General features: G+C 71.8%; 196 protein-coding genes, 2 tRNA genes and 7 pseudogenes. 68 read left to right on the top strand and 137 right to left on the bottom strand.

Features of this window, described 5'->3' with window-relative positions; genetic code table 11:
- The first annotated feature begins 590 nt into the window (after positions 1–590).
- Positions 591–1,625 carry a tryptophan--tRNA ligase gene (trpS, locus tag ACZ44S_RS19710; protein WP_466930680.1) on the top strand — a complete coding sequence of 345 codons (1,035 nt, stop codon included), beginning with the start codon at positions 591–593 and terminating at the stop codon, positions 1,623–1,625.
- Here trpS and ACZ44S_RS19705 read toward each other — a convergent pair.
- Positions 1,556–1,800, bottom strand: a pseudogene (locus tag ACZ44S_RS19705) (helix-turn-helix domain-containing protein); the annotation flags it as partial. The gene trpS and the pseudogene ACZ44S_RS19705 sit on opposite strands and share 70 nt — an antisense overlap.
- Here ACZ44S_RS19705 and ACZ44S_RS19700 point away from each other — a divergent pair.
- Positions 1,801–1,896 (top strand): annotated as a pseudogene (locus ACZ44S_RS19700) (cysteine hydrolase family protein); the annotation flags it as partial.
- 28 nt (positions 1,897–1,924) lie between these two features.
- Here ACZ44S_RS19700 and proC read toward each other — a convergent pair.
- From proC to ACZ44S_RS19670, 6 genes and pseudogenes are all read right to left on the bottom strand, one after another.
- Entirely contained in the window at positions 1,925–2,737 is an 813-nt protein-coding gene (gene proC, locus ACZ44S_RS19695; protein WP_466930678.1) for a pyrroline-5-carboxylate reductase, read from the bottom strand.
- 91 nt (positions 2,738–2,828) lie between these two features.
- The gene (locus ACZ44S_RS19690) at positions 2,829–3,614 is read right to left on the bottom strand and encodes an ABC transporter permease (RefSeq protein ID WP_466930675.1); all 786 of its coding nucleotides are present in this window, start codon (positions 3,612–3,614) and stop codon (positions 2,829–2,831) included.
- Positions 3,611–4,414, bottom strand: coding sequence for an ABC transporter ATP-binding protein (locus tag ACZ44S_RS19685; RefSeq protein ID WP_466930673.1), 804 nt, complete (start codon positions 4,412–4,414; stop codon positions 3,611–3,613). Before ACZ44S_RS19685 ends, ACZ44S_RS19690 begins: the two co-directional genes overlap by 4 nt.
- A 90-nt stretch (positions 4,415–4,504) precedes the next feature.
- Positions 4,505–4,870, bottom strand: a pseudogene (locus ACZ44S_RS19680) (class I SAM-dependent methyltransferase); the annotation flags it as partial.
- Positions 4,871–4,940: 70 nt separating this feature from the next.
- Entirely contained in the window at positions 4,941–5,441 is a 501-nt protein-coding gene (locus tag ACZ44S_RS19675; protein WP_466930670.1) for an EamA/RhaT family transporter, read from the bottom strand.
- Positions 5,442–5,526: 85 nt separating this feature from the next.
- Positions 5,527–5,832: an SH3 domain-containing protein gene (locus ACZ44S_RS19670; protein ID WP_466930668.1), complete on the bottom strand. Its 306-nt coding sequence runs from the start codon at positions 5,830–5,832 to the stop codon at positions 5,527–5,529.
- 178 nt (positions 5,833–6,010) lie between these two features.
- Here ACZ44S_RS19670 and ACZ44S_RS19665 point away from each other — a divergent pair, with 178 nt between their 5' ends.
- Positions 6,011–8,161: a serine/threonine-protein kinase gene (locus ACZ44S_RS19665; protein WP_466930665.1), complete on the top strand. Its 2,151-nt coding sequence runs from the start codon at positions 6,011–6,013 to the stop codon at positions 8,159–8,161.
- Between the two features lie 28 nt (positions 8,162–8,189).
- On the opposite strand, the gene ilvD is transcribed toward ACZ44S_RS19665, so the two are convergent.
- From ilvD to ACZ44S_RS19645, 4 genes are all read right to left on the bottom strand, one after another.
- On the bottom strand, positions 8,190–10,043 hold the full coding sequence (gene ilvD, locus ACZ44S_RS19660; protein ID WP_466930662.1) for a dihydroxy-acid dehydratase: 1,854 nt from the start codon (positions 10,041–10,043) through the stop codon (positions 8,190–8,192).
- A 148-nt stretch (positions 10,044–10,191) separates the two neighbouring features.
- Positions 10,192–10,839, bottom strand: a complete 648-nt coding sequence (locus ACZ44S_RS19655; protein WP_466930659.1) for a TetR/AcrR family transcriptional regulator — start codon at positions 10,837–10,839, stop codon at positions 10,192–10,194.
- A complete protein-coding gene (locus ACZ44S_RS19650; protein WP_466930657.1) occupies positions 10,836–11,675 on the bottom strand; it encodes a sugar phosphate isomerase/epimerase family protein in 840 nt (279 codons plus the stop codon). The genes ACZ44S_RS19655 and ACZ44S_RS19650 overlap by 4 nt, the downstream gene beginning before the upstream one ends.
- 82 nt (positions 11,676–11,757) lie before the next feature.
- Entirely contained in the window at positions 11,758–12,690 is a 933-nt protein-coding gene (locus ACZ44S_RS19645) for a Ppx/GppA family phosphatase (protein WP_466930655.1), read from the bottom strand.
- Between the two features lie 95 nt (positions 12,691–12,785).
- On the opposite strand from ACZ44S_RS19645, the gene ACZ44S_RS19640 reads away from it, so the two are divergent.
- The gene (locus tag ACZ44S_RS19640) at positions 12,786–13,673 is read left to right on the top strand and encodes a DUF3109 family protein (RefSeq protein WP_466930652.1); all 888 of its coding nucleotides are present in this window, start codon (positions 12,786–12,788) and stop codon (positions 13,671–13,673) included.
- A 211-nt stretch (positions 13,674–13,884) separates the two neighbouring features.
- Here the strand turns inward: ACZ44S_RS19640 and ACZ44S_RS19635 are convergent, their stop codons facing one another.
- Positions 13,885–15,675 carry a BACON domain-containing protein gene (locus ACZ44S_RS19635; RefSeq protein ID WP_466930650.1) on the bottom strand — a complete coding sequence of 597 codons (1,791 nt, stop codon included), beginning with the start codon at positions 15,673–15,675 and terminating at the stop codon, positions 13,885–13,887.
- Between the two features lie 182 nt (positions 15,676–15,857).
- Between ACZ44S_RS19635 and radA the strand changes: the two genes are divergently transcribed.
- Entirely contained in the window at positions 15,858–17,267 is a 1,410-nt protein-coding gene (radA, locus tag ACZ44S_RS19630) for a DNA repair protein RadA (RefSeq protein WP_466930649.1), read from the top strand.
- 80 nt (positions 17,268–17,347) lie between these two features.
- Entirely contained in the window at positions 17,348–18,472 is a 1,125-nt protein-coding gene (gene disA / locus ACZ44S_RS19625) for a DNA integrity scanning diadenylate cyclase DisA (RefSeq protein ID WP_190167431.1), read from the top strand.
- 57 nt (positions 18,473–18,529) lie between these two features.
- Here the strand turns inward: disA and ACZ44S_RS19620 are convergent, their stop codons facing one another.
- Positions 18,530–19,381, bottom strand: a complete 852-nt coding sequence (locus tag ACZ44S_RS19620) for a hypothetical protein (protein WP_466930646.1) — start codon at positions 19,379–19,381, stop codon at positions 18,530–18,532.
- Positions 19,382–19,556: 175 nt separating this feature from the next.
- On the opposite strand from ACZ44S_RS19620, the gene ACZ44S_RS19615 reads away from it, so the two are divergent.
- On the top strand, positions 19,557–20,210 hold the full coding sequence (locus ACZ44S_RS19615) for a phosphatase PAP2 family protein (protein ID WP_466930645.1): 654 nt from the start codon (positions 19,557–19,559) through the stop codon (positions 20,208–20,210).
- A gap of 6 nt (positions 20,211–20,216) precedes the next feature.
- On the opposite strand, the gene ACZ44S_RS19610 is transcribed toward ACZ44S_RS19615, so the two are convergent.
- A complete protein-coding gene (locus ACZ44S_RS19610; protein WP_466930643.1) occupies positions 20,217–20,882 on the bottom strand; it encodes a response regulator transcription factor in 666 nt (221 codons plus the stop codon).
- A complete protein-coding gene (locus tag ACZ44S_RS19605; RefSeq protein ID WP_466930642.1) occupies positions 20,879–22,462 on the bottom strand; it encodes a sensor histidine kinase in 1,584 nt (527 codons plus the stop codon). The genes ACZ44S_RS19610 and ACZ44S_RS19605 overlap by 4 nt, the downstream gene beginning before the upstream one ends.
- 215 nt (positions 22,463–22,677) lie before the next feature.
- Between ACZ44S_RS19605 and ACZ44S_RS19600 the strand changes: the two genes are divergently transcribed.
- The 5 genes from ACZ44S_RS19600 to cseC all read left to right on the top strand — a co-directional run bounded on the left by ACZ44S_RS19600 (position 22,678) and on the right by cseC (position 27,352).
- A complete protein-coding gene (locus ACZ44S_RS19600; RefSeq protein ID WP_466930640.1) occupies positions 22,678–23,613 on the top strand; it encodes an HhH-GPD family protein in 936 nt (311 codons plus the stop codon).
- Between the two features lie 347 nt (positions 23,614–23,960).
- Positions 23,961–24,500 (top strand): SigE family RNA polymerase sigma factor, encoded by a 540-nt coding sequence (locus ACZ44S_RS19595; RefSeq protein ID WP_190167425.1) that lies wholly within the window; start codon positions 23,961–23,963, stop codon positions 24,498–24,500.
- A complete protein-coding gene (locus tag ACZ44S_RS19590; RefSeq protein WP_466930638.1) occupies positions 24,488–25,138 on the top strand; it encodes a hypothetical protein in 651 nt (216 codons plus the stop codon). Before ACZ44S_RS19595 ends, ACZ44S_RS19590 begins: the two co-directional genes overlap by 13 nt.
- 166 nt (positions 25,139–25,304) lie before the next feature.
- Complete coding sequence (gene cseB, locus ACZ44S_RS19585) at positions 25,305–26,000, top strand: two-component system response regulator CseB (RefSeq protein ID WP_190167423.1); 696 nt, start codon at positions 25,305–25,307, stop codon at positions 25,998–26,000.
- A gap of 8 nt (positions 26,001–26,008) precedes the next feature.
- Positions 26,009–27,352: a two-component system sensor histidine kinase CseC gene (gene cseC, locus ACZ44S_RS19580; RefSeq protein WP_190167422.1), complete on the top strand. Its 1,344-nt coding sequence runs from the start codon at positions 26,009–26,011 to the stop codon at positions 27,350–27,352.
- A gap of 22 nt (positions 27,353–27,374) precedes the next feature.
- On the opposite strand, the gene ACZ44S_RS19575 is transcribed toward cseC, so the two are convergent.
- The 3 genes from ACZ44S_RS19575 to ACZ44S_RS19565 all read right to left on the bottom strand — a co-directional run bounded on the left by ACZ44S_RS19575 (position 27,375) and on the right by ACZ44S_RS19565 (position 29,998).
- Positions 27,375–27,818, bottom strand: a complete 444-nt coding sequence (locus ACZ44S_RS19575; RefSeq protein WP_466930634.1) for a VOC family protein — start codon at positions 27,816–27,818, stop codon at positions 27,375–27,377.
- A gap of 60 nt (positions 27,819–27,878) precedes the next feature.
- A complete protein-coding gene (locus ACZ44S_RS19570) occupies positions 27,879–28,316 on the bottom strand; it encodes a helix-turn-helix transcriptional regulator (protein WP_466930632.1) in 438 nt (145 codons plus the stop codon).
- A 95-nt stretch (positions 28,317–28,411) separates the two neighbouring features.
- Positions 28,412–29,998: an MDR family MFS transporter gene (locus tag ACZ44S_RS19565; protein WP_466930629.1), complete on the bottom strand. Its 1,587-nt coding sequence runs from the start codon at positions 29,996–29,998 to the stop codon at positions 28,412–28,414.
- Between the two features lie 137 nt (positions 29,999–30,135).
- On the opposite strand from ACZ44S_RS19565, the gene ACZ44S_RS19560 reads away from it, so the two are divergent.
- Entirely contained in the window at positions 30,136–30,732 is a 597-nt protein-coding gene (locus ACZ44S_RS19560; RefSeq protein ID WP_466930699.1) for a TetR/AcrR family transcriptional regulator, read from the top strand.
- A gap of 29 nt (positions 30,733–30,761) precedes the next feature.
- On the opposite strand, the gene ACZ44S_RS19555 is transcribed toward ACZ44S_RS19560, so the two are convergent.
- A complete protein-coding gene (locus ACZ44S_RS19555; protein ID WP_466930626.1) occupies positions 30,762–31,511 on the bottom strand; it encodes a M23 family metallopeptidase in 750 nt (249 codons plus the stop codon).
- 441 nt (positions 31,512–31,952) lie between these two features.
- Between ACZ44S_RS19555 and ACZ44S_RS19550 the strand changes: the two genes are divergently transcribed.
- On the top strand, positions 31,953–32,594 hold the full coding sequence (locus ACZ44S_RS19550) for an HAD family acid phosphatase (RefSeq protein WP_466930623.1): 642 nt from the start codon (positions 31,953–31,955) through the stop codon (positions 32,592–32,594).
- Positions 32,595–32,676: 82 nt separating this feature from the next.
- Here the strand turns inward: ACZ44S_RS19550 and ACZ44S_RS19545 are convergent, their stop codons facing one another.
- On the bottom strand, positions 32,677–35,202 hold the full coding sequence (locus tag ACZ44S_RS19545; RefSeq protein ID WP_190166719.1) for an ATP-dependent Clp protease ATP-binding subunit: 2,526 nt from the start codon (positions 35,200–35,202) through the stop codon (positions 32,677–32,679).
- A gap of 432 nt (positions 35,203–35,634) precedes the next feature.
- Between ACZ44S_RS19545 and ACZ44S_RS19540 the strand changes: the two genes are divergently transcribed.
- Positions 35,635–36,291, top strand: coding sequence for an SCO3374 family protein (locus ACZ44S_RS19540; RefSeq protein ID WP_466930620.1), 657 nt, complete (start codon positions 35,635–35,637; stop codon positions 36,289–36,291).
- Here ACZ44S_RS19540 and ACZ44S_RS19535 read toward each other — a convergent pair.
- The 10 genes from ACZ44S_RS19535 to ACZ44S_RS19490 all read right to left on the bottom strand — a co-directional run bounded on the left by ACZ44S_RS19535 (position 36,270) and on the right by ACZ44S_RS19490 (position 44,726).
- Entirely contained in the window at positions 36,270–36,605 is a 336-nt protein-coding gene (locus ACZ44S_RS19535; RefSeq protein WP_037939819.1) for a histone-like nucleoid-structuring protein Lsr2, read from the bottom strand. The genes ACZ44S_RS19540 and ACZ44S_RS19535 overlap by 22 nt on opposite strands.
- A 199-nt stretch (positions 36,606–36,804) precedes the next feature.
- On the bottom strand, positions 36,805–37,338 hold the full coding sequence (locus ACZ44S_RS19530; RefSeq protein ID WP_190166717.1) for an amino-acid N-acetyltransferase: 534 nt from the start codon (positions 37,336–37,338) through the stop codon (positions 36,805–36,807).
- Between the two features lie 9 nt (positions 37,339–37,347).
- The gene (locus ACZ44S_RS19525; RefSeq protein ID WP_466930696.1) at positions 37,348–37,746 is read right to left on the bottom strand and encodes a BlaI/MecI/CopY family transcriptional regulator; all 399 of its coding nucleotides are present in this window, start codon (positions 37,744–37,746) and stop codon (positions 37,348–37,350) included.
- A 205-nt stretch (positions 37,747–37,951) separates the two neighbouring features.
- Positions 37,952–38,119, bottom strand: a complete 168-nt coding sequence (locus ACZ44S_RS19520) for a hypothetical protein (protein WP_466930617.1) — start codon at positions 38,117–38,119, stop codon at positions 37,952–37,954.
- 26 nt (positions 38,120–38,145) lie between these two features.
- A complete protein-coding gene (locus tag ACZ44S_RS19515; protein ID WP_466930614.1) occupies positions 38,146–38,760 on the bottom strand; it encodes a hypothetical protein in 615 nt (204 codons plus the stop codon).
- 484 nt (positions 38,761–39,244) lie between these two features.
- Positions 39,245–40,042 (bottom strand): type III pantothenate kinase, encoded by a 798-nt coding sequence (locus tag ACZ44S_RS19510; RefSeq protein ID WP_190166713.1) that lies wholly within the window; start codon positions 40,040–40,042, stop codon positions 39,245–39,247.
- A gap of 2 nt (positions 40,043–40,044) precedes the next feature.
- On the bottom strand, positions 40,045–41,019 hold the full coding sequence (nadC, locus tag ACZ44S_RS19505; RefSeq protein WP_466930611.1) for a carboxylating nicotinate-nucleotide diphosphorylase: 975 nt from the start codon (positions 41,017–41,019) through the stop codon (positions 40,045–40,047).
- Between the two features lie 5 nt (positions 41,020–41,024).
- Positions 41,025–42,734, bottom strand: a complete 1,710-nt coding sequence (locus ACZ44S_RS19500; RefSeq protein WP_466930608.1) for an L-aspartate oxidase — start codon at positions 42,732–42,734, stop codon at positions 41,025–41,027.
- Positions 42,731–43,729, bottom strand: coding sequence for a pantoate--beta-alanine ligase (gene panC, locus ACZ44S_RS19495; protein WP_466930606.1), 999 nt, complete (start codon positions 43,727–43,729; stop codon positions 42,731–42,733). Before panC ends, ACZ44S_RS19500 begins: the two co-directional genes overlap by 4 nt.
- A 70-nt stretch (positions 43,730–43,799) precedes the next feature.
- Positions 43,800–44,726 carry a Rossmann-like and DUF2520 domain-containing protein gene (locus ACZ44S_RS19490; protein ID WP_466930603.1) on the bottom strand — a complete coding sequence of 309 codons (927 nt, stop codon included), beginning with the start codon at positions 44,724–44,726 and terminating at the stop codon, positions 43,800–43,802.
- Positions 44,727–44,945: 219 nt separating this feature from the next.
- On the opposite strand from ACZ44S_RS19490, the gene ACZ44S_RS19485 reads away from it, so the two are divergent.
- Together ACZ44S_RS19485 and ACZ44S_RS19480 are read left to right on the top strand one after the other, a co-directional pair.
- Positions 44,946–46,166, top strand: coding sequence for a threonine aldolase family protein (locus tag ACZ44S_RS19485; protein ID WP_466930600.1), 1,221 nt, complete (start codon positions 44,946–44,948; stop codon positions 46,164–46,166).
- Positions 46,167–46,235: 69 nt separating this feature from the next.
- On the top strand, positions 46,236–47,342 hold the full coding sequence (locus ACZ44S_RS19480; RefSeq protein ID WP_466930597.1) for a DUF5937 family protein: 1,107 nt from the start codon (positions 46,236–46,238) through the stop codon (positions 47,340–47,342).
- Between the two features lie 27 nt (positions 47,343–47,369).
- Here the strand turns inward: ACZ44S_RS19480 and ACZ44S_RS19475 are convergent, their stop codons facing one another.
- The 3 genes from ACZ44S_RS19475 to ACZ44S_RS19465 all read right to left on the bottom strand — a co-directional run bounded on the left by ACZ44S_RS19475 (position 47,370) and on the right by ACZ44S_RS19465 (position 49,984).
- Positions 47,370–47,999: an AAA family ATPase gene (locus ACZ44S_RS19475; protein WP_466930594.1), complete on the bottom strand. Its 630-nt coding sequence runs from the start codon at positions 47,997–47,999 to the stop codon at positions 47,370–47,372.
- Positions 48,000–48,030: 31 nt separating this feature from the next.
- Positions 48,031–48,702: a response regulator gene (locus ACZ44S_RS19470; RefSeq protein WP_466930591.1), complete on the bottom strand. Its 672-nt coding sequence runs from the start codon at positions 48,700–48,702 to the stop codon at positions 48,031–48,033.
- 79 nt (positions 48,703–48,781) lie between these two features.
- Positions 48,782–49,984 carry a sensor histidine kinase gene (locus ACZ44S_RS19465; protein ID WP_466930589.1) on the bottom strand — a complete coding sequence of 401 codons (1,203 nt, stop codon included), beginning with the start codon at positions 49,982–49,984 and terminating at the stop codon, positions 48,782–48,784.
- A 147-nt stretch (positions 49,985–50,131) separates the two neighbouring features.
- Here ACZ44S_RS19465 and ACZ44S_RS19460 point away from each other — a divergent pair, with 147 nt between their 5' ends.
- On the top strand, positions 50,132–51,142 hold the full coding sequence (locus tag ACZ44S_RS19460; RefSeq protein ID WP_466930587.1) for an SAM-dependent methyltransferase: 1,011 nt from the start codon (positions 50,132–50,134) through the stop codon (positions 51,140–51,142).
- Positions 51,143–51,164: 22 nt separating this feature from the next.
- On the opposite strand, the gene ACZ44S_RS19455 is transcribed toward ACZ44S_RS19460, so the two are convergent.
- On the bottom strand, positions 51,165–52,316 hold the full coding sequence (locus tag ACZ44S_RS19455) for an NADH-quinone oxidoreductase subunit D (RefSeq protein WP_466930584.1): 1,152 nt from the start codon (positions 52,314–52,316) through the stop codon (positions 51,165–51,167).
- Between the two features lie 31 nt (positions 52,317–52,347).
- Between ACZ44S_RS19455 and ACZ44S_RS19450 the strand changes: the two genes are divergently transcribed.
- The gene (locus ACZ44S_RS19450) at positions 52,348–52,893 is read left to right on the top strand and encodes a PH domain-containing protein (RefSeq protein WP_466930582.1); all 546 of its coding nucleotides are present in this window, start codon (positions 52,348–52,350) and stop codon (positions 52,891–52,893) included.
- The gene (locus tag ACZ44S_RS19445; protein WP_466930581.1) at positions 52,890–54,224 is read left to right on the top strand and encodes a PH domain-containing protein; all 1,335 of its coding nucleotides are present in this window, start codon (positions 52,890–52,892) and stop codon (positions 54,222–54,224) included. The genes ACZ44S_RS19450 and ACZ44S_RS19445 overlap by 4 nt, the downstream gene beginning before the upstream one ends.
- 63 nt (positions 54,225–54,287) lie before the next feature.
- Here ACZ44S_RS19445 and ACZ44S_RS19440 read toward each other — a convergent pair whose 3' ends face one another.
- On the bottom strand, positions 54,288–55,586 hold the full coding sequence (locus ACZ44S_RS19440; RefSeq protein WP_466930694.1) for a hypothetical protein: 1,299 nt from the start codon (positions 55,584–55,586) through the stop codon (positions 54,288–54,290).
- 398 nt (positions 55,587–55,984) lie between these two features.
- Here ACZ44S_RS19440 and ACZ44S_RS19435 point away from each other — a divergent pair, with 398 nt between their 5' ends.
- The 6 genes from ACZ44S_RS19435 (at position 55,985) to ACZ44S_RS19410 (ending at position 61,189) form a co-directional block, all read left to right on the top strand.
- Entirely contained in the window at positions 55,985–57,865 is a 1,881-nt protein-coding gene (locus tag ACZ44S_RS19435) for a phosphatidylglycerol lysyltransferase domain-containing protein (RefSeq protein ID WP_466930578.1), read from the top strand.
- 110 nt (positions 57,866–57,975) lie between these two features.
- Positions 57,976–58,899: a dihydropteroate synthase gene (gene folP / locus ACZ44S_RS19430; RefSeq protein ID WP_466930575.1), complete on the top strand. Its 924-nt coding sequence runs from the start codon at positions 57,976–57,978 to the stop codon at positions 58,897–58,899.
- Complete coding sequence (locus tag ACZ44S_RS19425; RefSeq protein WP_466930572.1) at positions 58,896–59,408, top strand: nuclear transport factor 2 family protein; 513 nt, start codon at positions 58,896–58,898, stop codon at positions 59,406–59,408. The genes folP and ACZ44S_RS19425 overlap by 4 nt, the downstream gene beginning before the upstream one ends.
- A 263-nt stretch (positions 59,409–59,671) precedes the next feature.
- Complete coding sequence (gene folB, locus ACZ44S_RS19420; protein ID WP_466930569.1) at positions 59,672–60,031, top strand: dihydroneopterin aldolase; 360 nt, start codon at positions 59,672–59,674, stop codon at positions 60,029–60,031.
- Entirely contained in the window at positions 60,028–60,639 is a 612-nt protein-coding gene (gene folK / locus ACZ44S_RS19415) for a 2-amino-4-hydroxy-6-hydroxymethyldihydropteridine diphosphokinase (protein ID WP_466930567.1), read from the top strand. Before folB ends, folK begins: the two co-directional genes overlap by 4 nt.
- A gap of 61 nt (positions 60,640–60,700) precedes the next feature.
- Positions 60,701–61,189: a DUF3180 domain-containing protein gene (locus ACZ44S_RS19410; RefSeq protein WP_466930565.1), complete on the top strand. Its 489-nt coding sequence runs from the start codon at positions 60,701–60,703 to the stop codon at positions 61,187–61,189.
- Between the two features lie 36 nt (positions 61,190–61,225).
- Here the strand turns inward: ACZ44S_RS19410 and folE are convergent, their stop codons facing one another.
- The 6 genes from folE to dacB form a co-directional block, all read right to left on the bottom strand.
- A complete protein-coding gene (gene folE, locus ACZ44S_RS19405) occupies positions 61,226–61,831 on the bottom strand; it encodes a GTP cyclohydrolase I FolE (protein WP_466930564.1) in 606 nt (201 codons plus the stop codon).
- A 140-nt stretch (positions 61,832–61,971) separates the two neighbouring features.
- Complete coding sequence (gene ftsH, locus ACZ44S_RS19400; RefSeq protein ID WP_466930562.1) at positions 61,972–64,014, bottom strand: ATP-dependent zinc metalloprotease FtsH; 2,043 nt, start codon at positions 64,012–64,014, stop codon at positions 61,972–61,974.
- Positions 64,015–64,202: 188 nt separating this feature from the next.
- Positions 64,203–64,763, bottom strand: coding sequence for a hypoxanthine phosphoribosyltransferase (gene hpt / locus ACZ44S_RS19395; protein WP_141366386.1), 561 nt, complete (start codon positions 64,761–64,763; stop codon positions 64,203–64,205).
- 68 nt (positions 64,764–64,831) lie between these two features.
- A complete protein-coding gene (tilS, locus tag ACZ44S_RS19390; protein ID WP_466930560.1) occupies positions 64,832–65,857 on the bottom strand; it encodes a tRNA lysidine(34) synthetase TilS in 1,026 nt (341 codons plus the stop codon).
- A gap of 193 nt (positions 65,858–66,050) precedes the next feature.
- Positions 66,051–67,184: a zinc-dependent metalloprotease gene (locus tag ACZ44S_RS19385; protein WP_190166691.1), complete on the bottom strand. Its 1,134-nt coding sequence runs from the start codon at positions 67,182–67,184 to the stop codon at positions 66,051–66,053.
- Positions 67,185–67,386: 202 nt separating this feature from the next.
- Positions 67,387–69,012: a D-alanyl-D-alanine carboxypeptidase/D-alanyl-D-alanine endopeptidase gene (dacB, locus tag ACZ44S_RS19380; protein WP_466930556.1), complete on the bottom strand. Its 1,626-nt coding sequence runs from the start codon at positions 69,010–69,012 to the stop codon at positions 67,387–67,389.
- Between the two features lie 79 nt (positions 69,013–69,091).
- Between dacB and ACZ44S_RS19375 the strand changes: the two genes are divergently transcribed.
- Together ACZ44S_RS19375 and ACZ44S_RS19370 are read left to right on the top strand one after the other, a co-directional pair.
- Positions 69,092–69,583 (top strand): inorganic diphosphatase, encoded by a 492-nt coding sequence (locus ACZ44S_RS19375; protein ID WP_030828087.1) that lies wholly within the window; start codon positions 69,092–69,094, stop codon positions 69,581–69,583.
- Between the two features lie 141 nt (positions 69,584–69,724).
- On the top strand, positions 69,725–71,422 hold the full coding sequence (locus ACZ44S_RS19370) for a threonine/serine exporter family protein (RefSeq protein ID WP_466930553.1): 1,698 nt from the start codon (positions 69,725–69,727) through the stop codon (positions 71,420–71,422).
- A 41-nt stretch (positions 71,423–71,463) separates the two neighbouring features.
- On the opposite strand, the gene ACZ44S_RS19365 is transcribed toward ACZ44S_RS19370, so the two are convergent.
- Together ACZ44S_RS19365 and ACZ44S_RS19360 are read right to left on the bottom strand one after the other, a co-directional pair.
- Entirely contained in the window at positions 71,464–72,324 is an 861-nt protein-coding gene (locus tag ACZ44S_RS19365) for a DedA family protein (RefSeq protein ID WP_466930552.1), read from the bottom strand.
- A gap of 191 nt (positions 72,325–72,515) precedes the next feature.
- Positions 72,516–73,277, bottom strand: coding sequence for a MerR family transcriptional regulator (locus ACZ44S_RS19360; protein WP_466930549.1), 762 nt, complete (start codon positions 73,275–73,277; stop codon positions 72,516–72,518).
- A gap of 100 nt (positions 73,278–73,377) precedes the next feature.
- Here ACZ44S_RS19360 and ACZ44S_RS19355 point away from each other — a divergent pair, with 100 nt between their 5' ends.
- Both ACZ44S_RS19355 and ACZ44S_RS19350 read left to right on the top strand, forming a co-directional pair.
- Positions 73,378–74,664 carry an ion channel protein gene (locus ACZ44S_RS19355; RefSeq protein ID WP_466930547.1) on the top strand — a complete coding sequence of 429 codons (1,287 nt, stop codon included), beginning with the start codon at positions 73,378–73,380 and terminating at the stop codon, positions 74,662–74,664.
- 63 nt (positions 74,665–74,727) lie between these two features.
- The gene (locus ACZ44S_RS19350; RefSeq protein ID WP_466930545.1) at positions 74,728–76,125 is read left to right on the top strand and encodes a glutamate decarboxylase; all 1,398 of its coding nucleotides are present in this window, start codon (positions 74,728–74,730) and stop codon (positions 76,123–76,125) included.
- A gap of 116 nt (positions 76,126–76,241) precedes the next feature.
- Here the strand turns inward: ACZ44S_RS19350 and ACZ44S_RS19345 are convergent, their stop codons facing one another.
- The 7 genes from ACZ44S_RS19345 to ACZ44S_RS19315 form a co-directional block, all read right to left on the bottom strand.
- The gene (locus ACZ44S_RS19345; RefSeq protein ID WP_466930542.1) at positions 76,242–77,003 is read right to left on the bottom strand and encodes an ABC transporter permease; all 762 of its coding nucleotides are present in this window, start codon (positions 77,001–77,003) and stop codon (positions 76,242–76,244) included.
- Positions 77,000–77,992: an ATP-binding cassette domain-containing protein gene (locus tag ACZ44S_RS19340; protein ID WP_466930540.1), complete on the bottom strand. Its 993-nt coding sequence runs from the start codon at positions 77,990–77,992 to the stop codon at positions 77,000–77,002. Before ACZ44S_RS19340 ends, ACZ44S_RS19345 begins: the two co-directional genes overlap by 4 nt.
- Positions 77,993–78,066: 74 nt before the next feature.
- Positions 78,067–78,714: a PadR family transcriptional regulator gene (locus ACZ44S_RS19335; RefSeq protein WP_466930537.1), complete on the bottom strand. Its 648-nt coding sequence runs from the start codon at positions 78,712–78,714 to the stop codon at positions 78,067–78,069.
- Positions 78,715–78,795: 81 nt separating this feature from the next.
- Positions 78,796–78,972: a type II toxin-antitoxin system RelE family toxin gene (locus ACZ44S_RS19330; RefSeq protein WP_466930692.1), complete on the bottom strand. Its 177-nt coding sequence runs from the start codon at positions 78,970–78,972 to the stop codon at positions 78,796–78,798.
- Between the two features lie 71 nt (positions 78,973–79,043).
- Positions 79,044–79,223 (bottom strand): hypothetical protein, encoded by a 180-nt coding sequence (locus tag ACZ44S_RS19325; protein WP_466930535.1) that lies wholly within the window; start codon positions 79,221–79,223, stop codon positions 79,044–79,046.
- 11 nt (positions 79,224–79,234) lie between these two features.
- Positions 79,235–80,695, bottom strand: a complete 1,461-nt coding sequence (locus ACZ44S_RS19320; RefSeq protein WP_466930533.1) for an aldehyde dehydrogenase family protein — start codon at positions 80,693–80,695, stop codon at positions 79,235–79,237.
- A 100-nt stretch (positions 80,696–80,795) separates the two neighbouring features.
- A complete protein-coding gene (locus ACZ44S_RS19315) occupies positions 80,796–81,620 on the bottom strand; it encodes a helix-turn-helix domain-containing protein (RefSeq protein WP_466930690.1) in 825 nt (274 codons plus the stop codon).
- A gap of 387 nt (positions 81,621–82,007) precedes the next feature.
- On the opposite strand from ACZ44S_RS19315, the gene ACZ44S_RS19310 reads away from it, so the two are divergent.
- Positions 82,008–82,511: an ATP-binding protein gene (locus ACZ44S_RS19310; RefSeq protein WP_466930532.1), complete on the top strand. Its 504-nt coding sequence runs from the start codon at positions 82,008–82,010 to the stop codon at positions 82,509–82,511.
- A gap of 122 nt (positions 82,512–82,633) precedes the next feature.
- Here ACZ44S_RS19310 and ACZ44S_RS19305 read toward each other — a convergent pair whose 3' ends face one another.
- A complete protein-coding gene (locus tag ACZ44S_RS19305; protein ID WP_190166676.1) occupies positions 82,634–82,918 on the bottom strand; it encodes a DUF397 domain-containing protein in 285 nt (94 codons plus the stop codon).
- 401 nt (positions 82,919–83,319) lie between these two features.
- Between ACZ44S_RS19305 and ACZ44S_RS19300 the strand changes: the two genes are divergently transcribed.
- The gene (locus ACZ44S_RS19300) at positions 83,320–83,874 is read left to right on the top strand and encodes a hypothetical protein (RefSeq protein WP_466930689.1); all 555 of its coding nucleotides are present in this window, start codon (positions 83,320–83,322) and stop codon (positions 83,872–83,874) included.
- Between the two features lie 30 nt (positions 83,875–83,904).
- On the opposite strand, the gene ACZ44S_RS19295 is transcribed toward ACZ44S_RS19300, so the two are convergent.
- Positions 83,905–85,038 (bottom strand): DUF2786 domain-containing protein, encoded by a 1,134-nt coding sequence (locus tag ACZ44S_RS19295; RefSeq protein WP_466930530.1) that lies wholly within the window; start codon positions 85,036–85,038, stop codon positions 83,905–83,907.
- Positions 85,039–85,125: 87 nt separating this feature from the next.
- On the opposite strand from ACZ44S_RS19295, the gene ACZ44S_RS19290 reads away from it, so the two are divergent.
- Entirely contained in the window at positions 85,126–85,875 is a 750-nt protein-coding gene (locus ACZ44S_RS19290) for a Clp protease N-terminal domain-containing protein (protein WP_466930529.1), read from the top strand.
- 187 nt (positions 85,876–86,062) lie between these two features.
- Positions 86,063–87,754 carry a bifunctional 3'-5' exonuclease/DNA polymerase gene (locus ACZ44S_RS19285; RefSeq protein WP_466930527.1) on the top strand — a complete coding sequence of 564 codons (1,692 nt, stop codon included), beginning with the start codon at positions 86,063–86,065 and terminating at the stop codon, positions 87,752–87,754.
- Here the strand turns inward: ACZ44S_RS19285 and ACZ44S_RS19280 are convergent, their stop codons facing one another.
- The 4 genes from ACZ44S_RS19280 to ACZ44S_RS19265 form a co-directional block, all read right to left on the bottom strand.
- Entirely contained in the window at positions 87,755–90,835 is a 3,081-nt protein-coding gene (locus ACZ44S_RS19280; protein WP_466930524.1) for an AfsR/SARP family transcriptional regulator, read from the bottom strand.
- Positions 90,836–91,057: 222 nt separating this feature from the next.
- The gene (locus ACZ44S_RS19275) at positions 91,058–91,954 is read right to left on the bottom strand and encodes a glycosyltransferase family 2 protein (RefSeq protein ID WP_466930521.1); all 897 of its coding nucleotides are present in this window, start codon (positions 91,952–91,954) and stop codon (positions 91,058–91,060) included.
- 546 nt (positions 91,955–92,500) lie between these two features.
- Positions 92,501–93,454 (bottom strand): hypothetical protein, encoded by a 954-nt coding sequence (locus ACZ44S_RS19270; protein WP_466930519.1) that lies wholly within the window; start codon positions 93,452–93,454, stop codon positions 92,501–92,503.
- Positions 93,455–93,461: 7 nt separating this feature from the next.
- Positions 93,462–93,890, bottom strand: coding sequence for a hypothetical protein (locus tag ACZ44S_RS19265; RefSeq protein ID WP_466930517.1), 429 nt, complete (start codon positions 93,888–93,890; stop codon positions 93,462–93,464).
- Positions 93,891–94,009: 119 nt separating this feature from the next.
- On the opposite strand from ACZ44S_RS19265, the gene ACZ44S_RS19260 reads away from it, so the two are divergent.
- Positions 94,010–98,440, top strand: a complete 4,431-nt coding sequence (locus ACZ44S_RS19260; protein ID WP_466930515.1) for a CHAT domain-containing tetratricopeptide repeat protein — start codon at positions 94,010–94,012, stop codon at positions 98,438–98,440.
- A gap of 107 nt (positions 98,441–98,547) precedes the next feature.
- Here ACZ44S_RS19260 and ACZ44S_RS19255 read toward each other — a convergent pair.
- The 11 genes from ACZ44S_RS19255 to bldG all read right to left on the bottom strand — a co-directional run bounded on the left by ACZ44S_RS19255 (position 98,548) and on the right by bldG (position 114,669).
- Positions 98,548–98,621, bottom strand: a tRNA-Thr gene (locus ACZ44S_RS19255).
- Positions 98,622–98,739: 118 nt separating this feature from the next.
- A complete protein-coding gene (locus ACZ44S_RS19250) occupies positions 98,740–100,329 on the bottom strand; it encodes an alpha/beta hydrolase (RefSeq protein ID WP_466930513.1) in 1,590 nt (529 codons plus the stop codon).
- 127 nt (positions 100,330–100,456) lie between these two features.
- Positions 100,457–101,662, bottom strand: a complete 1,206-nt coding sequence (locus ACZ44S_RS19245; protein ID WP_466930511.1) for a DNA polymerase III subunit delta' — start codon at positions 101,660–101,662, stop codon at positions 100,457–100,459.
- 140 nt (positions 101,663–101,802) lie between these two features.
- The gene (gene tmk / locus ACZ44S_RS19240; protein ID WP_466930508.1) at positions 101,803–105,000 is read right to left on the bottom strand and encodes a dTMP kinase; all 3,198 of its coding nucleotides are present in this window, start codon (positions 104,998–105,000) and stop codon (positions 101,803–101,805) included.
- A gap of 135 nt (positions 105,001–105,135) precedes the next feature.
- Positions 105,136–107,961 carry a type I DNA topoisomerase gene (topA, locus tag ACZ44S_RS19235; RefSeq protein WP_466930506.1) on the bottom strand — a complete coding sequence of 942 codons (2,826 nt, stop codon included), beginning with the start codon at positions 107,959–107,961 and terminating at the stop codon, positions 105,136–105,138.
- A 245-nt stretch (positions 107,962–108,206) separates the two neighbouring features.
- Positions 108,207–108,404 carry a hypothetical protein gene (locus ACZ44S_RS19230; protein ID WP_190166665.1) on the bottom strand — a complete coding sequence of 66 codons (198 nt, stop codon included), beginning with the start codon at positions 108,402–108,404 and terminating at the stop codon, positions 108,207–108,209.
- 258 nt (positions 108,405–108,662) lie between these two features.
- Entirely contained in the window at positions 108,663–110,192 is a 1,530-nt protein-coding gene (locus tag ACZ44S_RS19225; protein WP_466930504.1) for a DUF7059 domain-containing protein, read from the bottom strand.
- A 71-nt stretch (positions 110,193–110,263) separates the two neighbouring features.
- Positions 110,264–110,854 carry a small secreted protein gene (locus ACZ44S_RS19220; RefSeq protein WP_190166663.1) on the bottom strand — a complete coding sequence of 197 codons (591 nt, stop codon included), beginning with the start codon at positions 110,852–110,854 and terminating at the stop codon, positions 110,264–110,266.
- A gap of 195 nt (positions 110,855–111,049) precedes the next feature.
- Positions 111,050–113,455, bottom strand: a complete 2,406-nt coding sequence (locus ACZ44S_RS19215; protein ID WP_466930501.1) for a sodium-translocating pyrophosphatase — start codon at positions 113,453–113,455, stop codon at positions 111,050–111,052.
- Between the two features lie 320 nt (positions 113,456–113,775).
- On the bottom strand, positions 113,776–114,213 hold the full coding sequence (locus ACZ44S_RS19210; protein WP_190166661.1) for an ATP-binding protein: 438 nt from the start codon (positions 114,211–114,213) through the stop codon (positions 113,776–113,778).
- Positions 114,214–114,327: 114 nt separating this feature from the next.
- Positions 114,328–114,669, bottom strand: a complete 342-nt coding sequence (gene bldG / locus ACZ44S_RS19205; RefSeq protein ID WP_003991900.1) for an anti-sigma factor antagonist BldG — start codon at positions 114,667–114,669, stop codon at positions 114,328–114,330.
- A gap of 79 nt (positions 114,670–114,748) precedes the next feature.
- Between bldG and ACZ44S_RS19200 the strand changes: the two genes are divergently transcribed.
- A complete protein-coding gene (locus ACZ44S_RS19200; protein WP_466930498.1) occupies positions 114,749–117,295 on the top strand; it encodes a DEAD/DEAH box helicase in 2,547 nt (848 codons plus the stop codon).
- Here the strand turns inward: ACZ44S_RS19200 and ACZ44S_RS19195 are convergent.
- The 7 genes from ACZ44S_RS19195 to ssd form a co-directional block, all read right to left on the bottom strand.
- Positions 117,276–117,758 carry an Rv3654c family TadE-like protein gene (locus tag ACZ44S_RS19195; protein WP_466930495.1) on the bottom strand — a complete coding sequence of 161 codons (483 nt, stop codon included), beginning with the start codon at positions 117,756–117,758 and terminating at the stop codon, positions 117,276–117,278. The genes ACZ44S_RS19200 and ACZ44S_RS19195 overlap by 20 nt on opposite strands.
- Positions 117,755–118,120: a TadE family type IV pilus minor pilin gene (locus ACZ44S_RS19190; RefSeq protein ID WP_466930493.1), complete on the bottom strand. Its 366-nt coding sequence runs from the start codon at positions 118,118–118,120 to the stop codon at positions 117,755–117,757. Before ACZ44S_RS19190 ends, ACZ44S_RS19195 begins: the two co-directional genes overlap by 4 nt.
- Positions 118,107–118,316, bottom strand: coding sequence for a DUF4244 domain-containing protein (locus ACZ44S_RS19185; protein ID WP_190166658.1), 210 nt, complete (start codon positions 118,314–118,316; stop codon positions 118,107–118,109). The genes ACZ44S_RS19190 and ACZ44S_RS19185 overlap by 14 nt, the downstream gene beginning before the upstream one ends.
- 104 nt (positions 118,317–118,420) lie before the next feature.
- A complete protein-coding gene (locus ACZ44S_RS19180) occupies positions 118,421–119,206 on the bottom strand; it encodes a type II secretion system F family protein (protein WP_466930491.1) in 786 nt (261 codons plus the stop codon).
- Complete coding sequence (locus ACZ44S_RS19175) at positions 119,203–120,078, bottom strand: type II secretion system F family protein (protein WP_466930489.1); 876 nt, start codon at positions 120,076–120,078, stop codon at positions 119,203–119,205. The genes ACZ44S_RS19180 and ACZ44S_RS19175 overlap by 4 nt, the downstream gene beginning before the upstream one ends.
- Positions 120,075–121,286, bottom strand: coding sequence for a TadA family conjugal transfer-associated ATPase (locus tag ACZ44S_RS19170; protein ID WP_466930486.1), 1,212 nt, complete (start codon positions 121,284–121,286; stop codon positions 120,075–120,077). The genes ACZ44S_RS19175 and ACZ44S_RS19170 overlap by 4 nt, the downstream gene beginning before the upstream one ends.
- Positions 121,283–122,389: a septum site-determining protein Ssd gene (gene ssd / locus ACZ44S_RS19165; RefSeq protein ID WP_466930484.1), complete on the bottom strand. Its 1,107-nt coding sequence runs from the start codon at positions 122,387–122,389 to the stop codon at positions 121,283–121,285. The genes ACZ44S_RS19170 and ssd overlap by 4 nt, the downstream gene beginning before the upstream one ends.
- A gap of 583 nt (positions 122,390–122,972) precedes the next feature.
- Here ssd and ACZ44S_RS19160 point away from each other — a divergent pair.
- The gene (locus ACZ44S_RS19160) at positions 122,973–123,806 is read left to right on the top strand and encodes an HAD family hydrolase (protein WP_466930482.1); all 834 of its coding nucleotides are present in this window, start codon (positions 122,973–122,975) and stop codon (positions 123,804–123,806) included.
- Between the two features lie 404 nt (positions 123,807–124,210).
- Here ACZ44S_RS19160 and ACZ44S_RS19155 read toward each other — a convergent pair whose 3' ends face one another.
- Positions 124,211–125,035, bottom strand: coding sequence for a Fic family protein (locus ACZ44S_RS19155; RefSeq protein ID WP_466930480.1), 825 nt, complete (start codon positions 125,033–125,035; stop codon positions 124,211–124,213).
- A gap of 101 nt (positions 125,036–125,136) precedes the next feature.
- Between ACZ44S_RS19155 and ACZ44S_RS19150 the strand changes: the two genes are divergently transcribed.
- Entirely contained in the window at positions 125,137–126,117 is a 981-nt protein-coding gene (locus tag ACZ44S_RS19150) for an ATP-binding protein (RefSeq protein ID WP_466930478.1), read from the top strand.
- A 3-nt stretch (positions 126,118–126,120) separates the two neighbouring features.
- Here ACZ44S_RS19150 and ACZ44S_RS19145 read toward each other — a convergent pair whose 3' ends face one another.
- Positions 126,121–127,380 (bottom strand): polysaccharide deacetylase family protein, encoded by a 1,260-nt coding sequence (locus ACZ44S_RS19145; protein WP_466930475.1) that lies wholly within the window; start codon positions 127,378–127,380, stop codon positions 126,121–126,123.
- A gap of 332 nt (positions 127,381–127,712) precedes the next feature.
- On the opposite strand from ACZ44S_RS19145, the gene ACZ44S_RS19140 reads away from it, so the two are divergent.
- The 6 genes from ACZ44S_RS19140 (at position 127,713) to ACZ44S_RS19115 (ending at position 135,775) form a co-directional block, all read left to right on the top strand.
- The gene (locus ACZ44S_RS19140) at positions 127,713–130,169 is read left to right on the top strand and encodes a SulP family inorganic anion transporter (protein ID WP_466930472.1); all 2,457 of its coding nucleotides are present in this window, start codon (positions 127,713–127,715) and stop codon (positions 130,167–130,169) included.
- 198 nt (positions 130,170–130,367) lie between these two features.
- The gene (gene acs / locus ACZ44S_RS19135; protein ID WP_466930470.1) at positions 130,368–132,323 is read left to right on the top strand and encodes an acetate--CoA ligase; all 1,956 of its coding nucleotides are present in this window, start codon (positions 130,368–130,370) and stop codon (positions 132,321–132,323) included.
- 172 nt (positions 132,324–132,495) lie between these two features.
- Positions 132,496–133,932 carry a Na+/H+ antiporter NhaA gene (nhaA, locus tag ACZ44S_RS19130; RefSeq protein ID WP_466930468.1) on the top strand — a complete coding sequence of 479 codons (1,437 nt, stop codon included), beginning with the start codon at positions 132,496–132,498 and terminating at the stop codon, positions 133,930–133,932.
- A gap of 85 nt (positions 133,933–134,017) precedes the next feature.
- Entirely contained in the window at positions 134,018–134,506 is a 489-nt protein-coding gene (locus tag ACZ44S_RS19125; protein WP_190166646.1) for a phage holin family protein, read from the top strand.
- Entirely contained in the window at positions 134,503–135,453 is a 951-nt protein-coding gene (locus ACZ44S_RS19120) for an alpha/beta fold hydrolase (protein ID WP_190166645.1), read from the top strand. Before ACZ44S_RS19125 ends, ACZ44S_RS19120 begins: the two co-directional genes overlap by 4 nt.
- Positions 135,454–135,592: 139 nt before the next feature.
- Positions 135,593–135,775: a hypothetical protein gene (locus tag ACZ44S_RS19115; RefSeq protein WP_229853786.1), complete on the top strand. Its 183-nt coding sequence runs from the start codon at positions 135,593–135,595 to the stop codon at positions 135,773–135,775.
- A gap of 25 nt (positions 135,776–135,800) precedes the next feature.
- On the opposite strand, the gene ACZ44S_RS19110 is transcribed toward ACZ44S_RS19115, so the two are convergent.
- From ACZ44S_RS19110 to nth, 3 genes are all read right to left on the bottom strand, one after another.
- Positions 135,801–137,000, bottom strand: a complete 1,200-nt coding sequence (locus ACZ44S_RS19110; protein ID WP_190166644.1) for a MarP family serine protease — start codon at positions 136,998–137,000, stop codon at positions 135,801–135,803.
- A 45-nt stretch (positions 137,001–137,045) separates the two neighbouring features.
- Complete coding sequence (locus ACZ44S_RS19105; RefSeq protein ID WP_466930465.1) at positions 137,046–137,741, bottom strand: NUDIX hydrolase; 696 nt, start codon at positions 137,739–137,741, stop codon at positions 137,046–137,048.
- 91 nt (positions 137,742–137,832) lie between these two features.
- The gene (gene nth / locus ACZ44S_RS19100) at positions 137,833–139,182 is read right to left on the bottom strand and encodes an endonuclease III (RefSeq protein ID WP_466930463.1); all 1,350 of its coding nucleotides are present in this window, start codon (positions 139,180–139,182) and stop codon (positions 137,833–137,835) included.
- 250 nt (positions 139,183–139,432) lie between these two features.
- On the opposite strand from nth, the gene ACZ44S_RS19095 reads away from it, so the two are divergent.
- Positions 139,433–140,107 (top strand): Crp/Fnr family transcriptional regulator, encoded by a 675-nt coding sequence (locus tag ACZ44S_RS19095; protein ID WP_004928297.1) that lies wholly within the window; start codon positions 139,433–139,435, stop codon positions 140,105–140,107.
- Between the two features lie 63 nt (positions 140,108–140,170).
- A pseudogene (locus tag ACZ44S_RS19090) lies at positions 140,171–140,281 on the top strand (nucleotidyltransferase); the annotation flags it as partial.
- 22 nt (positions 140,282–140,303) lie between these two features.
- Here ACZ44S_RS19090 and ACZ44S_RS19085 read toward each other — a convergent pair.
- From ACZ44S_RS19085 to ACZ44S_RS19070, 4 genes are all read right to left on the bottom strand, one after another.
- Positions 140,304–141,134 (bottom strand): MBL fold metallo-hydrolase, encoded by an 831-nt coding sequence (locus tag ACZ44S_RS19085; RefSeq protein WP_466930461.1) that lies wholly within the window; start codon positions 141,132–141,134, stop codon positions 140,304–140,306.
- On the bottom strand, positions 141,131–142,012 hold the full coding sequence (locus ACZ44S_RS19080; protein WP_466930460.1) for an NUDIX hydrolase: 882 nt from the start codon (positions 142,010–142,012) through the stop codon (positions 141,131–141,133). Before ACZ44S_RS19080 ends, ACZ44S_RS19085 begins: the two co-directional genes overlap by 4 nt.
- A 643-nt stretch (positions 142,013–142,655) precedes the next feature.
- Positions 142,656–143,123 carry a RidA family protein gene (locus ACZ44S_RS19075; RefSeq protein ID WP_466930457.1) on the bottom strand — a complete coding sequence of 156 codons (468 nt, stop codon included), beginning with the start codon at positions 143,121–143,123 and terminating at the stop codon, positions 142,656–142,658.
- On the bottom strand, positions 143,120–143,281 hold the full coding sequence (locus ACZ44S_RS19070) for a DUF4177 domain-containing protein (protein WP_010986011.1): 162 nt from the start codon (positions 143,279–143,281) through the stop codon (positions 143,120–143,122). The genes ACZ44S_RS19075 and ACZ44S_RS19070 overlap by 4 nt, the downstream gene beginning before the upstream one ends.
- Before the next feature lie 173 nt (positions 143,282–143,454).
- On the opposite strand from ACZ44S_RS19070, the gene bagA reads away from it, so the two are divergent.
- Both bagA and bagB read left to right on the top strand, forming a co-directional pair.
- Positions 143,455–144,432 (top strand): ATPase BagA, encoded by a 978-nt coding sequence (gene bagA, locus ACZ44S_RS19065; RefSeq protein ID WP_466930455.1) that lies wholly within the window; start codon positions 143,455–143,457, stop codon positions 144,430–144,432.
- A gap of 118 nt (positions 144,433–144,550) precedes the next feature.
- Positions 144,551–145,927, top strand: a complete 1,377-nt coding sequence (bagB, locus tag ACZ44S_RS19060; protein ID WP_466930453.1) for an ATPase BagB — start codon at positions 144,551–144,553, stop codon at positions 145,925–145,927.
- Between the two features lie 37 nt (positions 145,928–145,964).
- Here bagB and wblA read toward each other — a convergent pair whose 3' ends face one another.
- Positions 145,965–146,303, bottom strand: coding sequence for a transcriptional regulator WblA (wblA, locus tag ACZ44S_RS19055; protein ID WP_190166637.1), 339 nt, complete (start codon positions 146,301–146,303; stop codon positions 145,965–145,967).
- 429 nt (positions 146,304–146,732) lie between these two features.
- Here wblA and ACZ44S_RS19050 point away from each other — a divergent pair, with 429 nt between their 5' ends.
- A complete protein-coding gene (locus ACZ44S_RS19050; protein ID WP_466930450.1) occupies positions 146,733–149,018 on the top strand; it encodes a transglycosylase domain-containing protein in 2,286 nt (761 codons plus the stop codon).
- A gap of 142 nt (positions 149,019–149,160) precedes the next feature.
- Here the strand turns inward: ACZ44S_RS19050 and ACZ44S_RS19045 are convergent, their stop codons facing one another.
- Complete coding sequence (locus ACZ44S_RS19045; protein WP_466930448.1) at positions 149,161–149,625, bottom strand: GatB/YqeY domain-containing protein; 465 nt, start codon at positions 149,623–149,625, stop codon at positions 149,161–149,163.
- A 103-nt stretch (positions 149,626–149,728) separates the two neighbouring features.
- On the opposite strand from ACZ44S_RS19045, the gene ACZ44S_RS19040 reads away from it, so the two are divergent.
- The 3 genes from ACZ44S_RS19040 (at position 149,729) to ACZ44S_RS19030 (ending at position 151,621) form a co-directional block, all read left to right on the top strand.
- Entirely contained in the window at positions 149,729–150,670 is a 942-nt protein-coding gene (locus ACZ44S_RS19040) for a metallophosphoesterase (protein ID WP_466930447.1), read from the top strand.
- Positions 150,671–150,725: 55 nt separating this feature from the next.
- A complete protein-coding gene (locus ACZ44S_RS19035) occupies positions 150,726–151,499 on the top strand; it encodes a Pr6Pr family membrane protein (protein WP_466930445.1) in 774 nt (257 codons plus the stop codon).
- A gap of 48 nt (positions 151,500–151,547) precedes the next feature.
- A tRNA-Pro gene (locus ACZ44S_RS19030) sits at positions 151,548–151,621 on the top strand.
- A gap of 777 nt (positions 151,622–152,398) precedes the next feature.
- On the opposite strand, the gene ACZ44S_RS19025 is transcribed toward ACZ44S_RS19030, so the two are convergent.
- On the bottom strand, positions 152,399–155,029 hold the full coding sequence (locus ACZ44S_RS19025) for a DUF6185 family protein (protein ID WP_466930443.1): 2,631 nt from the start codon (positions 155,027–155,029) through the stop codon (positions 152,399–152,401).
- A 151-nt stretch (positions 155,030–155,180) separates the two neighbouring features.
- A complete protein-coding gene (locus ACZ44S_RS19020; protein ID WP_466930441.1) occupies positions 155,181–155,666 on the bottom strand; it encodes a hypothetical protein in 486 nt (161 codons plus the stop codon).
- Between the two features lie 162 nt (positions 155,667–155,828).
- On the opposite strand from ACZ44S_RS19020, the gene ACZ44S_RS19015 reads away from it, so the two are divergent.
- Positions 155,829–156,296, top strand: a complete 468-nt coding sequence (locus tag ACZ44S_RS19015; protein ID WP_466930439.1) for a cation:proton antiporter regulatory subunit — start codon at positions 155,829–155,831, stop codon at positions 156,294–156,296.
- Positions 156,297–156,626: 330 nt separating this feature from the next.
- Here ACZ44S_RS19015 and ACZ44S_RS19010 read toward each other — a convergent pair whose 3' ends face one another.
- The 8 genes from ACZ44S_RS19010 to ACZ44S_RS18975 form a co-directional block, all read right to left on the bottom strand.
- Complete coding sequence (locus ACZ44S_RS19010; protein ID WP_466930437.1) at positions 156,627–157,832, bottom strand: cation:proton antiporter; 1,206 nt, start codon at positions 157,830–157,832, stop codon at positions 156,627–156,629.
- Positions 157,833–158,315: 483 nt separating this feature from the next.
- On the bottom strand, positions 158,316–159,827 hold the full coding sequence (locus ACZ44S_RS19005; RefSeq protein ID WP_466930434.1) for a potassium/proton antiporter: 1,512 nt from the start codon (positions 159,825–159,827) through the stop codon (positions 158,316–158,318).
- Between the two features lie 33 nt (positions 159,828–159,860).
- Positions 159,861–160,154 (bottom strand): DUF3040 domain-containing protein, encoded by a 294-nt coding sequence (locus ACZ44S_RS19000; RefSeq protein ID WP_466930433.1) that lies wholly within the window; start codon positions 160,152–160,154, stop codon positions 159,861–159,863.
- A 105-nt stretch (positions 160,155–160,259) separates the two neighbouring features.
- A complete protein-coding gene (locus ACZ44S_RS18995) occupies positions 160,260–160,496 on the bottom strand; it encodes a hypothetical protein (RefSeq protein WP_466930431.1) in 237 nt (78 codons plus the stop codon).
- A 375-nt stretch (positions 160,497–160,871) separates the two neighbouring features.
- The gene (locus tag ACZ44S_RS18990; protein WP_466930428.1) at positions 160,872–161,861 is read right to left on the bottom strand and encodes an NAD(P)-dependent alcohol dehydrogenase; all 990 of its coding nucleotides are present in this window, start codon (positions 161,859–161,861) and stop codon (positions 160,872–160,874) included.
- Positions 161,862–161,969: 108 nt separating this feature from the next.
- Positions 161,970–162,668 carry a TetR family transcriptional regulator gene (locus ACZ44S_RS18985; RefSeq protein WP_466930426.1) on the bottom strand — a complete coding sequence of 233 codons (699 nt, stop codon included), beginning with the start codon at positions 162,666–162,668 and terminating at the stop codon, positions 161,970–161,972.
- A gap of 92 nt (positions 162,669–162,760) precedes the next feature.
- Positions 162,761–163,159, bottom strand: a complete 399-nt coding sequence (locus tag ACZ44S_RS18980; RefSeq protein ID WP_466930425.1) for a VOC family protein — start codon at positions 163,157–163,159, stop codon at positions 162,761–162,763.
- Between the two features lie 56 nt (positions 163,160–163,215).
- Positions 163,216–164,826 carry a PH domain-containing protein gene (locus ACZ44S_RS18975; protein WP_466930423.1) on the bottom strand — a complete coding sequence of 537 codons (1,611 nt, stop codon included), beginning with the start codon at positions 164,824–164,826 and terminating at the stop codon, positions 163,216–163,218.
- Positions 164,827–164,961: 135 nt separating this feature from the next.
- Here ACZ44S_RS18975 and ACZ44S_RS18970 point away from each other — a divergent pair, with 135 nt between their 5' ends.
- Positions 164,962–165,258 (top strand): zinc-ribbon domain-containing protein, encoded by a 297-nt coding sequence (locus ACZ44S_RS18970; RefSeq protein WP_466930421.1) that lies wholly within the window; start codon positions 164,962–164,964, stop codon positions 165,256–165,258.
- Between the two features lie 24 nt (positions 165,259–165,282).
- Here ACZ44S_RS18970 and ACZ44S_RS18965 read toward each other — a convergent pair whose 3' ends face one another.
- Positions 165,283–166,002 (bottom strand): TIGR03943 family putative permease subunit, encoded by a 720-nt coding sequence (locus tag ACZ44S_RS18965; RefSeq protein WP_466930419.1) that lies wholly within the window; start codon positions 166,000–166,002, stop codon positions 165,283–165,285.
- Entirely contained in the window at positions 165,999–167,084 is a 1,086-nt protein-coding gene (locus tag ACZ44S_RS18960; protein ID WP_466930418.1) for a permease, read from the bottom strand. The genes ACZ44S_RS18965 and ACZ44S_RS18960 overlap by 4 nt, the downstream gene beginning before the upstream one ends.
- A gap of 188 nt (positions 167,085–167,272) precedes the next feature.
- Between ACZ44S_RS18960 and ACZ44S_RS18955 the strand changes: the two genes are divergently transcribed.
- The gene (locus ACZ44S_RS18955; RefSeq protein ID WP_466930687.1) at positions 167,273–169,198 is read left to right on the top strand and encodes an NAD-binding protein; all 1,926 of its coding nucleotides are present in this window, start codon (positions 167,273–167,275) and stop codon (positions 169,196–169,198) included.
- Positions 169,199–169,408: 210 nt separating this feature from the next.
- On the opposite strand, the gene ACZ44S_RS18950 is transcribed toward ACZ44S_RS18955, so the two are convergent.
- The gene (locus tag ACZ44S_RS18950; protein ID WP_466930415.1) at positions 169,409–171,259 is read right to left on the bottom strand and encodes a S9 family peptidase; all 1,851 of its coding nucleotides are present in this window, start codon (positions 171,257–171,259) and stop codon (positions 169,409–169,411) included.
- Positions 171,260–171,438: 179 nt separating this feature from the next.
- On the opposite strand from ACZ44S_RS18950, the gene ACZ44S_RS18945 reads away from it, so the two are divergent.
- Positions 171,439–172,302, top strand: a complete 864-nt coding sequence (locus ACZ44S_RS18945) for an SURF1 family protein (RefSeq protein WP_466930412.1) — start codon at positions 171,439–171,441, stop codon at positions 172,300–172,302.
- Here ACZ44S_RS18945 and ACZ44S_RS18940 read toward each other — a convergent pair.
- From ACZ44S_RS18940 to ACZ44S_RS18925, 4 genes are all read right to left on the bottom strand, one after another.
- On the bottom strand, positions 172,269–173,570 hold the full coding sequence (locus ACZ44S_RS18940; RefSeq protein ID WP_466930409.1) for a hypothetical protein: 1,302 nt from the start codon (positions 173,568–173,570) through the stop codon (positions 172,269–172,271). The two genes, ACZ44S_RS18945 and ACZ44S_RS18940, sit on opposite strands and share 34 nt — an antisense overlap.
- The gene (locus tag ACZ44S_RS18935; protein WP_466930685.1) at positions 173,567–174,142 is read right to left on the bottom strand and encodes a SigE family RNA polymerase sigma factor; all 576 of its coding nucleotides are present in this window, start codon (positions 174,140–174,142) and stop codon (positions 173,567–173,569) included. Before ACZ44S_RS18935 ends, ACZ44S_RS18940 begins: the two co-directional genes overlap by 4 nt.
- A 497-nt stretch (positions 174,143–174,639) precedes the next feature.
- The gene (locus ACZ44S_RS18930; protein ID WP_466930405.1) at positions 174,640–175,713 is read right to left on the bottom strand and encodes an aspartate-semialdehyde dehydrogenase; all 1,074 of its coding nucleotides are present in this window, start codon (positions 175,711–175,713) and stop codon (positions 174,640–174,642) included.
- Positions 175,713–176,990, bottom strand: a complete 1,278-nt coding sequence (locus ACZ44S_RS18925) for an aspartate kinase (RefSeq protein ID WP_190164805.1) — start codon at positions 176,988–176,990, stop codon at positions 175,713–175,715. Before ACZ44S_RS18925 ends, ACZ44S_RS18930 begins: the two co-directional genes overlap by 1 nt.
- Before the next feature lie 247 nt (positions 176,991–177,237).
- On the opposite strand from ACZ44S_RS18925, the gene ACZ44S_RS18920 reads away from it, so the two are divergent.
- Positions 177,238–177,849 carry an ankyrin repeat domain-containing protein gene (locus tag ACZ44S_RS18920; RefSeq protein WP_466930399.1) on the top strand — a complete coding sequence of 204 codons (612 nt, stop codon included), beginning with the start codon at positions 177,238–177,240 and terminating at the stop codon, positions 177,847–177,849.
- A 7-nt stretch (positions 177,850–177,856) separates the two neighbouring features.
- On the opposite strand, the gene ACZ44S_RS18915 is transcribed toward ACZ44S_RS18920, so the two are convergent.
- The 3 genes from ACZ44S_RS18915 to ACZ44S_RS18905 all read right to left on the bottom strand — a co-directional run bounded on the left by ACZ44S_RS18915 (position 177,857) and on the right by ACZ44S_RS18905 (position 179,518).
- Positions 177,857–178,516 (bottom strand): DUF5063 domain-containing protein, encoded by a 660-nt coding sequence (locus tag ACZ44S_RS18915; RefSeq protein ID WP_190164803.1) that lies wholly within the window; start codon positions 178,514–178,516, stop codon positions 177,857–177,859.
- A complete protein-coding gene (recR, locus tag ACZ44S_RS18910) occupies positions 178,509–179,108 on the bottom strand; it encodes a recombination mediator RecR (protein ID WP_030863096.1) in 600 nt (199 codons plus the stop codon). Before recR ends, ACZ44S_RS18915 begins: the two co-directional genes overlap by 8 nt.
- A gap of 68 nt (positions 179,109–179,176) precedes the next feature.
- Positions 179,177–179,518, bottom strand: coding sequence for a YbaB/EbfC family nucleoid-associated protein (locus tag ACZ44S_RS18905; RefSeq protein WP_078903235.1), 342 nt, complete (start codon positions 179,516–179,518; stop codon positions 179,177–179,179).
- 307 nt (positions 179,519–179,825) lie between these two features.
- Here ACZ44S_RS18905 and ACZ44S_RS18900 point away from each other — a divergent pair, with 307 nt between their 5' ends.
- Positions 179,826–180,572 carry an SLATT domain-containing protein gene (locus ACZ44S_RS18900; protein WP_466930395.1) on the top strand — a complete coding sequence of 249 codons (747 nt, stop codon included), beginning with the start codon at positions 179,826–179,828 and terminating at the stop codon, positions 180,570–180,572.
- 22 nt (positions 180,573–180,594) lie between these two features.
- On the opposite strand, the gene ACZ44S_RS18895 is transcribed toward ACZ44S_RS18900, so the two are convergent.
- From ACZ44S_RS18895 to ACZ44S_RS18885, 3 genes are all read right to left on the bottom strand, one after another.
- A complete protein-coding gene (locus tag ACZ44S_RS18895; RefSeq protein WP_466930683.1) occupies positions 180,595–182,958 on the bottom strand; it encodes a serine/threonine-protein kinase in 2,364 nt (787 codons plus the stop codon).
- A 77-nt stretch (positions 182,959–183,035) separates the two neighbouring features.
- Positions 183,036–183,506: a MarR family winged helix-turn-helix transcriptional regulator gene (locus ACZ44S_RS18890; RefSeq protein WP_466930392.1), complete on the bottom strand. Its 471-nt coding sequence runs from the start codon at positions 183,504–183,506 to the stop codon at positions 183,036–183,038.
- On the bottom strand, positions 183,503–184,108 hold the full coding sequence (locus ACZ44S_RS18885) for a DJ-1/PfpI family protein (protein ID WP_466930389.1): 606 nt from the start codon (positions 184,106–184,108) through the stop codon (positions 183,503–183,505). Before ACZ44S_RS18885 ends, ACZ44S_RS18890 begins: the two co-directional genes overlap by 4 nt.
- A 177-nt stretch (positions 184,109–184,285) precedes the next feature.
- Between ACZ44S_RS18885 and ACZ44S_RS18880 the strand changes: the two genes are divergently transcribed.
- From ACZ44S_RS18880 to ACZ44S_RS18870, 3 genes are all read left to right on the top strand, one after another.
- Positions 184,286–185,641 carry an aminotransferase class III-fold pyridoxal phosphate-dependent enzyme gene (locus ACZ44S_RS18880; RefSeq protein WP_466930387.1) on the top strand — a complete coding sequence of 452 codons (1,356 nt, stop codon included), beginning with the start codon at positions 184,286–184,288 and terminating at the stop codon, positions 185,639–185,641.
- A 162-nt stretch (positions 185,642–185,803) separates the two neighbouring features.
- Positions 185,804–186,577, top strand: coding sequence for a GntR family transcriptional regulator (locus ACZ44S_RS18875; RefSeq protein ID WP_466930384.1), 774 nt, complete (start codon positions 185,804–185,806; stop codon positions 186,575–186,577).
- 45 nt (positions 186,578–186,622) lie between these two features.
- Positions 186,623–187,282 (top strand): hypothetical protein, encoded by a 660-nt coding sequence (locus tag ACZ44S_RS18870; RefSeq protein WP_466930382.1) that lies wholly within the window; start codon positions 186,623–186,625, stop codon positions 187,280–187,282.
- A gap of 3 nt (positions 187,283–187,285) precedes the next feature.
- On the opposite strand, the gene ACZ44S_RS18865 is transcribed toward ACZ44S_RS18870, so the two are convergent.
- Positions 187,286–187,450 carry a hypothetical protein gene (locus ACZ44S_RS18865; RefSeq protein WP_466930381.1) on the bottom strand — a complete coding sequence of 55 codons (165 nt, stop codon included), beginning with the start codon at positions 187,448–187,450 and terminating at the stop codon, positions 187,286–187,288.
- A gap of 68 nt (positions 187,451–187,518) precedes the next feature.
- Positions 187,519–188,802 (bottom strand): adenylosuccinate synthase, encoded by a 1,284-nt coding sequence (locus ACZ44S_RS18860; protein WP_190164794.1) that lies wholly within the window; start codon positions 188,800–188,802, stop codon positions 187,519–187,521.
- A gap of 185 nt (positions 188,803–188,987) precedes the next feature.
- On the opposite strand from ACZ44S_RS18860, the gene ACZ44S_RS18855 reads away from it, so the two are divergent.
- Entirely contained in the window at positions 188,988–189,860 is an 873-nt protein-coding gene (locus ACZ44S_RS18855) for a diacylglycerol kinase family protein (RefSeq protein WP_466930378.1), read from the top strand.
- Between the two features lie 12 nt (positions 189,861–189,872).
- On the opposite strand, the gene ACZ44S_RS18850 is transcribed toward ACZ44S_RS18855, so the two are convergent.
- Together ACZ44S_RS18850 and ACZ44S_RS18845 are read right to left on the bottom strand one after the other, a co-directional pair.
- Complete coding sequence (locus tag ACZ44S_RS18850) at positions 189,873–190,454, bottom strand: Uma2 family endonuclease (protein ID WP_466930376.1); 582 nt, start codon at positions 190,452–190,454, stop codon at positions 189,873–189,875.
- Positions 190,455–190,549: 95 nt separating this feature from the next.
- Positions 190,550–191,047: a GbsR/MarR family transcriptional regulator gene (locus ACZ44S_RS18845; RefSeq protein WP_466930374.1), complete on the bottom strand. Its 498-nt coding sequence runs from the start codon at positions 191,045–191,047 to the stop codon at positions 190,550–190,552.
- A gap of 114 nt (positions 191,048–191,161) precedes the next feature.
- Between ACZ44S_RS18845 and ACZ44S_RS18840 the strand changes: the two genes are divergently transcribed.
- Complete coding sequence (locus ACZ44S_RS18840) at positions 191,162–192,058, top strand: ABC transporter ATP-binding protein (protein WP_466930373.1); 897 nt, start codon at positions 191,162–191,164, stop codon at positions 192,056–192,058.
- The gene (locus ACZ44S_RS18835; RefSeq protein WP_466930371.1) at positions 192,055–193,659 is read left to right on the top strand and encodes an ABC transporter permease; all 1,605 of its coding nucleotides are present in this window, start codon (positions 192,055–192,057) and stop codon (positions 193,657–193,659) included. The genes ACZ44S_RS18840 and ACZ44S_RS18835 overlap by 4 nt, the downstream gene beginning before the upstream one ends.
- Before the next feature lie 18 nt (positions 193,660–193,677).
- Here ACZ44S_RS18835 and ACZ44S_RS18830 read toward each other — a convergent pair whose 3' ends face one another.
- The 12 genes and pseudogenes from ACZ44S_RS18830 to ACZ44S_RS18775 all read right to left on the bottom strand — a co-directional run.
- Positions 193,678–194,271: a Uma2 family endonuclease gene (locus ACZ44S_RS18830; protein ID WP_466930369.1), complete on the bottom strand. Its 594-nt coding sequence runs from the start codon at positions 194,269–194,271 to the stop codon at positions 193,678–193,680.
- 87 nt (positions 194,272–194,358) lie between these two features.
- Entirely contained in the window at positions 194,359–195,582 is a 1,224-nt protein-coding gene (locus ACZ44S_RS18825) for a cytochrome P450 (protein ID WP_466930368.1), read from the bottom strand.
- 39 nt (positions 195,583–195,621) lie between these two features.
- Positions 195,622–196,287: a response regulator gene (locus ACZ44S_RS18820; protein ID WP_466930366.1), complete on the bottom strand. Its 666-nt coding sequence runs from the start codon at positions 196,285–196,287 to the stop codon at positions 195,622–195,624.
- Positions 196,284–197,642 carry a sensor histidine kinase gene (locus ACZ44S_RS18815; protein ID WP_466930364.1) on the bottom strand — a complete coding sequence of 453 codons (1,359 nt, stop codon included), beginning with the start codon at positions 197,640–197,642 and terminating at the stop codon, positions 196,284–196,286. Before ACZ44S_RS18815 ends, ACZ44S_RS18820 begins: the two co-directional genes overlap by 4 nt.
- 94 nt (positions 197,643–197,736) lie before the next feature.
- Positions 197,737–198,420: a response regulator gene (locus ACZ44S_RS18810; protein ID WP_466930361.1), complete on the bottom strand. Its 684-nt coding sequence runs from the start codon at positions 198,418–198,420 to the stop codon at positions 197,737–197,739.
- On the bottom strand, positions 198,417–199,760 hold the full coding sequence (locus tag ACZ44S_RS18805; protein WP_466930358.1) for a sensor histidine kinase: 1,344 nt from the start codon (positions 199,758–199,760) through the stop codon (positions 198,417–198,419). The genes ACZ44S_RS18810 and ACZ44S_RS18805 overlap by 4 nt, the downstream gene beginning before the upstream one ends.
- The gene (locus tag ACZ44S_RS18800; protein ID WP_466930356.1) at positions 199,753–200,937 is read right to left on the bottom strand and encodes an acyltransferase family protein; all 1,185 of its coding nucleotides are present in this window, start codon (positions 200,935–200,937) and stop codon (positions 199,753–199,755) included. The genes ACZ44S_RS18805 and ACZ44S_RS18800 overlap by 8 nt, the downstream gene beginning before the upstream one ends.
- On the bottom strand, positions 200,934–201,869 hold the full coding sequence (locus tag ACZ44S_RS18795; protein WP_466930354.1) for an alpha/beta hydrolase: 936 nt from the start codon (positions 201,867–201,869) through the stop codon (positions 200,934–200,936). Before ACZ44S_RS18795 ends, ACZ44S_RS18800 begins: the two co-directional genes overlap by 4 nt.
- A gap of 362 nt (positions 201,870–202,231) precedes the next feature.
- On the bottom strand, positions 202,232–203,098 hold the full coding sequence (locus tag ACZ44S_RS18790) for an alpha/beta hydrolase (RefSeq protein ID WP_466930353.1): 867 nt from the start codon (positions 203,096–203,098) through the stop codon (positions 202,232–202,234).
- Between the two features lie 159 nt (positions 203,099–203,257).
- The gene (gene kynU, locus ACZ44S_RS18785) at positions 203,258–204,451 is read right to left on the bottom strand and encodes a kynureninase (RefSeq protein WP_466930351.1); all 1,194 of its coding nucleotides are present in this window, start codon (positions 204,449–204,451) and stop codon (positions 203,258–203,260) included.
- The gene (locus ACZ44S_RS18780) at positions 204,444–205,274 is read right to left on the bottom strand and encodes a tryptophan 2,3-dioxygenase family protein (protein WP_466930349.1); all 831 of its coding nucleotides are present in this window, start codon (positions 205,272–205,274) and stop codon (positions 204,444–204,446) included. The genes kynU and ACZ44S_RS18780 overlap by 8 nt, the downstream gene beginning before the upstream one ends.
- A 148-nt stretch (positions 205,275–205,422) precedes the next feature.
- Positions 205,423–205,578, bottom strand: a pseudogene (locus ACZ44S_RS18775) (DUF3151 family protein); the annotation flags it as partial.
- Positions 205,579–205,613: 35 nt separating this feature from the next.
- Here ACZ44S_RS18775 and ACZ44S_RS18770 point away from each other — a divergent pair.
- Positions 205,614–205,844, top strand: a complete 231-nt coding sequence (locus ACZ44S_RS18770) for a hypothetical protein (RefSeq protein ID WP_466930347.1) — start codon at positions 205,614–205,616, stop codon at positions 205,842–205,844.
- Positions 205,845–206,417: 573 nt separating this feature from the next.
- Here the strand turns inward: ACZ44S_RS18770 and ACZ44S_RS18765 are convergent.
- Together ACZ44S_RS18765 and ACZ44S_RS18760 are read right to left on the bottom strand one after the other, a co-directional pair.
- Positions 206,418–207,371 (bottom strand): annotated as a pseudogene (locus tag ACZ44S_RS18765) (RHS repeat-associated core domain-containing protein); the annotation flags it as partial.
- Positions 207,372–207,438: 67 nt separating this feature from the next.
- Positions 207,439–208,887, bottom strand: coding sequence for a recombinase family protein (locus tag ACZ44S_RS18760; RefSeq protein ID WP_466930346.1), 1,449 nt, complete (start codon positions 208,885–208,887; stop codon positions 207,439–207,441).
- Between the two features lie 122 nt (positions 208,888–209,009).
- On the opposite strand from ACZ44S_RS18760, the gene ACZ44S_RS18755 reads away from it, so the two are divergent.
- Positions 209,010–209,429, top strand: coding sequence for a DUF3151 domain-containing protein (locus tag ACZ44S_RS18755; RefSeq protein WP_466930344.1), 420 nt, complete (start codon positions 209,010–209,012; stop codon positions 209,427–209,429).
- A gap of 87 nt (positions 209,430–209,516) precedes the next feature.
- On the opposite strand, the pseudogene ACZ44S_RS18750 reads toward ACZ44S_RS18755, so the two are convergent.
- From ACZ44S_RS18750 to ACZ44S_RS18715, 8 genes and pseudogenes are all read right to left on the bottom strand, one after another.
- Positions 209,517–209,792 (bottom strand): annotated as a pseudogene (locus ACZ44S_RS18750) (DUF3151 domain-containing protein); the annotation flags it as partial.
- A gap of 17 nt (positions 209,793–209,809) precedes the next feature.
- Entirely contained in the window at positions 209,810–211,279 is a 1,470-nt protein-coding gene (locus tag ACZ44S_RS18745; protein WP_466930341.1) for an MFS transporter, read from the bottom strand.
- Positions 211,280–211,341: 62 nt separating this feature from the next.
- Positions 211,342–212,373, bottom strand: a complete 1,032-nt coding sequence (fbaA, locus tag ACZ44S_RS18740; protein WP_466930338.1) for a class II fructose-bisphosphate aldolase — start codon at positions 212,371–212,373, stop codon at positions 211,342–211,344.
- Positions 212,374–212,555: 182 nt separating this feature from the next.
- Complete coding sequence (gene pyrE, locus ACZ44S_RS18735; RefSeq protein ID WP_190164774.1) at positions 212,556–213,104, bottom strand: orotate phosphoribosyltransferase; 549 nt, start codon at positions 213,102–213,104, stop codon at positions 212,556–212,558.
- A gap of 10 nt (positions 213,105–213,114) precedes the next feature.
- Positions 213,115–213,903 (bottom strand): aldose epimerase family protein, encoded by a 789-nt coding sequence (locus ACZ44S_RS18730; protein WP_466930337.1) that lies wholly within the window; start codon positions 213,901–213,903, stop codon positions 213,115–213,117.
- Between the two features lie 424 nt (positions 213,904–214,327).
- Positions 214,328–215,266 (bottom strand): SRPBCC domain-containing protein, encoded by a 939-nt coding sequence (locus ACZ44S_RS18725; RefSeq protein ID WP_466930334.1) that lies wholly within the window; start codon positions 215,264–215,266, stop codon positions 214,328–214,330.
- Positions 215,267–215,351: 85 nt separating this feature from the next.
- Positions 215,352–217,016, bottom strand: a complete 1,665-nt coding sequence (locus ACZ44S_RS18720) for a polyamine aminopropyltransferase (protein ID WP_466930332.1) — start codon at positions 217,014–217,016, stop codon at positions 215,352–215,354.
- A gap of 59 nt (positions 217,017–217,075) precedes the next feature.
- Positions 217,076–217,609, bottom strand: coding sequence for a DUF2617 family protein (locus ACZ44S_RS18715; RefSeq protein WP_466930330.1), 534 nt, complete (start codon positions 217,607–217,609; stop codon positions 217,076–217,078).
- Between the two features lie 816 nt (positions 217,610–218,425).
- On the opposite strand from ACZ44S_RS18715, the gene ACZ44S_RS18710 reads away from it, so the two are divergent.
- Positions 218,426–219,619, top strand: coding sequence for a pyridoxal phosphate-dependent aminotransferase (locus ACZ44S_RS18710; RefSeq protein ID WP_466930328.1), 1,194 nt, complete (start codon positions 218,426–218,428; stop codon positions 219,617–219,619).
- A gap of 55 nt (positions 219,620–219,674) precedes the next feature.
- On the opposite strand, the gene ACZ44S_RS18705 is transcribed toward ACZ44S_RS18710, so the two are convergent.
- The 3 genes from ACZ44S_RS18705 to clpB all read right to left on the bottom strand — a co-directional run bounded on the left by ACZ44S_RS18705 (position 219,675) and on the right by clpB (position 223,579).
- Entirely contained in the window at positions 219,675–219,800 is a 126-nt protein-coding gene (locus ACZ44S_RS18705; protein WP_466930325.1) for a hypothetical protein, read from the bottom strand.
- 436 nt (positions 219,801–220,236) lie between these two features.
- The gene (locus ACZ44S_RS18700) at positions 220,237–220,770 is read right to left on the bottom strand and encodes a YbjN domain-containing protein (protein ID WP_466930323.1); all 534 of its coding nucleotides are present in this window, start codon (positions 220,768–220,770) and stop codon (positions 220,237–220,239) included.
- A gap of 211 nt (positions 220,771–220,981) precedes the next feature.
- Positions 220,982–223,579: an ATP-dependent chaperone ClpB gene (gene clpB / locus ACZ44S_RS18695; RefSeq protein ID WP_466930320.1), complete on the bottom strand. Its 2,598-nt coding sequence runs from the start codon at positions 223,577–223,579 to the stop codon at positions 220,982–220,984.
- 149 nt (positions 223,580–223,728) lie between these two features.
- Between clpB and ACZ44S_RS18690 the strand changes: the two genes are divergently transcribed.
- A complete protein-coding gene (locus ACZ44S_RS18690; RefSeq protein WP_466930318.1) occupies positions 223,729–224,145 on the top strand; it encodes a pyridoxamine 5'-phosphate oxidase family protein in 417 nt (138 codons plus the stop codon).
- Positions 224,146–224,332 lie beyond the last annotated feature (187 nt).

The raw sequence follows: 224,332 nt of genomic DNA, 5'->3' as shown, positions 1-224,332 counted from the left end.
GAGTTCTCAAGGAACGGACGCTTCCTTCGTACTCACCCTCTCGGGCTTTCCTCCGGGCGCTTCCCTTCGGTGTTTCCGACTCTATCAGATCCTTTTTCTCGACCTGACCCCCAGTCAGCGGGGTTTGCCTTCCCGGCCGTTGGGCCGTTCCGACGAGTGAGACTTTAGCGGATTCCCGGCTCCCGACCTAATCGGGGTCCTGCGCCCTTTCGGGTGCGGATTCCTCATTACGCGAATACGCACGCCAATGACGCGTCGGCAGACAGACTGCTGACGTCGATCAGTAGTGGTACTTGCGGAATGGCCGCCCGGGGACCGACCGGAGTCGGCGCTCACGTCGGGCAACCCGCAGAACAGTACGGATACCGCCGGGGCGTGTCAACTCGCTGCCGGGACCTACCCCCGCGGCGTAGTCTGCTCCGTATGACGACGCGTACGTACAGCCAGTTCTGGTGGGCCGCCTGACGGCGGCCGACGCTACGTATGCACTCGACGGCCGCCGCCTCGGCGGCCGTTTTGCTTTCTCCCCAGGACTCCGAGGGGCGGCCGGCCGGGACGGCGGCCCTGGCCAGGAGCAGGGAGAGGAAGAGATGACACGGGTCTTCAGTGGGATCAAGCCGACCGGGCATCTGACGCTGGGGAACTACCTGGGGGCCATGCGGCAGTGGGCCGCGGTCGACCAGCACCGGTCGGATGCGCTGTTCTGCGTGGTCGACCTGCATGCGCTGACCGTGGACCACGATCCGGCGCGGGTCCGCAGACTGAGCCGGCAGGCGGCGACGTTGCTGCTGGCGTCCGGGCTGGATCCGGAGCGCTGCACGGTGTTCGTGCAGAGCCATGTGGACGAGCACGCGCGGCTGTCGTATCTGCTGGAGTGCGTGGCCACGGACGGCGAGATGCGCCGGATGGCCCAGTACAAGGAGAAGGCGGCCCGCGAGCAGCGGCGGGGTGGGAGCGTGCGGCTGTCGCTGCTGACGTATCCCGTGCTGATGGCGGCGGACATCCTGGCGTACGGGGCCGACGAGGTGCCGGTCGGGGACGACCAGGCGCAGCACGTGGAGCTGACCCGGGATCTCGCCGTGCGGTTCAACCAGCGGTACGGGCACGCCTTCGTGGTGCCGCGGGCCACACATCCGACGGTGGCGGCGCGGGTGATGAACCTGCAGGACCCCCTGTCGAAGATGGGCAAGAGCGACGACACGGGGCCGGGGATCGTCTATCTGCTGGACGAGCCGGACGTGGTGCGGAAGAAGGTCATGCGGGCGGTGACCGACAGCGGGCGGGACGTCGTGTACGACAGGGAGGCCCGGCCGGGGGTGGCGAATCTGCTGGAGATCCTCGCGGCGTGCTCGGGTGGGAACCCCGCGGCGTTGGGCGGTGTATATGAGTCGTACGGCGCTTTGAAGAGGGACACGGCGGAGGCCGTGGTCGAGGTTCTGAGGCCCGTGCAGGAGAGGCACAAGGAGTTGTGCGCGGATCCTGGCTATGTGGAGGGGGTGCTCCGGGATGGTGCGGAGCGGGCGCGGGACATGGCTCGGCCGACCGTGGATGCCGCTTACCGGGCGATCGGTTTGTTGCCTGCGGGCTCGAATACCGGGGCGCCCGTGCTGAACGCGGCTCGGTAGGCGCGGGGGCTGGTGGCGAGGCACGATGCGAAGTGCTGGCGCATCGCGCTCTCGCTGCCGAAGCCGGCGCGGCGTCGGCCTCGGGCATGGGGAGGTCGGTGCGTTCGAGGAGGCGCTGGGCCCCGGCGCTGCGCTGGTCGAGGAGCCAGCGCAGCGGAGTCGTGCCGGTGGCCGCGCGGATGAGCTGGCCCGGGCGACGGCGGTGACCCTGCACGGGGGTGGTTTCGCGCGGGTCGTGACGACCAAGGAGGTCGTGGCGGCCGCGACGTGACCGTGCCGTGCAGGGGTGGTGACGTCCGTCAGTCCTTTTTGCCGCTCGCGAGTTCGCGGCTGCGGTCACGGGCGGCTTCGAGGGCGGCGATGAGGGCGGCTCGTACGCCGTGGTTCTCGAGTTCGCGGATGGCGTTGATGGTGGTGCCGGCGGGGGATGTCACGTTCTCGCGCAGCTTGACCGGATGTTCGCCGCTGTCGCGGAGCATCGTCGCGGCGCCGATCGCGGACTGGACGATCAGGTCGTGGGCCTTGTCGCGGGGCAGGCCGAGCAGGATGCCGGCGTCGGTCATGGCTTCGACCAGGTAGAAGAAGTACGCCGGGCCGGAGCCGGAGAGGGCGGTGCAGGCGTCCTGCTGGGACTCGGGTACGCGGAGTGTCTTGCCGACGGCGCCGAAGATCTCCTCGGCGTGGGCCAGGTGGTCGGCGGTGGCGTGGCTCCCGGCGGAGATGACCGACATGGCCTCGTCGACGAGGGCGGGTGTGTTGGTCATGACGCGGACGACCGGGGTGCCGGTGGTGAGGCGTTCCTCGAAGAAGGAGGTCGGGATGCCCGCGGCGCCGCTGATGACGAGGCGGTCGGCGGGGACGTGCGGGGCGAGTTCGTCGAGGAGGGCACCCATGTCCTGGGGTTTGACCGTGAGGATCAGGGTGTCGGCGGTCTTGGCGGCTTCCTGGTTGGAGACCGGGGTGACTCCGTAGCGGCTGCGGAGTTCTTCGGCTCGTTCCTGGCGGCGGGCGGTGACCAGGAGGTCGGTGGGGTCCCAGCCGGCGCGGAGCATTCCGCTGAGCAGGGCTTCGCCGATCTTGCCGGTGCCGAGGACTGCGACTTTCTGGGTCATGGTTGCTGGTGCCCTCCGGGGGGTGGGTCGTCCCTCGTCATCCTCGCATCCCGGAGGTGTGGTGGGGGTGGGCGTCCAGTGGGCGGGACGTCTATGCCGTTCGGCGTTTCAGGGTGGCGGCGCCCAGGGTCAGGACCAGGAGGGCGCAGCCGGCGACGATCAGGATGTCGCGTACGAAGGCTGCCGTGATGTCGGTGTGCTTGAGGACCTCGTTCATGCCGTCGACGGCGTAGGACATGGGGAGTGCGTCGGAGACGGTCTCCAGGACGGGGTGCATGTCCTCGCGTGGGGTGAAGAGGCCGCAGAGGAGGAGCTGGGGGAAGATCACCGCCGGCATGAACTGCACTGCCTGGAATTCCGAGGCCGCGAAGGCCGAGACGAAGAGGCCGAGGGCGGTGCCGAGGAGGGCGTCGAGCAGGGCCACGAGGAGGAGCAGCCAGGGGCTGCCCGTGACGTCGAGGCCGAGGAACCAGACGGCGAGGCCGGTGGCGAGGGCGGACTGGATGATCGCCAGGGCGCCGAAGGCGAGGGCGTAGCCGGCGATGAGGTCGCCCTTGCCGAGGGGCATGGCGAGGAGGCGTTCCAGGGTGCCGGAGGTGCGTTCGCGCAGGGTGGCGATCGAGGTGACCAGGAACATCGTGATGAGCGGGAAGATCCCGAGGAGTGAGGCGCCGATGTTGTCGAAGACGCGTGCGCTGGCGTCGAAGACGTAGCGGAGCAGGAACAGCATCACGCAGGGGACGAGGAGCATCAGCGCGATGGTGCGCGGGTCGTGGTGGAGCTGGCGCAGGACTCGGGTGGCGGTGGCCGTGGTGCGGGAGAGGTTCAGGGCATGGGGCGGGGTGGGTGCGGCCGTCGCCGGGTGGGGGGTGCTCATCGGGTGGTCTCCTTCGTCGTCTCCTTGGTGCGGCCTGTCGCGATCGCCTCGTCGACCAGGCGGAGGAAGGCGTCCTCCACGGTGTCGGAGCCGGTACGGGTGCGGAGGGCTTCGGGGGTGTCGTCGGCGAGGATCTCGCCGGCACGCATGAGCAGGAGGCGGTGGCAGCGTTCGGCCTCGTCCATGGCGTGGGAGGAGACCAGCAGGGTGGCGCCGCGTTCGGCGGCGATGGTGTGGAAGAGCTGCCAGAGGTCGCGGCGCAGGACGGGGTCGAGGCCGACGGTGGGTTCGTCGAGGACGAGCAGTTCCGGGGTGCCGAGGAGGGCCACGGCGAGGGAGACGCGGCTGCGTTGTCCGCCGGAGAGGTTGCCGGCGAGGGCGTCGGCGTGGGTGGTGAGGTCGACGTCGGCGATGGTCCGGGTGACGGTCTCGTGGCGGCGGTCGGCGGCGGCCCGGCCGGGGTCGAGGACGGCGGCGAAGTAGTTCAGGTTCTGGCGGACGGTGAGGTCGTCGTAGACGGAGGGGGCTTGGGTGACGTAGCCGATGCGGGTGCGCAGGGCGGGGTGGCCGGCGGGGCTGCCGAGGACGTCGAGGGTGCCGGTGACCTTGGCCTGGGTGCCGACGACGGCCCGCATCAGGGTCGACTTGCCGCAGCCGGAGGGGCCGAGGAGGCCGGTGATCCGACCGCGCGGGACGGTGAAGTCGAGGCCCCGCAGGACGGTGCGGGAGCCTCGGACGACGGTGAGGTCCTGGGCGTGGACGGCCGGTTCCTCCGGTGGACGGGAGGAGTAATTCATCATGTGATGAATACTCCTCCCGCGCCCGGCGAGGCGTCAAGCCGTCGGCGCCGAGGGCGTGGTCGCGAGGAGGAGGACGACGTCGTAGGTCTCCCACGGCACGTCGAGCGCGTCGGTGTTCCACCACAGGGCGAGTACGCCTCCGGGGCGGCACGACCGGGGTCGGTCCCGTGCCGGGCCTGGGCGTAGGTGAGCAGGTCGACGCAGTGGTCGGCGAGGGGGGAGAGCGTTGCCGTTGCCCCGGACGACCGGCACATCGGGGAGGGCGCGGCGGAACTCGGCCGCCATGCCGTCACCGGGCTCGACAGCGATGACGTCGGCGCCGCGTGCGTGCAGACGGGCGGTCGCCATGCCCGTACCGGCGCCGACGTCCACGACCCGGGAGCCGGCGAGGGGGCGTGCGGTCGGCTCCGGCGGCTTCGTTGAAGGAGTGGGCTCGCGCGGTGTGGGCGGCCTGGTCTGCGCTCGATGTCGTCATACGGCCGTGCTGGCCGTGGGAGGGGTGCGGGCCGGGGGGTGTCCGGTGAGGTCAGGAGCGGCGGCGGCGCTTCCTCGACGGGTTCCCCGAACGGCGGGTGGCGCGCTTGTCGTACTCCTCGCGCGCCTTGGCGTACTCCGCGCGGTGCAGCTTCTCACCCGGGGCTTCGGTGAGCGAGCGGAAGAAGTAGGCGAGGAGGGAGCCGATGAAGCCGATGGACAGCAGGCCGCGCAGGGACGCCTGGCGGTCGGGGTCGGGGCGGGTGCTGAAGCCCGACCAGGTGTGGCGGAAGGCGAGCGAGCTGCAGATCGCGAACATCACGACCATGAGGAGCGAGACGAAGCTGCCGACGTCGGCGATCCGGAGCCCGTCGTAGGCGATGCGCAGCACGAAGCAGCCGGCGGCCGCGGCGGCGAGGGAGCCGACGGCGACACCGATGCGGCGGCCGGTGTAGCCGCCGGAGTGGTCGACCCAGGTGGTGCCGAAGAAGCGGATGGGCTCGGGCCGAGGGCCGGCAGGGGTCCCGGCGGTGTCGTTCTCTGCTGCGCTCACCCGACGATTGTGACTCCTCCCCGGGCGAACGGGCCCCCCTCCCCTGCCGGGGCCCGCGGCCCCGGCAGGATCCGAACGGCAGTCCCTAACAGCGCGGGGCGACGTATCCGTCGCTGCCGGTGCGGATGTACGCGTCGGAGACGTACTGACCGCTGCCGATGTTGTCCCAGATGTTCGAGGTGCCGTACGGGCCCGACACCCAGGTGCCCGGCGTCTGGCAGTTGATCCGGACCCGGGCGCCCTCGGCGAGGACCCGCACGATGGGGTAGCCGGTGCCGGGACCGCTGCGGACGTTGAGCCGGTAGCCCGGTGCCACCGGGTAGGAAGCCGCGGCGGCGGCCGTGGTCGCCTTCTCGTCCCCGCCCGTCATCTGCTGAGTCTGTTCGGACATGAAAAAACCTCCCCCGTTGCGCCCCACGAATGTCGCGGGGCCACAGTGATTCCCCTGCAACACGTCATGAAACACCAGTTCTTGGCTCGTACGCACAGGCGGGCAAGCCGCCTCGGTCCCGTACACGGCATCGACTAGGCTCCGAGCGCGCGCGAACGAACAGCACGGGGGTGGTGCCATGGCGCCGCAGACGAACGCCGGAGCGGGCGCGGAAGCGGAGCTTCCGGAGTACGCCGGTCACTACCGTCTGGAGTCCTGCCTGGGCTCGGGTGGCATGGGCGTGGTGCATCTGGCCCGGAGCACGTCCGGGATGCGGGTCGCGGTGAAGGTCGTGCACGCCCGGTACGCGAGGGACCCCGAGTTCAGGGGGCGGTTCCGGCAGGAAGTGGCTGCGGCGCGACGGGTGAGCGGGGCGTTCACGGCGCCGGTGGTCGACGCCGATCCGGAGGGCGGGCGGCCCTGGATGGCCACCCTGTACATCCCCGGCCCCACGCTCTCCGAGCAGGTGAAGCGGAACGGCCCCATGGACCCGGACCAGTCGCGCCGGCTGATGGCCGGGATGGCGGAGGCACTGCGCGACATCCACCGGGTGGGGGTCGTGCACCGGGACCTGAAGCCGAGCAACGTCCTGCTCGCCGAGGACGGGCCGAAGGTCATCGACTTCGGCATCTCCCGGCCGAGGGACAGCGAACTGCGCACGGAGACCGGGAAGTTGATCGGGACGCCGCCGTTCATGGCGCCCGAGCAGTTCCGGCGGCCCCGCGAGGTGGGCCCCGCGGCCGACGTGTTCGCCCTCGGCTCGCTCATGGTGCACGCGACGACGGGACGCGGTCCGTTCGACTCCGACAGCCCCTACATCGTCGCCTACCAGGTCGTGCACGACGAGCCCGATCTGACCGGCGTACCGGAGTCGCTCGCACCGCTGGTGCTGCGGTGCCTCGCCAAGGAGCCCGAGGACCGGCCGACGCCGGACGAGCTGATGCGGGAGCTGCGGTCGGTGTCCGCGGCGTACGACACGCAGGTCTTCGTGCCGGCGCCGCGGACGCCCGAAGCACCGAAGTCGCCGGAGCAGGCGGACGCGCCGGGGTCGCCGACGGACGCGCCCGGGGAGCGGCCCGCGCGGCGTCTCGGTCGGCGGACGGCTCTGGTGGCCGGGGCGCTCTGTCTCGCCGTGCTCGGCGGGCTCACGGCGGTTCAGGTGCTCGGCGGCACGGATTCCGCGCGGAAGGCCCCCGCGGCGCAGAGCTCGGCGGGCGGCTTCGGCGGGTGGGAGGCGGCGCCCGCCCAGGACGGCGGCGGCATGCCGCAGTGCACCCACGGGACACGGGGGCTGCTGTGTGCGCTGCCCGGCCTGGTCGTCGCCCTCGATCCGGCCGACGGCCGCACCCTGTGGCGGCACGACGTGGCGGGGACGACCCGGAGCGAGCCGCCGGTCGTGGCGGGCGGCCTCGTCCAGCCCTCCCTCGACCGGATCGGCGACCTGGAAGCACTCGACCCCGCCACAGGCAGGCAGGTGTGGCGGAAGGACGCCCCCGAGTACCAGGGCGTGCGGGCGGTCGGCGGCATGCTCCTGCTGACCCGCGCCGACGGGACGGTCACGGGCCTGGACGCCGCCTCGGGCGAGACCAGGTGGTCCCATCGGATCCCGGGCCAGGCGGTGCCGTACTTCTCCTCGTTCGCCGGGGAGACGGGCAGGCGGGGGAAGCCGGGGAAGGCCGGGAAGCCGTCGGCGTACGCGACGAGTCCGTCCCGGGACGGGAGCCGGACCCGGGTCACCGCGGTGGATCCCGCGACCGGTGAGGTGCGGTGGGACGCGGAGCTGAAGGGGTCGCTGACGCCCGTGGGAGCCGCGGACGGGGCCGTGTACCTCGTGGCCGGCGGCGACGTCCACGGCGACGTGAACGCCGTGCTCCGCTACACGCCCGCCACCGGGGACACGCGCCGGGTGAAGCTGCCGGTGCCGGTCGCGCAGGCGGAGGCCGGTGTGCACGGCGACACCGTGCATCTCATGGGCGCCGGCGGTTCGCTGGTGGCCGTCGACATGGCCGCCGGGAAGCAGAAGTGGCGGCTGGAGACGGGCGTGAGCCGGGGCTCGGTGCCCGTCTCCGACGGACGGCATGTGTACGTCACCGCTCCCGACGGGCGGCTGCTGGGCGTCGACGCACGTGAGGGGAAGCTCCTCGGGCAGACCCGGCCGCGTCTCGGCGCCGCGTCCGACCGCGTCCCCGCCGCGCTGCCGGCGCCCGTGCTCGCGGGCGGCCACGTCTACGCCGGGGCACCCGACGGAACCGTGTTCGGCGTGGCGGGGCGCGACCCGGCCGACTGGTGACCCGGCGGGGGCGGCACCGGCCGGGCGGTCAGCCCAGCTTGCTCACGTCCCGCACGGCGCCCTTGTCCGCGCTGGTCGCCATCGCCGCGTACGCCCGCAGGGCCGCCGAGACCTTGCGGTCGCGGTTCCTCGGCACGTACCGGCCGCCCAGCGCCTGCTCGCGGCGGGTGAGCTCGGCCTCGTCGACCAGCAGCTCGATCGAGCGGTTCGGGATGTCGATGCGGATGCGGTCGCCGTCCTCGACCAGGGCGATGGTGCCGCCCGAGGCCGCCTCCGGGGAGGCGTGGCCGATGGACAGGCCGGAGGTGCCGCCGGAGAAACGGCCGTCGGTGATCAGGGCGCAGGCCTTTCCGAGGCCGCGGCTCTTCAGGTACGACGTCGGGTACAGCATCTCCTGCATGCCGGGGCCGCCCTTGGGGCCCTCGTAGCGGATGACGACGACGTCGCCCTCCTTGACCTGCTTGGTGAGGATCTTCTCGACGGCCTCCTCCTGCGACTCGCAGACGACCGCCGGGCCCTCGAAGGTCCAGATGGACTCGTCGACACCGGCCGTCTTGACGACGCAGCCGTCGACCGCCAGGTTGCCGCGCAGGACCGCGAGGCCGCCGTCCTTGGAGTAGGCGTGCTCGGCGGAGCGGATGCAGCCGTCCTCGGCGTCCTCGTCCAGGGAGTCCCAGCGCTCGGACTGGGAGAAGGCCTCCGCCGACCGCACGCATCCCGGGGCGGCGTGCCAGAGCTCCACCGCCTCCTGGGAGGGCGACCCGCCGCGGACGTCCCAGGTCTTCAGCCAGTCGTCGAGGGACGGGCTGTGGACGGAGTGGACGTCCTCGTTGAGCAGGCCCGCGCGGTGCAGCTCTCCCAGCAGGGCGGGGATGCCTCCCGCGCGGTGCACGTCCTCCATGTAGTACGTGCGGTTCCTGGCGACGTTCGGGGCGACCTTGGCCAGGCAGGGGACGCGGCGCGAGAGGGCGTCCATCTCGGTGAGGCCGAAGGGGACACCGGCCTCCTGGGCGGCGGCCAGCAGGTGCAGGATCGTGTTGGTGGAGCCGCCCATCGCGATGTCGAGTGCCATGGCGTTCTCGAAGGCCGAGGCGGTGGCGATGTTGCGGGGCAGGACCGAGTCGTCGTCCTGCTCGTAGTAGCGGCGGGTCAGGTCGAGCACCGTGCGCGCGGCGTTCTCGTAGAGCGCCTTGCGGGCGGTGTGGGTGGCCAGGACCGAGCCGTTGCCCGGGAGGGAGAGGCCGATGGCCTCGGTGAGGCAGTTCATCGAGTTGGCGGTGAACATGCCGGAACAGGAGCCGCAGGTCGGACAGGCGTTCTCCTCGATGCGGAGCACGTCCGCGTCGGAGACCTTGTCGTTGGCCGCCTCGACCATGGCGTCGACCAGGTCCAGCGTGCGGACCGTGCCGTCGACCAGGGTGGCGCGGCCGGACTCCATCGGGCCGCCGGAGACGAAGACCGTGGGGATGTTCAGGCGCAGGGCCGCGTTGAGCATGCCCGGCGTGATCTTGTCGCAGTTGGAGATGCAGATCAGGGCGTCCGCGCAGTGCGCCTCGACCATGTACTCCACGCTGTCCGCGATCAGGTCGCGGGAGGGCAGGGAGTACAGCATGCCGCCGTGGCCCATCGCGATGCCGTCGTCGACGGCGATGGTGTTGAACTCGCGCGGGATGCCGCCGGCCGCCGTCACCGCCTCGCTGACGATCCGGCCGACCGGGGCGAGGTGGGTGTGGCCGGGCACGAACTCCGTGAAACTGTTGGCGACCGCGATGATCGGCTTGCGGCCGATGTCCGCGCCCGGTACACCGGAGGCGCGCATAAGGGCGCGGGCGCCCGCCATGTTGCGGCCGTGGGTGACTGTGCGGGACCTCAGCTCGGGCATCGTCGCTCGCTCCTTCGGAGAGTTCTGACGGGATCGAGCGTACGCCGGTCATCCAGAGGGCGGGACGAGGTGTCCGGAATGCGGGACGAATGTCTCAGTGGCGCCCGTGTGCGTCCCGGCACGCGGGCGGGTCTCCGCCCGGCCGGCGTCAGCGGCCGGTGAGGTGCCCCTGCACCACCGGCGCCACCCGTCGGATGATCTGCTCGGGGTCGGCCGACGCCAGCGGCTCCACCTTGATCACGTATCGGATCATCGCGATCCCGACCAGCTGGGCGGCGGCCAGCTCGGCGCGCAGTTCCGCGTCCGGCGCGTCGAGCCGCCCCGCGATCCGGCGCAGCAGCTGGCCGGCGATCAGGCGGCGGAAGACGCCGGCCGCCGTCTCGTTGTTCACGGCGGAGCGGACGATCGCGAGCAACGGCGACCGCGTGACGGGGTTCTCCCAGAGACCGATGATCGTGCGGGTCATCCGCTCGCCCGCCTCCTCGATGGGACCGTCGAAGATCGTGTCCCGCACGGCGAACGCCGGAGCGAAGGCGACCTCGACGGCGGCCTCGAACACCTGCTCCTTGGTGCCGAAGTAGTGGTGCACCAGCGCGGAGTCGACCCCGGCCGACTTGGCGATCCCCCGGACGGACGTCTTCTCGTACCCCCGCGCGGAGAACTCCTCGCGGGCCGCGTCGAGGATGCGGTCCCTGGTGCCGGCCGATTCCGTACGGGGAGGGCGGCCGCGGCGCCGGGTGGTCCCGTTGCCCCGCGCGGAGGCGCCCGGACCGTCGCTCGCGGTGATGCCGGTCACCGGCGGGGCACCCGGATCGAGGAGGAATCGGAGGCCAGATGGAGGCGCGTGAAGGCCAGGGCCTCGGCCAGATCGGCCTCCCGCTCCGCGCTCGACATGGCCCGGCGCGTGTTGACCTCGATGACGACATGGCCGTCGAAGCCGTTCGACGCGAGGCTCTCCAGCACCTCGGCGCAGGGCTGGTCACCGCGGCCGGGGACCAGGTGCTCGTCCTTGGCGGAGCCCTTGCCGTCGGCCAGGTGCACATGGCCGAGGCGGTCGCCCATGCGGTCGATCATCTGGAGGGTGTCGGTGCGGGCGGTCGAGGCGTGACTGAGGTCGATCGTGAAGTGGCGGTAGTCCTCTTTGGTGACGTCCCAGTCGGGGGCGTAGGCGAGCATCTCGCGGTCGCGGTAGCGCCAGGGGTACATGTTCTCCACGGCGAAGCGCACGTCCGTCTCGTTCGCCATCCGCCAGATGCCGTCCACGAAGTCGCGGGCGTACTGCCGCTGCCAGCGGAACGGAGGATGGACGACGACCGTGCCGGCCCCGAGCTTCTCGGCGGCGGCCTGGGCCCGCTGGAGCTTGGTCCAGGGGTCGGTGGACCACACCCGCTGCGTGATGAGCAGGCAGGGCGCGTGGATGGCCAGGATGGGGATGCGGTGGTAGTCGCTGAGTCTGCGCAGTGCCTCGATGTCCTGGCTGACCGGATCGGTCCACACCATGACCTCGACGCCGTCGTACCCGAGGCGCGCGGCGATCTCGAAGGCCGTCGCCGTCGACTCCGGGTAGACGGAGGCCGTCGACAGGGCGACCTTCGCATCCGGGATGCGGACTACGTCCCTTGGTTCTGCCACGAGCCTCAGGTTACGGGGTGGGGTCGGGTGGGTGCGGGGTGCCTCTTCGCCGTTGTGGTGATTGCCATAGGCGCATGCGCCGCTAGACCTGGTCCATGTGGTCCAGGCGGCGGAGTATGACGCCCTCCCTGAGCGCCCAGGGGCAGATCTCCAGGCGTTCGACGCCGAACAGGTCCATCGCACCCTCCGCGACCAGGGCCCCGGCGAGCAACTGTCCCGCGCGGGCCTCGGAGACGCCGGGGAGTTCGGCGCGCTCGGCCGCGGTCATGGCGGCGAGCCTCGGCACCCAGGCCTCCAGGGACTCGCGTTTCAGCTCGCGCTGGACGTAGAGGCCCTCGGCGGAGCGGGCCGCGCCGGCGAGGCGGGCGAGCTGCTTGAAGGTCTTGGACGTGGCCACCACGTGGTCGGGGGCGCCGAGGCGGCTGAAGTCACCCACCGTGCGGGCGATCTCGGTGCGCACGTGGCGGCGCAGCGCGCGGACGTCGTCCGGCTCGGGCGGGTCGCCGGGCAGCCGGCCGGCGGTGAGGCGGCCGGCGCCGAGCGGCAGCGACACCGCGGCGTCGGGCTCCTCGTCGAGGCCGTAGGCGATCTCCAGGGAGCCGCCGCCGATGTCGATGACGAGCAGTTTCCCGGCCGACCAGCCGTACCAGCGGCGGGCGGCGAGGAAGGTGAGCCGGGCCTCCTCCTCGCCGCTGAGCACCTGGAGCTCGACCCCGGTCTCCTCGCGCACCCGCGCGAGGACGTCGTCGGCGTTGCCGGCCTCGCGCACCGCGGAGGTCGCGAACGGCAGCAGTTCCTCGACGCCCTTGTCCTCGGCGGCCTGGAGCGCCTCGTGGACGACCGCGATCAGCCGGTCCACGCCGTCGGGGCCGATGGCTCCGCCGTCGTCGAGGAGCTGGGCGAGGCGCAGTTCCGTCTTGTGCGAGTGCGCGGGCAGCGGGCGTGCGCCGGGGTGCGCGTCCACCACCAGCAGGTGCACGGTGTTCGACCCCACGTCGAGGACTCCGAGTCTCATGTACGGAACGCTACTGCCCGCAGCGCGGCGTGTTGCCCCCTCTGCGGTGGCCGAGCCGGTCCCGGTCGCGGGTGCGGGCGACTTACCCTGGACGGGTGCCAAAGACGAAAAAGGCGAAGGACGAGAAGACGGACAAGAAGGCCAAGAAGGACAAGAGGGCCGGACTGGCCGCGGATTCTTCGCGGGTGACAGCACCGCAGATGCCGGGGAAAGCGCCGGTGGACGACGAGAAGGGTCTCGATTTCGCTCGCGCATGGGTGGAATTCCCTGATCCGGCGGACGACGAGCAGGTCTTCCGCTGCGATCTGACATGGCTGACCTCTCGCTGGAACTGCATCTTCGGCAGTGGCTGCCAGGGCATCCAGGCCGGCCGCGCGGACGACGGGTGCTGCACCCTGGGTGCCCACTTCTCGGACGAGGACGACGAGAAGCGCGTCGCCGAGCATGTGGCGAGGCTCACGCCCGACATCTGGCAGCACCACGACGAGGGCCGGCGGGGCGGCTGGGTCTCGGAGGACGAGGACGGCGACCGTCAGACCCGGCCGTTCCAGGGCTCGTGCATCTTCCAGAACCGGCCGGGGTTCGCGGGCGGCATGGGCTGCTCGCTGCACATCCTCGCCCTGAGGGAGGGCCGCGAGCCGCTGGAGACCAAACCGGACGTGTGCTGGCAGCTGCCCGTGCGGCGGACCTACGACTGGATCGACCGGCCGGACGACACCCGCGTGCTGCAGGTGTCGATCGGCGAGTACGACCGTCGCGGGTGGGGCCCGGGCGGTCACGACCTGCACTGGTGGTGCACCTCGGCCACCTCGGCGCACGGCGCCGGGGACCCGGTGTACGTCTCCTACCGCGCGGAGCTGACCGAGCTGATGGGCAAGCCGGGCTACGACCGATTGGTCGAGCTGTGCGAGGAACGCCTGGCCTCCCAACTGCCACTGCTCGCTCCCCACCCGGCGGATCCGACGGGGGAACGGGGCGCCTGACGCGGGGACGGCGGGCGCGGGGGGCGCATCGCGCGGAACGCGCCCGACGCCGGTCGATGACACGAGGGGGCCCGACGCCGTGCCCGGCATAAGGGCGCCCGACGCCGGGACAGCCGTGCGGAGGCGCTCCGCGCGGGTGTGCCGGCGTTCACGGCCCGGCGCCGGGGAGGGCGGGGTGTCCGGCGTCCGTGCGTTGCGCAGCAAGTGGGGTCTATGGGGTGGCCTGGTTCGGAGTGCCGGTGTCGGGCGGTGGCGACGGGTTCTCCGGGGCGGCCGTGCCCGGGTCGGTGGGCACCGGCTCGCTCGGGGTCGGGCCGGTGGGCGTGGGCCCGCCGGTCGTGGGCTCCGGGCCGGGCGAGGCCGGCGGCTCGCTCGGCGCGGGCTCCGACGGCGGCGGTGTCGTGGGCGTCGGGTCCGGGTCGGGCGACGACGCGGGAGGGTCGCTCGGGGTGCCCGGATGCACGGTGCCCGGGCCGCCGGGGTGGCCGGAGGGCGTGCCGGGGGCGGAGGGGGCGGTGCCGTAGCCGTCGATGGTCACGACCGAACCCGCGGGGGCGATCGCCACGGTCGCGCGCCAGTGGCCGGACGGCTCGCGCAGCTGGTCGACGTACACCCTGACGGTCACCGACTCGCCGGGGGCGAGGGTTCCCGACGACTCGCTCAGATAGAGCCAGGACGCGTCCGTCGCGGCCGACCAGTGGACCGGTCGGGCGCCCGTCGCGGTGAGGGTGATCAGCGTCGTGTCACCGCTGTGGCCGGCCGTGACGTCCATCGCCGCCGCACCCTTGTGTCCTGCCCCGGGAACGCCGACGACCTCCACGGACACGTCCGCCTCGCCGTCCTCGTCGAAGCGGCCACCCGGGCGGGTGCCGGCGTTGCCGGTGTTCTCGAAGCCGGCGCCCGCTTCCTCGCCGTCGAGCTCGACGGTGCCGCCGTCCTCCCGCGCGGAGGCCGAACGGCCGTCCTGGGCCTCCCCGACCGGAGTGCCGCGGTAGGCGGCCCACAGCGCGAGCACGGGCGCGGCGACGACCGTGGCGACGACGGTCGTCGTCATGACCCGTGCGCGCAGCCGGTCCCGGCGCGCCACCCGGTCCTTGGGATCCATGGGGAAGCCCCGCCGGTCGAAACGGGGCGCGGCGCCCCGCGCGCGCGGGTGGTGCGCCAGGGCGGCGCGCAGGGCCGCGCCGGGCACCGGCAGGACGGGCAGGGCGTCCGGGGTGACGCTGGTGCCGGGCCAATGGCCCGGGACGGCCCGCTCGGCGGTGCGGCGGCAGCGCGGGCAGTCGTCGACGTGCCGGACGAGTTCGCGGCGCAGCGTCGTGCTGAGCACGAGCTGCCGGTCGCCGGTGAGATGCGCCACGCCCGGACAGGTTCCGGTCTCCACGACGGCAAGCGCCGCGCGGGTGCGTTCCACCTCGCAGGCCGCGGTGGCGAGCAGCTCACGCGCGGCGGCCGGCTCCATGCCGAGCACGGAGGCGACCTCATGGGCGGCGAGACGGTGGCGCACGGCGAGTTCCAGCGCCTCGCGCTGCTCCGGGGTGGTGCCGGCGGCCTCCGGCCAGGCCAGCTCGGCCAGTTCCCGGCGGCGCAGCTCCCGCACCTCTTCGGAGACGGCCGGGGCGGTGGGCGTCCTGACCGCACGCCGACGGCCGGCGCGGCCGCCGGCGTGTGTGGCCTGGTTCCTCTCCCTGGCCTCCGCCAGCCGGCGCAGACACGCCCAGCGGGCCAGCGCGTACAGCCAGGCCCGGCGGCTTCCGAGCTCGTCCGGGACGTGCCGGCCGCGGCGCTCCGCGAGCGCGAGGACGTCGGCCAGGGCGGCGGTCGCCGCGTCGTGGTCGCACAGCACGGACAGGCAGTAGGTGAACAGGCCGTCCAGATGGGGCTCGTAGCGGGTGGCAGGCCGCTCGGCGAGGGTGCGTGCGGCGCCGCGGTCGCGCACTTCCCGGTGCGTCCGGCGGGTTCCGGTCGTGCGGGTCGAGGTCTGCGGGCCACTGCTTGTCATCCGGCGACCGTAGGCGGCCCGGGGCGGCCCCTTCCGGAGCCCTGAGCACTTTTAATCCGTACGGGTGAAACGATCCCTCAATCGGGGACAGGAACCTTTCCTCACCCGTGCGCCGCGCCGCCCGGCGCTGCCGGCGAGGCAGCGGGCGCCGTGTTGTCAGAGCCTGCCGCTACCTTTTCCGCATGGCTGCTCGTACGAAGACCACCAAGGACCGTCCGTCCTACCGCTGCACCGAATGCGGCTGGCAGACGGCCAAGTGGCTCGGCCGCTGCCCCGAGTGCCAGGCCTGGGGGACGGTCGAGGAGTACGGCGCGCCCGCGGTCCGTACGACGACACCCGGGCGGGTCACCACCTCCGCCGTGCCCATCGGCCAGGTCGACGGCCGTCAGGCCACCGCCCGGTCCACCGGTGTGCCCGAGCTGGACCGGGTGCTCGGCGGCGGGCTGGTGCCCGGTGCCGTGGTGCTCGTGGCGGGTGAGCCGGGCGTGGGCAAGTCCACGCTGCTGCTGGACGTCGCGGCCAAGTCGGCGAGCGACGAGCACCGCACGCTCTATGTCACGGGCGAGGAGTCGGCGAGCCAGGTCCGGCTGCGCGCCGACCGCATCCACGCCATCGACGACCACCTGTATCTGGCCGCCGAGACGGATCTGGCCGCCGTGCTCGGCCACTTGGACGCGGTGAAGCCGTCCCTGCTGATCCTGGACTCGGTACAGACGGTGGCGTCCCCGGAGATCGACGGCACCCCGGGCGGCATGGCCCAGGTCCGCGAGGTGGCGGGCGCGCTGATCCGGGCCTCCAAGGAGCGCGGGATGTCCACGCTCCTTGTGGGACACGTCACCAAGGACGGCGCGATCGCCGGACCGCGCCTGCTGGAGCACCTGGTGGACGTCGTCCTGCACTTCGAGGGCGACCGCCATGCGCGGCTGCGTCTGGTGCGCGGCGTCAAGAACCGCTACGGCACCACGGACGAGGTCGGCTGCTTCGAGCTGCACGACGAGGGCATCACGGGCCTTGCGGACCCCAGCGGACTTTTCCTGACGCGTCGTGCCGAACCGGTACCGGGCACCTGCCTGACCGTCACCCTGGAGGGCCGCCGCCCCCTGGTCGCCGAAGTGCAGGCGCTCACGGTCGACTCGCAGATCCCCTCCCCCCGGCGCACCACGTCCGGTCTGGAGACCTCCCGGGTGTCGATGATGCTGGCGGTGCTGGAACAGCGCGGCCGGATCAGCGCCTTGGGCAAACGGGACATCTACTCCGCGACGGTCGGCGGGGTGAAGCTCTCCGAACCGGCCGCCGACCTGGCCGTCGCGCTGGCCCTGGCGTCGGCGGCGAGCGACACCCCGCTGCCGAAGAACCTGGTCGCGATCGGGGAGGTCGGCCTCGCGGGCGAGGTGAGACGCGTCACGGGTGTCCAGCGCAGGCTCTCCGAGGCCCACCGTCTGGGCTTCACGCACGCTCTCGTTCCGGGCGATCCGGGCAAGGTTCCGGCGGGCATGAAGGTGCTGGAGGTAGCGGACATAGGGGACGCCCTGCGCGTCCTTCCGCGCTCGCGTCGCCGAGAGGCCCCACGGGAGACGGAGGACCGCCGGTAGACTTTGCCCAGGTCTCGCCCGTCCGTACGAACCGAGTGCGCGAAACGGGGGCGCCCAGAACCTGCGACCGGAGGAGTGCAGTGGCAGCCAACGACCGGGCAGCAGCTCCCGGAAAGTCCGGTGGGAGTGCCGGTTCCGATGGCCTGATGCGCGCCTCACTGAGCGCCGTGGCACCCGGCACCAGCCTGCGTGACGGCCTGGAGCGCGTGCTCCGCGGCAACACCGGCGGGCTCATCGTGCTCGGCTCCGACAAGACCGTCGAAACGCTGTGCAGCGGCGGCTTCGTCCTGGACGTCGAGTTCACCGCGACCCGGCTGCGCGAGCTGTGCAAGCTGGACGGCGGCATCGTCCTGTCGTCCGACCTGTCGAAGATCCTCCGGGCGGGCGTCCAGCTGGTGCCGGACCCGACGATCCCCACCGAGGAGACCGGCACCCGGCACCGCACCGCCGACCGCGTCTCCAAGCAGGTCGGCTTCCCCGTCGTCTCGGTGTCCCAGTCGATGCGCCTGATCGCGCTGTACGTCGACGGCCACCGCCGGGTCCTGGAGGACTCGGCGGCGATCCTGTCCCGCGCCAACCAGGCGCTGGCCACCCTCGAGCGCTACAAGCTCCGCCTCGACGAGGTCGCCGGCACGCTGTCGGCGCTGGAGATCGAGGACCTGGTGACCGTCCGGGACGTGTCGGCGGTCGCGCAGCGACTGGAGATGGTGCGCCGCATCGCCACCGAAATCGCCGAATACGTGGTCGAACTGGGCACCGACGGGCGTCTCCTCGCCCTCCAGCTCGACGAGTTGATCGCGGGCGTGGAGCCGGAGCGCGAACTGGTCGTCCGGGACTATGTGCCCGAGCCCACCGCCAAGCGCTCCCGCACGGTCGACGAGGCGCTGCACGAGCTCAACGTGCTCACTCACGCGGAGCTGCTGGAGCTGTCGACGGTGGCCCGTGCCCTCGGCTACACCGGTTCGCCGGAAACCCTGGACTCGGCGGTGTCGCCGCGCGGTTTCCGTCTGCTGGCCAAGGTGCCGAGGCTGCCCGGCGCGATCATCGACCGGCTGGTGGAGCACTTCGGCGGTCTGCAGAAGCTGCTCGCCGCCAGCGTGGACGATCTGCAGACGGTGGACGGCGTCGGCGAGGCCCGGGCGCGCAGCGTGCGCGAAGGGCTGTCGCGGCTGGCGGAGAGCTCGATCCTCGAGCGGTACGTCTAGGGCACGTTCAGGCACCGCTGGGTGCCCGTCGCCGTTGTGGCGCCGGGCGCGGCCGCGTCAGTCCGCCTTCAACACGAAGGACGTCCGCACCTTCTCGAATCCCGGCGCCTTCGCCTCCACCAGGTACGTCCCCGGCTTCGCCGTCCCCGCCTCCGGCGTCGCGCACTTGGGCGCACTCGCCTTGCGGTCCCACTTCACGGTGTAGGTGATGCTGTCCTCCGCCGGCACCCGGAACACCAGGCTCCGCGCCCCCTTCGGACAGTCGTCCGACGCCCAGTAGGTGTCGTCCTCGCTCGCCTGAGCCACCGTCAACACGGCGTTCTCCGGCCCGAGATCGATCTTGCAGTCACTGCCGGAGGTGTTGCGCGCGGTCAGCAGGAACGTGGGCGTCTGCCCGGGTTCGTAGGCGTTGCGGGCGCTGCGCAGACTGAACGTGACCGCGTTCGCAGTGCAGTTGGGCAGACCCGAGCCCGATCCGGCCGGCAACGCGTCCCCCGCGCCCACCCCGGCCGACGTACCGCCGTCGGAACCGCCTCCGGCGCTGCCCCCGGCTCCGCCGCCTCCGCCGGAGTCCGCGGGGTCGCCGTTGGTGTCGTCGTCGCCGGTACCGGACGACGAACCACCGGAACCGCCGGAACCGCCGCCGTCGGACCCGCCGTCGCCCGACTCGTCCCGTCCGCCCGGCGCCTGACTGATCGCCGGCCCCGAACTCGACGGGCCCGGAGTGATGGACGGCGCGGGATTCTTGCCGTTGGCCCCGTTGTCACGGTCGCCACCACCCCCGCCGCCGGAGACGACGACCCAGGTGGCCAACAACGCCAACAGGGCCAGCACGGACAGCAGTACGGCCCTCCGTCGCCAGTAGATGGAGGAGGGAAGCGGCCCGACCGGATTGCGCAGAGATCCCACGGCGCAAACCTTACGAGAGATCGGTGCGTTCGCTTGCCCCACCCGCCGCTCCGAGCCACAACTTTTCAGGATCATCATCCCGGAAACCGCTGCGTCACCCCTGACTTTCGTCAGGTACGGCACACGACGATCGCTGGGTGTGACCATTCCGGCTTCTCACCTACCGTCCGTGACCATGGACTTCGTGGACAGCGGGCTCTACCGCGACATCACCGACCACGCACACGACACCCCGGGGTGGGTGCAGCACACGGCCGAGATCGGGACGGAGGCCGGACTGCTGGTCTTCGTCGCGCTGTTCGTGGCCGGCTGGTGGCGGGCCCGGCACGCGGGCACCCGCACGTTCGCGATCGCGGCCCTCGCACCTGTGGCCACGGCTGTGGCGTACGTGTGCAGTGAAGTACTCAAGTCCGGTGTGACGGAGGAGCGTCCGTGCCGCGCGGTCGCCGGCGCCGCCCCCTCCCTCGCGGAGTGCCCGCCGCACGGCGACTGGTCGTTCCCGAGCAACCACGCGACCATCGCGGGCGCCTCGGCCCTCACCCTGATGCTGGTCCGGCGCGCGCTCGTCCGGCTGACCGCGCCCCTGGCACTGCTCATGGCGTTCTCACGGGTGTTCGTCGGCGTGCACTACCCGCACGACGTGGTGGCCGGGCTGCTGCTCGGCACCGTCGTCGCGCTGACCGCCGTACGGCTCGCCACGCGTCCGGCACTCCGGCTCACCGAGGCGATGCGGGCCTCCTCGGTGCCCGCCGCGCGGTGGCTCGCCGGGCCGGGACCCCGAATGGCCGCCCGCGCGGTGCCGCCCCGTGCCACGCACCGGCGCCGCTGAGCGGGCTCAGTCCGCCACCAGACCCGCCTCGTAGGCGACGATCGCCGCCTGTACGCGATTGCGCACACCGAGCCGGTCGAGGACCGCGCTGACGTACGCCTTCACCGTGCCCTCCACGAGATGCAGCCGGGCGGCGATCTCCGGGTTGGACAGCCCCGCCCCGACCAGGCCCAGCACCTCGCGCTCGCGCGGGCTCAGCGCCGCCACGCGCGCGTGCGCCTCGGCTTCCCGCGCGAGACGTCCGCCGCCGTCGGCACCTCCGAGGCCCTCGATGACGTACCGGGCCACCTTGGGCGACAGGAAGGCCGCGCCGCCGCCCACCGCCCTGACGCCCGCGATCAGTTCGTACGGGTCCCCGGACTTCAGCAGGAAGCCGGTGGCGCCGCCGCCGAGGGCGCGGGCCACGTGGGCGCGCTCGGAGAACGTCGTGAGCATCGCGACGGCCGTGCCGGGAACGGTGCGGACGATCTCCTCGGCCGCCGCGAGTCCGTCCAGGCGGGGCATACGGATGTCGAGCAGCGCCACGTCGGGGCGGCGCGCCCGGGTCAACTCGACGGCCTCGCGCCCGTCGCCCGCCTCGGCGACGACCTCCGTCTCCCCGCTGCTCCCCAGGATGGCGCGCACCCCCGCGCGGACCATCGCCTCGTCGTCGGCCAGCAGGACCCGGATCATCGTGCGAACTCCTCGTCTTCCCTGTGCACTTCGCCGGACAGACCGACGCGCGGGATCACGTTCTTGGCGGCCAGGCGGCCCTCGTCGTCGAAGCACAGCCGGAAGTGGTCGACGGAGACGAAGAGCTCGCCGCTCGCGCGGTAGTAGCGGCACCGCGTGCGCTCGGGCGGCGCGGGCGCGCGTTCCGTCGGCGGGTCCTGGATCTGCCGGTCCGGCAGCATCGGGGCGATGTCGTCGAACGGTGTCCCCAGGCGCAGTCCGGCGTACGCGGCGGGTTCCAGCACCGAGTGGGTCTCGGTGTACGCGTACCAGCCGACGCCCGAACCCACCAGCACGACCCCCGCGCAGGCCGCGGCACCCAGACCGGCGGCGACACGGCGCCGGGCGCGGGTGAAGGGCGCGGAGGGCGGACGCGGCGGCCCGGCGGACGGTGCCGCCTGCGCCGGGACGTACGCCCTGACCCGGTACCCGTCGGCATACGGGCCCGCCTCGAAGGTGCCGCCGACCGCGGCGACGGCGGCACGCAGCCCGATCAGGCCCGAACCTCCCCCGGACGCCGGGGAATCCTCCCGTTCCGGCCGGCCGTTGGTGACGGTGACGGTCGCTCCCCCGCTGTCGTCCCCCGCCACCGCCACGGCGACGGACGCACCCGGTGCGTGCCGTGCCGCGTTGGTCAGCGCCTCCCTGGTCACCCGGTGCAGCATCCGCTCGGCGACCCCGCCGGCTGCCACGTCCGCGCCCCGGGGGCCGTGCTCCCAGCGCACCGGCAGCCCGGACTCGGCGGCGCGGGCCACGAGCTGCTCGACGTTCTCACCGGCCGGGGAGAGAGGAACGGGCTCGTCGTCCTCCTCCCGCAGGATGCCGATGATGCCGTGGAGCCGGTCCGTGGCATCCGCGGCCGCCGCGCGCAGGTCGGCCACGGCGGTGCGGTGGTGGCCGGGGAGGTCGGGAGCGACCTGGAGCACGCCCGCGCGCAAGGCGATCAGGCTCAGTTCGTGGCCCAGGGAGTCGTGCATGTCCTGGGCGATCCTGGCCCGTTCGCGCAGGCGGGCGCGTTCCTCGGTGAGGCGCTGCTCCTCCTCCAGCCGGGCCGCCCGCAGCCAGCCCGCGGCGGTGAGCTCACGGCTCTGCCGCCAGTAGCGCCCGCCGAGCCAGGGGAAGACACAGCCGAAGAGGAGGGTGCCGGTCAGGACCAGCCACCCGGGGACGGGATCGGGCCCCGCGAACACGATCTTCAGGGTGCCGGCGCAGCCGACGGCGGCGAAGCAGAGTGCCGCGGGGGCGGTACGGGCCGCCCGCAGGCCGAGCAGCAGGGCGAACACGCCGAGCGCCGGGCCGTAGGAGAGGCTGAACAGGGCGGGGGCCAAGGCGAGGCTCAACGCGGCCGTCAGGCCGCACGCGATCAGGGGCCGGCACCGGGCCAAGGCGGTGGCGGCGGCCAGCACGGCCAGTCCGGCGAGCTGCTGCGCGATCGGGCGGGGCTCGTTCAGCCCGAGCCGGTCGGCGGAGATCGCCGGCAGGGCGAGGGCTGCCCAGAGCAGACACCCCCGGCCGGTCGCGGCGAGACGAGCGCGTTCCATCCCTCGACGCTACTGGCGGACGCCACCCCGCCACTGCTGCCGATCGTCAGGTGCTCCGTCACCTTTTCGGTCGCCCTTGGCGGCCTCGGGGCGGGACGGCGCTTCGCACAGCGGACGGTGCTCCGCGGCGAACGGCGCTCTTGCGGGTGTCTCGCGGTCGCGGGCCGTGGCGCTCACCCCGGAGGCGGGGCCCGGCGTGGCAGGATCGGTGGGTCATGACTGCTCCCACGAAGCCCCCGTACGGCAACGCAGCCGATTCCGCGTCCGAGCGCGCTCCCGGTGAGCCGCTGCACTCCCCCGTCATCGACTGGTTCGACGAGCACGCCCGGGATCTGCCGTGGCGGCGCCCGGAGGCCGGTGCGTGGGGAGTGATGGTCAGTGAGTTCATGCTCCAGCAGACCCCGGTGAACCGGGTCCTGCCCGTCTACGAGCAGTGGCTGGCCCGCTGGCCGCGCCCCGCCGACCTCGCCGCGGAGGCGCCCGGCGAGGCTGTCCGCGCCTGGGGCCGGCTCGGCTACCCGCGCCGCGCGCTCCGCCTGCACGGCGCCGCCGTCGCCATAACGGAACGGCACGGCGGCGACGTACCGGCGGACCACGCCCAGCTGCTGGCGCTGCCCGGCATCGGCGAGTACACGGCCGCGGCCGTGGCGTCGTTCGCGTACGGGCAGCGGCACGCGGTGCTGGACACCAATGTGCGCCGGGTGTTCGCCCGCGCGGTCACCGGTACGCAGTACCCGCCGAACGCCACCACCGCCGCCGAGCGCCGGCTGGCCCGGACCCTGCTTCCGGAGGACGCCCCGACCGCCGCGCGGTGGGCCGCCGCCTCCATGGAACTGGGCGCGCTGGTGTGCACGGCGAAGAACGAGTCCTGTCAGCGCTGCCCGATCGCCGCCCTCTGCGCCTGGCGGCTGGCGGGCAAGCCGGCCCACGACGGTCCGCCGCGGCGGGGTCAGACGTACGCGGGCACGGACCGTCAGGTCCGCGGGCGGCTGCTGGCCGTGCTGCGGGAGGCGCCGGGGCCCGTTCCGCAGGCCGCGCTGGACCGCGTGTGGCACGAACCGGTGCAGCGCGCCCGCGCGCTGGACGGTCTGGTCGCCGACGGGCTGGTGGAGCCCCTGCAGGGGGGTCTGTACCGGCTGCCGCTGACCTGACCCGGGCCGCACACCGGAGCCACTGGGGTGCGCTCCGGTTCACCCCGCTTCACTCCGGTTCACTCCGGTGCGCTCCGGTTCACTCCGGTTCACTCCCGCCACAGCCGCGCAATCGGCCATAACGGCCCGATACCGCCCTTGTCGGGCGACCGCTTTACCCCCTTCCTCCTTCCGTTACACAACCGACGGACAGCCGAGGGCTGCCCGCAAGCTGCCTCGGACAGTGCCGTGACAACGCCTCCGTACCTTCGGTCGCGTGCTCGACAAGGGCACGACGAGCAAGGAACACAAGCAGTGCGACCGGTCCGCGCGGGCGGCCCGGAACGGGGAGCGGAAGGCGGTTCACCATGGCGCAGGGCGAGGTGCTCGAGTTCGAGGAGTACGTCCGCACCCGGCAGGACGCGCTGCTGCGCAGCGCCCGCCGCCTGGTTCCGGACCCCGTGGACGCGCAGGACCTGCTGCAGACCGCGCTGGCCCGGACGTACGGCCGCTGGGAGACCATCGAGGACAAGCGGCTGGCCGACGCCTATCTGCGCCGCGTGATGATCAACACGCGGACCGAGTGGTGGCGGGCCCGCAAGCTCGAGGAGGTGCCCACCGAGCAGCTTCCGGAGTCCTGTGTGGACGACGCCACCGAGCAGCACGCGGACCGGGCCCTGCTGATGGACGTCATGAAGGTGCTCGCCCCGAAGCAGCGCAGTGTCGTGGTGCTGCGACACTGGGAGCAGATGTCCACGGACGAGACGGCCGCCGCCCTCGGCATGTCGGCCGGAACGGTCAAGAGCACGCTGCACCGGGCGCTCGCCCGGCTCCGTGAGGAGCTGGAGGCGCGCGATCTGGACGCGCGTGCGCTGGAGCGTGAGGAGCGGGAGCGTTGCGCGGCCTGACCGGCCCGAGGTCCACACGGATCCGGTCCACCGCCCGGGCGGCGACCACGGCGACGGCCGTGCTCGCCGCCGTCGTGCTGTTCGCCGGCGGTTGCGGCACGGGCGGGACCGGGGCCCGGGACGAAGGCCCGGCGCACGCGGACTCGGTGGCGAGCGCGGCCGCGCCGTCGGCTCCGCCCTCGGGAACTCCCGACCGGATCGACGCGGTGCGCCTGGTCAAGGCGGATCCCGCGGTCTCCGCGGAGGTCAAGCGGGAGCTCAAGCCGTGCGTGGCCGACGAGTACCCGGTCGACGTGAGCTACGGCAATCTCACCGGCGGGGCCGTCGACGACGTCGTCGTCAATGTGCTGACCTGCGGGGACGCCGTGGGCGTCGGCTCGTATGTGTACCGCGACCAGGGCGGCGCGTATGTGAACGTGTTCACCGCCGAGGACACCCCGGTGTACGCGGAGATCGACCGCGGGGACCTGGTGGTGACCAAGCAGGTGTACGACCGCGGCGACCCGTTGTCGAGCCCGTCCGGCGAGAACGTGATCACGTACCGCTGGGCCACGGACCGGTTCGACGAGGAGTACCGCACGCACAACGACTACGGGCAGGTGGCCGGTGCGCAGCCGTCGCCGATGCCCGAGGGCTGAGACATGGCTCACGGTGTGAACCGGCGGGACCGCCCCGGCCGATGAGGGGGTGAACCCTTCGCGCGGCTCACGCGTCCGTTGGGTGGGCCGGTAAAGGCCCGCTGCGCGGACCTGAGGGGCCGCGTGCACACCGACCCGAGATCACACGAGGACTGAGAGCACCGGGATGGCAGACCAGACCCACGTCCTGTTCGTCGAGGACGACGACGTCATCCGCGAGGCCACCACGCTCGCCCTGGAGCGGGACGGCTTCGTGGTGACCGCGATGCCCGACGGGCTGTCCGGCCTGGAGGCGTTCCGCTCCGACCGGCCGGACATCGCGCTGCTCGACGTGATGGTGCCGGGGCTCGACGGGGTCAGCCTGTGCCGGCGCATCCGGGACGAGTCGATGGTGCCGGTCATCATGCTGTCCGCGCGGGCCGACGCCATCGACGTGGTGCTGGGTCTGGAGGCGGGCGCCGACGACTATGTGACCAAACCGTTCGACGGGGCCGTTCTGGTGGCCCGCATCCGCGCGGTGCTGCGTCGCTTCGAGCGGGCGGGCAGCGGCCGGGAGGAGGCCGCCCCGGACGGCGGGGGTGTGCTGGCCTTCGGCGAGCTGGAGATCGACACGGAGGGCATGGAGGTGCGCAGGGCCGGGCAGCAGGTGGCGCTGACGCCGACCGAGATGCGGCTGCTGCTGGAGTTCTCCGCGGCGCCGGGCACCGTGCTCTCCCGGGACAAGCTGCTCGAACGGGTGTGGGAGTACGGCTGGGGCGGTGACACCCGGGTGGTGGACGTCCATGTGCAGCGGCTGCGTACGAAGATCGGCCAGGACCGTATCGAGACGGTCCGTGGCTTCGGCTACAAGTTGAAGGCCTGAGTGAGCGGATGCCGGGGAGTTTGCGAGGCCTGGTGGCGGCGGGCGTGCACCGGGCGGGCATCGGGGCGGGTCTGAGGTGGAAGCTCAGTGCGGCCATCGCCCTGGTCGGGGCGCTGGTGGCCGTGGTGCTGAGCCTGGTGGTGCACAACGCGGCGCGGGTGTCGATGCTGGACAACGCCCGCGATCTGGCCGACGAGCGCATCATGATCGCCCAGCGCAACTACGAGATGTCGGGCCGGCTGAATTTCCCCAACACCAAGATCGACGATCCTCAGCTGCCGAAGGAGCTGCGGGAGAAGGTCGAGGCGGGGCGGCGGGCGACCTATGTGGCCGACCGGAGCGGGGCGCCGGACATCTGGGCGGCCGTGCCGCTGAAGAACGGTCATGTGATGTCGCTGCACTCCGGCTTCACCGACCGCAGCTCGGACATCCTCAAGGACCTCGACCAGGCCCTGGTGATCGGTTCGATCGCGGTGGTGCTGGGCGGGAGCGCGCTCGGGGTGCTCGTCGGCGGGCATCTGTCGCGGCGGCTGCGCAAGGCGGCCAGCGCCGCCAACCGGGTCGCCAAGGGCGAGACGGACGTGCGGGTGCGGGAGGCCATCGGCGGGGTGGTGCGGGACGAGACCGACGACCTGGCCAGCGCGGTGGACGCCATGGCGGACGCGCTGCGGCAGCGTCTGGAGGCCGAGCGCCGGGTCACCGCCGACATCGCGCACGAGCTGCGCACACCGGTGACCGGTCTGCTCACCGCGGCCGAGCTGCTTCCGCCGGGCCGGCCGACGGAGCTGGTGCTGGACCGGGCCAAGGCGATGCGCACCCTCGTGGAGGACGTCCTGGAAGTGGCCCGGCTGGACAGCGCCTCGGAACGGGCCGAGCTGCAGGACATCCTGCTCGGGGAGTTCGTCACCCGGCGGATCGCGGCGAAGGACCCGGACGTCACGGTGCACGTGGTGCACGAGTCGGAGGTGACCACCGACCCGCGGCGTCTGGAGCGGGTGCTGTTCAACCTGCTCGCCAACGCCGCCCGGCACGGCAGGCCGCCCCTCGAGGTGACTGTCGAGGGGCGGGTCATCCGGGTCCGGGACCACGGGCCCGGCTTCCCGGAGGAACTGCTCGCCGAGGGGCCGAGCCGGTTCCGCACCGGGAGCGCGGACCGGGCCGGCCGCGGTCACGGTCTGGGGCTGACCATCGCGGCCGGACAGGCCCGGGTGCTGGGCGCGCGGCTGACCTTCCGCAACGTACGGCCGGCGGGGGCGCCGGACGGTGTGCCGGCCGAGGGCGCGGTCGCCGTGCTGTGGCTGCCGGAGCACGCGCCGACCAACACCGGGAGCTATCCCGTGCTGGCGCCCTAGAACCAGTTCTGGCGGGGGTGGCTCAGCGGGACCAGTCCTTGTCCATGTCGAGGCCGCCCTCGCGGGGCTGGGTGAAGGAGAACCAGTTGCCGGAGTCGTCGCGGAACAGCGCCTCGGTGCCGTAAGGGCGCTCCTGCGGCTCCTGGATGAACTCCACGCCGCGTGCCTTGAGCTCGGCGTAGTCGCCGTGGATGTCGTCGGTGGTCAGGACTCCGGGGCCGAGTGCTCCCTTGGCGACCAGCTTCTTGATCATCTCGGCGGACTCGGGGTCCATGCCGGTGCCGGGCACCATCAGGGTCAGCTCGACGTCGGGCTGCTTCGGCGAGCCGACGGTGAGCCAGCGCATGCCGCCCTCGCCCAGGGTCATGTCGGTGCGGACCTCCAGGCCGAGCTTCTCGGTGTAGAACTCCTTCGCCCGGTCCTGGTCGAGGACCCAGACGGTGGTGATGGCGAGACCCTTGATCATGGCGTACTCCTGCTCCGCGGCCGTTCCTTCAGTGCCCTGTCACCGTAGGCAACGCCGCCGTCAGTCCGCTTCTCCGGAATTGCGCTGTGCCGCCGCCCTGCCCGGTCCGGCCCTGTGGCCGCCGAGCCAGTGCATGGCGTAGCAGCCCGGGATCAGGGCGGCGCCGCGGCCCACGTGCCGGCTGCGGTACTCGCTGGGGGTGAGGCCGGTCCAGGCCTTGAACCGCGTCGAGAAGGTGCCCAGGCTGCTGAAGCCGACCAGGTGGCAGATCTCCGTGACCGTCAGGTTGGCGGTGCGCAGCAGGTCCTCGGCGCGCTCGATGCGGCGGTGTGTGAGGTACTGGCCCGGGGTCTCGCCGTAGGTCTCCCTGAAGGCGCGTATGAAGTGGTAGCGCGAGTAGCCCGCGTGGGCCGCGACCGCTTCCAGGTCCAGGTCCGGGTCCGCCCAGTCCCGGTCCATCGCGTCCTTGGCCAGCCTCATCCGCCGCGCCTTGTCCATGCCCCGATGGTGGCACGGAGGTCCGACATCGGTCCGGGCCCGCAGGTGCGGAAGGCCCTCCAAGGAGTTGCTCCGAGGGCCTTCCGCCGCGGTCGTCAGACGGGCTCGGTCACCGCCGCGGCCGCCGGGGCGCCGTCGTCGGTGTCCTTGCCACCGGGCCCCTCGCCCTTCAGCGGGACCTCCTTCACGAACACGGCCGCCGCCAGCGAGAGCACCGCGATCACGGCCCCGAGGAGGAACGCCGAGTGCGTGCCCGAGGACACCGCGTACTGATAGGCCTCGCGGGCCGCGTCCGGCAGCTTGGCCAGGCTCTCCGCGTCCAGCTGGGCGGACTGGTCGGTCACCTTGGAGCCCAGCGTGCCCGCCCTCTCGCTCATGACGTCCTGGACGCGGCTGTTGAACAGCGCGCCCATGATCGCGACACCGAAGGACGAGCCGAGGGTGCGGAACAGGGTGGTGGACGAGGACGCCACTCCCATGTCCTTCATCTCCACGCTGTTCTGGGCGACCAGCATGGTGATCTGCATCAGGCAGCCCATGCCGAGGCCGACCACGGCCATGAAGACCCCGGAGGTGAGGCGAGAGGTCCCGGTGTCCATCGTGGACAGCAGATACAGGCCGACGATCATCAACGCGCTGCCGAGAACGGGAAAGACCTTGTACCGGCCGGTGTTGGTGGTCACCCGGCCCGCGACCATCGAGGTGACCAGCATCGCGGCCAGCATCGGCAACAGCAGCAGACCGGAGTTGGTGGCCGAGGCGCCCTGCACGGCCTGCTGGTACAGCGGCAGGAAGAGGGTGGCGCCGAACATCACGAAGCCGGTGATGAAGCCGATGAGGGACATCAGCGTGAAGTTGCGGCTGCGGAAGATGTGCAGCGGTACGACCGGCTCGGCGGCCCTCGTCTGCCAGAACACGAAGCCCACGAGCGAGGCGACACCGAGGCCGGTCAGCTCCATGATCCGGGCGGAGGTCCACGCGTACTCCGTGCCGCCCCAGGTGGTGACCAGCACGACGGCGGTGATGCCGACGGTCAGCAGCGCGACTCCGAGGTAGTCGATGCCGGCCTTGGCACGCTTCTTCGGCAGGTGCAGTACGACCCCCACGGCGGCCAGCGCGACCGCGCCGAGCGGCAGGTTGATGTAAAAGGCCCAGCGCCAGCCCCAGTTGTCGGTGATGGTGCCGCCGACCAGGGGTCCGCCGATCATGGCCAGCGCCATGACGGCGGCCATCATGCCCTGGTACTTGCCGCGCTCCCGGGGCGGGATGAGGTCGCCGATGATCGCCATGACGCCGACCATCAGACCGCCGGCGCCCAGGCCCTGCACCGCGCGGAAGCCGATCAGCTCGCCCATGTTCTGCGCCATGCCGCTGAGCGCGGAGCCGATCAGGAAGATCACGATGGACGTCATGAACGTGGCCTTGCGCCCGTACATGTCGCCGAGCTTGCCCCAGACCGGGGTGGAGGCCGCGGTCGCGAGGGTGTAGGCGGTGACGACCCAGGACAGGTGCTCCAGGCCGCCGAGTTCGCCCACGATCGTCGGCATCGCGGTGCCGATGATCATGTTGTCGAGCATCGCGAGCATCATCGCGATCATGAGTGCGAGGAGGACCACCCGCACGCTGCGCGGCTGTTTGCCGCCGTCCGTCCCGGCGGCCCCCGCCGCCCCTGTCTCCGCCATGGGTTCCACTCCCCCGACCACGGTTGCGTGGCCACCGCTACTTACTTGCCGCCCGGCTAGTACCTACACTGGGAAGCTAGTCGCGCAACTAGCCGGGCGTCAAGTAAGTTTTCGTCAAGGGCGTGTCGAGTAGGAGGATGGGCGGCACCATGGACGGCACCACACATCGGCGCCGCGGGAACACCCGCCAGCGCATCCAGGACGTAGCGCTCGAACTCTTCGCGGAGCAGGGCTACGAGAAGACCTCGCTGCGCGAGATCGCCGAGCACCTGGACGTCACCAAGGCGGCCCTCTACTACCACTTCAAGACGAAGGAAGAGATCCTCGTCAGCATCTTCGAGGACCTCTCGCGGCCGATCGAGGATCTGATCGAGTGGGGCCGGCAGCAGCCGCACTCGCTGGAGACGAAGCAGGAGATCATCCGCCGGTACAGCGACGCGCTGGCGGGTGCGGCCCCGCTCTTCCGCTTCATGCAGGAGAACCAGGCCACGATCCGCGAGCTGAGCATCGGCGAGATGTTCAAGACCCGCATGCTCGGGCTCCGGGACATCCTCATGGACCCGGACGCCGACCTGGTGGACCAGGTGCGCTGTGTCAGCGCCCTGTTCACCATGCACGCGGGGATGCACGTCCTCGCGGACGTGGAAAGCGACCCCGAGGAGAAGCGCAAGGCCGTCCTCGAGGTCGCCATCGATCTGATCACCCAGGCCCACCGGGCCTCCCCGCAGGCCTAGGCGCTGTCACGCGCCCGGGGTTCTCCGGGTCAGAGGCTGACGCCGTTGGCGCGCAGGAACTTCGCCGGGTCCACGGCGGTGCCGTAGTTCGGGGTGGTGCGGATCTCGAAGTGCAGGTGGGGACCGCTGGAGTTGCCGGTGTTGCCGGACAGGGCGATCTTCTGGCCGGTCTTGACGACCTGGCCGACCTTCACGTTGACCGAGGACAGGTGGGCGTACTGGGAGTACGTCTTGTTGCCGTGCTTGATGACGACGGCGTTGCCGTAGGCGGGGCCGTCGCCGGCGCCGTTGCCGCCGGCCTTGACGACGGTGCCGCCGTGGGTGGCGACGACCGGGGTGCCGGTCGGGACGGCGTAGTCCTGGCCGGAGTGCTTGGAGGCCCACATGCCGCCGTTCTGGGCGAAGCTCGCGGACAGCTTGTAGCTCTTCACCGGGGAGACCCAGGACGCCTGCTTCTTCGCGGCGGCGGCCTTGGCCGCCTTCTTCGCCTGGGCCGCCTTCGCCGCCGCGGCCTTCTTCGCCTGGGCCGCCTTCGCCGCCGCGGCCTTCTTCGCCACGGCCGCCTTCTCGGCCTGGGCGGCCTGGGCCTTCGCGGCCTTGGCCTGGGCGGCGGCCTGCGCCTGAACGGCACTGGCGGCGCCGGACGCGGCCGTGGTGTCGGCAGCGGCCGCGACCCCGGCTCCCAGTGCGACCGAGGCCCCCAGGCCGGCGGCCAGCACGGCCGCACGGGTGCGGATCAGGGACGTACGGGAGGAACGGGACGTGACGCGCTCGAACATCGAAACCTCGTAAGGGAGGGGACAGAGGAAAACCACCAGGCGGATGGTCCGCACCTCGGTGGTGAGTCATTGGTAGCCCCTCCGGACATAACAGCGCAAAGGTGTGATCTACGACGGTAAGTCGTACTTCTGCACTGAGATGCATGTCTCTTGACAGAGCATTCCTATAGGGCGATACCCCCCATTTAGAGCTGATCGATCAGAATGCCGGGGGAAATGTCCGTTTTGATGCTGAGGCTTTGCCACTATTCCGACTAGTACCGGACAAGCCGCCTGTGCCCCATGTCACCGGCGAGCGGCTTCGGCCATTCCATAAATGTGGCGCAGGCCTCTAGGCGCCTACCGCCCGGTAACCCTACGGTTCACCTCGCGTCACCCTCGCAGACGAGCATGCACACGCCATGTTGGCAGCGTTACGGACGTGAGAGGACCCCCACGACTATGAGAAGCCGACACCCCTGGCTCCGCCGCGTATCGGTCACCGCCGTCTCCGCGGCCGCCCTCGTGGCCCTGGCCGCACCCGCCGAGGCCGCGGCCCCCACAGCCGCAGCACCCGCCGCTCTCCCGGTGGCGGCCTCCACGGCGGCGGACGTGGACTACGACACCTGGCAGCGGGACTGCCGGGCGGTCATGGACCAGGCCCTGCCCTATCTGAAGGAGCGGATCGGGGACACCGCGCCCGGCGAGAAGCCGGCGATCGTGCTCGACATCGACAACACGGCGCTGGAGACCGACTTCGGGTTCAGCTTCCCGCAGCCCGCGAACCGGCCGGTCCTGGAGGCCGCGGAGTACGCCCAGGAGCACGGGGTCGCCGTGTTCTTCGTGACCGCCCGCCCGAGCATCATCCACTGGCCCACCGAGTACAACCTCGACCACGCCGGCTACGAGTCCGCGGGCCTCTACGTGCGCGGCTTCGTCGACCTGTTCCGGGACGTGGCCGAGTACAAGACGGCCCAGCGGGCGCACATCGAGTCGAAGGGCTACACGATCGTCGCCAACATCGGCAACAGCGCCTCCGACCTGTCGGGAGGCCACGCGGAGAAGACGTTCAAGCTGCCGGACTACGACGGTCAGCTGTCCTGAAACAGCCGCGAACGCCGAGAAGGGGCTGCCCCGGGACAGGTGTCCCGGGGCAGCCCCTTCTCGTGCCGGCTGAACGCGGTGGCTACGCGTCCTTGCTCAGGTTCGGTCCGGCTCCGCCGGCCGCCTGCTCGATCGGCGGGACGTCGGGCAGCGCCGACTTCTCCTCACCGCGGAAGGTGAAGGTCGCGGAGTCGCCCTCGCCCTCGGTGTCCACGACCACGATGTGACCGGGACGCAGCTCGCCGAAGAGGATCTTCTCCGACAGCGAGTCCTCGATCTCCCGCTGGATGGTCCGGCGCAGCGGCCGGGCGCCCAGCACGGGGTCGTAGCCCCTCTTGGACAGCAGCTCCTTGGCGGACTGGGAGAGCTCGATGCCCATGTCCCGGTCCTTCAGGCGCTCGTCCACCTTGTCGATCATCAGGTCGACGATCCGCAGGATGTCGTCCTGGCTGAGCTGCGGGAAGACGACCACGTCGTCGACACGGTTGAGGAACTCGGGCCGGAAGTGCTGCTTGAGCTCGTCCTGGACCTTGTTCTTCATCCGCTCGTAGTTGGTCTTCGTGTCACCGGCGGCGGCGAAGCCCAGGTTGAAGCCCTTGGAGATGTCCCGGGTGCCGAGGTTGGTCGTCATGATGATGACCGTGTTCTTGAAGTCCACGACCCGGCCCTGGGAGTCGGTCAGACGACCGTCCTCCAGGATCTGCAGCAGCGAGTTGAAGATGTCCGGGTGGGCCTTCTCGACCTCGTCGAAGAGGACGACCGAGAACGGCTTGCGGCGCACCTTCTCCGTCAGCTGACCGCCCTCCTCGTAGCCCACGTAGCCGGGGGGCGAACCGAAGAGACGCGAGACCGTGTGCTTCTCGCTGAACTCCGACATGTCGAGGGAGATCAGCGCGTCCTCGTCGCCGAAGAGGAACTCCGCCAGGGCCTTCGACAGCTCGGTCTTACCGACACCGGACGGACCGGCGAAGATGAACGAGCCACCCGGACGCTTCGGGTCCTTCAGACCCGCACGGGTACGGCGGATCGCCTTCGACAGCGCCTTGACGGCGTCGTTCTGGCCGATGACCCGCTTGTGCAGCTCGTCCTCCATGCGGAGCAGACGGCTGGACTCCTCTTCCGTGAGCTTGAAGACCGGGATGCCGGTGGCGGTCGCGAGGACCTCGGCGATCAGCTCGCCGTCGACCTCCGCGACGACGTCCATGTCGCCGGCCTTCCACTCCTTCTCCCGCTTCGCCTTGGCGGCCAGCAGCTGCTTCTCCTTGTCGCGCAGGGAGGCGGCCTTCTCGAAGTCCTGCGAGTCGATCGCGGACTCCTTGTCGCGGCGGACGCCGGCGATCTTCTCGTCGAACTCGCGCAGGTCCGGCGGCGCGGTCATCCGGCGGATGCGCATCCGGGAACCGGCCTCGTCGATCAGGTCGATCGCCTTGTCCGGCAGGAAGCGGTCCGAGATGTAGCGGTCGGCGAGCGTCGCCGCCTGGACCAGGGCCTCGTCCGTGATGGAGACGCGGTGGTGCGCCTCGTAACGGTCACGGAGACCCTTGAGGATCTCGATCGTGTGCGGCAGGGACGGCTCGGCGACCTGGATCGGCTGGAAGCGGCGCTCGAGGGCCGCGTCCTTCTCCAGGTGCTTGCGGTACTCGTCCAGCGTGGTCGCACCGATGGTCTGCAGCTCACCACGGGCCAGCATCGGCTTGAGGATGCTCGCCGCGTCGATGGCGCCCTCGGCGGCGCCCGCGCCGACCAGCGTGTGCAGCTCGTCGATGAACAGGATGATGTCGCCGCGGGTGCGGATCTCCTTGAGCACCTTCTTCAGGCGCTCCTCGAAGTCACCGCGGTAGCGGGAGCCGGCGACCAGCGCGCCGAGGTCCAGGGTGTAGAGGTGCTTGTCCTTGAGGGTCTCGGGCACCTCACCCTTGACGATGGCCTGCGCGAGGCCCTCGACGACGGCGGTCTTGCCGACGCCCGGCTCACCGATCAGCACCGGGTTGTTCTTGGTACGGCGGGACAGCACCTGCATGACCCGCTCGATCTCCTTCTCGCGCCCGATGACCGGGTCGAGCTTGGACTCACGAGCGGCCTGGGTGAGATTCCGGCCGAACTGGTCGAGGACCAGGGACGTGGAGGGGGTGCCCTCGGCAGGACCGCCGGCGGTGGCGGTCTCCTTGCCCTGGTAACCGGAGAGCAGCTGGATCACCTGCTGCCGCACGCGGTTGAGATCAGCGCCCAGCTTGACCAGGACCTGGGCGGCGACGCCCTCGCCCTCACGGATCAGGCCGAGCAGGATGTGCTCCGTGCCGATGTAGTTGTGGCCCAGCTGAAGGGCCTCGCGGAGCGACAGCTCCAGGACCTTCTTGGCACGGGGGGTGAAGGGAATGTGGCCGGACGGGGCCTGCTGGCCCTGGCCGATGATCTCCTCCACCTGCTGGCGGACCGCCTCGAGCGAAATCCCGAGGCTCTCAAGGGCCTTGGCGGCGACACCCTCACCCTCGTGGATCAGGCCCAGGAGGATGTGCTCGGTGCCGATGTAGTTGTGGTTGAGCATCCGGGCTTCTTCCTGAGCCAGGACGACAACCCGCCGCGCGCGGTCGGTGAACCTCTCGAACATCGTTAATCGCTCCTCAGAGCGGTCAGGCAGTGGGGGGAACTTCCCCTCCCTGTCCTTCCGCAGCTTAGTCCCGCAAGCGGGGACCGCTCATTCCAACTGCCGACACCGTCGATGGCCTCCTGACCCCGCTAACGCCGACATCTGCTCCAACCCGATGGTGCGAGACGATGTTCCCGCAGGCCAGGCAGTTACCCCCATCGCCAGTACGCCCATGGCGAACGGGAGACGTGCCGCCCTGCGTGTCGCCCCCTCCCACTAGGGATGTCTTACCCGCTGCTACGGACAGTCCATGCCGAGTGCACGGGTTCCCTCCGCTACGGGCGAACAACCTTGCGCCTCCCCACACCCCCACGCGCCCCCTTGTTCGACACTCTGTGCTCACACAGGGAGACCCAGCGTAACTTGCCGGTGCTTCGGATGGTTGCGCGGGTCATGGTTGGCACCTCCTCCGCCGGCGTACCGCGCCCCCGTCGACCGCTCACGCCGAGTGACGACGAGGTGAGGCTCTGGTACGAGAACGTGCTGGGCTGGCCCACGGTGCCCGGGGATCCGGTGCGGCTCGTGGTGGGAGTGCGGTTCGACGTACTCGACGTGCCGGTGGAGGCGGGGGTCGCCGCGCTGGAGCGGCTGGAGGCGTCGCGGTGCGCAGGGTTTCCTGTGGCGCTCTGCGGTGGGCGGATGCGACTGCTGGTGGCCGCGGGCAGCGCGGCGGAGCTGCCGGGGCTGCTGGAGTGGCTGGAGTGGGGGACGCCGCTGGAGCTTGACCTGACGGCGGTGGGGGCCGGCGGGGTCATGGAGGCTCCCGCTCCCGCTGCCCCGTCCGTCGGCTTCGGCGCCTGCGCCCGGGACATCTCGCAGGGGGCCGCCGTGTGGCTGCGGCCCCCCGGGCCGGAACGCGGGGCCGAGGCCACGCTGCCGACGCTGTCGGCGATGGGCACGAGGAGTGCACTGGGGGACTGTGACAGCCCCCCGGACCTCGTGCGGCTGGTGAACACGGTGGCCACGCAGATCCACCGTGTTCGGCTGCGGCGCGCTGGTGCGGCCGCCGCCGCCGTGAGGACCGACAGTCAGCCGTTGGCCTTCTCGTAGGCCTCGCGGATGGACGCCGGAACACGGCCGCGGTCGTTGACCTCGTATCCGTTCTCCTTCGCCCAGGCGCGGATGGCCGCGGTGTCCTGACTGCCGCCGGAAGAAGCACGCGCCTTTCCACGCCCACCCGAAGCACGGCCCCCGGTGCGACGGCCGCCCTTCACGTAAGGCTCGAGAAGGCCACGGAGCTTGTCCGCATTGGCGGTGGTGAGATCGATCTCGTACGTCTTGCCGTCCAACGCGAACGTCACGGTCTCGTCCGCCTCGCCGCCGTCGAGGTCGTCGACAAGAAGGACCTGAACCTTCTGTGCCACCGGATTTCCTTTCATCGATAACTTGAGGGCCGGGGTGTGCCGGCGTCCGCCGTATCGCCGTCCCTTGTTATATGCAGTACTGCAGTACCCCGGAAAGCAAACCGCTTTTGCCGTAAAAACACAAACCCCTGGCAGAGACCTGCTCCCCGCACCCGGTACGGAAACGTGCGCGTTTCGGACATAGGGAACCCCGCACAGATCACAGATGCAGAAGCATGCGACTGTTGCCCAAGGTGTTCGGTTTCACGCGTTCGAGACCGAGGAACTCCGCGACGCCCTCGTCATAGGAGCGCAGCAACTCGGCGTACACATCCGTGTCGACGGGCGTCTCGCCGATCTCCACGAAGCCGTGCTTGCCGAAGAAGTCCACTTCGAAGGTCAGGCAGAATACGCGCCGAACACCGAGCCAGCGGGCCGTCTCCAACAACTTCTCCAGCACCCGGTGTCCGACACCGGCGCCCTTCAGTCCGGGCTTCACGGCGAGGGTGCGGACTTCCGCGAGGTCTTCCCACATCACGTGCAGGGCGCCGCAGCCGACCACCTCGGCGTTGTCGTCCCGTTCCGCGACCCAGAACTCCTGGATGTCCTCGTAAAGGGTCACCGTCGCTTTGTCGAGCAGGATGCCCCCGCGGACGTAGGCGTCGAGGAGACGGCGCACGGCCGGCACATCGCTGGTGCGGGCCCGCCGGACCGTGACGGCATTTGCGGTGACTTCGGGGCTGTCTGCTGACATGAGCGGACGCTATCGTCCGGTGCGGTCCTCGGTGGAGCCGGGGTTCTCGTCGGAGGTTTCCGGGAGCTGGACGATCCGTACCGCGTCCGTGAGGGCCTGGCGCTGTTCCTCGCTCATCATGCCGAAGAAGGCCACGAGAGCGGCGGCGGCGTTGTCGCTCTGCGACCACGCCTCGTTCATCAGGGCGGCGGCGTAGGCGGCGCGAGTGGAGACGGCCTCATATCGATAGGCCCGGCCTTCGGCTTCTCGGCGCACCCAGCCCTTCTGATGGAGATTGTCCAGAACGGTCATCACCGTGGTGTAGGCGATGGACCGTTCCTTCTGCAGATCTTCCAGGACTTCCCGAACGGTCACCGGACGGTTCCACTTCCACACCCGCGTCATGACCGCGTCTTCGAGTTCTCCCAATGGGCGAGGCACAACTTCGACGATAGTGCGGGATCTTGGTAATGGCGTGCCGGACGGGCACCGGTGCGGCAAACGTGCACAAAAGGGGCGTACGACGGTGTGTCGTACGCCCCTGAGGTGCGTGTCGGGCTGCCGTGCAACGCGGGGTGTGCGTGCCACGCGGGGTGTGCGTGCCGCGCGGGGTGTGCGTGCCGCGCGGTGCTTGTCAGGCCTCGGTCTTGGGGGAGGCCTCGGCCCTTGCGAGGGCCGCGTCGACGGCGGCGTCCTCCTTGGTCTTGTTGGCGCCGCCCTGGGTCTTCACGATCACCCGGATCACGGCGATGAAGAGGACGGCCATGACGGCCGGGGGGAGGAGCGCGGAGACGTAGTCCATGGATCCAGGGTAGCCAGGGTGTGCCGTCAGCCCGCGGCCAGGTGCTGGTCGGGTGGCGGCGGTGTGGGCTTGCGGCGGGGGAAGACCTCGCCGGGGGTGGGGACGGGGCGGCGGGTGGGTTTGGGAGTGCCGGGGGCAGGGTGGGGGGTGGGTGCGGGGGCCGGGCTGGGGTTCGGGGCGGGGTGGGGGGTGGAGGGGTTCTCCGCGGGCTTCTTCTTCTCCTCCTGCCGGCCCTCGGCGGTGGCTCCCCGGCCGCCGGGGAGGGCCGTGAGGCGGGTGCGTTCGCAGTGGCGGAGGAGGGCTACGGCGGTGGGGTTGCCGCGCAGGGCGCGGAGGGCAGCCAGATCGTCGGGGTGGGGGCGGTATCCGGCGCCCAGCGCCTCCTCCAGGAGCGTGAGGTAGCCGGCGGCGGTGCCGGGGAGGGCGGCGCGGTAGCGGCCGAGGTCGGCCAGGAGGAAGGCGCGCAGCCTGGCAGTCTCCCGCGTTGCCTCGTCGAGGGAGTCGGCGAGGTGGAGGCAGTCCTGGACGTCGTCGGCCGAAGCGGGGGTGGGGTGCAGGGCGAGGGCGAGAGCGCGGCGGAGCACGCGCAGTTCCTCTGCGCCGAACGCCATGCCGCCGCGGGATCCGTAGGGCGTGGGCATGCTGAGACGATACGCGCTAATCAGACAAACACCGCGTATGGGACTCAGGTGTGGCGTGCGGCGCCACCCGGGTGGGTGGGATGCCTGCGGCGCAGCTGTCCCTCAGGTGGGGGTGCGCGTAGCGCCGACGGTGGGTGGGTGGTGCGGGGCCGGGACGGGGGTGTCCGTCCTCGGACTGGCGCGATGGGGCTTGTTGGTGGGGGGCGGGGTGCGGACGCGCCAGCCACTGCGGGCGGACACCCCCGCCCCGTCCCCTCCCCGCCGCAGGCGGCATACCTGCGCCCACCATGGTCCGCGCTGCGCGTCATGCGCGACCGCGGTCCGTCGCTCCCGCGGGCAGTCGTGCCTCCCCCAGGGCGATGGGGTCCCCCGCTCGAGCGGAGTCGAGAGTGGGGGAGGCACCCCGCATGCGCCGGGCTGCGCAAACCCACGCCGGGTACCTGCAGGTACCGGGGCACGCCCCACCCCGGACGCCGCGCATGCGCTACATGCGTGACACGTTGCGTTCGTACACCAGGCGGAGGCCGATCAGCGTCAGCCACGGCTCGTGCTCGTCGATGACCGAGCTCTCCCCCAGCACCATCGGCGCCAGCCCACCCGTCGCGATGACCGTCACGTCGTCGGGATCGTCCGCCAGCTCCCGCGCCATCCGGTTCACCACACCGTCGACCTGGCCGGCGAATCCGTAGATGATGCCGGACTGCATCGCCTCGACCGTGTTCTTGCCGATCACACTGCGCGGACGCGCCACCTCGATCTTGCGGAGCTGGGCGCCGCGGACGCCGAGCGCCTCGACGGAGATCTCGATGCCGGGCGCGATGACGCCGCCGACGTACTCCCCGCGCGCGCTGACCGCGTCGAACGTCGTCGCCGTGCCGAAGTCGACGACGATCGCCGGACCGCCGTAGAGGTCGACCGCCGCGACCGCGTTGATGATGCGGTCCGCGCCGACCTCCTTGGGGTGGTCGGTGAGGATCGGCACGCCCGTCTTCACGCCCGGTTCCACGAGCACGGCGGGGACGTCGCCGTAGTAGCGGCGCGTGACCTCGCGCAGTTCGTGCAGCACGGACGGGACCGTCGCGCAGATCGCGATGCCGTCGATGCCGTCGCCCAGCTCGTCGCCCAGGAGCGGGTGCATGCCCATGAGGCCCTGGAGGAGCACCGCCAGCTCGTCGGCCGTGCGGCGGGCGTCCGTGGAGATGCGCCAGTGTTCGACGATGTCGTCACCGTCGAAGAGCCCCAGGACGGTGTGCGTGTTTCCCACGTCGATGGTCAGCAGCATGGCTACTCCGCCGCTCGCAGGTCGAGGCCGATGTCCAGGATGGGAGCGGAGTGGGTCAGGGCACCTACGGCCAGGTAGTCCACGCCCGTGTCCGCGTACGCCTTCGCACGGGTGAGGGTGAGGCGGCCGGAGGCCTCCAGGGCGGCGCGGCCGTTCACGAGGGCCACCGCCTCCCCGCACTCGCCGGGCGTGAAGTTGTCCAGCAGGATCAGGTCGGCGCCGGCGTCCAGGACCTCGCGGAGCTGGTGCAGCGTGTCGACCTCGACCTCGATCGGGACGTCGGGGAAGCGCTCGCGGACCGCGCGGAACGCCTCGGCGACGCCGCCGGCCGCCACCACGTGGTTGTCCTTGACCAGGGCCGCGTCCGAGAGGGACATGCGGTGGTTGACGCCGCCCCCGCAGCGCACGGCGAACTTCTCCAGGCTGCGCAGACCCGGAGTGGTCTTGCGGGTGTCGCGGACCTTCGCCTTGGTGCCGTCCAGGGCGTCCGCCCACGCGCGGGTGGCCGTCGCGATGCCCGACAGGCGGCACAGCAGGTTCAGGGCGCTGCGTTCCGCCGTGAGGATGTCGCGCGTGCGCGTGGTGATCGACAGGAGCTTCTGGCCGGCCTCCACGCGGTCGCCGTCCTCCACGTGGCGCTCGACCTCGAACTCCTCCGTGCAGACGATCGACATCACCGCCTCGGCGACCCGGAGGCCCGCCACCGTGCCCGTCTCCCGCGCGGTGAAGTCGGCGGTGGCGACGGCGTCCTCCGGGATGGTCGCGACCGTCGTGACGTCCACTCCGTGGGCCAGGTCCTCCTGGAGGGCCACATTGGCGATGTCCTCGACCTCCACGGGGTCGAGGCCCGCGTCGGCCAGGAGCTGGGCGAGTGCGGGGTCGAGGCCGCACTCGAAATAGGTCTCCTCGTCGGCGCCGCAGGCACAGCCGTCGCCACAGCCGCCGGAGGAAACGAGGGGAAGGTCGGGGGTGGTCACTGCTGTCACTGCTCCTGGGGCTGAGGGAGGGTCGGGGGGAAGTCTGTGGTGTCGGTGGTGTGCGCCGCCAGCGTCCGGTCCGGATTCAGCCGTACGACGATGTGGCGGCGCCAGTTCGTGTCGTCCCGCTCCGGGCGGTCCTCGCGCCAGTGGCAGCCGCGGGTCTCCTCGCGCCGCTGCGCGGCGGCCACCAGGACCCGGGCCACGCACAGGAGGTTGGTGGCCTCCCAGGTGTCGACGCCGGGCTCGGCGGTCTTGCCGTTCTCGTCGAGGGCGTCGCGCGCGTCGGCGTGCAGTCGGTGCAGGCGCTGGGCGGCCTCGGAGAGGGACGCCTCGGAGCGCAGGACTCCCGCTCCCCGGGTCATGATCCGCTGGATGGTGAAGCGTGCCTCCGGGGGGAGGAGGGGGTGCGCGGGGCGCTCCGCAGCGGGCAGCGGCTGCGGCACGCGGGCGTGGCGCGTGTTTCCGGCGTCCGCGATGTCCTTGGCGATGCGTTCGGCGTAGACCAGGCCTTCGAGGAGGGAGTTGGAGGCCAGGCGGTTGGCGCCGTGCACACCGGTGCAGGCGACCTCGCCGCACGCGTACAGGCCGGGCACGGTGGTGCGGCCGTGCGAGTCCGTGCGGACCCCGCCGGACGCGTAGTGGGCGGCCGGGGCGACCGGGACGGGCTCGGTGACCGGGTCGATGCCGTGCGCGCGGCAGGCCGCGAGGATCGTGGGGAAGCGGCGCTCCCACATCTCGGCGCCGAAGTGGCGGGCGTCGAGGTACATGTGCTCGGTGTCCTGCTCCCGCATGCGGCGCATGATGCCCTTGGCCACGATGTCCCGCGGGGCGAGCTCGCCCAGTTCGTGCTGTCCCTGCATGAAGCGCACGCCGTCGGCGTCCACCAGGTGGGCGCCCTCGCCGCGTACCGCCTCGGAGACCAGGGGCTGCTGGCCCTCCGCCTCGGGTCCGAGGAAGAGGACCGTGGGGTGGAACTGCACGAACTCGAGGTCGCTGACCTCGGCGCCCGCGCGCAGGGCCAGCGCCACGCCGTCGCCCGTGGAGACGGCGGGGTTCGTCGTCGCCGAGAAGACCTGGCCCATGCCGCCGGTGGCCAGGACCACGGCGGGGGCGTGCACGGCCCCCACGCCGTCGTGCTGGCCCTCGCCCATAACGTGCAGGGTGACACCGGCCGTGCGGCCGTCGGCGTCGGTGAGGAGGTCCAGGACGAGGGCGTTCTCGATGGTGCGCAGCCCGCGCGCACGGACCGCCTCGACGAGGGCGCGGGAGATCTCCGCGCCGGTGGCGTCGCCGCCCGCGTGGGCGATGCGGCGGCGGTGGTGGCCGCCCTCGCGGGTGAGGGCGAGGCCGCCCTCACTGGACTCGTCGAAGTGCGCGCCCGTCGCGATGAGGCGGCGTACGGCGTCGGGGCCTTCGGTGACCAGGATGCGGACGGCTTCCTCGTCGCACAGGCCGGCGCCGGCGACCAGGGTGTCGTCCAGGTGCTGCTCGGGGGTGTCGCCCTCGCCCAGGGCCGCGGCGATACCGCCCTGCGCCCAGCGGGTGGAGCCGTCGTCGAGGCGTGCCTTGGTGACGACCACCGTGGTCAGGCCGGCGGCCTCGCAGCGCAGCGCAGCGGTGAGACCGGCGACGCCGGAGCCGACGACCACGACGTCCGCGTCGATGGACCACCCGGGCGCGGGCGCGTGCAGTCTTATGCCTGTGCTGGTCACGAGGCGGCTCCGAAACTTCCGAACGTCAGGGGGATGTTGTCGATCAGGCGGGTGGTGCCCACACGGGCGGCCACGGCGAGGACGGCCTCTCCGGTGAAGTCGTCGCCGATATCGGTGAAGTCGGACGGGTCGACCAGGGCCAGGTAGTCCAGGGCGAGCGGCGGGTCGAGGCGGACCGCCTCGTCGAGGACCAGGCGGGCGGCGGCGAGGATGGCCGCCGGGCCGCCGGCGGTGGTGGCGACGGCGTGCGCGTCGGCCGCGGCGCGGGACTCGCCGATGGCGCTGAGCGCCTCGGCACGCGCGCGGGTGGCCGGCACTTCGCGGGCACGCGCGCGCAGCGCCTGCTGGGCCGCGTGCCGGTCGCGGCCGGCGAACAGGGCCTGGGACAACGCGAGCGCGGTGCGCCGCTCGGGGGGCGAGAGGTAGCGGTTGCGGCTGGACAGGGCGAGCCCGTCCTCCTCGCGGACGGTGGGGACCCCGACGATGTCGACGCCGAAGTTCAGGTCCCGCACCATGCGGCGGATCAGGGCGAGCTGCTGGGCGTCCTTCTGGCCGTACAGGGCGATGTCGGGCCGGGTGAGGTGGAGCAGCTTGGCGACGACGGTGAGCATGCCGTCGAAGTGGCCGGGCCGGGCGGCGCCCTCCAGGCGTTCGCCCATGGGGCCGGCGCTGATCCGCACCTGGGGTTCGCCGCCCGGGTAGACCTCGTCCACGGCGGGGGCGAACACCGCGTCCGCGCCGGACCGCTCGGCGATCTTGACGTCGGCGTCCAGGGTGCGGGGGTAGCGGTCCAGGTCCTCGCCCGCGCCGAACTGCAGCGGGTTGACGAAGACGGTGACCACGACCTCGCCCTCGGGGCCCGCGATCCCGCGTGCCGTGCGGATCAGCGTGGCGTGGCCTTCGTGCAGCGCGCCCATGGTCATCACGACGGCGCGGCGGCCGGTACGCGCGCGTGCGCTCAGTTCGGCGGCGGTGCGCAGCACAGTGGCGGTCATCGGGCGACTCCGTTCCGGGACGCGCGGGTCGTGGTGCGGGCGGGACACGGGGCGGTGCGGCCGGTGGTCCTCATCGGCCCTCCCCCGGGCCTTCGGCTCCGTCGGCGAGCACCCCGAGGAGGTCCTCGGCGAGTTCCGGCTTCAGCAGGCCGTGGGCGAGGGCGCGGTCGGCCGTCGCGCGGGCCATCGCCAGATAGCCGGCCACGGCCCCCGGGGAGTGCCGGCGCAGCTCGGTGACGTGCGCCGCGACCGTGCGGGCGTCGCCGCGCGCGACCGGGCCGGTGAGCGCCGCGTCGCCGGAGCGCAGGGCGTTGTCCAGGGCGGCGCCGAGCAGCGGCCCGAGCATCCGGTCCGGGGCCCCGACGCCGGCGGTGCGCAGCAGTTCGAGGGACTGGGCGACCAGGGTGACCAGGTGGTTGGCGCCCAGGGCGAGGGCGGCGTGGTAGAGCGGGCGGTTCTCCTCGGCGATCCACTCGGGCTCGCCGCCCATCTCGATGACGAGGGCCTCGGCGGCCAGCCGCAGCTCCTCGGGCGCGGTGACGCCGAAGGGGCATCCGGCGAGCCGCTGCACGTCGACGGGGGTGCCGGTGAACGTCATCGCGGGGTGCAGGGCGAGCGGCAGGGCGCCCGCGCGCAGGGCCGGGTCGAGGACCTTCGCGCCGTACCGGCCGGAGGTGTGCACCAGCAGTTGTCCCGGCCGCACCGCGCCGGTGTCGGCGAGTCCGGAGACCAGCTCCGGCAGCGCGTCGTCCGGGACGGTGAGCAGGACCAGCTCGGACTGTCGGAGGACCTCGGCGGGCGGCACCACCGGCACGTCCGGGAGCATCTGCTCGGCGCGCCTGCGGGAGGCGTCGGAGACGGCGGAGACGGCCACCGGACGGTGCCCGGCGAGCTGGAGGGACGCGGCCAGGGCGGGGCCCACGCGTCCGGCGCCTACGACGCCGACGGTGAGCCGCGCGGGGCGGTCCCTGGGATCGGGTTGTGGGGTTGTGTTCACGCGACGGCGGCCTTCCCGTTCCAGTCCGCTCGGGGTACCGGACGATTTCTCGTCATGTTAACGCGATCGGTTGCGGGGGCGGTCGGTTGTCCACAGGCTGTGGGTTTCCGTGCGGCGTCGCGGCACACGCGCGTGCGGAAATGTGCGGCGGGCGCGCGTGCCCGTCTTCGGCGGGCGCGCATGCCGAAAGGGGAGTGCCCGCGCGGGCCGGGGCGCGGCATGATCGCGGGCATGAGTGATACGGCGGACGGCACCAACGACACGACGGCCGGGGACGAGCGGCGGCCCGGATCCGACGCGGACGGCGCACAGCGGCCGACACAGCGCGAACGGCGGATCGCCGCCTGGCGCAAGGCGCCGCGTGTGCTCGCGCGCCTCGGTTTCCTCGCCCCGCTCTCGGAGCGGCTGGCCGTGCTGGAGGCGGCGGGGAGCGTGTACGACCTCGACGAGGACTCCGACGTCTACGGCAACGGGGTCGTGGAGGCCCTGGAGAAGCGGGTCGCCGATCTGCTCGGCACGGAGGCCGCCGCGTTCTTCCCGACCGGCACGATGGCGCAGCAGGTCGCGCTGCGCTGCTGGGCCGGCCGTACCGGCGACCCGGCGGTCGCCCTGCATCCGCTCAGCCACCCGGAGGTGCATGAGCGGAACGCGTTCAGCCAGGTCAGCGGGTTGCGCCCGGTACGGATGACGAGCGAGCCCCGGCTGCCCACGGCCGACGAGGCGCGCGACTTCGAGGAGCCCTTCGGGGCGCTGATGCTGGAGCTGCCGCTCAGGGACGCCGGTTTCGTGCTGCCCACCTGGGAGGAGCTGACGGAGGTGGTGGACGCCGCGCGGGAGCGCGAGGCGGTCGTGCACTTCGACGGCGCCCGGTTGTGGGAGTGCACCGAGCACTTCGGGCGCCCGCTGGAGGAGATCGCGGGCCTCGCGGACAGCGTCTACGTGTCGTTCTACAAGTCCCTCGACGCCTTCGGCGGTGCCGCTCTCGCGGGTCCCGCGACGCTGGTGGAGGAGGCGAAGGTCTGGCGGCACCGGTACGGGGGCGCCGTGTTCCAGCAGTTCCCGACCGCGTTGTCCGCGCTGATCGGGCTGGAGCGGGAGCTGCCCCGGCTGCCGGAGTACGTACGGCACGCGCGCGTGGTCGCCGCCGCGCTGCGCGAGGGACTGGAGGCCGGCGGGCTGCCCTGGTTCCGGGTGCATCCCGAGGTGCCGCACACCCACGACTTCCAGGTGTGGGTGCCGTACGAGCCGGAAGTGGCCGCCGAGGCGGCGATCGGGGCGGCGGAGGAGACGGGGGCGGTGCTGTTCGCCAACTCGTGGGCCCCCAAGGGCCCGGGGCTGTCCTTCACCGAGGTGAATGTGCGGGCCGCGGCGCTGGAGTGGACGGGCGACGAGGTGCGGGCGGCGGCGGTGGATTTCGCCGAGCGGCTGCTCCGGGTCTGACCGCACGCCGGAGGGGCCGGCATCCGCCCCTCCGGGGGCGACACGGCGTCGTCGGTGCACCATGTGGGCATGGGTGTGCACATCGACATCGCGGGGCTGCGCCCGGAGAGGGTCGCCGTCGTGCCGTCCCCTCTGGCCGAGCTCGGTATGGCCCTGCACGCGCTGTCCGAGCCGTCGCACCACCCGGGGCTCCAGGCCTGGGTGGCGGGCGTGACCGCGCGTCTGGACCAGCACCTCGCGGACCGGATGTGCGAGGCGGACTTCCTGTGGCGGACCACGTTCTCGGACCTGTTCCTTGCGAGCGCCGGCGTTCCGGGCCGCGCGACGCTCCCGGGCGGGACCCTCGCCGAGGAGCTGGACCTGCTGGACAAGCTGTCCGACGAACAGTTCGTGGACGCCGCCCTGGAGTTCACCTGCGCCCTCCCCTACAGCCTGCCGGGTCCCGGTCCGCTGGCCGACGAGGGACTGCGGCGTCGTTCGCTGGAGCTGGCCGCCGCGCGGGGGCCGCGGCAGGTGCTGTTCACCGAGCGGCTGCTGGCCGATCCGCCGCGGATCAGGGACTGGCTGCGGCAGTTCCTCGAGGACTGCGACGTCGCGTTCTTCGCCGAGACGTGGGCCCGGCTGCGGCATCAGCTGGCCGCGGACACCCGCCTCAAGACCGACCTGCTCCGCCGCAAGGGGCTGTCCGAGGCGCTGGCCGCGGTGTCCCCCGCGGTGACACTCGACCAGGCGGCCGGCCGGATCACCGTGGACAAGCTGGGCGACGGCCGTACGGCCACCGGCGACGGCGGACTGCTGCTGATCCCGACCAGCCTCGGCTGGCCGCACCTCATGGTGCTGCACCGGCACGGCTGGCAGCCGGTGCTCCACTACCCGGTCGGCGCCCCCGAGCCGGCCGCCCCGCCGACGGTCGAGCAGCTGGCGCTGAGGATGACCGCGCTGTCCCATCCGGTCCGTATGCGCATGTGCCGCCACCTCGCCCGCAGCGCGTACACCACGAGCGAACTGGCCCAGGTGCACGGGATGACGGCGCCGGAGATCTCGCGGCACCTGGGCGTGCTGAAGAAGGCCGGACTGATCAGCACCCGGCGCCGTGGGCGGTATGTGCTGCACCAGCTGGACGTGACGGTCGTGGCCCGGCTCGGCAGCGACTTCCTGGAGGGGATCCTGCGCTGACGCCCGGACCCGCTCCCCGCGCGTTCGTCAGTCGAAGCGGATGTGCCGGATGCCCACGGCCGCCTGCCGCAGCCGCGTCCGCAACCGGCCCTCGTGGTTGGGGCGCAGGGTCAGCCCGGCCAGCACGGCGATGCGGTCGGCGGTCTTCGGCACCGTGGTGTGGTCCGTCCACAGGTGCTCGGCGAACTCCGGCTCGGCGAGGCGCTCCAGGCAGTGGTCGAGCCGCCGCACCGCCCAGCTCTCCCGCCGCAGGGCGGCCTGGCCCATGACGGTCCCGAGGACGTGGCCGAAGGTGCGCTCGCGCAGGCGCCGCAGCACGGTGTCGCGCTCGGCGAGAAGGGTGAAGTGACGGACGTCGTGGCCCATGTCGCGCAGCCGGCCCACGGTCTCCGCGAAGTACCCGGGGTCGGTGACGGTCATGGGGGCGATCACCACGCCGTCGTGCTGCGTCAGGGTGAGGTCGAGGACCTCGACGACGCCCTGCCGCCAGGCCGTCAGATCCTGGAAGTCGCCCCGCAGTCCGGGCGGCAGCATGCGGTGCAGGCCGAACCCGGGGTACTCCGGGTCGCAGACGACGCTCCCCGGCAGGCGGCGCCGTATCTCGTGTGCGGTCTGTGTCTTGCCGCCCCCGAAGGGCCCGTTGATCCACAGCAGCATGCGCAGACCCTACCGGCGCGCGGCCGTCCGTTCAGCCGTGTCCGCCGGCCCGTACCAGTCCCGTCTCGTAGGCGAGGACGACCACCTGCACCCGGTCCCGCAGGCCCAGTTTGGTGAGGATGCGGCCCACGTGGGTCTTCACGGTCGCCTCGGAGAGCACCAGCCGGGCCGCGATCTCGCCGTTGGACATGCCCTGGGCGACCAGCACCATGACCTCGCGCTCGCGCTCGGTGAGCCGTTCCAGCGCCTTGTGCTCGGGCTGCTTGCCGGCGCTCGGCAGCATCGGCGCGAAGCGGTCCAGGAGCCGGCGGGTGGTGGAGGGGGCGACCACTGCGTCGCCGCTGTGCACCGCGCGGATCGCGGCGAGCAGCTCGCCGGGCGGCACGTCCTTGAGCATGAAGCCGGACGCGCCCGCCTTCAGCCCGGAGAAGGCGTACTCGTCGAGGTCGAAGGTGGTGAGGATCAGCACCTTGGGCGGGTCGGTGTCCGCGCAGATCCGGCGGGTGGTCTCCACGCCGTCGAGCTTGGGCATGCGGACGTCCATCAGCACCACGTCGACGGCGGTGGAGCGCAGCACCTGGAGGGCCTCGACGCCGTCGCCCGCCTCCGCCACGACCTCCATGTCCGGCTGGGCGGCGAGCACCATCCGGAACCCGGTGCGCAGCAGCACCTGGTCGTCGACGAGCATCACGCGGATCGTCATCGGGGCCTCTTCCGTTCGGTTCGGTCGTCGGTTCGTCACAGGGGTTGTGACAGGTGTCAACAGGGAGCGTGCGACATCGTCAGTGCGCGGGTTTGAGCGGCAGCAGCACGCTGATGCGGAATCCTCCGCCCGGGCGCGGTCCCGCGTCCAGGGTGCCGCCGACCATGCCGACCCGTTCGCGCATGCCGATCAGTCCGTGCCCCTGGCCGTCGAAGCCGCCCTCCTCGTACAGCTCGTGCGGGGCGCCCTTGCCGTCGTCCTCCACGAGCAGGCCCAGCCCGTCGTCGAAGTACACCAGGCGCACGCTGGCCCCCGCGTTGGGGCCACCGTGCTTGCGGGTGTTGGTGAGCGCCTCCTGCACGATGCGGTACGCGGTGAGCTCGACCCCGCTGGGCAGCGGGCGCGGCGTGCCCTCGACCTTGAAGTCCACGGGCAGTCCGGATCCCCGGCACTGCTCGACGAGGTCCTCGATCTGCCGCACGTCGGGCTGCGGCACGTACTCGCCGGCCTCCTGGTGCTCGCCGGTGCGCAGCACGCCCAGCAGGCGGCGCATCTCGGCGAGGGCCTGGCGGCCCGTGGAGGAGATGGTCTCCAGGGCCTTCTTCGCCTGGTCGGGCGCGGCGTCGAGGACGTAGGCGGCGCCGTCGGCCTGCACCACCATCACCGACACGTTGTGCGCGACGACGTCGTGCAGCTCGCGGGCTATCCGGGCGCGCTCGGCGGCGACCGCGACCTTGGCCTGCGCGGCACGCTCCTTCTCCAGACGGGCGGCCCGCTCCTCCAGCTGCGCGAAGTAGGCGCGGCGGGTGCGGATGGAGTCGCCGAGCACCCAGGCGAGGGCGAACGGCACGGTCTGGAAGATCATCACGGCGATGTTCTCCGCCGCGCTCGCGTCGGGGTTGGGCCAGCGCAGCTGCGCCAGCGGCGCCGCGCACAGGGCGGCGGTCAGCGCGAAGCGGGACGCCCAGCGGGCGCCGATCGCCGCGACCGTGTAGACGATCACCAGCAGCGCGAAGTCGGCGGGCAGCGTCGCCACGTCCGCCAGCAGCTGTCCCGCACCCACCACGACGGCGAGGACCAGCATCCGCTCGGGCATCCGCCGGCGCAGCGCGACGACCAGCGACAACAGCAGCATGACCGGCACGGTGAGGAACGGCAGATCCGTGCCCCGCGCCTCCTCCATGGCCGCTCCGCCGAGCACCGAAATCCCGAACAGGACCACGGCCCAGAAGCCGTCGACCCATGTCGGGTGTCTGCGGAGGAAGTCATAGAGGCGCTGCACGTAACCCAGCGTAGGGAGGTGAAATGCGTGCAGGGTCAACCGGAGGGTCGATCCCCGGTCGGTACGTGTACTCCGCAAGGTGGAGGCCCGGCATATCCGCGCGCTTAACCTGGGCGGTGACGACGGCCAGGGACGGAGAACGAACCGGTGACGGCAGGGGCGGGGGCGGACGGCCCGCGGGGCTGGCGGGCGGCGGCCCAGGAGGCCCTGTACGGGCCGGACGGCTTCTACCGACGGGCCGGGGCGGGTCCGGCCGGGCACTTCCGTACGTCGGTGCACGCCTCGCCGCTGTTCGCCGGCGCCGTGGCGCGGCTGCTGTGCCGGGTCGACGAGGCGCTGGGGCGCCCGGCGGAGCTCGGGTTCGTGGACATGGCGGCCGGACGGGGCGAACTGGCCACCGGCGTCCTCGCCGCGCTGCCCGCCGACGTGGCGGCACGCACGCGTGCGTACGCCGTGGAGCTCGCCGGCCGGCCCGCCGGGCTCGATCACCGGATCGAGTGGCGGACGGAGCCCCCGGCGGGGACCACGGGGCTGCTCTTCGCCAACGAGTGGCTGGACAACGTGCCCGTGGACGTCGTCGAGGTGGACCCGGCGGGCGTACCGCGGACGGTGCTGGTGCGGGAGGACGGCACGGAGCGGCTCGGTGAGCCGGTCGCCGGTGCGCAGGCCGCGTGGCTGGCGCGGTGGTGGCCCCTGGGGGACGAGGAGGGGCTCCGCGCGGAGGTGGGACTGCCCCGGGACCGGGCCTGGGCGGCGGCGGCCGGGACGGTCGCGCGGGGGCTCGCCGTCGCCGTGGACTACGCGCACACGGCCGCCGCGCGGCCACCGTTCGGGACGCTCACCGCCTTCCGGGAGGGCCGGGAGACGACGCCCGTGCCGGACGGGTCGTGCGACATCACCGCCCATGTCGCGCTGGACGCGTGCGCCGAGGCCTGCGCGCTTCCCGGCACCCGCCTGCTGGCGCAGCGGGAGGCCCTGTACGCCCTGGGGGTGAGCGGCGCACGCCCCCCGCTCGCCCTGGCGTCCACCGACCCCGCCGGGTACGTGCGCGCCCTCGCGGGCGCCGGGGAGGCCGCCGAACTCACCGCGCCGGGCGGGCTCGGGGACTTCGGGTGGCTGGTGCAGCCGGTGGGGATCGGGGACGTGCTCGGCGGCTGAGCGCCGGCGGTGCGGGCCGGGGCTACTTGTCGATGTCGCCCACCACGAAGAACATCGACCCCAGGATCGCCACCATGTCCGCCACCAGCGTCCCCGGCAGCAGCTCGGTGAGCGCCTGGATGTTGTTGTACGACGCCGAGCGCAGCTTCAGCCGGTACGGGGTCTTCTCGCCCTTGCTGACCAGGTAGTAGCCGTTGATGCCGAGCGGGTTCTCGGTCCACGCGTACGTGTGTCCCTCGGGTGCCTTGAGGACCTTCGGGAGGCGCTGGTTGACCGGGCCCGGGGGCAGGTCGGCGAGGCGGTCGAGGCAGGCGTCGGCGAGGTCGAGGGCGTTGTGGGTCTGCGCCAGCAGGCACTCGAAGCGGGCCAGGCAGTCGCCCTCCTCGCGGGTCACCACCTGCAGCACGTCACCCAGCTCCCCGTAGGCGAGGTACGGCTCGTCACGGCGCAGGTCGAAGTCGACACCCGAGGCCCGCCCGATCGGCCCGCTCACCCCGTACGCGTGCACGGCCTCCGGGGACAGCACGCCCACGCCGCGCGTGCGGCCCCGGAAGATCTCGTTGCCGAGCACCAGGTCGTCGAAGCGGTCCATGCGGGAGCGGACGTCGGAGACGGCGGCACGCGCGCGCGTGGTCCATCCGGCGGGGAGGTCCTCCTTGAGGCCGCCCACGCGGTTGAACATGTAGTGCATGCGCCCGCCGGAGACCTCCTCCATGACGTGCTGGAGTTCCTCGCGCTCGGTGAAGGCGTAGAAGATCGGGGTGATGCCGCCGAGTTCCAGCGGATAGGAGCCGAGGAACATCAGGTGGTTGAGCACCCGGTTCAGCTCCGCGAGCAGGGTGCGCAGCCACACCGCGCGCTCGGGGACTTCCATGCCGAGCATCCGCTCCACGGCGAGGACCACGCCCAGCTCGTTGGAGAACGCCGACAGCCAGTCGTGGCGGTTGGCCAGCATGATGATCTGGCGGTAGTCGCGGGCCTCGAACAGTTTCTCCGCGCCCCGGTGCATATAGCCGATCACGGGCTCCGCGCGGGTGATGCGCTCGCCGTCCAGGACGAGCTTCAGCCGCAGCACGCCGTGCGTGGAGGGGTGCTGGGGTCCGATGTTGAGCACCATGTCGGTGCTCTCCGCCGCGCCGCCGATGCCGACCATGGTCTCCGTCGTGGGAGTCATGAACACAGTCTCTCCTACGTACGCTGGCTCCATGGAGACGGGGAGCCCGCACGACGTGGGGCCGGCGGGAACGGGCAGGACGGCGCGAGCGGCGGAGCCGGTGGGCGCGGGGGACGAACCGGTGTGGATCGCGCTGCCCCCGGGGCTGCTGAAGATGCGGCGGTTGTTGCTGGTGGTGTGGCTGGGGCTGCTGACGCTGGCCACCGGTCTGGTGCCGGGGCTGCTCGCGGGACCCGGCTGGGCCGCCTTCGCGGTGCTGCCGCTGGCCCTGCTGTTCTGGGGCTGGGTGATGCTGGAGCGCAACTGGCGCTCCTGGCGGTACGCGGAGCGCGCCGACGACCTGCTCATCAGCCGGGGCGTCCTGTGGCGCGAGGAGACGGTCGTACCGTACGGGCGGATGCAGCTGGTCGAGGTCACCTCCGGGCCGGTGGAGCGGCACTTCGGGCTGTCCAGCGTGCAGCTGCACACGGCGGCCGCGGCGACCGACGCGACCATCCCCGGCCTCGATCCGGCCGAGGCGGAACGGCTGCGCGACCGGCTCACGGAGCTCGGCGAGGCCCGATCGGCGGGGCTGTGACGACCCCGGACGTCCATGAGGACGTACGCGGCCGACCGCCCGTGACCGAGAGGCGGCTGCACCCCGTCACGCCCTTCAGGCGGGCCTGGGCGCCCGTGGCGGTCCTGATCGGCTGGGCGCTGCACGATCCCGACCAGGCGCAGCGCCAGCTGACCCGGCTGACGAGTACGACCCTGCTGATCGCGCTCGCCGTGCTCGTCCCGGCGGCCGCCCTCTACGGCTTCCTGAGCTGGTGGTTCACCCACTTCGCGGTCACCGACAGCGAGTTGCGCATCCGTACCGGGCTGGTGTTCCGGCGCACCGCGCACATCCGGCTGGAGCGGATCCAGGCCGTCGACGTCACCCAGCCGCTGCTCGCGCGGGTCGCGGGCGTGGCGAAACTCAAGCTCGACGTCATAGGCACCGACAGCAAGGACGAACTCGCGTTCCTCGGCGCCGACGAGGCGCGCGCGCTGCGCGCCGAACTGCTCGCGCGGGCGGCGGGATTCGCGCCGGAGACCGCGCACGAGGTCGGGGAGGCGCCGTCCCGGCAGATGCTGCGGGTGCCGCCGGGAGTCCTCGCCGTCTCCCTGCTGCTGACCGGGGCGACCTGGGGCTGGCTCATCGTCGCCTGCGTCGCGGTGCCCTTGTTGTGGACGGCCACCCACAGCCTGTGGACGGTGCTCGCCGCGGCCGTGCCGATGCTCGGCGCGGCGGGCGCGAGCAGCGTGGGGCGGTTCGTCACCGAGTACGACTGGACCCTCGGCGAGTCGCCCGACGGGCTGCGCATCGACCACGGGCTGCTGGACCGGGCGCACGAGACGGTGCCCCCGGGACGCGTGCAGACCGTACGGCTCGTCGAACCGCTGCTGTGGCGGCGGCGCGGCTGGGTGCGTGTGGAGCTCGACGTGGCGGGGTCGTCGAACTCCCTGCTGCTGCCGGTCGCGCCCCGCGAACTCGCCGAGTCGGTCGTCGCGCGGGTGCTGCCCGGGGTGAGCGTGCCCCCGCGCGAGGCGCTCGTCCCGCCGCCGCGCCGCGCGCGGTGGTGCGTGCCGGTGTGGTGGCGCGGTTACGGGCTCACCGTGACCGACGCCGTGTTCGCCGCGCGCCACGGGCTGCTGCGCCGCAGCCTGGCCCTGGTGCCGCACGCAAAGGTGCAGAGCGTGCGGCTCGTCCAGGGCCCCTGGCGGCGGGCCCGGGGGGTCGCCGACGTCGTGGTCGACACCGGCGCCAACAAGTCGGTCACGGCCCACCTCAGGGACGCCGCGGAGGCGGCGGCCCTGCTGCACGCCCAGGCCGAACGCTCCCGTACGGGCCGCAGGGACGCCCGCCCGGACCGCTGGATGGCCTGACGGGGAACGACGACGGGGCCCCGCACGTGCCGTGTGCGGGGCCCCGTCGGTGTGGCCGGTGGTTCAGGACACCGCGCTGCGCAGGCCCTGGACGTCGATGTGCTCCGTCTCGTCGTGCTCCGTCAGGTCGATGACCTGACCGGCCCCGCGGGCCTCCTCGCCGGCGGGCTTGTACCGCGCCTCCGCCTCGGCCTTGTGCAGCGCGAGCGCCTCCTGGCCGACGACGTCGGCGAGGTCCTCGTTCTGGACGGTGTCCAGGTCGGACCCGTCCGTGTCCTTCTTCGTCCCGAAGAAGTCGAACCCGCCCCCGGAAGCGGGACGCCGTACGGGTGCCGTCGGCGGTACGACCGCGACCGCGGTCGGCACGGTGAAGTGTCCGGAGGGCTGTCGCACGGGCTGGGCCACAGGCGCGGCCGATGCGGTGGAGGCGGCCGCGCGTTCGTGATCGCCGGCCGCCTCGGGCTGCCCCTCGGCCTCGTCCTCCTGCGCCGGCTCGGGCCTGGACTTCCTGGTGGGCTCCGGGCCGTCGTCCTCGGGGGTGCCGTCGCCCTGCGGGGCGTCGTTCCGCTGCGGGGCGGTGTCGTCCTTCGGCGCGTCGGCTGCGGCCCTGTCGGCCGCGCCGTCCTTCCCGTCCGTGCCGGCGGCACCGGAGGCCTCGGCACGGTCGTCGCCGGGCTCCCCGGTCTCCTCCCGCGCCGGCCCGTCCGCCTGTCCGACGGTCGCCTCGCCGGCTTTCTCGTCCGCGTCCCCGGCGAACCGCGACAGCGCCGCGTCGGCCCGCAGGAACAGCTTCGACCCTTCCGGCGAGAAGACCGCGGGAACCGTGTCCTCCGGCTCCCCGGCGTCGGTCGCGTCCTTTGCCGTCACGTCCTCGGCCTCCGCGGACGCTTCCGCGGGCTCCGGCTCCTCGGACGCCGAGGGCCCCGCCGGCAGCGCGCGGGCCGGCACCGTGGCCTCTATCTCGAGCACCCGGCGCTCCTCCAGGACGCTCGCCCGGTCGACCTCCGCCGCGGCGTACCTGCGCAGCAGGGACGCGTGCTCGTTGCGCAGCCCGGCCAGTTCCGCGCGCTTGGCGCGCAGCCGCTGCTCCAGCTTCATCCGCAGCTCGCGCGACTCCTCGAGGTCGGACTCGAGTTCGGCGACCCGTTCCTCGAAACGCCACTCGTCGCTCGCACGCGCGCGCGTGAGATCGGCGACGCGTTTGCCCGCCTGGGCATCCCAGTGCCGCATGACGACGGCGCCGACGATCGCGGTGACCGCGGCGGCCGCGGCCAGGACACGAAGCACCATCGGTTGCGTGAACACCCAGGGCCCCAGGGCGCAGACGGCGGAGACGCCTGCGATCGCCGACGGGGGCAGCATCCTGTGCAAGGGCGGGGAATGACGGTGACGTCCACGTGGCATGGCCAGAAACTTACCGCGCGTAGGCGAATCGTGGTGCCCCGGCCCGTAAAAACAAAGCCATCCCCAGGGTTTCACAGGGCATCAGGGAACTCGGAACGATCGTGAATAGACACAAGACCCGATTTCATCAAGATCACTTCGTCACCGGTGGACGGTGAAGTCCCTTCCCGCGCATTCCACTTCCCGTTTGCCGGCACCCCGGGATCCCCTCGCCAACATCCGCCCGCGCGGAGTGAACCTCTCCCCCGAAGGCACCGTCCTAGAGGGCGCAATGTCGCCGGATGCCCGAATCGGCACCGGAACCACGGTCTCTCGCAGAACTACGGGACGCGATGTCTGTCAGGACAGGTGAGGAAATGTCGGGCGGGTTGCCGAAGCCCACGGCCGGGCGGCGGCCCGGGGACGGGCCACGGAACGACGCGGCCGCACGGGGCGTACGCCGACTGCTGCGCGGCCCGCGCCCCGAGGCGGTCCCCGTCCTCGCTGGACGCGCGTGCACCCTGGTGGGCCTCCTGGACATCGCCGCGGGCGTCTTCCCCCGCTTCCGGCACAGCCGTATGCACGCCCTCGCCGAGATGCTGCCCGGCGCGCTCGGCCCGTTCGCGGCCGCCCTCTCCCTCAGCGCCGGTGTGCTGTTGCTGCTGCTCGCGCACGGACTCAAGCGCGGCAAGCGCAGGGCCTGGCGGGCGGCCGTCGCCCTGCTGCCGGCCGGCGCGGTCGCCCAGTTCACCTACCGCCACTCCCTGCTGGGCGTCCTGCTCACACTCGCGCTGCTCGCGCCCCTGCTGCGCCACCGCGACCAGTTCACCGCGCTGCCCGACCCGCGCAGCAGATGGCGGGCACTGGCCAACTTCGTCCTGATGGGCGCCGGTTCGCTGCTCCTCGGCCTGGTCGTCGTCAGCGCCCACCCCGGACCGCTGATCGACGATCCGAGCCTGGCCGACCGGCTCACCCACGTCCTGTACGGCCTCTTCGGCCTCGAAGGCCCGGTCGACTACCGGGGCGACACCTCCTGGACGGTCGCCTTCTCCCTCGGCGCCCTCGGCCTGCTCACCGCCGTCACCACCATCTACCTCGCCCTCCGGCCCGAACACCCGGCAGCACGGCTCACCGAGGACGACGAGGCACGGCTGCGCGCCCTGCTCGACCGGCACGGCGACCGGGACTCCCTCGGACACTTCGCGCTGCGCCGCGACAAGGCCGTCGTCTTCTCCCCCAGCGGCAAGGCCGCGGTGACCTACCGCGTGGTCTCCGGCGTGATGCTGGCCAGCGGGGACCCGATCGGCGACGTCGAGGCCTGGCCCGGCGCCATCGAACGCTTCATGGACGAGGCCAGAGCCCACTCCTGGACCCCCGCCGTGATGGGCTGCTCGGAGACCGGCGGCGAGGTCTGGACCCGCGAGACCGGGCTCGACGCCCTCGAACTGGGGGACGAGGCGGTGGTGGACGTCGCGGATTTCTCGCTCGCCGGCCGCCCGATGCGCAACGTGCGCCAGATGGTGAAGCGCATCGAGCGGGCCGGTTACCAGACCCGGGTACGACGTGTCCGTGACCTCGGCGAGGCCGAGCTGGACCGGATCCGCCGCGCCGCCGACGACTGGCGCGGCACCGACACCGAACGCGGCTTCTCCATGGCTCTGGGCCGCGTCGGCGACCCCGCCGACGGCGACTGCCTCGTCGCCACCGCGCACCGGGCCGACGCCGCGACGGCCGCATACGGCGACCTCAAGGCGGTCCTGCACTTCGTCCCGTGGGGCACCGACGGCGCCTCACTGGATCTGATGCGCCGCGACCGCGCGGCCGACCCGGGAATGAACGAACTGCTCATCGTGGCGGCGCTCCAGGCCGCACCGGGATTCGGCATCGCACGCGTCTCGCTCAACTTCGCCATGTTCCGCTCGGCACTGGCCCGCGGCGAGAAGCTCGGCGCGGGACCGGTGCTGCGGGCCTGGCGCGGGCTGCTGGTCTTTCTCTCCCGCTGGTTCCAGATCGAATCCCTGTACAAGTTCAACGCCAAGTTCCGGCCGCGCTGGGAACCGCGTTTCGTCGTCTATCGCGCCTCGGCCGAACTGCCGCGCATCGGCTTCGCCGCAATGCAGGCAGAAGGTTTCCTCAATCTCGCCCCGTCCTTGCCCCGGTTCCTTCGGCGCCGCGCACCCGCCCGGCGGCCCTGCGCCCACCGGACCACGGCGGAACGCGCCCCCGCGCGGGCGGAAGGCACCGCCCGCGCGGCGTGATCCACCCCCGCGCGGACCGTCGCCGACGAGGAGCCGCACCACCCCGCGGACGCCCCGCCCCACCCGGGCCGGGACACACTCCGGGCGCCCCCTGGGCCTACGCTGAACATATGAGCAACCACAGCGGACGCCGCCAGGTCGCGGGCCTTCCTCACTGGGACCGCTGCGCGGTCATGGGAGTCGTGAACGTCACCCCCGACTCCTTCTCCGACGGCGGCCGCTGGTTCGACACGACGACCGCCGTCAAGCACGGCCTCGACCTCGTCGCCCAGGGCGCCGACCTGGTCGACGTCGGCGGCGAGTCCACCCGGCCCGGCGCCACCCGCGTCGACGAGGCCGAGGAGCTCAAGCGCGTCATCCCCGTGGTGCGCGGCCTCGCCGCCGAAGGCGTCACCGTCTCCGTCGACACCATGCGCGCCTCCGTCGCCGAGCGGTCCCTCGCGGCCGGCGCCGCACTCGTCAACGACGTCAGCGGCGGCCTCGCCGACCCCGCCATGATCCCCGTCGTGGCCGCCGCCGGAGCACCGTTCGTCGTCATGCACTGGCGCGGCTTCCTGGAGGGCGGCAACGTCAAAGGCGTGTACGCCGACGTGGTCACCGAGGTCGTCGACGAACTGCACGCGCGCGTGGAGGCCGTCCTGGAGGGCGGTGTCGCCGCCGACCGCGTGATCGTCGACCCCGGTCTCGGCTTCTCCAAGGACGCCGGCCACGACCTGACCCTGCTCGCCCACCTCGACCGCCTCCTGGGCCTCGGCCACCCCGTGCTGGTCGCCGCCTCCCGCAAACGATTCCTCGGCCGCGTCCTGGCCGGCCCCGACGCCCCGCCCCCGCCCGCCCGGGAACGCGACGCGGCCACCGCCGCCGTCTCCGCCCTCGCCGCGCAGGCCGGAGCCTGGGCGGTCCGCGTCCACGAGATCCGTGCGACCGCGGACGCCGTCCGGGTCACCCGCGCGATAGAACAGGCGCGCACGGCGCCCCCCACACCCTCCGAACCCGGCGCACACGGCGCACACGGCGCAGAAGGAGCCCGGTGACCGCACCCCACACCGACGTCGAGCAGGTCGAAGCCGCCAACACCGCCTTCTACGAGGCACTGGAAAGGGGCGACTTCGAAGAGGTCGCCTCGCTCTGGCTCACCCCGGCCGACCTCGGCGTCGACGAGACCTACCACGACCCCGCCGACAGCGGAGTCGTCTCCTGCGTACACCCCGGCTGGCCCGTGCTCACCGGACGCGGCGAGGTCCTCAGGTCGTACGCCCTGATCATGGCGAACACCGACTACATCCAGTTCTTCCTCACCGACGTGCATGTCTCCGTCACCGGCGACACCGCCCTGGTGACCTGCACCGAGAACATCCTCAGCGGCGGCCCCGCACCGGAGGCCGGAGAGGAGCTCGGGCCGCTGGTCGGCCAGCTCGTGGTCGCCACCAACGTGTTCCGGCGCACCCCGGTCGGCTGGAAGCTCTGGTCCCACCACGCCTCCCCGGTCCTCGCCGAGGAGGACGAGACCGAGGACGACGACACCCCGGGCACCCCGGACTGAACACCCCGGACCGGGCACCCGGACAGCGGTCCCGCCCCGCCACGTGGCCGGAATCACGGCGGCCGGGGCCGAAGCCGCCACCGGACGGTGCGCTCCCGCCCTCCCCGGGGCAAACGGACGGTGAAGGCTTCGGACACCGGCTCGCGGCGACACCCCCGGGGGCACCGGCACTGTCGGCGGCCGCAGGTAGATTCGAGGGCAGGCCGGTGTGCCTCCGCACAGAGCACCGACCGGCCGGACCGACGACTGCAGGAGTGATTCGCGTGGATCGTGTCGCGCTGCGCGGCCTGAAGGCCCGCGGGCACCACGGTGTGTTCCCGAAGGAACGCGAGGAGGGCCAGACCTTCATCGTGGACCTCGTCCTCGGCCTGGACACCAGGCCGGCCGCGGCCGACGACGACCTGACGAAGACGGTGCACTACGGCATCGTGGCCGAGGAGATCGTCGCCGTCGTCCAGGGCGAGCCCGTCAACCTCATCGAGACGCTCGCCGAGCACATCGCCCAGGTCTGTCTGAAGCATGACGTGGTGCAGGAGGTCGAGGTGTGCGTCCACAAGCCGGACGCGCCGATCACCGTGCCCTTCGACGACGTGACCGTCACCATCACCCGGAGCCGCGTATGACCAGGCCGTCCACCGCGGGCCACACCGACCCGACCGTCCAGCCCGTCCCCGCCTCCGTGGTCGAGCAGGTCGACGCCGCCGACACCACCCTGCAGAACCCGAAGCGGGCCGTGGTCTCCCTCGGCGCCAACCTGGGCAACCGCCTGGAGACCCTCCAGGGGGCCGTCGACGCCCTGGAGGACACCCCGGGCATCCGGGTCAAGGCGGTCTCCCCCGTGTACGAGACGGAGCCCTGGGGCGTCGAGCCCGGCAGCCAGCCCTCGTACTTCAACGCGGTCGCGGTCCTACGGACCACCCTGCCCCCGTCCTCCCTGCTGGAGCGGGCGCACGCGGTGGAGGAGGCCTTCCACCGGGTCCGGGACGAGCGCTGGGGCCCGCGCACCCTGGACGTGGACATCGTCGCCTACGCCGACCTCCACTCCGACGACCCCCGGCTCACGCTCCCCCACCCGCGCGCCCACGAGCGCGCCTTCGTGCTCGCCCCCTGGCACGACATCGACCCCGAGGCGGAACTCCCCGGCCGCGGACCGGTCGCCGACCTCCTCGGCACGGTCACCCGCGAAGGCGTCACGCCCCGCGCGGACCTGGAACTCCGGCTGCCCGAGTAGCCGTTAAGGTCGAGACGACCACTTTCCGGGGCACCGGTCCGGGGGAACGCGAAGGGACACCGTGAAAGAGCTGCGCATCAGGGTGCTGGCCGGCGTCTTCGTCGTGGCCGGGATCCTGTCCTGGGCCGGCGCCCGCCTGTGGAACTCCTTGGGGACCCTCCCGAGCGTGCCCGTGGCCGCCCCCATCGTCCTCGCCCTGATCGCGGTGGTCCTCGCGGCCACCGCGCTCAACCTCCGCGCCCGCCTCAAGGCCCAGCGCGAACGGCAGCACGACGCCAAGGGGGTCGACCCGCTGATGGCGGCCCGCGCGGTCGTCTTCGGGCAGGCCAGCGCCCTGGTCGCCGCCCTGGTCGCCGGCATGTACGGCGGCACGGGCGTCTTCCTGCTGGAGTCCCTGGACATCCCCGCCCGCCGCGACCAGGCCATCTACGCCGGCCTCTCGGTCGTGGCAGCCATCGGAGTCATAGCGGCCGCCATCTTCCTGGAACGCGTCTGCAAACTCCCCGAGGACGACGACAACAACGGCCCGGGCACGGCACCGGCGGCGTAACCGCGGCACACGACGGACGGCGTGGCACGTGTCGCGTCAGCGGGCCATGATCAGGCTCATTGCCTCGTTTCGGGTGGCAGGGTCACGCAATTGCCCCCGCACGGCCGACGTGATGGTCTTCGCCCCGGGCTTCCGCACTCCCCGCATCGACATGCACATGTGCTCGCACTCGACGACGACGATCACTCCACGCGGTTCCAGTATCTGCATCAAGGAGTCGGCGACCTGAGTGGTGAGTCGTTCCTGCACCTGCGGGCGCCGGGCGTAGACATCCACGAGCCGGGCCAGCTTCGAAAGGCCCGTGATCTTGCCGTCGACCGACGGAATGTAACCGACGTGGGCAACCCCGACGAACGGCACCAGATGGTGTTCACAGCTGCTCAGGACCTCGATGTCCTTGACCAGCACCATCTCGTCGTGGCCGAGGTCGAAGGTCGTCGTCAGCACGTCCTCGGGCTTCTGCCACAGGCCCGCGAAGATCTCCCGGTACGCCCGTGCCACCCGTGCCGGGGTCTCCAGCAGGCCCTCGCGGTCCGGGTCCTCGCCGACCGCGATGAGCAGCTCGCGCACGGCGTTCTGGGCCCGCTTCTCGTCGAACTCGCCGATGGGGCCTATGCCGTCCAGCGTCACGGGGTCGGTCATGGGGTGCCTCGTTCCTGTGCCTTCACGCGTGAGGGGCACGCGTCTCAAGTGCGGGTTACGCAAAATGCCGCGCCCCCCAGGCTAGAACCAGGGGGGCGCGGCATCCATTCCGGGCCCGGTGGGGCGCCGTGAGCCTCGGATCAGCTCTCCGGGCGTTCCTCCGGGGTTCGCTCCGGCGCCGGGGCGGCGGGCTCCGCCGTGGTGCTCTTGGCGGTCGTGATGGCCGGCGTCGCGCCGTTCGCCCCGTTGGTGAGGGCCAGCTCCTTGGGGGAGAGGACCGGCGGGCGGGTGGACGGCGTACGCCGCGAGGAGCCGGTCCAGGCGGGCCTGGGCGGGCGCTTGACGATCGGCGCGAAGATCTCGGCGATCTCCTCCTTGCCCAGCGTCTCCCGCTCCAGGAGGGCCAGGACGAGGTTGTCGAGGACGTCGCGGTTCTCGACCAGGATCTCCCACGCCTCGTTGTGCGCGGTCTCGATGAGCTTCTTGACCTCTTCGTCGACCAGCGCGGCGACCTCTTCCGAGTAGTCGCGCTGGTGAGCCATCTCACGGCCGAGGAACGGCTCGGTGTTGTCACCGCCGAACTTGATCGCGCCCAGCCGCTCGGTCATGCCGTACTGCGTGACCATCGCGCGGGCCAGGCCGGTGGCCTTCTCGATGTCGTTGGCGGCACCGGTGGTCGGGTCGTGGAAGACGAGCTCCTCCGCCGCGCGGCCGCCGAGCATGTAGGCCAGCTGGTCCAGCATCTCGTTGCGCGTGGTGGAGTACTTGTCCTCGTCCGGCAGGACCATGGTGTAGCCGAGGGCGCGGCCTCTCGACAGGATGGTGATCTTGTGGACCGGGTCGGAGTTGGGTGAGGCCGCCGCGACCAGGGCGTGTCCGCCCTCGTGGTACGCGGTGATCTTCTTCTCCTTGTCCGACATGATCCGGGTCCGCTTCTGCGGGCCCGCCACCACGCGGTCGATCGCCTCGTCCAGCATGTGGTTGTCGATCAGCTTCTGATCGCTGCGCGCGGTCAGCAGCGCGGCCTCGTTGAGCACGTTGGCCAGGTCGGCACCGGTCATGCCGGGGGTGCGGCGGGCGACGGCCGACAGGTCGACGTCCGGAGCGACCGGCTTGCCCTTCTGGTGCACCTTGAGGATCTCCAGCCGGCCCTGCATGTCCGGGCGGTCGACCGCGATCTGCCGGTCGAAGCGGCCGGGCCGCAGAAGGGCCGGGTCGAGGATGTCGGGCCGGTTCGTCGCGGCGATGAGGATCACGCCGCCCTTGACGTCGAAGCCGTCCATCTCGACAAGGAGCTGGTTCAGGGTCTGCTCGCGCTCGTCGTGACCGCCGCCGAGGCCGGCGCCGCGGTGGCGGCCGACGGCGTCGATCTCGTCGACGAAGACGATCGCCGGGGCGTTGGCCTTGGCCTGCTCGAACAGGTCACGGACCCGGGAGGCACCGACACCGACGAACATCTCGACGAAGTCGGAACCGGAGATCGAGTAGAACGGCACACCGGCCTCGCCGGCGACGGCACGCGCGAGCAGGGTCTTGCCCGTGCCGGGCGGGCCGTACAGCAGCACGCCCTTGGGGATCTTGGCGCCGACGGCCTGGAACTTCGCCGGCTCCTGCAGGAACTCCTTGATCTCGTGGAGTTCCTCGACGGCCTCTTCGGAGCCCGCGACGTCGGAGAACGTCGTCTTGGGAGTGTCCTTGGTGATGAGCTTCGCCTTGGACTTGCCGAAGTTCATGACGCGGGAGCCGCCGCCCTGCATCTGATTCATCAGGAACAGGAAGACGACCACGATGAGGACGAACGGCAGCAGCGACAGCAGAATGCTCACGAACGGGTTCTGCTTGGACGGCGAGACCGTGTAGCCGTCCGGGATCTGCTCGTTCTGGAACTTGTCCTGCAGCGTAGCGGCGATGGTGACGCCCTGGTCGCCGATGTAGCTCGCCTGGATCTTCGAGCTGCCCTCGACCTTCTGGTCGTCCTTGAGCTGGACCTTGATGGTCTGCTCGTCGCCGGTGGTCAGCTTGGCCTGTTCGACCTTGTTCTCATTGATCGCCTGGACGACCTGGCCTGTGTCCACCGTCTTGTAGCCGCCGGACGAGCCGACGACCTGCATCAACACGACCACGGCAAGGACGGCCAGCACGATCCACATGACCGGCCCACGGAAGTATCGCTTCACGTCCATCCATACGGAGCGGTGCCGCCCCGTCCCTCCTGCCATAGTGAGTTTGATAAAGGCTGTTCTTCGGACGGTACCCCAGCATTGTCCCCCGAAGCTGCGGGGGACAGCCGGCAATCGCGTCCACGCATGCTCCAACGCCGCGGAGCCCGCCGGGGTTCCCGATCAACGTACGGCGGGCCGGGCCCTGGGGTTCAGCCGCCGTAGACGTGAGGGGCGAGCGTACCGACGAACGGGAGATTGCGGTACTTCTCGGCGTAGTCCAGGCCGTAACCGACGACGAATTCGTTGGGGATGTCGAAGCCGACCCATTCCACGTCGATGGCGACCTTGGCGGCCTCGGGCTTGCGCAGCAGCGTGCACACCTTGAGGGAGGCGGGCTCGCGCGAGCCGAGGTTGGAGATCAGCCAGGAGAGGGTCAGTCCGGAGTCGATGATGTCTTCGACGATCAGGACGTGCCGGCCCTTGATGTCGGTGTCGAGGTCCTTGAGGATCCGCACCACACCGGAGGACTGGGTGCCCGCCCCGTACGACGACACGGCCATCCAGTCCATGGTGACGGGGGTGGACAGCGCCCGGGCGAGGTCGGCCATCACCATCACCGCGCCCTTGAGCACGCCGACGATCAGCAGGTCCTTGCCCGCGTACTCCGCGTCGATCTTCGCCGCCAGCTCGGCCAGCTTGGCGTCGATCTCTTCCTTGGTGATGAGCACCTTCTCGAGGTCGGCACCCATGTCTTTCGCGTCCACCCGCATCACTTTCGGTCGTCCCACCGGCCGGTCCGGTCCGCCCCGCGACTCGTACGGGTCGGTGGGGTCCGGATTCAGCCCTGCCGAATCACCAGTCTGCCACCCTGCCGGCGGGCGACGACCCGGCCGGGGAGATTGATGGCTCCCTGACCGTGCCAGCCGGTGATCAGCCGGTCGACCTCCTCGATGTGGCGGGCGAAGAGCGAACCGGCCGGGGATCCGGCCTCGATGGCGGCGCGGCGCAGCACGCGGCGGCGCACGGCGGGCGGCAGGGCGTGCAGCGCGGCGCATTCCAGGCGGCCGTCGGCGTCCCGGACGCCGGCCTCGGCCCGGCCGGCCCAGGCGTCGAGGGCGTCGGCGTCGTCGCGGGAGAGCTGGGCCGTACGGGCGAGGGCTTCGACGACGCCCTTGCCGAGGGCCTTCTCCAGGGCGGGGAGGCCCTCGTGGCGGAGCCGGGAGCGGGTGTAGGCGGGGTCGGCGTTGTGCGGGTCGTCCCAGACGGGCAGGGACTGGACCATGCAGGCCTTGCGGGCGGTCTGCCGGTCGAGCTGGAGGAAGGGGCGCCGGTAACGGCCGTCGGCCCCCGAGACCGCGGCCATTCCGGACAGGGAGCGGATGCCGGAGCCACGGGCGAGGCCGAGCAGGACGGTCTCGGCCTGGTCGTCGCGGGTGTGGCCGAGCAGGACGGCGGCGGCGCCGTGCCGCTCGGCGGCGGTGTCCAGGGCGGCGTAGCGGGCGTCCCGGGCGGCGGCTTCGGGTCCGCCGTCGCGTCCGACGGTGACGGTGACGGACTCGACGGGGTCGAGGCCGAGTTCGCGCAGGCGCACGACGACTTCGGCGGCGCGCAGGTCGGAGCCGGCCTGGAGGCCGTGGTCGACGGTGACGCCGCCGGCGCGGATGCCGAGCCGGGGGGCTTCGAAGGCGAGGGCGGAGGCGAGCGCCATGGAGTCGGCGCCGCCCGAGCAGGCCACCAGCACGAGCGGGGAGGAGGGCAGCTCGTGCGGCTGCCGGCCGGGGGTTCGGCCGTGGTCGTCGAGGATGTCGGTCAGGACGCGGCGGACCGCCAGGCGTATCGCCGCGACCGCAGGATGGGGACCCATGTCCGGTTCCCTTCATGAAGTTTTCGGGGGGTGAGCCCGAGGTTCGGTCACTCAGAGTGTGTAGATGGTGACAGAACCGGGCCGTTCCCCGAGCATTGCACGCCTGCCCAGGGCCCACGGTCCCTCGGACGGGTGATTGGCGGGGCGCCCGTCTGCCATCGGCCGGATCCGTCGCATGACAGGGGCGCGGGGCTCACGCTTCCGGTTTGCGGTGCACCCGGGTGATCCAGTCCGCCGGTTTGGCGATCTCCGCCTTGGTGGGGAGCGTGTTGGGGGAGGTCCACACCCGGTTGAAGCCGTCCATGCCCACCTCCTCGACGACCGCGCGCACGAAGCGTTCGCCGTCGCGGTACTGCCGGAGCTTGGCGTCCAGACCGAGCAGCTTGCGCAGGGCCATGTCGAGGCGCGAGGCGCCCTTGGCCCGGCGCTGCTGGAACTTCTCCCGGATCTCGGCGACGGTCGGCACGACCTGGGGGCCCACACCGTCCATCACGAAGTCGGCGTGGCCCTCGAGCAGCGACATGACGGCGGTGAGCCGGCCGAGGATCTCACGCTGCGCGGGCGTCTGCACGATTTCGACGAGGGAGCGTCCCTCGTCGCCCTCCTCGCCCTCGGGGCGCCCGCCGGCGAGCGACTGGGCGGCTTCACGGACGCGTTCCAGGACGGTCATGGGGTCGACGTCGGTCTCCCCCAGGAACGACTGGATCTCGCCCTCCAGGTGGTCCCTCAGCCAGGGCACGGCGGTGAACTGGGTGCGGTGGGTCTCCTCATGGAGGGTCACCCACAGGCGGAAGTCGTGCGGTTCGACGTCGAGTTCGCGTTCGACGTGGACGATGTTGGGGGCGACGAGCAGCAGCCGTCCGCCGCCGTTCGCGCCGGCCGGGAGGTCGCGGGTGGCGGGGGCGAAGGTCTCGTACTGGCCGAGGACGCGGGAGGCGAGGAAGGAGAGCAGCACACCCAGTTCCACGCCGGTGACCTTGCCGCCGACGGCGCCGAGGACCGCGTTGCCGGGGCCGCTGCCGCGGCGTTCCTGCATCTTGCCGAGGAGCGGTTTGAGGAGTTCGCGGAAGCCGGCGACGTTGGCCCGGACCCAGCCGGGGCGGTCGACGACGAGGAGGGGGGTGTCGTGGGTCTCCTCGGTGCCCAGACGAGTGAAGCCCCGGACGTGTTCCTCCGAGGCCTTGGCGTGCCTGCGCAGTTCCGCGACGACGGCGCGGGCCTCGTCGCGGCTCACGTCGGGGCCCGGTCGCATGAGCCGGGTCGCGGTCGCGACCGCGAGATTCCAGTCGACCATCCCGGAAGAGGCAGCACCACCGATGCTCGTCATGCGTCAACGGTACGTGAGTGGCCCGGTTCGGGGCAGGGCGGCGAGGTGGTGGGGGTGCCGGTCGTGGGGCCTTGCGAGGGTGTCGTGCCTTCGGTTCTCGCCCCCGCCGCCCCTTTCCGTCCTGTCCCTGGGGGCTGCGCCCCCATCCCCCCTTCTTTTGCGCAGTTCCCCGCGCCCCTTGTTGCCCAGGCCCCTTTCCAGGTCACCGGCAGCCGCAGGTCGCCAGGGCCGTGGCCGCCTTGTCCAGGGCGGATTGGGCCGCCGTCGGGCCGGGGGTGTTGTTCGCCAGGAAGGCGAAGGCCAGGAGGCGGCCGTCCTTGTCGACGACGGTGCCAGCGAGGGTGTTCACGCCGGTGAGCGTTCCGGTCTTGGCGCGTACGACGCCGGCCGCGCCGTCGGTGTAGCGGCCGGCGAGGGTGCCGGTGAAGCCGGCGACGGGCAGACCGGTGAGGGCGGGGCGCAGTTCGGGGTGGGCGGGGTCACCGGCCTTGACGAGCAGGGCGGTGAGGAGGTCGGCGGTGAGTTTGTCGCGCCGGTCGAGACCGCTGCCGTCCTTGACGTCGGCGCCCTTCACGGGGAGGCCGAGGTGCTTGAGGCGGGCGGTGATCGCCGCGCCGCCGCCGGCGAAGTCTGCGGCGCCGCCGGTGGCCAGGGCGGTGTGCCGGGCGAGGGCCTCGGCGAGGTCGTTGTCGCTGTTGGTCAGCATCCGCTCGACGAGGACGGCGAGCGGCGGCGAGGCGACCGTGGCCAGGGTCGTGGCCCGGGTGGTGGCCTTCGACGGGCCGGGGGGCGTGGCCTTGATGCCGTGCTTCTCGAGAAGGTCGCCGAACTTCCGCGCGGCGTCGGCCGCCGGGTCCGCGACCCGGGGGGCGGGGCCGCTGGTGGAGTCGTCGGTGCGGGCCTCGTCGACCATCAGGGGGGTGACGGCGGCGAGGTTGGGATTGACCCCGATCGGGTGCATAGCGGCGCCCTTGTAGAGGGTCGTGTCGTACGACAGTGTCACTTCGCGCACACCGCGCTTGGCCAGGGCGGCCGCGGTCCGTTCGGCGAGGTCGTGCAGGTCCGCGAGGCCCCGGGGCTTCTTGCGGGCGGTGAGCGTGGGGTCGCCGCCGCCGACCAGGACGACCTCCTCGGTGTCGGGTTCGTACACCGCGCGGGTGGTGAGGCGGTGGTCGGGACCCATCGCGGAGAGCGCGGCGACGGCGGTGGCGATCTTCGTGGTCGAGGCCGGGATCAGGGCGTCGCCGGCGCCGGAGCCGTACAGCCGCTCGCCGGTGGCCACGTCGACGACGGCGGCGGAGCGGCGGCCGAGGGCCGGTGACTTCAGCAGCGGGTCGAGAACGGCGGCGAGGCTCTTCGGGGCGGGCGCGGACCGGGCGGCGGTGGCGGTGCCGCCGAGTCCGGTGAGCACCGAGGCGGCCGGCGGGGCGGCCTGCGGCCGGCGGGGCGGCGTACCGGCGTGGGCGCGGCTGCCGCCGTGATCTGTGCCACGCGAGGCTTCCAGGGCCACGGCCCGGTGGCGCTCGGCCGTACGCTGACCCGAGGAGTCCCAGGGACCGGCGGCGGTCACCACACCCGCGGCCAGCGCCAGACCGGCGGTGGCGGCGGTGGCGGTGAACTGCCAGGTCTTCGGCCGCGCGACCCGCGGGACCTGCGGTGATCCCGGCCGGTCCGGCCGTGCGGACCGTGGCCCGTCGGCCGCGGTGTCGCGCCCCGGACGTGGTCGTACGCTCTCCGCGGCCCGGGCGAGACGCGACCGTACGGCGTCCGCGATCCGCACGACGTGCGGTCCCGCGGCCCGCCAAGGCCTCAGCTCTGGCACGACCACCAGCCCCTTTCGCGATCACACACCTGCGTGAGGGACACTTAACCACCAGAACTATGTGCTGATCATGGAGGAGCGTCCGGTGGAGTTCGACGTCACGATCGAGATCCCGAAGGGTTCGCGGAACAAGTACGAGGTGGACCACGAGACGGGTCGGATCCGCCTGGACCGTCGGCTCTTCACCTCGACCGCCTACCCGACCGACTACGGCTTCGTCGAGAACACCCTCGGCGAGGACGGCGACCCGCTGGACGCGCTGGTCATCCTGGACGAGCCGACGTTTCCGGGCTGCCTGATCCGCTGCCGCGCGATCGGCATGTTCCGCATGACGGACGAGGCCGGCGGCGACGACAAGCTGCTGTGCGTCCCGTCGACCGACCCGCGCGTGGAGCACCTGCGCGACATTCACCACGTGTCGGAGTTCGACCGCCTGGAGATCCAGCACTTCTTCGAGGTCTACAAGGACCTGGAGCCGGGCAAGTCGGTCGAGGGCGCCAACTGGGTGGGCCGGGTGGACGCCGAGGCCGAGATCGAGCGGTCCTACAAGCGTTTCAAGGAGACGGGCGGCCACTGAGCCCTCCCCCGCTGCGAGACGCAGAACGGGCCGTACGCGCGCGTGCGGCCCGTTTTGTTGTGCGTGCGCATACTGAGGCAGTAGGAGGGGCGGGCCGGGGAACGGTCCTACGGACGGTGTCGTACAGGGAGCGAAGGGCAAGTGACGGACGCGGAGGACCGCAAGCCGCAGTCGGACGAGGCAAGGAGTGCGTTCACACCGCCCGCCGGTGTCGCGGCGACGGCGGAGGCCGAATCGTCGACGACGTCCGAGTTCGCGCTTCCCGAGGGGCTGGCCGTCTCGAAGCCCGGTACGGACTCCGAGACGACCTCGGAGTTCTCGGTGCCGGACGGCCTGGACGTGGCGCCGCCGCAAGCCGTCGAGTCCGAGGGTTCCGCGTTCAACCCGCCCAGTACGTACAACTCGAAGCAGCCGCCGCCCGCGTTCACCCCGCCGAGCGGCGTGCCGGCCGTCAGCCTCACCCGGGACGTGCCGTGGCAGGACCGGATGCGCACGATGCTGCGGATGCCGGTGACCGAACGGCCGGCTCCGGAGTCGGTGCACCGGCACGACGAGGCGGGTCCGGCCGTGCCGCGCGTGCTCGACCTGACGCTGCGTATCGGGGAGCTGCTGCTCGCGGGCGGTGAGGGCGCCGAGGACGTCGAGGCGGCGATGTTCGCCGTCTGCCGCTCCTACGGCCTGGACCGCTGCGAGCCCAACGTCACCTTCACCCTGCTGGCGATCTCCTACCAGCCGTCCCTGGTCGACGACCCGGTGACCGCCTCCCGCACGGTGCGCCGCCGCAGCCCCGACTACACCCGTCTGGCGGCCGTCTACCAGCTGGTGGACGACCTCAGCGACGACGAGACGCATGTCTCCCTGGAGGAGGCCTACCGGCGGCTGGCGGAGATCCGCCGCAACCGGCACCCGTACTCCGGCTGGGCCCTGACGGCGGCGAGCGGGCTCCTCGCGGGCGCGGCCTCGGTGCTCGTCGGCGGTGGCTTCCTGGTGTTCGTGTCCGCCGCGATCGGCGCGATGCTCGGCGACCGGCTGGCCTGGCTGTGCGCGGGGCGAGGGCTGCCGGAGTTCTACCAGTTCACGGCGGCCGCGATGCCGCCGGCGGCGATCGGGGTGGCGCTCACCGCGGCTCACGTGGACGTGAAGGCGTCCGCGGTGATCACCGGTGGGCTGTTCGCGCTGCTGCCCGGGCGGGCTCTGGTGGCGGGCGTGCAGGACGGCCTGACGGGCTTCTACATCACGGCGTCCGCGCGTCTGCTGGAGGTCCTCTACTTCTTCGTGGGCATCGTGGCCGGGGTGCTGACGGTGCTCTACTTCGGCGTACAGGTGGGTGCCCAGCTGAACCCGGACGCCGCGCTCGGGGGCGACCCGCGACCGGTGCTGCAGATCGCCGCGTCGATGGCGTTGTCCCTGGCCTTCGCGGTACTGCTCCAGCAGGAACGGTCCACGGTGTTGATGGCGACGCTGAACGGCGGTGTCGCCTGGGTGGTCTACGGGGCGATGCACGTGACGGGTGACATCTCACCGGTGGCGTCCACAGCGGTGGCCGCCGGTGTGGTGGGCCTGTTCGGGCAGTTGCTGGCCCGGTACCGGTTCGCGTCCGCGCTGCCGTACACCACGGCGGCGATCGGGCCGCTGCTGCCCGGTTCCGCCACGTACTTCGGTCTGCTGGGCATCGCCCAGAACGAACTCACCTCGGGGTTGGGGTACCTCACGAAGGCCGTGGCCCTGGCCATGGCCATCGCGATCGGGGTGAACCTCGGGTCGGAGATCTCCCGCATCTTCCTGCGGATCGGTTCTCCGGAGAAGCGCCGGGCGGCCAAGCGGACGCGAGGCTTCTAGGGTGTCCGCGCCCTTCCCGTCCCGGCGCCGTCCGGGGGCGCTCAGTAGCCGCGGTTGTACGGCTGCTGCTGGTTCCCGTTGTGGTACTGGTCGTTGTGGTACTGGTCGTTGCCGTACGGCTGCTGGGGCCGCTGCTGCGGGTAGCCGCCCTGGTCGCCGTAGTGCTGCTGGGCCGGCGGCGGGGTGTCCGGGGTGATGCGGCGCAGCTGGGTGGTGGCGTCGTCCATCACCGGCGCCTGGGGGTGGTGCGGGACGGTGGCGGCCGGGGCCTCGGCGGCGGCGCGCTTCTTCTTCCCGCGCTCGCGCAGGTACTCGATGATGATCGGCACCACGGAGATGAGGACGATCAGGACGAGGATCGGCTCGATGTTCTTCTTGATGAGCTCGATCTGCCCGAGCCAGTAGCCCGCGCAGGTGACCCCGCAGCCCCAGGCGACACCGCCGATGACGTTGTACGTGAGGAAGGTGCGGTACTTCATGCGGCCGGCGCCGGCCACGATGGGGGCGAAGGTGCGCACGATCGGGACGAAGCGGGCCAGGACGATCGCCTTGGGACCGTACTTCTCCATGAACTCGTGGGCCTTCTCCAGGTTCTCCTGTTTGAAGAGCTTGGAGTTGGGCCGGTTGAACAGCTTGGGCCCGAAGAACTTGCCGATCATGTAGCCGACTTGGTCGCCGATGACGGCGGCCAGCACGATCAGCGTGCACACCAGCCACAGCGGCTGGCTGATGTAGTTGCCCTCAGCCACGAAGAGACCCGCCGTGAACAGCAGGGAGTCGCCGGGCAGGAACGCGAAGAGTCCGGATTCCGCGAAGACGATCAGGAGGATGCCGGGAAGGCTGAACGTCTCGATCAGGTAGTCCGGGCTCAGCCACTCAGGGCCGAGCGCAAGCGTGGTCACGGGGATGTGGCTCCTGCAGCTGGGGGGTACGGGCTGGGCTGGCTGCCCAAATTATGAACGCAGCCGTTGAGGCCCAGGTTCCGCGGGGGTACCCCAGCATGCACTGTCCCCCGCCCCGGAGAAAGCCGCGAGCCGGCGCCGTACGGGATCCGTGCTGGTCGTGGCCCGGAAGAGATCCGGGCCACGACCGCTCAGGAGGTGTGCCGCACGGCGTTGGCGAGGATCGCGTCCCGCATGTAGGCGGCGAGACCGGGCTTGGCCTGGTCGATGTTTCGCGTGAAACGTTCGTCGTTGACGTACATCTCACCCAGGCAGGTGTGCATCTCGTGCCCGCAGTCGTAGTGATTGCGGGAGATCCCCTGGCGGTGGGCCTCGGCGGCGTCCATCGCCGCCTCGGAGTCCGCCGGCTCCCCTGCCTCCATCAGCCCGACGAACCGCCGGGTCAGCTCGTCCGCCTCGCTCTGGATCCGCTGCCAGTCCTCCTTGGTGTAGGAGGCCGCCCGCTGCTGCGACTGACGGTAGGCGTCGGTGTCGCCCCACCGGTCCCGGACCTCTCCCTCGTACTGGTCGGGGTCGAAGTCCCCGAACACCTCGAACTTCTCCTCGGGCGTCAGATTGATCCCCATGCTGCGTGCCTCCATCGCTTGTTCCACGGCCGCCGCCATCTTCCGCAGCCTCTCGATCCGGGCGGTCAGCAGGTCGTGCTGGCGGCGCAGATGTGCGCGCGGGTCCGCGTCCGGGTCGTCAAGCAGGACGGCGACCTCCTCGAGCGGGAAGCCGAGCTCGCGGTAGAACAGGATCTGCTGCAGCCGGTCGAGGTCGGCGTCGCTGTAGCGCCGGTGCCCGGCCAGGCTGCGCTCGCCGGGCACGAGCAGGCCGATGGCGTCGTAGTGGTGCAGGGTGCGCACCGTGACGCCGGCGAAGCCGGCCACCTGTCCCACGGAGTAGCTCACTTCCGCTCCTTTCGGTTCCGCGCTCCAGCCTGGGTCCTCACGCCACGTGAGGTGCAAGCGGGTTCCCGATTTGTCCGTCTCATCCGTTTATCGTGTGCGCGTGGCCCAGGACAGCACGCAGCCCGCACCCCCCGCCCCTCCGGCGACCGCGGCACGCACTCTGCTGCCGACCATCGCCCCGGCCCTGCTGGTGGGCGTGGCGACGAGTCTGGTCCTGCTGGGGGTGAGCGCTGCCGCCGAGGAGCTGCAGGACGTCCTCTGGCAGACCCTGCCCGACGCCCTCGGCGTCGGCCGGTACTCCGTGCTGTGGATGTTCGTGATGCTCCTCGCCACCGGCGTGGCGGTCGGGCTGGTGGTGTGGAAGATCCCGGGCCACGCGGGCCCCGACCCCGCGACCACCGGCCTCGACGCGCCGGTGCTGCCGCTCGGGGTGCTGCCCGGGCTGCTGCTGGCGACCGCCCTCGTGCTGGCCGGCGGGCCGAGCCTGGGACCCGAGAACCCGATCATCGCCGTGAACGTCTCGCTGGCGGTCTGGGCGGGCCTCAGGGCCTTCCCCCGGACCACAGCGCGCGGGTGGGTGGCGCTGGCGGAGGCGGGGACGATCGGCGCGCTGTTCGGTACGCCGGTGGCCGCCGCCCTGGTCATCTCGGAGGCGCTGGCCGGGCAGCGGATCAAGGGGCAGCTGTGGGACAGCCTCTTCGCGCCACTGGCGGCCGCCGGGGCCGGTGCGCTCACGACCTCTCTGGTGTCGGAGCCGAGTTTCGATCTCCGTCTGCCGCCGTTCGGGCACCCCGGCTGGGGCGATCTGCTGGCGTCGCTCGTGGTGGCCTCGGCGGGCGCGGCGCTCGGCATGTGCGCCGTCTACGCCTTCCCGTACGTCCACGGGGCCTTCGCTCGGCTGCGGCACCCGATGCTGATGCTTCCCGCCGGCGCTGTGGTGCTGGGCACCCTGGCCGCCCTGGGCGGGCATCTGACGCTGTTCAAGGGGCTCGACGAGGTAGCGGAACTGGCGAAGGACCCTGAGGGCTGGACGGCCGGCGAGTTCGCCACGATGACGGTGGTGAAGCTGGCGGCGCTGCTCGTCGCCGCGTCCTGTGGCTTCCGCGGCGGGCGGATCTTCCCGGCCGTGTTCGTGGGCACGGCGCTCGGACTGTGCGCGCACGCCCTGGTGCCCGCGGTGCATCCGGCGGTGGGCGTGTCGGCGGCCGTACTGGGGGTCCTGCTGGCCATCACGCGGCAGGGCTGGGTGAGCCTGTTCGTCGCCGCCGTCCTGGTCGACGCCCCCGGGATGCTCACCCTCCTGTGCATCGCCTCCCTGCCGGCCTGGCTGCTGGTCACGGGCCGCCCTCACATGCAGTTGCGGCCGGACGGGACGGCCGTCCGGTGATCAGCAGCCGTCCATGGACCCGCACGGCCCTCACGGGCTCCCCGACACCGCACGGAGGCACCCATGCCGCTCCACAGAGCCACGCAGCACGACGAGCGCCCCATGTCCGTCAACCCCTTCCTGGGGCCGGCGAACCCGGTCGGGGACATGACCGAGGCGCCGCCCCGGCACCGGATGCCTACCGCGCCCATGGCGCCCTCGACGGCGTATCAGCTCGTGCACGACGAACTGATGCTGGACGGCAACGCGCGGCTGAATCTCGCCACCTTCGTCACCACCTGGATGGAGCCCGAGGCCGGTCTCCTGATGGCGGAGTGCCGGGACAAGAACATGATCGACAAGGACGAGTACCCGCGCACGGCCGAGCTGGAACGGCGCTGCGTGGCGATGCTCGCGGACCTCTGGCACGCGCCCGATCCGTCGGCGGCCGTGGGCTGTTCGACGACCGGTTCGAGCGAGGCGTGCATGCTCGCCGGGATGGCGTTGAAGCGGCGCTGGAGCCGGCGCGCTCCCGCGCGGGGCGCCCGGCCGAACCTCGTCATGGGCGTCAACGTCCAGGTCTGCTGGGACAAGTTCTGCACGTTCTGGGAGGTGGAGGCCCGTCAGGTGCCCATGGAGGGCGAACGGTTCCACCTCGACCCTGGGGCCGCGGCCGAGCTGTGCGACGAGAACACCATCGGGGTCGTCGGTGTCCTGGGCTCCACCTTCGACGGCTCCTACGAACCGATCGCGCAGCTGTGCGCGGCGCTGGACGGGCTCCAGGAGCGCACCGGCCTCGACGTCCCGGTGCACGTCGACGGGGCGTCCGGTGCGATGGTCGCGCCCTTCCTCGACGAGGACCTGGTGTGGGACTTCCGGCTTCCGCGCGTGGCGTCGATCAACACCTCGGGGCACAAGTACGGGCTGGTGTACCCGGGTGTCGGCTGGGCGCTGTGGCGGGACGCGGACGCACTGCCGGAGGAGCTGGTCTTCCGGGTCAACTACCTGGGCGGTGACATGCCGACCTTCGCGCTGAACTTCTCCCGGCCGGGCGCGCAGGTCGTGGCGCAGTACTACACGTTCCTGCGGCTCGGCCGGGAGGGCTACCGCGCGGTGCAGCAGGCCGCGCGGGACGTGGCCACGGGTCTCTCCGCGCGGATCGGGTCGCTCGGCGACTTCCGGCTGCTCACCCGGGGCGACCAGCTCCCGGTATTCGCGTTCACCACCGCGCCGGAGGTGACGGCCTACGACGTCTTCGACGTGTCCCGGCGGATGCGGGAGCACGGCTGGCTGGTGCCCGCGTACACCTTCCCGGCGAACCGCGAGGACCTCTCGGTGCTGCGGGTGGTGTGCCGCAACGGCTTCTCGGAGGACCTCGCGGACCTGTTCGCCGAGGACCTGACCCGGCTGCTCCCGGACCTGCGCCGGCAGCCCCATCCCCTCACGGACGACCGCGACGCGGCGACCGGCTTCCACCACTGACCGGTCCTCACTGCGGCAGCCTGTCCCGGCCAGGGCTCCGACCAGGCCGGGCAGCCCCTCCCCCGTCCGGGACAGCCGTCTACCTCTCCCGGCCGAGCGGAGAGGCACCGTTCCGTTCACCGGCTGAGCCGAGCGAAGCGGCGTACCGCCAGGGGGAAGAAGATCGCGAGGAGTACGAGGGGCCAGGCGACGGCGGCCCACACGTGGTCCGGTTCGCCGCCGGGGCTGCCGAACAGGTCGCGTACGGCCGTGGCGGTCTGGGACAGGGGGTTCCACTGGACGACCGTGCCCAGCCAGTCGGGCATGGACGTCGGTTCGGCGAAGGCGTTGGACAGGAAGCCGACCGGCCAGACCAGGATCTGCACGGCCTGCACCAGTTCCGGTTTCCCGGCCACCAGCGCCAGGTGGATGCCGATCCACAGCATGGCGAACCGGAACAGCAGGAGCAGCCCCACGGCGCCCAGGAAGCCCGCAGGGCCGCCGTGGGTACGCCAGCCGAGCGCGGCGGCGACGCCGAGCAACACCGCCAGGCCGAGCGCCGACTGGAGCATGTCGGCGGCCGAACGCCCGACGAGGACCGCGCCGTTGGCCATGGGCATGGAGCGGAAGCGGTCGATGACGCCCTTGTTGAGGTCCTGGGTGACGGCGACCATCGTGCCCTCCAGGCCGAAGGCCATGGTGAGGGCGAGCATGCCGGGCACCAGGAAGTCGAGGTACTCGCCGCTCACGCCCCGGCCGCCGCCGACCAGGTAGCCGAACATCAGCAGCAGCATCACCGGGAAGACCAGGTTCACGACGACCGCGACGGGCTGCCGGCCCCAGCGGGCCAGTTCGCGGCGGGTCATGGTCCAGGAGTCGGTCAGGGCGTAGGTGGTCATACGGCCTCCTTCGTACGGTCGTCGGGCCCGGTCAGGTCTTCGGGCCCGGTCAGATGGAGGAAGACCTCGTCGAGCGTGGGCCTGCGCAGGGCGATGTCCTCGGCCTCGATGCCGGCGTCCTGCAGCGCGCGGACGACCCCGGTGAGGGCGGCCATGCGGTCGGTCACCGGGGCGCTCAGCAGCCGCCGGTCGGTGTCCACCGTGACCGCGTCCTTCGGTACGGGCAGCAGGGCGACGGCCGCGCCCAGGTGCCCGGCGTCGCGCAGGACGACGTCGATACGGTCGCCGCCGGTGGCCGCCTTGAGTTCGTCGGCCGTGCCGTCGGCGATGACGCGGCCGGCGTCCACCACGCTGATGCGGTCGGCGAGCTGGTCGGCCTCCTCCAGGTACTGGGTGGTGAGCAGGACCGTCGTGCCGCCGCCGACCAGGGAGCGGACGGAGTCCCACACCTCCGCGCGGCCGCGCGGGTCGAGACCCGTGGTCGGTTCGTCCAGGAAGAGCACCTCCGGTTCGGTGATCAGGGACGCGGCGAGGTCGAGGCGGCGCCGCATGCCGCCGCTGTACTGCTTGACCGCCTTGGATCCGGTGTCGGAGAGGTCGAAGCGCTCCAGCAGTTCGTCCGCACGCGCGCGGGCACGGCGCGCTCCCAGGTGGTGCAGCCGGCCGAACAGTTCCAGGTTCTGCCGGCCGCCGAGTTCCTCGTCGAGCGCCGCGTGCTGGCCGAGCAGGCCGATGCGCAGCCGTACGGCGTACGCCTCGCGCACGACGTCGTGCCCCGCCACCTCGATGCGGCCCGCGTCGGGGCGCAGCAGGGTGGCGAGGATCCTCACCAGGGTGGTCTTGCCCGCGCCGTTGGGCCCGAGCACCGCGTGCACCGTGCCGCGCCCGACCGTGAGGTCGAGCCCGTCCAGTGCGGGTTTGCCGTTTCCACCGCCGCTTCCGCCGTATGTCTTGCGTGCTTCCTCGACGGTGATCGCCGCGTCGGCCACAGGAACTCCCTTGCTAATCAAACTTGACTACCTGCGCCCAGCGTAATACCCGGCCCACCTCTGGTCAAACTTGATTACTGCGTATCCCCGGGATGCGGTTCCCTGTCCTCGGTCGCGAACGGGTTCTCCTCGCCGTCGGCCAGAACGCCGACGAACGGCTCGCCCTCCCCGGCGAACGTGTACGCGCCGCCCCGGATCCGCTCGATGAGACCGCGGGTCCACTCGGCACCGGTGTCCGCGGAGTGGATCCAGAAGTCCATGATCTCGCCGATGTGCCCCAGCTGACCGGGCCCGTCCTCGGGCGTGTAGTACTCGGTGACGGCCTTGCGCCACTTCTCGATGGAGCGCATCCGCTGCTCCAGGAGGGCGAGGGCCTCGGCACGGTCGAGGTCGACCATGAGACCGAGACCGGCCGAGAGCACGTCCGGCTTCTGGTCGTAGGAGGTCAGCGACTCCCGCAGCAGCCGGAAGTACTCCTCGGTGCCCTGCTCCGTGACCTCGTACTCCGTGCGCGGAGGGCCGCCGGCCGTGGACGGGGCGACCTCGTGCGCGTGCAGCAGTCCCTGCTTGGCCATCTGCTTCAGCGCGTGGTAGATCGAGCCGGGCTTGGCGTTGGACCACTCGTGCGCGCCCCAGTACTCCAGGTCGTTGCGCACCTGGTAGCCATGGGCCCGCCCGTGCTGGCGCACCGCGCCGAGCACCAGGAGACGGATCACTGACATGCGGTCCAGGGTAGGCCGCGCCCGGTCACTGCCAGGAGACGCCCTGCCCGAAGACCTGCCGGCCGCAGGCCTAACGGCAACTCATGCGCCGGTGCGGCCCACATGCTCGATATGGAGCATGCGAGTGTCGTGGTCGACGCGACAAAGGACGCGCCAAGGGCCACGGTGCAGTCGGCGGTGCCCGGTACCCCAGGCACGCGAGCCCTCGGGACGCTCGTTCTCGGCCAGCTGATCGGTGACTCGCAGGAGTGCGTCCACACTCGCCGGATCGGCCTTGAGGTGTCCGGCGGCGGCAGTGAGCGCCGTCGGTTCCCACACAACCTGCCCGGTCACTCGCTCCTCCCCGCCGCTTCGAGCAGCGCGCGGCGGGCTTCGTCATGCGGTATGGGCGTCTCGGCCCGCCCGAGGGCACGGTCGCGCTCCAGACGTGCGAGGGCGAGGGCGTCCTCGAGATCCTCCAACTCCGCCGGGGAGATGAGGACTGCGGCAGGGACGCCGCGGTCGGTCAACGTGATGTCGCTCAGAACGGGAAGCCGCTGCGGCCGTGCTGGACCGAGATCCACTTCATGGTGGTGAAGGCGTCCAGCATCGTGTCGCCGTTGAGCCGGCCGATGCCCGAGTGCTTCTCGCCGCCGAAGGGGACGATCGGCTCGTCGTGCACGGTGCCGTCGTTCACGTGGAACATGCCGGTGTCGATCCGCTTGGCGAAGTTCACACCCCGCTCGACGTCACCGGTGTGCACCGCGCCGCTCAGCCCGTACGGGGTGTCGTTGACGATGCGTACGGCCTCCTCCTCGCCGTCGAACGGGACGAGGAAGACGACGGGACCGAAGACCTCCTGCCGGAGCAGGGCCGAGTCCGCGGGCAGGCCGGTCAGCACGGACGGCCCGACCAGGTTGTCGGTGCGGTCGCCGCGCACCAGGGCGGTGCCGCCCTCGGCGAGCGCCTGGTCGACGACCGCCGTCAGCGCGTCCGCCTGCCGGGAGTTGATCACCGGGCCGATGACGGTCTCCGGGTCGCGCGGGTCGCCCGCCTTGAGGGACCTGACCTTGGCGACGAACTTCTCGGTGAACTCGTCGGCCACCGCGCGGTCCACCAGGACGCGGTTGGCGGCCATGCAGACCTGCCCCTGGTGGACGTACCGGCTGAACACGGCCGCGTCCACGGCGTAGTCGACGTCGGCGTCGTCCAGGACCACCAGGGCGCTGTTGCCGCCGAGCTCAAGCACCGAGCGCTTGAAGTGGGAGGCGCAGACGGTCGCCACGTGACGGCCGACCTGGTCCGAGCCGGTGAAGGAGATGACCTTCGGTATCGGGTGCTCCAGGAAGGCGTCGCCGATCTCCGCGATGTCGGTGATGAGCACGTTCAGCAGGCCGCCGGGCAGACCGGCGTCCTCGAAGATCTTCGCGACCAGGGCGCCGCCGACGACCGGAGTGTTCTGGTGCGGCTTGAGCACCACGCCGTTGCCGAGGGCGAGTGCCGGGGCGACGGACTTCAGCGACAGCAGGAATGGGAAGTTGAAGGGGCTGATCACGCCGACGACGCCGACCGGCACGCGGTAGACGCGGTTCTCCTTGCCGTCCACCGGCGAAGGGATGATCCGGCCCTCGGGGCGCAGCGCCAGGTGGACCGCCTCGCGCAGGAACTCCTTGGCGAGGTGCAGCTCGAAGGCCGCCTTCAGACGCGTACCGCCGAGCTCGGCGACGATCGCCTCGGCGATCTCCTCCTCGCGCTCCTCGACGAGCCTGAGCGCCTTCTCGAACACCGCGCGGCGGGCGTACGGATTGGTCGCCGCCCACTCCTTCTGCGCGCGGGCGGCCGCCCGGTACGCCTGATCGACCTCGTCGACCGTGGCTATGGTGATCGACGCGAGTTTCTCGTCGTCGTACGGGTTGAAGTCGATGATGTCCCAGGAGCCTGTGCCCGGGCGCCACTCACCGTCGATGTACTGCTGAGCCAGGTCGGTGAAGTACGACGACATCTGATCCCTCGATCCCTTGCTGCATCAGCAGAGCCCTGATCAACTGCACGGTCTGATTGCACGTCATAGTACGTGTGTTTCAACCGAGTTGAGGGCTGTCTCAGGACAGTTGCAGCAGTCCGCGGAGAAGGTCCCGGCTCTCCGACGGGCCCGGGCTGTCGTGCTGGAGCTCCTTGAGCGCCTTCTCGTACTGGGCCACGTCCTCGGCCTTGTCGAGGTAGAGCGCGCTGGTCAGCTGCTCCATGTACACGACGTCCGACAGGTCGGACTCGGGGAAACTCAGGATGGTGAACGAGCCCGACTCACCCGAGTGGCCGCCGAGGCTGAACGGCATGATCTGCAGCCGGACGTTGGGCCGCTCGGAGATGTCGATGAGGTGCTGGAGCTGCCCGCGCATCACCGTGCGGTCGCCGTAGGGCCGGCGCAGGGCGGCCTCGTCGAGGACGACGTGGAACTCGGGGGCGTTCTCGGAGACCAGGTACTTCTGGCGCTCCAGGCGCAGCGCCACCCGGCGCTCGACGTCGGCGTCGCTCGCGCTCTTCATGCCGCGCCGCACCACCGCGCGGGCGTACTCCTCGGTCTGCAGCAGGCCGTGCACGAACTGCACCTCATAGGCGCGCAGCAGCGAGGCCGCGCCCTCCAGCCCCACGTAGGTGGGGAACCAGCTGGGCAGAACGTCCGAGTAACTGTGCCACCACCCGGCGACATTGGCTTCCTTGGCGAGGGAGATCAGCGAGGTGCGCTCCTGCTCGTCCGTGATGCCGTAGAGGGTCAGCAGGTCCTCCACATCCCTGGTCTTGAAGCTCACCCGGCCCAACTCCATCCGGCTGATCTTCGATTCGGAGGCGCGGATCGAGTAGCCCGCCGCCTCGCGCGTGATCCCCCGCGCCTCACGCAGTCGCCTGAGTTGTGATCCGAGCAGCATGCGCCGCACCACCGATCCCGGCTCTCCCGCGCTCACGTTCGCCAGCCTCCCCAACGTCTTCAGGGCCCGCAGTCTGCCACTAAAACACTTCGAGCAGTACTCGTCCGGTTACGGAAACGGAATCGAGCCGCGCAATCCGCTCAGGAAGTGGCACGGAACGGGCAGTGAAGGAGCAACGAGGAGGCAAGAGAACAGCCAGGAAGGGACGCGAAGATGACGGAAAAATTGGCCAACAAACCAGTACGGGCAGGGCCAATTCGGTCAGCTGCACGTGCATCTGCCCTTGCATCTGCTGTTCGCATCCGAAACCATGGTCCCCGCACCACCGCCGCTCGCTACGACCGCGAATTCCCGGGAGTGCCTCGCATGGGGACGAATGGATCGACCATGCTCGAGCCGTTACGGCAGGGCCTTCCGCCGCTGAACCTCGCGGCCGCCTCCGACGCCGCCTCCTGCGCCCTCCCCGCCCGCTACGAAGCGGTCCGCGACGCACGGCAGTTCACCCGCAAGACCCTTGACCAGTGGGACCTGAGCGACCGTTTCGACGACGTGTGCCTGGTGGTGTCCGAACTCGTCACCAATGCCCTGCGGCACGCCGTGCCGGGCGGCGCGCCGAGACCGGGACCGCAGGACCCGCCGGTGCGGCTGCATCTGCTGCGCTGGAGCGAGCGGCTGGTGTGCGCGGTGCGCGACCCCAGCGACGACAGCCCCGTCGCCCGCGACTCCGACGACTTCTCCGCCGAGTCCGGCCGCGGACTGTTCCTGGTCGACTCCTTCAGCGACAGCTGGGGCTGGCACCCGCTGACGGGCGCGCTCAGCGGCAAGGTGGTCTGGGCGCTGTTCCGGCTTCCGCGGCCCGCCGAGGGGCGGTCCGGCAGCGGCTGCGCATGACGCACCGGGCCCGTCGGCGCGTCGCGGATCTACGCGCGTCGTCACCCACCTGCGTGCCTCTGGACCCCTGAACAGCCCCTGCGGCCCGGGCAGCACCGGGCCCTGGAACCCCGCCCGGTGTTTCAGCCCCGGACCAGGTGGTCGAACTCGCCGTCCTTCACGCCCAGCAGCATGGCCTCGATCTCCGCGCGGGTGTAGACGAGCGCCGGGCCGTCCGGAAAGCGGGAGTTGCGCACGGCGACCTCCCCGCCGGGCAGCCGGGCGAACTCCACACAGGACCCCTGCGAGTTGCTGTGGCGGCTCTTCTGCCAGGCCACGCCGTTCAGCCCGGTGGCCGCCATGCCGTTGTACACGCCGGGCGCGCCGGCACCGTCGTACACGTCACCGTCGTACACGTCGTGGTCCACAGGTCGCTCCCCGCTGGTGCACTGGCTGGTGTGGCCATTGATGCAGTGGTCAACTGACCGGGATCATAGCTTCGTTCACGTGCAGATGCATGGGCAGATGCACGTGCACGCGGGGTGTTCCTGCGATTACAGCGTCGACGGTCGTGCTGTGCCCGCTTTGACGGACGTTTTACCGAAGCCCCGCTGCCTTGTAGACGCATGCGGGGGCGTTTGTGTTCCATCCTGTGCCGTTCCGGTGAAGCGGGTCGTCCAAGGTGCGAAGTGCGTCACGGAGGTCTGGCCGGGCGGCGTGCGGTTCCTGTTAGCTGACGGCGGTCGTCCGGCCGGTGGGGCCGGCAACAGGCAGGGGGCTTGCAGTGACTTCGGAGGCTTCGGACGCTTCGGACGCTTCGGTGAGCGCGATGGACGGGCTCGGCTCGGTGACGTGCCCGCCCGCCGCGGGGGCACCGCGCGGGTCGCGCTCCCGGCGCCCACGGATGGCCGCCGCGGCCGTGGGACTGGCCGGCGCGCTCGCGCTGACGGCGTGCAGCGGGGACGGGTCCGGCGGTTCGGACGACTCGGCGAGCCCCACCCCGTCCGCCTCGGCGACCGCGGACTCAGGTGGCGGCACGGGAGGTTCCGGGGCGAGCGGGGCCCCGGCGGGCGAGCTGGAGGGCAGCTGGCTCACCACGGCCGGGGGCAAGGCCGTGGCCCTGGTGATCACCGGCAGGAACGCGGGCCTCTTCGCCACGGGCGGTCCCGTCTGCAGCGGCAGCGTCCAGGAGGACGCCGGGAGCCGGTCGATCCGCCTGAAGTGCGACGACGGGAGCGAGGAGCGGGCGAAGGGCACGGTCGACTCCGTCGACGACACCTCCCTGAAGGTCACCTGGGAGGGCACCCTGGGCACCGAGAGCTACACGAAGGCCGAGGGCGGCAAGCTGCCGACGGGGTTCCCGACGGCCGGTTCGGGCTCCTGAGCACCGCCCTTCCGGCGGTTCGGCCCCTCGTCAGGGAAGGGGCGGGCGCGATCCGACCTGGGCGTCGTCCGCCGCGCGGGCGCCCTCCTCCCAGCCGGCCGTGTCGCTCACCCCGCGCAGCCGCGTGGTGGTCGTCTCCGGGAACAGACGGTCGGTCCGGTCGGTGACCGCCACCGCGCGGGAGGCGAGTACCGGGAGCAGGTCGTCGCTCACCGGGGTTTCGGCGGCGGCCGCGAGCCGCGTCCCCACGCGGTGGGCGTAGGCCGCGAGGAAGGACTGCCGGAACGTTTTGGTCCGCTTCCGTCCGCCCGCGCGCTGCGCGGCCTCCGCCCTGGTCATCGCGGTGGTGGCCTGCACCAGCAGTGAGGCGTAGAGGAGTTCGACCGCTTCCAGGTCGGAGGCGAAGCCGACCACGGTGGAGAAGCCGAGGGGTTCGTTCCACACGGCCCGGCAGTGGTTGGCGCCGGCGACGGCGTCCAGCAGCACCGCCTTGGCCTGCTCGTAGGGCGGTTCCACCCCGATCCGGCAGGCGCCCGGCGTCTCTGCCGAGGGCGCCCGCGCGGCGAGCAGCGCCTCGTCGACGCTGTGCCGCGCCATCAGCTCCTGCGCCTTGGCGCTGAGCGCCTCCGCCTCCTCCGGGAACCCGGTCGCCTCCGCCTTGGCCAGCAGCGCCCGGATGCGGCCGGACACGCGGGACTCCGGCCGCCGGTCCGCCGGGTCCGGGGCACCCGTCCCGTCGAGGGGTTCGAGGGCCGGCAGGCGCAGCAGCAGGCGGTACAGCTCCAGTACGGCCGTGGCGTGCGAGAAACGGTCGCCGCGCGGGGCGGGGGCGGGGTTCTCCGCCGCGCGTGCGTCGATCCGGGCCAGCTGGGCCTTCCAGCGCGGACCCCGGGGGTGGTCGTCGCGCGGTGCCTGCGCGCGGATGAGCGCCGAGACGAGCCGCACATGGACGTCGTCCAGTTCGCGCCGGACGATCCGTACGACGTCGGCGGGCTGCCAGCCGCGCCGCCACGCGGTCGCGACGAACTCCTCGCCTCGACCAGACAGTTCCCCGTCGGCGGCCGGATCGGCGGCGAGCAGGGAGGCTCCGGTGTCGAGGGCGGTGTCGCCGGTGTCGTAGAGGGCGGCCCGGAAGGCGCGGTCGACGGTGCTGGACGTACTCACGAGCCGATCGTGCCATGACTCGGGGAGGTCACCCGTAAGTGTCAACTTCGAGTTGACACCGTGAGGGTGTCAACTTACGGTTGACACATGACGAAGAACCCCGCCATCAAGTCATCCGTACGTCTCGACGACCTCATCGCGGCGATCAAGAAGGTCCACGAGGAGCCCCTCGAACAGCTCCAGGACGCGGTGCTCGCGGGTGAGCACCTCGGTGACGTTGCCGACCACCTGATCGGTCATTTCGTCGACCAGGCCCGGCGCTCGGGCGCCTCCTGGACGGACATCGGCAAGAGCATGGGGGTCACCCGCCAGGCCGCCCAGAAGCGTTTCGTCCCCAAGGAGGGCAACGACCTCGACCCGAGCCAGGGCTTCAGCCGCTACACGCCCCGCGCCCGCAACACGCTCATGGCCGCGCACAACGAGGCGCAGGCCGCACGCAACGCCGAGGGCCTGCCCGAGCACCTGGTCCTCGGCCTGCTGGCCGAGCCGCAGGGCCTGGCGGTCATGGCGGTCATCGAGCAGGGCGTCACCGTGGACGCCGTCCGCGAGGCCGCCCGCGCGGCGCTCCCGCCGGCCGTCGAGGACGCCCCCGAGCTGGTGCCGTACGGCCAGGCGGCCAAGAAGGTCCTGGAGCTGACCTTCCGCGAGGCCCTGCGCCTCGGCCACAACTACATCGGCACCGAGCACATCCTGCTGGCGCTGCTCGAGCACGAGAACGGCGAGGGCCTCCTCAGCGGCCTCGGCATCGACAAGGCGGCGACCGAGCGGTACATCGCCGAGATGCTGGCCCAGTACGTCGAGACGCGCACGGAGGACGAGCCGGCGCAGGAGGGCTGATCCGGGCACTCCCGGTCGCGGCCGGGTCCCGGGAGTGCCAGGGTCCCGAGTCGGCCAGGTCCCGAGTCGGCCAGGGTCCCGAGTCGGCCGAATTCCGGGCCGGCCGAATTCCGGGCCGGCGGGATCGTCCGCACGGCGGATTCCCTGGTCAGGGGGCATTGTCAGACCCCCCTGCCACACTCGCAGCATGACCGACCGGTGGGCACTCGCTCCGGCCGAGGAAGGCGGCGTGGACGTCGCCCCCCTCGGTCCGGACGGGCTGCCCGCCGGCCCGGTGCGGCGGGAGGCGGACCTCACCGAGGCCGTGCGGAGCCGTCGCGGAGTCACGAGGTGGGTGTGGCGGTCCACCGCCGAGGTCTACCCGCGCCTGCTCGCCACGGGGGTGCGAGTGGAGCGGGGATACGACATCGAGGCCGCCGAGACCCTCCTCCTCGGTCATGAGGGGCGGTACGGGGAACCCCGTTCGGCCGCGGCCGCACTGGCCCGGCTGCGCGGCGGCCCCGTACCGCCCGATCCGCCGCAGCGCCACGCCGAACCGGGCGCCCAGTCACCGCTCTTCGAACCCCGGGGCACATCCCTGCCGCTCACCGACCTCCTCTCCGTCTACGCCGAGCAGCAGCGGCGAACGGACGCCACCGCGCACCCCGACCGGATGCGGTTGCTGACCGCGGCCGAGTCGGCGGGCATGCTGGTGGCCGCCGAGATGAACCGCGCGGGACTGCCCTGGCGGGCGGACGTCCACCGCGCGGTGCTGCACGACCTGCTCGGCGAGCGGTACGCGGGCGGTGGCGAACCCCGCCGGCTCGCCGAGCTCGCCGACGACGTGTCCGCCGCCTTCGGCCGCCGGGTCCGGCCCGATCTGCCGGCCGATGTGGTCAAGGCGTTCGCCCAGGCCGGCATCAAGGTGTCCTCCACCCGCCGCTGGGAGATCGAGTCCGTCGACCACCCGGCCGTCAAACCGCTCATCGAGTACAAGAAGCTGTACCGGATCTGGGTCGCGCACGGCTGGTCCTGGCTCCAGGACTGGGTGCACGACGGCCGCTTCCGGCCGGAGTTCCTCGCGGGCGGAACGGTGACCGGCCGCTGGGTGACCAACGGCGGGGGCGCCCTGCAGATCCCCAAGGTGATCCGCCGCGCCGCCGTCGCCGACCCCGGCTGGCGGCTCGTGGTCGCCGACGCCGACCAGATGGAACCGCGCGTGCTGGCGGCCATCTCCCGTGACCCCGGGCTGATGGAGGTGGCCGGCCGGGAGACCGACCTGTATCAATCGGTGTCCGACCGTGCCTTCTCCGGCGACCGCGCCCAGGCCAAACTCGCCGTCCTCGGCGCGGTCTACGGCCAGACCTCCGGCGACGGCCTGAAGAACCTCGCCGCGCTCAGACGCCGCTTCCCCAAGGCGGTGGCCTACGTCGACGACGCCGCCCGCGCGGGCGAGGAGGGCCGGCTCGTCCGGACCTGGCTGGGCCGCACCTGCCCACCCGCGGCCCGCGCGACGGACGACGCGGGGGAGGAGGCGGGCATCCCGCTCGCGGAGGAGGAACAGACCGCCGACGCCCGGCAGTGGGTCCCGGGCTACGCCTCGACCAATGCCCGCGCCCGTGGCCGCTTCGCCCGCAACTTCGTGGTCCAGGGCAGCGCCGCCGACTGGGCCCTGCTACTGCTCGCCGCGCTGCGGCAGACCCTCGCCGGCATGGCGGCCGAACTGGTCTTCTTCCAGCACGACGAGGTGATCGTGCACTGTCCCGAGGAGGAGGCGGCCACGGTGGCGGAGGCGATCCGGCAGGCCGCGGACCTGGCCGGCCGGCTGACGTTCGGGGAGACACCGGTGCGGTTCCCCTTCACGACGGCGGTGGTGGAGTGCTACGCCGACGCCAAGTGATCAGTCCGCCGCCCGGAACCCGGCCAGCAGCTCCCGCAGCTCCTCCACCACCGCCTGCTCGTCCGTCCCGTCCAGCGCGCCGAGCGCGGACCGCCACTGCTCCCGCGCCTCGCTGACACGCCCCTGCTCCCGCAGCAGCAGCCCGTACTGGTGGCGGGCCAGGCCCTCCACGTAGCGGTCGGCGCGGGCCTCCGCGCGGCGGAGCAGTCCGGCGCACTCACGGGCGGCCCGGTCGAAGCGCCCCAGCAGCCGCAGGGCACGGACAAGACCCAGCCGGGTCTGGGACTCGCCGTGCCAGTCGCCGTGCCCGCCGAGGATGCGCAGGCTCTCCTCGAAGTGCGGCAGCGCCGCGGCCGGTTCACGCAGCCGGAGATGGGCGTAGCCGATGTTGCAGTGCGCGGAATGCTGCACGATGACGGCGCCGATCTCGTCCCCGATGGCGAGCGAACGCCGGTGCTGCTCGATCGCGGCCCGCGGATCGGTGTGCTCGTACAGGTTGCCGAGGTGGCTGTGGGTGACGGCTTCGCCGTAGGGGTCGTTCAACTGCCGTGAGTGGGCGAGACTCTGCCGCAGCGCCTGCCCCGACTCGGTGTACCGGCCCAGCCCTTCGAGCAGCAGGCCCCGGTTGTTGAGCGAACGCCGGATCCAGGAGACGGCCCCGAGCCGCCGCCAGATCTCCAGCGCGCGGTCGGTGAGCGCGAGGGCGTCGTTGCTGCGGCCGGTCAGGAAGTGGAGCCCCGCCAGGTCGCCCAGCGCGTACCCCTCGGCAGCCTCGTCCCCGAGCCGCCGCGCCACCCGGAGCGCCGCCCGCCCGAGCAGCTCCAGTTCGGGAACCCGGCCGCGGCGCAGGAGGTAGGGGTAGAGCAGACGCAGCAGTACGGAGATGTGGGCGTCACGGCGGTCCGGTGCACCACTCGCGCCGGTGGCGCAGCCGGCGTACCGCTCGACCAGGGTGACGATGTTCTCCAGCTCCCGGTCGCCCCAGGCGAAGGCCGCCGCGGCGTCGGCGAAGGGCGGCACGGTGCCGACGTGGGCCGTGTGCCCGGGCGGCTGGGAGGGTGTCGGGCGACGGCGGTCGTCCAGGTCCAGGCCGGGTTCGACGATCGCGGCGAGGACGCGTTCGGCGACGGCGGCGTACCAGCGCAGGGCGGTCTCGGCGGCGTCCTCGCAGCAATCGGCGGCCGCGTGGGCACCGGCGCGTTCACGGGCGAAGTCGCGGACGAGGTCGTGGGGGACGTAGCGGCCGTACGCCGTCTCCTCCATGAGGGCCACGTCGACGAGCCGGTCCAGCGCGGCCCCGGCCCGCTGCTCGTCGGTGCCGGTGAGCCGGGCGATCAGGGGCGCGCCGTAGCCGGGCAGGTCGAGCGCTCCGATGCGGCACAGGGCGAGGGCGGCGTCGCGGTCGGCCTCGCGCTCGGAACCCCTGAGCGCGTCGTGCGCGACGGCCAGCGAACGGCGGACGCTCAGGTCGTCGTACTCCAGGTGGGGCAGCCGGCTGTCGCTGTCGGAGAGCTGCCCGGCGAGCGTCTCCGGAGTGAGGGCCCGGCGCGCGGCGAGCCGGGCCGCGACGACCCGCAGGGCCAGCGGCAGCCGGCCGGTGAGCGCGACGAGCGGATGACCGGCGTCGAGCCCGTCCCGGCCGGAGACCGCCCGCAGGAGAGCGGCGCTGTCCTCGTCGGACAGCGGGGCGAGGGGGACGCGGGCGGCGCCGTCGAGTGCGGTGAGCGGCGAGCGGCTGGTGACGATCACCGCGCAGCCGGCGCCCGCCGGCAGCAGCGGCCGTACCTGCGCGGCGTTCGCGGCGTCGTCGAGCACCAGCAGCGTGCGGGTGGGCGCGAGCAGGGAGCGCAGCAACGTGGCAGCGGCGTCCGGGTGTTCGGGGATGCCGCAGGGGTCGGTGCCGAGGTCGCGGAGGAGCGCGGTGAGGGCCTGTGCGGGGGTGAGGGGCGTCATGCCCGGGGTGGCGCCGTACAGGTTGATGTAGAGCTGGCCATCGCTGAAACGTTCCTTCAGCGTATGGGCGACCTGTAGCGCGAGCGCGCTCTTGCCGACCCCGGCGGTTCCGCCGATCACGGCCACGGCGGGCGCGTCCGTCCGCTCAGGACGGGTGAGCGCACGGATCAGCCGGTCCCGTGCGTCCCAGCGGCCGGTGAAGTGGACGGGGGGTGGGGGAAGCTGGGCCGGGCGGGGCGGGGTGGTGCCGCTCCCGTCGCCCCGGGACGGGCCATGGCCCCGGTCCCGGTCCTGCCCCTGCCCCTGCCCCTGCCCCTGCCCCTGATCGTGGCCCTGGCCTTCGTGGTCCCGGTCGCCCCTCCCCCGCAGCACCTCCACGTGGGCTGCGCGGACCCCCGGCCCCGGTTCGATGCCGAGCTCGTCCACCAGCCGGGCCCGCAGATCGCGGTGGACCACCAGAGCCTCCGCCTGGCGGCCGGTGCGGTGCAGGGCGAGCATCAGCTGACGGTGGTACGCCTCCCGCAGCGGATGCTCGGCGGCCAGCGCCGCCAGCTCGGGAACGAGATCGGCCAGGGACCCGCCGCCGAGGGCGAGTTCTGCGTCGTACCGCCACTCCAGAAGCAGCAGCCGCGCCTCGGACAGCCGCCGCACCAGGGCGTATCCGCCGATCTCCGGAGCGAGCCCGCCCAGCGGTGCACCTCGCCACAACGCGAGCGCGGCCGCGCACTCGCGCCGCACCCGTTCCCAGTCCCGCGCGGTGTGCGCGGCACGGGCCGCGGTGGTGTGGGCGTCGAAGAGCTGCACGTCCAGCTCGCCGTCGCCGACCCGCAGGACGTACCCCGCAGGCACGGTGACCAGCCGCGCGGGATCGTCGAGCAACCGCCGCAGCCGGGCCACGTGATTGTGCAGGGAGGGCTGCGCGGAGACGGGTGGCGCCCCGCCCCACATCGCGTCCTTGAGCACCTCGACGGAGACGACGCGCCCCGCCTCGAGCAGCAACACGGCCAGCAGTACGCGGAGTTTGGGGCTTCGGATGTCCCGAACGCCGCTGAGGACATCACGTCCGTCGCCGCCGTCGTGCAGAACCGGCTCCCCCAGCAGTCCGAACCGCAGCCCGCGTCGTGTCACGCCGCACCACTGCCTTCCGGGTGACTGGGGACGACCATTGGCCACATGTTAGCGATCCGTTGGCAAGTTCTGATGTGATCACTACATCGGACCCGGCCCGGGGGTGCGCGCGTAGAACGCGCAGCTCGGGGGAGTGTCGCCGTCGCGGCCCGGTCCGGATACGAGGGTTCCCGGTCGACGAGGTGAACGACCGGGCCCTCGGCCCCTCTGCACCCCGGCAGGTCAGATGACCGGCGGCCGTCCGAGCCGGGTGAGCCGCCACACCGTCCGCCAGCGCATGGCCCGACGCTCCCCGGCCGGCTCGCGCAGTCCCTCCATGAACCCGCCGAACCAGGCGCGCAGCCCCCGGGCCGAACGGTTCCGCATCAGGGTGAGCAGCACCCACGCCCCGAGATGCACGGGCACGAGGGGGAGCGGCAGCCGCCGCCGGACCAGCCAGACCCGGTTGCGGGCGGTCACCCGGAAGTAGATGGCGTGCCGGGCGGGCGAGGTCTTCGGGTGCTGGAGCAGCAGTTCGGGCGCGTAGAGGATCCGCCACCCCGCGTCGATGGCGCGCCAGGCGAGGTCGGTCTCCTCGTGCGCGAAGAAGAACTCCCCCGGCCAGTCGCCGATCTCGTCGAGCATCTCCATCCGCAGCGCGTGCCCGCCCCCCAGGAAGCCGGTGACGTAGCCGCCCTTCATCGGGTCCGCGTTCCCCAGCCGGGGCACATGCCGCCGCTGGGTCTCCCCCAGCTCGTCGGCGATCCGGAACCCGACGACCCCGAGCCGCTCGTCCGCGGCGTACAACTCCTGCACGCGGCGCAGCACATCGGCGTCGACCAGCAGACCGTCGTCGTCCAGCTCGACGACGACGTCCACGTCCCCGAACTCCCGCAACCGCTGGATCCCCACGTTCCGCCCGCCGGGGCAGCCGAGGTTCTCCTCCAGTTCGACGGTGGTGACCTCACCGGGCAGGGACAGCCGACGGGCGAACTCGGGCAGCGGACAGCCGTTGCCCACGATCACGATCCGCGCGGGCGGCACGTCCTGCTTCGCCACGGACTCCAGCAGCGCGTCCACCTCGGCCGGCCGGTTCCCCATGGTCACCACGGCGACGGCGATCCTCGGCGTCGTCTCCATGCCCTCACCCCAACTCGACCGGCCCTCTGTGACGGGCGATGCTAGCCGTTCACGGTAAGGACACCTTAAGTACGCACAGTATCGAACCCGCGGGGCCGGTACCTGCCCCCGGGCGTCCACGTGGACGGCACCGCCCTTACCGCCCTGCCGGTGTTCTGACCGGACGCGACAGTGCATCGTCCGGTAAGGCCCTTAGCATGGCCCGATGACGCGCGCCCATGGGCTTCGACGCCTCTCCCCTCTCCCCGGGCAGGCAGTCGTTTGCACCGACATCAGGACGAGGGAGGTCAACGTCAGCGTCCAAGTGCGTCGATACCCACCCGCGCGCATGGATGCCGACACATGACCGACGGCGTCACTTTCGAACTCGTCGAGGACTAGCTACCAACCATCTGGTCGGCCGGGCACACCGACTCCTTCGCCGCCCGCAGGCGATGCCGACGACGAATTCCGCCGACCTGCACGCGAACGGCCCCACCGCCTTCGAACCGTAGGCCTCGGGGCTGCCGTGGTGGGTAGGTAGCGTGATCCGCGCGTTGCTGCGCTTCAGGCCTGTGGGGACTCGACCGGCTGCACAAAGGTCGGCTCCGGGTTCCGGGAGCCTGTGTGCAGGTAGGTGGTCAGGCGCGCGCCTTCCGCCCGCTCGTCGCGCGGGTTGGTGGGCAGGGGCCAGTGGGATGCCTGGTAAAGAAGCCGACGGTGAACGTCGAAGCACGACTCGACGACATCGCCGACGGCAAACGCGGCCGGAAGCATCCTCGCGTATGCCGCAGCGGCTACCAGCAGCCCTGCGGGGAGCGCCCACCAGGACCACACGGTCCACACGGTGAACAGGACTCCGCAAATGAACACTTGGACTGTCAGCAGCAGCGACGTGTAAGCGGCTGCGGTCTCCTGTCGCGCGGTGTCGGGCAGCAGTAGCCACAGCCTCGGCCAGCACACCATGGGGTCGAGACCGTAGCGGGCACGTATGCGGGACTCCGCCGCACGCAGGCTGTTCCCCAACCGGGTCGGCATCCGTTGGACGCGCTGCGCCGGTACGCGGCGGTGACGGCGCTCGAGGCGTGCTCGTTCAGCCAGTTCGTCCGCTGTGAGTTCGGAAAGCGACCTGGCCGCGAGCTGCCGCAGGCGCAGTGATTGCACGTCGGAGCGGTGTGACAACCGGGCCCGCAGTGCGCTTGCCAGGGGCGCGAGAGGCGCAGGCCAATAACCTTGCAGAGCGCGCAGAACTGGAATGGCGAGTTGCTGCAACGCCAAGCCGGATAGGACGATCATAGTGAGGGGCGCCACCACGTAGATCCCCTGCACCATCGCCGGCTGTCCTTGAAGCTCGCGCCCGAATGCGAGAGCTCTGGACGTCCAGCCTCCGTCCCGGGACTCCGATCCCGCCAGCCACGCGAGCATTCCGCCGGCCCAGAACGCGAACGCGGGCGAGAAGAGTGCGGCCACCCAGCGCTCTGCCAGTCGTCCGCCGACGCCACGCCAGAAGTCTCCGATCACGGCGTGCTCATACCCCCGGACTGTCGGTCAGTACGGTGCCGTCGTTCGGGCAGCGCTCGGGCGGCTGGTCGTCCTCGTCGGCGTCAAGGATCACCCAGAACCGCCCGCACCGGGGGCAGACGTGTCGTTCATACCCAACGAAGGGGTCGCCGACGAGGCGCACGTGCCGATCGGTACCGGGATCGGGACCCACCAGTTCGTCCAGCCGCTCTCGGGTACGGTGCCGAGCCGCCAGCATCACCAGGATCTCGTCGAGCGCATCGCCCCGAACCGCAGCGGCGTCCGACCTCAACCGGGTGAGCATCACTCGGAGTTCCGCCCCTACGTCCGGCTCGCCGGGCAGCAGTTCGGGAAGTTCCTCGGCGAGACGCTCGATGGCGTGGACCAGACGAGCTTCCTCGGACGCAGTACCGTGGTCGAAGTCATCGAAGGGCACGGTTCATTCTGGCCTGCAAGGGCGGCAGGGACAAAGCGAACATGTCAAGTCGGAAGAGAAGGGCGGCACGCGGGCCTCGCTCGTCCGGCGACTCCATAGGCCGCGATGAGGCGACCGCTGTGCTGTATGCCCTGATCACGGCATTCTCGGTATCCGCCTTGAGGCATGGCAACGTTTCCGGGATGAGCGCGTGGTTTCGTGCGCACCCTCGTGCACTGACACCCGCGTTCGAGGCGTTCCTGAGGTCAATCCTCGACACGGGCGGTGCGGACGCGGTGGAGACCGTGTCACACCCTGCCAGGTTCGCGCTTCGCGTGATCCACGTCTGCAGGGAGGTCGGCGACGAGAAGGGGCTCGCCCGACTCGCCAAGGCGTCGGCACACATGGCCGAGTTCGAAACGCTCACGGCCCGGTTGGTGGAGGGTTTCCGGTCGCCTGATTCCCTGCACGAGGCGGCGCCGCTGTGCGAGCGACTATTCGATCACCCTTTCATGATGGTCGTGGAGCCCGGAGCCCACACGATTCTGCTCATCCAGATGAGCGTACTGCTACGCGAAGTGCAGCTCTTCGCGAGCCGATCCGTCCCGGGTCTGCCGGACCTTCGTATTCGCGTCGCGCAGGCGGCCCTGGATCCTCCCCCGCAGGACAGGAGTCAGCACGCCGAGTTGCTCGTGCTCCTCGGGCACGCCTACGCGGACCGTGGCGAGCGCACCGGCGACACCGACGACCTGCGTAGGGCGCTGAAGCTCTATGAAGAGGCGTGCGGCATCACTCCCGAGGATGATCCCGAGCGTGCGGACCGCTTGCACAACATCGGGGCCGCGTATCGCAATCTCCATGCCATGGCCGAGGAGCGGGACGCACTGGACCGGGCCATCGAGCTGTTCGAACGGGCGGTAGCGCTGAGAGGCGAACACACCCTCTACGCCAACAACCTCGCGGCTTCGCTGCGCGACCGATTCCGCCGAGACGGTGAGCCGGCGGATCTCGACCGGTCCATCGCCGCGTTCGAGCGCCTCGCAGCCACTGCCTCGGAGACCGATCTCGAGCTTCCCCGCGTCCTCACCGACTATTCCGCTACCCTGCGGGACCGCTTCCACCTCACCTCCACGTCGGCTGATGCGGACCGGGCCGTCGAGCTCGGCGAGCGCGCGATCGCGCTCGAACCCCGCGGGCCGCTTTTCGTCGAATGTCTGACGCAACTCGGCGTGGCCCTGGCCGCTCGCGCGACGGCCCGCCATGACGAGGCCGATGTACGACGGTCCGTCAGCCTCTTTGAACAGGCACGTGCGGCGACGGAACCCGGCTCGCGGCTGCATAGGCTGGCGGTGGTCCAAAGCGCCATTGCGCAGGGGGTCTGGGAACTCGAGGAGTCTGGCGGTATCACCGACGTTGTGCCCGTCCTGCGCGCCGCGCTCACCGAGACAGCAGAGGGCACGGCGGACCACCGGAGGCTGACGCAGCTGCTTCTCGAATTGGAACCGCCGTACGCTTTGTACAGCCGGGACGCGGAGGAGATCACGCGTGCCATCGCCCGGCTCGAGGCCTATGCCCCGGACGGGAACGAGGACGCGCTGCGTCAGGTCGACGTGACGCGTCCGCTGGCGGAACTCTACGTCATGCGGGGCGTGGTGAACTCCTCGCTCGCCGATCTCGACAGCGGCATCGCGCTGGGGAGAGAGGCGGCGGCCGAGGCCGCACTCGCCTGCGGTTTGGCCGAGCGCTTCGCTCTGACCCTGCAAGCGGACGACTTGGAAGGGGCGCTCACCGCAATCACGTCCCCCTCTGTCTTATCCGCAACCTCCTGGTACCACTGGCAACATGGGGTCCAAGGGATCGTCGAGGCGGCGAGGCGGCATCCGGCACTCGCCGACGGGCAGGACATGACGAAGGTCACGCTCGGCCTCGCGAGCCGACGCATGGGGACGCCGGGACCCGCGGCGTCGGTCCACGCCATTCTCACCAGTCACCTCCTCGTGCGCCGGTATGAGACCAGCGGGGATCAGGAAGATCTCCGCCGTGCCACCGAGATACTGGAGGTCCAGCTCGCGACCACGCCACCCGACACGACGATCTACGATCACCTGCTCCGACTGGCCGGGGCTCGGTACCGCGAGCAGTACTCGCTCTCGGCCGACCCGACGGCCTTCAGGCATTCGACCGAACGACTGGAACACGCCCTGAGCAGGTGCGAGCCCGGCAGTACTGACTATCGGGTCGTCATGGGGAACCTGGGAACCGCGCTGCGGGCTCACTACAACGTCACGGGCGATCTCGGTTATCTCGACAAGGCCATCACCGCCTATGAGCGGGCGATGTACGGCTGGGTCAGCGAGCACGACGCACTTTCGAGGGCACTCGGGATCGGCAACCTCGCCAACGCGCTGCGCGCCTCCTATGACGCCACACGCGAAAGGGACCGGCTCAGCCGCGCGATCAACCTGCACGAACAGGCAGTGGCAGCGTTTCCGCCCGGCCACCCCGACCTGCCCCGATGCCTGTTCAACCTGGCGAATGCGCTGATGACCCGGTTCTCCGGGTCGGACAAGCAGCGCGCCGATCTGGACCGCGCCCATGCACTGCTGAGACGCGTACTCGACGAGGTCCCCGACGACTCCCCCTTGCGCCGAGACACCGTCATGACCCTGAGCATGGCGGCAGCGGCGAAGTTCGAGGTCACCGACGAACCAGCAGACCTGGGCGAAGCCGTCGAACTGGCCCGAAAGGCGGTGCGAGCGACCCGGGCGGGGACGTTGATGGAGAAGCACACGGCCCTCCAACTCGGCTCGGCACTGAGCACGCGCCACGCACATCATGGAGACACGGCAGCCGGGGCCGAGGCCACGGCCATCTTCCGGAAGGTCTGCACGGGGGCCGAGGTGACTGACCTGCGGGTGAAGTGTGCCGCGAGCGTGAAGTGGGCACACTGGGCCGCTGAGCGTGGAGCCTGGGGGGAAGCGGCAGAGGCATCCCGTGCGGCGACCGAAGTGCTGGGCGAGCTGGCGCGTCTTCAGGTGAGCCGCGGGCTGTGCAATCGTGTGATCGGGCAGAACCCGGACTTCGGGGCGTTCGCCGCCTACGCCCTCACCCGGTCCGGAGACTGCGAAGCCGCAGTCATGGCGGTGGAGATGGCTCGGGCCGTTTCCCTCAGTGCAGTTCTCCAGCTCGGTTCCGCGGACGTCGGATGGTTGAGCAAGCATGGTCAGCACGATCTGGCCGAACGCTTCGAGGCCGCAGCAGCTCGCTGGCTGGCCACCGCAGGCGACAATCTGGAGCGTGACCTGCTCGGCGGCGCCCACGTCGTGGACTTCGCCGAGCACGACGCCGCAGTCAGGGCCGCCCGTTCGAACCTCGAGGATCTTGTCGATGAGATCAGGTCCACTACCGGGCGGGCCGAGTTCTTCAGGTCGCCGAACTTCGCCGATGTGGTCGCCAGCGCGCCCGATCGCCTGGTGTATCTCATCGCGACCGAGTACGGCGGGGCGGCTCTCATCGTCGACAAGGGCGATGTCCGGCACCTGGATCTACCAGTGTTGACGACGGAGCAGGTCACTGGCTGGCTGGTAGCGCTGATCCAGGACGGAACGCTCAACTGGTGGGCCCGGCTCGAGACCGTCGCGCGAGAGCTGTGGGATGCAGTCCTCGGCCCCCTCACGGCGGCAATGGGCAAGGGGCCCGTGACGCTCATTCGGAGTGGCTATCTCGAACTACTGCCGTTGAACGCCGCATGGACCCCCGCGCCGGGCCGGCCAGGGGGGCGTTGCTACGTGATCGACGACATGCCGATCCGCACCGTCCCGAACGCCCGCGTCCTCGCCACCGCCGTCGCCCGCGCCAAGCGCGCCGGGCAGACCAGTGTGCTCGCCGTCCAGGATCCTCGGCCCGTATCGGCCGCGCCCCTGCCCCAAGCGGCCGTTGAAGTAGCCGGAATCCGCGCCTACTTTGCCGACGGTGTCGTCCTGGCCGGAGAACAGGCGGTTCCGGACGCGGTTCTTCCTCTGCTCAAGGATCACGATGTGATTCATTTCGCCTGCCATGGCAGAGCAGACCTGTTCAACCCGCTCAACAGTTCGCTGACCCTTGCCGGAAACACACCTCTGGAGCTCAGGGACATACTCAAGGCCCGGCTCAGCGAGGAGAATCCCGTCCGCCTGGCTGTCCTCTCGGCATGCGAGACGGGCGTGATCGGACTGAACGTGCCCAACGAGGTCGTCAGCCTGGCGAGCAGCCTGCTCGAAGCCGGAGTGGCAGGCGTGATCGCCTCCCAATGGCAAGTCCCCGATCTGTCGACCTGCCTCCTCATGCTCCGCTTCTACGCCGAGTGGAAGGCCCATGGCCGCACACCGGACTCGGCGCTCCACGCGGCCCAGCGCTGGCTCCGTGACACCACCAACGAGGAGAAGGCCAGCTACTTCGCGCCGGGAGCACCCAACGGTCTGCCGCCCGCGGCTGCGCGCGGCCTGCGGCGCACCCTCATCCGGCTCGAGCCGGACCATAAGCGTTTCGCCCACCCCGTGCACTGGGCCGGTTTCGTCTTCGTGGGAGCGTGAGCTGCTACCAGGGGTACCGACGACTCCGGAGATCTTCGCCAGACCTCAGCAGCGACGGGCACGGAAAAACCCAGGTCAGTGGTGGTGCGACCTGGGTTTCCATCGAGAGCCGCCTTCGGGATTCGAACCCGAGACCTACGCATTACGAGTGCGTTGCTCTGGCCATCTGAGCTAAGGCGGCGTGCTGTGTGCACCATGGTGCGATCAGCGACGTCGGTAAGTCTACACAGTTTCCGAGGGTGCTTCGTACCGGCCCCGGGCGCGGGCCCCGGTGGGTGGTTCCGGGGCCCGTGGCACCGCTATGAGCAGCGCTTTCCGTCCTTCGGCGGGGTGCCGGCGAGCAGGTAGGTGTTGATCGCGGAGTCGATGCAGGCGCTGCCCCGGCCGTAGGCGGTGTGGCCGTCGCCGTCGTAGGTGAGGAGACGGGCCGAGGAGAGCTGGCCGGCCAGGGCCTCGGCCCAGCGGTACGGGGTCGCCGGGTCCCGTGTGGTGCCGACGACGACGATCGGGGCCGCGCCCTTCGCCTCGATGCGACGAGCCTCTCCCGTGGCCTCCACCGGCCAGTACGCGCAGTTCAGGGAGGCCCACGCGAGGCCCTCGCCGAAGACGGGGGACGCCTCCTCGAAGTCGGGAAGGGCCTGTCGTACCTCGTCCGGGGACGCGAAGGCGGGCGGGAGGTCCAGGCAGTTCACGGCCGCGTTGGCGAACATCAGGTTGGTGTACTCGCCCTCGGCGTCCCGTTCGAAGTAGCTGTCGGAGAGGACGAGGAGCCCGGCGCCGTCGTTCTCCCGCATGGCCGCCGTCAGGGACTCGCGCAGCTGCTGCCAGGCGGCCTCGTCGTACATGGCGGCGATCACGCCCATCGTGGCGAGGGACTCCGTGAGCCGGCGGCCGTCGGCGTCGCCGGTGGGGATCGGGCGGGCGTCGAGGTCGTCGAAGAACGCCTTGAGGTTCTTGCCGGCCTGCTCGGAAGTGGTGTCCGCGTCGCCGAGGGGGCAGTCGCTCTGCCGGACGCAGTCCTTCGCGAAGGCGGTGAACGCCGTGTCGAAGCCCTCCGTCTGCTCGAGGTTGAGCCGTCGTGCGGGCAGCGAGGGGTCCATCGCGCCGTCCAGGACGAGACGGCCCGCGCGGTCCGGGAACAGTCCGGCGTAGGTGGCCCCCAGGAAGGTGCCGTACGAGGCGCCCACGTAGTGGAGCTTCTCGTCGCCCAGCGCCGCTCGCACGATGTCCATGTCCCGGGCCGCCTCGACGGTCGACACATGGCGCAGCAGCTTCGGCGCGTCCGCCCCGCAGCCCTCGGCGAACTTCTTGTACGCCGCGACCAGCGCGTCGGTCTCCTTCGCGTCGTCCGGCGTGACGTCCGTCCGCGTGTACGCGTCCATCTCGGGCCCGTCCAGGCACTCGACGGGTTCGCTGCGGGCGACGCCGCGCGGGTCGACGGCGACCATGTCGTAGCGGGCACGCACGTCGGCCGGGTAGCCGATCCCGGCATACGCCTGGAGGTAGCCGATCGCGGAGCCGCCCGGGCCGCCGGGGTTGACCAGGAGTGAGCCCAGACGCTTCCCCGGGCCCGTGGCCTTCTTGCGGGCGACGGCGAGGCGGACGTCACCGGCGGACGGCTCGGCGTAGTCGAGCGGGGCTTTCAGCGTGGCGCACTGGAATCCGGGGACGCCGCAGTCGCGCCAGGCCGGCTTCTGCTCGTAGTACCGCGTGAGCGCCGCGGGGGTGGAGCGGGGCAGGGGGGCGAGGGCCACCGCTGCCGCCTCCTCCGCCGCCGAGCTCGCCGTGCTCGTCGAGCTGCCGGAGGAGCAGCCCGCGACGAGCAGGGCGACGGCGGCGAGCAGGGTGGCTCCGGTACGGGTCCCGCGAGGGGTGCGCCTTGAGTACATACGGCGATCGTAACTGTGCGCAACGGAATAGAAGCTCTTCGCGCACACCGTGCCTCGTACGGGCTACGGCGTCAAGCGGCCGCAACGGTGTGGGTCAGGGGGTGCGGGGTGTGCGTCAGGGGGTGCGTCAGCCCGATCTGAGCGCCATGGTCATCGCCTCCACCGCGAGCAACGGGGCGACATTGCGGTCCAGGGCCTCGCCGCACGCCGCGATCGCCTCGATGCGGCGCAGCGTGGACTCCGGGGTGCTGCCGCGGGCCAAACGCTCCAGCGCGTCCTCGGCGTCCGTGTTGGCGAGGGCGATGCGCGAGCCGAGCTGGAGGGCGAGGACGTCGCGGTAGAAGCTGGTCAGGTCCGTCAGCGCGACGTCGAGGCTGTCGCGCTGGGTGCGGGTTCTGCGGCGCTTCTGCATGTCTTCGAGGTCCTTGACCACGCCCGCCGTGCCGCGCGGCAGGCGTCCGCCCTGGGCCGCGCCGAGTGCCGCCTTCAGCTCCTCGGTCTCCTTGCCGTCCGTCTCCTCGGCGAGCTGCTTGGCGTCCTCGGCGGCGGCGTCGACGAGTTCCTGGGCGGCCTTGAGCGCGCCGCCGATGTCCTCGACCCGTAGGGGCAGTTTCAGCACCGCGGCCCTGCGGGCGCGGGCCGCGGGGTCGGTGGCCAGGCGGCGGGCCCGGTCGACGTGGCCCTGGGTGGCGCGGGCGACGGCGGCGGCGACGTCCGGCTCGATGCCCTCACGCCGTACGAGCATGTCGGCGACGGCGGCCACCGACGGCGTGCTCAGGTTGAGGTGGCGGCAGCGGGAGCGGATGGTCGGCAGGACGTCCTCGATGGAGGGGGCGCACAGCAGCCAGACGGTACGGGGGGCGGGCTCCTCGACGGCCTTGAGGACGGCGTTGGCGGACTTCTCGTTCAGCCGCTCGGCGTCCTCCACGAGGATCACCTGCCAGCGGCCGTTCGCCGGGGCGGTGAACGACTTGCGGACGGTGTCGCGCATGTCGTCCACGAGGATCTGCGCGCCGACGGCGGCGATCGAGCTCACGTCGGCGTGGGTGCCGACCAGCGCGGTGTGGCAGCCGTCGCAGAAGCCGCAGCCGGGGGCTCCGCCGAGCGCGCGGTCGGGGCTGACGCACTGGAGGGCGGCGGCGAAGGCGCGCGCGGCCTGGGTGCGTCCCGCGCCGGGCGGTCCGGTGAACAGCCAGGCGTGCGTCATCTTCGACGCCTCGGGCGGGGGCGCGCCGGTCGTCCCGGCGGTGACGAGCGCGTCGGCGTCCCGGGCGGCGGCGGCGAGCTGGTCGCTCACCCGTTCCTGCCCGACGAGGTCGTCCCACACGGTCATGGGCGTCCCTCCCTTCCCTCGCGTCCGTCACGTCTGCCGTACGGGATCCATTGTGCGGGTGGGCACTGACAAGCACCGACAAAGCGGCGACAGGCACCCGGCACGGCGCCGCCCGCGTACGCGGCCGCGCCGGGCCCGTCCTAGCGCCTGCGTCCCCGGCCGCCTCCCCGACTGCCGCCGTCGTCGTCGCCGTGCTCCTCGTCGTGCGGGCCCAGCAGTTCGTCGGCCAGCGTCGGCAGGTCGTCCAGGGGGGTCTCCTCGGCCCAGTCGGAACGCTTCCGGCGTCGGCGCGGCGCCGGCTCGGATCCGACCTGCGGCAGTTCGCGCGTACGGTCCTCGCGGCCGTCGGAATCACCGGGCCCGTCAGCGCGCACGGGGGGCAGCACCGCGGTCTCGTCGGCCGCGCCCGGCGGCACGGGCGGAAGCACGGCCGTATCGTCGGCCGCGCCCGGCGGAACCTGCGGCTTGGGCAGCTCGGTCGTCACCTCGGCGTCGGACGCCCCGGGACCGGACCGTCCGGACCGCTGTCCGGCGTCCTCGTCCGGAACCCGCGGCAGCACGGCCGTCTCGTCCACGGGTCCGCCCGACGCGTTCGTCTGCGTCACCACCGGCGTCGGCACGGTCGCCGCGTCCACTGCACCCGGCCCGGAGGTCTCAGGGGTGGAGGTCCCCGGGGCGGGGGGCCGTGCGGCGTCGGGGCCGCGCGGCGCCTTCGGCGGTCCCGCCTCGGCCGCGGCCGCCGCCTGTTCGGCCATCCGCCGGGCCTCCTCCGCCCGCAGCAGCGCCTCCTCGGCCCTGCGCTGCTTCTCCAGGCGCAGGGCCTCGGCCTCGGCGCGCAGCCGCTCCTCCTCCTCGGCCTGCTTGCGGCGGCGCTCCTCCTCCGCCCTGCGGCGGGCCTCCTCCTCGGCCCGCGCCTTCTCCTCGGCGAGCAGCCGCTGACGCTCCTCCTCGGCACGCCGGCGCGCTTCCTCGGCGCGCTGCCGGGCCTCCTCCGCCTGCCGCTCGGCCTCGCGCCGCTGCGCCTCCTCCAGCTCGCGCCGCTTGCGCTCCTCCTCCTCGGCGCGCAGCCGCGCCAGCTGCTCCTGGCGCTCGCGCTCCAGACGCTCCTCCTCGGCCTTGCGGGCCGCTTCCTCCTCCGCCTTCCGGCGGGCCTCCTCCTCGGCCTTGCGGCGCGCTTCCTCGCGGGCCTCGATCTCGGCCTCGGACAGCGGCAGCACCTGGTCGAGCCGGTGCCGGATCACCGTGGTGACCGACTCCGGCTCCTGACCGGCGTCGACGACCAGGTAGCGGCCGGGGTCGGCGGCGGCCAGGGTGAGGAAACCGGCACGCACGCGCGCGTGGAACTCTGCGGGCTCGGACTCCAGCCGGTCCGGCGCTTCCGTGAAGCGTTCCCGCGCGGTCTCCGGGGCGACGTCCAGCAGCACCGTCAGGTTCGGGACGAGTCCGTTGGTCGCCCAGCGGTTGATGCGGGCGATCTCGGTCGGCGACAGGTCGCGCCCCGCGCCCTGGTAGGCGACGGAGGAGTCGATGTACCGGTCGGAGATGACGACCGCGCCGCGCTCCAGGGCGGGCCGTACGACGGTGTCGATGTGCTCCGCGCGGTCCGCCGCGTACAGCAGTGCCTCCGCGCGGTGCGAGAGACCGGCGCTGGAGACGTCCAGCAGGATGGACCGCAGCCGCTTGCCGACCGGGGTCGCGCCGGGCTCGCGGGTGAGGACGACTTCGTGGCCCTTGGCCCTGATCCACTCGGCGAGCGCCTCTGCCTGGGTGGACTTGCCGGCACCGTCGCCGCCCTCCAGGGCGATGAAGAAGCCGGCACCGGCGGGCGCCTGGGCGGGGTCGTCACCGCCGAGCAGCGCGTCGCGCAGATCCTGACGCAGCGGCACCCCGGAGCGGTCGTCGACCTTGGCCAGCACCAGCGCGGCCACCGGCAGCAGCAGGGCGCCGACCAGCATCAGTGTGAACGCGGCACCGCCGTGCGCGAAGACGAACCGGCCGTTCTCCAGCCGGTGGGGGCCGATGGCCGCGGCGACGAGGGGGGCGACGACCGCGCCGAGCGCCACCAGGACGCGTACGACCGCGTGCAGATGCTCGGTCGTCCGGACCCGGCGCTGATCCTCCGTCTCCTGGTCGAGCAGCGTGTGGCCGGTATTGGCGGCCATCCCCGCGCCGATGCCGGCCAGCGCCATGATCAGCAGCACGCTGGTGACGTCCGGCACGAGCCCGGCGCCCAGCAGCGCGACTCCGGTGAAGGCGAGGGCGAGCGCGAGCAGCCGGCGCCGCGACAGGGCCGGCAGCAGGGCGGGTGCCGTACGGATGCCGATGACGACACCGCCGGTCAGCGCGCCCACCAGCAGACCGTAGAGCACGGGGCCGCCGCCGAGGTCCTTGGCGTGCAGCACCGACACGGCGACGGCGGCCGACACGGCGGCGGCTACGGACGCGGAGGCCAGCACCAGCAGCGGCAGCGCCCCCGTGCGGCCCTTGTCGGGACCGGTGGCGTTCTTGGGGCGGCGCAGGCCCTCCAGCGGCGAGCGCGCGCGGGGGGTGCGGGTGTCGGGCAGTTCCAGGAAGGTGACGACGGACAGGGACGCGGCGAAGAGTCCGGCCGCGACATAGGAGGCCAGTGCGGCCTGGTGCTCGCCGAACCACGCGATGCCGGTGCCCAGCAGGTTGTTCAGCAGGGCCGCGACGACGAGCGTGGCGGCCGCGAGCGGTATCGCCACGAAGCTCGTGCGCAGCGACAGGCGGCGCAGCGTGTCCATGTGGTCGGGCAGCGGCCGCACGGTCGCGCCCTCGGGCGGCGGGGCGGGCAGCAGCGCGGGCGCGGCGCTCTCCCGGCACACCGTCCAGAAGCGCTCGGCGACACCGGCCACGAAGGCGGTGACGAGGAGAACGGCCAGTGCGTTCTCGGGCGTCCAGTCGATCCACAGCGGCGCGACGATGAGCAGCGCGGCGCGTAGCCCGTCGGCGCCGACCATGGTCCAGCGGCGGTCCAGCGGCCCGTCCTGCGAGGTGAGCGACGTGAGCGGCCCGAGGAGAACGGCGCCGAACAGCAGCGTCGCCAGGATGCGCACTCCGAAAACGGTCGCCACTGCGAACGCCGCGCCCCGGTAGCCTCCGCCGAACGCGCCTTCGACGACGGCCGCCTGAAGGGCGAGGAGGATCAGCACCAAGAGGGCGAGGACGTCGCCGACCCCGCCCACGAGCTGTGCGCTCCACAGCCGTTTCAGCTGCGGCCGGCGCAGCAGGGCGCGGACGGCACGCTCGCGGGAGTCCGCGACAAGGGTGTCGTCAGGGGCCGGTTGAGGGGCCGTTGGCTGCTCGGCTCGCGTCATGCGTTCAGCCTATCGGCCCGCGCCGACAGCCCGGCGCGACGCGCCTGACATGCACACGCCCCGACACCAAAGTGTTGCCGGGGCGTTCGCATTCCGAACGCCGGGCGAAGACCGCCCGGCGTCACGGGGAGGGGGTCAGTCCTCGGCGCCGTTCGAGGCGGTCGCCTTCTTGGCGGCGGTCTTCTTCGCCGTCGTCTTCTTCGCGGCCGTGGTCTTCTTCGCCGCGGTCTTGGCCGCCGCGGTCTTCTTCGCCGGCGCCTTCTTGGCCGCCGTCTTCTTGGTGGCCTTCTTCGCGGTCTTCTTGGCGGGGCCCTTCGCCCGCTTCTCGGCGAGCAGCTCGAACCCGCGCTCCGGCGTGATCGTCTCGACACTGTCGCCGGAGCGCAGGGTGGCGTTGGTCTCTCCGTCGGTGACGTACGGGCCGAAGCGGCCGTCCTTCACCACGACCGGCTTCTCGCTGACCGGGTCGGTGCCCAGTTCCTTCAGCGGCGGCTTGGCCGCCGCCCGGCCACGCTGCTTGGGCTGGGCGTAGATCGCCAGCGCCTCCTCCAGCGTGATCGTGAAGAGCTGCTCCTCGGACTGCAGCGACCGCGAGTCGGTGCCCTTCTTCAGATACGGGCCGTAGCGGCCGTTCTGCGCGGTGATCTCCTGGCCCTCGGCGTCCGTGCCGACCACGCGCGGCAGCGACATCAGCTTCAGCGCGTCGTCGAGGGTCACCGTGTCCAGGGACATCGACTTGAACAGGGAGGCGGTGCGCGGCTTGACCGCGTTCTTGCCCGTCTTCGGGGTGCCCTCGGGGAGGACCTCCGTCACGTACGGGCCGTAGCGGCCGTCCTTCGCGACGATCGGGTGACCGGTCGCCGGGTCGGTGCCCAGCTCGAAGTCGCCGCTCGGCTTGGCGAGCAGTTCCTCGGCGAGCTCGACGGTCAGCTCGTCGGGCGCCAGGTCCTCCGGGATGTCGGCACGCTGGTGCTGTTCGGTGTCCTTCTCGCCGCGCTCGATGTAGGGGCCGTAGCGCCCGACCCGCAGCACGATGCCGTTGCCCACCGGGAACGAGGAGACCTCGCGCGCGTCGATGGCGCCCAGGTCGGTCACCAGTTCCTTGAGCCCGCCGAGGTGGTCCCCGTCGCCGTTGCCCGCCTCGGCCGCGTCGCCGTTGCTGGTTCCCTCGCCGAAGTAGAACCGCTTCAGCCACGGCACGGCCCGCGCCTCGCCGCGCGCGATGCGGTCGAGGTCGTCCTCCATGCGCGCGGTGAAGTCGTAGTCGACGAGCCGGCCGAAGTGCTTCTCCAGCAGGTTGACCACGGCGAACGACAGGAAGGACGGCACCAGGGCCGTGCCCTTCTTGAACACGTAGCCGCGGTCGAGGATCGTTCCGATGATCGACGCGTACGTCGACGGGCGGCCGATCTCCCGCTCTTCCAGCTCCTTGACCAGCGACGCCTCGGTGTAGCGGGCCGGAGGCTTGGTGGCGTGCCCGTCGACCGTGATCTCCTCGGCGGTGAGAGCGTCGCCCTCGTTCACCTGGGGCAGCCGGCGTTCGCGGTCGTCGAGCTCGGCGTTCGGGTCGTCGGCGCCCTCGACGTAGGCCTTCAGGAAGCCGTGGAAGGTGATCGTCTTGCCGGACGCGCTGAACTCGGCGTCCCGGCCGTCGGCCGCCGTGCCACCGATCTTCACGGTGACGGAGTTACCGGTGGCGTCCTTCATCTGCGAAGCGACGGTCCGCTTCCAGATCAGCTCGTACAGCTTGAACTGGTCGCCGGTCAGCCCGGTCTCGGCGGGCGTGCGGAAGCGGTCGCCCGAGGGGCGGATCGCCTCGTGCGCCTCCTGCGCGTTCTTGACCTTGCCCGCGTAGGTGCGCGGCTGCGGGGGCAGGTAGTCGGCGCCGTACAGCTGCGTGACCTGCGCGCGGGCGGCGGCGACCGCCGTCTCGCTCAGGGTCGTCGAGTCCGTACGCATGTAGGTGATGTAGCCGTTCTCGTACAGCTTCTGCGCGATCTGCATGGTGGCCTTCGCGCCGAAGCCGAGCTTGCGGCTCGCCTCCTGCTGCAGCGTCGTCGTACGGAACGGGGCGTACGGCGAGCGGCGGTACGGCTTGGACTCGACGGAGCGCACGGCGAACCGCGTGTTCTCCAGGGCGGCCGCCAGTGCGCGGGCGTTCGCCTCGTCGAGGTGGAGGGTGTTCGCGCTCTTCAGCTGTCCCAGGGAGTCGAAGTCACGGCCCTGCGCGACCCGCCGTCCGTCGACCGACTGCAGGCGGGCGACCAGCGACGACGGGTCGGACGCGTCACCCGCGCGGCCGGTCGCAAAGGTGCCCGTCAGGTCCCAGTACTCGGCCGAGCGGAACGCCATGCGCTCGCGTTCCCGCTCCACCACGAGCCGGGTGGCGACGGACTGCACGCGGCCGGCGGACAGCCGGGGCATGACCTTCTTCCACAGGACCGGTGAGACCTCGTAGCCGTAGAGACGGTCGAGGATGCGGCGGGTCTCCTGGGCGTCGACCAGCTTCTGGTTGAGCTCGCGCGGGTTGGCCACGGCCGCGCGGATCGCGTCCTTGGTGATCTCGTGGAAGACCATCCGCTTGACCGGGATCTTCGGCTTGAGCACTTCCTGCAGGTGCCAGGCGATGGCCTCGCCCTCGCGGTCCTCATCGGTGGCGAGGAAGAGTTCGTCGGACTCCTTCAGCAGGTCCTTGAGCTTCTTGACCTGGGCCCGCTTGTCCGCGTTGACCACATAGATCGGCTGGAAGTCATGGTCGACGTCCACACCGAGCCGGCGCACCTCGCCGGTGTACTTCTCCGGTACCTCCGCGGCGCCGTTGGGAAGGTCGCGAATGTGCCCGACGCTCGCCTCGACGATGTAGCCAGGGCCGAGATAACCCTTGATCGTCTTCGCCTTGGCAGGCGACTCGACGATGACGAGTCGGCGGCCGCCGTTCGCGGTCTCGCTGGTCGGGGACAACTTCGCTCTTCTCTCCGGTCGACGCTGGGGCCTCCCCAGGCGCTCTCCCCGGGGTCGGGTCATGGTGACGCTGCGGAGTGTGACGGTACATCCCGCCCCCGTGTCAAACGGGAAAAGCCCGCAACGGCCACTCGAACGGTAACCCGACTACCACCGTTCCTGCCGCCCGGAGTGTCCAGACTCCGCCCGCCCTTATGCGGAGCGCGACCTATCGGTTACTGCGGGCGGCCCCGGCTCCTCCCTCTTCAGAGGCGGCCGAAGCACCATGCGCCGAGGGTCAGGGCGGTCACCGCGACGAACCCGGCGACGGTGGCGGATGCGACGGGGCTCACACCGTGGGCGACCGGGCGGTGCTGCCGCGCGCGGGTCACGGTCCAGGCCAGCAATGCGGCCCCGAACAGGCAGAACACCACTCCCGCGAAGATCGCCGGTCCGCTCTCCATGGTCCCCCGCGCCCTTCTTTCCCGTCCTGTGACACCGGCCCGGCCGAGACGCTGCCACGCCCGGGCGGCGCCCGGGCGAACCGGAGGTGAACGTGAGTGCTACGGGGCGGAGCAACTCGGCCGGAACCGGTCGGGGGAAGCCGTCGAAGTAAATTCCGGACCGATGTGAACGGAGCGCGGCAGCGACCGGTACCGGCGTGAAAGGAGCGACTCCTGACAGCGGTGTGACCCAGGGGGCTGCGGGGACCGCGTCCCCACTCAGCGGGCCGGCTCCAGGAAGCCCTGCTCCACCAGCAGCCGGATCTGCGCCGGCGTACGGTCGCGCAGCAGCACGGGGTCCTCACCGAGGAGCTGGGCGATGGCGTCCAGGATCCGGCCCGCGCTCATGGTGCCGTCGCACACTCCGGCGAAACCCGCGCCGATCGTGTCCACCTTGGTGGCCCGGCGCATGCCGCGGTTCTGCCGCAGCACGACATGCTCCGGGTCCTCGGCGCCGGGCAGCCCGACCTGCTCCTGCACGACCTCGGCGGCCAGCTCGAAGCGCGCCTCGAGGAGCGCCGCGTCGTCGTGCGCCCGCAGATAGTCGAGCCGGTCGAAGTGCGCCCGGACCGTCTCGCCGAGCGGCTGCTCGACCGGGTGCGGCCACTCCTCCACCGTGACCGAGGGCACGGCGTGGCCCGACTTGCGCAGGGTGATCCAGCCGAAGCCGACCGCCTTCACCTCGCGCGCCTCGAACTCGTCCAGCCACCTGTCGTACCGTGCCTGGTACTCGGCCGGGTCGCCGCGGTGGTCGCCCGCGTCCCGCAGCCACAGCTCGGCGTACTGGGTGACGTCCTGCACCTCGCGCTGCACGATCCAGGCGTCGCACCCGCGGGGCACCCACGACCTGAGCCTGTCCTGCCAGTCCTCCCCCTCGACGTGCTGCCAGTTGGCGAGGAACTGCGCGAACCCGCCCTCGTTCAGCCGTTCCCCCGCCTCCTGAACGATCGTGCGGCACAGATCGTCCCCGCCCATCCCGCCGTCGCGGTAGGTCAGCCGGGCTCCCGGCGAGATCACGAAGGGCGGGTTGGACACGATCAGGTCGTACGTCTCGTCGTGACCGACCGGTGTGAACAGCGACCCCTCGCGCAGGTCGGCGGCCGGCGCCCCGGAGAGGGCGAGGGTGAGGGCGGTGATGTGCAGCGCGCGCGGGTTGACGTCCGTGGCCGTCACCCGGGTGGCGTGGCGGGCGGCGTGCAGCGCCTGGATGCCGGAGCCCGTACCGACGTCGAGCGCGGACGTCACGGACGTACGGACGGTGATGCCGGCCAGGGTCGTCGAGGCCCCGCCGACGCCGAGCACCACGCCCTCGTCCCGGCTGCCGATGCCTCCCGCTCCGCCGACCGCGCACCCGAGGTCGGACACGATGAACCAGTCCTCGCCGGACGGCCCGCCGTACGGCCGTACGTCCACGGTCGCGCCGAGGTCGTCCGCGCCGGCCGGGGTCAACCACCCGGTCTCGACGCAGAGGCCGACGGGCAGCACGTCCGCCACGCGAGCGCGCGGCACCGGCTGCTGGAGCAGGAACAGCCGGACGAGCGTCTCCAGCGGGGTGTCCCCGCGCGTGGCGCGGAGGGCGGGCACGGTCTCGCTGCGGGCCAGTGCCGCGTACGCGGGGGCGCCGAGCAGTTCGAGCAGTCCGTCGGCGGTGAAGTTGGCTTCGAGCAGTGCGTCCCGCAGCCGCGCGGCGGCTTCGGGACGGTCGGACGAGGGCAGGGGCGGCAGGCTGGCGTCACTCACGCCCTCCATTGTGGCTGCCGCCCCTGCCCGGCGCGCCCCGCGGCAGCGGCGGCCGGGGCACCGCGGCCGGCGGCGCGGCGTCAGCTCTTGGTGGCACCCGCCGACGCCGTCGCGGTCTGGCAGCTCTCCTGACGGGACATCGCCTCGCCGACCTCGCCCTCCTCCAGTGCGCTGAGGGCGTCGTTGCCGCTCTTGCTCAGCTCGTCCAGCTCGGCGGCGATGTCCTTCAGGCCGTCGGCGAACTCCGCCTGGTCGTCGGTGTCGAGGCCGTCGACCTGCTTCTTCAGCGAGGCGTACGAGGAGGAGATGCTGTTGAGCTCCTTGACCGCGTCCGTCTGCTTCTTCTCGCCGTCCTCGACGTCCGGCGGACCGGCCTTGCTCACGGCGGCACCGATCGCCTTGTAGGCGTCGGACATGTCCTGGAACGCCTTGGAGTCGGCCTTCTGGACCTCTTCCGGCGTGCTGTTGTCCGAGGTCTCCTTCTGGATCGCGGCGTTGGCCGATCTGATCTTCGCCGCCTGCGGCTGGACCGAGTCGCAGACCTGCTTCGCCCAGGCGTCGAGCTTCTCGTTGCTGTCGTCGCCGCCGCATCCCGTCAGCGCCAGTACCAGTACCGCACCGCCGGACAGTGCGGCCGCGAGCTTCTTGTTCACCGGATTGGTCCCTTCCATGGCCTTCGGCCCCGGAAGATACACGCCGGATGGACTACAGCCACCCGTCGAACGTCCGTTAAGACACTTTTTGAAGCCATTTGCACCAAGCGAGAGAAGGCTCACGGCAATGGCGCCGGGACCACAGTACGGGCGTGCGGCACGTCAATACGCGCCGCACGCCCGCACCTTGACCCGGTGTTCGCCGTCCGCCCTCTAGGAAACCACCGCCGCATCGGGCGACTTGGGCTTCGGCTCGGAGTTGTCCTCGTCGTCCACGGCGATACCGCGTCGCTTGGACACGTACACCGCGCCGACGATGACGGCCAGCGACAGCACCGCGATGAGCACCCTCATCCCGACGCTCTTGTCCACGCCGTAGGAGAACTTGATGACCGCGGGCGCGATGAGCAGCGCCACCAGGTTCATCACCTTCAGCAGAGGGTTGATCGCGGGCCCCGCGGTGTCCTTGAAGGGGTCGCCGACGGTGTCCCCGATCACGGTCGCCGCATGCGCCTCGCTGCCCTTGCCGCCGTGGTGGCCGTCCTCGACGAGCTTCTTCGCGTTGTCCCACGCACCACCGGAGTTGGCGAGGAACACCGCCATCAGCGTGCCCGCGCCGATCGCGCCGGCGAGGAAGGCGCCCAGGGCGCCCACGCCGAGGGTGAACCCGATGAAGATGGGCGCCATCACGGCGAGCAGCCCGGGCGTGGCGAGTTCGCGCAGGGCGTCCTTGGTGCAGATGTCGACGACCTTGCCGTACTCCGGTTTCTCGCTGTAGTCCATGATCCCGGGCTTCTCGCGGAACTGCCGCCGCACCTCGTAGACCACCGAACCCGCCGACCGGGACACCGCGTTGATCGCCAGCCCCGAGAAGAGGAAGACGACCGCGGCGCCCGCGATCAGGCCGACGAGGTTGTTGGGCTGGGAGATGTCCATCATGAGGCTCATCGGCGCACCCTCACCGCTGAGCCGCTCGCCCACGTCTCTCGCGCCGGTGGTGATGGCGTCCCGGTACGAGCCGAACAGCGCCGCCGCCGCGAGTACGGCCGTGGCGATGGCGATGCCCTTGGTGATGGCCTTGGTGGTGTTGCCGACGGCGTCCAGGTTGGTGAGCACCTGGGCGCCCGCGCCCTCGACGTCGCCGGACATCTCGGCGATGCCCTGCGCGTTGTCGGAGACCGGGCCGAAGGTGTCCATGGCGACGATCACACCGACCGTGGTGAGCAGGCCGGTGCCGGCCAGCGCCACCGCGAACAGCGCCAGCATGATCGACGTACCGCCGAGCAGGAACGCCCCGTAGACGCCCAGACCGATCAACAGCGCGGTGTAGACAGCCGATTCGAGGCCGATGGAGATGCCGGACAGGACGACGGTGGCCGGGCCGGTGAGCGAGGTCTTGCCGATGTCCCGCACGGGACGCCGGGTGGTCTCGGTGAAGTAGCCGGTGAGCTGCTGGATGAGGGCGGCCAGCACGATGCCGATGGCCACCGCGACGAGGGCGAGGATCCGCGGGTCGCCGCCCTTGTCCTGGATCGCCGCGTCGGTGACGCCGTCGAGGTCCGCGTACGACGACGGCAGATAGACGAACACGGCGATCGCGACGAGGACGACCGAGATCACCGCGGAGATGAAGAACCCGCGGTTGATCGCACTCATGCCGCTGCGGTCGGCGCGCCTCGGCGCCACGGCGAAGATGCCGATCATGGCGGTGAGGACACCGATCGCCGGCACCAGGAGCGGGAACGCCAGACCCGCGTCGCCGAACGCCGCCGAGCCCAGGATCAGCGCGGCCACCAGGGTCACGGCATACGACTCGAAGAGGTCGGCCGCCATGCCCGCGCAGTCGCCGACGTTGTCGCCCACGTTGTCGGCGATGGTCGCGGCATTGCGCGGATCGTCCTCCGGAATGCCCTGCTCGACCTTGCCGACCAGGTCGGCGCCGACGTCGGCGGCCTTGGTGAAGATGCCGCCGCCGACCCGCATGAACATCGCGATCAGCGCGGCCCCGAGGCCGAACCCCTCGAGCACCTTCGGCGCGTCCGCCGCGTACACCAGCACCACGCAGGAGGCGCCGAGCAGGCCGAGGCTCACGGTGAACATGCCGACGACGCCGCCCGTACGAAAAGCGATCTTCATCGCTTTGTGCGAGACGGCGGTGAGATCCTTTTCCGGCTCGCCCTCGGCCGGAGTGGCTTCGCGTGCCGCTGCGGCGACGCGCACATTGGTGCGTACGGCGAGCCACATACCGATATATCCGGTGGCCGCCGAGAACGCCGCTCCGATCAAGAAGAACACCGACCGTCCGGCACGCTGATTCCAGTCGTCCGCGGGCAGCAGCATGAGCAGGAAGAACACGACGACGGCGAATACGCCGAGCGTGCGCAACTGACGGGCCAGATAGGCGTTCGCGCCCTCCTGGACCGCTGCCGCGATCTTCTTCATGCTGTCGGTGCCCTCGCCGGCCGCGAGTACCTGGCGTACCAGGACTCCCGCGACCACGAGCGCCGCCAGCGCGACGACCCCGATGACCACCACGAGCAGGCGGTTGTCGTCGGTCAGCACGGCGGCTGCGAGGGATGTGGGTTGGCCCGACTCGTGTGAGATGGAAAGCCCCGCCATTCGTCCTCCTTGACGCTTGGGCTGAGCTCAAGATGTGGACGGGATTGTAGGTACCGGAACCTGATCAAAACAGAGCGCGTGAAATGTAAATGGCCTGCACGCACTCTGTCCAATGATCGCCGGGCGGCCAGTTGCCCGAAATCGGTAATGCCTCTGAGGCATTCACGTGATCGCTTTTTCAGGACACGGGTCGATCGTGAAGGAATTCACGCGATCAACCGCTCGAGACCACTGTAAGGGCGGGCGTCGGCACCCGCACATGACGAAGGGCCCCACCAGGGGGCCCTTCGTCGAAATCGGTCGCCGTCCGGGTGAACCGGTCAGGCGAGGAGGGTGGCCGGCGGCACGGTGGGCCACCTCATGCGGATCGACCCGCCGTGCTGCCCCGCGCTGACCTCGACGTCGTCGACGAGACCGCTGATGACCGCGAGGCCCATCTCGTCCTCCTCGGTCTCCCCGTCGGTGTCGCCGGATCCGTCACCGGAGCCGCGATCGCCGGGGACCGCGTGGGGCGCCTCGTCGCCGACCTCGATGGAGAACTGCTTCTCCTCCTCGATCAGCAGCACCTTCACGGGCGCCGAGATGCCGCCGTGCTGGTGCAGTCCCACGGCCCGGGTGCACGCCTCACCGACGGCGAGCCGGACCTCGTCGAGGACGGCCTCGTCCACTCCGGCCCTGCGCGCCACCGCGGCCGCCACGAGACGGGCGGTCCTGACGTGCTCGGGCAGCGCGCTGAAGCGGAGTTCGACGGTGGCCATGCATCCCCCTCGCGACTACGGGCGTGCTGTGGAGAGGCCGGGCCGCCGGACGCCCGGCCCTCCTCGTGGTTCTCTTCCGCCGCCCGGGCGGCGCGGCCCGGGAACGCGCGGTGGTCAGTCGGTCGCCGCCACCGCTTCCTCGACCGAGGTGTGGATCGGGAACACCTTGGTGAGGCCGGTGATGCGGAAAATCTTCAGAATGCGCTCCTGGTTGCAGACCAGGCGCAGGGAGCCCTCATGGGCTCGGACACGCTTCAGGCCGCCGACCAGCACGCCGAGTCCGGTGGAGTCGAGGAAGTCCACGCCTTCCATGTCGACGACAAGGTGGAAACTGCCGTCATTCACCAGCTCGACCAGCTGCTCGCGCAGCTTGGGCGCGGTATATACGTCGATTTCGCCACCGACCCTGACGATCGTGCGATCGCCCATGGTCTCGGTCGACAGGGACAGGTCCACGGATCCTCCAGCACCTAGCTATCGAGCGGTCGCCCTTGGGGCATCTCGGCTCAGCCCCCGGGACGGTTCGCCAGCCGCGATGGCATTCAATCACTTACCGGCAGGCGTGCACGACGCCTTGGCCCCATTGTCCGTCACTCCAGTGACACACTCGGTGCCGATGGCCAAGAATCACCGATCCGATCGACCCCCGACGGACACGCCCTCCGGGACCTCGCCGGGCGTGGTCCTGGACCGTCTCGCGTCCGGACCGAGCCGGGCTTCGCGCATTACTCATACGGAGCACTTGCCCCCGCGTGCGGGTCGGCATGCCGTCTGGCCGGACCGGATCCGCGCGGAGGTCGTCGCCGCCGTACAGGCCGCCGGCATCGACCATCCCTGGGTCCATCAGGCACGCGCCGCCGAGCACGCCCTGGACGGCGAGTCGGTCGTGGTCGCCACCGGTACGGCGTCCGGGAAGTCCCTGGCGTACCTCACGCCCGTCCTGTCCACGCTCCTGGACGGCTCGCAGGCCCCGAACGGCCGCGGGGCGACCGCCCTGTATCTCGCGCCCACGAAGGCCCTGGCAGCGGACCAGTGCCGGTCCGTGAAGGAACTTTCACAACCACTGGGCCATTCGGTGCGTCCCGCGGTCTACGACGGGGACACGCCGTTCGAGGAACGCGAGTGGATCCGCCAGTACGCCAACTACGTCCTGACCAACCCGGACATGCTCCACCGGGGCATCCTGCCGTCCCATCCCCGCTGGTCCTCCTTCCTGAAGGCGCTGAAGTACGTCGTCATCGACGAGTGCCACACCTACCGCGGCGTGTTCGGCTCGCACGTCGCCCAGGTCCTGCGACGGCTGCGCCGCCTGTGCGCCCGCTACGGCGCCTCGCCCGTCTTCCTGCTGGCGTCCGCGACCGCCGCCGAACCCGCGGTCGCCGCGCGCCGGCTCACCGGCCTGCCGGTGGTCGAGGTCGCCGACGACGCCTCCCCGCGCGGTGAACTGGTGTTCGCCCTCTGGGAGCCGCCGCTGACCGAGCTGCACGGCGAGAAGGGCGCCCCCGTCCGCCGTACGGCCACCGCCGAGGCCGCCGACCTGCTGACCGACCTCACGGTGCAGGGCATCCGCTCGGTCACCTTCGTGCGCTCCCGGCGTGGCGCCGAGCTCATCTCGGTGATCGCCCAGGAACGCCTCGCCGAGGTCGACCGCTCGCTGGCCCGGCGTGTCGCAGCCTACCGGGGCGGCTATCTCCCCGAGGAGCGCCGAGCTCTCGAACGCGCCCTGTACTCCGGTGAACTCCTCGGCCTCGCGACGACGAACGCCCTCGAACTCGGGGTGGACATCTCCGGCCTGGACGCGGTGGTGATCGCCGGCTATCCGGGGACCCGGGCGTCCCTGTGGCAGCAGGCCGGCCGCGCGGGACGCTCCGGCCAGGGCGCCCTCGCCGTCCTGGTCGCCCGCGACGACCCCTTGGACACCTTCCTCGTCCACCACCCCGAGGCCCTCTTCGACCGGCCCGTGGAATCCACGGTTCTCGATCCCGACAACCCCTACGTGCTGGCCCCGCACCTGTGCGCCGCTGCCGAAGAACTTCCGCTGACCGACGAGGACCTGCCCCTGTTCGGTCCGGCCACCGAAGACCTGCTCCCGCAGCTGGAGGCCGCGAAGCTGCTACGGCGGCGGACCAGGGCCTGGCACTGGACCCGCCGCGAGCGGGCCGCCGATCTGACCGACATCCGCGGCGAGGGCGGCCGGCCGGTGCAGGTCGTCGAGGCCGGTACGGGCAGGCTGCTCGGCACGGTCGACGCAAGCGCCGCGCACACCGGCGTCCACGAGGGCGCGGTCCATCTGCACCAGGGCCTCACCTATCTCGTGCGCTCCCTCGACCTGGAGGACTCCGTCGCCCTGGTCGAGCGGGCGAGCCCGACCTACACGACGGTGGCCCGGGACACCACGTCGATCTCCGTGCTGGAGACGGACACCGAGATCCCGTGGGGCGACGGCCGCCTCTGCTACGGCTCCGTCGAGGTCACCAACCAGGTGGTCTCCTTCCTGCGCCGGCGTCAGATCACCGGCGAAGTGCTGGGCGAGACGAAACTCGACCTCCCTCCGCGTACTCTGCGCACCCGAGCGGTGTGGTGGACGGTCACCGAGGACCAGCTGGACCGGGCCAGGATCAACCCGGAGATCCTCGGCGGCGCCCTGCACGCCGCCGAGCACGCGTCGATCGGCATGCTTCCGCTCTTCGCGACCTGCGACCGCTGGGACATCGGCGGCGTCTCGGTCCCGCTCCACCCCGACACCCTGCTGCCCACGGTCTTCGTCCACGACGGCCACCCGGGTGGCGCGGGCTTCGCCGAACGCGCCTTCCACACCGCCCGTGCCTGGCTCACGGCCACCCGTCAGGCCATCGCCTCCTGCGAGTGCGACGCCGGATGCCCCTCCTGCATCCAGTCCCCCAAGTGCGGCAACGGCAACGACCCTCTGCACAAGCGGGGTGCGGTACGCCTCCTCACGGTGCTGCTGGAGGGCGCACCGGCGGAGAAGCCGGAGGAGGCGGACGGTGCCGCGGGGACGGCTGGGGTGAGCGAGGCGGACGGTGGAGTCGGGGCGGCCGGAGCTACGGGGGCGGAGGCGTAGCCGGGGCGGGCGGAGGCAGGAGCGGGGCGGGCGCCGGAACCCCGGCCGGGCCGGGAGCCGGAACCCCCGGCGGAGGTTCCGCCGGACCGGCAGGCCCCGCGCGTGCCCTGACCTCCACCGTGAACGGGCCCCGGCCCGACGCCACCGACACGTCCGACGCCTCGCCGGTGAGCACGCACCGCACGAGCCGTGTGCCCTGCTCCCGGGCCACCCGGTCAGCCCGCGCACAGGCCGCCGTGCGGCCCGCCGTCCAGTGATCGGCGGCCGCGAGCGCCGCCAGGTCGGCTCCGCCGGCGGCCCGGTGCCGGGTCACGACGACATGTCCGAGGGCGAGCACGATGCCGAACACCACGCACAGCACGGCAATCGCCCCGACGCTCCACACGGTCGCCGACCCCTGGTCGGAGTAGGGCCCGCCCCTTCGACTCCCGCGAAGCCACCGCTTGCCGGTCCGGGCGCTCACGCTCCCACCGCCGCCATCTCCTCCACCGCCGCCACGGCCTCCTCCCGCAGATCGAACGGCAGCCCGTGCAGCACCGGCGGCCTGGCCTCGACGACCACCCGGACCTGCTCGGCCTCCCGGTGCACCGTGATCCGGGCGCCGGGCGGTGCCGCCTCGCGGGTCACCTCCACGACCGCGTCGTACGGATCCTGCCGGGCCGCCGCGCGAGCGCCGGTGCGGGCCGCGTCCACGCACTGGATCTGCGCCGCCACCACCAGCAGGCCCCAGACCAGCGCCGTCGCGAACATCACCAGCACGGGGAGCACCATGGCCGCCTCCGCCGTCACGAACCCGCGGTCGGCGCGACGCTCACATCCGGCCATCGAGTGCCTGCTGCACGATGTTGCGCAGCGCCGTGCTGACCGGTCCGCTGTTGACGACCTTGTAGAGCACCACGGCGAACGCCACGGCCGCCACGATTCCCATCGCGTACTCCGAGGTCACCATTCCGGCGTCCCTCCGTGCCGCACGCGCCTTGCACACCAGAGCACGCAGTCGTGCCCGCACCGCCTGATACATCTCGACTCCCTTGAGGAAAACTCGCTTTGATCTTGTGGGTACTGCTCGTTCCGCCGTATCCGCCGGCCCCGTCGCCGTCCTGCCGGCCCTGCCTGGATCGCCCGTCACGCACCACCTCCTCCCAGCACCCCACCCGCGAGTCCGATCACCACGGGCAGTACGCCCACCGCGATGAACGCGGGCAGGAAGCACAGCCCCACCGGCGCGCTGACCATGACGGCCGCTCTCCGGGCCCGCGCGGTCGCCGCGCGGGCCCACTCCGCGCGGGCCTCGACGGCGAACCGGCCCACCGGGGTGGCGAGGGGAAGCCCGGACGCAGCGGCCCGTTCCAGCAGCCGCGCCAACGGCACGGCACCCGGCAGGGACTCCAACCGGCGCCACGCCGCCGCCGGTTCACCGCCGAGCCGCACCTCCGCCGCGCCCCGCGCCAGCGCCTCCCCGACCGGCCCGCCCAAGGTCTCCCCGACGGCCTGTGCCGCCAGTACCGGGCCGGCACCCGCAGCGACGCAGGCGGACAGCAGGTCGGCTGCCAGGGGGAGTTGCCGTGCCGCTTGCGCGGTGTCCGGCCCGCGTGGGTGCGCTGCCGACGTCCGCCGCAGCCGCCATCGCCACAACCCGGCCGCGGCGACCAGCCCGACCACCACGCCGACAGGGCCACCCACCAGCACCCAGCCGGCACACACCACGCCCGTGTGGGGCAGCCATCTCCGCACGGCACGCGGCAACCCGGGGCGTGAGGCGGGTGTCGTGCGTTCCGACGCCCGCATCCCGGCCAGACGCCGCCGCACTCCCCGCTCGCGCCGCGTGCGGTCCCACCAGGCCGCCAGCCAGAGGAGCGCCGACACGGTCCCCACAGCCGCCCCCAGCCTGTGGACAACTTCTCCGCTCACGCCGCCCCCTCCTCGGCACCTCGCATGATCCGCAGCGCCCACCACAGCCCCAGCCCCTCCAGCACCCCGCCGACCGCCAGACAGACCAGTCCCGACGAGGTGTGCAGCAGGATGTGCAGCGGGTCGGCGCCGAGGGCCGCGCCCAGTGCCAGACCCACGACCGGGAGCCCGGCGAGCATCACCGCCGTGGCGCGGGCACCGGCCAACTGGGCCCGCAGATCGGCCCGCTGGTCCCGTTCCGCACGCAGCGCCGCCCCCAGCCGGTCCAGCCCGGCCGCGAGTCCGGCACCCTGGTCCACCGCCACCCGCCAGCACGCGGCGAGCCCTCGCAGCCCTTCGGCGCCCGGCTGCCGTGCCGCCGCCGCGAGCGCGGCGGGGACGTCCCCGCCGAACCGCGCCGCCGCCAGCACGGTGGCCTGGAGATCACCGAGCCCGCCGGAGTCCCGCGCGGCCGGCGGCAGCGCCTCACCCGGCTGCCGCCCGGCGCGCACCTCACCCGCCAGCGCCCCGCACAACGCGATCACCGCTTGCCGACGCCTCTCCTGCGCCCTGCGCTCCACGGTGGCGCGCAGCACCCGCCGCAGCAGGGGTACTCCGGCCGCCCCCGCGGCGACCGGCAGCACCGACGCACCCAGCACCGCCAGCACCAGCCCCGCGGCCAACGACCACCACTCGGCACCCAGCCGTCCTCGGATCCGCGCCCACTCGCGAAGCACCCGGGCCCAACCCGGCGGCCCGCTCCCCACCGCGCCGCCGCCGGCCAGCAGCAACCGTGTCCGCCTGGCCCCCGCACACCCGCCGCCCAGCAACCACGCCGCGACTCCCAGGCAGGCCGCGGCCGCGCCCGTCGACACCTCGCTCGTGCCGTTCATCCCCCGGTCCCCTCTCGCCGTCCGTCACCGGCGTTCGCGGACCGGAGCAGCTCCCGCAGCCGCTCCCAGCCCGGCTCGGGGAGGAACGCCGCCGGCCCCCACCGCAGCGCCGGTACCGTCCGCACCAGCCCCGACGGGTCCCGCTCCAGCACATGCACCTCCGCGATCCGCCGCCGGCCACTCCGGTCGCGTACGAGGTGGAGCACCACCGAGACGGCGGCCGCCAGTTGGCTGTGCAGCGCGAAGCGGTCGAGTCCGGCGGCCGTGCCGAGCGCTTCCAGCCGGGCCGGCACATCACCCGCCGCATTGGCATGGACCGTGCACGAGCCGCCTTCATGGCCCGTGTTGAGGGCGGCCAGCAGATGGACCACCTCAGGGCCGCGCACCTCCCCCACCACGAGCCGGTCCGGCCGCATCCGGAGCGCCTGGCGCACCAGGTCCTCGAGGGTGACGAGGCCCGCGCCCTCCTGGTTGGCGGGCCGCGTCTCCAGGCGCACGACGTGCGGATGCTCGGGCCGCAGTTCCGCCGAGTCCTCCGCCAGGACGACGCGTTCGTCGCGGCCGACCAGTCCCAGCAGCGCGCTCAGCAGCGTCGTCTTGCCGCTGCCGGTGCCCCCGCTGACCAGGAACGACAACCGGGCGTCCAGCAGTGCCCGCAGTACCCGGTCTCCGCCCGGCGGTACGGTCCCGGCCGCCGTCAGCTCGTCGAGCGTGAAGGCGCGCGGCCGCACGACCCGTAGCGACAGGCAGGTCCCGCCGACCGCCACCGGGGGCAGTACCGCGTGCAGACGGGTCCCGTCGGGCAGCCGCGCGTCCACCCAGGGGCGGGCGTCGTCCAGGCGCCGGCCGGCCACGGCGGCGAGCCGCTGTGCCAGGCGCCGGACGGCCGTCTCCTCGGGGAAGGCGATCTCGGTGAGTTCCAGTCCGCCGCCCCGGTCCACCCAGACCCGGTCAGGCGCCGACACCAGGACGTCGGTCACCGAGGGATCGGCCAGCAGCCGCTCCAGCGGTCCGCTGCCGACCAGCTCCGACCGCAACTGCTCGGCCGCCCCCAGCACTTCGGCGTCCCCGAGCACCCGCCCCTGCTCCCGCAGGGCCTGCGCCACCCGCGCGGGTGTCGGCTCGGCCCCGCTCTCGGCCAGCCACCGCCGCACCCCGTCCAGCAGACCCGGAGGCATTCCCGCGCCGCTCGTCACCGCACTGCTCATGCCGCCCTCGCCTCCACCAGTGCGCGCTCCCAGAACTCCTTGCAGAAGCGGGCCAGCGGCCCCCTGCCCGAGGCACCGGGCGGCCGTCCCGCGTCGTACGGACGCTGCAGGGAGGGCTCGACGGGCAGGTCTCCCGCGAGCGGCAGTCCGAGCAGCCGGGCCACTTCCCGGTCGTCCAGGCCGGGTGCGTACGGGCCCCGCACTGCCACCCGCAGGTCGCGCAGGACCATGCCCACGGCGGAGGCGACGCGGCCCGCCGCGGCGACGGCGCGCAGTTCCGCGGGGACCACGAGGAGCCCGAGGTCGAGCTGGGCGAGGACCTCGGCGACGCCGTCGTCGACACGGCGCGGCAGGTCGACCACGACGGTGCCTCCGCCGCGCCGGGCGGCGGCGAGCACCGCGCGGACGGCCCGGGGCGGTACGGCGAGGCAGTCGCTGCGATCCCAGCTGAGCACCCGCAACGAGTGCAGTTCGGGCAGTGATTCCTCCAGGGCGGCGCCGCCCACCCGCCCGTGCGATGCGGCGAACGCGGGCCAGCGCAACCCCTTGGCCGTTTCCCCGCCGAGGGCCACGTCGAGCCCGCCGCCCAGGGGATCGGCGTCCACGAGGAGCGTGCGCAGTCCCTCCCGCGCGGCGGTGACGGCGAGCGCGCACGCGAGTGTGGACGCTCCGGCACCGCCCCGGCCGCCGATGACTCCGACGGTCAGGGCGGGCCGTCCGACGCCTTCGGCCACGTCGGCGATGCGGTCGACCAGCCACTGCTCGCCGTCGGGCAGCATCAGCACGTGGTCGGCGCCGATCTCGACGGCCCTCCGCCAGACTCCGGAGTCGTCCTGGTCACGGCCGACCAGCACCACGCCCGGCCGGCGTGCCGCCCCGCGCACCCGCCGGGCGGCGTCGTCGCCGACCAGGACGAGCGGAGCGGCTTCCCAGCTGCCCCTCGGCTCGGGCACCCCGTGATGGACCTCGGGTGTCGCGCCGGCCGCCGCGCACAGACGCAACAGGTCGTCGAGGAGTCCGGCGTCCTCGGTGACAATCAGAGGTGCGCCCGGCCGGCCTCCCCCGGAGGCGGGCGGCGGATCGTGCGTGATGGTTCCGTTCATGTTCGTCCCCCTTTGCTGCTTGTCTCGCGCAGCCCCTGCGGCCCCGCGATTCCCAGACGTGCGAAGAACCGGCCAAGCGGTCTTCCTGTGAGCGGCCGGCGGAAACCGGCCGAACGCGACCCGGCAATCGGAACCGGGACAGGAACTCGTGGCGAGCGGGTCGCGCTGGAATCACGGTGCAGCGATCCGGAAAAACGTGTGGATCTTGGTGGAAAACTGTGGACGGGACCACAGCTGTGAATATCGCGGTCACCCATACCGGTGAGTCCTGGGCACCTTGCGTGTAGGTCCCACAGGGCAGCCCCGTGACTACCGGCGGTAACTATTCATGCACACGTCAAGTCCCTGCCGACGGGCTCCACCACGGCACTTCGAGCATGGGGCCGAGCGGAGAAAACGCGTCCGGACATGCGACGACCCCCGCCGGGGGGGAGAGCGGGGGTCGTCCCCACGGCCGACTCGGGGGGGGAGGAGTCGGACCGGGTTAGACACGGTCGCGAACGATCCGTGACTTCCATGGTGTACCCGAGAGCCCTCTCAGGCAAACCCACGCGCCCCACCTTACGCCGAATGGGCTGCGCCTATGCTCAAGGATGTGGAAAACCACTCCTTGCCCCGCACAGCCGCCTTCTTCGACCTGGACAAGACGGTCATTGCGAAGTCGAGCACGCTCACGTTCAGCAAGTCGTTCTACCAAGGCGGTCTGATCAACCGCAGGGCGGTCCTGCGTACCGCATATGCCCAGTTCGTGTTCCTCGCCGGCGGCGCGGATCACGACCAGATGGAGCGGATGCGCAAGTATCTGTCCGCCCTGTGCCGAGGCTGGAACGTCCAGCAGGTCAAGGAGATCGTCGCCGAGACGCTGCACGACCTCATCGACCCGATCATCTACGACGAGGCCGCCACCCTCATCGAGCAGCACCACACCGCGGGACGCGACGTCGTGATCGTCTCGACGTCGGGCGCCGAGGTGGTCGAACCGATCGGCGAGCTTCTGGGCGCCGACCGGGTGGTGGCCACCCGTATGGTCGTCGGCGACGACGGGTGCTTCACCGGCGAGGTGGAGTACTACGCGTACGGCCCGACCAAGGCCGAGGCGATCCGGGAACTGGCCGCGTCCGAGGGCTACGACCTGGCCCGTTGCTACGCCTACAGCGATTCGGCGACCGATGTGCCGATGCTGGAGTCCGTGGGTCATCCGCACGCCGTGAACCCGGACCGCACGCTGCGCCGCGAGGCCCTCGCGCGCGAGTGGCCGATCCTCGACTTCCACCGGCCGGTACGGCTCAAGCAGCGCATCCCCGCACTTTCCGTGCCGCCGCGCCCCGCCCTGGTCGCGGCGGCCGCCATAGGAGCCGCGGCGGCCACCGCGGGCCTCGTCTGGTACGCCAGCCGGCGCCGCGCTTCGGTGGCCTGACCGCCCGCCTCCGCGGGCCGGTCGGCGACGCGCCGGCCGCGTTCGCCGCACCGGCGCCCGTTCGGCATGCCTTTGGACGCAAAAGTAAAGAAGCAGACCCAGGACTTCCGCTTACTGGGAACCCGGAGTACAAAGGACTTAACGGCCCGCGAGACCAAGGACATCCGAGAGGATCACCTTTTAACGCATTTGGCCCCACGGACCGAGCATGAACATCGGGCACCCACGCGACGTCGACCCGTCGATTACGGGCCAGCCGCACCAGGTGACGGGCAAAGCTCCCGACCTGATGGGCATATATCGAGGACGCTTGGTAACCCGGTGGACATGCCAGCGGCGGTACGAGTATTCGTACCGCCGCATCTCTGCGCGGCCCCAGGCCGCGCCCTCTCACACCGTCGCGTTCACGCCGCCCCGCGCTGCAGGGCCTCACACACCGCTGTCGACTCGCGGGCCCCGAGCTCGACCGCCCGACCGCAGTGGGCGATCCAGGCGGCCACCCCCTCGGGCGTCCCGGAGACATAGCCCTCCAGCGCCTCCAGATATGCCTCGCTCCCCAGCTCGGCGTGTCCGACCTCGGCGGGGCAGACGGCCTTGGGGTCGAGGCCGCTGCCGACCAGCACGATGCGTTCGGCCGTACGCGCGACCAGCCCGTTGTGGGAGGTGAAGGGACGCAGCGCGAGCAACTCACCGTGCACGACGGCAGCCGTCACCAGCGCCGGTGCGGAGCCGCCCTCGATGATCAGCCCGGACAGCCCGTCCAGCCGGCCGTGCGCCTCCGCCGCGCCCGGCAGGGGAAGCCCGATCAGGGGCTCGTCGACCGGCTCGCCCTCCTGCCGCGGCCGTCCGACCTGCTCGGCCTTGTCGGCCGCCGCGACCAGGTGCAGCCGGGCCAGCACGCGCAGCGGCGACTGCCGCCAGATGGACAGCAACTGCCCCGCCTCGGCGGTCAGGCGCAGGGCCGCGCCCACCGTGCGCGCCTGGTCGTCGCCGCTGAAGTCACTGCGCCGGCGCACCTCCTCCAGGGCCCAGTCCGCACCCGACAGTGCCGCCGAGCCACGGGCGCCGCGCAGCGCCGCCTCGGAGGTGATCTCGTTGCTGCGCCGCCGCATGACCCGGTGGCCGTAGACCCGGTCCACGGCCTTGCGCACGGTCTCCACGGAATCGGCCACTCCGGGCAAGGCGCCCAGGGCCGCGAGCGGATCGGCGGTCGCGCCTGTCGTACTCATGAGTACGACACTACGCACCCGGAGGGCCCGCCCCACGATGGAGTGGTCTTCTTCACGCTCACGCATCACCCAAAGCCACCGATCCACTACCCTTGGTGAACATGAAAACTGCTTTCGTGGGAAAGGGCGGCAGCGGAAAGACGACCCTGTCCTCCCTGTTCATCCGTCATCTCGCGGCCGGCGGTACCCCGGTGATCGCGGTCGACGCCGACATCAACCAGCACCTCGGGGTCGCGCTGGGCCTGGACGAGAGGGTGGCGGCCGGCGTGCCGGCGATGGGCGACCACCTTCCGCTGATCAAGGAGTACCTGCGGGGCGACAACCCGCGCATCGCGTCCGCGGAGACGATGATCAAGACGACGCCACCCGGTGAGGGCTCCCGGCTGCTTCGGGTGTGTGAGGACAATCCGGTCTACGACGCCTGCGCGCGTCCGGTGGAACTCGACGGCGGAGCGGTCCGTTTGATGGTCACCGGCCCCTTCACCGACGCCGACCTGGGGGTCGCCTGCTACCACTCCAAGACCGGAGCGGTGGAGCTGTGCCTGAACCACCTGGTCGACGGCCCCGACGAGTACGTCGTGGTCGACATGACCGCCGGCTCCGACTCGTTCGCCTCCGGCATGTTCACCCGCTTCGACATCACGTTCCTCGTGGCCGAGCCGACCCGGAAGGGGGTCTCCGTCTACCGCCAGTACAAGGAGTACGCCCGGGACTTCGACGTCGCCCTGAAGGTCATCGGCAACAAGGTGCAGGGCCCCGACGATCTCGACTTCCTCCGCGCGGAGGTCGGGGACGACCTGCTGGTGACGGTGGGGCACTCGGACTGGGTCCGCTCCCTGGAGAAGGGCCGGCCGCCCCGGTTCGACCTCCTGGAGGACGCCAACCGCCACGCCCTGCGCCTCATGCGGTCGGCGGCCGACGCGACGTACGAACTGCGCGACCGGGAGCGCTACACCCGCCAGATGGTGCACTTCCATCTGAAGAACGCCCGGTCGTGGGGGAACGAGCGGACGGGGGCCGACCTGGCGGCGCAGGTCGACCCCGGTTTCGTGCTGGGAGACACCGTCACGACGTCCGCCTGACGCTCAGCCCTTCGCCGCCGGGGACCCGGGCGCCCCCTTGGGCGCCGGGGCGGGGCCGCCGGCCAGGAAGGACTTCCAGCCCTTCTTCGGGGCCTCGCCGACGCCCAGCGAGCGCAGCTTCTTCAAGGTGGCCGGGTCCTGGGCGTCCAGCCAGTCCACCAGCTGCCGGAAGGAGACACAGCGGACGTCGGCCTTGGGGCACACCGTCTCGATGACCTCCTCGATGGCACGCATGTACGTGCCGCCGTTCCAGGACTCGAAGTGGTTGCCGATGATCAGGGGCGCCCGATTGCCCTGGTAGGCCCGTTCGAAGCCCTGGAGCAGGCCGTCGCGCATCTGGTCGCCCCAGAGTTCGTGCTTGGCGGGGTCGCCCTGGGTGGTGGTGCCGGACTGGTTGACCATGAAGTTGTAGTCCATGGTGAGCTGTTCGAAGGAGTGCCCGGGGAAGGGCACGAGCTGCATCGACAGGTCCCACAGCCCTTGTTTCTTCGCGGGCCACACCTGGTTGTTGACCCCGCTGGTGTCGTAACGGAAACCCAGATCGCGCGCGGCCCTCATGAAGTTCTTCTGCCCCTCCAGACAGGGAGTGCGGGCGCCGATGAGCTCCTTGTCGTAGTCGAAGGGCAGCGGGGCCGCGTCCTTCATCCCGGCGTTGGTCTTCCAGGTCTGCACAAAGCGCTTGGCCTGGGCGATCTCGTCCTTCCAGTCCGCCACCGACCAGGCGCCGACCCCACCGTCGCCGCCACAGAAGTGTCCGTTGAAGTGGGTGCCGATCTCGTTGCCCTCGAGCCAGGCCAGCCGCAGTTGCTTCACGGTGTCGGCGATGCCCTGCCGGTCGTTGAAGCCGATGTCGGAGCGCCCGGGGGAATGCTGCGGCGGATCGTACAGACTCCGCTTCTCCTCCGGCAGCAGGTAGACGCCGCTCAGGAAGTACGTCATGGTCGCGTCGTTCTTCTTGGCGACCTTGCGGAAATGGGAGAAGAGCTTCTGGCCGTCCTCGCCCGCGCCGTCCCAGGAGAAGACGACGAACTGTGGTGGCTTCTCACCGGGCTTCAGCCGCTCGGGCCGCGGCAGGTGCGGCTGGGCCCCGGTGTAGGCGGTGGAGCCGTCCCCGATCAGCCGGACGACGTTCTTCGGCGCGGGGGCCGGCTGGGGCTTCTCCTCCTTGCCGGTGATGTCGGTGCCCGCGCCGCAGGCGGTGAGCGAAGCGGCGCAGACAGCGGCGATCACGGTACCCGCGGCGATTCTGTGGGTGGCGGCCATCCGCCCACCTTCTTCCTTCTCTCGGGCCGAGCTCGATGAGCCCGATGTCGGGTGCTGTGCCGGTCCTTTCCGACGGCGCCGCCAACGTCGCACGGAACAGAGAAGGAATTAATACGACAAGCCGATGAAATGGCTGCTTCACTCGCCGGAGTGATTACATCCCCCATTTGCCCGGAAAGTCTATGCCAGCCCTTTACTCCGAATTACGATTCGTTTACTGATTGTGCTCACATCCCGCCGTTCTGGGGCCATGCCCCCACGGCCGCGACCGCCCCGCCACCGAGCGGGCCACCAGTTACGCGACCGCGCAGACCCGAAGGAGACGGGACCCCATGTCAGCCTGCGTTCCCGCCCGCGCCGCCGATTCGGACCACACCGAGCGCACCCACCCGCCCCACAGCCCGCCGCGGCGCGGCCCCCGGCGTCTCCGCATCGCGGGCGCCGACGTGTCGGCCGCGGTCGCGGTCTTCCTGATCGCCCTTCCCCTGTCCCTGGGCATCGCCCTCGCCACCGGCGCTCCGCTCCAGGCCGGGCTGGTCGCCGCCGCCGTGGGCGGAGTCGTCGCCGGGCGGATCGGCGGCTGCCCGCTCCAGGTCAGCGGCCCGGCCGCGGGACTCACCGTCGTCACCGCCGACCTCATCCAGCAGTACGGATGGCGGACGACCTGCGCCGTCACCGTCCTCGCCGGCCTCTCCCAGCTCGGCCTCGGCTGTCTGCGCGTGGCCCGCGGAGCGCTCGCCGTGAGCCCCGCGATCGTCCACGGAATGCTGGCCGGCATCGGCGTCACCATCGCCGTCGCCCAGCTGCACATCGTCCTCGGCGGCACCCCGCAGAGCTCCGTCCCCGACAACCTCCGCGCGCTCCCCGCCCAGTTGGCGGACCTGCACCCCGCGGCCCTCTCGGTCAGCGTGCTGACCCTGACCCTGCTGCTGCTCTGGCCGAGGCTCCCCGGCCGGACCGGACGCCTGCTGCGCGCGGTTCCGGCGGCGCTCGTCGCCGTCGCCGGAGCCACCGCGATCGCCGCCGCGGCCGGCCTCGTCCTGCCCAAGGTGGATCTGCCCTCCTGGCGCAACCATGCCCTCGCCGGGCTGCCCGAGGGTCCGGTGCTCGGCCTCGCGGCCGCCGTGCTCACCACCACGCTGGTCTGCAGCGTGCAGTCGCTGCTCGGCGCGGTGGCCGTGGACAAGCTGGTGTCCGGCCGCCCCGGCCCGGGCCACGTCGGGCGGTCCGACCTGGACCGCGAACTGCTCGGACAGGGCGCGGCCAACATCGTCTCCGGCTCACTCGGCGGACTGCCCGTGGCCGGGGTCGCGGTGCGCAGTTCCGCGAATGTCCACGCGGGTGCGGTCAGTCGGAACTCCACGATGCTGCACGGCGTTCTCGTAGTGGTCGCCGCGCTGCTGATGGTCCCGCTCCTGGAGTTCATCCCGCTCGCCTCACTCGCCGCCCTGGTGATGGCCGTCGGCATCCAGATGGTGTCCCTGCACCACATCCGCACGGTGACCCGCCACCGGGAAGTGCTCGTCTACGCCGCGACCACCCTCGGCGTGGTGTCCCTGGGCGTTCTGGAAGGCGTGGCATCGGGGATCGCCGTGGCCGTCGGCGTGGCCCTGCACCGCCTCACCCGCACCCGTATCACCCACCAGGAAGAGGAAGGAGTTCACCACGTACACGTGAGGGGGCAGCTGACGTTCCTCGCGGTGCCACGGCTCAGCCGGGCGCTGCATCTCGTGCCCCAGGGGGCCGACGTCGTGGTGGCGCTGGACGGCTCCTTCATGGACCACGCGGCGTACGAGACGCTGCAGGACTGGCAGAGCACCCACACCGCGCGAGGCGGCAGCGTGGAGATCACCGGCCGCCGCGCCGACGTCCGGATCGCCGAACCCGCCGCACTCACCTCGGGGCATCTCGCCGACGGCCCCGAGGAGGCCCGGGCGTCCGGCTCCGACTGCCGCTGCCGGCCCTGGACCGCCTGGCGCAACCACCAGTGCGAACGCCCACGACTGCCGGACGGCGACCTCCGGCCGGGCGCGCACGACAGCGAGGAAGGGAGGGACGCGAAGGAACGAGCAGTCGGTACGAACCGGACCGAGGAGGGCGAGCCGGAGCAGGACAGCACCGGGGGCAGCCAACTGGTGCGCGGCATCAGCGCGTTCCAGCGCAACACCGCCCCGCTGGTGCGCGGTGAGCTGGCCCGGCTGGCACGCGAGGGACAGCAGCCGGCGCAACTGTTCCTGACTTGCGCCGACTCACGGGTGGTCACCTCCATGATCACGTCCAGCGGCCCGGGAGACCTGTTCGTGGTGCGCAACGTCGGCAATCTCGTACCCCCGCCGGGCGCGGAGAGTGGCGACGACTCGGTGGCGGCCGCCATCGAGTACGCCGTGGACGTACTGGCGGTGCGCTCGATCACGGTGTGCGGGCACTCGGGATGCGGTGCGATGCAGGCACTGCTCGACTACGAACCGGACGGCGCCCGTACGTCGCTGAGACGCTGGCTGCGACACGGGCGGCCGAGCCTCGAGCGCCTGGGCGAACCGGGCGGATCCGCGCCGCGGCTGACCGGGAGGGCGGTCGCCGACGCGGTCGAGGAGCTCTGCCTGGCGAACGTGGTGCAGCAGCTGGAGCATCTGCGTTGCCATGAATCGGTGGCCCGGGCCCTGAAGGACGAGGCCCTGGAGCTGCACGGGCTGTACTTCCACGTCGGTGAGGCCCAGGCGTATCTGCTCACCGAACGGGACGGGGAGAGGGTGTTCGACCGGGTCCGGGCCGAGGACCTGGCGACGTGAGGCGGCGCGTCCCGATGTGAGAGGCGTTACACCCCTTGAACCGGCTTGCTCCGGGGCCCGTGGGAAGGGGTGTCGCACAGCGCACCCCTCAACCCCGACAGGTCTAAACCAATTTCCCGTCGGCCCTTGTCAGCGCACCCCCGGGTCTGATGAGCTGTGGCCTGGGACACAACGGACACCCTGGGAAAGGCAGATGCCGTGAGCAATGAAAGCCTGGCCAACCTTCTGAAGGAGGAGCGTCGCTTCACTCCCCCCGCCGACCTGGCCGCGAACGCCAACGTCACGGCGGAGGCGTATGAACAGGCCAAGGCTGACAGGCTCGGCTTCTGGGCCGAGCAGGCCCGCCGGCTGACCTGGGCCACCGAGCCCACCGAGACCCTGGACTGGTCGAACCCGCCGTTCGCCAAGTGGTTCAAGGACGGCGAGCTCAACGTCGCCTACAACTGCGTGGACCGTCATGTGGAGGCCGGGCACGGCGACCGGGTCGCCATCCACTTCGAGGGCGAGCCGGGCGACAGCCGCGCCATCACCTACGCCGAGCTCAAGGACGAGGTCTCCAGGGCCGCCAACGCCCTGCTGGAGCTGGGTGTCCAGAAGGGCGACCGGGTCGCCGTCTACATGCCGATGATCCCCGAGACGGCCGTCGCGATGCTGGCCTGCGCCCGCATCGGCGCCGCGCATTCCGTGGTCTTCGGCGGCTTCTCGGCGGACGCGCTGGCGACCCGTATCCAGGACGCCGACGCGCGTGTCGTCATCACCGCCGACGGCGGCTACCGGCGCGGCAAGCCCTCCGCGCTCAAGCCGGCCGTCGACGACGCCGTCGGCCGCGTGGACAGCGTCGAGCACGTCCTCGTCGTCCGCCGCACCGGCCAGGACGTCGCCTGGACCGAGGGCCGGGACGTGTGGTGGCACGACCTGGTGGAGCGCCAGAGCACCGACCACACCCCGCAGCCGTTCGAGGCGGAGCACCCGCTGTTCATCCTCTACACCTCGGGCACCACGGGTAAGCCGAAGGGCATCCTGCACACCTCCGGCGGCTACCTGACCCAGGTCGCCTCCACGCACTGGTCGGTCTTCGACCTCAAGCCCGAGACCGACGTGTACTGGTGCACGGCCGACGTCGGCTGGGTCACCGGCCACTCGTACATCGTCTACGGACCGCTCGCCAACGGCGCCACGCAGGTCATGTACGAGGGCACCCCGGACACCCCGCACCAGGGCCGCTTCTGGGAGATCGTGCAGAAGTACGGCGTGACGATCCTCTACACGGCACCCACCGCGATCCGCACGTTCATGAAGTGGGGCGACGACATCCCCGCGAAGTTCGACCTGTCGTCGCTGCGGGTGCTGGGCTCCGTCGGTGAGCCGATCAACCCCGAGGCGTGGATCTGGTACCGCAAGAACATCGGCGGGGACCGCACCCCGGTGGTGGACACCTGGTGGCAGACCGAGACCGGCGGCATCATGATCTCCCCCCTGCCGGGCGTGACCGACGCCAAGCCGGGCTCCGCCCAGACCCCGCTGCCCGGTATCGCCGCGACCGTCGTCGACGACGAGGCGAACGAGGTGCCGGACGGCGGCGGTGGCTACCTGGTCCTCACCGAGCCGTGGCCCTCGATGCTGCGCACCATCTGGGGCGACGACCAGCGGTTCATCGACACGTACTGGTCGCGCTTCGAGGGCAAGTACTTCGCCGGTGACGGCGCCAAGAAGGACGACGACGGCGACATCTGGCTGCTCGGCCGGGTCGACGACGTGATGCTGGTGTCCGGGCACAACATCTCGACCACCGAGGTCGAGTCCGCGCTGGTCTCCCACCCCTCGGTCGCCGAGGCGGCCGTGGTCGGCGCGACGGACGAGACGACCGGCCAGGCGATCGTCGCCTTCGTGATCCTGCGCGGCACGGCGGCGGAGAGCGAGGACCTCGTCGGCGAACTGCGCAACCACGTGGGCGCCACGCTCGGCCCGATCGCCAAGCCCAAGCGGATCCTGCCGGTGGCCGAGCTGCCGAAGACCCGCTCCGGCAAGATCATGCGGCGCCTCCTCCGCGACGTCGCGGAGAACCGCCAGCTGGGAGACGTCACCACCCTGACGGACTCCACGGTCATGGACCTCATCCAGGCCAAGCTGCCCCAGGCGCCCAGCGAGGACTGAGCGGGCACCGTCGCGAGCACGTCCTGGGCGCCCCACCCTCGCGTGGGGCGCCCAGGCCTGCTCGTGCGCCCCAGGCGCACGTTAGATAAACTAAGCAAAAAGCTGTCTCATGGGGCGCCGGGAAGTCTGGTCGGCACACGATTCGTGCTGCCCGTCGACCAGAGGAACACCCGTGACCGCGCCCCGCACCCCCACCCCCCGCAAGGCCTTCGGATACCTCTCGCTGCCCGAGCGCTCCTACGTCGGTGACGCGCTGCGCACCGAGACGGTCGGCGGCGTACTCCTGCTGCTGGCCGCCGTCGCCGCGCTGATCTGGGCGAACATACCCGCGCTGCATGACAGCTACGAGAGCGTCAGCCACTTCCATTTCGGCCCCGAGGCGATCGGGCTGAACCTGTCCGTGGCGCACTGGGCCGCCGACGGACTGCTCGCGGTCTTCTTCTTCGTCGCGGGCATCGAGCTCAAACGCGAACTCGTCGCCGGCGACCTGCGCGACCCCAAGGCCGCCGCGCTCCCGGTCGTCGCCGCCCTCTGCGGCATGGCGGCACCGGCTCTCGTCTACGCCTTCACCAGCGGCGTGGGCGGCGGTTCCCTCGCCGGCTGGGCCGTGCCCACCGCCACCGACATCGCCTTCGCGCTCGCCGTGCTCGCCGTCATCGGCACCTCCCTGCCGAGCGCGCTGCGTGCCTTCCTGCTCACCCTCGCCGTCGTCGACGACCTGTTCGCGATCCTGATCATCGCGGTCTTCTTCACCGACCATCTGAACTTCGCGGCGCTCGGCGGCGCCGCCGCGGGCCTGGCCCTCTTCTGGCTGCTGCTGCGCAAGGGCGTACGCGGCTGGTACGTGTACGTGCCGCTGGCGCTGGTCGTGTGGGCGCTGATGTACAACAGCGGCATCCACGCCACCATCGCCGGTGTCGCCATGGGCCTGATGCTGCGCTGCCACCGTCGCGAGGGCGAGGAGCACTCGCCGGGCGAGCACATCGAGCACCTCGTGCGGCCACTCTCCGCAGGCCTCGCGGTCCCGCTGTTCGCTCTGTTCAGCGCGGGCGTGGCGGTCTCCGGCAGCGCCCTCGGGGAGGTGTTCACCCAGCCCGAGACGCTCGGTGTCGTCCTCGGACTCGTCGTCGGCAAGACGCTCGGCATCTTCGGCGGCACATGGCTGACGGCGCGTTTCACCAGGGCGTCGCTCAGCGACGAGCTCGCCTGGGCGGACGTGTTCGCGGTGGCCACCCTCGCCGGGATCGGCTTCACCGTCTCGCTGCTCATCGGGGAACTCGCCTTCGAGGGCGACGAGTCGATGACGGACAGCGTCAAGGCGGCCGTCCTGACCGGTTCCCTGATCGCCACCGCCGTCGCGGCCGTCCTGCTGAGGGTGCGGAACGCCAGGTACCGCAGGCTGACCGAGGAGGAGGAGCGCGACGAGGACCTGAGCGGTGTCCCGGACGTGTACGAACAGGACGATCCGGCGTACCACCTGCGCATGGCGGAGATCCTCGAACGGAAGGCCGCCGAGCACCGGCGAGTCGCCCGGGAGAAGGCCGCCGAGCGAGACGCGCTTGCCGAAGTGTCGAGCGGGGCAAGCGATGAGGACCACGGTCCGGCATGATCTGACGAGACGGTACAAAAGACTGACACCGTACGCGCAGGCATGAGCACCGTACGCAGGACGTACGCAGGAGAGGGAGACCGCGATGAGCGCACCCGACGGCAGCCCGGTCGGCGCCGAACGCAGCATCGGCCAGCTGTTCGCCTCGGCGACGGCCGACATGTCGGCGCTGGTGCACGACGAGATCGCGCTGGCGAAGGCGCAGCTCAAGCAGGACGTCAAGCGGGGCGCCACCAGCGGCGGCGCGTTCACGGCCGCCGGAGTGCTGCTGCTGTTCTCCCTGCCGATGCTGAACTTCGCCCTCGCCTACGGCATCCGCACCTGGAGCGACTGGAACCTCGCGCTCTGCTTCCTGCTGTCCTTCGCCGCGAACGTGCTGATCGCCGTCGTCCTCGCGCTCATCGGCATCACCTTCGCCAAGAAGGCGAAGAAGGGCCGCGGCCCGCAGAAGGTCGCCGCGTCGGTGAAGGAGACGGCCGGCGTGCTGCAGAAGGCCAAGCCGCACCCGCGCCCCGCCCTGCCGGAGGACCGGGTCCCCCAAGCCATCGAGGCTGTGGCACGCTCGTCCTCATGACGGACCCCGCCACTCCATCGGCGCAACCCGCCTCGGTCGTACGCCTCGACATCCCCGGCGGCTCGGGGCTCATCCACCGGGACGTCGCCGCCAACGGCGCCCGCTTCCACATCGCGGAGCTGGGCGACGGCCCCCTGGTGCTGCTGCTGCACGGCTTCCCGCAGTTCTGGTGGACCTGGCGGCACCAGCTGACGGCGCTCGCCGACGCCGGCTTCCGTGCCGTCGCCATGGACCTGCGGGGCATCGGCGGCAGTGACCGCACACCGCGCGGTTACGACCCGGCCAACCTCGCGCTGGACATCACCGGGGTGATCCGCTCCCTCGGTGAGCCGGACGCCGCGCTGGTCGGCCACGACCTGGGCGGATACCTGGCCTGGACGGCGGCGGCGATGCGCCCCAAGCTCGTACGGCGGCTGGCGGTGGCGTCCATGCCGCATCCCCGGCGCTGGCGGTCGGCCATGGTCTCCGACGCCAGACAGTCGGCCGCGATGTCCCACATCTGGGGGTTTCAGCGCCCCTGGATCCCGGAGCGGCAGCTCACCGCGGACGACGGTGCGCTGGTGGCGAAGCTCATCCAGGACTGGTCGGGCCCGCACCTGCCCGACGAGAAGGCGCTGGAGAACTACCGGCGGGCCATGTGCATCCCGTCCACGGCGCACTGCTCGATCGAGCCGTACCGCTGGATGGTGCGCTCGCTGGCCCGTCCGGACGGCATCCAGTTCAACCGGCGGATGAAGCGGCCGGTGCGGGTGCCGACGCTGCATCTGCACGGCTCACTGGACCCCGTGGTGCGCACGCGCAGCGCCGCCGGCTCCGGGCAGTACGTCGAAGCGCCCTACCGCTGGCGGCTGTTCGACGGGCTGGGGCACTTCCCGCACGAAGAGGACCCGGTCAGTTTCTCGACCGAACTGATCAACTGGCTGAAGGATCCCGAGCCGGATCGGTGACTGGGCGAACGCTGTCGGTGCCGCTCCCGGCACCCGCCCCCTGAACGCTTGTCCGACGAACGCCAATTGCCCGGCGCATAGGCCAATTGGCGGCCCGTGGGGCGGTTATCGACCATGGGGCGGGGGCACACGTCGGGGTATGGGCTGGACGCACGACTACAGTGACGCAAGCCGCAATCGCCGCTCGGCGGGCGGTGTGAGTTCCCACCAACGAGGCGGTGCACCACAGATGGCGACTACGGACCTCAGGGTGGGAATCCCGCGCATCCTCCGCCGCCGGGCCCGCTGGGTCTCGGTCCGGCTGCGCCACCCGCGCGGCTGACGGTCCGTCCGCCCGTTCGCGGGATCTAGAGCGCGCAGCTGTCGCTGTCGACCTGCTGATTGGCGCTGCGACCCTTGGCGATGTCCTCCCGGATCTCGTCCACGGTGAGCGCGTAGCCCGTCTCGGCGTCGTCGAGCGACTTCGCGAACACCACGCCGGAGACCTCGCCGTCCGGGGTGAGCAGCGGGCCGCCCGAGTTCCCCTGACGGACCGTCGCGAACAGCGAGTACACATCACGGCGGACCGTGCCGCGGTGGTAGATGTCGGGGCCGTTCGCCGTGATGCGTCCGCGCAGGCGCGCGGCGCGGACGTCGTACGCCCCGTTCTCCGGGAAGCCGGCGACGATGGCGCTGTCTCCGCTGCTCGCGTCCTCGGTCGTGAAGCGCAGCGCGGGCGCCTTCAGGTCGGGTACGTCGAGGACGGCGATGTCGCGCTTCCAGTCGTAGAGGACGACGGTGGCGTCGTACTTCCTGCCCTCGCCGCCTATCTGCACGGTCGGCTCGTCGACGCCGCCCACGACATGCGCGTTGGTCATGATGCGGCGCTCGGCGAAGACGAAGCCGGTGCCTTCCAGGACCTTGCCGCAACTCGGGGCGGTGCCCATCACCTTGACGATGGAGCGCTGCGCGCGGAGGGCCACGGGGCTGCCCGCCAGGGCCGGGTCCGGGGGCCGGACGTCGGTGATCGGCTCGTTGGCGAACGGGCTGAAGACCTGCGGGAAGCCGTTCTGCGCGAGGACGGAGGAGAAGTCGGCGAACCAGGTGTCGGCCTGGTCGGGCAGGGCCCGGGAGACCCCGAGCAGCACCTTGGAGCTGCGGACCTCCTTGCCGAGCGTCGGCAGCGTCGTGCCGGCCAGCGCGGAGCCGATCAGCCAGGCGACCAGGAGCATCGCGACGACGTTGACCAGGGCACCGCCCGTCGCGTCCAGCGCACGGGCAGGCGACCAGGTGATGTAGCGGCGCAGTTTGTTGCCGAGGTGGGTGGTGAGGGCCTGGCCGACGGAGGCGCAGACTATGACCACGACGACGGCGATGACGGCCGCCGTCGTACCGACCTCGGAGCCGTCCGTCATGGCGTCCCAGATGACGGGCAGGAGATAGACGGCGACAAGACCGCCGCCCAGGAAGCCGATCACCGACAGGATGCCGACGACGAAGCCCTGGCGGTAGCCGACGACGGCGAACCACACGGCGGCGACCAGCAACAGGATGTCCAGCACGTTCACCGCTTCAAGCCTCGCCTCGTCGTACCCAGCACGGCGCCCACCCTGTCATGACCGCCAGTCCAGCGGGACCTGCTTGCTGCGATCCCAGGGGCGCTCCCACCCGGCGAAATGCAGCAACCGGTCGATGACGCCCGCGGTGAAACCCCACACGAGGGCGGATTCGACCAGAAACGCCGGACCTTGGTACCCACTGGGGTGAACCGAGGTCGCCCGGTTGTCGGGGTGAGTGAGGTCCGCCACGGGGACCGTGAACACCCGCGCGGTCTCGTTCGGGTCGACGACCCCCACCGGCGTGGGTATGCGCCACCAGCCCAGTACGGGGGTGACGACGAAACCGCTGACCGGGATGTAGAGCTTCGGCAGTACGCCGAAGAGCTGCACGCCCGTCGGGTCGAGTCCGGTCTCCTCCTCGGCCTCGCGCAGGGCGGCGCGCAGCGGTCCGTCGCCCTGCGGGTCTCCGTCCTCGGGGTCGAGCGCGCCGCCGGGGAAGGACGGCTGCCCGGCGTGCGAGCGCAGCGAACTCGCCCGCTCCATGAGCAGCAGCTCCGGGCCGCGTTCGCCGTCGCCGAAGAGGATCAGGACGGCGGACTGGCGCCCCGTGCCGTTCTCCGGGGGCAGGAAGCGGCTCAGCTGGCCCGGCGCGACCGTCTCCGCCGCGCGGACCACCGGATCCAGCCAGGAGGGCAGCCCCTCCCGGCTGAGCGTCACCGGGCCGCCCTGGGTACCGCTCGTGCGCGTCATCGCCACCCCCGTCGTCCGGCCGCGTCCCACGGGTCCAACGCCCGGCGGCCCCGAGATCGTTCCGCGGGCTGCCGTGGCGGGTACCGCTCCGTCATCCGGCCCCCAGCGGCGGGGCGGGCCTGCCGCCGGCGTCCAGATAGGCCTGCGGCGGGTTCAGACGCTGGCCCGGGAGACCGCCCTTTTCGTACTTGAGCAGCTTGCGCGCCTTCTCCGGGTCCGTCTCGCCCTCGCCGTACGCCGGGCAGAGCGGCGCGATGGGGCAGGCTCCGCAGGCGGGCTTGCGGGCGTGGCAGATACGGCGGCCGTGCCAGATCACGTGGTGGGAGAGGTCGGTCCAGTCGCTCTTGGGGAACAGCGCGCCGACGGCCGCCTCGATCTTGTCCGGGTCGGTCTCCGCGGTCCACTGCCAACGGCGCACGAGCCGCTGGAAGTGCGTGTCCACGGTGATGCCGGGACGGCCGAAGGCGTTGCCGAGGACGACGAAGGCGGTCTTGCGGCCCACGCCGGGCAGCTTGACGAGATCCTCGAGCCGCCCGGGCACCTCGCCGCCGAAGTCCTCGGCGAGCGCCTTCGAAAGCCCTATCACCGACTTGGTCTTGGCCCGGAAGAAACCGGTGGGGCGCAGGATCTCCTCCACCTCCTCGGGGTTGGCCGCGGCCAGGTCCTCGGGGGTGGGGTACTTCGCGAAGAGGGCGGGGGTCGTCTGGTTGACGCGCAGGTCGGTGGTCTGAGCCGACAGCACGGTGGCGACCACGAGCTGGAAGGGGTTCTCGAAGTCCAGCTCCGGGTGGGCGTAGGGGTACACCTCGGCCAGTTCACGGTTGATCCGGCGCGCCCGCCGGACCAGCGCGGTACGCGACTCGTCCCTGGCGGGCCTGACGACGGTCTTCGCGGGAGCGGCCCGCACGGCCGCGGTCGCCTTCTTGGGGGCGACGAGCTGCTTCCTGGGCGCCGGGGCCTTCTTGACGGGGACGGTGGCCTTCTTGACCGAGGCGGTCTTCTTGACGGAGGCGGTCTTCTTGGCAGGGGTTGCGGCCCTCTTGGCAGGGACGGTGGCCTTCTTGACCGGAGCGGCCTTCTCGGCCGGAGCGGCCTTCTCGGCCGGAGCGGCCTTCTTGGCCGGAGCGGCCTTCTTGGCCGGAGCGGCCTTGCGCGCGGACGTCGTCCTGGCCGGCGACGCCTTCCGCGCGGGCGCGGCCTTCTTGCCGGCGGCCTTCTTCCCCGCCGTCTTCTCGCCGCCGGGCGCGTGCTTGCCCGAAGCCTCCGCCTTTGCGGCGGCGGCCCTCTTCCCCGGCGCGCTCTTCTCCCCGGCCGCATCGCCCGAGCGAGCCGCCGGCCTCTCGTCCGGTCCCTTCGACGGCGACCTCTTTGCCGCTTTCGCCGTTTCCTTACCGCCATCGGGGCCCTGTTCGCCCACAGCGGAATCGCGACGTACTGCCACCCGTGCAGCCCCCTCGGCCTGTGCTCTCACCGGCGATTTGGACACCCGGCCAGCCTACGACCCGGCACCGACATCCGCCCCGGCCCTCGAGGACCGGCGTCCAATTGGACCCCTGCCGCTTACCCCGACCGGCCCGTACGGCATCCTTGTGACAGATCACACTGTTTGGACCGTCCGGCAAAATGGGCACCACGGTCCCCTGGTACGTGGGGAGCAAGATCCCCTGAGCAGGTCGACAAGGAGAGAACTCGTGGACGACGTTCTGCGGCGGAACCCGCTTTTCGCGGCGCTCGATGACGAGCAGGCCGCGGAGCTTCGCGCTTCCATGAGCGAGGTGACCCTGGCACGGGGCGACTCCCTGTTCCACGAGGGCGATCCCGGTGACCGCCTGTACGTGGTCACGGAGGGCAAGGTCAAGCTGCACCGCACGTCCCCCGACGGCCGGGAGAACATGCTCGCCGTGGTGGGTCCCGGCGAGCTGATCGGTGAGCTGTCGCTCTTCGACCCGGGCCCGCGCACCGCGACGGCCACGGCGCTGACCGAGGTCAAGCTGCTCGCCCTCGGCCACGGTGACCTGACGCCCTGGCTGAGCGCCCGCCCCGAGGTCGCCACCGCGCTGCTGCGGGCCGTGGCCCGCCGGCTGCGCAAGACCAACGACGCCATGTCGGACCTGGTCTTCTCGGACGTCCCGGGCCGTGTCGCCCGCGCCCTGCTCGACCTCTCCCGCCGCTTCGGTGTGCAGTCCGAGGAGGGCATCCACGTCGTGCACGACCTCACGCAGGAAGAGCTGGCCCAGCTGGTCGGTGCCTCCCGCGAGACGGTCAACAAGGCCCTGGCGGACTTCGCCCAGCGCGGCTGGCTGCGCCTGGAGGCCCGCGCGGTGATCCTCCTGGACGTCGAGCGCCTCGCGAAGCGCTCCCGCTGACACCCGGCGACGCCACCGACGGAGCCCCGCTTCCCCGCCGGAAGCGGGGCTCTGTCGCGTCACGAGCCGACCGGCGACGCCGCGGTCCTCGCCTCGTACGTCGACGACCTCGGCCCCCGGCTCGCCGAGGAGTACGCGCGCGTGCACGGTGTGAAGGCACCGCGCCCCGGGTGACCGGACGTCCGTGACTGGACGTCTAAATGAGGCCGTGCTCCCGCAGGTACTCCAGTTGGGCGCGCACGGACAGCTCCGCGGCCGGCCACAGGGAGCGGTCGACGTCGGCGTAGACGTGGGCGACGACCTCGGACGGGGTGCGGTGGCCGTCCTCGACGGCCGTCTCGACCTGGGCCAGGCGATGGGCGCGGTGGGCGAGGTAGTACTCCACGGCGCCCTGGGCGTCGTCCAGGACGGGACCGTGACCGGGCAGGACCGTGTGGACGCCGTCGTCGACGGTGAGCGACCTGAGCCGGCGCAGGGTGTCCAGGTAGTCGCCCAGGCGGCCGTCGGGGTGGGCCACGACGGTCGTACCGCGGCCCAGGATGGTGTCGCCCGTGAGGACCGCCCGGTCCGCCGGGAGATGGAAGCACAGGGAGTCGGCGGTGTGGCCGGGTGTCGGCACGACCCTCAGCTCCAGGCCGCCGACGGTGACGACGTTCCCGGCGGCCAGCCCCTCGTCCCCGAGCCGCAGCGCCGGGTCCAGCGCCCGCACCTTCGTGCCGGTCAGCTCGGCGAACCGGGCGGCGCCCTCGGCGTGATCGGGGTGACCGTGCGTCAGGAGGGTGAGGGCGACGCGCTTGCCGGCCTGTTCCGCCGTTCCGATCACACGCCGGAGGTGCCCGTCGTCCAGCGGGCCGGGGTCCACCACGACCGCCAGGTCGGAGTCCGGTTCCGAGAGGACCCAGGTGTTGGTGCCGTCCAGGGTCATCGCCGAGGAGTTGGGGGCGAGCACGTTGACGGCACGCGCGGTGGCGGGTCCGGAGAGGACACCGCCCCGCGGCTGGCCGGGCAGGGTGCTTGCGTCCGTCATGCGGGGGCTCCCCCGGTCGGGATGTGCTTGGTGAACTCGTCGTGTCCCGGCCAGGAGAGCACTATCTCGCCCTTCACCAGGCGCGCGGTGGCCAGCACGGGCGTGAGGTCCCGCGCGGGAGCGGCGTCGAGCGCCTCCGCGGGCGTGGCGTACGCCGTGAGCTGACGGAGGGTGGCGATGGTCGGGGGCATCATCAGCAGCTCGCCCCGGTCGTACGCGTCGGCCGCCGCGCGGGGAGTGATCCACACCGTGCGGTCGGCCTCCGTGGAGGCGTTGCGGGTGCGCTGGCCCTGCGGGAGCCTGGCGACGAAGAACCAGGTGTCGTAGCGGCGGGACTCGAACTCGGGGGTGATCCAGCGGGTCCAGGCGCCGAGCAGGTCGGAGCGCAGGACCAGTCCGCGGCGGTCCAGGAACTCCGCGAAGGACGTCTCCCGCGCGACGAGCGCGGCACGGTCCGCCTCCCAGTCGTCGCCGGTGGTGTCACCGACCACACCGTCCGGGGTCGGCCCGGCGAGCAGCACCCCGGCCTCCTCGTACGTCTCCCGTACGGCCGCGCAGACGATGGCCTGCGCGCCCGCCTCGTCCACACCGAGCCGGTCCGCCCACCATGCGCGCGTGGGGCCCGCCCAGCGGACGTGCCGGTCGTCGTCGCGCGGGTCGACACCGCCGCCGGGGTAGGCGTACGCGCCGCCCGCGAACGCCATGGACGTACGACGCCGCAGCATGTGCACGGCGGCTCCGTCGCCGGTGTCCTTGAGCAGCATCACGGTGGCCGCGCGTTTCGGCGTGACCGGCGTGAGGTGACCGCCCGCGAGCGCCCGGATCCGCTCCGGCCACTCCGGGGGGTACCACTGACCGCCTGCCTGCGCATTCGCCATGGCCGGAGGCTATCCCGTGACGCCCGGATGTTCGAGTGCCCACCGGGACGGCGGAGTGACGCCCCGCCCGGTCCCGAAGACCGCGCTGCGGCCGCTCACCGCCGCGGTCACCACGGCAGGCGGCGGTCGGGACCGGCGGCTCCGGCCGGCCGGGCGACCGCCGCCTCGTCACAGCGGACGAACACACCGCCGCCGAGGACGGACGGGTGCCGCTCACCGTGGGATGCAGGCGCGCCCGGCGCTCCGGTCGAGACCGACGGCCAGGAGCGCCGGAACAGGCCGCCGCCGAACCGCAACCACCCAACACACCGCCGCCGGCGAAGCGGTGCGCGCCGGTACGACGGGACGGGCCATGTCAGGCGCCGTGTACGGCCGCACCGTCGAGGCGGCCCGGAGCCGGCGCCCGGACCGCCTCCACGACCGCGAAGCCGCCCACGCGGCAGCGCACCCCACAGGTCCCGCCGACCGCCTGCGCCACCCGCCCCGCCCGGCCCGGCAAGGGCCCGGCAAGGGCCCGGCTCGGCGGACGTGCCCCGGCGGGCGAGCCGTCCGGAGCCGGGCCCGCCCCACGCGAGGACCCGGAGGGTGCCTCAGGACCACAGGACACGGGACGACGCCGCGCCCGCGCGGCCGCCGCCGAGGGCTACGCCTGAGTGAGTTCCACCTGGATCTCGACCTCCACCGGTGCGTCCAGCGGCAGCACCGCGACACCCACCGCGCTGCGGGCGTGGACGCCCTTGTCGCCGAGGACCTCGCCGAGCAGCTCGCTCGCACCGTTGACGACACCCGGCTGGCCCGTGAAGTCCGCGGCCGAGGCGACGAAGCCCACGACCTTCACCACGCGCGCCACCCGGTCCAGGTCCCCGGCGACGGACTTGACCGCGGCGAGGGCGTTCAGCGCGCAGGTGCGCGCCAGCTCCTTCGCCTCCTCGGGGGTGATCTCCGCGCCGACCTTGCCCGTCGTCGGAAGCTTGCCGTCCACCATGGGCAGCTGACCGGACGTGTAGACGTACTGTCCCGACCGCACGGCCGGCTGGTACGCGGCCAGCGGCGGCACGACCTCCGGCAGGCGCAGGCCCAGCTCGGCCAGCTTCGCCTCGACGGCGCTCATGCCTGCCTCTCGCGCTTCAGGTAGGCCACCAGCTGCTCCGGGTTGTTCGGCCCGGGCACGACCTGGACGAGCTCCCAGCCGTCCTCGCCCCAGGTGTCAAGAATCTGCTTCGTCGCGTGGACGAGCAGCGGCACAGTCGCGTATTCCCACTTGGTCATGCGGCCGACTCTAGCCGCTGTCGCAGCCGGTCCCGCGGCCCCCGCCCACCCCGTGTGCCCGCCCGCCGCGCGGGCGCGAGGGCCGCCGTGCCCGCCCACCGCGCGGGGCGCGAGGGCCGCGAACCGCCACCCGGAGCCGCCGGGCCGCGCGGCGAGCATTTAGGCTCGAAGACGTGAGCAGGCTCCAGGTCGTCAGTGGCAAGGGCGGAACCGGCAAGACCACGGTGGCCGCGGCCCTCGCGCTGGCCCTGGCCACGGAGGGGAAGCGGACGCTTCTCGTCGAGGTCGAGGGCCGGCAGGGCATCGCACAGCTCTTCGAGACGGAGGCGCTGCCGTACGAGGAACGGAAGATCGCCGTCGCACCGGGGGGCGGCGAGGTGTACGCCCTCGCCATCGACCCCGAACTGGCGCTTCTGGACTACCTCCAGATGTTCTACAAACTGGGCAGCGCCGGCCGGGCCCTCAGAAAGCTCGGCGCGATCGACTTCGCCACCACCATCGCCCCCGGCGTCCGGGACGTCCTGCTGACCGGCAAGGCGTGCGAGGCGGTGCGGCGCAAGGACAAGAACGGCCGGTTCGTCTACGACTACGTCGTCATGGACGCCCCCCCGACCGGCCGCATCACCCGCTTCCTGAACGTCAATGACGAGGTGGCCGGTCTCGCCAAGATCGGCCCGATACACAATCAGGCGCAGGCCGTCATGCGGGTGCTGAGATCGCCGGAGACGGCCGTGCACCTGGTGACGCTGCTGGAGGAGATGCCGGTCCAGGAGACCGCGGACGGCATCGCGGAACTGCGCGCGGCCCGGCTGCCGGTGGGCAGGGTCATCGTGAACATGGTGCGGCCGCAGGTGCTGGACGCGGACGCCTTGGAACTCGTGGCGGCGGTCCCTCGTTCCTCTGTCGCGCGGGCGCTGTCGTCCGCCGGCCTGGGCGGCGCGCGGCGCGGCGGACACGCCGAGCGACTGGTGGAGCCACTGCTCACGCAGGCGGAGGAGTACGCCGAGCGGTACGCGCTGGAGACGGAGCAGCGCGCCGTGCTGGCGGACCTGGACGTGCCGTTGCACGAACTTCCGCTGCTCGCGGAGGGCATGGACCTGGCCGGTCTGTACGCGCTGGCCAGGCAGCTGCGTGAACAGGACGTGTCGTGACCGCCCGCGCGTCCCGGCTGCCCCGCGGCGGCCAGGACCTCCGTCACCGCCACCGCCGTACCGGTCCCGTCACGTGCCGGGAGTACCGGAATCGGAAGCACCGGAAGCAGGGGATGCCATGAGCCGTCGTCCGGAACCGGCGGGGACCCACGACCCGGCCCGTCACCACCTCTCCCCCACCCGCACGCTCGACATCGACCCGCTGATCGAGGACCCGGACACCCGGATCGTGGTGTGCTGCGGCTCGGGCGGCGTCGGCAAGACGACCACCGCGGCGGCGCTGGGTCTGCGCGCGGCCGAGCGGGGACGCAAGGTGGTCGTTCTCACCATCGACCCGGCCCGCCGGCTCGCCCAGTCCATGGGGATCGACTCGCTCGACAACACCCCGCGCCGCGTGAAGGGCATCGACGACTCCGCGGGCGGCGAACTGCACGCGATGATGCTCGACATGAAGCGCACCTTCGACGAGATCGTCGAGGCGCACGCGGACGCCGAGCGGGCCTCCGCGATCCTGGGCAACCCCTTCTACCAGTCGCTCTCCGCGGGCTTCGCCGGCACGCAGGAGTACATGGCGATGGAGAAGCTGGGGCAGCTGCGCTCCCGGGACGAGTGGGACCTCATCGTGGTCGACACGCCGCCCTCGCGCTCCGCGCTGGACTTCCTGGACGCACCCAAGCGGCTCGGATCCTTCCTCGACGGCAAGCTCATCCGCGTCCTGCTGGCCCCGGCGAAGGTGGGCGGCCGCGCGGGGATGAAGTTCCTGAACGTCGGGATGTCGATGATGACCGGCGCGCTGGGCAAGGTGCTCGGCGGTCAGCTGCTGAAGGACGTGCAGACCTTCGTGGCCGCGATGGACTCGATGTTCGGCGGGTTCCGTACCCGCGCGGACGCCACGTACAAGCTGCTCCAGGCGCCCGGGACGGCGTTCCTGGTGGTGGCGGCCCCGGAGCGGGACGCGCTGCGCGAGGCCGCGTACTTCGTGGAGCGGCTGGCCGCTGAGGACATGCCGCTGGCCGGTCTGGTGCTCAACCGGGTCCATGGCAGCGGCGCGGACCGGCTCTCGGCGGAGCGGGCGCTCGCCGCCGCGGAAAATCTTGAGGACCCCCGCATTGTGGATCAGGAGGACGGGAAAGCTGGACTTCGTAACTCTCCCGACACGTACGACAGTTCAGAATCGCCCGCTCCACCGGACGTTCCCGACGGAGGCTCCCCCGCCCCCACGGACGTCGACCCCACGGACGCGGACACGGACCCGGATGCCGACGCGGAGCGGCCCGTCGACCGTCTCACCGCGGGCCTGCTGAGGCTGCACGCCGAGCGGATGCAGCTGCTCTCACGCGAGCAGCGCACACGCGACCGCTTCATCGCGCTCCACCCCGAGGTGGCGGTGACCGAGGTGGCCGCACTGCCCGGCGATGTGCACGACCTCACAGGGCTGCGGGACATCGGCGACCGCCTCGCGGCCGACCGGCCGGAGCTGCCCACCACGCCCTAGGCCCTGCAGGGCGGGACCAGGGACCCCCCGAGGACCCTCAGCTCACCGCGGCGAAGTTCTCGTAGACCTCGTCGTCGTTGAGAGGTACGACACCCGTCCCCCGCTCGTACTCCGAGCGCGCGGTCTCCAGCAGCCTGCGCCAGGAGGTCACGGTGGGCCGCCGGCGCAGCAGCGCGCGGCGCTCGCGTTCCGTCATGCCTCCCCACACGCCGAACTCGACGCGGTTGTCGAGCGCGTCGGCCAGGCACTCCGTACGCACCGGGCATCCGGTGCACACCGCCTTGGCCCTGTTCTGCGCTGCTCCTTGAACGAACAGTTCATCCGGATCGGTAGTGCGACAGGCAGCCTGCGCACTCCAGTCGGTAACCCAGCCCATACCGGCGCCGTCCTCTCCCGAATCGAGGCTCCCCCACGGCGGCAGCGGCATATTCACCGCCGCCAGTTGAGGACGTTACGGAAGGTGGGCACAGCGCAACACCCCCAGCGGGCCCAATCTTGAATGGTCCGAACGGACTATGGGTAAGCGGCAGATCACCCGGGGGAGTGAGGGGGCGACATGCGGGTCAAAGGGGGCATTCCGGGTCAGTTCAGTTGCGCCACAACGGACACCGCATGACACACGAGGCGGATCCGGACACGGACTCAACACCCCTCGACCGAACTCATATGAAGAAAGTCGAAGAGATCCGGAACGATTCGGGGTCGCCGGACGTATTGATACGTGGCCTCACTGCTGTGACAGTTGAGTGCAGCTTAGGCCAAGGCATATACGCTTGTCCGGCGAATGAGAACGTAGGCTGCTCCCATGCCAAAGAAGCGCTCGGGCGGTGGTCTGTCTCCCACGCAGCAGGCCGCCAAGTTCCTCGGTGTCAGTGTCCTCGCGGGGGCCGTCATGGCCGGCATCGCCCTGCCCGCCGTGGGCGCGCTGGGCCTCGCGGCCAAGGGATCGGTGGAGAGCTTCGACGAGCTCCCGGCCAACCTCAAGACCCCGCCGCTGAGTCAGCGCACCACCATCCTGGACTCCGAGGGCGGCCAGATCGCCACGGTCTACTCGCGCGACCGTACGGTGGTCGACCTCAAGGACATCTCGCCGTACATGCAGAAGGCGATCGTCGCGATCGAGGACTCGCGCTTCTACCAGCACGGCGCGGTCGACCTGAAGGGCGTCCTGCGCGCGCTCAACAGCAACGCGCGCAGCGGCGAGGTCTCCGAGGGCGCCTCCACGCTCACGCAGCAGTACGTCAAGAACGTCTTCGTCGAGGAGGCCGGTGACGACCCGACCAAGGTCGCGCAGGCCACGCAGCAGACCATCGGCCGCAAGATCCGCGAACTGAAGTACGCGATCCAGGTCGAGGAGGAGCTGGGCAAGAAGAAGATCCTCGAGAACTATCTGAACATCACCTTCTTCGGCCAGCAGGCCTACGGCATCGAGGCGGCCGCCCAGCGCTACTTCTCCAAGCCCGCCAAGGACCTCAACCTCCAGGAGTCCGCCCTCCTCGCCGGTCTCGTCCAGTCGCCGAGCCGCTACGACCCGGTCAACGACGAGACGGAGGCGAAGAAGCGGCGCAATGTCGTCCTGCAGCGGATGGCCGAGGTCGGCGACATCTCCCAGGAGCAGGCCGACAAGGCGGCGAGGAGTCCGCTGGGCCTGAACGTCAGCAAGCCGAAGAACGGCTGCATCACGGCGGTCAAGGGAGCGGGCTTCTTCTGCGACTACGTGCACGAGGTGTTCCTGAACGACCCGGTCTTCGGCAAGACGAGGGAGGACCGGGCGAAGATCTGGAACCAGGGCGGTCTGACCATCCGTACGACGCTCGACCCGCAGGCGCAGGAGTCGGTGCAGCAGTCGCTCAAGGACCACGTCTACCAGTCCGACCCGGTCGCCGCGGCGAGCACGCTGGTCGAGCCCGGCACCGGCAAGATCGTCGCGATGGGCCAGTCGAAGCCGTACGGCTACGGCAAGAACGAGATCGAGATCAACTTCTCGGTCGACAAGGCCTGGGGCGGCTCGAACTTCGGGTTCCCGACGGGATCGACGTTCAAGCCGTTCGTGGCCGCCGCGGCCCTGGAGGAGGGCCGGCCGCCGACCCAGACGCACTCCGCCCCGTACTCGATGCCGTACCCGTCGACCGTGCGCGGGTGCGAGAAGCCCTGGGTGAACGACAAGGGCTACAAGGTCGAGAACGAGAACGAGTCCGAGGTGGGCCCGTACGCGCTCAAGGAAGCGATGGCGAAGTCGGTCAACACCTACTTCGTACAGATGATCGAGGACATCGGCATGTGCCCGGTGGTGACCATGACCGACAAGCTCGGCGTGGTCCAGGGCAACGGGGAGAAGATCCCCGAGGTGCCCTCCTCGATGACCCTCGGTTCCACGGGCCTCTCGCCCCTCACGATGGCGAGCGCGTACGCCGCCTTCGCCTCCCGGGGCATGTACTGCACGCCGGTCGCCATCGAGTCGATCACGCAGAAGGTCGGCAACAAGCAGAAGTCGCTCGAGGTGCCGAAGTCGACGTGCTCCCGCGCGATGAGCGAGAAGACCGCGGACACGGTCAACACCCTGCTGCAGGGCGTGATCGACTCCGGTACGGGTACCGCGGCCGGCCTCAGCGACCGCGCCAACGCCGGTAAGACGGGTACGACGGACGAGCGCAGGAACGCCTGGTTCGTCGGCTACACGCCGAACCTGTCGGGCGCCGTCTGGGTGGGCAGTGCCACCCAGAAGGTCCAGATGAAGAACATCACGATCGGCGGCCAGTACCACCCGCTCGTCTTCGGTGGCGCGGTCCCCGGTCCCATCTGGAAGGACGCCATGACCGGCGCCCTGGCGGGCAAGGAGTCCCCCTCCTTCAACCTGGTGCACATCCCGGACGCCAAGGACCGCGACAAGGACCGCGACCGCGACGAGGACGACCGCGACGACGGCAACAACGGCGACGGCGGTCTCATCGGCGGCCTGATCGGCGGCGGCAACGGCAACGGGGGCGGCAACGGCGGAGGCGGCCCGGGCGGCACCGAGCCGGACCCGACCTTCTCGGCCCCGGAGGGCTTCATCCAGGGCCCGGGCAACGGCCCCGGAGGACGCGACTGACCGCCCCGGCGGCACGGGCATGACGAACGGCCCCTTCCCCCACGTGGGGGAAGGGGCCGTCGCCGTCGTACTCGCCGGACCGGGGACCGGGCGTACTCGCCCGACCGGGGACCGGGCGTACGCGCCCGACCGGGATGGGGCGTCAGCCGGCCAGCAGCTCCTTCACCGCGGCGGCCACCCGGCCGCCCTCCGCCTGTCCGGCCACCTTCGGGTTCACGATCTTCATCACGGCGCCCATGGCCCGCGGCCCTTCCGCACCCGCCGCCTTCGCCTCCTCCACGGCCTGGGAGACGATCGCGTTCAGCTCCTCGTCGGACAGCTGCTTGGGCAGGTACGCGGCCAGGACCTCGCCCTCCGCCTTCTCCCGCTCGGACTGCTCCGGGCGGCCGCCCTGCGCGAACGCCTCCGCCGCCTCGCGGCGCTTCTTCGCCTCGCGGGTGATCACCTTCTGCACCTCGTCGTCGGAGAGCTCACGCTTCTCCTTCCCCGCGACCTCCTCCTTGGTGATCGCGGCGAGCGTCAGCCGGAGCGTCGAGGAGCGGAGCTCGTCGCGCTCCTTGATCGCGGCGTTGAGGTCATCCTGCAGCTTCGACTTGAGCGTGGTCATGGCTCGATTGTCGCAGGTGCGGGGACCGGGACGCCTGCACATTTAAGGCGCCCTGGCTGAAGGCGCGTTCGGCCGGCCGTCCAAGGTCTGACACGATGGACGTATGCGCGCGCGATACGGAATCCCCCTGGGAATCACGGCGGCCGGTGCCGCCGGACTGCTGTACGCGGCGGGCTTCGAGGCCCGCTCCTTCCGACTGCGGCGGGTGACCGTCCCCGTCCTGCCCTCGGGGATGCGCCCCCTGCGCGTGCTCCAGGTCTCCGACATCCACATGGTCGGCGGCCAGCGCAAGAAGCAGCGCTGGCTGCGCTCCCTGGCGGGCCTGCGCCCCGACTTCGTGATCAACACGGGCGACAACCTCTCCGACCCCGAGGGCGTCCCCGAGGTCCTCGACGCGCTCGGCCCCCTGATGGAGTTCCCGGGCGCGTACGTCTTCGGCTCCAACGACTACTACGGCCCCAAGCCGCGCAACCCCGCCCGCTACCTGCTCGAGAAGGTCCAGGGCCGGCACGGCCTGAACGGCAATCCGCCCGTGGTCGGCGCGATCCACAACCCGTGGGAGGACCTGCGGGACGGATTCGACTCGGCGGGCTGGCTGAACCTGACCAACACCAGGGGCACCCTGAAGATCGAGGGCGCGTCCGTCGAGCTGACCGGCCTGGACGACCCGCACATCAAGCGCGACCGCTACCCGGAGGTGGCCGGCGGCCCCTCGGACGCCGCGGACTTCTCCATGGCCGTCGTCCACGCCCCCTACCTGCGCGTCCTGGACGCCTTCACGGCCGACGGCTATCCCCTGGTCCTGGCCGGCCACACCCACGGCGGCCAGCTCTGCATCCCCTTCTACGGCGCCCTGGTCACCAACTGCGACCTGGACACGGACCGCGTGAAGGGCCTGTCCACGCACACGGCGGAGGGCCGTACGTCCTACCTCCACGTCTCGGCGGGCTGCGGCACCAGCCGCTACACACCGGTGCGCTTCGCCTGCCCCCCGGAGGCGACCCTGCTGACCCTCGTGGACCGGGACCAGGGCACCCTCCGGTAACCCGTCCGGCCCACTCATATCGCCCCCTACGGGACATCCGCTCACGCTGGGGTGCATGACCGCCCCGATACCCAGGGACATCCCGGACCTCCCCGCCCTGCCGCGCACGAGGCCCCGGATCCTCCCCTCCGCCGTCCCCGCCAGAGCCGTCGTACCGCTGGTACGGCGGCCCGTGGCAGCGGCGTACCGCCTGGCACTGGCGCTGCTGGCAACCGGCGCGGTACTGGTCGAGACCCTCCTCGGCAGCCCGGCCCGGGTCCTGAGCTACTTCGCGATCCAGAGCGCGGTCGTGCTGGCCGTGGTCATGCTGGCATCGGCCCGCCGCGCGTGGCTCGCCCGCCATCCGCTTCCGGGCGCCGTCACCGGAGCGACACTCCTCTACGTGACCATGGCGGCCCTGGTCCACCACGTGCTCCTGGCGGACACCACCCCCCGCTTCGCCATGGCGGACGGCTCCGCCGGACCCGCCCGGCTGGAGCCCCTCGCGGCCCTCACCCTGCACACGGTGCTCCCGGTCGCCGCACTCCTGGAGTGGCTCCTCCTCTCCCCACCCGCCCGCATGCACCTCCGCCAGGCCGCGACCTGGCTGCTCTACCCCCTGGCCTACCTGGCCTTCACCCTGGCCCGGGGCGAACTCCTCCCCGGCTCCCCCACCCGCTACCTCTACCCCTTCCTGGACGTCGTCCGGCACGGCTACAAGAACGTCCTCGCCAACGCCCTCCTCGTCGGCCTCGCCTTCTACGCCCTGGCCGTCCTCCTCGTCGCCCTGGACCACGCCCGCCCGAACCCGGTCCGCCGTCGCTCCTCGAAAACCGGATTTCGTCTCTAGCCACCGGTGGGCTAAAGTAAACGTCGTCGCCGCGACAGCAGCGACGATCGGGGTGTAGCGCAGCTTGGCAGCGCGCTTCGTTCGGGACGAAGAGGTCGTGGGTTCAAATCCCGCCACCCCGACAGCCGAAACACCAGGTGAGGCACCTACTCGATTGAGTAGGTGCCTCACCTGTTTCGTGTGCGCGTCCATCTGTGTGGTGACGACCGGTTCCCGTGTGTCAACAGCCGCTGCGGATCAGCGCCGAAAATCCGGGGCCGGGGCGGAGGACTGCGTCTGGAGCACGGCTGGTCGCTCGGTCGGGTCCACCGGAGCGAGGCCGAGGCCACCGGGCTGTTGCTGAGACTGACCATCGCCGAGAAGGTCGGTTCCCCCGCTGCTGCTGGACGACGTGCGCTCGATCGCCCGCAAGATCGCCACCTCGCTCGCCCCGGCGCAGGCCCGGCGGATCCTGGCGTCCGCAAAGGGATCCTTGTTGTGGGTGAGGGAGCGTCATGGGGCCTGGAGGTCCTGTACGACGATCATGAACGCCTTGTCGTTCACGTTCTCCACCGCGCCTCGCGTGGCCGTCGACGTTCAGCAGGCGTGGGAGAGGGACGACGGTGCGGTTGCCGGGTTCCCCATCCACGAGGAGGTGGGACGGAAGGGCAGGTGGCGAAGCAGCAGGGCGCGGGGAAGAAGTCGCCCTTGGCGAACCACTGGGGGCGCTGGGCGTTGATGAGCCGGACGACGCCGGCAGTTGGTCAGTAGCTGCACCGGGTCGGACACCACATGCCGGCCGGAGTGAGTGACGGGCTGAAACGCCACCGAGCGGACGGCCGGATGGTCGGGTTCCGACGGGCATCACGCGCTGCTTCCCCCTGCTCGGTCAGGACGGCCCTGAGTCGCTCACACATGGGTCAGGGGCCGTCCGCTCCAGGGGCTCCCGACCTTCCGGTCGGATCCTCCGGCTGGATCATGATCACGGGATCATTGCCCTTCAACTGTTGCCAGACCCCCACCAGGGCGACTACCTGCGCCACGAAGAACGCCACTTGCACGGAAGCTGTGCGCAACTGATAGATGGACAACAGCAGCGCTGCCTTCGTGGGCCAGTAGTGTCCTTCTTGGCGGAACGTGTCGATGTCCATGGCCACGCCGGTCAACGTCAGCACGAGCATGGTCAGTCCCAGCCAGAGAACGAGGGTGCCAACGGGCTGGCCCACCGCACGGCTGATGAGCCAGTGGGCGCCCACCGGCATGGCGTACACGAGGCAGAGCAGCGTAGCCTTCGCCGGACCGCGACGGCCTGGCAGAAGACGCCACAGGGCTCCCAGCACGAAACCCGAGGATGCCCAGGTGACCTCGGTCGTGACGGCGTAGTCCAGAAGGGAGGCCGCGCCGAAGCGGTCCCTGGCCACATCGCCCCACAGGCTTCCGCGTACGTTGTCCGCCCAGAAGCTCACGCAGGTGGCGGGGAGTGCGAACAGGGCGGCGAAGAGGGCGGCTCGGCAGCCGTTGAGCCACCAGGTGGCACGTGGGCCCCAGGCGAGAGCGAGTTCCACTGCGTCCACCGAGTCGGGGAGGCGTCGGCCGGCGTGGGGAGCCGTGGCTCCCGGCGGGTTCCACCGATGCAACTGGTCAAGTTTTTGCTCCAGTTGGGGCCGCTCGCTGTCCTGGTCACCCTGCTCCAGACGGCGTAGCCTCGCATGAAGATCACGGTACTCGCGTGCCGACTCGATCAGCCAGTGCCGGTCAGTTTCCCGGATGATGGTGCGCAGGCGTGCTCCCGGTGTGCCGGCCGTGGTCGGTGCCAGTCTCTGCGCCAGCAACGCTCGGTGATTTCCAAGTGCGAGCAGACCGGCTCCTGCGAGCAGGACGACGGGCACACTCGTCATCACGGCGGTCTCCAGACCGACGTACCAGCCGGGCTTCGGCGCGATGGTCACCACATAGAACGTGGCGATGAGCAGCGCCTCCGGCACTCCCGGGGACACTGCTGAGGCACCGGGCGCCTTGGCCCGAGCGGCGATCACGGCGAGGAACGCCCCGATGAGGCCGTACCACCAGCAGATCCAGGGATGGAACCAATCGGTCCACCAGGAGGGGAACCAGCACAGTTGGTTGTAGATGTACGTCAACTGCCACCGGTCGTAGTACTCGCCCTGGCTGCTCAACCAGGTGTGCTGTTCCCAGACATTCTGCTCTGCCCATACAGCGAAGGTCACGAGCGCCGCCGACACCAGGACGCACGCGGCGAGAACCCACCAGGGAAACGTCCCCCTCTGCTCCGTTCCGGCCGTCTGCACACGCCCTCCTCCGCGCAGCCGCAAAAGTGCCGAAACGAAGCCCACCAGCCAGACAAAGGCCACACAGCCGCAGGCGAGCGCGAGCCAGAAGAACCCGCCCGCCTGCCGAAGACGTTCGACGTCGTCCACGTTTTCGTGGTCCAGCCAGAAGCCGGTTGGCAGCCCGAACCAGCCGGGCCTGACCGCCACGACGACGACGTATGCACTCGCCAGGGCAGAAGCGGCGGCGGCATCAACACGGGGCCTGCCGAAGAAACAAAAGGCGGCACCGCCGCACACGGCGAGAAGAAGATCGATCGTCACGCGGTGCACTCGCCACCACGTGATTACTCCGTAGTCGCCGGAGACGGAGAATAATTGATCATCGACCTCGAACACCAGCATGGCGACAAACGTCAGGCCAGCCCACAGCAGCAGGTTTCGCCGGGTGGCCGATTCCGCCGGTGTGTCCCCCGACGGCAGGACCGGAGAGCGCGACAGCTTTCGTATCACGAGCAGGATCACGGGGAAGAGCGCGAGGTCCCAGGACAGCCAGAACACCGACCGCAGGAGGTACCAGGGCTTGTCGTCCCACCTAACGGCCAAGGCCTTGGCCGCCGGTGGCTGAAGCCGTACTGTCACCTTCGGTGGATCATCCGTTCCCCTGGGGCGGTCCCAAATCAGATCGGTGGACGAGCCCTTGGTCGGGACCGGGTCCACGGCACGCGCCGCGCGTCCGCCCAAATCGACTGTGATCTGCTGCCACCATGCCTGTCGAAGGGCTTGAGGGCTCTCCAGGGTCAGCGTCCAGTACCGCTTTCCCATGCCTATGCGCCACGGTCCCACATCCCGGTCGCTCACCGTGCTGGCATACGTGACGGCCCGGTGCTGCACCGTGATTGTCTTTTCCTGGACCGTGACCTTGGGTGGCCACGGCCGCCACTCGGTGTCCCGGTAGGGAAAGAAGTCGTCGGGGTCGCGCAAAATGCAGCGCATCGCCCCCCGAAACTCTTCCGTATCTCCGTTGAGCAGCAGGGCGGACGCCGAGTGCCAGGTCTTCGGCACCTCGACAACCAGGGCGGATTCGGCTTTCGTGTAGTCCTCGCCGTCATGTTTGATCCGAAGTGACGTGGTCACCTTCGCGGACTTCAGCCCGTCCGTATGGCAGTTGAGGTGATCCGACGCCCACGCGTCCGTAACCGAGCCCGCATCGTGCAGCACGAACAACCCAACAAGCACCAGCAGCAAGGCCAGCCTACGCATCTCCCGCCCCCGTTTCCCCGACAGCCATATACCCATGTCGGGGGAGTCGCACTACGGGCACTGCATCTGCGCGCAGCGGAAGTCCCGGCGCTTGGGAGCCGGGACGGAGCCGGCAGTCGCGTTGTCCTGCGTGCGCGGCGCGTACCGTGTCTCACCCTGTGGGTTCGATGCGGAGGACTGCTGTCTTGGAGGACGTCTTGACGACCTCCAGGCTCATGGTGTCGTTGATGGTCGCCACGGTTCCCTCGTCGCAGCGGAGGCCGACGCCTCCGCCGCCCGCGGAGGACACGCCGCCGCCTCCCGAGCAGCCCGAGATGCTGTAGCCCGACCCCGTCAGCGGTGCGGTCATCTCGACGGTGCCGTCCGCGATCGTCTTCACCTCGATGGGGCCCAGGCCGTAGGTGTCCGGCACGTTCACCACGTCCCCCGCCTCGACCGTGATCTCGCAGGTGCCGTCGGCGCAGGGGCCGGTGGGGGTGGGGCTGGGGCTGGGTGCGGTTGGCGTGGAGCGGGTGTTGGTGGGGCCGGCCTTGGCGGAGGACCCGTCCGAGGAGTCCGACGGGTCCGAGGAACAGGACGTGACCGCGGCCAGGACAAGGGCGGCGATCACGGCGGCCGTTGACGTTCTGCGCATCATGCCCGCCATGGAATCCCGCCTCGGCCGGGACCCCTCCCGACGGCTGCCGCCGGGGTGCGGGGCGGGTGCCGCGGCAATTCCGGAGTGTCGTAGGGTGCCTCGTTCATGGTCCGTGGGAACACTCGCATGGGTAGGGGGACGGTTGTGGGCGGCGCTTCGCGCATGGGGTATACGCCGTTGCCGGACGGCGGTGTGCGATACGACCTGGCCACGCGGGAGCGGCGGCGGCTGTCGGTGGTGGCCCATCTCGACGGGTCCCGGACGTTGAACGTGTACGGCACGGACGACGCGGACGCCGACGCGCTGTCCTTGCGGCTGGCCGCCGACGAGGCGACGGTGCTCATCGATGCGGTGATGCCCGCCCGGCACAGTCCGAGCCTGCTGGCGACGGCCGAGCTGGGGCTGGTCGCCGAGCGGATCGGGATTCCGGATGCCTCGCGCTGGCACGGGCTGTCGCTGGGCGACACCCGGATGCGCACGGAGACCGGGGTGTCGGTCGTGGCGGTACTGCGCCGGGACGAGGCGATCCCGTCCCCGGGGCCGGACTTCCGGCTGGCCGGCGGTGACACCCTCATCGTGATCGGCACGCGTGAGGGCGTCGGGACCGTCGGCGAGGTCCTCGGCCGGTAGCGGTACCGAGCCGCCCGGCGCGGTCAGGCTTGAGCGGGCTCCGCCTGTTCCATGGCCGGCGGCGACACGCACAGGCCTCATCGGCAGGTGCCGCGCCCGGTCAGACGTGAGCGGCTCCGGCTGTTCCATAGCCGGCGCCAACACACACAGGCCGCGGCGGCAGGTGCGGTACCCGGTCACACGTGTGCGGGCTCCGGCTGTTCCGTGGTGGCCGGGGGCACGGGCGAGCCGGGGCCGCGGGTGAAGGGGCCGGTCAGACGTGTCCAGGCTCCGGCCGTTCCGTGGCGGCCAGGGACACGCACAGGCCGGGGCCGCGGGTGAAGCGGCCGGTCAGGCGTGTGCGGGCTCCGGCTGTTCCGTGGTGGCCGGGGGCACGGGCGGGCCGGGGCGGCGGGTGAAGCGCCGGGCCAGGGGCTCGGTCCAGCGGGCGGTGAGCGGGCCGATCACGACCAGGATCAGGACGTACGCCGTGGCCAGGGGGCCGATGCGGGGCTCGACGCCGACGGCGAGGCCCGCGATGACGATGGAGAACTCGCCCCGCGCGACGAGGGTGCCGCCCGCGCGCCACCGGCCCCCGCCCCGGATGCCCACCCGGCGTGCGGCGTACCAGCCGGTGGCGATCTTGGTGAGCGCGGTGGCGACGGCCAGGAGCAGCGCCGGCAGCAGCACGGGCGGGATGTCGGCCGGGTCGGTGGAGAGGCCGAAGAAGACGAAGAAGACGGCGGCGAACAGGTCCCGCAGGGGGGTGAGCAGGATGCTCGCGCCCTCGGCGACCTCACCGGACAGGGCGATACCGACCAGGAAGGCGCCGACGGCGGCCGACACCTGCACTTCCTGGGCAAGGCCGGCGACCAGGAGGGTCAGCCCGAGGACGACCAGCAGCAGCATCTCCGCGTTGTCGGAGGAGACCGCGCGGCTGATCAGCCGGCCGTGGCGCAGGGCGACGTAGAGGACGGCGCCGACGGTGCCCAGGGAGATCAGCAGGGTGACGGAGCCGCCGGCCAGTCCGGCGCCGGCCAGCAGGGCGGTGAGGATCGGCAGGTACACGGCCATGGCGAGGTCCTCGATGACCAGCACGCCGAGCACCACGGGCGTTTCGCGGTTGCCGAGCCGGCGCAGGTCGCCGAGGACCTTGGCGATGACGCCGGAGGAGGAGATCCAGGTGACACCGGCCAGCGCGACGGCGGCCACCGGGCCCCAGCCCAGCAGCAGTGCCGCCACGGCGCCGGGTATCGCGTTGAGGACGAAGTCGACCGCGCCGGAGGGGTATTGGGTCTTGAGGTTGGTGACCAGCTCCGAGGCGCTGTACTCCAGGCCCAGCAGGAGCAGCAGCAGGATGACGCCGATCTCGGCGCCGGTGGCGGTGAACTCCTCGCTGGCCTGCAGGGGGAGGATGCCGCCGTGGCCGAAGGCGAGTCCGGCCAGCAGGTAGAGGGGGATGGGCGAGAAGCCCATCCGTCCGGCGAGGCGGCCCAGCAGGCCCAACGCGAGAATGATCGCGCCGAGTTCGATGAGCATGGCGGTGGTGTTGTGCACGGGCGTCGGTCCTCCGGTTCGGTGACGGCGGCGTCAGTGCCTTCGGTCGGCAGGGGGCGGCCGCGCGGCGGCGGCAGCGGGCAGGCGGGCGGTTCTCGGCAGGCCGCTCGTCGGCGAGCAGGCGTGACCGGTGCGGCTGGGTGAGGGAGGTGGTCGGCGCCCGGGCGGGACAGGCGCGTGGCGGCCGGGCGGCGGGCCCACGGTCGGGCAGGACGCTGCGCCGGGACCGGGCCGGGAGGTCAGACGCCGGAGAGGGCGGTACCCGGTTCGGGAACGCTGTCACGGGCGGCGTTGTCGATGCGTACAGGCCGGTTCATGTCACGTCGACGCATGTCATGTTCCCCCTGTCACCATCGAGAGCCAGTCCCACGGAATGAGCATTCGGTCGCTCAATGGAGCGCCAAGGCTCGGTAAATAAGTTTAGCGCACGACTAATTTCCTATTTTTCGCGTTCACCTGTTTATCCACCGGAAACGCTTGCGGCTATCCGTCGGACATGCGCGGAGATCCGTGTTCACCGAGCCAGCGGGCCAGCTTGCCGTGGCGGCCGATGGCACGCAGCCGGCGCTCCGCCGCTTCCCGGGTCGGCGGCGTCGTGATGAGCAGGAGTTCATCGCCGGCGCGCAGCACGGTGTCCCGGTCGGGGACGAGAGTGACGCCGCCGCGGACGATCAGGGTGATGACCGCGGGGGGAGGCAGCCGCAGCTCGAAGACGGCGACACCGTGCAGCCGGGAGCCCTCCGGAATGGTCACGGTGAGCAGGTCGGCGTCCAGGACGTCGAGGGGGGCCGTCTCCACCTGGATCTCGCGCAGCGCGCCGCTGCGGACCAGCCCCAGGCGCCGGGCGAGGGCGGGCAGGACGGGGCCCTGGATGAGGGTGAAGAGGATCACGAGGACGAACACGATGTTGAGCACGTCGCGTGCCCCGGCGATCCCCGCGACGATCGGGAAGGTGGTGAGCACGATCGGCACCGCGCCGCGCAGGCCCGCCCAGGAGATGAACGCCTGCTCACGCCAGGGGATCGGGAAGGGCAGCAGACACAGCACGACCGAGATCGGGCGGGCGACCAGCAGCAGCACCGATCCGACGACGAGCGCCGGGATGATCGCCGAGGGCAGTTCGCTGGGGTCGACCAGCAGTCCGAGCATGACGAACAGGCCGATCTGGGCGAGCCATCCGACGCCCTCGGCGAAGGAACGGGTGGCGGCCCGGTGCGGCAGCTGGGAGTTGCCCAGCACCAGGCCGGACAGATAGGCGGCGATGATGCCGCTGGCGTTGACCGCCCCCGCGGCGGCGAAGGCGATGACGCCGAAGCCGACCGTCGCCAGGGGGTACAGCCCCGTGGCCGGCAGGGCGATGTGCCGCAGTGCGGCGGCACCCAGCCGTCCGGCCAGCACGCCGAGTGCGCCGCCCACCGCGAGCTGGTACAGCAGATTGAGCACGAGGGACCCGGGACCGGGCAGGTCGGCGGTGGCGGTGGAGAACACCGTGACCAGGATGATGGTCGGGGCGTCGTTGAAGCCGGACTCCGCCTCCACCAGTCCGCGCAGCTTCTCGGGCATCGGCAGTGCGCGCAGGACGGCGAACACGGCGGCGGCGTCGGTGGAGGAGACGATCGCCCCGAGCAGCAGCGCCGGCTGCCAGTCCATGCCCAGCAGGAAGTGCGCTCCGGCGGCGGTCACCATGACCGACAGGGCCACGCCCACGGTGGCCAGCACACTGGCGGGGGCCAGCCGGCGCCGGACGTCGTCCCAGCGGGTGCTCAGACCTCCCTCGACGAGGATCAGCCCCAACGCCGCGGTCCCCAGCGCCTGGGCCAGCTGGGCGTCGTCGAACTCCAGGCCCAGCCCGTCCTCGCCGGCGACGACACCGACGGCCAGGAACAGCAGCAGGCTCGGCAGGCCCACGCGGTGGGCGGTGCGGGCGGCGGCGATGCTGGCCAGCAGGACGGCGCCGCCGATCAGCAGCGTCACATACAGCTCGGACAGGGTCATCGACCGGTTCCCGTTCCGTTCCCGATTCCACCTTCAGGATCCGGGCGGTGGCGGGTCACGGCGGTTCCGCATCCGACGGTGCGGGTCGAACATCTCTCCGGCGACACCGGCCAGGACCAGCCCGGCGGCGATGAGCAGCCCGTGGGCCAGGGCCATGCCGACGCCCAGGGCGGCCAGCGCGACGGTGAGCAGCAGCCAGGCCCTGCTGTACCGGTACTCGCGCGGGCGGCAGGGGCGGCCGTGCCCGAGGCCCCGTGCGAAGCGGGGGTCCTCGTGGTGCAGCCGGGCCGCGATCTCGTGGAGCCGTTTGTCATCCGGTGCGTCCATCGCCCTCTCCTCGGCCGCCCTTTCGGGGCGGGGGGCGGTGGGAAGACGTCGTAGCGGTCGCCGGTGTGCTCCATGTGCTCTCCTTGCGCATCCCGTGCCTCACGATCACACCAGGACGAAGTGGCGGCGCAGCTCTCCTCGGCGGGACACGGCACCGCAGGCACGCCGAGCCGCCGACGGGCCGAAATCCTCGCCGGCGCGCCGCGCAGCACGGTGGTGACGCCGCCCGGCCATGCCGAGGACACCGTCCGGCGCGGTGGCGACCCGGTGCACCCGCTCCGTCGCGATCAGCGCGTAAACGGCGGCGAACACCGCCACGGCCGGCCATGCGGTGACGCTCATCGCGGCCCGCTCGGCGCTGATCCCACCCCTCCGGCGGATTGGGGCCCGCGTTCCCAAGCGGCCGCGGAACGACACAGCAGCAGCAGCATCAGCCGGGCCAGGACGGTCACTTCGCCGGTGTGGCCTGTTCGCTGCTGTGCCGCGCGCATGAGGGGGCGGTGCTCCTCTCTGGAGCCGGCAGCCCCGCAGGGTCCGCTCCGCGAGCGGTACTCATGTGGCAGGACGGACACGGGGCAGGGCCGGGGAGTGTGTTGATCACACCCTCTCCCCCGCTCGACCGCGCGCACCATCGAGAACGACACCCAAATGGGGTGGGGTCGGACCTGTACGGATGTCGCGAGACGTGGGTGTCGTCCCTGATGGCCCGTGCGCTCTTCAGGGCACGGTGATCACGGTCTTGCCGCGGGCGTGCCCGCGCTCGACGTGCCGTACCGCCTCGGCCGCATCGGACAGAGCGTAGGTCCGGTCGACGACCGGGGCGAGCCGTCCGGACCCGATGAGCGCGGTGACGGCGAGCAGATCCTCGTGGACCGGGCCGGCCGGAGCTGCCGGGAGGATCACGCGCAGCCGCTGCCGGACGAAGGCGTTGAGGGCCGACACCCGCAGCATGGCACCCATCGCCCCGAAGACGTGACCGGGCGAGCCGCCGCCGTTGGCGACCAGGGTGCCCGTCGGGGTGAGCACCCTGCGCAGCCTGGCCGGCGGGTGGTTGCCCACGTTGTCCAGGATGACGTCGTAGCGAGGGCTGCCTTCGGTGAAGTCCTCCCGGGTGTGGTCGACGACGTGCGTCGCGCCCAGTGAGCGCACCAGATCGGCGTGGCCGGTGCTGCACACGCCGGTGACCTCCGCGTCCAGCGCCGCGGCCGTCTGTACGGCGAACGTCCCCACGCCGCCACCGGCACCGTTGACCAGCACGCGCTGCCCCGCCCGCACCCGCCCCACGGTCCGGATACCGCGCAGGGCGGTCACCGCGCCCATCGGGACGGCCGCCGCCTGCTCGAAGGTGAGACCCACGGGCTTGGGCACCAGCAGCTCCGGGGTGGTGAGCGCGTACTCGGCGAAGGAGCCCGGGCAGAAGCCCAGCACCTCGTCCCCGGGCCGGAGCCCGTGCACCTCGGCGCCGACCGCGTCCACCAGGCCGGCCGCGTCGATCCCGGCCACCCGGGACTTCGGGCGGGTCAGCCCCACGCCCGGGGTCAGCCGCGCCGCGTACGGGTCGCCGCGGAGCATGTGCCAGTCGTACGGGTTGACCGCGGCGGCCCTCACCCGCACCCGCACCTGGCCCGGGCCCGGTTCGGGGAGGTCGACGTCCGCCGCCCGCAGGCTCTCCGGCGGGCCGAAACGGTCCTGAACGATCGCCTTCATCCGGTCTCCCCCATCACTTCGCCGATGGACGCACACACCGAGGTGTACGGCGTACACTCGCCATCATGGGTGTACGCCGTACACCTCGCAAGAGGGAGGACGGGAGAATCAGTGCGCGGCGGCGTGGAGGCGTTCGAGGCCGTCCAGCGTCAGATCCAGCGCGAACTCGAACTCGAACTGGTCGTCGCACCCCGTGCCGACGACGGACCCCTCGTCATGGGCGACCGCCATGGCCAGTGCGGTGATGTGCGGAAAGCGCGCGGCCATCTCCTCGGGCGGCAGCGCGTCCGGGTCCGGCTCGCGGTCCGAGGTGTCGTCGAACAACTCCTGGGAGAAGCCCAGCAGACGGCTGCCCATGACGTGCATCGCGTGGTGGACCAGGTCGAGCGAGAACCCCCCGGCGCGGAAGAGGCCGATCATCGAGTCCAGGTACGCCATCACCGTGGGCGTCGGGGCGGTCCGCGCCTTCATCCGCGTCTCGATGACCCCGGACGCCCATGGATGGCGCAGCAGCATGCGACGGGCCGACAGCACCCGCAGGCGGACGGCGGTCTTCCAGCCGGCGTCCGCGACCGGTGGGTCGATCTCGCCGACGACGGCGTCGATCATGCCGTCGAGCAGCTCGTCCTTGTTGGCGACGTGCTTGTACAGCGCCATCGGTACGACCCCGAGCGCCTGCGCGATCCTGCGCATGCTGAGCGCGTCGACCCCGCCCTCGTCGGCGAGGGCGACGGCGGCGGACAGCACCCGCTGCCTGCTCAGCGGCGTGCGGGGCCGGTGGGGAGCGTCGGCCGCCTGCCCGGTCATCTGCACCATCCCTGTTCGTACGCACCGGACCGCCGGGGGTGTACGGCGTCCACCTACGGTGTGCGCCATGGTAGGCCCCGCCCGGTGCGGTACTAGCTCCCGGACGCGATGGCCGGAGTCGCCCACTCGACGAACTGGACGACGATCCCGTTGGGGTCGGTGACCTGGAACAGCCGCTCGCCGGACGGCTCCTGGCGCAGGGGCAAGGTGACGGCCACCCCCCGGTCCCGCAGCCGCCGCTCCTCGCCCTCGATGCCGGTGACGGTGAAGGCCAGGACGAACCCGGCGGCATGCCGGTCGCGCCGGTCGGCGGGCAGGACCTCGCTGCCCCGGCGCAGCAGGACGATGTCGACGGCTGCGTCGCCCCGGGTCAGCGAGGCGAAACCGTCGTCGGCGGCGATCTCCTTGTAACCGAGGTGGGCGGTGAAGAACTTCAGCGAGGCGGTCACGTCGTCGACGGTGAGCGAGACGGTGGAGACGGTGATCTGCATGCGTTCCTCTTCTCGTTGCGGGGTCGGTCCGCCGGGTGGGCGAACTCGCCCCGGCGTCACCGTCCCGCCTCCGGGACGGGTACGGCCGGGGTTCGCGAGAGGTGCAGTTCGCGCAGGATCCGGTTCAGGTCGGCGGGAGCGGCGGCGAGACGTACCGGGGTGCCGGCGTCATCCAGTTCGGCCACGTGCCAGCTGCCCGGGACCGTGTCGGCGTCGCCTTCGCGGATCCGGCGGACCCGGGTGAGGGTGAGGCGCGACGCCGGGATCGGGCGGGCCGCGAAGCGGCCGGGGCCGGGGTGCGGGGTCACCGCGGGCGGGCCGTCGCCGCCCACGACGACGTGGGTGCCGAAGTGGTGAGGGTTGTAGTCGGTGGCGTCGAGGAAGCGGGCCGGCAGGAAGACCGCATCCTCCGACGGCACGGCGGGGCGTGACCCGGGCACGCCGGGCTCTCCTGGCTCTCCTGGCTCTCCTGGCTCTCCTGGCTCTCCGGGCGGACGGATACGGGTGGCGCGCCAGGCCCACAGCAGCAGGGTGAGTGTGGTCAAGGTGCCCAGCGACGTCCAGGCGGCCGTCGCGGGCGAGGCGAACAGCGCTCCGGGGTGCAGGTAGCACAGGGGCAGGAGCCACAGCGCCGTGACGCCGAGGGACGCCCCGAAGGGGAGCACGGACGGCAGGACCTCGCCGTCGGGGCGGTGCCGCCCGCGCACCAGGAGCAGGACGCGGGCGGCCGGGTACCCCGCGGCGAGGATCAGCGCGGCCGCGAGCATGGCGAAGTCCCCGGCGCCGGGGGTGTGCTCGTGCCACACATGTCGGTCTCCCGCGACCTCCTTGACCACGCCGCGCCACACCGTCAGCCGGACGCGGTCGCCGGCGCGGAACGCCTCGGCCGCCTCCGACGACACCGCCAGCCGCTCGGTCGGGCGGTCGTCGGCGAAGTACAGCCAGCTGGTCTTCTTGGGGAGGTGCGGTTCCGTGCGCTCGATCACGGCGCGGACGGTGCCCAGACAGTCACCGCGCTCCGCCGCCGGCGTCCCGGGCTCGCAGGGGGCGGCCGACTCCCACTCCCGTTCGTACGCGCCGGCGTCCGGGACCGTCCGCACGGCGAGGGCCGCGCCCGCCAGCAGCAGGACGCACGCGACGACGGAGCCGAGCCGGCCGCTTCCCGTGGTGCGGCCCGAGACGACCGTGAGAGGGCCCGATTCCGAGCTCGCCGTTCCGGAACCGTGCCGGCGGTGCAGTGCGCGGAGCCGGTTCAGCGTCGCGTCGAACTCCTCGGTGTGCGGGGTCCAGGCCTGCGGCAGCACCAGCTCCCACCGGCGCCCGTCCCGGAGCAGCGCACTGACCCGGCGGCTCTCCTCGCCGCGGGCCAGGTGCGCGTACCTGACCCGGATACGCAGCTCCGCCACCTCGCTCCAGGGCACGCTCCGGCGGTGCAGCAGGGTGCGGGAGTGCAGGCCGCCGCCGTCGGCGCCGACACGGGCGGTGACCCGGTGCAGGGCGGCGAACCCCACGAGCGCGCACAGCAGGCCGGGGACCAGCCAGGGGAGCGTGCCGGTGTGCGCGGCCAGCACCGCCGCCGCCGTCGCTCCGGTCCCGCCGAGGCCGGCGAAGGCCCACAGGGTGCGCGTCCACCGGGGACGGCAGCTCACTTCCCAGGTGTCCGTCATACGAGAAGACTTGCAACAGCGGGCCGGTGTGCGCTTGTGCAGGGTGCGGCAGTCTTGCGCCCGGTCACGTTGCCGACTGCGGTCACCGTCTGGTGTGGTGGTTCCGGGGGCCGCGGCTCGGGAAGGATCGATGACATGATCATCTTCGGTACCAAGGGGTATCTGTACCAGCTCGCGATACTGACACTGGTGTGCGCCCAGTGCGGGAATCCCGCCGCGCACACACTCAGGAAGCGGGTCACGAAGTTCACCCTGTTCTTCGTACCGCTGTTCCCGGTCTCCACCAAGTACGCGACGCAGTGCACGTTCTGCGGTGCCGAGAACAAGGTGACCGCGGAGCAGGCCGAACAGCTCCAGGCGCAGGCCGTCGGTGGCGGACAGGGCGGGCAGGGGTACGGGCAGCCCCACCCCCGGCAGCCCTACCAGTCGTAGCCCCGCGAGCCGTGCCGGCCGGGGTCAGCCGTCCCACGCCGCGTCGTACGGGTCGCGCGGGGCGGGGACCGGCGCGGCGCGGGTGACCTCGAAGTACGGGACCGGGCCGTCGTTGACCGGGTCCGTGGTGCGGCGCGGGGTGTAGGTGCCGGTGACCTCCAGCCAGGTGTCCGGCCGCAGGACCGGGGGCAGTTCCCCGGCCAGGGCGATCTTGACGGGCTGCGCGTCGGCGGCACAGCAGTTGAGGCCCATGCGGACCAGGTACGGGTCACCCGAGCCGCTCATCGCCACGAAACCGGTGATACGGATGGGACGGCCCCGGAGGTGCCGTCCGTTGTCGTAGACCGCGCGGGCCGCGTACTCGCCGACGCCGAGACGCAGGGGGCCCCGGGCGGGGAGCTCGGGGAAGCCCAGTGGCTTCTGCAGGGCCGTACCGGTGTGGGTGGCGCTGTAGGAACCGAGGGCCGGCGGGGCGACCAAAATCAGGGCGAAGAGGGGGACGGCGAGGAACCAGGCGACCCGGGGTTCCCGGTGCGACTCCCCCGGGTGCGGAGGGCGCCGCCACTCGTACCAAACCGTGGCCGCCGCCGTCGCGATCAGGACCACGCCGGACAGCAGCAGCAGCGGACGCAGCCCTGCCTTGACGTACCGCAGATGGAGGTCGGTCAGGCCGGCGTGCAGCACGGTCGCGCCGAGCAGGAACAACAGGGCCGCCTGGGCCTGGCCGTCGAGCCGGGTTCTCACAGCAGCACCGCTCCCGTCAGCACCGACACGGCCACCGCCAGCACGAAGGTCGCGGGCGCGAAACGCAGCGCGAAGGAGCGGCCGAACGTGCCCGCCTGCAGGGCGAAGAGCTTCAGGTCGACCATCGGCCCCACGACCAGGAAGGCGAGCCGCGCCGTCAGCGAGAACTGGGTCAGCGACGCCGCCACGAACGCGTCCGCCTCCGAGCAGATCGACAGCAGCACGGCCAGGACCGCCAGCACCAGCACCGACAGCACCGGGTGGTCGGCCGCCGCCTGCAGCCACTCCGCCGGAACCACCGCCTTCAGGGTCGCCGCCGCCATCGCGCCGACCACCAGGAAGCCGCCCGCGTGCATCACGTCGTGCCGCACCGAGCCCCAGAACGCCGCACCCCTGCTCTGCCCCTCGTACGACGAACGGGAGGGCGGGCGCAGCCAGTCGGTGCGGCCGAGGCGCTGCCACAGCCAGCCCATCGCGCACGCCACCAGCAGGCTCGCGACGAAACGGGCCAGGACCATTTCCGGATTGCCCGGGAAGGCGACCGCCGTCGCCGTGAGCACGATCGGGTTGATCGCGGGGGCCGACAGCAGGAACGCCAGGGCCGCCGCCGGCGCCACTCCCCTGCGCACCAGCGCGCCCGCCACCGGCACGGACGCACACTCACAGCCGGGGAGCACCGCGCCCGCCGCGCCGGCGACCGGTACGGCCAGCGCCGGGCGCTTCGGCAGGGCGCGGGCGAAGAACGACGGCGGGACGAACACCGCGATCGCCGCCGACAGCAGGACACCGAGCACCAGGAAGGGCAGGGCCTGGACGACCACGGCCACGAACACCGTCATCCAGCTCTGCATCACCGGGGCGGCCAGGGCGCCGCGGACCGGACCCTGGAACATCACGGCCGTGAGCAGGACCAGGGTGAGGAGGAGCGGGGAGCTGAGGTGAGGGGACTTCTCGGGCGGTGCGTCGCGGCCGGGGGCGGGTGCGGACGGTCCGGAAGCGGGTGCGGACGGTCCGGAAGCGGGTGCGGACGGTTCGGGCTCGAGCCCGCCTGGTCCGCGCGGGGGCGATGTGGTGGTGGCCACGGGCCGGGTGCACCTCCGGAGATGGGCGCGCGAGGGAGCGGGGCCGCTCGGATCCCTGCCCCTTGGTACGCAGGACGGCGCGCGGGCGTTCAGGTCCCCCTGGAACCACCCGTCGCGATGAGGCAGTCTCTTCCCCCGTGGTGAGCCTCCTTCCCAACCCCGCCCTGCCCAGCGACCCTTCCGCGCACATGGTGGTGTGCGGCGACGACGGACTGGCGCACCGCCTCGCCGCCGAACTCCGGGGCGTGTACCGCGAGCAGGTGACCCTCGTCGTGCCGCCGGCCGGCCGCAGTGTGCGACAGCCGATGGTGGGGCGGGCCCGTGCGGTCTCCGCGGCCCTCCTCGACCGGGTCGTGACCGCCGTCAACAACCGGGGCGGCGGCGGCTCCGACGACACCCTGGCTCCCGGTGAGCGGCTGCTCGAGGCCGCCGAGCCGACCGAGGCCGTGCTGGCCGAGGCCGGCGTGGACCGCGCCGCCGCCCTGGCGCTGGTGTACGACGACGACGAGACCAACATCCGCGCCGCGCTGAACGCCCGCCGGCTCAACCCCCGGCTGCGGCTCGTGCTGCGGCTGTACAACCGGCGGCTGGGGCAGCACATCGAAGAACTGCTCGACCAGGCCGCCGAGTTGGCGGGCGGTGCGACTGCCGGACGGGCGGGCGGTGGCGCGGGCGGGAGCGGGGCCGCGGGGGCCGACATCGCCACGACCGTGCTGTCCGACGCCGACACGGCCGCGCCCGCGCTGGTCGCCACCGCGCTCGTCGGCACGAGCAAGGTCGTCGACGCCGACGGGCTGCTGCTGCGGGCGGTGGAGCGTCGGCCGCCGGGCCCGGGAGAGGTCGCCGACCCGGGGCTGTGCACGCTGGCGCTGCTGTCCGCCACGAGCAACGACCCGGCGGGTGACGAGGGCGCGGAGGACAGCGGCGAGCAGGGGCCGCAACTGCTGCCCGACGCGGCGGCGGTGGCGGCGGCGACCGGCCGCGGAACGGTCGTGCTGGAGCAGCTCTCCTACTCCGGGCCGCCGTTGGCCGTGAGAGGGGGCGGGCCGCCGTTCGCCTCGCTGTTCTCGCGGCGGCTGCGGTGGTCGCTGGCGGGGCTGGCCGCCGCGGTCCTCGCGCTCGCCGTCGCGCTGGCCGTGGTGACCCGGGACAACCCGCTGCACGCCACCTATGTGACGCTGCTGGACCTCTTCGCCATCAACGAACCCGCGCACAACAAGTCGCCCGGGCGGCAGGTGCTCCAACTGCTGTCCATGGTGGTCGGGTTGCTGCTGCTGCCGGTCCTGCTGGCGGCGGTGTTCGAGGCGCTGGGGATGTTCCGTACGGCGTCGGCGCTGCGCAAGCCGCCGCGCGGGCTGAGCGGGCACGTGGTGCTGCTCGGGCTGGGCAAGATCGGGACGCGGGTGCTGACCCGGCTCCGGGAGCTGCACATCCCGGTGGTGTGCGTGGAGGCGGACCCGGAGGCGCGCGGGGTGGCCGTGGCTCGGCGGTTGCGGGTGCCGGTGGTGGTCGGGGACGTGACGCAGGAAGGCGTACTGGAGTCGGCGAAGATCCATCGCGCGGACGCGCTGCTCGCGCTGACCAGTGTGGACACGACCAATCTGGAGGCGGTGCTGTACGCGCGGTCCGTGCGGCAGGATCTGCGGGCGGTACTGCGGCTGTACGACGACGACTTCGCGAAGGCGGTGTACCGGACGCTGCGGACGGCGCACCCCGGTGCGCCGACGCGGAGCCGGAGTGTGTCGCACCTGGCGGCACCGGCGTTCGCCGGGGCGATGATGGGGCGGCAGATCCTCGGGGCGATCCCGGTGGAGCGGCGGGTGCTGTTGTTCGCGGCGGTGGTGGTGGGCGGGCATCCGCAGTTGGAGGGGCGGACGGTGGGGGAGGCGTTTCGGGCCGGGGCGTGGCGGGTGCTGGCCCTGGATACGGCGGTACCAGGGGATGCGAGGGCCGGGGCCGGGGCGGGGGCCGGGGTGGCTGAGGCGCCGGGGGGCGGGCTGGTGTGGGATCTGCCGGACACGTATGTGCTGCGGGCGGGGGATCGGGTGGTGCTGGCGGCCACCCGGCGGGGACTGGCGGAGCTGTTGGGGCGGCGGGCCCGGAGCACGAGGTAGCGCTTGCCGCTGGGCGGGGGTGTGCTTCGGGTTCCGTGCGCTTGGGCTGGGCGGGGGTGGGTTTCGCTTCCCCGCGCTTGCGGGGTGCCGCTGCGCCCACCCGTGCCGCCCCAGCGGCACAACTGCCCGCAGCTACGCGGGCACGACTGCCCGCGTAGCTGCGCGGGGTACAACCGCACGCAGCTGCGGCGGCCGGGTGGGGCGGCGGGGTCAGACGGGGAGGTGTCTGGTGGCGAAGTCGAGTTCCAGTCGGACTTGTTTGATGCGTTCGTCGACGACCAGCGAGCCGTGCCCCGCGTCGTAGCGGTAGACCTCGTGGACCGCGTTGCGGGACTCCAGGCGCTTGACGTAGTTCTCGATCTGCTGGATGGGGCAGCGGGGGTCGTTGACGCCGGCCGAGATGTAGACCGGGGCCTTCACCCGGTCGACGTAGGTGATGGGGGACGAGGCCTCGAAGCGGTCGGGGACCTCTTCGGGGGTGCCGCCGAGCAGCGTGCGGTCCATCGCCTTCAGCGCTTCCATCTCGTCGTGGTACGCCGTGACGTAGTCGGCGACCGGAACCGCCGCGATGCCCATCGCCCACGCGTCCGGCTGCGTGCCGAGGCCCAGCAGGGTCAGGTAGCCGCCCCAGGAGCCGCCGGTGAGGATCAGCCGGGCGGGGTCCGCCAGGCCCGAGGTGATCGCCCACTCGCGGACCGCCGCGATGTCCTCCAGCTCGATCAGGCCCACCCGGTGCTTGAGGGCGTCGGTCCAGGCGCGCCCGTAGCCGGTGGAGCCACGGTAGTTGACGCGGACCACCGCGTAGCCGTGGTCGACCCAGGCCGCCGGGCCCGCCGCGAAGGAGTCGCTGTCGTGCCAGGTGGGGCCGCCGTGGATGTCGAAGACGGTCGGGAGCGGACCAGTCGTGCCGGCCGGCTTCTGGACCAGCGCGTGGATGCGGCCGCCGGGGCCCTCCACCCAGACGTCCTCCACGGGCACCGACCCGGGCGACTTCATCCCCGGCGGGTCGAGGACCACGCCGCCCGCCGTGGAACGCACCGCCGGCGGCTCGGCGGCCGACGACCACAGGTACTCCACGCTGCCGTCGGGGCGGACCGTCGCACCGGAGACCGCGCCGCGCGGGGTGGGGATCTTCACCAGCCGGCGCTCGGTCAGGTCGTAGCGGAACAGCTCGCCGCGGGCCTCGAAGCCGTGGGCGATGAGCAGACCGGTGCCGTCCGGATACCACTCGGCGCTCACGTCGCCGGGGAGCTCCAGCACGAGGTCCGTCTCCTCCCCCGTCGCCACGTCCCAGACCAGCGGCTCCCAGCGCCCACGCCGCTGGTGACCGATCAGCAGCCGGGTGTCCCCCTTGACCGGCGCGAAGCCCAGCACCTCCAGACCGAGCTCCTCGGTGCCGCCCCGGGTGTCGTCGAGCTCCGCCACCGTCGTGCCGTCGGGGCGCATCACCCTGAGCGCGGAGTGCATCGCGTCGCCGTGCTCGGTGTGCTCCACGGCGATCAGCGAACCGTCGTGGGAGAGGTCGCCGACGCCCGCCGACTCGCGGTGCCGGTACAGCTCCACCGGCGCGTCACCGGTGCGGACCAGGTGGATCGTCGTACCGTCCTCGTCCGTGGAGCGGCCCACGACCGCCGTACGGCCGTCCCTGCCCAGCGCGAGTCCGGCAGGGTAGGACGGGTCCAGGCCCGGGGCCGCGAGCTCGTCCTCGCCGCCGGAGAACCGCTGGCGCCGCCAGACGCCGAACTCGTCGCCGTCCTTGTCGTCGAACCACCAGATCCAGTCGCCGTCCGGCGAGAGCACCCCGTCCGTCGTGCCGTTGGGCCGGTCCGTCACCTGGCGCTGCTCACCGGTCGCCCGGTCCCAGGCGTACAGCTCGTACGTCCCCGTCGCGTTCGACACGAACAGGGAACGGTCTGGGGCGTCCTCGGCCCAGTCGGGCAGGGACACCCGGGGCGCGCGGAAGCGCTTCTCCCAGTCGGGCATGTCCGCGGCGCCCTGTTCCATTCGATCGGTCTGGTGGTCCGCCCGGTCCGGCGCCTCGGACCCGTTGCTCTCAGTCATGACCCCATACTGCCCGCCTCGGGGGACATCGTGCGGCAGAGGTCCCCAGCCTGTGGACAACTTCCCCCGGATCCTTCACCGGCCCCCCGGCTCCGCCCGGTCCGACCCGCCGGACGCGCCTCCTCCGCGAGCCGACCCCGCGACACGGGAACCGCCCGCGGGCCCGTACCGTTGAGGGCGTGTACCGGTTTCTGCTGACGCCCCGCTGGTGGGGGATCAACGTCTTCCTGCTGCTCTCCATCCCCTTCTGCATCTTCATGGGGTCCTGGCAGCTGGGCAGGTTCGAGGACCGGGTGGACAGCCACCGCGACGCCGAGGCCCGGATCGCCACCGACAAGCGGGAGGCGGCCCGGCCGTTGGACGACCTGCTGCCGGTGACCAAGGCCACCTCCGGCAAGCAGACCACCGCGAGCGGCCGGTACGACACCCAGCTGCTGGTGCCCGACCGGAAGCTGGACGACAGGGACGGCTACTACGTCCTGACCCTGCTGCGCACCGACACCGGCCGCGCGCTGCCCGTCGTACGGGGCTGGCTGCCCGGTACCCCCGACCCGGCCGACGTGCCCCCGGCACCGACCGGTGAGGTCACCGTCACCGGCGCGCTCCAGGCGTCCGAGACACCCGGCAGCAACGGCGTCAGCGCCCGCGGCGGCCTTCCGGAGGGACAGACGTCCGCGATCAGCGCGGCCTCACTGGTGAACCTGGTGCCGTACGACGTCTACGACGGCTGGGTCACGCTCAACCGCGGGGACGCGGGGATGAAGGCGGTACCGGCGTCCGCGCCGGACGGCACGGGGCTGGACCTGAAGGCGTTCCAGAACCTGGGCTACACCGCCGAGTGGTTCGCCTTCGTCGGCTTCGTGATCTTCATGTGGTTCCGTCTGCTGCGCCGCGAGGTGGAGCTCGCCCGCGACGCGGAACTGGGCCTGATCCCGGACGAGGACGCCCCGGACGAGGACGCCCCGGACGAGGACGGCTCGGACGAGGACGGCGGCAACGACACGCCCCGTCAGCCGACGGGCGTCAGCAGCCCCGTCCAGTAGACCGTGCCCGCGCAGGCGTTGCTCACCGTCGTGGTGGCCGAGCTCGAGCCCGTCGACGCCGTGTACGTCACCGCCACGCTGCCCTCGGCGCCGCCGTCCTCCGCGACCAGCTGAGTGCCCGTGCCGCTGTCGGAGGTCCCCGCGGAGGCGCCGGCCGTGGTCGTCGGGTCGCCGCTGGGCGTCGGTTCGGCCGAGGGGCCGCTGGTGCCGCCGCCCACGGTGTCGCCCGGGGTGGGGCAGGTCTCGGAGGGCACCCAGGCGAACTGCACCTCGTACGCCGCGCCCGGTTCGAGCACCTGCTGCGCGGACTCGAGGGAGGGGTCGGGCAGTCCGGCCGCCGCGTCGCCCGCCACATGCCGCGTCGAGCTCACCTTGCCGGCGGAGGCCGCGCCCTGGGGGGTGACGTTCAGGACGCCGGGGCCGTCGACGGTACAGCTCGCGGTGGAGACGTTGGTGACCCGGAAGGAGCCGTAGACGGCGCCCGTGGATTCGGGAGCGGCGCTGCTCGCGACCGCCGGTCCGAGCTGGGCGGCGGTGCAGACGGGCGCCTGGGCCGAGGTGCCCGCCGTGGGGTCGGCGCCCTCGGTCGTGCCCGCGCCGGAACCGGTGCTCCCGCCGCTCTTGTCCTCGTCCTTCTTGTCACCCTTGCCGGTGCCCTCGACCTCGTTCGAGGGCCCGCCCGCGGTGCTTTCGCCACCGCCCTGGTCCTCGCCCCGTCCTGTGCCGCCCTGCGTCTGCGAGGCGTGGCCGACCGCGGACGGGTTGGCGTCGGAGCCGGAGCTGGTCGAGACGTGGACGAGGGCGGGGACCGCGGTGCCCACGAAGAGGGCGGCGGCGGCCATGCCCACCAGGGCCTGGCGCTTGCGTGCCCGGCGGGCCGGGACCGCCCGGCGCAGATACTCCAGGGTGCCGTCGCCCGGCTCCACCTCGCGCACCGCCTGGTGCAGCAGGCTGCGCAGTTCCAGCTCGTCCGAGCCGAGCCCCTCGGGGCCCTGTTCGTCCCGGCCGTCGTTCACAGTTCCGTTCCCAGCGTGCGTCTGCTTCAGCTCTTGCTCGTGCGGCGTCCCGGCCCCGGACCGGCCCTCACCGGACCGCGCACCGCCCTCACCGGACCGCGCACCGCCCTCGTCGGACCGCGCGCCCTCCGCCCCGGACCGCACGCCGTCCCCGCCGGGCACCGCGCCGTCCTCGGACGTCGGTGCGGCGTCGGAGGCGGGCGAGCCCTCCGGCTCACGGTCCTCGTGCCGCGCGTCCCTGGCCTCGCTCATGCCGGGGTCTCCATGGCCAGCCGCAGGGCCGCGATACCGCGCGAGCCGTACGCCTTCACCGAGCCCAGCGAGATGCCGAGCGTCTCGGCGACCTGCGCCTCGGTCATGTCCGCGAAGTAGCGCAGCACCAGCACCTCGCGCTGACGGCGCTGGAGCCCTTTCATCGCCTTGATGAGGGAATCGCGCTCCAGCTGGTCGTAGGCGCCCTCCTCCGCGCTCGCCATGTCGGGCATGGGCTTGGAGAGCAGCTTGAGGCCGAGGATGCGGCGGCGCAGCGCGGAACGGGACAGGTTGACGACCGTCTGGCGCAGGTAGGCCAGGGTCTTCTCCGGGTCACGGACGCGCTTGCGGGCGGAGTGGACGCGGATGAACGCCTCCTGGACGACGTCCTCGCAGGAGGCGGTGTCGTCGAGGAGGAGCGCCGCGAGTCCCAGCAGCGAGCGGTAGTGCGCGCGGTAGGTCTCGGTGAGGTGGTCGACGGTGGTGCCGGCAGCGACGGCGTCGTCCGCGCCGTCACGCTGACCTGGTATGCGGGCGGGGCGCGCGGCGGGCATGGGTGCGATCACCGGCATGCCGCCGCCGGACGCGCCGGGCATGCGGGGTCGGAGAGCCTGGCGTGGCGGCCGGAGGGCCGTGCCACGCGGCGCTGTGAAGTCGAGTACCTCAGCCACGTCAGTTGGACACGCTTCCCCCCGTAAGGGTTGTACGTGCCGGGCGTCACTTTTGCGGCGGCCGGTACGGCCGCCCGCCCGCCCGCGTCAGGCAGCACCACCGTAAGCGCTTCCAAAGCCCTCATGCGTCCCGCTCTTCCCCTGTGTCCCATACGAACGGGCGTCCCCACGCCCGGTTCCAGACGTCCCCACGTCTGAAAGGCAGCGTCCCCACGCCCCGGAAAGGGTGACCGCAAAGACGCTCCCCGCCCTCTGCTTGGTTGCAGAAGGCGGGGAGGTGCATCCTCATGCAATCCTCGATGGCCGGACGGACACGTTTCAAGTGGTCCAGACCGAGAACCGCGGCTCACAAGACTTACACAGATCCTACAAATGATTCCTGTGTGATCCAGAACTTTTCACTGTTCGACGACCACGAGTTCGGCGATCTGCGCGGTGTTGAGCGCCGCTCCCTTGCGCAGGTTGTCCCCGCACACGAAGAGCTCCAGCGCCGTGGGATCGTCCAGGGCCCGCCGTACCCGTCCGACCCAGGTCGGGTCGGTGCCGACGACATCGGCGGGGGTGGGGAACTCCCCCGCGGCCGGGTTGTCGAACAGGACCACGCCGGGTGCCGTGGCGAGGATCTCGCGCGCCTTGTCGACGGTGACCTCGCCCTCGAAGCGGGCGTGCACGGTGAGGGAGTGCGTGGTGACCACGGGGACGCGGACACAGGTGACCGCCACGGGCAGGGAGGGCAGGCCCAGGATCTTGCGGGTCTCGTCCCGCACCTTCATCTCCTCCGACGACCAGCCGTCCTCGCGCAGCGACCCGGCCCACGGCACGACGTTCAGCGCGACCGGCTCAGGGAACGGCCCGGTGTTGTCCCCCACGGCCCGCCGCACGTCGCCGGGGCTCGTCCCCAGCTCCGTGCCGGCCACCAGGGACAGCTGCTCGCGCAGCGTGCGCACGCCCGCGTGTCCGGCGCCGCTGACCGCCTGGTACGACGAGACGACCAGCTCGCGCAGGCCGAACTCGGCGTGCAGCGCGCCCAGCGCGACGATCATCGACAGGGTGGTGCAGTTCGGGTTCGCGACGATCCCGCGCGGACGCCGCCGTACGGCGTGCGGGTTGACCTCGGGCACGACGAGCGGCACGTCCGGGTCCATGCGGAACGCCCCGGAGTTGTCCACCACCACCGCGCCCCGCGCGGCGGCGACCGGCGCCCAGCGCTCGGCGACCTCGTCGGGCACGTCGAACATCGCGACGTCGACGCCGTCGAAGGCGTCCTCGGTGAGCGCGACGACCTCGACCTCCTCACCGCGCACGGCCAGCTTGCGGCCGGCCGAGCGCGGGGAGGCGATGAGTCTGATCTCGCCCCAGACGTCCGCCCGCTGGGACAGGATCTGAAGCATGACCGTGCCGACGGCCCCGGTCGCTCCCACGACCGCGAGCGTCGGCCGCCCGGAACGTCCGGGTCCCGCTGTCGCGGCCATCAGCGGCCGGTGCCTCCGTAGACCACGGCCTCGTCGCTGTCGGAGTCCAGGCCGAAGGCGGAGTGCACGGCGCGGACGGCCTCGGGCACGTCGTCCTTGCGCGTGACGACCGAGATGCGGATCTCGGAGGTCGAGATCAGCTCGATGTTGACGCCGGCGTCGCTGAGCGCGGTGAAGAAGTCGGCGGTGACGCCCGGGTTGGTCTTCATGCCCGCGCCGACCAGGGAGATCTTGCCGATCTGGTCGTCGTAGCGCAGGGAGTCGAAGCCGATGGCGCCCTTGTTCTTCTCCAGCGCGTCGATGGCCTTGCGGCCCTCGGTCTTGGGCAGCGTGAAGGAGATGTCCGTCAGGCCCGTGGAGGCGGCGGACACGTTCTGCACGACCATGTCGATGTTGATCTCGGCATCGGCGATCGTGCGGAAGATCGAGGCCGCCTCGCCGGGCTTGTCCGGCACGCCGACGACCGTGACCTTGGCCTCGGAGGTGTCGTGCGCGACACCGGAGATGAGAGCCTGCTCCACCTGCTTGTCCCCTTGCTTCATCGGCTCGCTGCTGACCCACGTGCCCTGCAGTCCGCTGAAGGACGAGCGGACGTGGATCGGGATGTTGTACCGGCGGGCGTACTCCACACAGCGGTGGAGCAGCACCTTGGACCCGGAGGCCGCGAGCTCGAGCATGTCCTCGAACGCGATCCAGTCGATCTTCCGGGCCTTGCTCACCACGCGCGGGTCGGCGGTGAACACACCGTCGACGTCCGTGTAGATCTCGCACACCTCGGCCTCGAGGGCGGCGGCGAGGGCGACGGCGGTGGTGTCGGAGCCGCCGCGGCCGAGCGTGGTGATGTCCTTGGTGTCCTGGCTGACGCCCTGGAAACCGGCGACGATGGCGATGTTGCCCTCGTCCACCGAGGCCTTGATCCGGCCCGGCGTGACATCGATGATGCGGGCCTTGTTGTGGACCGAGTCGGTGATGACACCTGCCTGGCTGCCGGTGAAGCTCTGGGCGTTGTGGCCCAGGTTTTTGATCGCCATGGCCAGCAGGGCCATGGAGATCCGCTCTCCGGCGGTCAGTAGCATGTCGAGCTCGCGCCCGGCAGGGATGGGGGAAACCTGCTCGGCGAGATCGATCAGCTCGTCCGTCGTGTCGCCCATCGCGGAAACCACGGCGACCACCTGGTGGCCGTTCTTCTTGGCTTCCACGATCCTCTTGGCGACGCGCTTGATGCCCTCGGCATCGGCTACGGAGGAGCCTCCGTACTTCTGCACGACAAGGCCCACGTGCGCTCCTCGCTCAGTCCGTCGTTTTCCACAGTCCGCCCACATATGTGTGCGCTGCGGTCGGCTCAGTCTATCGAGCGTCCGAAAAACCCCTCCGCGATATCGCATGGTGAGACTCCCCGGCGCTCTTGCAGGGGGGCTCATGCCCATCCCGACGCGGACCACTCGGAAAAGTGCCCCGCGTCACAATCCGCCTCCACCCCGACGGCACCATCCGGCCACCGCTCCGATGCCGCATGATCATTCCATGACGCGACCCACGGAGAGATCGGACGAGCTGCCCCGGGCGGCGAAGGACAACGACACCGCGCTGGTGACGCGGCTGCTGGAGTCGGGCGTCGGCGTGGACGCGATCGACCGGGAGGGGCGGACGGCCCTGGACCTGGCGGTGCAGGAAGGGCACGCGGAGATGGTCCGGCTGCTGCTCGACGCGAACGCCGACACCGCGGGGCACGCGGGGCCGTACCACGACCTGACGCCGATGGCCGAGGCGGCCATGTTCGGCCGCAGGGCGGTCGTGGAGGTCCTGATCGACGCCGGAGTGTCCATGCGGGCCCCGGCGAACCGCATTCCCTACGTCCCTCTGATGCTCGCGGCGACCCACGGGCACACGGACGTCGTGGAACTGCTGCTGGACCGCGGCGCGGACATCGAGGACCGGGACTTCAAGGGCTGGTCACCGCTGGAGTGGACGGTCTCGTCCGGCCGGGTGGCGATGGTGCGCCTGCTGCTCGGCCGCGGCGCCGAACCCACGGCGAGGGCGACGGCTCACGCGCACGCCAACGCGACGAGGCACCCGGAACGCGCCAAGGAGTACGCACAGATCCTCGACGCCCTGCGCACCGCCCGCGGCGGGTGACCCGGTGTCAGGTGACCGGGCGGACGCCCAGGGGGGCGCCGATTTCCTCCGCCATGACCTTGCCCGCCTCGAACTCCAGGGTGTCGTCGCCCATGCCCTGGTCGGTGTCGAGGCCGTCGAGTTCGGCGAGGGGCTGGTTCAGGCGGACGTGGGCGACGACCGACTGCAGCGCGCGCAGGGTCGCGGAGGCGGTGGAGCCCCAGTTGGAGAAGTAGGAGAACTGCCACCACCACAGGGCCTCCGACGTGCGGCCGGCGCGGTAGTGGGCCATGCCGTGGCGCAGGTCGGTGATGACGTCGGTGAGGTCGTCGGAGATGCGGGCCGGGACGGGCGCCTTGCGGGGCTCGTACGGGTCGAAGACCTCGGAGTAGACGTCGATCGGGTCCAGCATGCGGGCGAGGTTCTCGCGAAGCTGGTCCACGTCGGGCTCGGGTCCCGGGTCGGGCTCGTAGCGCTCGTCGGGGACGATGTCCTCGTGGGCGCCCAGGCGGCCGCCGGCCAGGAGGAGCTGGGAGACCTCCAGGAGCAGGAAGGGGACCGCCGAGTCCGGCTCGTCGCCCTTCGCGACCTCCGTGACGGCGACCAGGAAGCTCTCGATCTGGTCGGCGATCTGGACCGCGAAGTCGTCCGGGTTCTGGTGCGTCGCGTGCAGCGTGGCGTCAGACATCTAGGAGTCGTCTCCCCTCGAAGGCGCGACCGAGGGTCACCTCGTCCGCGTATTCCAGGTCGCCGCCCACCGGGAGGCCGCTGGCCAGGCGGGTGACCTTCAGGCCCATGGGCTTGATCATGCGGGCGAGGTACGTCGCCGTGGCCTCGCCCTCGAGATTCGGGTCCGTGGCCAGGATCAGCTCCGTGACCGTGCCGTCGGCCAGGCGGGCCAGGAGCTCCCTGATGCGCAGGTCGTCGGGGCCCACCCCGTCGATCGGGCTGATCGCGCCGCCGAGGACGTGGTAGCGGCCGCGGAACTCACGGGTGCGCTCGATGGCCACGACGTCCTTCGGCTCCTCCACGACGCAGATGACGGCCGGGTCGCGGCGGGTGTCGCGGCAGATGTTGCACTGCTCCTCCTGCGCGACGTTCCCGCAGGTCGCGCAGAAGCGGACCTTCGCCTTGACCTCCATCAGCGCGTGCGCGAGGCGCCGCACGTCCGTCGGTTCCGCCTGCAGGATGTGGAAGGCGATCCGCTGCGCGCTCTTGGGACCGACGCCGGGCAACCGCCCCAACTCGTCGATGAGGTCCTGGACCACGCCTTCGTACAACGGACTGCCGTCCTTCCTGGTGTGTCTTCAGTACGTACCGTAGAGGCCCGCGGGCCGTCTGAGAAAGGTCAGAAGGGGAGACCGGGGATACCGCCGCCGCCGAGTCCCTGGGCCAGCGGGCCGAGCTTCTGCTGCTGCAGCGCCTGGGCGTTCTCGTTGGCCGCCTGGACCGCCGCGACGACCAGGTCCGCGAGGGTCTCGGTGTCCTCCGGGTCCACCGCCTTCGGGTCGATCTTCAGCGCCCGCAGTTCGCCGGAGCCGGTGACGGTGGCCTTCACCAGACCGCCGCCCGCCTGGCCGTCGACCTCCGTGCGCGCCAGTTCCTCCTGCGCCCTGGCCAGGTCCTGCTGCATCTTCTGGGCCTGCTGGAGCAACTGCTGCATGTTGGGCTGACCACCACCGGGGATCACGATTCAGCTCCTTGGTCGGTCCGTCGGTCCGTGTTTCGGAGTTCTCACGGTTTTGCCGTTCGGCACGAGCCTACGTGGTCCGGACGGGCGTCGCCCCAGCACTCTTTCGGGTGAGTTCGGCTGAGGGCCCTATACCTGATCACGGCCTTCTTCCGGGGGAAAGAAGGGACGAACCCCCGACGCGGCCACCCATTGGGCGGTAGGAAGGGTCGACGCGACGGACACGATGTGTCACAGCGCGCGTACGGAAGGTGTTGGGCAGGGTCGGCAGGGGTCAGCAGGGGTCAGCTCAGTAGGGAGATACCGGGTGGGTCAGCCGGAGATGCAGCCCGAGGGTCGGCCTCAGGACCGGCGGGGCGAGGGGGCGGCCGGACCGCGGCCGGGCGATCCGACCGGGCGGGAGTTCCCGCTCGGCGACTGGGGCGAACCGGCGGCCCGGCTGGACGAGCTGTACCGGTGGGTGGAGCGCGGCGCGCTGGACACCGCCGCCTGGTATCTCGAGGACCGGGCGTGGAAACGGCGGTGCGCGTGGGCGCTGCGGACCGGGACCGCGGCGGGCGCGCTGGCCGGGGCCGCGCTGCCGCTGCTCGATCTGACCCGGGTGGCCGACGGGTCCGCGCCCTGGGGATATGTGGCGCTGCTGCTTGCGGTGGCGTGTGTCGCCGGGGACCGGTTCTTCGGGATGACGTCCGGCTGGATGCGGGACGTGGCGACGGCGCAGGCCGTGCACCGGCGGCTGCAGACGTTCCAGTTCGACTGGGCGTCGGAGTGCATCCGCGAGGTGCTGGGCCCGACGGAGGGCACGGCGAGCGAGGCGGCCGAGCGGTGCCTGTCGGTGCTGCGGCGCTTCTCGGAGGACGTGACGGAGCTGGTGCGCGTCGAGACGGCGGACTGGATGGTGGAGTTCCGCAGCGGTGGCGCGCCGCTGGGCGTCCAGACGGCACTGGCGGGAGCGGGGCGCCCGGAGGGCCCCGTGCCGCACGGCCGTTTTCCGTCCCCGCCGGGACCGGCGCGCCCTAACATGCCGAGGCAGCGCCCGCCCGAGCCCCGCTGAGCCGCACCGGGCGCGGGTCCTGTCAGTCGCGGGTGTAGGTGAGCTGTTCGCCGTTGCCGGTGCTCACGCGCCTCAGGGAGCCGTCGGGAAGCAGGGTGATCTCGCTCGCGGAACCCGGGGTGCAGGCGCTGCGCGGCCGGCCGACCGTGACGGACGACGGGCCGATGTCCAGTGTGCCGCCGGAGCTGCCGGTGAGCCGGGCCTCGAAGACGCAGTGGTAGGTGCCGTTGCCGGTGGGCCCGTCGGCGACGAGGGACATCACCGTGTCGCCGACCTCGCCCTGCTGGACGGTCAGCCGGCGGCTGTGCTGCCCGCTCGCGTTGTCGATCGTGGTGGACCAGCTGCCGAGGAACTCCGTGGGGACGGTGCCGTCCGCCGGCGCCGAGGTGCTCGGCTGCCCGGTGTCGGCCGACGGCCCGCTGCCGGGTGTGCTCGGCTCCGTGCTCGGGGGCGCGCCGCTCGGCGAGGAGGGGGCCGACGGGTCGCCGCCGGCGCGCTGGTCGCCGTCGCCGCCGCTCATCAGCGCGTACACGGTGCCGCCCGCGGCGAGGGCGACGACCAGTGCGATCACGACGAGCAGCGCGGTGGAGCGGCCGTCCCTGCGCGGCTCGGACGCCGGTCCATACGGCAGGGACCCGAACGGCGGCGGGCCGTACGGCGGGGTCTGGCCCGCCCCGTAGCCGTGGTACGGGTAGCCGTACGCGGGCGGCTGGGGGTGCTGCTGGGCATGGCCGTACGCACCGCCGGGGGTGGGGCCGGGGGGCGGGGTGGGGGTGTTCTGGCCGGCGACCAGGGTGGGGAGGTGGTTCACGCCCGGCTGTCCCGGCGGCGGCGGGGCGGGGGCCGGCGGCGCGGCGGAGTCGTCGGCCGCCCGGGCGTGCTCCGGGGTACCGCCCGGAAGCTCGGCGCCGGGGTCCCCGGTGCGGTCCGGTGCGGCGGCGGGGCCCGCCCCGGACGGCCCGGTCGACCCGGCGGCGGGCACCGCAGAGTGCGCGGACCCCTGCGGAACCTGCCGTTCCGCGCCCGGCCCGGGCGCCCCCGGCTGCCCGTCGGCGGACGGCGCAGAACCGCCACCTGGCTGCCGCGCACCCGGCCCACCGGGAACAGCCGCCCCGGGCACAGCCGACTGCCCGGCGCCGGGAGGCGCAGGCACACCGCCCGGCCGGTCCGCACCCGGCGCACCGGAAACGGCCGACTGCCCCGCAACAGGCTGCCCCGGCCCCGGGTGCCCGGCGGCGGGCACCGCCGCATGCCCCGGCCCGGGCGGCACCTGCTGCCCGACGCCTTGCCCGGCAGGAACGCCTGACCCTTGCGCCCCCGGCTGCCCGTCCGCGGGCGGCGCAGCACCACCGACCGGCTGCCACCCCACCGGCACACCGGGAAGAGCCGCACCCGGCTGCCCGACGCCCGGCCCGGCCGCACCCGGCTGCCCGCCCGGTGCCGGCCCCGGCGCGGGCTCGGGCGCCTCCGGGTCCTCCGCGTCGAGCAGGCGTACGGCGTGACGGCCGAGCTGGGCGACCAGGGCACTCGGGAGCCAGGGGTCGCGGGAGCGGCCGTCGACGACGGTGTCCTCCGCGCCGGTGCGCTGCAGCACCTGGTCGAGGGTGGGCCGCGCGGCCGGGTCCTTCCGCAGACAGTCGCGTACGAGCTCGGCGAGGCCCTCGGGCACCCGCTCCAGGTCGGGTTCCTCCTGGGCGATGCGGAACATCAGGGCGTGCACCCCGCTGTTGGCGGTGCCGAAGGGAAGCGCGCCGGTCGCGGCGTACGCGAGCACCGAGCCGAGGCAGAACACGTCGCAGGCCGGGGTGATGCGGTCACCGCGCACCTGCTCCGGGGCCATGAAGCCGGGCGAACCGACGAGCGCGCCGGTGCGGGTGAGCCCGCCGTCGGTCACCGTCTCCAGCGCCCGCGCGATCCCGAAGTCGATGACGCGCGGACCGTCGATGGTGACGAGGACGTTGGACGGCTTGAGATCGCGGTGGACGATCCCGGCGGCGTGGATGTCCTTCAGTGCGTGCGCGAGACCGGCGCCGAGGATGCGCACCGAACGCTCGGGCAGCGCCCCGTGATCGTGCCCGACCACCTGCTGGAGGCTGGGCCCGGCGACATACCCGGTGGCCACCCAGGGCACGGACGCCTCGGTGTCCGCGTCCAGCACGGGCGCCGTCCAGTCGCCGCCGACCTGCCGGGCGGCCCGCACCTCCTGGCGGAAGCGCGCCCGGAACTCCTCCTGCCGGGCCAGCTCCGCCCGGACCAGTTTCACGGCGACCGTGCGCCCCCGGTCGGAACGCGCGAGGTAGACCTGCCCCATGCCGCCGGCGCCGAGCCGCGCCAGCAGCCGGTACGCCCCGATTCTCTGCGGATCCCCGGCCCCGAGCTTGTCCATCGCCGCGCCGCCTCCCCCTGCAGTGAGCAACAGATCGAGGATAGTGGCGGGCCGGTGCCCGGGTGGATGGGCGTTGTCTACGGTTCCGTAACAGGCGGGCCGAGCGCGTCGAGCACTTCGGACAGCCGTTCCAACGCCTCTACCGCCCGGGCGAGTTCCTCCTCCCCGTACGCCTTCTCGTACGCCTGGGCGAGCCGTTCCGCGAAGGCCGCGTGACCGGGGTCGATGCGGCGGACCGCGGCCCGGCCCTCGTCGGTCGGGGCGAGGAGTTTGGCGCGGCGGTGGGCCGGATTGGGCCGGTACTCGGCGAGTGCGCGCTGCACCAGCAGGTCGGCGATGCGCTGCACGCTCTGCCGGGTGATGCCCATGGCCCTGGCGATCCCGGAGACCGGCAGCGGCTCACCGAGGATCGCGCCGAGCACCTGCCACCAGGCGGCGGTGATCCCGGCGGGGCGGGCCAGGTTCTCGGCGACCGCGAGGAACTGGCCGTTCAGCCGGAAGGTGCCGAGCGCGCCCCGGCTGAGCAGGTCCTGCCGTTCACGGCTCACCGGCTCAGCGCCTCCTCGTACGCGGCGTACGCCTCCGGGTCCGAGTCGTGGAACAGCCGGTACCAGGCGTCGGTCACCTTGTCGTCGTAGGCGCCGAGCAGCCGGAAGACCTCGCGGGCGAAGGCGACGGGCTCGGTGGGTCCCGCGGTCACGAGTCCGCCGTCGGTGACGGCGTCGGCCTCGACGTACCGCCCGGCGCCCGCGTATCCGGTCATCGCGAGGTAGGGGGCCGCACCACTGGTGTGCGCGCGGTCGTCGAGCAGTCCTTCCCGGGCGAGCCCGGCGGTGGCCCCGCAGATCGCGGCGACGGGCACACCGGCGTCGAGGAAGGCACGGGCGGTGCGGGCGAAGGGGGCGAGGTCGTCGCTCTCGTCCCAGCGGGCGGCGCCGGTGAGGATCAGCAGCGAGCTGTCCTCGGGGCGCAGGTCGCCGAGCGCGAGGTCGGACAGCACCCGGAGTCCGCCGGCGCTGGTGACGGGCGCTCCGGACGGGGTGACGGTCCGCACCTCGTAGCCGGCGAGCGCGAGGTGGGCGGTGGTGTGACCGGTCTCCCAGTCGGCGTAGGTGTCGTAGAGGGCGAGGTGCACGGGCTTGCGGGTCATGACCGCTCCCTTGGTGGTGGCGAGTGTCGGGCCTCCCCGGACATGACAGCAGTCTGTCATGACGACATATGCTGTCAATCATCTTCCGGAGCCGTCGACAACATGTCGCGGAAACCCCCCGACCGCAGACAGGCCGCCGATGTCGCGGACCCGCCGCCCCCGCCTACCCTCGGCGGCATGACCCCTCAGCCGAACCCCGAGGCCGGCGCCGCCGTCAAGGCCGCCGACCGTGCGCATGTGTTCCACTCCTGGTCCGCGCAGGAGCTCATCGACCCGCTCGCCGTCGCCGGGGCGGAGGGGTCGTACTTCTGGGACTACGACGGCAGGCGCTATCTCGACTTCGCCAGCGGACTCGTCTACACGAACATCGGCTACCAGCACCCGAAGGTCGTCGCCGCCATCCAGGAGCAGGCGGCCCGGATGACGACGTTCGCGCCCGCGTTCGCCGTCGAGGCGCGCTCGGAGGCGGCCCGGCTGATAGCCGAGCGGACCCCGGGCGACCTGGACAAGATCTTCTTCACCAACGGCGGCGCCGACGCCGTCGAGCACGCCCTGCGCATGGCGCGCCTGCACACCGGGCGCCCCAAGGTGCTCTCCGCCTACCGCTCGTACCACGGCGGCACCCAGCAGGCCGTGAACGTCACCGGCGACCCCCGCCGCTGGGCCTCCGACAGCGGCACGGCCGGGGTCGTGCACTTCTGGGCGCCGTTCCTGTACCGCTCGCGCTTCTACGCCGAGACCGAGGAGCAGGAGTGCGCGCGGGCGCTCGAGCACCTGGAGACGACGATCGCCTTCGAGGGGCCGTCGACCGTCGCCGCGATCATCCTGGAGACCGTTCCGGGAACGGCCGGCATCATGCTGCCGCCCGCCGGCTACCTGGCCGGTGTCCGCGAGCTGTGCGACACGTACGGCATCGTCCTCGTCCTCGACGAGGTCATGGCCGGGTTCGGGCGGACCGGGAAGTGGTTCGCGGCGGACCTGTACGACGTCGTGCCGGACCTGATGACCTTCGCGAAGGGCGTGAACTCCGGCTATGTGCCGCTGGGCGGTGTCGCCATCAACGGAGCCATCGCCGAGACCTTCGCCAAGCGGCCCTACCCGGGCGGCCTGACGTACTCGGGACACCCGCTGGCCTGCGCCGCCGCCGTGGCGACCCTCAACGTCATGGCGGAGGAGGGCGTCGTCGAGAACGCGGCGGCCCTCGGCGCCTCCGTCGTCGGGCCGGGGCTGCGGGAGCTGGCCGAGCGGCACCCCTGCGTGGGCGAGGTCCGCGGCGTCGGCATGTTCTGGGCGCTGGAGCTGGTGCGCGACCGGAAGACCCGGGAGCCGCTGGTGCCGTACAACGCGGCCGGTGAGGCGAACGCCCCGATGGCCGCCTTCGCCGCCGCCGCGAAGGAGGGCGGCATCTGGCCCTTCGTGAACATGAACCGTACCCATGTGGTGCCGCCGTGCAACGCGAGCGAGGCGGAGCTGAAGGAAGGGCTGGCGGCGCTGGACGCGGCCCTCACCGTGGCGGACGGCTACGTGGAGTAACCGTGCGGGCGGGCCGGCGTCACCCGGCCGGGACGGGCACGAGGCGGCTTTGCCCTCGTGCCCGTTCGAACGTCCCGCCCCTCACCCGACCGCGTAAGGTGGCGTGCCCGCGGACATTCACCGTGCACGGCACTCGAACGCGATGAGGGAGACGCCCCGAACATGCCCGGCAGCAGCGGCACTGGCGCCGTGACCCGCAGCACCCTGCGGCAGCAGATCGCCGACGCGCTCCGTGACGAGGTGCTGGGAGGGCGGCTCCAGCCCGGGCAGGAGTTCACCGTCAAGGAGATCGCCGAGCAGTACGGCGTCTCCGCGACCCCCGTCCGGGAGGCCCTGGTCGACCTGTCGGCGCAGGGGCTGCTCGACGCCGACCAGCACCGCGGCTTTCGCGTGCACGAGTACTCCGCCGACGACTTCCGCGGCATGATCCAGGCCCGCAGCCTGGTGATCGACGGCATGTTCCACGCGCTGACCGAGGGCCATCTGGCGCAGCTCCGGCCGGACGAGCCCCGGGTCGCCGCCGCCCTCGCGGGGGTGCGCCGACGCGGCGAGGAGGCCCAGCGTGCCGCCCTCGCCGGCGAGGTCACCGTGCTCATCGGCTACGACCTGCGCTTCTGGCGCGAACTCGCGTCCGTCTTCGGCAACCCCTACCTCACCGACTTCCTGCACCGGCTCCGCGTCCAGGGATGGGTGTACGCGGTGCAGCATCTGCGGCGGATTCCCGATCTGCGGGGGCGGCTATGGTCCGAACACACCGATCTGGTCGATGCGCTGGTGCGCCGTGACACCGATTCCGCCCGCGCAATCGTGGAGGCGTACAACGCGCATGCGCTGTCCCTCGTCGAGGGCCTGACGGCCGGTGGGATGGGTAAGGGACCTGCACAACGGTCCGCACGGGGGGAGCCGCCCCGGCCGGGCGCGGATACCCTTCCCTGACCAGGACGACCACCCCGACGACCGCGCGATGCGAGGAGCCCTCTTTTGGCCTGTGACCTGTGGCTGGTACCGCTCGTCGACGTGTTGTGCCACACGCCCGACAATCCCTTCGCCGAGGAACTCGCGCAGTACAACGCGGTGCTGGCCGACGCGGGCCTGCCACCGGTACCGGTGTACCAGTACATGCCGGGACTGAACGGCGAGGTGGCTCCGGTCGCGGGGTTCGACTACGACGCGCTGCATTTCCTGCGCCGGGTGTACCTGCTCCAGGTGTGCGGACTGCCGGTCACACCGGTGGACGAACTGGGCGGCGACTACGAGCAGTTGCTGGAGATGTTCGAGACGACGGCCCAGCAGTCCCACCTGGTCTGGCACTACGACCACGCGGGCGCGTACGTCCCGCTCGACTTCCCGAATCCGCTCTCCAGTGACGAACTCCTCGCCGGCGGCGGCCCGTTGGGCTCCTCCCACGCGCTGCTGCGCGAACTGGAGCTCGTCGCCCCGGCCATCGGCATCGACCCGGCGAACCCCCCGGCGGCTCCCGAGCCTCCGCGCGGCCCGACGGAGCTGGAGGAGCCGGCGGTGCCGGCGGTGCCGGCCCCGTACGACCCCAGCCCCTTCGCCCGTGAGCGCCATGTGTGGCTGGGTCTGCACGCGGCGGCGACACGGAGCCTGGCGCAAGGCTCGATGATCGTCTTCAGCTGAGGCTCACCGCACCGCGGCGAGGCCCTTTCGGCTCACCCACCGGGGCACCTCGGAGCTGTCCCGCATGCGCAGGACCAGCACCATCGTCGTCCGCCGCCCGCCGAGTGGACCGAAGTAGGCGGCTTCCGGCTGCAGCCGGTCGAGGATCCCCGTGACCTGCTCGGCCATCTTCCCGCCCTCAGGCCATGCCTGTGCTCCGGTGCCCGCGCGGGCACCGGAGCACAGGCGGCAGCGCTCTAGAGGAACGAGTTGATCTCGATCGTCTCGGTGCGGCCCGGGCCCACGCCGATCGCGGAGATCGGGGCGCCGGACATCTCCTCCAGGGCCTTGACGTACGCCTGGGCGTTCTTCGGCAGGTCGGAGAAGGACTTCGCCTTGCTGATGTCCTCGCTCCAGCCCGGCAGCATCTCGTAGACCGGCTTCGCGTGGTGGAAGTCCGTCTGCGAGTACGGCAGCTCCTCGACGCGCTTGCCGTCGATCTCGTACGCCACGCAGACCGGGATCTGCTCCCAGCCGGTGAGGACGTCGAGCTTGGTGAGGAAGAAGTCCGTGAGGCCGTTGACCCGGGTCGCGTACCGCGCGATGACCGCGTCGAACCAGCCGCAGCGGCGGTCACGGCCGGTGGTGACACCGCGCTCGCCGCCGATGCGGCGCAGGGCCTCGCCGTCCTCGTCGAACAGCTCGGTCGGGAACGGGCCGGCGCCGACGCGGGTGGTGTACGCCTTGAGGATGCCGATGACCCGGCTGATCTTCGTCGGGCCCACGCCCGCGCCCGTGCAGGCACCGCCCGCGGTCGGGTTGGAGGAGGTGACGAAGGGGTACGTGCCGTGGTCGATGTCGAGCAGGGTGCCCTGGCCGCCCTCGAAGAGGACCACCTTGTCCTGCTCCAGCGCCTGGTTCAGCACCAGCACCGTGTCGGCGACGTACGGGGCGAGCTTGTCCGCGTAGCCCAGCAGCTCCTCGACCACCTGGTCCACGGCGATCGCGCGCCGGTTGTAGAGCTTGGTGAGCATCTGGTTCTTGACGTCGAGGGCCGCTTCGACCTTCTGGGTGAGGATCGACTCGTCGTACAGGTCCTGGACGCGGATACCGACGCGGTTGATCTTGTCCGCGTAGGTGGGGCCGATGCCCCGGCCCGTGGTGCCGATCTTGCGCTTGCCGAGGAAGCGCTCGGTCACCTTGTCCACCGTGACGTTGTACGGCGTGATGATGTGAGCGTTTCCGCTGATCAGGAGCTTCGACGTGTCGACGCCGCGCTCGTTCAGACCGCTCAGCTCGGAGAGCAGGACCGACGGGTCGACGACGACGCCGTTGCCGATGACCGGCGTGCAGCCGGGAGACAGGATTCCGGAAGGGAGCAGGTGAAGGGCGTACTTCTGGTCGCCCACGACTACCGTGTGGCCGGCGTTGTTGCCGCCCTGGTAGCGCACCACATAGTCGACGGAACCACCCAGCAGGTCCGTCGCCTTTCCCTTGCCTTCGTCACCCCACTGAGCACCGAGCAGCACAAGTGCGGGCACGCGCGTACACCCCTTCCGGGCGGGGCATGTCCAAGGTCAGGGGCGCACACGGAGGATCACCGCCGCGTGCACCGCGACCACCGTTGGCCGCCAACCGTCGGACCGGATGCCCCGGAATAGACGAAGCCCCTGGCGCAATAGCGCAAGGGGCTCTTGCACAAAGATGCTACCCGAGGAAGCGAGGCATGGCCGAGGTGGCGACTTCCAGGACCTTCTCCGCGACGTCCGATCAGCTCCTGGTGGTCATCGATCCGGTCGCCCGGCGGGCGGACGGCGAGTCCGTCCGGATCGCGAAGGACGTGCTGAGCGCGGGTGCGGCGGGCGCGAAGGTGTGTCTGCCGGACGATCCGGAGGAGTTCGCGCGGGCGCTGGCACGGCGCGGGTCGCGACGGCCGGTGGTGGTCGGCGACGACCGGGCCCTGGTACGGGCGGTGACGCTGCTGCACCGGCGGCGGGAGCTGGCCGGGTGTGCGCTGTCCCTGGTGCCGGTGGGCGGCGCGGTCTCCCTCGCCCGGTCGCTGGGGGTGCCCGCTGGCGCGGTGGCGGCGGCGCGGGCGGTGCTGGACGGGGCGGAGCGGCGGATGGACCTCCTCGTGGACGACAGCGACGGCGTGGTGCTCGGCGCGCTGCGGATCCCGCCGGTCGGGGGTGTGACGCCGGTGCGGGAGGGGGCCGGCGGGACGGGGCGCCCCTGGCTGCGGACGTACCGGTCGCTGGTGCGGACCCTGGTGCCCGCGCGGCCGTCCGGGGCCGTGTCCGCGCCGGAGGGCGGGCCCGCGCGACTGCGGGTGGAGGTGGACGGGGAGACGCTGGTCGATCTCGGGCAGCCGGTGGAGGGCGTCTCGGTCATGCCGGGCGCGCCCGGCCGGGCCCAGGTGGAGGTGCGTCCGGCGTCGGTGGGGGCGGAGGCGTCCCCGCTGTCGGCGGAGGGGCGCACGGTGACCGTGTCGGGCGCGCACTTCCGCTACCGGGCGGACGCGGTGGTGTCGGGTCCGGTGCGGACGCGGACGTGGGAGGTGCGGGAGGGTGCCTGGGGGCTCACGGTGCCGTCGCGATGACGGGCACGCCGTTCAGGGGGCCTTGAACTCGGTCGTGTCCAGGACGCAGTCGAACGGGGCGGGGATGGCGAGTTTCTCGCCGAAGGGCTTGGTGTCGCGGGACTCGTAGCCCTTGGCCGAGGGCATCGAGAAGACCGTGGCCCGCTCCTCCTGCATGTCGAGCAGCAGATAGACGGGGACGCCCGCTTTGCCGTAGACCTCGACCTTGTCCGTCATGTCGTCGTCGCGGGTGGACGAGGAGGTCAGTTCGGCGACGAAGGACAGGGCTTCGCCGTCCAGCTTGTTGCTGGTGCTCCGGCTGACGCTCCGGTGCGCCACGTGAACATCGGGCCCGTACGCGCGCTCCACACCCGGGAACACGTACAGGAACGGCCCGCAACTGATCCGGTGCTCCTCGGGGAGATGCTGCCGGAGCTGCTCGCACACCAGCTCCATGACATCGAGGTAATACCCCTTCGACCACGGCGACACGACGATGTTCCCCCTGATGATCTCGGCCTTGTAGCCGTCGGGCACGTCCAGCTCGTCGAGGGTCCTCAGCAGGTTCTCGAAGCTGTCGGACTCGGTGCCGCTTGTCGTCGGTCGCTCTGCCATGACTGTCATGATGCGCCCTCCCCGGTGATGCGGACCAGCCACCACTCAGAGTATCCGATCAGTCACTCCGCGCGGACCGCGCTTCCGATCACCCCTCAGCCCCGCCCGAACCGCTCCTCGCGATGCACCCGCCAGCGCCCCATCATCGCCTCGACCTCCTTCTCCACGAACTCGAAGAAGGCCAGTGTCTCCGCCAGCCGGCGGCCCGCCGGGGTGTCCTCGCCCAGGCTGGTGACGCCCTGGCGGAGGGCGTCCTCCCAGCGCCTGATGACGGCCTCGCGGTTGGTGAGGGCCTCGTACCACTGGTCGCCGTGGACCCGGTACCGCTCCCGCCGGGAGCCCGGCTCGCGCTCGCGGGAGACCATGTGCTGCTGCGCGAGATAGCGCACCGCCCCGGACACCGCGGCCGGTGAGATCCTGAGCCGTTCGCCCAGTTCGGCGGAGGTCAGCACCCCGGTGTCGGAGGCCAGCAGGGCCGCGAAGACACGGGCCGGCATCCGCGGCAGCCCGGCCTCCACCAGCTGCGCCGCGAAGTGCTCGACGAACCGCGAGACCGCCTCGGGATCCCGGGCCGCCCCGCTCGGCTCCGCCATGATCCGATCATCTCCCCTGCTCAGGCGCCATGGATCCGGTGGATCAAGTCTAACCAGCGATTCATACGCTTCCTTAACTTCACAATCTTCTGAAGAGAGCGTACGTTCCGAGGCATGACGAAGGCCATCACCGTGTCCGGACTGCACAAGTCGTTCGGCCGGACCCACGCACTGGACGGGCTCGACCTGAGCGTCGGGGCGGGTGAGGTCCACGGCTTCCTCGGCCCCAACGGCTCCGGCAAGTCCACGACCATCCGCGTCCTGCTCGGCCTGCTGCGCGCCGACGCCGGTGCCGTCCAGGTGCTCGGCCGGGACCCCTGGACGGACGCCGTGGAGATCCACCGCCGTATCGCCTACGTGCCCGGTGACGTGACGCTGTGGCGCAACCTCTCCGGCGGCGAGGTCATCGACCTGTACGGCAGGCTGCGCGGGGGCCTGGACCCGCACCGCCGCGCCGAGCTCACCGAGCGCTTCGAGCTGGACCCCACGAAGAAGGGCCGCACCTACTCCAAGGGCAACCGGCAGAAGGTCGCCCTGGTCGCCGCGTTCGCCTCCGACGTCGACCTGCTGATCCTCGACGAGCCGACCTCCGGTCTCGACCCGCTGATGGAGGGGGTCTTCCGGCGCTGTGTCGCCGAGGAACGGGACCGCGGGCGGACCGTGCTGCTGTCGTCGCACATCCTCAGCGAGGTGGAGGAGCTGTGCGACCGGGTCAGCATCATCCGCAAGGGGCGGACCGTGGAGAGCGGTTCACTCGCCGAGCTGCGCCATCTGACCCGCACCAGCGTGAGCGCCGAACTCGCCGGTCCGCCGAACGGCCTCGCCGGACTGCCGGGCGTGCACGACCTCGACGTCCAGGGGCACCGGGTGCGGCTCCAGGTCGACACCGACGGGCTCGACGCGGTGCTGCGCTCGCTGAGCGCGTCGGGCGTGCGGTCGCTGACGTCCACCCCGCCGACGCTGGAGGAGCTGTTCCTGCGGCACTACCAGGACGAGGTGACGGCCCGATGAGCCTGGCCGCCTTCGCCGTACGGCCCGCGAGCGCCCGCCAGTTCGCCGGCACCGGCGTCCTGCTGCGTTTCGCGCTGCGCCGGGACCGGGTGCTGATCCCGGTCTGGGTCGGGGTGAACGCCCTGATGGTGCTGTCCATGCCGAGCACGCTCGAGGGGCTGTACGGCACTCCCGCCGAACGCGCCGGCCTGGTCGCGCAGATGGGCGCCAACTCCTCCCTGCGGGCCATGGTGGGCCCGGTCCTCGGCGACTCCCTCGGCGCACTGACCGCCTGGCGGGCCGGGGTGTACGCGGGCGCGCTGGCCGCCGTGGTCGGTCTGCTCGTGGTCGTACGGCACACCCGGGACGAGGAGGAGAGCGGACGTCAGGAACTGGTGGCGTCCGGGATGGTGGGGCGCAGGGCCGCACTGACGGCGGCACTGCTCGCGGCGGCCGTCGCCAACGGGGTGCTGGCGCTGCTGGTGACGGCCGGACTGGCCGGACAGGGCTCCGCGGGCGCGCTCGCGTTCGGGCTGGGGCTCGCCGGTGTGGGGATGCTCTTCGCGACCACGGCGGCGATCCTGGCGCAGCTGACGGAGAGCGCGCGGCTCGCGCGGGGGCTGACGGCGGCGGCGCTCGGGGCCGCGTTCGTCCTGCGGGCGGCGGGCGACTCCGCGAGGGACGACGGGTCGTCGCCGCTGACCTGGGCGTCACCGCTCGGCTGGCTGACGAATCTGCGGGCCTTCGCCGGCGAACGGTGGTGGGTGCTGGGCCTGTTCGCAGGCGCGGTGCTGCTCCAGGCGGCGGTCGCGTACGCGCTCGCCGGGCGCCGGGACCTCGGCATGAGTTTCCTGCCGACCCGTCCGGGGCCGGCCGCCGGGCAGCTGGGCAGCGCGGGTGCGCTGGCCTGGCGGCTGCAGCGGGGCGGTGTGCTCGGGTGGAGCGTCGGCTTCCTGCTGGCGGGGCTGGTGTACGGCCAGATGGCCGAGGGAGCGGCCGATCTCGTCGCCGACAACGAGAGCGCGCGGGAGATCTTCCGGCGGATGGGCGGGCAGTCCGGGCTGACGGACGCGTTCCTCGCCGCGATGGCCGGCATGCTCGGGCTGGTGGCCGCCCTGTACATCGTGGCGTCGGTGCTGCGGCTGCACGGCGAGGAGACCTCGGGCCGCGCCGAACCGGTCCTCGCGGGAGCACTCGGACGGCTGCGCTGGGCCGCCGGACATCTGGCGGTGGCGTTCGGCGGATCGGTGCTGCTGATGCTGCTGGCGGGCGTGGGACTGGCCGTGGGCCACGGTGAGCAGGCGGGCCCGGTCCTGGGGGCGTGTCTGGTGCAGATCCCGGCGGTCTGGACGGTCGGCGGGGTCGCGGTGCTGCTGTACGGGCTGGTGCCCGGGGCGGCGATGGGCGCGTGGGGTGTGGCCGGCGCGGTGCTGCTGATCGGCTGGGTCGGCCCGGCCCTGGACGCCCCGCGGGCGGTGCTGGATCTGTCGCCCTTCGGTCATCTGCCGAAGCTGCCGGGCGGGGGCATGGAGTGGCCCCCGGTGCTGGTCCTCACGGCGCTCGCGACGGCCCTGGTGGCGGCGGGGCTGGCCGGGTTGCGGCGCAGGGACATGACGACGTGACAGGGGGCGGCCGGGCGGTCAGTCCATGTACGGCTTGAGCTCGTCGGTGTCGAAGGCGATGTCGACGGGGGGCGGAAGCACGACCTTCTGGCCCAGCCGGCGCTTCTGGACATTGCGGTAGCCGACCACCGGGTCCGGGTCACTGTGCACGAGGACGGAGCGACGGTCGCGGTCGATCAGCAGGTAGACGGGGATCCCGGATTCGGCGTAGGCCTGGGGCTTCTCCCCCCGGTCGCGATCGTGCGTGTCCGAGTCGAAGGAGGTGACCTCCACCGTCATCAGCACGCCTTCGGGCTCCGCCCAGTCCCCCTGCCCGGCGAAGTGGGCGACGGGCGCGAGCACCGCGTCCGGCCGGGCCCGGCCCTTGCGGTAGGACTCCACCTTCAGCCCCTGCACCGGGCTGAGGTCGAGTTCGGGCCTGGCCTGCATGCACTGACGGACCAGCCACATGATGATCGCGCCGTGATTGCCGTTGGTCACTTTCCTGAGCCCGATCCGTCCGTTGATGAACTCGAACCTGACGGTCTCGTCCTCATGTTCGGCGAACTCGGCGATCCGCTCGAACATGTCCACCGACAACCGGGATGACCCACGTTCTGCCATAACCGTCATGGTGCCTCCCTCCGCAGGCGAACACCAGCTTGGCGAGCCACGCACGTCCCGCACCCGGAATCGACCAGTGATCAGCCGAACGGGTGATCACCCCAGGTCCACGGCCAGCCCCTCCAGTCCCCTGATCACGAAGTTCGGCTTGCGCCGGGGCTCGGAGGCGAGCCGCAGCGTCGGGGCCTTCTCCAGCAGCGCCGTCATCGACGCCGCCAGTTCGATGCGGGCCAGCGGGGCGCCGATGCAGTAGTGGATGCCGGCGCTGAAGGAGATGTGCGGGTTGTCGCGGCGGGTGAGGTCCAGGCGCTCCGGCTCGGTGAAGACGGCCGGGTCGTGGTTGGCGGAGCCGAAGAGCATCGCGATCTCCGCGCCCCGCGGGATCACCTGCCCGTCGATCTCGATCTCGTCGAGCACCCAGCGCTCGAAGAGCTGGAGCGGGGTGTCGTAGCGCATCAGCTCCTCCACCGCGGAGGGGACCAGGGAGTGGTCCGCGCGCAGGGCGGCGAGCTGGCCGGGGTGGCGGAACAGCGCCCACCAGCCGTTCACCGTGGAGTTCACGGTGGCCTCGTGACCCGCGTTCAGCAGCAGCACGCAGGTGGAGATCATCTCCTGCTCGGTGAGCCGGTCGTCGTCCTCGTCGTGGGCGGCGATCAGGCCCGAGATCAGGTCGTCGCCCGGGTTCTCGCGGCGCTCGGCGATCAGCTCGCGCAGATAGTCCGAGAACTCGACGGAGGCTCGTACCGCTTTCGCCGCCGTCTCCTGTGGGGGGTTCAGCTCGTACATCCCGCAGATGTCCGCCGACCAGGGGCGCAGTGGGGCCCGGTCCGCCTCGGGGATGCCCAGCATCTCGGCGATCACCGCGACCGGCAGCGGCTCGGCGACGTCCTTGAGCAGGTCGCCGCCGCCCGCCGCGACCAGAGCGTCGACCAGCTCACCGGCCAGCTGCTCGACGTACGGCCGCAGGCGCTCCACCGTGCGCGGGGTGAAGGCCTTCGACACCAGGCGGCGGATGCGGGTGTGGTCCGGCGGTTCGAGGTCGAGCATCCCGTGGTCGTTCAGGGTGTGGAACGGCTCGTGCTCCGGCGGCGGGGCGGTGCGGCCGAACTCCTCGTGGGTGAAGCGGTGCTGGTAGGTCCGTCCCAGGCGCCGGTCGCGCAGCAGGGCCGAGACGTCCGCGTGATGGGCGACGAGCCACTGGTTCGTCGGCTCGAAGTACCGCACCCGGCCCGCTTCGCGCAGCTCGGCGTAGGCGGGGTACGGGTCGGCGACGAACGCGGGGTCCCACGGGTCGAACGCGAGGTCGTCAAGGGCTGCCATGAACGGACGGTAGCCCGGCACCCCGCCCCCTGGCCAGGGTCAGCCCGGCGTGACCAGCCGTGCCTCGTACGCGAACACCGCCGCCTGCGTGCGGTCCCGCAGACCGAGTTTCACCAGGATGCGGCTGACGTGCGTCTTGATCGTCGACTCGGCGACGACCAGCCGACCGGCGATCTCCGCGTTCGACAGGCCCTGCGCGATCAGCACCAGCACCTCCGTCTCCCGCTCGGTCAGATCGCCGTACGCCGCGTGCGCGGACGGCATCAGCCGCGGCGCCTCGGACAGCTTGGAGAACTCGGTGATCAGGCGCCGGGTGACCGTCGGGGCGAGCAGCGCCTCGCCGGACGCGACGACCCGTACCCCGTCGGCGAGCTGGCGGGCGGAGGCGTCCTTGAGCAGGAAGCCGGAGGCGCCCGCGCGCAGCGCCTGGTAGACGTACTCGTCGAGGTCGAACGTGGTCAGGACGAGGACCTTGGCGGCGCCGTCGGCGGCGACGATCTCCCGGGTCGCCTCGATGCCGTTCAGCTCGGGCATGCGGATGTCCATCAGGACGACGTCGGGGGCGAGCTCGCGGACCCGTTGGACCGCCTCCCGGCCGTTGACTGCCTCGCCGACGACCTCGATGTCGGGCATCGCGCCCAGCAGCACCGAGAAGCCCTCGCGCACCATCATCTGGTCGTCCGCGATCAGAACACGGATGGTCATGCGTCACCCTCGCTCGCCGTGGCGACCGGCAGGAACACCGCGACCTCGTAGCCGCCGTCGTCGGTGGCGCCGGCCGTCATCTCGCCGTTCAGCATGGTGACCCGTTCGCGCATGCCGGTGATGCCGTGACCGGCGCCCGGCGAGGGCTTCACGAGGCTCGGCTCGGGCGCGGGGCCGTTGACGACGCGCACGCCGAGCCCGCCGAGGACGTACCCGATCTCCACGCGGGCGCTCGCGCCGGGGGCGTGCCGCAGGCTGTTGCTCAGCGCCTCCTGCACGATCCGGTACGCCGACAGCTCCACGCCCTGCGGCAGCTCCCGCACCGCGCCGGTCACCACCTTCTCCACCTCCAGACCGGCGCCGCGCACATTGACCAGCAGGGCGTCCAGGTCGGCCAGAGTGGGCTGCGGGGCGTCGGGGGCCTCGTAGTCCTCGGCGCGGACCACGCCGAGGATGCGGCGCAGCTCGGTGAGGGCGGCCACCGCGTTCTCCCGGATCGTGGCGAAGGCGCGCTCCAGCTCGGGCGGCGGGTTCTCCACCCGGTAGGGCGCGGCCTCCGCCTGGATGGCGACGACCGACATGTGGTGGGCCACCACGTCGTGCAGCTCGCGGGCGATGGTGGTGCGCTCCTCCAGCGCCGTGCGCCGGGACCGCTCCTGCGCGGTCACCGTCTGCTGGGCGGTCACCTCCTGCTGGGCGGTGTGCCGGACGTGCCACAGGGAGACAAGGAGCAGGGCGAAGGCCGACGTCACCATCATGGGGCCGCTGTTGGTGTAGTAGTACGACCCGCCGAAGAAGACGTCCGAGAGGAAGGCGTACGCGGCGGTCAGCACCCACATCCAGGCCGCGGTGCGGGGCCGGGTGCGCAGGGCCACGACGACCAGCACCGTCAGGTGGGAGACGAACGCGCCGGGCATCCACGGCCAGTCCCACCCGCTGCCGTTGATCACCGCGATCACCGGGGTCACGGCGAGCGACAGCCAGAACGCGCCGATCGGCCGCACCAGCGTGGCGAGCACCGGCAGCGCGCACAGGAGGCCCGAGAGCAGGGCCGGCACGTCCCCGCCGGGCAGGCCACCGCTCACCGCGCCCACGCACAGCGCGAGCAGCGCGACCGCACCCACCACCGCGTGCGGGAGGTGCTGCGCGGCCGTCCGCAGCCGGCCGGGCAGCCGGCGGACGAACGGGCCGTCCGTGTGCCGGGGCGGCAGCGGGCGGTAGGCGAAGGGGTCGTGGAACAGGTCCTGGCGCAGTCCCCGCAGGGCGTTCTGGGCCAGCCGGTACTCCGGGCTGCGCGTCCCGGCCCCGTCGCCCTGCGGGGCGGCCGCGGTCTGCTGGTGAGTCGTCTCGGTCACGCTCACACGGTAGGCCGACCGGGTGGTCGCGGTCGTCCCCGCTGAGACGGGTTCCCGGGCGTCCCTCTCAGGTACTACGCAGGCCGCACCCGGGTTACCGATCGGTACGGGGGTGTCGGTACCCGGAGGGCCGTACCAGTCCCGACTCGTACGCGAACACCGCGGCCTGGGTGCGGTCCCGCAGGCCCAGTTTCACCAGGATGCGGCCGACGTGTGTCTTCACGGTCTGCTCGGCCACCACCAGACGCACCGCTATCTCGGCGTTCGACAGCCCCTGGGCGATCAGCGCGAGCACCTCCGTCTCGCGTTCGGTCAGCTCGCCGACGCGCTGTCTCGGCGGGGTGCGGGGCCGGGGGTCGAGCCGGGAGAACTCGGCGATCAGCCGCCGGGTGACACCCGGCGCGAGCAGGGCGTCCCCGGCCGCCACCACCCGTACCGCCTCGGCGAGCTGGTCGGCGGAGGCGTCCTTCAGCAGGAAGCCGGACGCCCCGGCGCGCAGCGCCTCGTACACGTACTCGTCGAGGTCGAACGTGGTCAGCACGAGGACCCTGATGTCCGGGGTGGCGGTGGTGATCCGTGCGGTGGCCTCGATGCCGCCGAGTTCGGGCATGCGGATGTCCATCAGGACGACGTCCGGCGCGAGTTCGGCGACCTGTGCGACGGCGTCGAGTCCGTCCACCGCCTGGCCGACCACCTCGATGTCGGGCTGCGTGTTGAGCAGCACGGTGAAGCCCTGACGGACCATCTGCTGGTCGTCGGCGATGAGTACGCGGATCATGCGGTGCCGTCCTGGGGAGGGGGTGCACAAGCGGGCGGGGCGGAGGCCGGGAGGTAGGCGTCGACCTTGTAGCCGCGTCCCGACCAGGGGCCGGCCGTCAGCCTGCCGCCCAGCATCACGGCCCGCTCCCGCATGCCGAGCAGCCCGTGCCCGGCGCCGGAGGACGGCGGTGCCTCGCGGGCGGCGCCGGTGTTGACGACCTCCACCCGCAGCCCCCGCGGATCGTAGGCCAGGGTGACGTGGGCGGTCGCGCCAGGGGCGTGCCGCAGGACGTTGCTCAGCGCCTCCTGCACGATCCGGTACGCCGACAGCTCCACCCCGGGCGGCAGCGGGCGCCGCTCGCCGTTGATCTCGGTGGTGACGGTGAGTCCGGCGGCCCGGGTGTTCTCCACCAGCGCATCCAGCCGGTCCAGGGTGGGCTGGGGCGCGTGCCGGGTGGCGTCCGGGGCGTCCGCGCGCTCGCCGGGGGCCGGGTGCTCGGAGCGCAGTACGTCCAGGACGCGGCGCAGTTCGGTGAGCGCCTCGACGGCGTTCTGCCGTATGCCGGCGAGGTTCTCCTTCAGCTCGTCGGACGGGTTCTGCACCAGGTGCGGGGCGACCTGGGCCTGGATGGAGATCACCGACATGTGGTGGGCCACCACGTCGTGCAACTCCCGCGCGATCCGGCCGCGTTCCTCCAGCAGGGTGCGCCGGGCGCGTTCCTCGGCGGTGAGCGTGGTCTGCTCCAGAAGTTCCGCGCGGGCCTCGCGGCGGCCGCGCAGGGCACCGCCGAGGACGACGGCGACGGCGAACAGGACGACGGCGGTCTGGCCGGTGGCCGCATGGTTCCACGCGCCCCACAGACCCTGGAGGACATAGGTGAGCAGGGCCGTCACGGCCCACGCCTCGACGGAGACTCGGGTGGGCACGCGCAGGGCGAGCAGCAGCAGCACCAGCGTGTGGGTCGCGATCCCCCAGGCGTGCCAGGGCCACGGGAACCCGTCGATCTGGCCGGCCATCAGCATGCGGCGCGCCAGGACCGCGCCCGCCAGCGAGGCGATGAGCGACAGCCACAGCGCCGGCACCGGACGCCGCAGCGCGAGGACGGCCGCCCCGCACTGTCCGAGCGCGACCAGCAGGGCGTTGCCGTTGCCGATCTTCCCGTACCCCTGGAGCTGGTTGAGATCGCCGAAGAAGAGGCCGAACGCGGCCAGGAACACCAACCCGTGCGGCACCCAGCGCAGCCACTCCGACGGCGGCAACGGGTCCGCGCGCACCGTCAGCAGGTCCGCCCGCGCCCCCCGGAGCCACCGCAGAACGGGCTCCGCCCCCTTGTCCGCCACACGGTCGAGCCTAGACACGACCTGCCTCCTTCGTCGTGGGCCGGTGCGCACGGACCACCCGGGACCGCCCGCGCCGCCCGCCGCCGCCTTGCTCCCAGTGCCGGAACGCCGCCCAGCAGAGCGTGAGGGCGAGGACGAACACGGGCAGCCAGACCAGCCGGGCGGCGACCCAGCCGAGACCGTCGGGCACGGTGTGCAGACCGGGGAGGCGGCCGGCCGGCAGACCGGTGGCGGTGGCCGCCATCAGGGCGGTCTGGTGCCAGAGGAAGACCGTCATCGCGGAGAGGTTGACCAGCGCCACCGCCGCCCACGCCGCGGGACGCCGCATCGCGCGCCGCAACGGGTCCCGCAGCAGCAGCGCGAGCCCGCACTGGGCGAGGCCGAAGGTGACGACGGCCAGCGTCGGCGGGTCGAGGTTGGAGATCCCGGCACCCGGGACGCCGACCATCGACGCCGGATAGCCGGCCCGAGCGACGAGCACGGCCGTGGCCGCCGACCCCGCGACGAGGAGGATCCAGCCGGACCTGCGGCGCTCCAGCTCGCCCCGGGTCCACGCGGCACCCAGGGTGTACGGCACCAGCCAGCCGGCCACCACGTTCAGCAGGCCGATCCCGTCCGGGGCACCGAGCCCGAACCGGAGCAGGTCGACGTGGAGGACCACGGCGAGCGGCCACAGCGGATGCAGGCGGGTGAGGAGCGGGGTGGCGGCGGTGAGCACGGCGAAGACCAGCAGGAACCACAGGGGCGACAGGGCGAGCTTCACCAGCGTGCGGGTGGTGGCGTACTCGGCCCCGGAGAGCACCAGGGCGAGGGCGACGGCCGTCCACAGCACGAGGACTGCGGCGACCGGGATGAACAGCCGGGCCAGCCGCGCCCGCAGCCACCGGTGGTACGGAAGGCCGCGGGCGCGGGCCAATCCGTACGAACGGGTCGCGACATGGCCGCCGACCAGGAAGAACACGGCGAGCGTCTGGAACGCCCAGGACACCGGGGCCAGCCACGGCAGGTGCTGGAGCGGGCTGGCCGTGCGCAGCGTACGGCCGTCGGCGACGAGGGCGGTGACCAGCCAGTGGCCCAGGACGACACCGAGGACGGCGCCGGCCCGCAGGGCGTCCACGGCACGGTCGCGGTGGGCGGGGGTGGCCGCGTCGACGCGCCGGGCGGCGTCGCGTATCGCGGCTGTCAGGTGCGTCATGGGGTCACCGCCGGGGTCTCGCCGAGGACGATCCGGGTCAGGTTGGCCAGGGAGATGGAGCCGGGGGTGAAGTAGTCGCTGTGACCGCCGTCGCCGGCCGCGAAGACACGGGCACCGAACTCCGGGGACAGGGGGTCGGTGCCGAAGCCGACGGTGGTGCCGAAGAGACCCGCGCTGAGGTGCGGGACGTTCTCCACCCAGTCGTCGGCGCCCCGGGCGGCCCAGATCCTGGCCCGGGTGTGCAGACCGGCGGCGGTGTCGGCGCCGGTGCCGGGGCTGCCGAGAAGGGCGATGTCGTCGACGTCGAGACCGTGGGCGGCGCGGGCGCAGACGACGGATCCGTAGGAGTGGCACAGGAGGGAGACACGGGCCCGTTGTCCGGCGACGGCACGCACGTCGCCCACCAGCGCCCGGAGTCCCGGTGCGGCCTCCTCCGCGCGGCCGGTGGTGGCGACGGCGGTGCTGAACGTGCCCGGCGTCTCGTAGCCGAGCCAGGCCACGACCGCGGCACGCCCACCGAGCCGCTCGTGCAGGGCGAGGGCGGCGGCACGGAACCGGCCGTAGGTGTCGATCGACGTGTCGGAGCCGGGCACGAGGACGGCGACACGGCCGGCCCCCGCGAGATCACCGAGCACCTCGGTGACCAGCCCGGCCCCGCGCCCGTCGAAGTGCAGCAACTGCCGCCGGGCCAGGGCGCGATCGGCGTCCGCGCGCCGCCGGTCCCCGTACGCGGCGGCCATCCGGGCGGCTTCCTCGGCACCCGCCCGGCGGGCGGCGTAGGTCGCCTCCAGGGTGGCCGCGGAGGGCGCCGCGAGCACGGCGGGAGGCGGCGCGGGCACCTGCGGCCGGGCCGCCCCGGCCAACGGCACGGCAACCGCCCCGGCGACGATCAACGCGAGCGCCGTCCGGCGCCACCGCCCACGCCCAGCCACCCCACGGTCCCCACCACTCCCGCGGGCAGTCGTGCCGCTGGGGCGATGGAAGTCCCCCGCTCGAGCGAAGTCGAGAGTGGGGGAGGGTGGGCGATGGGGGTACCTCCCGCTCGAGCGCAGCCGAGAGTGGGGGAGGCACCCCGCCCGCGCCGGGCTGCGCAACCACCCCCCGGCCCACCCCCACGCCGGTGCCCCCGTGCTCCCCGCTCCACCCCGGCGCGCCATCCCCACCCTCCCCGTCGGCCCGCCCATCGGGCCCTTCAGGAAAGGAAGTTACGGATCACCGCAGGTAACCCGCGTCCCGCCGAGGGACTCACTCACGGAGTAGCTCTCAGGTACTAGGGGTATGACACGCGCCCGGTTCACCAGGCCAGCTGGGCGATCTCCTCCGCCACCACGGCACACGCGTCCGCCGCCGGATCGATCAGCGGAAAGTGCCCCACGTCCTCCAGCAACGTCACCCCCACCACCTCCCCCGCCTTGGCCGCCGCGTCCGCGTACGCCTCGGCGACCGCCTGCGGTACGTCGACGTCGGTGCGCCCCTGCACCAGGGTGGTGGCGATACCGGTCGGAAGCAGCAGCGCGGGATCGGCACTCGGCCTGCGCTCGGCGAAGTGATCGTCCCCGCCGAGAAGTTGCCGCACCGCGTCACCGCACACACCGAGCTTGTCGGCGACCGCGAGGTCGGCGATCGGAGCGAGGGCGACGACACCGCGCAGGGGCGCCGGCGCGGCGGTGCGCCACGGGGCGGCGGCGGGCAGCAGGTGCCGGGCGGCGGCCCACAGCGCCAGATGGCCGCCGGCCGAGTGACCGGTGAGGACGACGCGCCGCGGATCGGCCCCCGGCAGGTGCTCCCGGATCAGCGCGGGCAACGCGTCCATCGCGGCGGCGACGTCGTCGAACGTGTCGGGCCACCGCCCGGCGACCGCGGCACCGCCCGACTCCCCGGCACCGCGCCGGTACTCGACACTCGCCACGGCGAAACCCCGCCCCGCCAGGAAGGCCGCGAACGGGCTGATGTGACGCCGGTCGTACGGCGCCCGCCAGGCGCCGCCGTGCAGCACCACGACGACGGGCGCGGGCCCGGCCGCGCCACGCGGCACGTAGAGGTCGATCAACTGGTCCGGATCGTCGCCGTACGTCACCGTGGCGTCGGGTTCGACGGGCGGGTGGGAGAGCGCCGACTGCTCCTCGGCGGCGGCCCGGGCGGCTGCGACGTCGTCCGTCATGCTCCAACCTCTCAGCGATGCGACGTGGGTTGACGGACCGGGCGGGAACGCGGCCGTTCGGCGGGACGGTATCAGGGCGGCCACGCGCCCCGACATGGGGATGTCACGCTCGGTCAGCGAGTTCGGGGCGGCACCCTGCGGCGCCGCCCCGAGGCCGGACTACGCCAGTACCTCCGCCAGCACCCGCGCCGCCCGCTCCACGTCCGCGAAGCCGACGTACAGCGGGGTGAACCCGAAGCGGAGGACGTCCGGGTGACGGAAGTCGCCGACCACGTCCCGCTCGATCAACCGCTTCATCACCTCACCCGCGTCCGGGCAGCGCAGCGCGACCTGGCTGCCCCGCTCCCCGTGCGGACGCGGCGTCACGCACTCGACCCGGCCCTCGGGCACGTACTCCCCGACGCACTCCAGGAAGAAGTCCGTCAGCGCGAGCGACTTGGCCCGCACGGCGTCGACCGTCACCCCGTCCCAGACCTCCAGGGCCGCCTCCAGGGCGAGCATGGAGAGGATGTCGGGGGTGCCGACACGCCCGCGCAGCGCACCCGCCGCCGGCCGGTAGTCCGCACGCATCCCGAAGGGTTCCGCGTGGGAGTTCCAGCCGGGCAGCGGGGAGTCGAAGCGGTCCTGCAGACCGGCGCGCACGTACAGGAACGCCGGTGAACCGGGCCCGCCGTTCAGGTACTTGTAGGTGCAGCCGACCGCCAGGTCCACGCCGTGCTCGTCCAGCCCGACCGGCAGCGCGCCCGCGCTGTGGCACAGGTCCCAGACGACGTACGCGCCCGCCGCGTGCACGGCGGCCGTCAGCGACGGCAGGTCGTGCAGCCGTCCGGTGCGGTAGTCGACGTGGTTGAGCAGCACGGCCGCCGTGCGGTCGCCCAGCGCGTCCGGGACCTCGGACGGCGCGACCGGACGCAGCGTACAGCCGGTCATCCGGGCCGCCGATTCGGCGATGTAGCCGTCCGTGGGGAACGTGGTCGCGTCGACCAGGATCTCGTCCCGTCCGGGACCGGCCGACCGCGCCAGCCGCACCGCGCCCACCAGAGCCTTGAAGACGTTGACACTGGTGGAGTCGCCGACCACGATCTGCCCGGCCGCCGCGCCGACCAGCGGCGCGATCCGGTCGCCGATCCGCTCCGGCGCCGTCCACCAGCCGCCTTCCGTCCAGGACCGGATCCGCAGCTCGCCCCACTGCCGGCGCACCACGTCCTCGACCCGTCCGGGGACGGCCACGGGCAGCGCGCCCAGTGAGTTGCCGTCGAGATAGACCACGCCGTCGAGGGTGAACTCCTGCCGCTTGCCGGCCAGTTCGTCCGCGGCGTCCAGCTTCTCCGCCGTCAGTGCGAGCTCAGACATAGGACCGCGCCGTCCACAGCTCGGGGAACACGCTCTTCTGCGCCCGCTTCTCCAGCCAGGCCACCCCGGCGGAGCCGCCCGTGCCGGTCTTGGCGCCCATCGCGCGGCGGGTGGCGACCAGGTGGTCGTTGCGCCAGCGCCACACCAGCTCGGCGACATCGGTCAGGGCCTCGCCCAGGCGGGCGACGTCGTCCCGCTCGTCACCCGCGTAGACGGCCGTCCAGACCGCCTCCACCTGGGCCGACGGCTCGTACTTCTGCGACACGTCGCGCCGCAGCACCTCGTCCGGGATCGCGTGCCCGCGCCGTGCCAGGAACCGCAGCACCTCGTCGTAGAGACTCGGTTCGTGCAGCGCCTTCTCCAGCTCGGCGTGCACGCGCGGCGCGCCCCGGTGCGGGACCAGCATGGACGCGGACTTGTCGCCGAGCAGGAACTCCATGCGCCGGTACATCGCCGACTGAAAACCGGATCCCTCGCCGAGGGCGCCACGGTAGGAGTTGAACTGCGCGGGGGTGAGGCCGCTCAGCGGCCGCCAGGAGGCGTTCAGCGCCTCCAGCTCCCGCCGCGACCGCCGCAGCGCGTCGACCGCGGTCGGTACGTCGTCCTCCCGCAGCGCCTTCGCCGCGGTCTCCCACTCGTGGACGATGACGGTGAACCACAGCTCCATCACCTGGGTGGTGACCAGGAAGACCATCTCTCCGGGATCGTCGGAGAGGGTGTGCTGAAGGTGGGTGAGGACATCCGCCTTGACGTAGTCCTCATACGGGGTAGTCCCCTGGAAGTCGAGATGCGGGGTCTCGGGCTCGTGAGCCTCGTGGGACATCGCTGTCTCCTGAAATGTACTCCGGGTAGCGGTCCGCCCCTGCCGTTACCGGCACGGGGGCCCCGGTCCCCACGGTGCATCCTGCGTAATCGTCCCCCGAAACCGCAAGGCCCGCCTGCTCACAGGCGGGCCCCGGGTGCGGGACGGCTCAGCCGAGGACCTGGGCCGCCGTCGGGGAGGAGTCCTTCAGGAACTGCGAGCAGCGCTCGTACTCCTCCTGCTCGCCGATCGCCTGCGCGGCGCGGGCCAGGGCGTGCAGGGCGCGCAGGAAGCCCCGGTTGGGCTCATGCTCGGAGGAAAATGGCGGAAGATGTACCCGAGAGTATGAGAGGGCACGGTATGACCGAGCAGGAGTGGCTGGACAGCCTCGCGGCCCAGCTGCCGGAACGGGACCTGGAATGGGTGGTGGAGCTTGCCAGGATCTGCTCCACGGAGTGGGCGGGGGACAAGCCGCCGACGGGGGAGGCCTGCGAACCCGCCGAGACCGCTGCTCTCCATGATGGCGATGGTTCGAGGCCGACCAACGCGTCGCACGGGTTTCCGGTCCCCTCTCAAGCCGACGAGATCTGACCCGGGGACCTCTTCGCCCCGAGCGAGGTTCGGTCCAGATCGATACCTGCCGGTGGGTCCGCTCCCAGAACGCCCCTCATCACCTACTTCAGGACCCGGCACCGGGCACCCGCGCGATCGTTCCGTTCGGGTGCGCGTGGATACAGTCGTTCGACGGAGCCGAGACCTGCGCATTGCGAGGGCTTGCGGGGTCGTGATGGCGGGTGCCACATGATCACATCGGATCCTGTTTTCCCTGATCAGCGACTTGCGGGCTCGTCGGTGCCTGCCACTTGATCCACTCTGTGCCACACCGTCCGCTCACGCATCGCCCGCAGGATGAACAGCAGTTTCCCCAAGGAGCTGCAGTGGCCACAGCACCAGGCTCCCGCCGCGGTGGGAGCCAGTCATCTCGACGACGAATGCCCCATTCCCAAGCCCCTGGAGGCGCCCCTGTTCCCGCGCCATGCCAGCCATCCCTCACATAGAAAGCTTGCTGCGCCTCCGCGTGCGCCTACTTTGCCGACGGACTGACGCAACCGGAGCACGTGCTTTGACTAGGAAGCCAGACCGCTCACAAATGACCAAGTCGAAACGGCGGCCGAACAGGTCGTAGCCGTAAGTCCACTTGGCGCCGTCGGGGCCGGTTACCTGGGACTGCTGGTCGTCCAGCGTGTACTGGAACTTGGCGGAGGTGTACGAGGCGGTGCCCGAACCGCCGCCGAACTGCGGGTCGGCCGGGCTGGCGCCCGCGTACTCGCCGGTCTCGACGGTCCGTTCACGGACGTCGACGATGGTGCGGGTCGCCGAGCCGCCCTGGACGGCGGTGGTGGCGGTGGAGTCACCGGTGTAGCTGGTGGTGGTCGACCACTTCTTCACCCCGTATGTGTAGAGGGTGCTGGTCGTGGTCCGTTCCGCGCCGTCATAGGCCGTCTCGATCTGCCTGGGTGCCTCGCCGTACTCCGCGCGCGTGTAGGTGCCGTTAGGGGTTGTGGTGCTGTCGAAGATGTCCTCGTACGTCTCGTAGGCCAGACCCGGGTGTCGTAGCGGGTGTCGGTGAGCACCTGGCCGCCGAGCGGGGTGGGGGTCTGGGTCTGCAGCGGGCGCATCATCGAGTCGCACAGCTCGTAGCCCGTGTTGTACGTCTCGCCGTCCTTCTTCAGCCGGTACTTGAACGTGGTGTTCGCGCTGCAGCCAGCGGCCTTGTTGCGGTTGGGTTCCCAGACCGCCGTAAGTCGGCCGAGGGCGTCGTACGTGGTGGCCTTGACCCTCTGCCAGCCCGAGGCCGGGCGCAACCCTTCCACGCCCGCCGTCGTGCCGTATCCCGTGGCGCGGCCGGTCCAGGTCGCCGCTCCCTTGGTGGGGGTCTGGGTCGCGGACCATGCGGTGGCCGAGGGGTTGTTCGTAGACGGTGGCGGTGTCGGACAGCACGTCGCCGCGCGTCCTGGAGTTCGCCGGCAGGTTCAGGCTGGTGTCCGCCACTGAGCAGGACTGGCCGACGGTACGGCTGCGGGAGACCAGGTCGCTGATGCCGGCTTCGGAGTTTCGGCATGGACCGGTCGTGAATCAACGAAGCCGGGTCCCCAACAAGCAAGGGGGACCCGGCTTCCAGCTGTCACCTGAGCACCGGCTCGATGTCCGCCGGATCGAAGATCGGACCGTTGGACGCGGGCTTGATGATGACCGCGCGGAAGACCTTGAGGACCGCGGCGCGCTGCTGCTCGATCGCCAAGTTCTCCCAGCGCCCCCGTATGTCGATGGGGCCCGCTGCGAAAGTCGCGGCCTCTGCCCGATGCAGGGCTCGCTCCCGATGCAGCTCCGCGATCTGCTTCTCCATGTCCTCGGTGAGGGCGATGTAGCGAGCGGCAGACATGCGCTTCTCCTGCCACGCCTGCTTGAACTCGGCCATGTCCCGTTCCAGGGAGGCCAGTTGCTCCTCCTTGGTCCATTCCGGCGCGCGCTCACGTACGCTCGCCAGCGCCTTGTCCGAGCTGAGGAACACCGCGTTCCTGATGAGACGGTCGACCGGTTCGCCGGCCCTGGCCACTCCCCCGCATCCGCCGTCGTTCTTACCGGGGCACGCGTACTTGAACTGCGACGACGTCTTCGTCTTCCGGTACGACGGGAAGGCCCGCATCTTCGTACCGCACCGCCCGCACCGGGCGATGCCGGAGAGCAGGTACTTGGTGGCGTTGTCCCGTGGGACACGCCCCTCCGACTCCCGCTTGACCTTCTCCGTCAGCAGGTACCAGTCATCGGGAGTGATGATCGGCTCCCAATCGCCGACGACGGGAGCACCGCTCTCGTCCAGGAACAGCTCACCCTGGTGCATCCGATAACCACAGATCCGCGGGTTCATCAGCATCCGCTTGATCTTGGAGTCGTCGAAGACGCCGCCGCTGTGCGACCTGACCCCCTTGTCCCGCCACTCACGCGCGATCGAGGCCCAGCGGACGCCACCGAGAAAATCCCTCACCGCCTTGCGAAGGTTCTCGGCCTCTTCCGGCACCAGCGTCCTGCGATCCTCGCGGTTCCATCCGTACGGCGCCCGACCACCAGGGAGCTTGCCCTTCGCCGCCAGTTCCAGGTGCTTGCGCCTCGTCCGCTTCGACGTGTCCGCCGAGGACTTGTTGGCGATGGTGACCTTGATCCGCGCGATGAACCGACCGTTCTCCGTGGACAGATCGATGTCCGACGCCGATACGGAGTCGAAGACGAGGTGGCGCTTCCGGCGCTCGGCATCCTCGTACTCGTCGATCCATGCCTCCAGTTCACGCGGCTGACGCGTGAAGCGGTCGATGTCCCAGGCGACGACCCCATCGATCCGCCCGGCCTTCAAGTCCTCCAGCATCTGCCGGAACTCAGGCCGTACCGTCTTGCGCTTGTACGCGGAGAGGTCGTTGTCCTCGTAGACCTTGGCGACCTCCCACCCCCGGGCAGCACAGTGCAGTCGGCAGTCCTCCTCCTGCCGCGCGACGCCCAGCCCCTCGGCCTCGTCGTCCTTGCTGATCCGGGTGTAGATGCCCACCTGAATGGCCCCGGAGGACGCCCGTCGTGCCGCCATGCGCCGGATCGTCGCATATCGCGATCAGGCACATCAAGCGCCATTCTCATATCCACCCGGTCCACGGCCGATAATACGCAGAGGCGTCCCGGAGGCTCATCCACAAGTGGCAGACTGCTTGCATGACGACGCACAAGAACCTGCTCGGTGGCCCGGACCCGACGTACCTGCCGGAGAACGAAGAGGCATACCGCCTACTGGGCGAGGAGTCCCAGCCCCCGGCCGAGGTCGCGGCGAAGCACCCTACGTTCTCGCTCGCCTGGGCCATGCTCGCTGACGACGCCTTCGAGGCGGGGCGGGTCGTGGAGTCGTACGCCTACGCGCGCACCGGCTATCACCGGGGTCTCGACTCGCTGCGCCGTGCCGGGTGGAAGGGGCACGGCCCCATCCCTTGGGACCACCGCGCCAATCGCGGGTTCCTGCGCTGCCTCGCGGCCCTCGCCCGTGCCGCCGACGCGATCGAGGAGAAGGAAGAGACGGAGCGTTGCTGGCAGTTCCTCAAGGACAGCAGCGCCGAGGCGTACGCCGAACTGAAGCGGTAGTCACCGCAGTTGAGACGTCTGTGCCGCCGTCACTCAGGCAGCGACGGCGGCACGGAATGCAGTAATTGAACGATTACATATAGTGCCATTCTGCCACGGCACCGGGCCGTGGCCCTTCCAGCCGTTGCGGCGCAGCGCGTCCAGTCCGCGGTGGTAGCCCGTACGGGCGTACGCGTACGACTCCACGACGCTGCCCCGCTCGAACGCCTCGTCGGCCAGCCGCGCCCAGGCCAGCGAGGAGGTGGGGTGCCGGCCGGCGACGTCGGCGGGCGAGGTGCCGGACGCGAGCAGCTCGCGCGGGCCGGGGTCGTCGGGGAGGTGGGTCGGGGGCGGGCCCCCGAGGAGGTTCTCGTGAATGGACATGGGTCCAGTCTCGTACATCAGCGTGCCTCGCCGCCGCGCTCCCTCCCCGGCTCCAGCGGGGGCACCGCCACGCTGCCGTGGGTGCGGCACTCGGGCCTGCGGCAGTCCGGGGCCGGGCGGCGTACCGTCGCGCAGGCGATGGCGGACCCGACGACCAGGACGCCCGCGCACAGGACCATCGCCCGGCCGAACGCGTCGTCGAAGGCGTCCGGCATCCGGTACGCCTCCGGTCCCATCCCGGCGAGCAGCGGCAGCGCGGCGACGGCCACGAGACCGGCCGCGCGGGCGGCGGCGTTGTTGATGCCGCTGGCCAGGCCCGCCCGGGCGGTGTCCACGGAGGCGAGGACGGTCGCGGTGAGCGGCGCCACCAGGGTGACCATGCCGAGGCCGAGCACCAGCAGCGCGGGCAGCACCTCGGTGGCGTAGGAGGCTCCGGGCCCCACCCGCAGCATCAGCAGCATCCCGGCCGCGCACAGCAGCGGCCCGACGGTGAGCGGGATGCGCGGGCCGATCCGGTCGCCCAGTTCGCCGGAGCGGGCGGAGAGCAGCAGCATCAGCGCGGTCGTGGGCAGCAGGGCCGTACCGGCGGCCAGCGCGGACCAGCCGACGACGACCTGGAGCTGGAGCGCGGCGAGGAAGAAGAAGCCGCCGAAGGCCGCGTACACGCACAGGGTGACCACGTTGACCGCCGAGAACTGGCGGGAGGCGAAGATGTCGAGCGGCATCATCGGGGCCGGGCGGCGCTTCTCGACGAGGACGAAGGCGACCGCGGCGGCCAGGCCCGCGACCGCGGAGAGGGCGACGAGGAGCGACCCCTCCTCGGCCTCGATCAGCGCGTACGTCACCAGCGCGAGGGCGACCGCGCCGAGCGCCGCGCCGAGGACGTCGAACCGGCCCTCGGCCTTCCCGCCCGCCGACTCCGGCACATGGCGCACGGCGACGGGGGCGCACAGCAGCGCGAGCGGCACGTTGAGGAGGAACACCCAGCGCCAGCCGGGTCCGTCCACCAGCCAGCCGCCGACGAACGGGCCGACGGCCGCGCCGATCCCGCCGAAGCCGGACCACAGGCCCACCGCGCGGCCCCGGTCGTCGGGGTGGAAGGACGCCTGGATGAGCGCGAGCGAGCCCGGGGTGAGCAGCGCGCCCCCGGCCCCCTGGAGCGCCCGGGCGGCGATGAGCATGCCGGCGTCGGGGGCGAGGCCGCACAGCAGGGAGGCCGCGGCGAACCACAGCACCCCGATGACGAACACCCTGCGCCGCCCGAACCGGTCGCCCAGCGCCCCGCCCAGCAGGATCAGTCCGGCCAGCGTGACCATGTAGGCGTTGACGGTCCACTGCAGTGCGGCGAGGTCGGCGTCGAGGTCGCGGCCGATGCGCGGGAGGGCGACGTTGACCACGGTCGAGTCGAGCAGCGCCATGCTGGAGCCGAGGACCGTGGTGAACAGGATCCACTTGCCCTGCGGGGAGGACAGCCGGACGTCGGGCATGCGGCGAGCATACGGAAGAGCCCGGCACCGCGCCGGGTGCCGGGCTCACACTCCAAGAGGTGCTACTTGAGGCGGGTGCCCGTGGAGCGCAGGTTGTTGCAGGCCTCCACGACACGGGCGGCCATGGACGCCTCGGCGAGCTTGCCCCAGGTGCGCGGGTCGTAGGTCTTCTTGTTGCCGACCTCGCCGTCGACCTTCAGGACGCCGTCGTAGTTGCGGAACATGTGGTCGACGACCGGACGCGTGAACGCGTACTGGGTGTCGGTGTCGATGTTCATCTTCACGACGCCGTTCTCCAGCGCGGTGAGGATCTCCTCCGGGGTGGAGCCGGAGCCGCCGTGGAAGACGAAGTCGAACGGCTGGGAGCCGGCCGGCTTGCCGTACTTGGCGGCGACGCCCTCGTTGAGCTCCTTCAGCAGCTCGGGACGGAGGACGACGTTGCCCGGCTTGTACACGCCGTGCACGTTGCCGAAGGACGCGGCGAGCAGGTAGCGGCCCTTGTCGCCGAGGCCGAGGGCCTCCGCGGTGCGGACGGCGTCGTCGACCGTGGTGTACAGCGAGTCGTTGATCTCGTGCGAGACACCGTCCTCCTCGCCGCCGGTCGGGGTGATCTCGACCTCGAGGACGATCTTCGCGGCGCGGGCGCGCTCGAGGAGCTCCTGGGCGATGCTCAGGTTGTCGGCGAGGGTCTCCGCGGAGCCGTCCCACATGTGGGACTGGAACAGCGGGTTGCGGCCGGCCTTGACGCGCTCCTCGGACACCGCCAGCAGCGGACGCACGTACCCGTCGAGCTTGTCCTTCGGGCAGTGGTCGGTGTGCAGGGCGATGTTGACGTCGTACTTCTCGGCGACGATGTGCGCGAACTCGGCCAGCGCGACGGCGCCGGTCACCATGTCCTTGCTGTGCTGGCCGCCCAGGAACTCGGCACCGCCCGTGGAGATCTGGACGATGCCGTCGCTCTCCGCCTCGGCGAAGCCGCGCAGTGCCGCGTGCAGGGTCTGGGACGAGGTGACGTTGATGGCCGGGTAGGCGAACTTCTCCGCCTTCGCCCGGTCGAGCATCTCGTTGTAGACCTCGGGGGTTGCGATGGGCATCTGTCCGCTCCTTATGCGTGCGGTGTGGCGTACTGCGTACGGTCGGCCCTGACCTGGAACCTTGGATGCGACGTCATTGTCGGGCCCATCTTCCCAGACTTGTCCGGCTGGTCGACGGTGCAGGTCAAGTCGTTATGTCGGGCGATGTCCGGCACCTGGTGCCCTGTCGCGTCCCGTGGTGCTCAGTCGAGGCCGAGTTCGTCCTTGGAGTAGGCGAACAGATACGGCACCCCGGCGCCCTCCTGGATCTTCTCGGCGGCTCCGGTCGCCCGGTCGACGATGGTGGCCACGGCCACGACCTCCGCGCCGGCCTCGCGCACGGCCTCGACGGCGGTCAGCGGGGAGCCGCCGGTGGTGGAGGTGTCCTCGACGACGAGCACGCGGCGGCCCTTGATGTCCGGGCCCTCGACGCGCCGCTGGAGGCCGTGCGCCTTGGCGGCCTTGCGCACGACGAAGGCGTCCAGCTTCCGGCCGCGTGCGGCGGCGGCGTGCAGCATGGCGGCCGCCACCGGGTCGGCGCCCATGGTCAGCCCGCCCACCGCGTCGAACTCCAGCTCCGCGGTCAGGTCCAGCAGCACCTGCCCGACCAGCGGGGCGGCCTCGCCGTCGAGGGTGATGCGGCGCAGGTCGACGTAGTAGTCGGCCTCCAGACCGGAGGAGAGGGTCACCTTGCCGTGCACCACGGCCTTGTCCTTGATCTGCTGCAGCAGCGCGCCGCGTGTGTCCGTCATGGCAGCCAGCTTAAAGGCGGGTCCAGCTCCAGGTGGTCGAGGCCTCGAGCGGCTCCAGGGGGGTGACCAGGCGCGGATGGGTGTTCAGCCCGTCGGGCGGCCCGGTCTGCGGCTCGACGCAGACGGCCTCGCGCTGCTCGTCGTAGACCACGACCCACTCCTCGCGGCTGGTCACCTTCAGCTCCAGCTGGCCCGGCCAGGTGAGCGTGACGTCCACACCGCGGGGCATGCCGAAGCAGTCGTCCCAGGGGCCGGGTTCCGGGTCGGTCCGGCGGCCGGTCGGCAGGTGGTCCTCTCCGCGTTCCTCCTGCCAGGCGGGCGTGAAGTCGATCGCCACGTCCTCGCCGCCGAGGTTGCGGTTGAACCACGGGTGCCAGCCGATCTGCGCCGGGAAGGACGACCCGTACGTCTCCACGCTCATCGTCAGCGTCAGGGCTCCCTCGGTGAGCGCGACCTGCTGGGTGATCCGCCCCGGGTACGGCCACGGCTCGGCGAGGTCGTACGTGAGCACGGCCTCGTCGGTGCTCTTGCGGGCGGTGCGCCAGACGGCGTCGCGGGCGGTGCCGTGGATGGCGTGCGGCGGGGCGTTGAGCGGCATCTGGTGCACGGCGGCGCCGTCGCGGAACCGGCCCTCGCGGATCCGTCCGCACCAGGGCACCATCGGGAAGCACCCGAACCGCTCCCCCTGCCGCAGCAGCTCGACGCCCGCGATCCGCAGCCCACCGATCCGCCCGCCGTTGCCCGGCAGTACGTCCACTTCCGCGTCCGCCGCGGTCAGCGTGATGTGTTCGTTACTCACGTGACGACCCTACTGGGACGATCAAGAGGGCGTGGCGGGGCGGGATCCCGCAGGGCGCCGACGAACGGCCCGGCGGGTACCGCCGCCTACGCCCAGCGGGCGGCTCACGGGACACGGCGGGGGCTGCCGGGCCACGGGACCCGCGCCTCACGCGGCACGCGCGGGCGCCGCGCAGGACTCCGCGGGCCCGGCGATGCCCAGCGGCGTCCACCAGAACCCCCGACCACCCCGACCACCCCAGGCGCCGACACCCGGCAGACGCCACGCGGGGCGCCGGGGGCAGCCTGCAGGGCACCACCGAGGGCCCAGCCGTACCCAGCGGCGCCCACCAAGAATCTCGACCACCCCAGGCGCCGGCACACGGTAGACGCCTCGCAGAGCGTCCGAGGGCTGTTCGCGGGGCGCCGGGGGTGGTCGGGTGTGCTCAGCGGCGTCTGCGGAGGGCCCGGATCGCCACGACCGCCGAGGCCACCGCGAGGGCCGCCGCGGGGGCGGCCCAGCGCAGCGAGGGGGAGGACGAGACCGTCTGCGGGGCGGGGACGGGCGCGTAGCGGCCGCGGGGCGGGGCGTGGTCCACCTCTTCGGCGCTGCGGCCGATCATCGTCCGCCGGGCGTGGGCCGCCTCGGCGACGGAGTCCTCGTCGGCGAGCGCGTCCTCGTCCTCCTCGTCGTCCTCGTCCTCATCGTCCTCATCGTCCTCGTAGTCCGCGAGGGAGGGCGGCGGGATCTCCGTGTCGAAGACGGAGGGGTTCTCGCCGTCCGCGTCCGGTGCGGCCGAGGGCGGCGGAGAGTCGTCCGCGTCCGGGGTGGTCTCGAAGTCGGTGGTGGCCTGGGGTTCGAAGTTCCCCGCGGAGAGGAGCTCCGGGGACTCCGGGGACTCGTCGGATGCGGCGGGCTCCCGGTCCTCGGCCGGTTCGGGGGCGCCCGGTCCGGGCTCCTCCGCCGCGACGCTCCCCAGGTTCTCCGCGAAGCGGTTCAGCAGGCGCGTCACCGCCGCCGCCACCGCCTCGGGCGGCAGCTCCGTGACGCGTCCGTCGGCCGTCGCCGTGCCGGTGACCCGCACGGTGGTACCGGCGTCCGTGGGCCGCAGACGCAGCCGGAGCGCCAGCTTCACCGCGCCGCTGCCCCGGGCCTCGGTCGCGTCGCCGTCGACGGCGTAGGAGCCGTCGTCCCGCGCGGACACCCGTACCGCGCCGCGGTAGGTGACCGAATGGCTGCCGACGCGGACCTTCAGACGGCCGGCGACGGGATCCGCGCCGGCGTCGTGCTGGAGCCCGGGCACCGCCCGGGCGACCCGCGCGGGGTCGTCCAGCACCTCCCTGAGCCGCTCCTCCACGACCGGAACGAACACCTCGTGCTCCATGAGTGCGGAGCCTACCCAGACGACGCCGGGCTGCACCCCCGTCCGCGAGAAGTCGCGGCGCGTCGGTGCGGAACGCGGCAGGGGCTCAGCCGGTGTAGCGCGGGTGCACCAGCGTGGACGGCGGCAGACCGCGCACCCGGGTGTCCTCGGCGGCCCGGACGTCCGCCGTCAGGGAGGCGCCGGTGAGCGTGCGCGGGCGGGGCCCGGACGGGTCCAGGCGCGGCTCGGGGACGTGCCGGGCCGCCAGTACGAACCCCCAGTCGCGAGGGACGTCGGCGCCGGCCACGGAACTCCGGTCGGGTCCGGCCGCGAATCCCGCCAGCCGCCCGCGCACGCGGTAGGCGGCGGTGTCGAACCCCGCCGCGCGGAGCGTCGAGTCGACGGTCCAGAAGTCACGCGTGCGGGACGCCACCGCACCCCCGTGCACCACGAGCCGCCCGCCGGGCGCCAGCACCCGCCGGGCCAGCCCGTAGAACTCCTGCGAGTACAGCTTCGTACTCGCGGCGATCCCGGGATGCGGCAGATCGGAGACCACCACGTCGTACGCGGCCCGGGGCGCCCGCCGCAGCCAGTCGAAGGCGTCGTCGGTGCTCACGCGCACGCGCGGATCGTCGAGGGAGTGCGCGTTCAGCGCGGACAGCGCCGGGTCGCGGCGGGCCAGCCGCACCACGCCCGCGTCGAGCTCGACGACGTCGACCCGGCGCACACCGCCGTGCCGCAGCACTTCCCGCACGGCGAGCCCGTCACCGCCGCCGAGGACGAGCACGCGCGCGTGCGGCCCGTTCATCGCGGGGTGCACCAGCGCCTCGTGGTACCGCAGTTCGTCCCGGCCGCTGACCCGCAGCCGCCCGTCCAGGAACAGGTTGAGCGGCCGCCCGTCCCGCCCGCCGGTGAGCAGCACCTCCTGCACGTCCGTGTGCAGGGCCACCCGTACGTCCGAGCCGTACATGGCGTGCCGGGCCGCCCGTTCGAAGTCGTCGACCAGGACGGCGGCGGTGCCCAGGACCGCGAGCACGCACACGTTGGCGGTCACCAGCATCCGGCGGGTGCGGCGGGTGAGGTCCCGCCGGAACAGCCCGAGCACCAGCGCGCCGCCGACGACCGCGTTGACGGCCCCCGTGATCAGCGCACCGGTCAACTGGCCGAGCAGCGGCAGGAGAAGGAAGGGGAAGGCGAGCCCGCCGACGAGGGCGCCGACATAGTCCGCGGCGGACAGGTCGGCCACCGCGCCGCCCGCGTCCTGCCGGCGGATCCGCTGGATCAGCTCCATCAGCAGCGGCACCTCGGCCCCGATCAGCAGCCCGGTGGCGAGGGAGAACGCCACCAGCAGCGCGCGGGGGCCGCTCGCCCACATCCCGCCCCAGTCGCCCGTCCAGGCGAACACGGCGTACAGCGCCATCGCGCTGCACCCGCCGACCAGGGCGAGGGCCGCCTCCACGGCGCCGAATCCGGCCGCCGCGTGCCGCCGCAGCCGCTTGGCGGCCAGGGAGCCGATGCCCATCGCGAAGACCATGACGGACAGCACGACGGACGCCTGGGTGACCGAGTCCCCCATCAAGTACGTGGCCAGCGCGACCAGTTCCAGCTCGTACACCAGACCGCAGGCGGCACAGACGAACACCCCCGCGAGGACCAGGAACCGCCCGGTGCCCTGCCGGACGGGCAGCCGCACCGCGCTCCCCGCGTCGCCGCCCGGCCCGTCCCCGGACTTCGCGGAGCCGGGCGGTGCGGGGGCCTGCGATTCGATCACCTCAGCGACGTTACGTCACGCCCTTATTGCGCAGCGTCACCCACACGCGTGATTTTTGTTTACGGCTGGCCGCTGTTGGTAGGCGCCATCTCCCGCACTCCGACCTTCGTCCGCGTCGCCACCAACTGCCCGTCCTGCGGATAGGCGTGCCACGTCCGCCAGTGCACCTGGCCCTCGTGGCGCTGGGCGAGCATCGCGGTGAACGCGTGCGGGCTGCCGGGAAAGACACCGGCCAGACCCTGCGGATGGTCGGAGACGAGGGCGAGAAGTTCTTGGGCCCGCCCGGCGAAGGACCCCGGCGGAAGCACCTCGACCCGGGCGGCGAACTCGTACTCCCAGTCCCCCACCCGCTTGGCCACGCCCAGCGGAAGCGGCGTGCTGCTGCCCGGAATGCATGCCACCGTCTCGGAACACCGGCCCCGCTCCTCCTCCACCAGCACCTGGTGGGACGCGCCCAGCAACCGCAACTGGAGTTTGGCGCCGCTCAGTTCGAGATCGAGCGTGGCCAGCGCGGGAAGCGGCTCACGCCCCAGCGCCCAGGCGAGGTCGGCCGCGCGGGTGTCGGAATAGGCGGTGTTCAGGGTCGTGAGCATGGATCGGCTCCGCAAGCACACAAGGAGAGGGAGATGAGGGTCCGCGCACCCCGGCCGCACCGGAGAACTCGGCCCGTCAGCCCGGTCGCCCGGCCGGAAGAAGGGTCCGCGGGGAGTCCGAGGGCTGCACTGGTGATTTATAGGGAATCATGAAGTGTGGCGCCACCACAGCGTTTTTACCCAACTTCGTGGGCTTTCCATCCCCTCGGGGGCTCCCCAGCTCAACTGTTCAACCCCTGAGTACGCCCCCGAGTGACGGCGTACGCCGCCACCCCGCACCACCCCCGAAGACAACCGGAACCGGACTCCGCGCCACCGCTCCATGCCGGAGCGGGGCCCGCCCCAGGTGCGGACCCCGCCGTCGCGGATGCGTCATCTCCCGAAGTGGAGCCGCGCTGCCCCGTGTCAGCCGCCTCCACCGCCGCATCCGCCCCCGCCTCCGCAGGACGACCCGCCTCCGCAGGACGAGCCTCCACCGGAGGACGATCCACAGCCGGCACCCCCGCCGCCCCCGCCGCCCCCGTGCCCGCCGGCCCACCAGCCCTCGCCGCTGCCGCGGCGCCGTCCGGGCCTACCGGCCGGACCCCGCTCCGCCCTGCGGGCCGAGTTGCGGACACCGAACCAGCCGGCACCGAAGAACAGCACAGCGAGCCCTATCGAGATGACGCCGATGTCCATGGCCCCACCCCTCCTTCCATCCCCCGTGATCCCCCGAAACACCCCCCGTGGGCGCCTCGCTCACGTGCGTGACCGGGAGATGCCCCCCGCCCGCCCGGCCCAAAGCAGAGTTGAGGAACTCCAGAGGTTCGGCGGAGGATGGCCGCCATGACCTCCAGCGCGCGCCCCCTCCTCAACCGCCGGCTCGCCGAGTTCGGGACGACGGTCTTCGCCGAGATGTCGGCCCTGGCCCTGCGGACCGGAGCCATCAACCTGGGCCAGGGCTTCCCCGACACCGACGGCCCCGAGGAGGTCAGGGAGGCCGCCGTACGGGCCCTGCGCGACGGCCGCGGCAACCAGTACCCGCCGGGCCCCGGCATCCCCGAGCTGCGCACCGCCGTCGCCGCGCACCAGCGGCGCCGCTACGGCCTGTCCGTCGACCCCGACACCGAGGTGCTGGTCACCGCGGGCGCCACCGAGGCCATCGCTGCCGCGCTGCTCGCCCTGGTGGAGCCCGGCGACGAGGTGATCGCCCTCGAGCCGTACTACGACTCCTACGCCGCCTGCATCGCCATGGCGGGCGGCACCCGCGTCCCGGTCACGCTCCGCCCCCGCGAGGGCCGCTTCCGCCTCGACCTCGACGAGCTGCGCGACGCGGTCACCGACCGCACCCGCCTGCTGCTGATCAACACCCCGCACAACCCGACCGGCACGGTCCTCACCCGTGAGGAACTGACCGTGATCGCCGAGCTGGCCGTCGAACGCGACCTGCTCGTGGTCACCGACGAGGTCTACGAGCATCTCGTCTTCGACGACGCCGCGCACATCCCCCTGGCCACCCTCCCCGGCATGCGGGAGCGCACGGTGACCATCTCCAGCGCGGGCAAGACTTTCTCCTTCACCGGCTGGAAGGTCGGCTGGGTCACCGCCGCCCCGGAACTCGTCACGGCGGTCCGCTCGGCCAAGCAGTACCTGACCTACGTCTCCGCCGGCCCCTTCCAGTACGCGGTCGCCGAGGCCCTCGCCCTGCCCGAGTCGTACTTCGACGACTTCCGCGCGGACATGCGCACCAAGCGCGACGTCCTGGCGGCGGGTCTGGAGGAGGCGGGGCTCACCGTGTACCGCCCCTCCGGCACCTACTTCATCACCGCCGACATCCGCCCCCTGGGCGAGTCCGACGGCATCGCCTTCTGCCGGGCTCTCCCGGAACGCACGGGCGTCGTCGCCATCCCCACGGCCGTCTTCTACGACCACCGCGACATGGGCGCACCGTTCGTCCGCTTCGCGTTCTGCAAGCAGCGGCCGGTGTTGGAGGAGGCGGCACGGCGGCTCAAGGGCGCGGGGGGCCGTTGAACGCGGGGTTCTTCAGGCAACCGAGCGCGGGGCGCTCCCGCCGGCCCGCGCGCGTTCAAGTCGACAGGGGCGCGTCGCTCGACCAGAACGTCGACCGCACGTTCGACTCCGGCAGCTCCTGGTCCGAGTAGTCGGGGCCGTTCGGCTCGCTGGCCGGCGGAGCGACCTCGGACTTCTCCACGCACGGGGTGGTGACGCCCAGGTGGGCCTGGCCGTTGGGCCCGACCAGGACTTCGAGCTGGAAGCCGATGGTGGCGGGTACAGAGGGGGCACGTGATGCGGAGGCGTTACGGTCGCCTCAGTCACCGCGACATGGCGGTCGTATGTTCATATGTGCTTGTTGCGCACGGAGGGCTCGTCGCGCACGCGTCTGAGTATCCGTACCCAGACGGAACCCGGCTCTCTCGCCGGGAGGGGCGCCGTCACGGCGGGCTCGTCATCCCGCGCCGTGCCGCCGGGCGGCCGGGCCGGAGGCAGGGCGGTCCATCGGGCGCGGAAGAGCCCGGTCCGGGCAGCGGCCGTGGTGGCCGGTGCCCGGACCGGGCTCTCCTTGTGAGCGGCGCGCACCCGCCGGTACCCGCCGCCCGCCGTGTTCGGCGGTGGCCGCCCGAGGGCGGCTACTCCTCGCCGTCGTCGGGCTTGTCCGCCTCGTTGATCTCCTGCTCCAGGCCGAGCTGCTCGACGAGCCACTTGTCGAACTCGATCGCGGCGCGCACCCAGCTCACCGTCGACGAGACGAAGTGCTCCAGGCTCACGCCCATGCCGATCAGCATCTGCGCCTCACCGATGAGACGGACCGTGCCGTCGTCATGGGTGTGGGTGTAGACCTTCGGCCACAGGGTGCGCCGGTTCCAGTCGTCGATCGACTCGAGCAGCTGCGGCTTCTCGTCGATCTTGTGCGGCCGGTCGTAGAACGTCCGGACGGAGAAGATCTGCTGGTCGCCCTCCCCGCGGAACATGAAGTAGGTGCGGAACTGCTCCCACGGCGCCGCGAGGTCACCCTCTTCGTCAACGACGTACTTGAGCTCCATCTGGTCGAGGAGCTGCTTCACGAGGTCCTGATCCGGGACGACGGGGCCCGCCGGTCCTTGGGGCTGCGGCTCGGGCTGCTGGCCCCCGAAATTCGGAATCGAGGACGGGTCGATGGTCACCGTGATTTTCCCTTCGTACGGATCCCGCCATCCTCCCTTATGCGGGGAGGGGGGTGGCAAGCCCCGACGGGCCTGTCAGCCGAGGGCTGACTCGATCCGGTCAATCCCGAAGTACCCGGTGCGGCCCGGGCCCAACGCCCCGGAGGGACATCGGGCCCGGAAAACGGAATCGCCGCTCGCCGGCTGCCTCTCGTCGCTCGTCGCTCGTCGCTCAGAGTGACGTGCCGGTCGCAGGCCCCACCAGGAGACCGTCCTCGAAGCGGTCCACCCGGACCGTGTCGCCGTCCTTGACCTCTCCGGCCAGGATCTCCTTGGCGAGGCGGTCGCCGATCGCCGTCTGGACGAGGCGGCGCAGCGGGCGGGCGCCGTAGGCCGGGTCCAGGCCCTCCTCGGCCAGCCAGGCCAGCGCCTCGGGGGTGATGTCCAGGGTGAGGCGGCGTTCGGCGAGGCGGCGGGCCAGGGACTCGAGCTGGAGCTGCGCGATGCGTTCCAGCTCGGGCTTGGTGAGCGCGGAGAAGACGACCAGGTCGTCGAGGCGGTTGAGGAACTCGGGCTTGAAGGAGGCCCGGACCACCTCCAGGACCTGCTCCCGCTTCTCCGCCTCGGTGCTGACCGGGTCGACCAGGTACTGGCTGCCCAGGTTGGAGGTCAGGACGAGGATCGTGTTGCGGAAGTCCACCGTGCGGCCCTGGCCGTCGGTGAGCCGGCCGTCGTCGAGCACCTGGAGCAGGATGTCGAAGACCTCCGGGTGCGCCTTCTCCACCTCGTCGAGCAGGACGACGCTGTAGGGGCGGCGGCGGACCGCCTCGGTGAGCTGACCGCCCTCCTCGTAGCCGACGTAGCCGGGGGGCGCGCCGACGAGACGGGCGACGGAGTGCTTCTCGCTGTACTCCGACATGTCGATACGGACCATGGCGCGTTCGTCGTCGAAGAGGAAGTCGGCGAGCGCCTTGGCGAGCTCGGTCTTGCCGACACCGGTGGGGCCGAGGAAGAGGAAGGAACCGGTGGGGCGGTCGGGGTCGGCGATCCCGGCGCGGCTGCGGCGCACCGCGTCGGAGACGGCACGTACGGCCTCGGTCTGGCCGATGAGGCGCTTGCCGAGCTCGTCCTCCATGCGCAGCAGCTTCTGCGTCTCGCCCTCCATCAGGCGGCCGGCCGGGATGCCGGTCCAGGAGGCGACGACGTCGGCGATGTCGTCGGCACCGACCTCCTCCTTGACCATGGTGTCCTTCGCCACCTCCTCCTCGGCCTCGGAGGCGGCCTCCAGGTCGCGTTCGAGGGTGGGGATCTCGCCGTAGAGCAGCTTGGAGGCGGTGTCGAAGTCGCCGTCGCGCTGGGCGCGTTCGGCCTGGCCGCGCAGCTCGTCGAGCTTCTCCTTGAGCTCACCGACCCGGTTGAGGGACTGCTTCTCCTTCTCCCAGCGGGCGGTGAGCCCGCGCAGCTCCTCCTCCTTGTCGGCGAGGTCCCGGCGGAGCTTGTCGAGGCGTTCGCGGGAGGCGGCGTCGGTCTCCTTGCCGATCGCCAGCTCCTCCATCCGCAACCGGTCGACGGCGCGCTGCAGTTCGTCGATCTCCACGGGCGAGGAGTCGATCTCCATGCGCAGCCGCGAGGCGGCCTCGTCGACGAGGTCGATGGCCTTGTCGGGCAGGAAGCGGGAGGTGATGTAGCGGTCGGAGAGGGTCGCGGCGGCCACCAGGGCGCTGTCGGCGATCTGGACCTTGTGGTGGGCCTCGTAGCGGCCCTTGAGCCCGCGCAGGATGGCGATGGAGTCCTCGACGGACGGTTCGGCCACGAGGACCTGCTGGAACCGGCGCTCCAGCGCCGGGTCCTTCTCGATCCGCTCGCGGTACTCGTCGAGGGTGGTGGCGCCGACCATGCGCAGTTCGCCGCGCGCGAGCATGGGCTTCAGCATGTTGCCCGCGTCCATGGCGGAGTCGCCGCCGGCACCGGCGCCGACGACGGTGTGCAGCTCGTCGATGAAGGTGATGATCTGCCCGTCCGAGTCCTTGATCTCGGCCAGGACCGTCTTCAGCCGCTCCTCGAACTCGCCCCGGTACTTGGCGCCGGCGACCATGGCGCCCAGGTCGAGCGCGACCAGCCGCTTGTTCTTCAGCGACTCGGGGACGTCGCCCTTGACGATGCGCTGGGCGAGGCCTTCGACGACGGCGGTCTTGCCGACACCAGGCTCACCGATCAGCACGGGGTTGTTCTTGGTACGGCGGGACAGCACCTGCACCACGCGCCTGATCTCCTGGTCCCGTCCGATGACGGGGTCGAGCCTGCCCTCGCGGGCGGACGCGGTGAGGTCGGTGCCGAACTTCTCCAGCGCCTTGTACTGCCCCTCGGGGTCGGGGGTGGTCACCCTGCGGGCTCCCCTCGTCTTCTGGAAGGCGTCCTGCAGCTTCTTCGCGGTGGCGCCCTGCCCGGAGAGCACCTCGCCGGCGGCTCCGCCCTTGGCGGCGATGCCGATCAGGAGGTGCTCGGTGGAGAGGTACTCGTCGCCGAGGTCCCGGGCGCGTGCCTGGGCGTCCGCGATGACGGCGAGCAGTTCGCGGTTGGGCTGGGGCGGTGCGACCGTGGACCCGGTGACGCTCGGGAGGCCGGCGAGGACGCGCTCGGCCCCGGAGCGTACGGCCGCCTGGTCGGCGTCGACCGCGGCGAGCAGGTCCGTGATGTTCTCGTTCTCCTGCCCGGCGAGCAGGGCGAGCAGCAGATGGGCGGGGGTGAGGTCGGGGTGGCCCTCGGTCACGGCCCGATTGCCGGCGGCGCCCAGCGCGTCCCGGCTCCGGTTGGTCAGCTCGGCGTCCACGTGTCCGTCCTCCTTCTCGGTGACCCTTCAGTGACCCTCAGCGGTCTTCGTGGCTGACTCGGTCAGGCTGCCACGAACAGCGTACACAAACTTGAGTCCATTCCGCTCAAGGTAATGTCCGGGAGCGTGGCGGGGCTAAGTTCCGGTCCATGGCCACCACGTATTCGGTAGATCCGGGCGATCCGGACGAGGCGTACCTCGACTTCTGGCGCGAAAAGCACCTGTGCACGCTGACCACCCTCCGCCCGGACGGCACCCCGCACCTGGTACCCGTCGGAGTGACATACGACCCCGGGGCACGGCTTGCTCGGGTGATCACCAACAAGGCGAGCGCGAAGGTGCGCCATGTGCTGGCGGCGGGGCCGGACGGCGCACCCGTCGCGGCCTGCCAGGTCGACGGACGGCGGTGGGCCACGCTGGAGGGGCGCGCGGTGGTCCGCACGGAGCGGGAGCACGTCGAGGAGGCGGAGCGGCGCTATGCGGAACGCTACGGACGGACACCGTCGCCGAACCCGTCCCGGGTGGTCATCGAGATCGCCCTCACACGGGCGATGGGGCGCGGGTGAGGCGGACGGCGCCGCCGGCACCTCCGAGCGACGACTTCCGGCCATCGCCCGATCGGGCCGATACCCGGAAATGTCCCACAAAACTGCAGCGGGGGGGGGGGGGGGGGGGGGGGGGGGGGGGGGGGGGGGGGGGGGGGGGGGGGGGGGGGGGGGTGGGGTGGGGGGGGGGGGGGGGGGGGGGGAGGGA

Source organism: Streptomyces malachitofuscus (genome assembly GCF_055571035.1).
Note: the sequence above shows the minus strand (reverse complement) of the source record. Positions and strands in the feature narration are given on the sequence as shown.

Coding starts and splice junctions, on each gene's coding strand:
- trpS (WP_466930680.1), top strand. CDS start 591: ATGACACGGGTCTTCAGTGGGATCAAGCCGACCGGGCATCTGACGCTG.
- proC (WP_466930678.1), bottom strand. CDS start 2,737: ATGACCCAGAAAGTCGCAGTCCTCGGCACCGGCAAGATCGGCGAAGCC.
- ACZ44S_RS19690 (WP_466930675.1), bottom strand. CDS start 3,614: ATGAGCACCCCCCACCCGGCGACGGCCGCACCCACCCCGCCCCATGCC.
- ACZ44S_RS19685 (WP_466930673.1), bottom strand. CDS start 4,414: ATGATGAATTACTCCTCCCGTCCACCGGAGGAACCGGCCGTCCACGCC.
- ACZ44S_RS19670 (WP_466930668.1), bottom strand. CDS start 5,832: ATGTCCGAACAGACTCAGCAGATGACGGGCGGGGACGAGAAGGCGACC.
- ACZ44S_RS19665 (WP_466930665.1), top strand. CDS start 6,011: ATGGCGCCGCAGACGAACGCCGGAGCGGGCGCGGAAGCGGAGCTTCCG.
- ilvD (WP_466930662.1), bottom strand. CDS start 10,043: ATGCCCGAGCTGAGGTCCCGCACAGTCACCCACGGCCGCAACATGGCG.
- ACZ44S_RS19645 (WP_466930655.1), bottom strand. CDS start 12,690: ATGAGACTCGGAGTCCTCGACGTGGGGTCGAACACCGTGCACCTGCTG.
- ACZ44S_RS19635 (WP_466930650.1), bottom strand. CDS start 15,675: ATGACAAGCAGTGGCCCGCAGACCTCGACCCGCACGACCGGAACCCGC.
- radA (WP_466930649.1), top strand. CDS start 15,858: ATGGCTGCTCGTACGAAGACCACCAAGGACCGTCCGTCCTACCGCTGC.
- ACZ44S_RS19615 (WP_466930645.1), top strand. CDS start 19,557: ATGGACTTCGTGGACAGCGGGCTCTACCGCGACATCACCGACCACGCA.
- ACZ44S_RS19610 (WP_466930643.1), bottom strand. CDS start 20,882: ATGATCCGGGTCCTGCTGGCCGACGACGAGGCGATGGTCCGCGCGGGG.
- ACZ44S_RS19605 (WP_466930642.1), bottom strand. CDS start 22,462: ATGGAACGCGCTCGTCTCGCCGCGACCGGCCGGGGGTGTCTGCTCTGG.
- ACZ44S_RS19600 (WP_466930640.1), top strand. CDS start 22,678: ATGACTGCTCCCACGAAGCCCCCGTACGGCAACGCAGCCGATTCCGCG.
- ACZ44S_RS19595 (WP_190167425.1), top strand. CDS start 23,961: ATGGCGCAGGGCGAGGTGCTCGAGTTCGAGGAGTACGTCCGCACCCGG.
- cseB (WP_190167423.1), top strand. CDS start 25,305: ATGGCAGACCAGACCCACGTCCTGTTCGTCGAGGACGACGACGTCATC.
- cseC (WP_190167422.1), top strand. CDS start 26,009: ATGCCGGGGAGTTTGCGAGGCCTGGTGGCGGCGGGCGTGCACCGGGCG.
- ACZ44S_RS19575 (WP_466930634.1), bottom strand. CDS start 27,818: ATGATCAAGGGTCTCGCCATCACCACCGTCTGGGTCCTCGACCAGGAC.
- ACZ44S_RS19570 (WP_466930632.1), bottom strand. CDS start 28,316: ATGGACAAGGCGCGGCGGATGAGGCTGGCCAAGGACGCGATGGACCGG.
- ACZ44S_RS19565 (WP_466930629.1), bottom strand. CDS start 29,998: ATGGCGGAGACAGGGGCGGCGGGGGCCGCCGGGACGGACGGCGGCAAA.
- ACZ44S_RS19560 (WP_466930699.1), top strand. CDS start 30,136: ATGGGCGGCACCATGGACGGCACCACACATCGGCGCCGCGGGAACACC.
- ACZ44S_RS19555 (WP_466930626.1), bottom strand. CDS start 31,511: ATGTTCGAGCGCGTCACGTCCCGTTCCTCCCGTACGTCCCTGATCCGC.
- ACZ44S_RS19550 (WP_466930623.1), top strand. CDS start 31,953: ATGAGAAGCCGACACCCCTGGCTCCGCCGCGTATCGGTCACCGCCGTC.
- ACZ44S_RS19545 (WP_190166719.1), bottom strand. CDS start 35,202: ATGTTCGAGAGGTTCACCGACCGCGCGCGGCGGGTTGTCGTCCTGGCT.
- ACZ44S_RS19540 (WP_466930620.1), top strand. CDS start 35,635: ATGGTTGGCACCTCCTCCGCCGGCGTACCGCGCCCCCGTCGACCGCTC.
- ACZ44S_RS19530 (WP_190166717.1), bottom strand. CDS start 37,338: ATGTCAGCAGACAGCCCCGAAGTCACCGCAAATGCCGTCACGGTCCGG.
- ACZ44S_RS19520 (WP_466930617.1), bottom strand. CDS start 38,119: ATGGACTACGTCTCCGCGCTCCTCCCCCCGGCCGTCATGGCCGTCCTC.
- ACZ44S_RS19515 (WP_466930614.1), bottom strand. CDS start 38,760: ATGCCCACGCCCTACGGATCCCGCGGCGGCATGGCGTTCGGCGCAGAG.
- ACZ44S_RS19510 (WP_190166713.1), bottom strand. CDS start 40,042: ATGCTGCTGACCATCGACGTGGGAAACACGCACACCGTCCTGGGGCTC.
- panC (WP_466930606.1), bottom strand. CDS start 43,729: ATGACCGCCACTGTGCTGCGCACCGCCGCCGAACTGAGCGCACGCGCG.
- ACZ44S_RS19485 (WP_466930600.1), top strand. CDS start 44,946: ATGATCGCGGGCATGAGTGATACGGCGGACGGCACCAACGACACGACG.
- ACZ44S_RS19480 (WP_466930597.1), top strand. CDS start 46,236: ATGGGTGTGCACATCGACATCGCGGGGCTGCGCCCGGAGAGGGTCGCC.
- ACZ44S_RS19475 (WP_466930594.1), bottom strand. CDS start 47,999: ATGCTGCTGTGGATCAACGGGCCCTTCGGGGGCGGCAAGACACAGACC.
- ACZ44S_RS19470 (WP_466930591.1), bottom strand. CDS start 48,702: ATGACGATCCGCGTGATGCTCGTCGACGACCAGGTGCTGCTGCGCACC.
- ACZ44S_RS19455 (WP_466930584.1), bottom strand. CDS start 52,316: ATGACTCCCACGACGGAGACCATGGTCGGCATCGGCGGCGCGGCGGAG.
- ACZ44S_RS19450 (WP_466930582.1), top strand. CDS start 52,348: ATGGAGACGGGGAGCCCGCACGACGTGGGGCCGGCGGGAACGGGCAGG.
- ACZ44S_RS19440 (WP_466930694.1), bottom strand. CDS start 55,586: ATGCTGCCCCCGTCGGCGATCGCAGGCGTCTCCGCCGTCTGCGCCCTG.
- ACZ44S_RS19435 (WP_466930578.1), top strand. CDS start 55,985: ATGTCGGGCGGGTTGCCGAAGCCCACGGCCGGGCGGCGGCCCGGGGAC.
- folP (WP_466930575.1), top strand. CDS start 57,976: ATGAGCAACCACAGCGGACGCCGCCAGGTCGCGGGCCTTCCTCACTGG.
- folK (WP_466930567.1), top strand. CDS start 60,028: ATGACCAGGCCGTCCACCGCGGGCCACACCGACCCGACCGTCCAGCCC.
- folE (WP_466930564.1), bottom strand. CDS start 61,831: ATGACCGACCCCGTGACGCTGGACGGCATAGGCCCCATCGGCGAGTTC.
- ftsH (WP_466930562.1), bottom strand. CDS start 64,014: ATGGACGTGAAGCGATACTTCCGTGGGCCGGTCATGTGGATCGTGCTG.
- hpt (WP_141366386.1), bottom strand. CDS start 64,763: ATGCGGGTGGACGCGAAAGACATGGGTGCCGACCTCGAGAAGGTGCTC.
- tilS (WP_466930560.1), bottom strand. CDS start 65,857: ATGGGTCCCCATCCTGCGGTCGCGGCGATACGCCTGGCGGTCCGCCGC.
- ACZ44S_RS19385 (WP_190166691.1), bottom strand. CDS start 67,184: ATGACGAGCATCGGTGGTGCTGCCTCTTCCGGGATGGTCGACTGGAAT.
- ACZ44S_RS19350 (WP_466930545.1), top strand. CDS start 74,728: ATGCCGCTCCACAGAGCCACGCAGCACGACGAGCGCCCCATGTCCGTC.
- ACZ44S_RS19345 (WP_466930542.1), bottom strand. CDS start 77,003: ATGACCACCTACGCCCTGACCGACTCCTGGACCATGACCCGCCGCGAA.
- ACZ44S_RS19335 (WP_466930537.1), bottom strand. CDS start 78,714: ATGTCAGTGATCCGTCTCCTGGTGCTCGGCGCGGTGCGCCAGCACGGG.
- ACZ44S_RS19320 (WP_466930533.1), bottom strand. CDS start 80,695: ATGTCGTCGTACTTCACCGACCTGGCTCAGCAGTACATCGACGGTGAG.
- ACZ44S_RS19315 (WP_466930690.1), bottom strand. CDS start 81,620: ATGCTGCTCGGATCACAACTCAGGCGACTGCGTGAGGCGCGGGGGATC.
- ACZ44S_RS19310 (WP_466930532.1), top strand. CDS start 82,008: ATGCTCGAGCCGTTACGGCAGGGCCTTCCGCCGCTGAACCTCGCGGCC.
- ACZ44S_RS19300 (WP_466930689.1), top strand. CDS start 83,320: ATGGACGGGCTCGGCTCGGTGACGTGCCCGCCCGCCGCGGGGGCACCG.
- ACZ44S_RS19290 (WP_466930529.1), top strand. CDS start 85,126: ATGACGAAGAACCCCGCCATCAAGTCATCCGTACGTCTCGACGACCTC.
- ACZ44S_RS19285 (WP_466930527.1), top strand. CDS start 86,063: ATGACCGACCGGTGGGCACTCGCTCCGGCCGAGGAAGGCGGCGTGGAC.
- ACZ44S_RS19275 (WP_466930521.1), bottom strand. CDS start 91,954: ATGGAGACGACGCCGAGGATCGCCGTCGCCGTGGTGACCATGGGGAAC.
- ACZ44S_RS19250 (WP_466930513.1), bottom strand. CDS start 100,329: ATGTACTCAAGGCGCACCCCTCGCGGGACCCGTACCGGAGCCACCCTG.
- ACZ44S_RS19245 (WP_466930511.1), bottom strand. CDS start 101,662: ATGACCGTGTGGGACGACCTCGTCGGGCAGGAACGGGTGAGCGACCAG.
- tmk (WP_466930508.1), bottom strand. CDS start 105,000: ATGACGCGAGCCGAGCAGCCAACGGCCCCTCAACCGGCCCCTGACGAC.
- ACZ44S_RS19230 (WP_190166665.1), bottom strand. CDS start 108,404: ATGGAGAGCGGACCGGCGATCTTCGCGGGAGTGGTGTTCTGCCTGTTC.
- ACZ44S_RS19225 (WP_466930504.1), bottom strand. CDS start 110,192: ATGGAGGGCGTGAGTGACGCCAGCCTGCCGCCCCTGCCCTCGTCCGAC.
- ACZ44S_RS19220 (WP_190166663.1), bottom strand. CDS start 110,854: ATGGAAGGGACCAATCCGGTGAACAAGAAGCTCGCGGCCGCACTGTCC.
- ACZ44S_RS19215 (WP_466930501.1), bottom strand. CDS start 113,455: ATGGCGGGGCTTTCCATCTCACACGAGTCGGGCCAACCCACATCCCTC.
- ACZ44S_RS19210 (WP_190166661.1), bottom strand. CDS start 114,213: ATGGCCACCGTCGAACTCCGCTTCAGCGCGCTGCCCGAGCACGTCAGG.
- ACZ44S_RS19200 (WP_466930498.1), top strand. CDS start 114,749: ATGGCATTCAATCACTTACCGGCAGGCGTGCACGACGCCTTGGCCCCA.
- ACZ44S_RS19190 (WP_466930493.1), bottom strand. CDS start 118,120: ATGGCCGGATGTGAGCGTCGCGCCGACCGCGGGTTCGTGACGGCGGAG.
- ACZ44S_RS19185 (WP_190166658.1), bottom strand. CDS start 118,316: ATGTATCAGGCGGTGCGGGCACGACTGCGTGCTCTGGTGTGCAAGGCG.
- ACZ44S_RS19175 (WP_466930489.1), bottom strand. CDS start 120,078: ATGAACGGCACGAGCGAGGTGTCGACGGGCGCGGCCGCGGCCTGCCTG.
- ACZ44S_RS19170 (WP_466930486.1), bottom strand. CDS start 121,286: ATGAGCAGTGCGGTGACGAGCGGCGCGGGAATGCCTCCGGGTCTGCTG.
- ssd (WP_466930484.1), bottom strand. CDS start 122,389: ATGAACGGAACCATCACGCACGATCCGCCGCCCGCCTCCGGGGGAGGC.
- ACZ44S_RS19160 (WP_466930482.1), top strand. CDS start 122,973: ATGCTCAAGGATGTGGAAAACCACTCCTTGCCCCGCACAGCCGCCTTC.
- ACZ44S_RS19155 (WP_466930480.1), bottom strand. CDS start 125,035: ATGAGTACGACAGGCGCGACCGCCGATCCGCTCGCGGCCCTGGGCGCC.
- ACZ44S_RS19150 (WP_466930478.1), top strand. CDS start 125,137: ATGAAAACTGCTTTCGTGGGAAAGGGCGGCAGCGGAAAGACGACCCTG.
- ACZ44S_RS19145 (WP_466930475.1), bottom strand. CDS start 127,380: ATGGCCGCCACCCACAGAATCGCCGCGGGTACCGTGATCGCCGCTGTC.
- ACZ44S_RS19140 (WP_466930472.1), top strand. CDS start 127,713: ATGTCAGCCTGCGTTCCCGCCCGCGCCGCCGATTCGGACCACACCGAG.
- ACZ44S_RS19125 (WP_190166646.1), top strand. CDS start 134,018: ATGAGCGCACCCGACGGCAGCCCGGTCGGCGCCGAACGCAGCATCGGC.
- ACZ44S_RS19120 (WP_190166645.1), top strand. CDS start 134,503: ATGACGGACCCCGCCACTCCATCGGCGCAACCCGCCTCGGTCGTACGC.
- ACZ44S_RS19115 (WP_229853786.1), top strand. CDS start 135,593: ATGGGCTGGACGCACGACTACAGTGACGCAAGCCGCAATCGCCGCTCG.
- ACZ44S_RS19105 (WP_466930465.1), bottom strand. CDS start 137,741: ATGACGCGCACGAGCGGTACCCAGGGCGGCCCGGTGACGCTCAGCCGG.
- ACZ44S_RS19085 (WP_466930461.1), bottom strand. CDS start 141,134: ATGACGGACGCAAGCACCCTGCCCGGCCAGCCGCGGGGCGGTGTCCTC.
- ACZ44S_RS19080 (WP_466930460.1), bottom strand. CDS start 142,012: ATGGCGAATGCGCAGGCAGGCGGTCAGTGGTACCCCCCGGAGTGGCCG.
- ACZ44S_RS19075 (WP_466930457.1), bottom strand. CDS start 143,123: ATGAGCGCCGTCGAGGCGAAGCTGGCCGAGCTGGGCCTGCGCCTGCCG.
- ACZ44S_RS19070 (WP_010986011.1), bottom strand. CDS start 143,281: ATGACCAAGTGGGAATACGCGACTGTGCCGCTGCTCGTCCACGCGACG.
- bagB (WP_466930453.1), top strand. CDS start 144,551: ATGAGCCGTCGTCCGGAACCGGCGGGGACCCACGACCCGGCCCGTCAC.
- wblA (WP_190166637.1), bottom strand. CDS start 146,303: ATGGGCTGGGTTACCGACTGGAGTGCGCAGGCTGCCTGTCGCACTACC.
- ACZ44S_RS19050 (WP_466930450.1), top strand. CDS start 146,733: ATGCCAAAGAAGCGCTCGGGCGGTGGTCTGTCTCCCACGCAGCAGGCC.
- ACZ44S_RS19045 (WP_466930448.1), bottom strand. CDS start 149,625: ATGACCACGCTCAAGTCGAAGCTGCAGGATGACCTCAACGCCGCGATC.
- ACZ44S_RS19040 (WP_466930447.1), top strand. CDS start 149,729: ATGCGCGCGCGATACGGAATCCCCCTGGGAATCACGGCGGCCGGTGCC.
- ACZ44S_RS19035 (WP_466930445.1), top strand. CDS start 150,726: ATGACCGCCCCGATACCCAGGGACATCCCGGACCTCCCCGCCCTGCCG.
- ACZ44S_RS19025 (WP_466930443.1), bottom strand. CDS start 155,029: ATGCGTAGGCTGGCCTTGCTGCTGGTGCTTGTTGGGTTGTTCGTGCTG.
- ACZ44S_RS19020 (WP_466930441.1), bottom strand. CDS start 155,666: ATGATGCGCAGAACGTCAACGGCCGCCGTGATCGCCGCCCTTGTCCTG.
- ACZ44S_RS19015 (WP_466930439.1), top strand. CDS start 155,829: ATGGGGTATACGCCGTTGCCGGACGGCGGTGTGCGATACGACCTGGCC.
- ACZ44S_RS19005 (WP_466930434.1), bottom strand. CDS start 159,827: ATGACCCTGTCCGAGCTGTATGTGACGCTGCTGATCGGCGGCGCCGTC.
- ACZ44S_RS19000 (WP_466930433.1), bottom strand. CDS start 160,154: ATGGACGCACCGGATGACAAACGGCTCCACGAGATCGCGGCCCGGCTG.
- ACZ44S_RS18995 (WP_466930431.1), bottom strand. CDS start 160,496: ATGAGCGTCACCGCATGGCCGGCCGTGGCGGTGTTCGCCGCCGTTTAC.
- ACZ44S_RS18990 (WP_466930428.1), bottom strand. CDS start 161,861: ATGAAGGCGATCGTTCAGGACCGTTTCGGCCCGCCGGAGAGCCTGCGG.
- ACZ44S_RS18985 (WP_466930426.1), bottom strand. CDS start 162,668: ATGACCGGGCAGGCGGCCGACGCTCCCCACCGGCCCCGCACGCCGCTG.
- ACZ44S_RS18980 (WP_466930425.1), bottom strand. CDS start 163,159: ATGCAGATCACCGTCTCCACCGTCTCGCTCACCGTCGACGACGTGACC.
- ACZ44S_RS18975 (WP_466930423.1), bottom strand. CDS start 164,826: ATGACGGACACCTGGGAAGTGAGCTGCCGTCCCCGGTGGACGCGCACC.
- ACZ44S_RS18970 (WP_466930421.1), top strand. CDS start 164,962: ATGATCATCTTCGGTACCAAGGGGTATCTGTACCAGCTCGCGATACTG.
- ACZ44S_RS18955 (WP_466930687.1), top strand. CDS start 167,273: ATGGTGGTGTGCGGCGACGACGGACTGGCGCACCGCCTCGCCGCCGAA.
- ACZ44S_RS18950 (WP_466930415.1), bottom strand. CDS start 171,259: ATGACTGAGAGCAACGGGTCCGAGGCGCCGGACCGGGCGGACCACCAG.
- ACZ44S_RS18940 (WP_466930409.1), bottom strand. CDS start 173,570: ATGAGCGAGGCCAGGGACGCGCGGCACGAGGACCGTGAGCCGGAGGGC.
- ACZ44S_RS18935 (WP_466930685.1), bottom strand. CDS start 174,142: ATGCCGGTGATCGCACCCATGCCCGCCGCGCGCCCCGCCCGCATACCA.
- ACZ44S_RS18930 (WP_466930405.1), bottom strand. CDS start 175,713: ATGGCCGCGACAGCGGGACCCGGACGTTCCGGGCGGCCGACGCTCGCG.
- ACZ44S_RS18920 (WP_466930399.1), top strand. CDS start 177,238: ATGACGCGACCCACGGAGAGATCGGACGAGCTGCCCCGGGCGGCGAAG.
- ACZ44S_RS18915 (WP_190164803.1), bottom strand. CDS start 178,516: ATGTCTGACGCCACGCTGCACGCGACGCACCAGAACCCGGACGACTTC.
- ACZ44S_RS18895 (WP_466930683.1), bottom strand. CDS start 182,958: ATGGACAAGCTCGGGGCCGGGGATCCGCAGAGAATCGGGGCGTACCGG.
- ACZ44S_RS18885 (WP_466930389.1), bottom strand. CDS start 184,108: ATGACCCGCAAGCCCGTGCACCTCGCCCTCTACGACACCTACGCCGAC.
- ACZ44S_RS18880 (WP_466930387.1), top strand. CDS start 184,286: ATGACCCCTCAGCCGAACCCCGAGGCCGGCGCCGCCGTCAAGGCCGCC.
- ACZ44S_RS18875 (WP_466930384.1), top strand. CDS start 185,804: ATGCCCGGCAGCAGCGGCACTGGCGCCGTGACCCGCAGCACCCTGCGG.
- ACZ44S_RS18865 (WP_466930381.1), bottom strand. CDS start 187,450: ATGGCCGAGCAGGTCACGGGGATCCTCGACCGGCTGCAGCCGGAAGCC.
- ACZ44S_RS18855 (WP_466930378.1), top strand. CDS start 188,988: ATGGCCGAGGTGGCGACTTCCAGGACCTTCTCCGCGACGTCCGATCAG.
- ACZ44S_RS18850 (WP_466930376.1), bottom strand. CDS start 190,454: ATGGCAGAGCGACCGACGACAAGCGGCACCGAGTCCGACAGCTTCGAG.
- ACZ44S_RS18845 (WP_466930374.1), bottom strand. CDS start 191,047: ATGGCGGAGCCGAGCGGGGCGGCCCGGGATCCCGAGGCGGTCTCGCGG.
- ACZ44S_RS18840 (WP_466930373.1), top strand. CDS start 191,162: ATGACGAAGGCCATCACCGTGTCCGGACTGCACAAGTCGTTCGGCCGG.
- ACZ44S_RS18835 (WP_466930371.1), top strand. CDS start 192,055: ATGAGCCTGGCCGCCTTCGCCGTACGGCCCGCGAGCGCCCGCCAGTTC.
- ACZ44S_RS18830 (WP_466930369.1), bottom strand. CDS start 194,271: ATGACGGTTATGGCAGAACGTGGGTCATCCCGGTTGTCGGTGGACATG.
- ACZ44S_RS18825 (WP_466930368.1), bottom strand. CDS start 195,582: ATGGCAGCCCTTGACGACCTCGCGTTCGACCCGTGGGACCCCGCGTTC.
- ACZ44S_RS18820 (WP_466930366.1), bottom strand. CDS start 196,287: ATGACCATCCGTGTTCTGATCGCGGACGACCAGATGATGGTGCGCGAG.
- ACZ44S_RS18810 (WP_466930361.1), bottom strand. CDS start 198,420: ATGATCCGCGTACTCATCGCCGACGACCAGCAGATGGTCCGTCAGGGC.
- ACZ44S_RS18800 (WP_466930356.1), bottom strand. CDS start 200,937: ATGACGCACCTGACAGCCGCGATACGCGACGCCGCCCGGCGCGTCGAC.
- ACZ44S_RS18790 (WP_466930353.1), bottom strand. CDS start 203,098: ATGACGGACGACGTCGCAGCCGCCCGGGCCGCCGCCGAGGAGCAGTCG.
- kynU (WP_466930351.1), bottom strand. CDS start 204,451: ATGTCTGAGCTCGCACTGACGGCGGAGAAGCTGGACGCCGCGGACGAA.
- ACZ44S_RS18780 (WP_466930349.1), bottom strand. CDS start 205,274: ATGTCCCACGAGGCTCACGAGCCCGAGACCCCGCATCTCGACTTCCAG.
- ACZ44S_RS18770 (WP_466930347.1), top strand. CDS start 205,614: ATGACCGAGCAGGAGTGGCTGGACAGCCTCGCGGCCCAGCTGCCGGAA.
- ACZ44S_RS18760 (WP_466930346.1), bottom strand. CDS start 208,887: ATGGCGGCACGACGGGCGTCCTCCGGGGCCATTCAGGTGGGCATCTAC.
- ACZ44S_RS18755 (WP_466930344.1), top strand. CDS start 209,010: ATGACGACGCACAAGAACCTGCTCGGTGGCCCGGACCCGACGTACCTG.
- ACZ44S_RS18745 (WP_466930341.1), bottom strand. CDS start 211,279: ATGCCCGACGTCCGGCTGTCCTCCCCGCAGGGCAAGTGGATCCTGTTC.
- fbaA (WP_466930338.1), bottom strand. CDS start 212,373: ATGCCCATCGCAACCCCCGAGGTCTACAACGAGATGCTCGACCGGGCG.
- pyrE (WP_190164774.1), bottom strand. CDS start 213,104: ATGACGGACACACGCGGCGCGCTGCTGCAGCAGATCAAGGACAAGGCC.
- ACZ44S_RS18725 (WP_466930334.1), bottom strand. CDS start 215,266: ATGGAGCACGAGGTGTTCGTTCCGGTCGTGGAGGAGCGGCTCAGGGAG.
- ACZ44S_RS18715 (WP_466930330.1), bottom strand. CDS start 217,609: ATGCTCACGACCCTGAACACCGCCTATTCCGACACCCGCGCGGCCGAC.
- ACZ44S_RS18710 (WP_466930328.1), top strand. CDS start 218,426: ATGGCCGCCATGACCTCCAGCGCGCGCCCCCTCCTCAACCGCCGGCTC.
- ACZ44S_RS18690 (WP_466930318.1), top strand. CDS start 223,729: ATGGCCACCACGTATTCGGTAGATCCGGGCGATCCGGACGAGGCGTAC.